This is a genomic window from Duganella sp. 1411 (assembly GCF_017833525.1).
GTDB lineage: Bacteria > Pseudomonadota > Gammaproteobacteria > Burkholderiales > Burkholderiaceae_D > Rugamonas.
The window spans coordinates 1-230,686 of the sequence record NZ_JAFICD010000009.1 but is presented as its reverse complement, the minus strand read 5'-3'; the positions used below and the strand labels follow the sequence as shown (position 1 = coordinate 230,686).

194 protein-coding genes, 1 tRNA gene, 1 other RNA gene, 1 pseudogene and 1 riboswitch (1 of these 198 cut by a window edge) are annotated in these 230,686 nt (G+C 66.2%); of the genes and pseudogenes, 80 read left to right on the top strand and 117 right to left on the bottom strand.

Annotated features, from left to right (window positions below; genetic code table 11):
• The 4 genes from prpR to JOD97_RS30215 form a co-directional block, all read left to right on the top strand.
• Positions 1–1,481, top strand: the 3' portion of a protein-coding gene (gene prpR / locus JOD97_RS30230; protein WP_209726506.1) for a propionate catabolism operon regulatory protein PrpR. The gene continues 154 nt to the left of window position 1, outside the view; the window shows 1,481 of its 1,635 coding nt (coding positions 155–1,635); its start codon lies off the left edge, out of view; its stop codon occupies positions 1,479–1,481.
• Between the two features lie 229 nt (positions 1,482–1,710).
• A complete protein-coding gene (locus JOD97_RS30225) occupies positions 1,711–2,592 on the top strand; it encodes an alpha/beta fold hydrolase (protein ID WP_209726505.1) in 882 nt (293 codons plus the stop codon).
• Positions 2,593–2,599: 7 nt separating this feature from the next.
• Positions 2,600–3,640 carry a sensor histidine kinase gene (locus JOD97_RS30220; protein WP_209726504.1) on the top strand — a complete coding sequence of 347 codons (1,041 nt, stop codon included), beginning with the start codon at positions 2,600–2,602 and terminating at the stop codon, positions 3,638–3,640.
• Positions 3,641–4,360: a LytTR family DNA-binding domain-containing protein gene (locus tag JOD97_RS30215; protein WP_209726503.1), complete on the top strand. Its 720-nt coding sequence runs from the start codon at positions 3,641–3,643 to the stop codon at positions 4,358–4,360. It begins immediately after the preceding gene.
• Positions 4,361–4,491: 131 nt separating this feature from the next.
• On the opposite strand, the gene JOD97_RS30210 is transcribed toward JOD97_RS30215, so the two are convergent.
• The 7 genes from JOD97_RS30210 to clpS all read right to left on the bottom strand — a co-directional run bounded on the left by JOD97_RS30210 (position 4,492) and on the right by clpS (position 20,106).
• The gene (locus JOD97_RS30210; protein ID WP_209726502.1) at positions 4,492–6,933 is read right to left on the bottom strand and encodes an FtsX-like permease family protein; all 2,442 of its coding nucleotides are present in this window, start codon (positions 6,931–6,933) and stop codon (positions 4,492–4,494) included.
• A gap of 408 nt (positions 6,934–7,341) precedes the next feature.
• A complete protein-coding gene (locus JOD97_RS30205) occupies positions 7,342–10,644 on the bottom strand; it encodes a S41 family peptidase (RefSeq protein ID WP_209726501.1) in 3,303 nt (1,100 codons plus the stop codon).
• 16 nt (positions 10,645–10,660) lie between these two features.
• A complete protein-coding gene (locus JOD97_RS30200) occupies positions 10,661–13,978 on the bottom strand; it encodes a S41 family peptidase (protein WP_229264826.1) in 3,318 nt (1,105 codons plus the stop codon).
• A 114-nt stretch (positions 13,979–14,092) separates the two neighbouring features.
• On the bottom strand, positions 14,093–16,585 hold the full coding sequence (locus tag JOD97_RS30195; RefSeq protein WP_229264825.1) for a M4 family metallopeptidase: 2,493 nt from the start codon (positions 16,583–16,585) through the stop codon (positions 14,093–14,095).
• 12 nt (positions 16,586–16,597) lie between these two features.
• Entirely contained in the window at positions 16,598–17,233 is a 636-nt protein-coding gene (locus JOD97_RS30190) for a PEP-CTERM sorting domain-containing protein (RefSeq protein WP_209726499.1), read from the bottom strand.
• Between the two features lie 267 nt (positions 17,234–17,500).
• Positions 17,501–19,807: an ATP-dependent Clp protease ATP-binding subunit ClpA gene (gene clpA / locus JOD97_RS30185; RefSeq protein ID WP_209726498.1), complete on the bottom strand. Its 2,307-nt coding sequence runs from the start codon at positions 19,805–19,807 to the stop codon at positions 17,501–17,503.
• Complete coding sequence (gene clpS, locus JOD97_RS30180; protein WP_090315375.1) at positions 19,804–20,106, bottom strand: ATP-dependent Clp protease adapter ClpS; 303 nt, start codon at positions 20,104–20,106, stop codon at positions 19,804–19,806. Before clpS ends, clpA begins: the two co-directional genes overlap by 4 nt.
• Positions 20,107–20,430: 324 nt before the next feature.
• Between clpS and JOD97_RS30175 the strand changes: the two genes are divergently transcribed.
• Both JOD97_RS30175 and JOD97_RS30170 read left to right on the top strand, forming a co-directional pair.
• Positions 20,431–20,634: a cold-shock protein gene (locus JOD97_RS30175; protein ID WP_010395943.1), complete on the top strand. Its 204-nt coding sequence runs from the start codon at positions 20,431–20,433 to the stop codon at positions 20,632–20,634.
• A gap of 120 nt (positions 20,635–20,754) precedes the next feature.
• Positions 20,755–22,572, top strand: coding sequence for a serine hydrolase (locus JOD97_RS30170; protein ID WP_209726497.1), 1,818 nt, complete (start codon positions 20,755–20,757; stop codon positions 22,570–22,572).
• 141 nt (positions 22,573–22,713) lie between these two features.
• On the opposite strand, the gene icd is transcribed toward JOD97_RS30170, so the two are convergent.
• Positions 22,714–23,973, bottom strand: coding sequence for an NADP-dependent isocitrate dehydrogenase (gene icd, locus JOD97_RS30165; protein ID WP_209726496.1), 1,260 nt, complete (start codon positions 23,971–23,973; stop codon positions 22,714–22,716).
• 209 nt (positions 23,974–24,182) lie between these two features.
• On the opposite strand from icd, the gene JOD97_RS30160 reads away from it, so the two are divergent.
• Entirely contained in the window at positions 24,183–24,743 is a 561-nt protein-coding gene (locus JOD97_RS30160) for a pseudouridine synthase (RefSeq protein WP_209726495.1), read from the top strand.
• Positions 24,744–24,908: 165 nt separating this feature from the next.
• Here the strand turns inward: JOD97_RS30160 and rpsT are convergent, their stop codons facing one another.
• A complete protein-coding gene (rpsT, locus tag JOD97_RS30155; protein WP_008446456.1) occupies positions 24,909–25,175 on the bottom strand; it encodes a 30S ribosomal protein S20 in 267 nt (88 codons plus the stop codon).
• A gap of 191 nt (positions 25,176–25,366) precedes the next feature.
• Here rpsT and murJ point away from each other — a divergent pair, with 191 nt between their 5' ends.
• The gene (gene murJ / locus JOD97_RS30150) at positions 25,367–26,911 is read left to right on the top strand and encodes a murein biosynthesis integral membrane protein MurJ (RefSeq protein WP_209726494.1); all 1,545 of its coding nucleotides are present in this window, start codon (positions 25,367–25,369) and stop codon (positions 26,909–26,911) included.
• Positions 26,912–27,004: 93 nt separating this feature from the next.
• Here murJ and JOD97_RS30145 read toward each other — a convergent pair whose 3' ends face one another.
• Genes JOD97_RS30145 through gspG form a run of 11 tightly spaced genes read right to left on the bottom strand, consistent with a single transcriptional unit; the run spans position 27,005 to position 36,497 of the window.
• Positions 27,005–27,703 carry a type II secretion system protein gene (locus JOD97_RS30145; RefSeq protein WP_209726493.1) on the bottom strand — a complete coding sequence of 233 codons (699 nt, stop codon included), beginning with the start codon at positions 27,701–27,703 and terminating at the stop codon, positions 27,005–27,007.
• Positions 27,703–28,083 carry a type II secretion system protein gene (locus JOD97_RS30140; RefSeq protein WP_209726492.1) on the bottom strand — a complete coding sequence of 127 codons (381 nt, stop codon included), beginning with the start codon at positions 28,081–28,083 and terminating at the stop codon, positions 27,703–27,705. The genes JOD97_RS30145 and JOD97_RS30140 overlap by 1 nt, the downstream gene beginning before the upstream one ends.
• Positions 28,077–28,550 carry a type II secretion system protein gene (locus JOD97_RS30135; protein WP_373999974.1) on the bottom strand — a complete coding sequence of 158 codons (474 nt, stop codon included), beginning with the start codon at positions 28,548–28,550 and terminating at the stop codon, positions 28,077–28,079. Before JOD97_RS30135 ends, JOD97_RS30140 begins: the two co-directional genes overlap by 7 nt.
• Positions 28,551–28,563: 13 nt before the next feature.
• Positions 28,564–30,564, bottom strand: coding sequence for a secretin N-terminal domain-containing protein (locus JOD97_RS30130; protein ID WP_209726491.1), 2,001 nt, complete (start codon positions 30,562–30,564; stop codon positions 28,564–28,566).
• Positions 30,564–31,124 (bottom strand): hypothetical protein, encoded by a 561-nt coding sequence (locus tag JOD97_RS30125; RefSeq protein ID WP_209726490.1) that lies wholly within the window; start codon positions 31,122–31,124, stop codon positions 30,564–30,566. Before JOD97_RS30125 ends, JOD97_RS30130 begins: the two co-directional genes overlap by 1 nt.
• Positions 31,121–31,702 (bottom strand): hypothetical protein, encoded by a 582-nt coding sequence (locus JOD97_RS30120; RefSeq protein WP_229264824.1) that lies wholly within the window; start codon positions 31,700–31,702, stop codon positions 31,121–31,123. The genes JOD97_RS30125 and JOD97_RS30120 overlap by 4 nt, the downstream gene beginning before the upstream one ends.
• Positions 31,687–32,250, bottom strand: coding sequence for a hypothetical protein (locus JOD97_RS30115; protein ID WP_229264823.1), 564 nt, complete (start codon positions 32,248–32,250; stop codon positions 31,687–31,689). Before JOD97_RS30115 ends, JOD97_RS30120 begins: the two co-directional genes overlap by 16 nt.
• A gap of 2 nt (positions 32,251–32,252) precedes the next feature.
• Complete coding sequence (locus JOD97_RS30110) at positions 32,253–33,110, bottom strand: hypothetical protein (RefSeq protein WP_209726489.1); 858 nt, start codon at positions 33,108–33,110, stop codon at positions 32,253–32,255.
• On the bottom strand, positions 33,103–34,818 hold the full coding sequence (locus JOD97_RS30105; RefSeq protein WP_209726488.1) for a GspE/PulE family protein: 1,716 nt from the start codon (positions 34,816–34,818) through the stop codon (positions 33,103–33,105). The genes JOD97_RS30110 and JOD97_RS30105 overlap by 8 nt, the downstream gene beginning before the upstream one ends.
• Entirely contained in the window at positions 34,815–36,005 is a 1,191-nt protein-coding gene (locus JOD97_RS30100) for a type II secretion system F family protein (protein WP_209726487.1), read from the bottom strand. Before JOD97_RS30100 ends, JOD97_RS30105 begins: the two co-directional genes overlap by 4 nt.
• Before the next feature lie 48 nt (positions 36,006–36,053).
• On the bottom strand, positions 36,054–36,497 hold the full coding sequence (gene gspG, locus JOD97_RS30095) for a type II secretion system major pseudopilin GspG (protein WP_209726486.1): 444 nt from the start codon (positions 36,495–36,497) through the stop codon (positions 36,054–36,056).
• Positions 36,498–36,951: 454 nt separating this feature from the next.
• Between gspG and JOD97_RS30090 the strand changes: the two genes are divergently transcribed.
• Both JOD97_RS30090 and JOD97_RS30085 read left to right on the top strand, forming a co-directional pair.
• Complete coding sequence (locus JOD97_RS30090) at positions 36,952–37,779, top strand: NF038120 family PEP-CTERM protein (RefSeq protein WP_209726485.1); 828 nt, start codon at positions 36,952–36,954, stop codon at positions 37,777–37,779.
• Between the two features lie 24 nt (positions 37,780–37,803).
• The gene (locus JOD97_RS30085; protein WP_209726484.1) at positions 37,804–40,980 is read left to right on the top strand and encodes a S8 family serine peptidase; all 3,177 of its coding nucleotides are present in this window, start codon (positions 37,804–37,806) and stop codon (positions 40,978–40,980) included.
• Positions 40,981–41,125: 145 nt separating this feature from the next.
• On the opposite strand, the gene JOD97_RS30080 is transcribed toward JOD97_RS30085, so the two are convergent.
• The 4 genes from JOD97_RS30080 to JOD97_RS30065 form a co-directional block, all read right to left on the bottom strand.
• A complete protein-coding gene (locus JOD97_RS30080; protein WP_209726483.1) occupies positions 41,126–41,770 on the bottom strand; it encodes an NF038129 family PEP-CTERM protein in 645 nt (214 codons plus the stop codon).
• Positions 41,771–41,783: 13 nt separating this feature from the next.
• Entirely contained in the window at positions 41,784–44,816 is a 3,033-nt protein-coding gene (locus JOD97_RS30075; RefSeq protein WP_209726482.1) for an ExeM/NucH family extracellular endonuclease, read from the bottom strand.
• Positions 44,817–44,959: 143 nt separating this feature from the next.
• Positions 44,960–45,973, bottom strand: a complete 1,014-nt coding sequence (locus JOD97_RS30070; protein ID WP_373999972.1) for a TIGR03790 family protein — start codon at positions 45,971–45,973, stop codon at positions 44,960–44,962.
• A gap of 161 nt (positions 45,974–46,134) precedes the next feature.
• Positions 46,135–46,629 (bottom strand): FxDxF family PEP-CTERM protein, encoded by a 495-nt coding sequence (locus JOD97_RS30065; protein ID WP_209726481.1) that lies wholly within the window; start codon positions 46,627–46,629, stop codon positions 46,135–46,137.
• A gap of 155 nt (positions 46,630–46,784) precedes the next feature.
• Here JOD97_RS30065 and JOD97_RS30060 point away from each other — a divergent pair, with 155 nt between their 5' ends.
• Complete coding sequence (locus JOD97_RS30060) at positions 46,785–49,220, top strand: acyltransferase family protein (protein ID WP_308937262.1); 2,436 nt, start codon at positions 46,785–46,787, stop codon at positions 49,218–49,220.
• Positions 49,221–49,521: 301 nt separating this feature from the next.
• On the opposite strand, the gene JOD97_RS30055 is transcribed toward JOD97_RS30060, so the two are convergent.
• Positions 49,522–50,937 (bottom strand): mannose-1-phosphate guanylyltransferase/mannose-6-phosphate isomerase, encoded by a 1,416-nt coding sequence (locus JOD97_RS30055; RefSeq protein WP_209726479.1) that lies wholly within the window; start codon positions 50,935–50,937, stop codon positions 49,522–49,524.
• A 12-nt stretch (positions 50,938–50,949) separates the two neighbouring features.
• Entirely contained in the window at positions 50,950–52,089 is a 1,140-nt protein-coding gene (locus JOD97_RS30050; RefSeq protein ID WP_209726478.1) for a sugar phosphate nucleotidyltransferase, read from the bottom strand.
• Between the two features lie 666 nt (positions 52,090–52,755).
• On the opposite strand from JOD97_RS30050, the gene JOD97_RS30045 reads away from it, so the two are divergent.
• From JOD97_RS30045 to galE, 4 genes are all read left to right on the top strand, one after another.
• Positions 52,756–54,237 carry an Atrophin-1 multi-domain protein gene (locus tag JOD97_RS30045; RefSeq protein WP_209726477.1) on the top strand — a complete coding sequence of 494 codons (1,482 nt, stop codon included), beginning with the start codon at positions 52,756–52,758 and terminating at the stop codon, positions 54,235–54,237.
• A 189-nt stretch (positions 54,238–54,426) separates the two neighbouring features.
• Positions 54,427–54,990, top strand: a complete 564-nt coding sequence (locus tag JOD97_RS30040) for a serine O-acetyltransferase (protein WP_209726476.1) — start codon at positions 54,427–54,429, stop codon at positions 54,988–54,990.
• Positions 54,987–56,174 carry a glycosyltransferase family 2 protein gene (locus JOD97_RS30035; protein WP_209726475.1) on the top strand — a complete coding sequence of 396 codons (1,188 nt, stop codon included), beginning with the start codon at positions 54,987–54,989 and terminating at the stop codon, positions 56,172–56,174. The genes JOD97_RS30040 and JOD97_RS30035 overlap by 4 nt, the downstream gene beginning before the upstream one ends.
• Before the next feature lie 45 nt (positions 56,175–56,219).
• Positions 56,220–57,224 carry a UDP-glucose 4-epimerase GalE gene (gene galE / locus JOD97_RS30030; protein WP_209726474.1) on the top strand — a complete coding sequence of 335 codons (1,005 nt, stop codon included), beginning with the start codon at positions 56,220–56,222 and terminating at the stop codon, positions 57,222–57,224.
• 100 nt (positions 57,225–57,324) lie between these two features.
• On the opposite strand, the gene JOD97_RS30025 is transcribed toward galE, so the two are convergent.
• From JOD97_RS30025 to JOD97_RS30005, 5 genes are all read right to left on the bottom strand, one after another.
• Positions 57,325–58,233: a beta-1,6-N-acetylglucosaminyltransferase gene (locus JOD97_RS30025; protein WP_209726473.1), complete on the bottom strand. Its 909-nt coding sequence runs from the start codon at positions 58,231–58,233 to the stop codon at positions 57,325–57,327.
• A 61-nt stretch (positions 58,234–58,294) separates the two neighbouring features.
• Positions 58,295–59,503, bottom strand: coding sequence for a glycosyltransferase (locus JOD97_RS30020; RefSeq protein ID WP_209726472.1), 1,209 nt, complete (start codon positions 59,501–59,503; stop codon positions 58,295–58,297).
• 28 nt (positions 59,504–59,531) lie between these two features.
• Entirely contained in the window at positions 59,532–60,650 is a 1,119-nt protein-coding gene (locus tag JOD97_RS30015) for an acyltransferase (protein WP_209726471.1), read from the bottom strand.
• 3 nt (positions 60,651–60,653) lie between these two features.
• On the bottom strand, positions 60,654–62,093 hold the full coding sequence (locus JOD97_RS30010) for an O-antigen ligase (protein ID WP_209726470.1): 1,440 nt from the start codon (positions 62,091–62,093) through the stop codon (positions 60,654–60,656).
• A gap of 63 nt (positions 62,094–62,156) precedes the next feature.
• Positions 62,157–63,230 (bottom strand): glycosyltransferase, encoded by a 1,074-nt coding sequence (locus JOD97_RS30005; protein WP_209726469.1) that lies wholly within the window; start codon positions 63,228–63,230, stop codon positions 62,157–62,159.
• 320 nt (positions 63,231–63,550) lie between these two features.
• Between JOD97_RS30005 and JOD97_RS30000 the strand changes: the two genes are divergently transcribed.
• The 4 genes from JOD97_RS30000 to JOD97_RS29985 are packed head-to-tail and all read left to right on the top strand — an operon-like array spanning position 63,551 to position 68,159.
• On the top strand, positions 63,551–64,924 hold the full coding sequence (locus JOD97_RS30000; RefSeq protein ID WP_209726468.1) for a UDP-glucose/GDP-mannose dehydrogenase family protein: 1,374 nt from the start codon (positions 63,551–63,553) through the stop codon (positions 64,922–64,924).
• Positions 64,925–64,933: 9 nt separating this feature from the next.
• Entirely contained in the window at positions 64,934–65,806 is an 873-nt protein-coding gene (locus JOD97_RS29995) for a hypothetical protein (RefSeq protein ID WP_209726467.1), read from the top strand.
• A complete protein-coding gene (locus JOD97_RS29990; protein WP_209726466.1) occupies positions 65,806–67,239 on the top strand; it encodes an MOP flippase family protein in 1,434 nt (477 codons plus the stop codon). The genes JOD97_RS29995 and JOD97_RS29990 overlap by 1 nt, the downstream gene beginning before the upstream one ends.
• 53 nt (positions 67,240–67,292) lie before the next feature.
• Complete coding sequence (locus JOD97_RS29985; RefSeq protein WP_209726465.1) at positions 67,293–68,159, top strand: glycosyltransferase; 867 nt, start codon at positions 67,293–67,295, stop codon at positions 68,157–68,159.
• A 206-nt stretch (positions 68,160–68,365) separates the two neighbouring features.
• Here the strand turns inward: JOD97_RS29985 and xrtB are convergent, their stop codons facing one another.
• The 8 genes from xrtB to JOD97_RS29945 form a co-directional block, all read right to left on the bottom strand.
• A complete protein-coding gene (gene xrtB / locus JOD97_RS29980; RefSeq protein ID WP_308937261.1) occupies positions 68,366–69,988 on the bottom strand; it encodes an exosortase B in 1,623 nt (540 codons plus the stop codon).
• A gap of 14 nt (positions 69,989–70,002) precedes the next feature.
• Complete coding sequence (epsG, locus tag JOD97_RS29975; protein ID WP_209726463.1) at positions 70,003–70,908, bottom strand: chain length determinant protein tyrosine kinase EpsG; 906 nt, start codon at positions 70,906–70,908, stop codon at positions 70,003–70,005.
• A 46-nt stretch (positions 70,909–70,954) separates the two neighbouring features.
• On the bottom strand, positions 70,955–72,364 hold the full coding sequence (epsF, locus tag JOD97_RS29970) for a chain length determinant protein EpsF (protein ID WP_209726462.1): 1,410 nt from the start codon (positions 72,362–72,364) through the stop codon (positions 70,955–70,957).
• Positions 72,365–72,423: 59 nt separating this feature from the next.
• A complete protein-coding gene (epsE, locus tag JOD97_RS29965) occupies positions 72,424–73,212 on the bottom strand; it encodes a polysaccharide export protein EpsE (RefSeq protein ID WP_209726461.1) in 789 nt (262 codons plus the stop codon).
• A 50-nt stretch (positions 73,213–73,262) separates the two neighbouring features.
• Complete coding sequence (locus JOD97_RS29960; protein WP_229264822.1) at positions 73,263–74,240, bottom strand: EpsD family peptidyl-prolyl cis-trans isomerase; 978 nt, start codon at positions 74,238–74,240, stop codon at positions 73,263–73,265.
• Positions 74,241–74,416: 176 nt separating this feature from the next.
• Positions 74,417–75,796 (bottom strand): undecaprenyl-phosphate glucose phosphotransferase, encoded by a 1,380-nt coding sequence (locus tag JOD97_RS29955; RefSeq protein WP_209726460.1) that lies wholly within the window; start codon positions 75,794–75,796, stop codon positions 74,417–74,419.
• Positions 75,797–75,801: 5 nt separating this feature from the next.
• Entirely contained in the window at positions 75,802–77,010 is a 1,209-nt protein-coding gene (gene epsL / locus JOD97_RS29950) for an XrtB/PEP-CTERM-associated polysaccharide biosynthesis outer membrane protein EpsL (RefSeq protein WP_229264840.1), read from the bottom strand.
• Positions 77,011–77,327: 317 nt separating this feature from the next.
• Positions 77,328–79,232, bottom strand: coding sequence for an ATP-binding cassette domain-containing protein (locus JOD97_RS29945; RefSeq protein WP_209726458.1), 1,905 nt, complete (start codon positions 79,230–79,232; stop codon positions 77,328–77,330).
• A 201-nt stretch (positions 79,233–79,433) separates the two neighbouring features.
• Here JOD97_RS29945 and JOD97_RS29940 point away from each other — a divergent pair, with 201 nt between their 5' ends.
• The 4 genes from JOD97_RS29940 to JOD97_RS29925 all read left to right on the top strand — a co-directional run bounded on the left by JOD97_RS29940 (position 79,434) and on the right by JOD97_RS29925 (position 84,460).
• Positions 79,434–80,534 (top strand): acyltransferase, encoded by a 1,101-nt coding sequence (locus tag JOD97_RS29940; RefSeq protein WP_209726457.1) that lies wholly within the window; start codon positions 79,434–79,436, stop codon positions 80,532–80,534.
• A 141-nt stretch (positions 80,535–80,675) separates the two neighbouring features.
• Positions 80,676–81,833 (top strand): acyltransferase, encoded by a 1,158-nt coding sequence (locus JOD97_RS29935; RefSeq protein WP_209726456.1) that lies wholly within the window; start codon positions 80,676–80,678, stop codon positions 81,831–81,833.
• A gap of 146 nt (positions 81,834–81,979) precedes the next feature.
• The gene (locus tag JOD97_RS29930) at positions 81,980–83,146 is read left to right on the top strand and encodes an acyltransferase (RefSeq protein WP_209726455.1); all 1,167 of its coding nucleotides are present in this window, start codon (positions 81,980–81,982) and stop codon (positions 83,144–83,146) included.
• A 147-nt stretch (positions 83,147–83,293) separates the two neighbouring features.
• Entirely contained in the window at positions 83,294–84,460 is a 1,167-nt protein-coding gene (locus tag JOD97_RS29925; RefSeq protein ID WP_209726454.1) for an acyltransferase, read from the top strand.
• A gap of 64 nt (positions 84,461–84,524) precedes the next feature.
• Here JOD97_RS29925 and JOD97_RS29920 read toward each other — a convergent pair whose 3' ends face one another.
• Positions 84,525–85,247, bottom strand: a complete 723-nt coding sequence (locus JOD97_RS29920; protein WP_209726453.1) for a WecB/TagA/CpsF family glycosyltransferase — start codon at positions 85,245–85,247, stop codon at positions 84,525–84,527.
• A gap of 146 nt (positions 85,248–85,393) precedes the next feature.
• Between JOD97_RS29920 and JOD97_RS29915 the strand changes: the two genes are divergently transcribed.
• The 6 genes from JOD97_RS29915 to JOD97_RS29890 all read left to right on the top strand — a co-directional run bounded on the left by JOD97_RS29915 (position 85,394) and on the right by JOD97_RS29890 (position 92,554).
• Positions 85,394–85,468, top strand: a tRNA-Arg gene (locus tag JOD97_RS29915).
• Between the two features lie 309 nt (positions 85,469–85,777).
• The gene (locus tag JOD97_RS29910; RefSeq protein ID WP_308937260.1) at positions 85,778–86,713 is read left to right on the top strand and encodes a glycosyltransferase family 2 protein; all 936 of its coding nucleotides are present in this window, start codon (positions 85,778–85,780) and stop codon (positions 86,711–86,713) included.
• A gap of 4 nt (positions 86,714–86,717) precedes the next feature.
• Positions 86,718–87,134, top strand: coding sequence for a GtrA family protein (locus tag JOD97_RS29905; protein ID WP_209726451.1), 417 nt, complete (start codon positions 86,718–86,720; stop codon positions 87,132–87,134).
• Between the two features lie 12 nt (positions 87,135–87,146).
• On the top strand, positions 87,147–88,685 hold the full coding sequence (locus JOD97_RS29900) for a hypothetical protein (RefSeq protein ID WP_209726450.1): 1,539 nt from the start codon (positions 87,147–87,149) through the stop codon (positions 88,683–88,685).
• 249 nt (positions 88,686–88,934) lie between these two features.
• The gene (locus tag JOD97_RS29895) at positions 88,935–90,374 is read left to right on the top strand and encodes an Atrophin-1 multi-domain protein (protein ID WP_209726449.1); all 1,440 of its coding nucleotides are present in this window, start codon (positions 88,935–88,937) and stop codon (positions 90,372–90,374) included.
• Positions 90,375–90,505: 131 nt separating this feature from the next.
• Complete coding sequence (locus tag JOD97_RS29890; RefSeq protein ID WP_209726448.1) at positions 90,506–92,554, top strand: acyltransferase family protein; 2,049 nt, start codon at positions 90,506–90,508, stop codon at positions 92,552–92,554.
• A gap of 4 nt (positions 92,555–92,558) precedes the next feature.
• Here JOD97_RS29890 and JOD97_RS29885 read toward each other — a convergent pair whose 3' ends face one another.
• The 20 genes from JOD97_RS29885 to JOD97_RS29790 form a co-directional block, all read right to left on the bottom strand.
• A complete protein-coding gene (locus JOD97_RS29885; RefSeq protein WP_209726447.1) occupies positions 92,559–92,948 on the bottom strand; it encodes a RidA family protein in 390 nt (129 codons plus the stop codon).
• The gene (locus JOD97_RS29880) at positions 92,948–94,129 is read right to left on the bottom strand and encodes an acyl-CoA dehydrogenase family protein (RefSeq protein WP_209726446.1); all 1,182 of its coding nucleotides are present in this window, start codon (positions 94,127–94,129) and stop codon (positions 92,948–92,950) included. The genes JOD97_RS29885 and JOD97_RS29880 overlap by 1 nt, the downstream gene beginning before the upstream one ends.
• 3 nt (positions 94,130–94,132) lie before the next feature.
• On the bottom strand, positions 94,133–94,987 hold the full coding sequence (locus JOD97_RS29875) for an enoyl-CoA hydratase family protein (protein WP_209726445.1): 855 nt from the start codon (positions 94,985–94,987) through the stop codon (positions 94,133–94,135).
• 10 nt (positions 94,988–94,997) lie between these two features.
• The gene (locus JOD97_RS29870; RefSeq protein ID WP_209726444.1) at positions 94,998–95,561 is read right to left on the bottom strand and encodes a MarR family winged helix-turn-helix transcriptional regulator; all 564 of its coding nucleotides are present in this window, start codon (positions 95,559–95,561) and stop codon (positions 94,998–95,000) included.
• 14 nt (positions 95,562–95,575) lie between these two features.
• On the bottom strand, positions 95,576–96,385 hold the full coding sequence (locus JOD97_RS29865; RefSeq protein ID WP_209726443.1) for an SDR family NAD(P)-dependent oxidoreductase: 810 nt from the start codon (positions 96,383–96,385) through the stop codon (positions 95,576–95,578).
• 109 nt (positions 96,386–96,494) lie between these two features.
• On the bottom strand, positions 96,495–98,879 hold the full coding sequence (locus JOD97_RS29860; protein WP_209726442.1) for a bifunctional salicylyl-CoA 5-hydroxylase/oxidoreductase: 2,385 nt from the start codon (positions 98,877–98,879) through the stop codon (positions 96,495–96,497).
• Positions 98,876–100,522, bottom strand: a complete 1,647-nt coding sequence (locus JOD97_RS29855) for an AMP-binding protein (RefSeq protein WP_209726441.1) — start codon at positions 100,520–100,522, stop codon at positions 98,876–98,878. Before JOD97_RS29855 ends, JOD97_RS29860 begins: the two co-directional genes overlap by 4 nt.
• Before the next feature lie 89 nt (positions 100,523–100,611).
• Complete coding sequence (locus tag JOD97_RS29850; protein WP_209726440.1) at positions 100,612–101,328, bottom strand: response regulator; 717 nt, start codon at positions 101,326–101,328, stop codon at positions 100,612–100,614.
• A 144-nt stretch (positions 101,329–101,472) separates the two neighbouring features.
• Entirely contained in the window at positions 101,473–106,380 is a 4,908-nt protein-coding gene (locus tag JOD97_RS29845) for a two-component regulator propeller domain-containing protein (protein ID WP_209726539.1), read from the bottom strand.
• A 122-nt stretch (positions 106,381–106,502) separates the two neighbouring features.
• On the bottom strand, positions 106,503–107,678 hold the full coding sequence (locus JOD97_RS29840) for a patatin-like phospholipase family protein (protein WP_209726439.1): 1,176 nt from the start codon (positions 107,676–107,678) through the stop codon (positions 106,503–106,505).
• Positions 107,679–107,758: 80 nt separating this feature from the next.
• Positions 107,759–109,561 carry a gamma-glutamyltransferase gene (gene ggt, locus JOD97_RS29835; RefSeq protein WP_209726438.1) on the bottom strand — a complete coding sequence of 601 codons (1,803 nt, stop codon included), beginning with the start codon at positions 109,559–109,561 and terminating at the stop codon, positions 107,759–107,761.
• Between the two features lie 93 nt (positions 109,562–109,654).
• On the bottom strand, positions 109,655–110,413 hold the full coding sequence (locus JOD97_RS29830; RefSeq protein ID WP_209726437.1) for a 3-hydroxyacyl-CoA dehydrogenase: 759 nt from the start codon (positions 110,411–110,413) through the stop codon (positions 109,655–109,657).
• A 274-nt stretch (positions 110,414–110,687) separates the two neighbouring features.
• Positions 110,688–111,134: a hypothetical protein gene (locus JOD97_RS29825; protein WP_209726436.1), complete on the bottom strand. Its 447-nt coding sequence runs from the start codon at positions 111,132–111,134 to the stop codon at positions 110,688–110,690.
• 110 nt (positions 111,135–111,244) lie between these two features.
• Entirely contained in the window at positions 111,245–113,455 is a 2,211-nt protein-coding gene (locus tag JOD97_RS29820) for a sodium-translocating pyrophosphatase (protein ID WP_209726435.1), read from the bottom strand.
• Between the two features lie 187 nt (positions 113,456–113,642).
• On the bottom strand, positions 113,643–114,299 hold the full coding sequence (gene adk / locus JOD97_RS29815; protein ID WP_209726434.1) for an adenylate kinase: 657 nt from the start codon (positions 114,297–114,299) through the stop codon (positions 113,643–113,645).
• Between the two features lie 246 nt (positions 114,300–114,545).
• Entirely contained in the window at positions 114,546–115,316 is a 771-nt protein-coding gene (kdsB, locus tag JOD97_RS29810) for a 3-deoxy-manno-octulosonate cytidylyltransferase (protein ID WP_373999971.1), read from the bottom strand.
• Between the two features lie 3 nt (positions 115,317–115,319).
• Entirely contained in the window at positions 115,320–115,496 is a 177-nt protein-coding gene (locus JOD97_RS29805) for a Trm112 family protein (protein WP_209726433.1), read from the bottom strand.
• Positions 115,486–116,601, bottom strand: coding sequence for a tetraacyldisaccharide 4'-kinase (gene lpxK, locus JOD97_RS29800; RefSeq protein ID WP_209726432.1), 1,116 nt, complete (start codon positions 116,599–116,601; stop codon positions 115,486–115,488). The genes JOD97_RS29805 and lpxK overlap by 11 nt, the downstream gene beginning before the upstream one ends.
• Positions 116,602–117,036 carry a biopolymer transporter ExbD gene (locus JOD97_RS29795; protein WP_209726431.1) on the bottom strand — a complete coding sequence of 145 codons (435 nt, stop codon included), beginning with the start codon at positions 117,034–117,036 and terminating at the stop codon, positions 116,602–116,604.
• A gap of 9 nt (positions 117,037–117,045) precedes the next feature.
• On the bottom strand, positions 117,046–117,651 hold the full coding sequence (locus JOD97_RS29790; RefSeq protein ID WP_209726430.1) for a MotA/TolQ/ExbB proton channel family protein: 606 nt from the start codon (positions 117,649–117,651) through the stop codon (positions 117,046–117,048).
• Between the two features lie 1,020 nt (positions 117,652–118,671).
• Here JOD97_RS29790 and JOD97_RS29785 point away from each other — a divergent pair.
• The 6 genes from JOD97_RS29785 to xseA all read left to right on the top strand — a co-directional run bounded on the left by JOD97_RS29785 (position 118,672) and on the right by xseA (position 129,640).
• On the top strand, positions 118,672–119,343 hold the full coding sequence (locus tag JOD97_RS29785) for a phage tail protein (protein WP_209726429.1): 672 nt from the start codon (positions 118,672–118,674) through the stop codon (positions 119,341–119,343).
• A complete protein-coding gene (locus JOD97_RS29780) occupies positions 119,318–119,830 on the top strand; it encodes a GNAT family N-acetyltransferase (protein WP_209726428.1) in 513 nt (170 codons plus the stop codon). The genes JOD97_RS29785 and JOD97_RS29780 overlap by 26 nt, the downstream gene beginning before the upstream one ends.
• Positions 119,827–121,512 (top strand): aspartyl/asparaginyl beta-hydroxylase domain-containing protein, encoded by a 1,686-nt coding sequence (locus tag JOD97_RS29775; protein WP_209726427.1) that lies wholly within the window; start codon positions 119,827–119,829, stop codon positions 121,510–121,512. Before JOD97_RS29780 ends, JOD97_RS29775 begins: the two co-directional genes overlap by 4 nt.
• A gap of 65 nt (positions 121,513–121,577) precedes the next feature.
• Positions 121,578–122,462 (top strand): sulfotransferase, encoded by an 885-nt coding sequence (locus JOD97_RS29770; protein ID WP_229264821.1) that lies wholly within the window; start codon positions 121,578–121,580, stop codon positions 122,460–122,462.
• Positions 122,459–128,059 carry an Ig-like domain-containing protein gene (locus JOD97_RS29765; protein ID WP_209726426.1) on the top strand — a complete coding sequence of 1,867 codons (5,601 nt, stop codon included), beginning with the start codon at positions 122,459–122,461 and terminating at the stop codon, positions 128,057–128,059. The genes JOD97_RS29770 and JOD97_RS29765 overlap by 4 nt, the downstream gene beginning before the upstream one ends.
• A gap of 213 nt (positions 128,060–128,272) precedes the next feature.
• Complete coding sequence (gene xseA, locus JOD97_RS29760; RefSeq protein ID WP_209726536.1) at positions 128,273–129,640, top strand: exodeoxyribonuclease VII large subunit; 1,368 nt, start codon at positions 128,273–128,275, stop codon at positions 129,638–129,640.
• An 81-nt stretch (positions 129,641–129,721) separates the two neighbouring features.
• Here xseA and JOD97_RS29755 read toward each other — a convergent pair whose 3' ends face one another.
• Complete coding sequence (locus JOD97_RS29755) at positions 129,722–130,720, bottom strand: glucokinase (protein WP_209726425.1); 999 nt, start codon at positions 130,718–130,720, stop codon at positions 129,722–129,724.
• A gap of 285 nt (positions 130,721–131,005) precedes the next feature.
• On the opposite strand from JOD97_RS29755, the gene JOD97_RS29750 reads away from it, so the two are divergent.
• The 3 genes from JOD97_RS29750 (at position 131,006) to mgrA (ending at position 133,985) form a co-directional block, all read left to right on the top strand.
• The gene (locus tag JOD97_RS29750) at positions 131,006–131,986 is read left to right on the top strand and encodes a LacI family DNA-binding transcriptional regulator (RefSeq protein WP_209726535.1); all 981 of its coding nucleotides are present in this window, start codon (positions 131,006–131,008) and stop codon (positions 131,984–131,986) included.
• A 112-nt stretch (positions 131,987–132,098) separates the two neighbouring features.
• Positions 132,099–132,677: a superoxide dismutase gene (gene sodB / locus JOD97_RS29745; RefSeq protein WP_209726424.1), complete on the top strand. Its 579-nt coding sequence runs from the start codon at positions 132,099–132,101 to the stop codon at positions 132,675–132,677.
• Positions 132,678–132,947: 270 nt separating this feature from the next.
• Positions 132,948–133,985, top strand: coding sequence for an L-glyceraldehyde 3-phosphate reductase (gene mgrA / locus JOD97_RS29740; protein WP_209726423.1), 1,038 nt, complete (start codon positions 132,948–132,950; stop codon positions 133,983–133,985).
• Positions 133,986–133,991: 6 nt separating this feature from the next.
• Here mgrA and JOD97_RS29735 read toward each other — a convergent pair whose 3' ends face one another.
• On the bottom strand, positions 133,992–134,390 hold the full coding sequence (locus tag JOD97_RS29735; RefSeq protein ID WP_209726422.1) for a hypothetical protein: 399 nt from the start codon (positions 134,388–134,390) through the stop codon (positions 133,992–133,994).
• Positions 134,391–134,569: 179 nt separating this feature from the next.
• On the opposite strand from JOD97_RS29735, the gene JOD97_RS29730 reads away from it, so the two are divergent.
• The 6 genes from JOD97_RS29730 (at position 134,570) to JOD97_RS29705 (ending at position 140,153) form a co-directional block, all read left to right on the top strand.
• The gene (locus JOD97_RS29730) at positions 134,570–134,908 is read left to right on the top strand and encodes a DUF4148 domain-containing protein (RefSeq protein WP_209726421.1); all 339 of its coding nucleotides are present in this window, start codon (positions 134,570–134,572) and stop codon (positions 134,906–134,908) included.
• Between the two features lie 21 nt (positions 134,909–134,929).
• A complete protein-coding gene (locus JOD97_RS29725; protein WP_209726420.1) occupies positions 134,930–136,378 on the top strand; it encodes an efflux transporter outer membrane subunit in 1,449 nt (482 codons plus the stop codon).
• A 54-nt stretch (positions 136,379–136,432) separates the two neighbouring features.
• The gene (locus JOD97_RS29720; RefSeq protein ID WP_209726419.1) at positions 136,433–136,930 is read left to right on the top strand and encodes a MarR family winged helix-turn-helix transcriptional regulator; all 498 of its coding nucleotides are present in this window, start codon (positions 136,433–136,435) and stop codon (positions 136,928–136,930) included.
• A gap of 67 nt (positions 136,931–136,997) precedes the next feature.
• Positions 136,998–139,079 carry an FUSC family protein gene (locus JOD97_RS29715; protein ID WP_229264820.1) on the top strand — a complete coding sequence of 694 codons (2,082 nt, stop codon included), beginning with the start codon at positions 136,998–137,000 and terminating at the stop codon, positions 139,077–139,079.
• A complete protein-coding gene (locus JOD97_RS29710; protein WP_209726417.1) occupies positions 139,069–139,269 on the top strand; it encodes a DUF1656 domain-containing protein in 201 nt (66 codons plus the stop codon). The genes JOD97_RS29715 and JOD97_RS29710 overlap by 11 nt, the downstream gene beginning before the upstream one ends.
• A gap of 23 nt (positions 139,270–139,292) precedes the next feature.
• Complete coding sequence (locus JOD97_RS29705) at positions 139,293–140,153, top strand: efflux RND transporter periplasmic adaptor subunit (RefSeq protein ID WP_209726416.1); 861 nt, start codon at positions 139,293–139,295, stop codon at positions 140,151–140,153.
• Between the two features lie 11 nt (positions 140,154–140,164).
• On the opposite strand, the gene JOD97_RS29700 is transcribed toward JOD97_RS29705, so the two are convergent.
• Positions 140,165–140,665: an ester cyclase gene (locus tag JOD97_RS29700; RefSeq protein ID WP_209726415.1), complete on the bottom strand. Its 501-nt coding sequence runs from the start codon at positions 140,663–140,665 to the stop codon at positions 140,165–140,167.
• A gap of 120 nt (positions 140,666–140,785) precedes the next feature.
• On the opposite strand from JOD97_RS29700, the gene JOD97_RS29695 reads away from it, so the two are divergent.
• On the top strand, positions 140,786–141,655 hold the full coding sequence (locus JOD97_RS29695; protein WP_209726414.1) for a LysR family transcriptional regulator: 870 nt from the start codon (positions 140,786–140,788) through the stop codon (positions 141,653–141,655).
• Here the strand turns inward: JOD97_RS29695 and JOD97_RS29690 are convergent.
• From JOD97_RS29690 to JOD97_RS29680, 3 genes are all read right to left on the bottom strand, one after another.
• On the bottom strand, positions 141,652–142,398 hold the full coding sequence (locus JOD97_RS29690) for an SDR family oxidoreductase (RefSeq protein WP_209726413.1): 747 nt from the start codon (positions 142,396–142,398) through the stop codon (positions 141,652–141,654). The two genes, JOD97_RS29695 and JOD97_RS29690, sit on opposite strands and share 4 nt — an antisense overlap.
• A 46-nt stretch (positions 142,399–142,444) precedes the next feature.
• The gene (locus JOD97_RS29685) at positions 142,445–142,777 is read right to left on the bottom strand and encodes a hypothetical protein (protein WP_209726412.1); all 333 of its coding nucleotides are present in this window, start codon (positions 142,775–142,777) and stop codon (positions 142,445–142,447) included.
• 116 nt (positions 142,778–142,893) lie between these two features.
• On the bottom strand, positions 142,894–144,870 hold the full coding sequence (locus tag JOD97_RS29680; RefSeq protein WP_209726411.1) for a TonB-dependent receptor: 1,977 nt from the start codon (positions 144,868–144,870) through the stop codon (positions 142,894–142,896).
• An 83-nt stretch (positions 144,871–144,953) separates the two neighbouring features.
• Positions 144,954–145,145: riboswitch (cobalamin riboswitch) on the bottom strand.
• A 224-nt stretch (positions 145,146–145,369) separates the two neighbouring features.
• Between JOD97_RS29680 and JOD97_RS29675 the strand changes: the two genes are divergently transcribed.
• Positions 145,370–146,173 carry a class III extradiol ring-cleavage dioxygenase gene (locus JOD97_RS29675; protein WP_209726410.1) on the top strand — a complete coding sequence of 268 codons (804 nt, stop codon included), beginning with the start codon at positions 145,370–145,372 and terminating at the stop codon, positions 146,171–146,173.
• A 79-nt stretch (positions 146,174–146,252) separates the two neighbouring features.
• Here the strand turns inward: JOD97_RS29675 and ylqF are convergent, their stop codons facing one another.
• Positions 146,253–147,203 (bottom strand): ribosome biogenesis GTPase YlqF, encoded by a 951-nt coding sequence (gene ylqF, locus JOD97_RS29670; protein WP_209726409.1) that lies wholly within the window; start codon positions 147,201–147,203, stop codon positions 146,253–146,255.
• Between the two features lie 130 nt (positions 147,204–147,333).
• Here ylqF and JOD97_RS29665 point away from each other — a divergent pair, with 130 nt between their 5' ends.
• The 4 genes from JOD97_RS29665 to JOD97_RS29650 all read left to right on the top strand — a co-directional run bounded on the left by JOD97_RS29665 (position 147,334) and on the right by JOD97_RS29650 (position 154,871).
• On the top strand, positions 147,334–149,319 hold the full coding sequence (locus JOD97_RS29665) for an OPT family oligopeptide transporter (protein ID WP_209726408.1): 1,986 nt from the start codon (positions 147,334–147,336) through the stop codon (positions 149,317–149,319).
• Between the two features lie 219 nt (positions 149,320–149,538).
• Positions 149,539–150,702, top strand: a complete 1,164-nt coding sequence (locus JOD97_RS29660; RefSeq protein ID WP_209726407.1) for a zinc-dependent alcohol dehydrogenase — start codon at positions 149,539–149,541, stop codon at positions 150,700–150,702.
• A gap of 58 nt (positions 150,703–150,760) precedes the next feature.
• Complete coding sequence (locus tag JOD97_RS29655) at positions 150,761–152,770, top strand: S9 family peptidase (RefSeq protein ID WP_209726406.1); 2,010 nt, start codon at positions 150,761–150,763, stop codon at positions 152,768–152,770.
• A gap of 79 nt (positions 152,771–152,849) precedes the next feature.
• Positions 152,850–154,871: a S9 family peptidase gene (locus JOD97_RS29650; protein WP_209726405.1), complete on the top strand. Its 2,022-nt coding sequence runs from the start codon at positions 152,850–152,852 to the stop codon at positions 154,869–154,871.
• Positions 154,872–154,902: 31 nt separating this feature from the next.
• Here JOD97_RS29650 and JOD97_RS29645 read toward each other — a convergent pair whose 3' ends face one another.
• A complete protein-coding gene (locus JOD97_RS29645; protein ID WP_209726404.1) occupies positions 154,903–155,829 on the bottom strand; it encodes a histone deacetylase family protein in 927 nt (308 codons plus the stop codon).
• A gap of 132 nt (positions 155,830–155,961) precedes the next feature.
• Between JOD97_RS29645 and JOD97_RS29640 the strand changes: the two genes are divergently transcribed.
• From JOD97_RS29640 to JOD97_RS29620, 5 genes are all read left to right on the top strand, one after another.
• The gene (locus JOD97_RS29640; RefSeq protein WP_209726403.1) at positions 155,962–156,882 is read left to right on the top strand and encodes a MoxR family ATPase; all 921 of its coding nucleotides are present in this window, start codon (positions 155,962–155,964) and stop codon (positions 156,880–156,882) included.
• 11 nt (positions 156,883–156,893) lie between these two features.
• Positions 156,894–157,886 carry a DUF58 domain-containing protein gene (locus JOD97_RS29635; RefSeq protein WP_209726402.1) on the top strand — a complete coding sequence of 331 codons (993 nt, stop codon included), beginning with the start codon at positions 156,894–156,896 and terminating at the stop codon, positions 157,884–157,886.
• On the top strand, positions 157,883–159,913 hold the full coding sequence (locus tag JOD97_RS29630) for a DUF3488 and transglutaminase-like domain-containing protein (protein WP_209726401.1): 2,031 nt from the start codon (positions 157,883–157,885) through the stop codon (positions 159,911–159,913). Before JOD97_RS29635 ends, JOD97_RS29630 begins: the two co-directional genes overlap by 4 nt.
• A complete protein-coding gene (gene mltB / locus JOD97_RS29625) occupies positions 159,904–161,046 on the top strand; it encodes a lytic murein transglycosylase B (protein ID WP_209726400.1) in 1,143 nt (380 codons plus the stop codon). The genes JOD97_RS29630 and mltB overlap by 10 nt, the downstream gene beginning before the upstream one ends.
• A 467-nt stretch (positions 161,047–161,513) precedes the next feature.
• Positions 161,514–161,852, top strand: coding sequence for a hypothetical protein (locus JOD97_RS29620; protein ID WP_090315555.1), 339 nt, complete (start codon positions 161,514–161,516; stop codon positions 161,850–161,852).
• 153 nt (positions 161,853–162,005) lie between these two features.
• Here JOD97_RS29620 and cysM read toward each other — a convergent pair whose 3' ends face one another.
• On the bottom strand, positions 162,006–162,908 hold the full coding sequence (gene cysM, locus JOD97_RS29615) for a cysteine synthase CysM (protein WP_209726399.1): 903 nt from the start codon (positions 162,906–162,908) through the stop codon (positions 162,006–162,008).
• 203 nt (positions 162,909–163,111) lie between these two features.
• Here cysM and JOD97_RS29610 point away from each other — a divergent pair, with 203 nt between their 5' ends.
• Positions 163,112–164,872, top strand: a complete 1,761-nt coding sequence (locus JOD97_RS29610) for a cyclic nucleotide-binding domain-containing thioredoxin-disulfide reductase (protein ID WP_209726398.1) — start codon at positions 163,112–163,114, stop codon at positions 164,870–164,872.
• 88 nt (positions 164,873–164,960) lie between these two features.
• Here the strand turns inward: JOD97_RS29610 and JOD97_RS29605 are convergent, their stop codons facing one another.
• The 16 genes from JOD97_RS29605 to gyrA form a co-directional block, all read right to left on the bottom strand.
• On the bottom strand, positions 164,961–165,893 hold the full coding sequence (locus JOD97_RS29605; RefSeq protein ID WP_209726397.1) for a polysaccharide deacetylase family protein: 933 nt from the start codon (positions 165,891–165,893) through the stop codon (positions 164,961–164,963).
• Complete coding sequence (locus JOD97_RS29600) at positions 165,887–167,209, bottom strand: MBL fold metallo-hydrolase (RefSeq protein ID WP_209726396.1); 1,323 nt, start codon at positions 167,207–167,209, stop codon at positions 165,887–165,889. The genes JOD97_RS29605 and JOD97_RS29600 overlap by 7 nt, the downstream gene beginning before the upstream one ends.
• 110 nt (positions 167,210–167,319) lie before the next feature.
• Positions 167,320–167,676 (bottom strand): helix-hairpin-helix domain-containing protein, encoded by a 357-nt coding sequence (locus tag JOD97_RS29595; RefSeq protein ID WP_209726395.1) that lies wholly within the window; start codon positions 167,674–167,676, stop codon positions 167,320–167,322.
• A gap of 217 nt (positions 167,677–167,893) precedes the next feature.
• Complete coding sequence (rfaE1, locus tag JOD97_RS29590; RefSeq protein ID WP_373999967.1) at positions 167,894–168,880, bottom strand: D-glycero-beta-D-manno-heptose-7-phosphate kinase; 987 nt, start codon at positions 168,878–168,880, stop codon at positions 167,894–167,896.
• A 288-nt stretch (positions 168,881–169,168) separates the two neighbouring features.
• A complete protein-coding gene (gene lapB / locus JOD97_RS29585; RefSeq protein ID WP_209726393.1) occupies positions 169,169–170,344 on the bottom strand; it encodes a lipopolysaccharide assembly protein LapB in 1,176 nt (391 codons plus the stop codon).
• Positions 170,345–170,367: 23 nt separating this feature from the next.
• On the bottom strand, positions 170,368–170,670 hold the full coding sequence (locus JOD97_RS29580) for a lipopolysaccharide assembly LapA domain-containing protein (RefSeq protein WP_209726392.1): 303 nt from the start codon (positions 170,668–170,670) through the stop codon (positions 170,368–170,370).
• Positions 170,671–170,870: 200 nt separating this feature from the next.
• Entirely contained in the window at positions 170,871–171,176 is a 306-nt protein-coding gene (locus JOD97_RS29575; protein ID WP_008446215.1) for an integration host factor subunit beta, read from the bottom strand.
• A 10-nt stretch (positions 171,177–171,186) separates the two neighbouring features.
• On the bottom strand, positions 171,187–172,866 hold the full coding sequence (gene rpsA, locus JOD97_RS29570) for a 30S ribosomal protein S1 (protein WP_020705490.1): 1,680 nt from the start codon (positions 172,864–172,866) through the stop codon (positions 171,187–171,189).
• Positions 172,867–172,992: 126 nt separating this feature from the next.
• On the bottom strand, positions 172,993–173,667 hold the full coding sequence (gene cmk, locus JOD97_RS29565; RefSeq protein WP_209726391.1) for a (d)CMP kinase: 675 nt from the start codon (positions 173,665–173,667) through the stop codon (positions 172,993–172,995).
• A gap of 16 nt (positions 173,668–173,683) precedes the next feature.
• Positions 173,684–174,997, bottom strand: a complete 1,314-nt coding sequence (gene aroA / locus JOD97_RS29560; protein ID WP_209726390.1) for a 3-phosphoshikimate 1-carboxyvinyltransferase — start codon at positions 174,995–174,997, stop codon at positions 173,684–173,686.
• A 114-nt stretch (positions 174,998–175,111) separates the two neighbouring features.
• Positions 175,112–176,026, bottom strand: a complete 915-nt coding sequence (locus tag JOD97_RS29555; RefSeq protein WP_209726534.1) for a prephenate dehydrogenase/arogenate dehydrogenase family protein — start codon at positions 176,024–176,026, stop codon at positions 175,112–175,114.
• A gap of 9 nt (positions 176,027–176,035) precedes the next feature.
• Positions 176,036–177,145: a histidinol-phosphate transaminase gene (gene hisC, locus JOD97_RS29550; protein WP_209726389.1), complete on the bottom strand. Its 1,110-nt coding sequence runs from the start codon at positions 177,143–177,145 to the stop codon at positions 176,036–176,038.
• Between the two features lie 21 nt (positions 177,146–177,166).
• Positions 177,167–178,240: a prephenate dehydratase gene (gene pheA / locus JOD97_RS29545; protein WP_209726388.1), complete on the bottom strand. Its 1,074-nt coding sequence runs from the start codon at positions 178,238–178,240 to the stop codon at positions 177,167–177,169.
• A 119-nt stretch (positions 178,241–178,359) separates the two neighbouring features.
• A complete protein-coding gene (gene serC / locus JOD97_RS29540; RefSeq protein WP_209726387.1) occupies positions 178,360–179,445 on the bottom strand; it encodes a 3-phosphoserine/phosphohydroxythreonine transaminase in 1,086 nt (361 codons plus the stop codon).
• Positions 179,446–179,462: 17 nt separating this feature from the next.
• Positions 179,463–180,026 carry a DUF2059 domain-containing protein gene (locus tag JOD97_RS29535; protein ID WP_209726386.1) on the bottom strand — a complete coding sequence of 188 codons (564 nt, stop codon included), beginning with the start codon at positions 180,024–180,026 and terminating at the stop codon, positions 179,463–179,465.
• Between the two features lie 115 nt (positions 180,027–180,141).
• Positions 180,142–182,832 carry a DNA gyrase subunit A gene (gyrA, locus tag JOD97_RS29530; RefSeq protein WP_209726385.1) on the bottom strand — a complete coding sequence of 897 codons (2,691 nt, stop codon included), beginning with the start codon at positions 182,830–182,832 and terminating at the stop codon, positions 180,142–180,144.
• A 452-nt stretch (positions 182,833–183,284) separates the two neighbouring features.
• Between gyrA and ompA the strand changes: the two genes are divergently transcribed.
• From ompA to JOD97_RS29505, 5 genes are all read left to right on the top strand, one after another.
• Complete coding sequence (ompA, locus tag JOD97_RS29525) at positions 183,285–183,995, top strand: outer membrane protein OmpA (RefSeq protein ID WP_209726384.1); 711 nt, start codon at positions 183,285–183,287, stop codon at positions 183,993–183,995.
• A 96-nt stretch (positions 183,996–184,091) separates the two neighbouring features.
• Positions 184,092–184,787: a bifunctional 2-polyprenyl-6-hydroxyphenol methylase/3-demethylubiquinol 3-O-methyltransferase UbiG gene (gene ubiG / locus JOD97_RS29520; RefSeq protein ID WP_209726383.1), complete on the top strand. Its 696-nt coding sequence runs from the start codon at positions 184,092–184,094 to the stop codon at positions 184,785–184,787.
• Between the two features lie 10 nt (positions 184,788–184,797).
• Positions 184,798–185,493, top strand: coding sequence for an HAD family hydrolase (locus JOD97_RS29515; protein ID WP_209726382.1), 696 nt, complete (start codon positions 184,798–184,800; stop codon positions 185,491–185,493).
• Between the two features lie 410 nt (positions 185,494–185,903).
• Positions 185,904–186,935: a hypothetical protein gene (locus JOD97_RS29510; protein ID WP_209726381.1), complete on the top strand. Its 1,032-nt coding sequence runs from the start codon at positions 185,904–185,906 to the stop codon at positions 186,933–186,935.
• A gap of 151 nt (positions 186,936–187,086) precedes the next feature.
• Entirely contained in the window at positions 187,087–188,208 is a 1,122-nt protein-coding gene (locus tag JOD97_RS29505; protein ID WP_209726380.1) for a hypothetical protein, read from the top strand.
• Here JOD97_RS29505 and JOD97_RS29500 read toward each other — a convergent pair whose 3' ends face one another.
• Positions 188,209–189,480, bottom strand: coding sequence for an O-acetylhomoserine aminocarboxypropyltransferase/cysteine synthase family protein (locus JOD97_RS29500; protein WP_209726379.1), 1,272 nt, complete (start codon positions 189,478–189,480; stop codon positions 188,209–188,211).
• A 334-nt stretch (positions 189,481–189,814) separates the two neighbouring features.
• Here JOD97_RS29500 and JOD97_RS32885 point away from each other — a divergent pair, with 334 nt between their 5' ends.
• Positions 189,815–190,447, top strand: coding sequence for a PEP-CTERM sorting domain-containing protein (locus JOD97_RS32885; protein ID WP_229264819.1), 633 nt, complete (start codon positions 189,815–189,817; stop codon positions 190,445–190,447).
• Positions 190,448–190,521: 74 nt separating this feature from the next.
• On the opposite strand, the gene JOD97_RS29490 is transcribed toward JOD97_RS32885, so the two are convergent.
• Positions 190,522–190,848 (bottom strand): hypothetical protein, encoded by a 327-nt coding sequence (locus tag JOD97_RS29490; RefSeq protein WP_229264818.1) that lies wholly within the window; start codon positions 190,846–190,848, stop codon positions 190,522–190,524.
• A 500-nt stretch (positions 190,849–191,348) separates the two neighbouring features.
• On the opposite strand from JOD97_RS29490, the gene JOD97_RS29485 reads away from it, so the two are divergent.
• Positions 191,349–191,864: a PEP-CTERM sorting domain-containing protein gene (locus tag JOD97_RS29485; protein ID WP_229264817.1), complete on the top strand. Its 516-nt coding sequence runs from the start codon at positions 191,349–191,351 to the stop codon at positions 191,862–191,864.
• Between the two features lie 132 nt (positions 191,865–191,996).
• Entirely contained in the window at positions 191,997–192,563 is a 567-nt protein-coding gene (locus JOD97_RS29480) for a cysteine hydrolase family protein (RefSeq protein ID WP_209726377.1), read from the top strand.
• A gap of 47 nt (positions 192,564–192,610) precedes the next feature.
• On the opposite strand, the gene JOD97_RS29475 is transcribed toward JOD97_RS29480, so the two are convergent.
• The 3 genes from JOD97_RS29475 to JOD97_RS29465 form a co-directional block, all read right to left on the bottom strand.
• Entirely contained in the window at positions 192,611–193,198 is a 588-nt protein-coding gene (locus JOD97_RS29475; RefSeq protein WP_209726376.1) for a flavin reductase family protein, read from the bottom strand.
• A gap of 89 nt (positions 193,199–193,287) precedes the next feature.
• A complete protein-coding gene (locus JOD97_RS29470) occupies positions 193,288–193,929 on the bottom strand; it encodes a pyridoxamine 5'-phosphate oxidase family protein (protein ID WP_209726375.1) in 642 nt (213 codons plus the stop codon).
• A gap of 29 nt (positions 193,930–193,958) precedes the next feature.
• Complete coding sequence (locus JOD97_RS29465) at positions 193,959–194,504, bottom strand: carboxymuconolactone decarboxylase family protein (protein WP_209726374.1); 546 nt, start codon at positions 194,502–194,504, stop codon at positions 193,959–193,961.
• 115 nt (positions 194,505–194,619) lie between these two features.
• On the opposite strand from JOD97_RS29465, the gene JOD97_RS29460 reads away from it, so the two are divergent.
• A complete protein-coding gene (locus JOD97_RS29460) occupies positions 194,620–195,519 on the top strand; it encodes a LysR family transcriptional regulator (RefSeq protein WP_209726373.1) in 900 nt (299 codons plus the stop codon).
• 15 nt (positions 195,520–195,534) lie between these two features.
• On the opposite strand, the gene JOD97_RS29455 is transcribed toward JOD97_RS29460, so the two are convergent.
• The 6 genes from JOD97_RS29455 to JOD97_RS29430 all read right to left on the bottom strand — a co-directional run bounded on the left by JOD97_RS29455 (position 195,535) and on the right by JOD97_RS29430 (position 199,538).
• The gene (locus tag JOD97_RS29455; RefSeq protein WP_209726372.1) at positions 195,535–196,074 is read right to left on the bottom strand and encodes a hypothetical protein; all 540 of its coding nucleotides are present in this window, start codon (positions 196,072–196,074) and stop codon (positions 195,535–195,537) included.
• 627 nt (positions 196,075–196,701) lie between these two features.
• Entirely contained in the window at positions 196,702–197,202 is a 501-nt protein-coding gene (locus JOD97_RS29450) for a PIN domain-containing protein (protein ID WP_209726371.1), read from the bottom strand.
• A complete protein-coding gene (locus JOD97_RS29445) occupies positions 197,196–197,696 on the bottom strand; it encodes a hypothetical protein (RefSeq protein WP_209726370.1) in 501 nt (166 codons plus the stop codon). Before JOD97_RS29445 ends, JOD97_RS29450 begins: the two co-directional genes overlap by 7 nt.
• A gap of 300 nt (positions 197,697–197,996) precedes the next feature.
• Positions 197,997–198,356: a transfer-messenger RNA gene (ssrA, locus tag JOD97_RS29440) on the bottom strand.
• Positions 198,357–198,544: 188 nt separating this feature from the next.
• The gene (locus tag JOD97_RS32880) at positions 198,545–199,324 is read right to left on the bottom strand and encodes a hypothetical protein (RefSeq protein ID WP_229264816.1); all 780 of its coding nucleotides are present in this window, start codon (positions 199,322–199,324) and stop codon (positions 198,545–198,547) included.
• 61 nt (positions 199,325–199,385) lie between these two features.
• Positions 199,386–199,538, bottom strand: coding sequence for a hypothetical protein (locus tag JOD97_RS29430; RefSeq protein WP_209726369.1), 153 nt, complete (start codon positions 199,536–199,538; stop codon positions 199,386–199,388).
• Between JOD97_RS29430 and JOD97_RS29425 the strand changes: the two genes are divergently transcribed.
• Genes JOD97_RS29425 through JOD97_RS29415 form a run of 3 tightly spaced genes read left to right on the top strand, consistent with a single transcriptional unit; the run spans position 199,537 to position 200,841 of the window.
• Positions 199,537–200,181, top strand: coding sequence for a TetR family transcriptional regulator (locus JOD97_RS29425; protein ID WP_209726368.1), 645 nt, complete (start codon positions 199,537–199,539; stop codon positions 200,179–200,181). The two genes, JOD97_RS29430 and JOD97_RS29425, sit on opposite strands and share 2 nt — an antisense overlap.
• Positions 200,182–200,205: 24 nt before the next feature.
• Positions 200,206–200,505 (top strand): antibiotic biosynthesis monooxygenase, encoded by a 300-nt coding sequence (locus JOD97_RS29420; protein WP_209726367.1) that lies wholly within the window; start codon positions 200,206–200,208, stop codon positions 200,503–200,505.
• 33 nt (positions 200,506–200,538) lie between these two features.
• Positions 200,539–200,841 (top strand): hypothetical protein, encoded by a 303-nt coding sequence (locus JOD97_RS29415; protein WP_209726366.1) that lies wholly within the window; start codon positions 200,539–200,541, stop codon positions 200,839–200,841.
• Between the two features lie 4 nt (positions 200,842–200,845).
• On the opposite strand, the gene pncB is transcribed toward JOD97_RS29415, so the two are convergent.
• The 4 genes from pncB to JOD97_RS29395 form a co-directional block, all read right to left on the bottom strand.
• Complete coding sequence (pncB, locus tag JOD97_RS29410; RefSeq protein ID WP_209726365.1) at positions 200,846–202,039, bottom strand: nicotinate phosphoribosyltransferase; 1,194 nt, start codon at positions 202,037–202,039, stop codon at positions 200,846–200,848.
• Positions 202,040–202,113: 74 nt separating this feature from the next.
• Entirely contained in the window at positions 202,114–202,932 is an 819-nt protein-coding gene (locus JOD97_RS29405) for a hypothetical protein (protein WP_209726364.1), read from the bottom strand.
• Positions 202,933–202,957: 25 nt separating this feature from the next.
• A complete protein-coding gene (locus JOD97_RS29400) occupies positions 202,958–203,827 on the bottom strand; it encodes a cysteine hydrolase (protein ID WP_209726363.1) in 870 nt (289 codons plus the stop codon).
• 191 nt (positions 203,828–204,018) lie between these two features.
• Complete coding sequence (locus JOD97_RS29395; protein WP_209726362.1) at positions 204,019–204,630, bottom strand: FMN-dependent NADH-azoreductase; 612 nt, start codon at positions 204,628–204,630, stop codon at positions 204,019–204,021.
• A gap of 124 nt (positions 204,631–204,754) precedes the next feature.
• On the opposite strand from JOD97_RS29395, the gene JOD97_RS29390 reads away from it, so the two are divergent.
• Positions 204,755–205,867 (top strand): LysR family transcriptional regulator, encoded by a 1,113-nt coding sequence (locus JOD97_RS29390; RefSeq protein ID WP_209726361.1) that lies wholly within the window; start codon positions 204,755–204,757, stop codon positions 205,865–205,867.
• Here the strand turns inward: JOD97_RS29390 and JOD97_RS29385 are convergent.
• Both JOD97_RS29385 and JOD97_RS29380 read right to left on the bottom strand, forming a co-directional pair.
• Complete coding sequence (locus tag JOD97_RS29385; protein ID WP_229264815.1) at positions 205,845–206,177, bottom strand: chaperone modulator CbpM; 333 nt, start codon at positions 206,175–206,177, stop codon at positions 205,845–205,847. The two genes, JOD97_RS29390 and JOD97_RS29385, sit on opposite strands and share 23 nt — an antisense overlap.
• 3 nt (positions 206,178–206,180) lie before the next feature.
• On the bottom strand, positions 206,181–207,119 hold the full coding sequence (locus tag JOD97_RS29380) for a DnaJ C-terminal domain-containing protein (protein WP_209726360.1): 939 nt from the start codon (positions 207,117–207,119) through the stop codon (positions 206,181–206,183).
• Between the two features lie 183 nt (positions 207,120–207,302).
• Here JOD97_RS29380 and JOD97_RS29375 point away from each other — a divergent pair, with 183 nt between their 5' ends.
• Positions 207,303–207,944 (top strand): PEP-CTERM sorting domain-containing protein, encoded by a 642-nt coding sequence (locus JOD97_RS29375; RefSeq protein ID WP_209726359.1) that lies wholly within the window; start codon positions 207,303–207,305, stop codon positions 207,942–207,944.
• Positions 207,945–207,959: 15 nt separating this feature from the next.
• Here JOD97_RS29375 and JOD97_RS29370 read toward each other — a convergent pair whose 3' ends face one another.
• On the bottom strand, positions 207,960–208,616 hold the full coding sequence (locus JOD97_RS29370; RefSeq protein ID WP_209726358.1) for a beta/gamma crystallin family protein: 657 nt from the start codon (positions 208,614–208,616) through the stop codon (positions 207,960–207,962).
• Between the two features lie 178 nt (positions 208,617–208,794).
• On the opposite strand from JOD97_RS29370, the gene JOD97_RS29365 reads away from it, so the two are divergent.
• From JOD97_RS29365 to JOD97_RS29355, 3 genes are all read left to right on the top strand, one after another.
• Positions 208,795–210,180, top strand: a complete 1,386-nt coding sequence (locus JOD97_RS29365; protein WP_209726357.1) for an MATE family efflux transporter — start codon at positions 208,795–208,797, stop codon at positions 210,178–210,180.
• 169 nt (positions 210,181–210,349) lie between these two features.
• The gene (locus JOD97_RS29360; RefSeq protein ID WP_209726356.1) at positions 210,350–212,563 is read left to right on the top strand and encodes a S9 family peptidase; all 2,214 of its coding nucleotides are present in this window, start codon (positions 210,350–210,352) and stop codon (positions 212,561–212,563) included.
• Between the two features lie 222 nt (positions 212,564–212,785).
• On the top strand, positions 212,786–213,280 hold the full coding sequence (locus JOD97_RS29355) for a type VI secretion system tube protein Hcp (protein ID WP_209726355.1): 495 nt from the start codon (positions 212,786–212,788) through the stop codon (positions 213,278–213,280).
• Positions 213,281–213,377: 97 nt separating this feature from the next.
• Here JOD97_RS29355 and JOD97_RS29350 read toward each other — a convergent pair whose 3' ends face one another.
• Both JOD97_RS29350 and JOD97_RS29345 read right to left on the bottom strand, forming a co-directional pair.
• Entirely contained in the window at positions 213,378–213,569 is a 192-nt protein-coding gene (locus tag JOD97_RS29350) for a CsbD family protein (protein WP_209726354.1), read from the bottom strand.
• 117 nt (positions 213,570–213,686) lie between these two features.
• On the bottom strand, positions 213,687–214,307 hold the full coding sequence (locus JOD97_RS29345; RefSeq protein ID WP_209726353.1) for a bifunctional 2-polyprenyl-6-hydroxyphenol methylase/3-demethylubiquinol 3-O-methyltransferase UbiG: 621 nt from the start codon (positions 214,305–214,307) through the stop codon (positions 213,687–213,689).
• A 124-nt stretch (positions 214,308–214,431) separates the two neighbouring features.
• Here JOD97_RS29345 and JOD97_RS29340 point away from each other — a divergent pair, with 124 nt between their 5' ends.
• A complete protein-coding gene (locus tag JOD97_RS29340; protein WP_209726352.1) occupies positions 214,432–215,259 on the top strand; it encodes an HDOD domain-containing protein in 828 nt (275 codons plus the stop codon).
• Positions 215,260–215,441: 182 nt separating this feature from the next.
• Positions 215,442–215,720: a flagellar protein FliT gene (locus tag JOD97_RS29335; RefSeq protein ID WP_209726351.1), complete on the top strand. Its 279-nt coding sequence runs from the start codon at positions 215,442–215,444 to the stop codon at positions 215,718–215,720.
• Positions 215,721–215,845: 125 nt separating this feature from the next.
• Here JOD97_RS29335 and JOD97_RS29330 read toward each other — a convergent pair whose 3' ends face one another.
• Together JOD97_RS29330 and JOD97_RS29325 are read right to left on the bottom strand one after the other, a co-directional pair.
• Entirely contained in the window at positions 215,846–217,072 is a 1,227-nt protein-coding gene (locus JOD97_RS29330) for an aminotransferase class I/II-fold pyridoxal phosphate-dependent enzyme (RefSeq protein WP_209726350.1), read from the bottom strand.
• A 96-nt stretch (positions 217,073–217,168) separates the two neighbouring features.
• A complete protein-coding gene (locus tag JOD97_RS29325) occupies positions 217,169–218,806 on the bottom strand; it encodes a FimV family protein (RefSeq protein ID WP_209726349.1) in 1,638 nt (545 codons plus the stop codon).
• A gap of 141 nt (positions 218,807–218,947) precedes the next feature.
• On the opposite strand from JOD97_RS29325, the gene fumC reads away from it, so the two are divergent.
• Complete coding sequence (gene fumC, locus JOD97_RS29320) at positions 218,948–220,339, top strand: class II fumarate hydratase (protein WP_209726348.1); 1,392 nt, start codon at positions 218,948–218,950, stop codon at positions 220,337–220,339.
• 14 nt (positions 220,340–220,353) lie between these two features.
• Here fumC and JOD97_RS29315 read toward each other — a convergent pair whose 3' ends face one another.
• Positions 220,354–221,271: a hypothetical protein gene (locus JOD97_RS29315; RefSeq protein ID WP_209726347.1), complete on the bottom strand. Its 918-nt coding sequence runs from the start codon at positions 221,269–221,271 to the stop codon at positions 220,354–220,356.
• A 179-nt stretch (positions 221,272–221,450) separates the two neighbouring features.
• On the opposite strand from JOD97_RS29315, the gene JOD97_RS29310 reads away from it, so the two are divergent.
• A complete protein-coding gene (locus JOD97_RS29310; protein WP_209726346.1) occupies positions 221,451–221,669 on the top strand; it encodes an RNA-binding S4 domain-containing protein in 219 nt (72 codons plus the stop codon).
• A 175-nt stretch (positions 221,670–221,844) separates the two neighbouring features.
• Positions 221,845–222,138, top strand: coding sequence for a hypothetical protein (locus tag JOD97_RS29305; RefSeq protein ID WP_209726345.1), 294 nt, complete (start codon positions 221,845–221,847; stop codon positions 222,136–222,138).
• Positions 222,139–222,149: 11 nt separating this feature from the next.
• On the opposite strand, the gene JOD97_RS29300 is transcribed toward JOD97_RS29305, so the two are convergent.
• The 9 genes from JOD97_RS29300 to JOD97_RS29260 all read right to left on the bottom strand — a co-directional run bounded on the left by JOD97_RS29300 (position 222,150) and on the right by JOD97_RS29260 (position 228,647).
• Positions 222,150–223,805 (bottom strand): DUF692 family multinuclear iron-containing protein, encoded by a 1,656-nt coding sequence (locus JOD97_RS29300; RefSeq protein WP_209726344.1) that lies wholly within the window; start codon positions 223,803–223,805, stop codon positions 222,150–222,152.
• Between the two features lie 15 nt (positions 223,806–223,820).
• Positions 223,821–224,087 carry a DUF2282 domain-containing protein gene (locus JOD97_RS29295; RefSeq protein WP_209726343.1) on the bottom strand — a complete coding sequence of 89 codons (267 nt, stop codon included), beginning with the start codon at positions 224,085–224,087 and terminating at the stop codon, positions 223,821–223,823.
• 208 nt (positions 224,088–224,295) lie between these two features.
• Complete coding sequence (locus JOD97_RS29290) at positions 224,296–224,496, bottom strand: YjfB family protein (RefSeq protein ID WP_209726342.1); 201 nt, start codon at positions 224,494–224,496, stop codon at positions 224,296–224,298.
• Between the two features lie 53 nt (positions 224,497–224,549).
• The gene (gene mobB, locus JOD97_RS29285; protein ID WP_209726341.1) at positions 224,550–225,098 is read right to left on the bottom strand and encodes a molybdopterin-guanine dinucleotide biosynthesis protein B; all 549 of its coding nucleotides are present in this window, start codon (positions 225,096–225,098) and stop codon (positions 224,550–224,552) included.
• A 79-nt stretch (positions 225,099–225,177) separates the two neighbouring features.
• On the bottom strand, positions 225,178–225,366 hold the full coding sequence (locus tag JOD97_RS29280; protein ID WP_209726340.1) for a hypothetical protein: 189 nt from the start codon (positions 225,364–225,366) through the stop codon (positions 225,178–225,180).
• A 68-nt stretch (positions 225,367–225,434) separates the two neighbouring features.
• On the bottom strand, positions 225,435–226,184 hold the full coding sequence (locus JOD97_RS29275; RefSeq protein WP_209726339.1) for a general secretion pathway protein GspB: 750 nt from the start codon (positions 226,182–226,184) through the stop codon (positions 225,435–225,437).
• A gap of 1 nt (position 226,185) precedes the next feature.
• Entirely contained in the window at positions 226,186–227,904 is a 1,719-nt protein-coding gene (locus JOD97_RS29270; RefSeq protein WP_209726338.1) for an ExeA family protein, read from the bottom strand.
• Positions 227,905–227,928: 24 nt separating this feature from the next.
• Entirely contained in the window at positions 227,929–228,462 is a 534-nt protein-coding gene (locus tag JOD97_RS29265) for a hypothetical protein (RefSeq protein ID WP_209726337.1), read from the bottom strand.
• Complete coding sequence (locus tag JOD97_RS29260; protein ID WP_209726336.1) at positions 228,462–228,647, bottom strand: hypothetical protein; 186 nt, start codon at positions 228,645–228,647, stop codon at positions 228,462–228,464. The genes JOD97_RS29265 and JOD97_RS29260 overlap by 1 nt, the downstream gene beginning before the upstream one ends.
• Positions 228,648–228,854: 207 nt before the next feature.
• Between JOD97_RS29260 and JOD97_RS29255 the strand changes: the two genes are divergently transcribed.
• Together JOD97_RS29255 and JOD97_RS29250 are read left to right on the top strand one after the other, a co-directional pair.
• On the top strand, positions 228,855–230,225 hold the full coding sequence (locus JOD97_RS29255; protein WP_209726335.1) for a GIN domain-containing protein: 1,371 nt from the start codon (positions 228,855–228,857) through the stop codon (positions 230,223–230,225).
• Between the two features lie 129 nt (positions 230,226–230,354).
• Positions 230,355–230,686, top strand: a pseudogene (locus tag JOD97_RS29250) (IS5/IS1182 family transposase); the annotation flags it as partial.

Genomic DNA, 230,686 nt, shown 5'->3' with positions numbered 1-230,686 from the left:
CCGCGCGCCACATCCGCGAGCGCATGGCCACCGAGCGTTGCGACGCCGTCATCGCCGCCGGCTCCAACGCCGCCTACCTGAAAGGCCGCCTCTCGGTGCCGGTGGTGATCGCCAAATTCAGCGGCTTCGACGTGATGCAGGCGCTGGCGCGCGCGCGCCGCGTATCGGACCGCATTGGCGTCATCACCTACCAGGAGCGGCTGCCGGAGCTGGCCGAATTCGCCGGCACCTTCGGCTTCGACGTGGCGCAGCGCACCTACGCCACCGAGGAGGATGCGCGGGCGCAGATCAACGACCTGAAGGCGGCCGGGATCAAGGCCATTGTCGGCGCGGGCTTGATCACCGACCTGGCCGAGGAAGCGGGACTGACCGGGGTGTTCGTCTACTCCGCCGCCTCGATCCGGCATGCCTTCGACGACGCGCTGGAAATGGCGCGTCTGACGCAGCTCGAATCGAACCGCGTGCGCACGCGCGGCGCCGTGGTGACGGACACCCTGCGCGCCAGGCATGGACTCAACGATCTGCGCGGCGAATCAGCGGCGATGGAGACGCTGCGCCAGTCGGTCGTGCTGTACGCGAAATCACCGGCCACCGTCTTGATACAAGGCGAAACCGGCACCGGCAAGGAGCTGGTGGCGCAGGCGATCCACCGCGAAAGCCCGCGCAGCCTGGGGCAGAACCGTCCGTTCGTCGCCGTCAACTGCGGCGCGATCGCCGAATCGCTGCTGGAGTCGGAACTGTTCGGCCACGAGGAAGGCGCGTTCACCGGCGCCCGCCGTGGCGGCCACGCCGGCCTGTTTGAAGCGGCCAACCGTGGCACCTTGTTCCTCGACGAGATCGGCGAGATGCCGCTGGCGCTGCAAACGCGCCTGCTGCGCGTGCTGGAGGAACGGGAAGTGGTGCGGGTTGGTGGCACGCGGCCGATTCCGGTCAACGTGCGCATCGTCAGCGCCACGCACTGCGATCTGGAACAGCGCGTGCGCGAAGGCCGCTTCCGCGCCGATCTGTTCTACCGGTTGGCGGTTTTAAGATTATCGCTGCCGCCGCTGCGGGCCCGCCCGGACGATGTAATGACGCTGGCCGAGTGGTCGCTGAAAAACGCGCTGGCATCGCTGGGCGCGCGTCCGCATCCGAATTTGCATGCGGAGATGAGCGCCTGCGCACCGCTGCTGCGGCATTACGACTGGCCCGGAAATGTACGGGAACTGCGCAATCTGACCGAGCGCCTGGCGCTGTTTCTCGCGGCCGAGCCGCTGCAGGCGCTGACGCCGGCGTTTGTGCTGAGCGTGGCGCCGGAGTTGGGGGCGGCGCCGGTTCACGGCGAGCCGGCGCCGCCGGCACAACCGGCACAACCGGCGCGCGCCGAAAGCGCAACCGAAGTGCTGGCCCGCTTTGGCGGCCGACGCGACGCCGCCGCCGATTATCTAGGCATCAGCCGCACCACGCTATGGCGGCGGCTGCGCTCCGAAGCCGACGGCTGATTAGATGGCTGGCTACGTAGGGCGGATTAGCGCAGCGTAATCCGCCATGCATGCATCGCGACTGCTCATGCATTGGCGGATTACGGCGTTCCGCCTAATCCGCCCTACGTGGATGACGTGCAAAACGTGGGACACATGGCCACTCATCCTCGCGGGCGACCGGTCGTCACTTCGCGCACGCCGGCGCGGGCCGCAGCCGCTAGCATCGGGGTACAGGAGGAATCAAACCATGAAACGAAACACGCTCAACCATCTGTCTAACGCTATCGTCCTCGCCGCCAGCCTACTGATATCGGCCACCGCCAGCGCAGCGCCGGCCGCCTTCGAGGTAAAAGTCAGCGGCACCGGCGCTCCCGTCATCCTGATCCCAGGCCTGGCCTCGTCCGGCGAAGTATGGGACGGCACCGTCGAGCATTACTGCGGCAGTGGCAAGCGCCAGTGCCACGTGCTGACGCTGGCCGGCTTTGCCGGCGTCCCCGCCATCGAAGGCGCACTGCTGCCCGCCGTCGAACAGCAACTGAGCGACTACATCGCCAAACAAAAATTCAAGCAACCGGTCGTCATCGGCCATAGCCTCGGCGGCTTCATCGGCCTGAAGCTCGCCGCCGACCATCCCGACCAGGTTGGCCGCCTGATCATCATCGACTCCCTGCCGGCGCTGGGCGCGACGCAACTGCCAAGCGCCACCAGCGCGCAGTTGAAGGAAATGGCCGAAGGCATGCGCAGCCGGATGATGGCGCAAGACGCCGCGACGGCCGCCGCCGGCCAGCAGCAAATACTGCGCACGATGGTCACAAAACAGCAGGACATCGACCGCATCGAGGCATGGGGAAAACGCTCCGACCGCGCCACCGTCATCAACGCGATGGCCGACCTGATGTCGGAGGACATGCGGCAGAACGTCAGCCGCATCAAGGCGCCGACACTGGTGCTGGGCAGCTGGATCGCGTACAAGGACTACGGCACCAAACCGGTGTTCGAACAGATGTACGCGACCCAGTACCGGCAGCTCGCCGGCGCCAAGGTGGAATTATCGGACAACGCCCGCCACTTCATCATGTACGACGACCCGGCTTGGATGTATGATCGGATCGACCAATTTCTGAACTAAGTCCACCATGAAGAACGCCCCCCCGCTGCTCGCCCGTATGAACTGGTACTGGCTTTTGCAGCTGGTCGGCTGGAACGTGCTGGCGCTCATGATGGCGTCCAATTCGCTCGGCGGACCGCGCGCCTGGGCCATACTGGCGATCGGCTATTGGGGCGCCGTGGCCGGGCTGGTGATCTCCGACATCTGGCATCGAATGCTCAAGCGACGGATACGCGAAGGCGCCCGCGTCGGATGGAAAATCATCGCCCTGGCCGTCCTGGTGCTAGGCGCCATCCACACCGGTGTCCACCTGCTCGGCTACTTGGTGATCAAGCCGTTTGGCGAGGTGCACGGGATAGCCTGGCTGCCCGGCGCGCTGATTTCATGGTGGGGCATCCATCTGTTATGGAATACGTTCTACATGTCGGTGCTGGCGGCGCGCCGCGCCAACCGTTTTGAAGCGGAGGCGTTGCGTCTCGAGATCAGCGCCAAGGACGCGGAACTGCGTGCCTTGCAGGCACAGGTCAATCCGCACTTTTTCTTCAACAGTATGAACAGCGTGCGCGCCCTGATCTACGAGGACCAGAACGCGGCCGCGCAAATGGTCGATCAACTGGCAAACATGATGCGCTACGCGCTGCAATCGGGCCAGAACGACACCGTGCCCTTGTCGGCGGAGATGGAGGCCGTACAAGCCTACCTGGCGATCGAAAAGATCCGCTTCGAAGAGCGCATGCAAGTCAGCGTGGACATCGGCGCGGGACTGGAACATGTGCGCATTCCGCCGATGGCCCTGCAAACGCTGGTGGAAAACGCGGTCAAATATGGTGTCGAGGCCAGCCCCACCGGCAGCGAGATCAGGATACGCGCGCGGCGCATGGATGATGGCGAGATCCATATCGAAATCGCCAACCTCGGCGCGATTCTGCCCTTCGCCAACTCGACCAAGGTCGGACTGGTCAACACCCGCAAGCGACTCGCACTGGCATTGGGTCCCGGCGCCAATCTCGATTTGGCGGAACACAGTGGCTGGGTGCGGGCCACGATGACCATACCGGAGGCGGCGTAGATGCGCGTGATGCTGATCGACGACGAGCGACTGGCGCGCGCGGAGCTGCGGCGGCTTCTGGCGGCCCATCCGGAGGTGGAGATTGTGGGCGAAGCCGTCAACGCGGAGGACGGCATACGGCAAATCGCCGTGCTCAAGCCGGACCTGATTTTCCTTGACGTGCAAATGCCAGGCGGTAGCGGCTTCGACCTGCTGGCCGCGTTGGACGAAGCGCCGGAGGTCATCTTCACGACCGCGTTCGACCAGTATGCGCTGCAGGCGTTCGAGGTCAACGCGCTGGATTACCTGCAAAAACCAATTCAGGCCGCGCGTATGGCCGCCGCTTTGCAGCGCTGCGCATTGCGGCACGGTCACGCGCTGGAACACAAGTCGTCAGCCGTGGCGCCGACGGCGGCAAAAAAACTGTTCATCAAGGACGGTGAGCGATGCTGGTTCGTCAGCCTGCAGGATGTGCGGCTGTTCGAGTCGGAGGGCAATTACACGCGCGTCTACTTCGACCAGCACAAGCCGCTGATGCTGCGATCCCTCAACCAGCTGGAAGAACGGCTAGACCCGCAAAGCTTTTTCCGCGCCAGCCGACGGCATATCGTCAATCTGGACTACGTCGGGGAAGTGACGCCAAACGACACCGGCGGCCTGGATCTGACGTTGCCGGACGCGTTGCGGGTGGAAGTCTCGCGCCGCCGCGCGGCGCAATTCAAGCTGCTCGCCAGCCTCTAACTCCAGGGTCAGGTCCACCAATTCTACACGGGCTGGGGCGTTGAGCCGTCGACGGCGCATATTTGGCGGATTACGCTTCGCTAATCCGCCCTACGTGGTTTTGCGTCGGCATTGGCATCCCGGTCCTGGCTTTATCGCAGCGCTTCGGCCGGGACCATGCGCATGGCGAGCCAGGTGTGGCGGCTGATGGCGACCAGGGCGACGATCACCGTCACCATCAGCGCCAGTCCCAACGTCCAGTAGCCTATCGGCGCTTGCACCACGTAGGTCGACAAATACCTCTTGATTCCAAGCGCCGCCAGCGGCAGGCCGATCACGGAGCCGATCAAGGTGAGCATCCCTATCTCCCGCACCACCAGCATCGCGATGGCCGACCGCCCCGCCCCGTGCATTTTGCGCAGCACGATTTCCCTGGCGCGGCGCTGTACCGTGTTGGCCGACAGGACGTAGGTGCCGAAGGCCGCTATCGACAACGTGATGCAGGTGGCGATAGCCAGCAGCTTGGCCAGCCGGGCATCGTCGGCGTAATTGACCGCGAGGATATCCCTGGCGCGATACGTCTTCATGATCGCTTCCGGGAAGTACTTGGGCCACAGCTCCCGCACCATGTTCTCCACCTGCGCCGGCGAACCGGTCGTCCGCACGCTGAGCGTTGTGCTGGCCGTCCAGAGCTCATAGGCTGTCGCGCGCGGTGCTTCGCGCAGCGAGTGAAAATGCAGGTCCGGGGCGATGCCGACCACGCGCTTGCGGACGATCTTGTTATCGTAACCGGTGAACAAAACGATCTGCCCGACCGCCGCCTCCGGCGACACGAAGCCCAAATCCCGCGTGGCGATAGCGTTGAGCACCACCGGCACCGGATCGTCTTCCTGGTCCAACGCCGCCTGGAACAGGCGGCCGGTCCGGGGCCGTATGCCGTAAAGCTCGAAGAAATTGGCGCTGACGCCTTTCATTTCCATGCCGGCGCCAACGCCCCCCTCGCGCCGCAGTTCGCGTGTCCATGCGTTGTCGAGCCGCCCGACAGGATCCTCCGATAACGCCACGCCTTCGACGCCGCGCTGCGCCTTCAGCGCTGTGATAAAGGCGCGCGCCGGGTCGCTGTAACGCACCGGCGCCGGCAAATCGACGATCAGGAACGGAGCGGGATCGAACCCCGGCGACGAGCGCATGGCAAACCCGGTCTGCCACGCGATTGCGGCGGTGATGCCGGCGAAGCCCATTGCCGTGGCTATTTGCACCACCGTCAATATCCGCCGGAAGCGCATGCCGCCGACGGACTCGTTACCGGGCCGCCCGGCCAGCACTTGCGTCGGCAGCACGCGCACCGCGATCCAGGCCGGGTAGATCGCCGTCAACACGCCAAGCGCGAGGCCCAGCGTCATCGCCGCGACGATGTTGGTCAACGAAAGTATCCCGGACAGATCGCGGTTGACCAGCTCCGAGAAAATCGGCAGCGCCAACCAGGCCAGCAGCAAGCCGATCATCGTCGCCACCAGCGACACCGCGAGCGACTCCACGAGAAAGTGCAGCACGATCCTGCCGACGCCGACGCCGAGCACCTTGCGCATGGCGACCTCGCGCTGGCGGCGCAGCACGCGCACCGTCGCTAGGTTGACGTAATTGATGGCCGCCAGTACCAGAATCAGTACCGCGATCGCCGCCAGACCGGCGACGACCACCGCATCTCCGCGTTTTCCCGCCACGAAGACACGACTGCCTTCGACATCCTTGTCGAAATACGCGCGCCGCAGCGGCGACAGGCCGAGATCCATCACCTTGCGCTTGCCCAGCCGTTCCAGCGTTTCCGGCGGATGGTTCTGGATACTGGGCGTGCGGTCGACCACTTGCTGAAGCGCGTCCGTGATCGCGGCCAGCGAAGCGCCGGGCTTCACGCGGATCAGCAGCTTGCCCATCCAGCCCAGCTCTCCGGTCAGTATCTCGTTGCGAACGGTTTTGTCGACCAGCGCGGAATTCACGCCGAGCAGAGAGTCGAACGGGATGGTGGTGTTGGCCGGCGGCGTGGCGACCACCGCACCCACGCGCACCACCTTGCGCTCGGCCCGCATGGTGCGCCCCAGCGCATCCGCCGTGCCGAACAGCCGCAGCGCCGAGGCTTCGGTGAGGACGATGCTGTCCGGCTGGTCCAGCGCCACGCGCAGGTTTCCCTGCAGCGCCTTCAATCCCAGCATGTGCGCGAAGCCGGGCAGCACGTAAAGCCCTTGCAGTTGCAGCTGGCGATTGTCGATGCTGATCACAAGCGGTGACGTTTGCGGGCGAGACGGGAAGAAGCTGGTGGCGTCAACCACGCCGGGCGTGGTCATGGCCACCGACCGCAGGAACATCGGCGCAACGTCGTACAGCGGAGACTTGGGGTCGACGTGGTAGCGCTGCGTAACGACGTAGACGTTGTCGACATCCGGCACATGCGAGTCGTAATCCAGCGAGTATTTTACGAAGCCTAGCAGTAGCAGGCAGGATGCCAGGCCTATGCTCAGGCCCAGTATCACCGACAGCGAATATGCCGGCTGCTGTATCACCGTGCGCCAGCCGATGCGAAAATCTTTTAACTTCATGGCAGGTCCGTGTGGGGAAGACGGGTGGATAGTGCAACTACCGTGCCACGGCTTTTCATACGCTGAATCCGCGTTTATCGCTCATGTCTGTTCGGAAGTGAACGGGGTGCTGTTCACTTCCGAACACTTTGGCCATGCGTGAGCCTTCGACGGCGCATGCATGGCGGATTACGCTGCGCTAATCCGCCCTACGTGTTTCCGTGTAATTCAACGTGTTCGTCCACAAGTAATTCAACGTGTCCGTCCACAAGTAATTCAACGTGTTCGTCCACAAGTAATTCAACGTGTTCGTCCACAAGTAATTCAACGTGTTCGTCCACAAGTCATTCAACATGTTCGTCCACAAGTAATTCAACGTGTTCGTCCACAAGTAATTCAACATGCTCCCCTTTGATCAACATGCCCGATTTATCTGGCCTTTATCGGGAACGGTGGGCGTGGCGGGCGTGCCGGCGGATTCTTCGCCAATTCCGCTTTGATGACTTCTATCGCCTTCTCCAGCTGCGGATCGCGGCCGGCGATGACGTCGGCCGGCGTTTGATCGACTTCGATGTCCGGCGCCACGCCTTCGTTTTCCACGCCCCAGCCGCCGTCGCGCGTCCAGAAGGCCAGGTTGGGCGCCGTGATCGCGCCGCCATCGAGCAGCACCGGGAAGCCTAGCACTCCCACCAATCCTCCCCAGGTGCGCTTGCCGATCAGCGGCCCCATTTGGTTTTTACGGAACATCCATGGCAGCAGGTCGCCCCCCGAGCCGGCCGTTTCGTCGATCAGCATCGCGCGCGGCCCCTGGATCGATGCGGACGGCGTTTTCATGTCGGCGCCGTAGCGCATGGTCCACCAGGCGATTTCCTTCTTCTGCAAAATCTCCAGGTAGTAATCGGCCACGCTGCCGCCGCCGTTGAAGCGCTCATCGATGATGACGGCGTCCTTGTCGGCCTGCGGGAAGAAGTAGCGTTTGAAGTAGGTATGCCCCAGGGTTGCGGTATTCGGCACGTACACATAGGCTACCTTGCCGCCGGTGGCCGCGTTCACCTTGCGGATGTTCCCCTCGATCCAGTCGCGGTTGCGCAGCGCGTCCTCGGTCGGCACCGGCACCACGGTGATGGTGCGCGATTTGCTGCCGTCCGCGTTCGGGCCGACGGTGATGTCGATGGCCTTGTTGGCGGTGTTCTCGAAGGCGCTATACAGATTGGTCGGCGCCACCAACGGACGGCCTTCGACCGCCAGCAGGTATTCGCCGGCCTTGACGTTCAGGCCCGGTTCCGTCAGCGGCGCGCGCAGCGCCGGATTCCAGTTCAGGCCACCGTAGACCTTCTTGAAGCGGTAACGGCCTTCGCTGATCTCGTAGTCGGCACCCAGCAGGCCGCCCGGCACGGCTTTGCCGTCGGTGAAGAAGTCGCCGCCGCCACCGCGATGGTGGCCCACACCCAGTTCGCTGCACAGCCACTGCACCAGGCGATTGAGGTCGGCGCGCGACGACAGCTCCGGCAGGAACTGCGCATACTTCTCGCGCATCTTGTTCCAGTCGGCGCCGTGCATACCGGGATCGTAGAAGAAGTCGCGGTTGATGCGCCAGGCTTCGTTGAAAATCTGCGTCCACTCGGCGCGCGGTTCGGCGCGCACTTCGATCGCTTCGACCTTGATCTTGCCTTCGCCCGGCGTCAGCGTCTTGGCGCCGGCGCTGCCCATGGCCCAGGCTTCCTTGAGGCGGTAGACGATTTTCTTGCCGTCGGCGGAGACCTCGAATTCGTCCGCCTCCGCCAGCAGCGTTTCGGCCTTGCGGTCCTTCAGATCGAAACGCTGGATGGCTTTCTTGCCGTCGTTCTCGCGCAGGAAGAAGATCTGGCCGGCCTCCCCCGCTTCCAGGTCGGACAGCGACGCCGCCGGTATCGGCAAATCGACGATGCGCGTTTCGATGCCGTCGAAGTCGATCGCCATCGGCGCGACCGGCGCCACGGTGACCTTGGGATCGTCGCGCCCCGTCTTGGGATCGACCTTAGGCGTCTCCGGTTTGGCCGGCTCCTTCTTGTCCGACACCGGCGGCGTGGCCGGGGAGGCCTTTTCCTCGTCGCTCTCCTTAATCAGCGGCGACGGCAGGTCGCGCCGCAGCACCGCCATCCACACCGTGCGCGTGACGCGGTTATCCTCGTTCTGCTGCGAGAACCAGTTGTTGCTCGGCCCCGCGTTGGTGGAGGCGAAGAAGTACAGGTACTTGCCGCTCTTGTCGAACACCGGATTGACGACGTCCGACAAGCCGTCCGTCACCGGCCACGATTTTTTCCGCTCCAGCGAGTAGATGTAGGCGCTGCGCGTGTAGGTCATCGAATTGAGCGCGTATGCGATCCAGCGCGAATCCGGCGCCCACGCCGCGCGCAAGGTTTTGTTCACACCATACAGCGGTTCGGACGCGATCTTGCTGATCGCCCCGGAGGCGACGTCCATCACGTACAAGGTCCAGGAGTTGTCGGTGTAGGCGATCTTTTTACTGTCCGGCGACCAGACCGGATTGTCGTAGAAGCCGGAGCCGGTCAGCTTGAACTTGCGCGCCTCCCCCTTGCCATCCTGCGCGCGGATGTGCAGCGCGTATTCGCCCGATTCGTCGGAGAAGTAGGCGACCGAACGGCCGTCCGGCGACCACGCGGGCGAGCGCTCGTTGGCGCCGGTGGTCTGCGTCAGGTTGCGCACGTCGCCCTTGTCGGCGGGGATGGTGACGATCTCGCCACGGAATTCGTACGCGACCCGCGCGCCGGACGGCGACACCGACGCGTTGCGGATGTACTTGGCGCCGCTGACCCAGCGCGGCCGCGACAACCCCAGATCGCTGCTGACACCGATGGTCAGCTTGCGCGCCTGGCCGGTGGCGGTATCGAGCGCGTGCAGATAGCCGGCCTGCTCGTAGACGATGCCATTGCCGGCGGCCGCCACGTTCAGCACCGGGAAGTCGGTGTGCCTGGTCAGCGCGCGCACCTCCCTGGACTTCACGTCATAGGCGTACAGATTGAATTCGCCGTCGCGGTCCGAGCGGAAGTAGATGGTGTCTCCGATCCAGACCGGATCGACGTCGTTCGAGTGCGTGGCCGGCTGCGGAATCTTGACCACCGATTTGTCGGCCCGGTTGAATAGCCACAGGATCGAGTTGGTGCCGCCCCGGTAGTGCTTCCACTGCAAAAAGGCCGGCGAGAACGGGTTGTAGACGATGCTCTTGCCGTCCGGGGACCATGCCGCGCGCGCGGCGTTCGGCACTTCCAGTTCCGTCTCCACGCCGCCGGCCACCGGCACCGTGAACAATTTGCGATAGCGGTTGTTGAAGGCCGCGCGCGGCGACGTGAACATCACCGACTTGCCGTCCGGCGCGAAGCCCTGCACCACGTCGGCGCCGGGATGATAGGTCAGCCGCTTGGGCACGCCCCCTTCGACCGGCAGCAGGTAGACGTCGGTATTGCCGTCGACCTGCGCGCTGTAGGCGATCAGTTTGCCGTCCGGCGAAAACTGCGGGTTCGATTTTTCGCCCGGGTCGGAGGTCAGGCGGCGCGGCGCGCCGCCGTCGCGATTGGCCAGCCACACGTCCCCCGCATAGATAAAGGCCAGGTGGGCGGCGGAGAGCGCCGGTTCGGTCAGCATGCGGGTATCGCTGGTGCTGGGCAGCGCCTGCGCGGTTTGGCCAATTGTGATGGCCGCACCGGCGACGGCGGCGGATACTAGGCGCTTCATGTACATCGAGGGCTCCTTATTTCAACGCGGGGATCACCTGCGGTTGATATGGTTTGATCGGCTGTTCCTTCAGTTTTTTATCCAGCAGCTCCAACGCCACCTCCAGCTGCCGGTCCTGGCCCATGAAGGTCGCATGCGGCAGGTTGTCCACTTCCACGTCCGGCGTCACGCCCACGCCTTCGATCAGCCAATGGCCGTCGGCCGTGTTGAACTGGCCGTTCTCGGCGACGCGCGCCATGCCGTTGTCGCTCAGGCGGTTGTTATCGCTCAGCCAAACGCCGGCGCCGGCCGTGCGCTTGCCGACCAGCGGCGCCAGCCCCAGCGCCTTGACGCCGGCCGCGAAGGTCTCGCCGTCCGAATAGGTCAGCTCATCGACCAGCACCACCAGGTGGCCGCGGAAGGTGTTCTGCATGTTCGGCGCCGGCTGCGCGCCCGGCGCGGCCCAGAAGGCCCAGGCCTTGCGCAGCAGCTTCTCGATGATCCAGCTGTCGATGTTGCCGCCGTTGTTGCGCCGCACGTCGATGATCAGGCCCTCGCGGTTGACGTTGGCGTAGAAGTCGCGCGCGAACGAGGCGATGTCGCGCGGCCCCATTGCGCGCAGGTGCAGGTAGCCGATGCGTCCCTTCGACGCCGTCTCGACCTGGCGCGCGCGGCTTTGCTCCCAGTCGCTGTAGCGCAGGCTGGCCTGCTTGGCCATATTCACCGGCATCACGATCACCGGGCCGCTGCCGCCGGCCTTGCGTTTGATCTGCAGCAGCACCTGCTTGTCGGCCTGGTTCAGCAGCAGGTCGGCGATGTCGCGCACGGCCGTCACCGGCTTGCCGTTGACGGCGGTGATGATGTCGCTCTCCTTCACATTGACGTCGGCCTGGGCCAGCGGTCCGTGCTCGGACGGCAGCTCCGGCTCGCTGCGGTACACGTGATCGACGCGGTAGCCCTCGTCGGTGCGCGTCAGCAGCGCGCCCAGGCCGGACGGCACGCCCTCCGGCGCGGGGCGGCGGATATCGCCCGGCGAGATCTGCGAGTGCAGCGAACCGACCTCGCTGATCATCATGCCCAGGATATCGTTCAGCTCCGCGCGGTCGGTTACGCGCTCGACCAGCGGCGCGTATTTGTCGCGCACGCCGGTCCAGTTCACGCCGCGCATTTTGGCGTCGTACAGGAAGTCGCGGTGCATGCGCCAGGCGTCGTTGAACATCTGCTTCCACTCCAGGCGCGGATTGGAGGTGAAGCTCCAGTCGTCGATCCTGACCTTGGCCTTGGAGGTGTCGGTGGGCGCCTTGGCGCCCGCTTCGACGATGATCATGTCGCCCGGACCGCCGCTGAAGGTGCGGTAGTAGAGATGCTTTTTGTCGGCGGCCAGATCGAATTCGCGCACGCCGGCGGCGAAGGTCTCCGGCTGCGGACCGTTGGAGGCGATCGCCAGCGTCTTCAGGTTCGCCTTGCCGTCGCTGGACTCCACTTCCAGGAAGTACAGGCGCTTGTCGTCCATGCTCAAGCCACGGTAGTTACCTGGCGCCAGCGGCACTTCGTACAAGCGGTCCTGCAGGCCGGCGTAGACGATCTCCGGCAGCGACTTGTCCGCTTTTTTCACCGGCGGCGCCGCCTTGGCGGCGGCCTTTTCCACCGCCTTCTCCGCCGCCTTCTCGGCCGCCTGCTCGACCGCCTTGTCGGCCGCACCCTCGGCGGCCTTCTCGCCCGGCTTGCCCAATTCATCGTCCGGTTTGAACGGGAAGCGGTTCCCCGGCTGCAGCGCCAGCGCGTAGACGCCGGTGCGCTTGTCGAACACCGGTCCCATATTGCGGTCGCCCCACGGCGAACCGTTCGCCAGCTGGAAGTTGCGGGCCGAGAGGAAGTACAGCCATTTGCCGTCCGGCGAAAACACCGGCGAACGTGACGTGTAGCGGTCGCTGGTGACAAAGGTCAGCTGCTTCGACGCCAGGTTGTACAAGCCGATTTGCTCGCGCTGCTCGGTGGTCGCGGCGCGCACCAGCGCCAGGTTCTTGCTGTCGGCCGACCACAGGATTTCGTCGTGCTTGTCGACGCCGGCCTTGCCCGCGTCGTCGATGACGATGTTCGCTTTGGTGGCCAGGTCCAGCAGCCAGAAACGTCCCTTCTTGTCGGTGTGGCCCAGCCAGCGGCCGTCCGGCGACGGATACAGCTGCCAGCGGTGGCTGATGCCGTCCCGCGTCAGCTGCTCGCCCGGTCCCGAGCCGTCGGCGGCGAACTTCCAGATCTCGTTTTCGCCGGTGGTGTCGACGATCGCGTAGACCCACTTGTCGTCATGGCTGAACACCGCCTCGCGCGCGCGCGCCCCTTCCGGCACCGCGATCTCGACGCGGCGCTGGGCGCCCGTGCCGGCCAGGCTGACGCGCCCGCGCGCGGTCAACACCAGCCGCTCGGCCTTGCCGGACAACTGCACGTTGGTCAACTGCTCCAGCGGCGAGCGTATCTGGCGCGCGCGTTGCTGGTCGAAGTCGGACACCAAGCCGATAGCCAACTGCCGGTCGGCCGACCCGGCCAGGTCGAACACGCGCAGGTCGGCGCCCAGCTGATAGACGATGCGGCCGTCGCCCAGCGCCGCGTTGCGCACGTCCCAGTCGGTGTGCTTTGTCAGCTGGCGAGGGTCGCCGCCATCGGGCGCCATCGACCACAGGTTGTCGGAGCCGCCACGGTCGCTGATGAAGTACAGGCGTCCCCGCCACCACATCGGGCGCTTGTTGTTGCCCGCGTCGGCCGCCAGCAGCGGCACGGCTTCGGCCGACGCACCCGCGCTCAAGTCGTAACGCCACAGCTGCGCGTGGGCGCCGCCGCGATAGTTCTTGACGTTGTCGTTGGTCAGGGCCAGGCCGTAGCGCGTGAAGTACAGCGTCTTGCCGGCGTCGTCGAGCACCGCGTCGTTGGCGTCGGCGACGGCGAACACGCGCCGCTGCAAGGTCGATGGCTGCACCGCAGCGACGATGCGGTGCGCCGACGGCCCTTTCGAATCCTGGGTGCTGACCAGTACCTCGCCCTGAGCCGTCCAGCCCAGCACCGTCACGGCGCCGTTCTCGAACGTCAGCCGCTTGGGCAGGCCGCCGGCAAGCGGCATCACATAGGCTTCCTGCGCGCCCTCGTACGAGGCGGAGAAGGCGATCCATAGTCCGTCGTACGAAATGGCGGCGTTGGTTTCGGCGGCCGGGTGGGTCGTCAGGCGCTGCGCCTGGCCGCCCTGGGCGCCGGTCTTCCACAGATCGCCCTCGGCGGTGAAGACGACGGCGTCGCCACGGATGGAGGGGAAGCGGTAGTAGGCATCGGCGGCGGCGGCCTGACCGGCCAGCAGGCCGGCGGACATCAGTGTCAGGGCAAAGGGACGGAGGCGGAACGGTGACATGGACAGGCTTTGCAAGTTGTCGAAGGGAACGACGATTCTGGCATACCTTGACCGGTCCGGGCAAAGAAAACGTTTTTACTCAGTCTTCAGACTGACGGAATCGAGCATGAACGAGGTCGGCAGACTACCGTTAGAACTTGAAGCGAAGCGCAGCCGCACGGTCTGGCCACGGAAGGCGCTCAGGTCGTAGCTATGCACGACGAAGCCCGGCGCCGCGTCCAGATTGCTGAACTCCTTGATTAGCGCCAGCGGCTGGTTGAACAGGCCGCGCAGCTCGACGCGGAAGCGGTCCTCCACCTTGGCCGTGCTCTCGGTGGTGCTGACCTTCAGCGCGAACGACAGCTTGGCCGTGGGGCTGTGCGCCGGGATCGTCACCACCTGGTACAGCGCCGTGCCCGATGGCGATTCATAATCGCCGAACCACGCCATCTTCTTGCCGGCGTGGGCCGGGTACTGGCTCCAGCCGCCGATGTTGTTCAGGCTGCCCGCCCAGTCGAGCTCGCCGTCCTCGAAGCCGCCGTTGACGATGCGCTCGTACAAGGTGCCGGGCGGATTGATGGTCAGCACCGCCGTCTGGCTGGTGGCCGTGGTCGGCAGGTTGGCGCTGTCGGTCACGCGCACGGTGATTTTGGCGCCGGCGTCGGCCGCCGTCGCGGTGAAGCTGTAGCCGGGGCCGGTGACGTTGCGGACCCGCGCGCCGTTCTTGTACCAGGCGTAGTAGTAAGGCGCCGTGCCCGCCTCGGCGTAGGCGGTGAAGTTGGCCGGCTGGCCCACGGTGACGCCGGTGCTGGCCGGCTGGGTCAGCAAGGCCACCGGCGACTTGTAGCCGAGCTCGTCGACGTCGTAGCCGACATTGATGGCCGCGTAGGCGCGCTGCACCGCGATCGCCTGCGCGCTGTCGTCGCCGTACAGCTGGCGCGCCACCTCGATCATGCGGGCGCGCGCGGCCGAATAATTGGTGGCGGCGGCGAACTTGGTGGTGTTGGCGGTGAACCAGATGCGGTAGGCGGCGTCGTTGCCGATGCCGGTCATGGCCTTGGGCGAGCGCTTGAGGTAGGCGCTGTGGCCCTCGGCGCCCGGCGTCGCGTCCGAGCCCTGCGACAGGAAATAGAACATGCGGTTGTTGGCGCCGCTGCTGTAGTGCGGATCGAGCTTGCCGATATCGACGCTCCAGGCGTCGGCGCTCTTGCCGTCCTTCGACGGCTTGCGCAGGTAGCGCAGCGCCTGGCCCTGGTACCACGCCTCCTTGGCGATCATCCAGTCGTTGCCGGCCGGGACCGCCTTGCCGCCGGCGCCGTTGCGGGCGTAGGCTTCGGCCATTTCGCCGTTGATGTCCGCGCCCGATTCGTTGAGGCCGCCCGCCTCGCCGTACATCGGCAACTTGGACGTGCGCGCTGTGACGCCGTGGCCCATTTCGTGGCCCAGCACGTCGATCACGCCCAGGTTTTTGTAGTCGACGCCGTTGCCGTCGCCGACCCGGATGCAGCGGCACGCCTCGTCGTAGTTGGCGTTGGTGTAGCCCTGGCCGTAGTGCACGGTGGCGTAGGTGGCGGTGTCGTTGCCGTCCAGGCTGTGCCAGCCCATGACGTTCTTCATCGTGTCGTAGGTGCTGGCCAGCCCCCACAGCGCGTTGACGGCGGCCGTCTGGCCGTTGGCGCCGGTGGTGCTGGCGCCGCTGACGTATTGCTGGCCGTCGCCCCACTGGTTGTCGGCGTCGCTGTAGAGCGTGCCGGTCGGGATGTAGTCGTTGTTGGCGTTGGTGATCGCCAGCCCGCCGAATTTTCCGTTCACGCCGCGGCTGCCGTCCTTCATCAGATAGGGGCCGCCGCTCAGCGTGGTGTTGAGCTTGACCGTGCCGCTGTACTGGCTGTGGCCGGTGCCGGCGACGTCGGTGCGGACGTTGAGGCGGTCGATCTGGTGGCCGTCCTCGGCGCTGATGATGTGATCCCAGAACTGCAGGTCGTTGCGGATCAACATGCGCGTGCTGACGACATAGGCCAGCCGGTAATCGGTGACCACGTCCTCCAGGTCGACCGCGTTCAGTTGCGCCACCGGCTTGCCCGCGCCGGTGCGGCTGCGGGTTCTCGCCATCAGCGGGTAGACGACCAGCTCGGCCGTGGTCTCCTCCAGCGGCTGCGCGCCGCGCTCGATGCCGGCGAGGACCAGGTTGATGGCCTCCTGCGCGCTCACCGGGGGACGTTCGGGCAGCGCGTCGACGCCCTCCTCCGTGGCCTTGGCCAACGCGGCGCGGCGGTCGCTCGGCGTTTCGTCGATGACGGCGCCGCCGTCGTCGAGCGTCACCACCGATTCGGATTGCCAGATGCGCAGGCCCCGATACGTGTGGTGCAGGCGCGCGACGCGCGTGCCGGCGACGCCGGGGTGGATGGTGTCGAGCGCCAGCCCGAACGGCGCCGGCCGGGCCTGGGCCGCCAGCAGTTGTTCGATCAAGGCCGGGCCGGCATCGCGCGCGGCGGCGGCCAGCGGGCCGGCCATGGTGGCGTCGGCGGCGTGGGCGCCGGCGGCAACGCCCAGCGACAAGGCGGCGGAAAGCAGGGTCGGATAACGCATGCGGGCCTCCGATCAGGCGCGCCGGCGCAGCAGCGCCAGCATCATCAGGCCGGCGCCGAACAGCGCGTAGGCGTCCGGCTCGGGCACCACCGCAACCTCGGCCACATCGACGCCGGCCGCCGCCACGCTGAAGAAAGCCGCGTTGTAGTGGGCGTAGCCGTTTTCCAGCTCGCCGACGACGAAGCGCGCGCGCAGGCCAGTGAAGATTATGGCGGTGTCGGCCGGCAGATAGGGGCCGCCGAACAAGGCGCCGAGGTGGGCGGTGCCGCCGCTCTGGTTGAAGCCGCTCAGCGGCGCCAGCGCGGCACCGGACAGGCCGGACAGCGTCATCTGCAAGCCTTCGACGGTGAAGTTGCTGGTGTTGAGGGGATCGCTGGCGTCCTGGTACAGGCCCAGGTTGAACAGCTGGTAGCCGTTGCCGCTATACATGCTCACCGCCTGGCCGGGCAGGAAGGCGTAGTCCAGCTCGACGGTGTCGCCCTGGTGGATGGTCTGCGGGGCGAACTCGTCGCTGGAATAGCGCAGCAGCGAGCCGGTGACGGTGTCGGGCAGGCCGAGGTCGAAGACCTGATGGATGACCACCGTGCCGGCCAAAGCGGGCAGGCACAAAAAACCGGCAGCGAGTGCCGGCAGCAGAAACTTGAACATGACGATCCTTGGTTATGATGTTTTATTGATAATATGGAGTATTTAAAGTATCAGTTAGAATCAGAATCGTGTCAAATTGTATTTTCATTTTTGCATGCAAAAACCGTAACCCGCACTGCCGCCAACAGGGGTCGGACCCGTCGGGTCCGACCCCGCCCGGCCTTGCGGGTCGCGCATCGCTCAATCGACGGACGTAAAAAAACCCCGCCTGCCCTGGGCGCAATGCGCGCTCGGGCTGGCGGGGTTTTCGGGGTCTTGCTAGCCGACTTAATCGACTTCGACGGTCTCCGGCGGCAAGGTCGGCGCGGCGTCCGGCGGTTCCGGGAACTCCAGCTTGACGACATCCTTCTCGTCCAGATCGACGGTCACGCGGCCGCCGGTCACCAGACGGCCGAACAGCAGCTCGTCGGCCAGCGCCTTGCGGATCATGTCCTGGATCAGACGCGACATCGGCCGTGCGCCCATCAGCGGATCGAAACCCTTCTTCGCGAGGAACTTGCGCAGTTTCTCGGTGAAGATAGCCTCGACCTTTTTCTCGTGCAGCTGCTCTTCCAGCTGCATCAGGAACTTGTCGACCACGCGCAGGATGATTTCCTCGTCCAGCGCGCGGAAGCTGATGGTCGCGTCGATACGGTTGCGGAACTCCGGCGTGAACATGCGCTTGATGTCGGCCATCTCGTCGCCCGCCTGCTTGGAATTCGTAAAGCCGATCGACGACTTCTGCAAGCTTTCGGCGCCCGCGTTGGTGGTCATGATGATGATCACGTTGCGGAAGTCGGCCTTGCGTCCGTTGTTGTCGGTCAAGGTGCCATGGTCCATCACCTGCAGCAGGATGTTGAAAATGTCCGGATGGGCTTTTTCAATCTCGTCGAGCAGCAGCACCGCGTGCGGCTTCTTGGTGATGGCTTCGGTCAGCAAACCACCCTGGTCGAAACCGACGTAACCCGGCGGCGCGCCGATCAGGCGCGACACGGCGTGACGCTCCATGTACTCGGACATGTCGAAACGAATCAGCTCGATGCCCAGGATGAAGGCCAGCTGCTTCGCCACCTCGGTCTTGCCGACGCCGGTGGGACCGGAGAACAGGAAGGAGCCGATCGGCTTGTCGGTCTTGCCCAGGCCGGCGCGCGCCATCTTGATCGCCGACGCCAGCGCTTCGATCGCCGGATCCTGGCCGAACACCACGTTGCGCAAATCGCGGTCGATGGTCTGCAGCTTGCTGCGGTCGTCCTGGTTGACGGTCTGCGGCGGGATACGGGCGATCTTGGCGATGATGTCCTCGATTTCGGTCTTGCCGATGGTTTTCTTCTGCTTCGACTTCGGCAGGATGCGCTGCGCTGCACCGGCCTCGTCGATGACGTCGATCGCCTTGTCGGGCAGATGGCGGTCGTTGATGAAGCGGGCGGCCAGTTCGGCCGCCGTCGACAGCGCCGACGACGAGTACTTGACGCCATGGTGCTCTTCGAAGCGCGACTTCAGGCCGCGCAGGATCTGCACCGTCTGCTCGACGGTCGGCTCGTTGACGTCGACCTTCTGGAAGCGGCGGCTCAGCGCGTGGTCCTTCTCGAACACGCCACGGAACTCCGTGTAGGTGGTCGCGCCGATGCACTTGAGCTGGCCGTTGGCCAACGCCGGCTTCAGCAGGTTCGACGCGTCGAGCGTACCGCCGGAAGCGGAACCGGCGCCGATGATCGTATGGATCTCGTCGATGAACAGGATGCCGTTCGGGTTGTCCTTCAATTGCTTGAGGACGGCCTTGAGGCGCTGCTCGAAGTCGCCGCGATACTTGGTGCCGGCCAGCAGCGCGCCCATGTCGAGCGAATACACGACGGCGTTTTGCAGGATCTCCGGCACATCGCTTTGCGTGATGCGGTAGGCCAGGCCCTCGGCGATGGCGGTCTTGCCGACGCCGGCCTCGCCGACCAGCAAGGGATTATTCTTGCGGCGGCGGCACAGGATCTGGATCACGCGGTCGACTTCGTCTTCGCGGCCGATCAGCGGATCGATCTTGCCTTCGGCGGCGGACTTGTTCAGGTTTTGCGTGAACTGGTCGAGCGGGCTTTCCTTGGTCTGGCCTTCGCCGCCCGGCGCGCCCTCCTCCACGCCTTCCGAGGCCTTGGCGGCATCGGTCTGCTGGTCCTTGCGCACGCCGTGCGAAATGAAGTTGACCACGTCCAGACGCGTCACGCCCTGCTGGTGCAGGTAGTAGACGGCGTGCGAGTCCTTCTCGCCGAAGATCGCCACCAGCACGTTGGCGCCGGTCACTTCCTTCTTGCCGTTCGACGCCGACTGCACGTGCATGATGGCGCGCTGGATCACGCGCTGGAAACCGAGCGTCGGCTGGGTATCGACCTCACCGGTGCCGGGCACGGTCGGCGTGTTGTCGCCGATGAAATTGGTCAGGGTTTTGCGCAGATCTTCAATGTTGACGGCGCATGCGCGCAACACTTCGGCAGCCGAAGGGTTGTCCAGCAAGGCCAGCAGCAAGTGCTCCACCGTGATGAATTCGTGCCGGGCCTGTCGCGCTTCGACAAACGCCATGTGCAAACTTACTTCTAATTCCTGCGCAATCATACTTCCTCCATCACGCACTGCAGGGGGTGACCTGCCTTGCGCGCATGCGTTAAAACGAACTCCACTTTGGTACAGGCTATATCTTTAGAGAACACGCCGCACACTCCTTTGCCGTAGCGATGAACACTGAGCATTATTTGCGTGGCTGTTTCACGGTCTTTGTTGAAATACTCCTGGATGATAGCGACTACAAACTCCATCGGCGTGTAGTCATCGTTGAGCAACGCCACCTGGTACAAAGGTGGCGGCTTCAGCGCTTGCCGCTCCAAAAGGGTTTCGGTGTCATGCTTGGTTGCCATACGCTTATATTCTAATGCTTTCGGGGTTGATGCAATGTGCATTTCACTATACACATCCAATTGTTTTCCATCTTACGCGTTTTCTTAACATGGCGCAGATGGCGACCCATTTGTTAAAATCAAGAGTTGCATGTTCGCTAAGACGATCAAAAGTAGCAAAATGCATACAAATCTGCTTGACTTTAAAAATTGGTCCGCTAACAATGCGTTATCGGCTTCGTGCAGAAATGTACATGTTGATAAGAAGTGAGGCGTGAGGAGGGGGCAAGAAGCTTCTTGCTTTTATGGCTCGTGTGATCCGTTTTAATTTTGAAAGTTCTTTTTATGGCAACAGGTACAGTTAAGTGGTTCAATGATTCCAAAGGTTTTGGCTTCATCACTCCAGATGACGGCGGCGAGGATTTGTTTGCTCACTTCTCCGCAATCAACATGAACGGTTTCAAGACCCTCAAAGAAGGTCAAAAAGTTCAATTCGAAGTCACGCAAGGCCCTAAAGGCAAGCAAGCTTCCAACATCCAAGCTGCCTAAGCACCACGGCACCAGATGTGAAAAACCCCGTCTGCGGGGTTTTTTTTCGTCCGTCGTCCGCTTGGGGTCGAGGATAGCCATATAAAAGTGTTGTAGAAGTCCGACGTTCCCTCCCCCACTATGACTTATCTGATACCGCTGGTGACCGCGATCCTGGTCGCGCTGTCGATGCCGCTGCGCGGCTGGGCGGCAGCGCCGCTGGCGACGGAAATACAACGCACTCTGCAGCAAGAACAGCTGACCGGCGCCGTCTGGGCCACCGTCACGCCCGAGGGCGGCGCGCACACCGGCGCCGCCGGCCTGGCCGACGCCGGCAGCGGCGCCGCCATGCGCGCCGACCAGCGGGTGCAGGTCGGCTCGGTCGCCAAGCCGCTGGTGGCCATTGCCGTGCTGCGCCTGATCACCGAAGACAGGCTCTCGCTCGACACCCCGGTCGCCACGCTGCTGCCGGCGCTATCGTTCAACAACCGCTGGGAAGCCACCGATCCAGTCCGGGTACGGCACCTGCTGTCGCACACCGCCGGGCTGGAAAACTTCCGGCTGTGGCACGTGTTCAGCCTGACGGCAACGGCGGACACGCCGCTGGACGCCGCCTTCACCGGCGCCGACGCCGCGCTGCTGACGGTGCAGTCGCGTCCCGGCAGCCGCTTCGCCTACTCCAACATCAGCTACGGCTTGCTCGGCATGGTGATCGAAGCGGTCAGCGGCCAGCGCTACGACCGTTATCTGGACACGCAACTGCTCAAACCGTTGGGCATGCGCGACAGCACCTTCGGCTTCGTCACGCAAACCGGCCCGGGCGCCGACCCGCGCCTGGCGATGGGCCACTTCGAACACGGCGTCACGCAAGCGGCCACGCCCAACTACCTGCCCTCGGCCGCGCAGTTGACCACCACCGCCGCCGACATGGCCAGCTTCGCCGCGTTCCTGATGGGCGACGGCGGCATCGACGGCAAGCCGTTCATCGATCCCAGGCTCATGGCGCAGCTCGGCACACCGGCCGGCACCGAAGCCGTGCGGGCCGGCCTGACGACGGGCCACGGCCACGCGCTGGTCGGACGCGACCGCCACGGCCAGCTGGGCTACTGCCATCCCGGCACCACGGTTGGCTTCAACGCCATGCTGTGCGTGTATCCGGCCCGGCACAAGGCGTTTTTTGTTGCCGTGAACACCGATAGCGAAACGGCCGACTACGACCGCTTCACCCGATTGCTGATCGACGCGCTCGAGCTGCCGCCCGCCGCGCCCGTGGTCCAGCGGGCCGCGCCGGCGGGCGACATCGGCGCCTGGCCGGGCATCTACGTGCCGGCGATGCACAAGATCAGCAACCTGGCCTGGACCGACATCGTGTTCAACTTCGTGCGGATGAGCTGGGACGGCGGCACGCTGCGGCTGGCGCCGTTCCAGGGCAAGCCGACCGTGCTGACGCCGACGGGTGGCCGGCTGTTCACGCAAGCCGGGCGGCTCGACAACACGCACGTGCTGCTGATCGGCGACGACGGCCAGCGCATCGTCAGCGACGGCATCCGCAACTACGCCAAGGCCAACATGGCGCTGTTCGCCGGGCTATGGGCCAGCCTGGCGGCCGGGCTGCTGGGACTGGCATACGTGGTGACTATTGGTAGCTGGCGGCTGCTGCGCGCGCGGCCGCGGACGCGCGGTCCGCTGTTCGCGCCGCTGATGGGTGTGCTCGCGCTGGCGCTGCCGGCGCCGCTGTTCTATCTGCAATCGTTCATGCGGATGGGGGAATTGACGATGGCCAGCGCGACGCTGGCCGTGGTGACGGCGGCGTTGCCGCTGACGCTGGCGGCGGGGCTGGCGCGGCAATGGCGTGGCGGACCGCGCAATGTCGCCGACACCGTGGCGCTAATGGCCGCGCTGCAATGCACGCTGGTGCTCGCCGCATGGGGCATGCTGCCCTTGATGCTGTGGAAGTGACTCCGGCCGGGTAATCAGATTCCATCTAAACCACGTAGGGCGGATTAGCGTAGCGTAATCCGCCATTGCGTGCGTCAACGCGACGCATACATGGCGGATTACGACGTTCCGCCTAATCCGCCCTACGTGTTTTCGTGGTCCTCAATCCTGCATCTGTTCGATCATCACCGCGCCGAAGCCGGAGCACGATACCTGCGTCGCGCCTTCCATCAGGCGCGCGAAGTCGTACGTGACCTTCTTCGAGTCGATGGCTTTCTCCATCGATTTGATGATCAAGTCGGCCGCTTCGGTCCAGCCCATGTGGCGCAGCATCATTTCAGCCGACAGGATCAGCGAACCCGGGTTGACGTAATCCTTGCCGGCGTACTTGGGCGCGGTGCCGTGCGTGGCTTCGAACATCGCCACCGAATCCGACATGTTGGCGCCCGGCGCGATGCCGATGCCGCCCACCTGCGCCGCCAGCGCGTCCGAGATGTAGTCGCCGTTCAGGTTCAACGTGGCGATCACGCTGTATTCCGCCGGACGCAGCAAGATCTGCTGCAGGAACGCGTCGGCGATCGAGTCCTTGATCGTGATGTCGCGGCCGGTCTTCGGATTCTTGAACTTGCACCATGGGCCGCCGTCGATCAGCTCGGCGCCGAATTCCTTCAGCGCCAGCTCGTACGCCCAGTCGCGGAAGCCGCCCTCGGTGTACTTCATGATATTGCCCTTGTGGACGATGGTCACCGACGGCTTGTCGTTGTCGATCGCGTACTGGATCGCCTTGCGCACCAGGCGCTGCGTGCCTTCGATCGACACCGGCTTGATGCCCAGGCCCGACGTTTCCGGGAAGCGGATCTTGGTCACGCCCATTTCCTTGACCAGGAAGTCGATCAGCTTCTTGGCGCCTTCCGAACCCTGCTGGTATTCGATGCCGGCGTAGATGTCCTCCGAGTTCTCGCGGAAGATCACCATGTTGGTTTTTTCCGGCTCCTTGACCGGCGACGGCACGCCGGTGAAGTAGCGCACCGGACGCAGGCACACGTACAGGTCCAGCTGCTGGCGCAGCGCCACGTTGAGCGAACGGATGCCGCCGCCGACCGGCGTCGTCAACGGACCCTTGATCGAGACCACGTAATCCTTCAGCACCGTCAGCGTCTCTTCCGGCAACCACACGTCGGGGCCGTACACGGAGGTCGACTTTTCGCCAGCGTAGATTTCCATCCAGTTGATCTTGCGCTTGCCGCCGTACGCTTTGGCCACCGCCGCGTCGACCACCTTGATCATGACCGGGCTGATGTCCACCCCGGTACCGTCGCCCTCGATGTAGGGAATGATCGGGTTATCTGGTACATTCAGGGAAAAATCGGCGTTGACGGTGATTTTCTGGCCGTCGGCAGGTACTTTGATATGTTGGTACATCGTGTTCTCCGAAGTGGACGCTCGGCAAGCCGCATACAATACTGCTACCGGGGCAAGGATCTTTATTTTATTGCCAAGTTAGTACAAATACCTAGGTCTTCTATAAGACATAAGACAGGCGTTTTGCATTATGCACCAGTATTTTAGTGGGCGCCACGATTTTACGACACCGGCCTTCAAGCCTACACCAATTCCACAGCCAGACAAGCATGCCCCTCATCCTATTTAATAAACCTTTCCAAGTGCTGTGCCAGTTCTCGCCGCAGGACGACAAGGCCACCCTGGCCGACTATTTAAAGATCCCCAACATCTACCCGGCCGGGCGCCTGGACGCCGACAGCGAAGGCTTGATGCTGCTCACCGACGACGGCAAGCTGCAGCACCAGATCGCCCATCCGGACCACAAGGAAGCCAAGGTCTACCTGGTACAGGTCGAGGGCGTGGCCGACGCCGCCAGCCTGGCCAAATTGCAGGCGCCGATCGATCTGGGCGATTTCATCACCAAGCCGTGCCAGGCGGTGCGCATCGCCGAGCCGGAATGGCTGTGGCCGCGCAATCCGCCGATCCGCGAGCGCGCGGGACAGCCGACCAGCTGGCTGGCCATCACGTTACAAGAGGGAAAGAACCGCCAGGTGCGGCGCATGACGGCGGCCGTCGGCCTGCCCACCCTGCGGCTGGTGCGCAGCGCGATCGGCGCCATTTCATTGGCGTCGCATCCGTTGATGCCGGGCGAGTGGCGCGAGGTGTCGGCCAAGGAGTTGAGCGCGTAGCTGGAGTAACCCGCACTGCCATGCGGGGTCGTACCCCTCGGGGTACGACCCCTAAGAGGCGGAGCGCGCGTCCCGTTCAATGCACGCCGGGGTTCGCCACAAGCGAAAAAACCCGCGCCGACCTTGGTCAGCGCGGGTTCTTGCTTTGCTTCCCGACGAGGGGAATTAAGCGGACAGTGCCTTCAGGGCAGCTGCCAGACGGCTCTTGTGACGAGCTGCCTTGTTTTTGTGGATGATCTTTTTGTCGGCGATGCTGTCGATGGTCGACACGGACGACTGGAAGATTGCGGTCGCAGCAGCTTTGTCGCCGCCCTGGATTGCCTTGCGAACTGCTTTGATAGCGGTGCGCAGGGTCGAACGCTGGGACGAGTTGTGAGCGTTTTGCTTGACTGCTTGACGAGCACGTTTGCGCGCTTGTGCGGTATTTGCCATGGAATTTCCTAAATCAGGGTAAAGGTGCGTTTGCAAACATTATTGTTTGCCAAACAGGTGCGTTCAGTGCGTCTGCCGAACCATGTGAGCCAAACTGCTGCCTGCCAAACATTAGTGTCTGCGTAACAGAATTCTGTACAGCCTGCGATTATAGCGATCTTTTTCGGCGGGAGCAACTATAATCATGCCCCATGAACTTGCTTAAAACTCTAGCCGCCCTGAGCAGCATGACCATGCTGTCCCGTATCACCGGATTGTTGCGCGAAATCCTCATCGCCCGGGCCTTCGGCGCCGGGGGCATGACCGATGCCTACAACGTCGCCTTCCGCATCCCCAACCTGCTGCGCCGGCTGTTCGCCGAGGGCGCGTTCTCGCAAGCGTTCGTGCCCATTTTATCCGAATACAAGAACAAGCAGAGCGAGGAAGCCACCCGCAACCTGGCCGACCATGTCGGCACCACGCTGGTCTGGGCCACGGTGGCGATCACCGCGCTGGGCATCATCGGCGCCCCGCTGCTGTTGCTGCTGGTCGCCAGCGGCCTGCAGCCGGACGATTTCGACGCCGCCGTGTGGATGACGCGCCTGATGTTCCCCTACATCGCCTTCATGTCGTTCGTGGCGCTGGCCGGCGGCATCTTAAATACCTGGAGCCAGTTCAAGATCCCCGCCTTCACGCCGGTGCTGCTGAACATCGCGTCGATCCTGGCGTCGCTGTTCCTGCAGCAGCATCTGGAGCGGCCGATCTACGCGATGGCGATCGCGGTCTTCGTCGGCGGCCTGCTGCAGGTCGCGATCCAGATCCCGGCGCTGCTGAAGATCCGCATGATGCCGCGCATCTCGCTCAATCCGCTGTCGGGACTGCGCGACCCGGGCGTGCGCCGCGTGCTGCAGAAAATGGGGCCGGCGGTGTTCGCCGTCGCCGCCGCGCAAATCAGCCTGCTGATCAACACCAGCATCGCCTCCAACCTGGCCGAAGGCAGCATCTCCTTCCTGACCTACGCCGACCGCCTGATGGAGTTCCCCACCGCGATGCTGGGCGTGGCGCTGGGCACCATCCTGCTGCCCAGCCTGTCCAAGGCCAACGTCGGCGGCGACACGGAGGAATATTCCTCGCTGCTGGACTGGGGCCTGCGCCTGACCTTTTTGCTGGCGATGCCGGCGGCCGTCGGCCTGGCCACCTTGGCCGTGCCGCTGATCTCCACCCTGTTCCAGAACGGCAAATTCACGGCGGCGGCGGCGCATGCGTCGGCCCAGCCGCTGATCGCCTACAGCGTCGGCCTGCTGGGCATCATCCTGGTCAAGATCCTGGCGCCGGCCTTCTTCGCGCGGCAGGACATCCGCACGCCGGTGCGCATCGCGGTGGGCGTGCTGGTCGCCACCCAGCTGATGAATATGATCTTCGTGCCGCACCTGGCGGTGGCCGGGTTGGCGTTGTCGATCAGCCTGGGCGCGTGTTTGAACGCGGGCTTGCTATTCACGGGGCTGCGCCGGCGCCGCATCTACACGCCCAAGCCCGGCTGGGCGCTGTTCTTCGCCAAGCTGGTGATCGCCTGCGCGCTGATGGGCGCCACCGCGTGGTACAGCGCGGCGCAGGTCGACTGGACCGCCATGGCGCATCAAACGCTGTTGCGCATCGGCGCGCTGATCGTGGTCATCGGCGTGTCGGCGCTGGTGTATTTTGGCGCGCTGATGGCGATGGGGTTCCGCTTCCGCGATTTCAAGCGCACGGCGAGGTAAAAACCTCCGGGGTCAGGTCTAACATTTCTACACGGGCTGATCTTTTGGACCGCCGACGGAGCTTGGCGGTTTACGTGTTTTAGATTTTAGATGTCATTTCTGTTCCGGCTGCGGTGGCTCCGGCTGCGGCTCGGCCGGCGGCTCCGGTTCCATCGCGGGTTTTTCCTCCTCGGGCGGTGGGGTTGGCTCTGGCTCCGGCGGCGGGGGCGCCGGTGGCGCGTCGGGCGGCGGCAGCACCGGCGCGGGAGGACTCCCCGGCGGCGGCATGCCCGGCTTCACTTCCACCGCGCCCGGTTGCACGTTCTGCCCCGCCGTCGGCGCGCCGCCGGTCGCGGCGAAACGCCACTCCGAAATTTTCTGCTTGCCGGCCAGGCCCTGGAACCGCGACGGGAAATTGCCGATCTTGACCGCCTTCGCGTCCGACAAGCTGTACACCGCCAGCACGCCGACCTTGTCGCCAAGGTAGGTGATGCCCCATTCCGCCTTGCCGGTCATCGGGTCGACATACACCTTGCGCAAATGGCGCCGCACGCCGGGAAAGCGCGGGTCGCGCAGCAGCTCCTTCAACGACGGCGGCTGCGGCGGATAGCCGGCCGGCGTGGCGTTGGCGTAGCTTTGCAGCGCGTCGCTGAACGCGGCGCCGATGTCGAGCAGCTCCCGCTCCGCCCTGCTCCGCTGCAGCACCGAGCCAAGCTTCAGCGCCGACGCCGACACCAGCCCGATGATCGCCACCAGGATGATCAGGCTCAGATAGGTGAAGCCGCCCTCGCGGCGCTTGCGCGGCCGCCGCATCACCAGTCGGCGTAAGGCTTGCCGCTACGGTCGTTGCCCGGCGCGCCGCTCTTGATGTTGTAGACGCCGCCCTTGGTGCCGTCCTCCGGCGGGACGATGATCCACGTCGTTTCGCTGTCGGTGATCGGGTCGACCGGCAGCGCACGCAGGTATTTTTTCTCGACCAACTGGTCCAGCGTATCCGGATAGCGGCCCGTGTCGCCGTAATACTGGTCGATCAGCGTGCGCATATTGCGCAGGTTATCGGCCAACACCACTTCCTTCGATTTGTCGATGCTGGGGAAGTAGCGCGGCACGGCGAGCGTCAGCATCAGCGCAACGATACCCAGCACCACCAGCAACTCGATCAGCGTGAAACCCTTGGTCTTCATGGTCACCATTTTTTGTACGGAACGCCGTTCAAGCCGCTCTTTTCGCTCGTGCTGAAAACATCGTAGACATCCTCGCCCTCTTTCGGCTGATCGGCTTCGCTGGCGTAACTGCGCTTGCCCCATGATTGCGCCTCGCTCAGCGTGGTGTCCGGATTGAACGGATCGCGCGGCACCCGGCGCAGAAAATAAATCTTCGCATGCTTGGGATTCTGCAGATCCGGCACACCCTCGACCAGCAGCTCCAGCGTTTTTGGATATCCGGTCGAGGCCAGCGACTTGGTCACGCGGCCCTGGTCGTAGGCCAGCTTGTAGGCGTCGATGGCCTGGCGGATCTCATGCAGCGCCTCGCGCAGCTCCTGCTCTTGGCGACGCTGCACCACCACCTGCGCGGTCGGTATCACCAGCACGCTGAGCAAACCGAGGATGGTCAACGTCACCAGCAATTCGATCAGCGTGAAACCGCGCGCGCGCATCATGCCCATCCCGGCGTCACTGCTGCGGCGGCGGCGAGATTTCGGCCGCCGGCTGCACCGGTTGCGGCTGCGCTCCTTGCGTCGGCGGCAGCGGCGCCGGCTGGCCGGTCGAAATCGGCATCGACTGCACCGGTGGCGGCAGGATCGCCTGGGTGGTCGCCCCCGTCGGCGGCTGGTTGGCCGGCGCGGCGGGGTTGGCCGGCGCCGGCATCGCGCCGGGCAACTGCACCGGCGTGCGCAAGGTCAAGTCGGGACGGCGGCGGAAGCTCGCCTCGGTGCCGGCCGAGAATTCAGAGGCGCTGGCCTCCGGACGCTGCACATTGCGGATCAGGTGCGGCGTGATCGACAGCACGATCTCGGTCTTCTGGTTGTCGTCACGCTTGCTGCCGAACAGGCGGCCGACGATCGGCAGGTCGCCGGCGCCGGGCAGCTTGCTGGCGGTGCCGCGCTCCTCGTTGTTGATCAGGCCCGCCAGCACCTGGTTCTCGCCGTCCTTGAGCTGCAACATGGTGCTGGCCTGGCGCGTGCCGATCTGATAGGCGGTGCCGCCGTTCTTGGTGGTGATGGTGTTGGTCAGGTTGCTCACCTCGAGCTGCACGCGGATCGCCACCTCGTTGTTCAGATAGATGGTCGGTTCGACGTTGAGCGTCAGGCCGACATCGACGTAGGTGACGTTGTCGCTGGCGAAGCCGCCGATGCCCGACGATACCGTCGCCGTGATCACCGGCAGCTTGTCGCCGATGACGATCTTGGCCTTTTCCTTGTTGCGCACGCGGATGCGCGGATTGGCCAGCAGGTTGGAATCGGTGTCGGTCTTGTTGGCGTTGATCGTGGCCGATACGCCGCTGATGCCGATGCTGTCCGAATTCAAACGGCGCAGGTCGCGGATGGTGATGCCGCCACCGTCCAAAGTCGACAGCGGCGACAGTCCCACGCTGGTCGGCCACTGGACGCCCAGGTCGAGCAGCCTGCCGCGCTTGACCTCCAGGATCTCCACCTCCAGCATGACCTCCGCTTCCGGCGCGTCCTGCACCGCGATCAGGCGCTCGGCCAGGCGGATCGCCTCCGGGTTGTCGCGCACGATCAGCAGGTTGAGTTTTTCGTCGACGACGACGTCGCGCGATTTGAGGATGGTCTTGAGCGTGTTGGCCACCAGCTTGGCCTCGGCGTTGGCCAGGAAGAAGGTCTTGACCGTCATCTCCTGGTATTCCTTCAGCTTGGCCGCCACGTTCGGGTAGATCAGGATGGTGTTGGCGTCCATGACCTGCTGCTCCAGCTGATTGGTCAGCAGCAGGAAGTAGATCGCCGATTCGACGGTGCTGTTCTTCAGCATGACGGTGGTGCGCTGGTCGGTCTTGACGTCCTTGTCGAACACGAAGTTCAGGCCGGAGCGGCGCGAGATCACCTCGAACACCTGCTTGAGCGGGGCGTCGCGGAACTCGATCGTGATCGGCTGCTTGTACGACTTCGCCAGGCCCGACTCCACCACCGGTTGCGCGCTCTTCTCGGTCACTTCGCGCAGCAGCTGGCGCGCCTGCTCGTTCGACGGCGTCTCGGTCAGCAGCGCGTTGAGGCGCTGCTTGGCCAGTTCGTACTCCTTCTTGTTGGCGTGTTCGATGGCGGCGTCCAGCAGCTTGGCCTGGCGGCTGTCGCGTTCTATCGCGCGCAGGCCGCTGCGCGCGCGCTCGTTCATCTGGTCCAGGCCCAGCACGCGGCGGAAGCCCCGCTCCGCCAGATCGGGATGGCCCTCCGCCAGCTGGCGCTCGGATTCGTCGAGCAGGCGCTGCGTGGCGCGGTCGCGCGCCACCAGATAGGCGGCGCGGTATTCGGCGTTGCCCGGTTCGGCGCGCACGGCCTCCTGGTACTTGAGCAGGCCCGCCTCCACCTGGTCCTTGGCGACCAGCTGGTTGGCTTCGCGGAAGGCCATTTGTCCGGCGCACCCGCTCACGCCGACGGCGATCGCCAGCATGGCGGGCAGCGCGGCGCGGCGGCGCCATGTGTTCAGATGACTAGCCATCAGTCGAATGCTCCAATATTAATCTGTTGTACCTGATTCAAAGGCAGATAGGTCACGGTCATCACCGGCGGCGCGATCCGGTCCACGCGGTAGGCGCCCTCGATCACGGTCTTGTTGCGCACCACATAGGTCTTGTCGCCGCGCGCCAGATAGACTTCCCACTGGCCGTCGGCGATGGCCTTGCCAAAATAATTGTAGGGAACCGGTGGCGCCGTCGGCGCTGGCGGCGGCGCGTTCGATTGCGGCGGCGGCGCCGGTGGTGGCGGCGGATTCCAGTTCTGGCCCAGGAACACGCCCTCGCCGGCGGCGAAGCTGGCGTCGCCCGAGTCGCCGACCAGCGCCGCGCGCGGCACCAGCCGCAGGATCGCCGGCTCGGGAGTGGCTATTCCTTCCTTGCCGGAGCGCTCGGCCGGCGCCGGCAAGGCCGCAGCCACGTCGCCGGCCTTGCCGGCGCGCGCGACCGGCTCGGCGATGCCCGACGACGGCGAGTTGTCGCCGAAAGCCACCAGCGCCGCAGCGCCGGCCAGCGCCACGCCCATCGCGATCTGGTAGGGCTTCATGGCGCGCCGTCCTTGAGGTACAGCGTGAAGCGCAGGCGCGCCTCCACCGTCGGCTCGGCGATGGTGTCGCGCCGGAAGCCGATTTCGTCCAGCGAGGCGAACGGCATCTCGCGCAGCCCCTGCATGGCGAACTGCCAGATCGACTGGTACGGGCCCTTGACCGGCAGGATGATCTGATAGGTGGCGACGCGGCTGGCCTTGTCGTAGCCGGACTTGTATTCGCCCTGGCTGAGCACCAGATTCGATTTCGCGGCCAGGTCGAACAGCACCTTGACCTGCTGCTCGGCATAGCGGTTCTCGCCCAGCACCTGATAAAACTCGGCCAGGTTCTGGTTGGCCGACGGCGGCGGCGGCAAGGTCACCAGCGAGGACGGCGTCGGCAGCGGGCGCGCCATCACCCGCGCCTGCGCCGCGCGCTGCGGCAGCAGCCACGCCCATGCCGCCACCCCGGCCACGCACAAGGCGATGGCCACGCAGGCCGGCGCGCCAAGGCGCCGCAGCGCTAGACGCGCGCGCAAAGCCAGCGCCCCGGCGTTGACCTTGTTCACGGCGCTCAACGCGCTCATCGGGTTATCCATGTCGCCTCCAGCTGGAAGCGCAAGGGCCGCAACGGGTCCTGGTCGTTGATTTCGTGGCGCGTCAGGACCACGCCGCTGAAGGTTTCCTGCTGCTTGAGGTCCGCCACGTAGGCCACCATGTCGTCGCTGGTCCTGGTCTCGGCGGTGATCTTGAGCACCTGCTTGCGCGGGTCCGGCTCCATCGCCACCAGCGCCACGCTGCGCGGCGTGGCCGCGGCCACCGCGTCCTGCAGCTCGCGCCATGGCAGGTTCAATTGCAGGATCGCGCCGTTGACGAAGGCCGCCTGCGCCTCCGGTATCACCACGCGCGCCACCTCCACCGGCCGCGCCGACATGGCCGCCGCGCGTTGCCGTACGTGATTCAGTTGCTGCTCGCGCTCGCGCCGCTCGCCGGCCAGCTTCCAGCCGCCGAAGGCCGCGCCGGCGCACAGCAGCAGTCCGGCGGCGGCCAGCGCCAGCAGCGCCGGATGCGTGTGGAACAAGGTGCGGCGCAGGCTGCGCGGCGCGAAGTCGATGCGCATCGCGCTGTGCATTGCTTTCCTATTCATGCTCATGCCAGGCTCCCGCCGCGCGCCAGCAGCGCCGCCATCGACAGCCCGGCGCCGGCCGCATGCCGTCCGTGCTCGAGCGCCTCGCATGGAATCTGCGACGCACCGGCGGCGCGCGTCCAGCCGGCCGCACCGGCCGAGGCGCCGCCGCACAGCTGCAGCAGCGCGGGCGGCGGCATGTCGAGCAGCAGCGCCTCGCGCTTGAGCGTCTGCGTCAGCCACGCCGCGTCGGCGCCCGCCGGCACCGGCAGCGCGCGGATCGCGCGCATCGACTGCGCGCCCGCGCCCTTGGCGGCGGCGTCGATCGCCGCCAACGTCAACAGGTTGTCGTGCAACAGGCCGAACCAGGCGCCCTGCTTCATGCCGCGCCGCCAGCGGTTCCAGGCGCCGACGAAATGCGGTTCGACGCCGACCACCGAGAGCTTGAATTCCCGCGCCACCAGTTCCAGCACCGCCAGCAGCGCGCGCGGCATGGCGGCGGCGAAGAATGGTTCGGTGGCGTTCCAGTCGGCCGCGATCCGCCAGGCCGACGGCGCCTCGCCGTACAGCGCCTGGAAGCGCAGCCCGGCCGCCGCCTCCATGTCGTCCAGGCGGGTGGCGCCCGGCGGCGGCGTCACGCGCCACATGCGCGTCAGTTCGTCGGCCAGCACGATGCCGACCGGCCAGCCGCCCACGTCCTGCTCTCCCAGCAGCGCGCGCAAGGCGTTGGCGATGGCGTCGAACGGATGCTCGGCCGACGGCGCGATCGCGTGCTCGGCCAGCACCGTGAAGGGCTCGCCGCGCCAGCGGCTCACGCGCGCCAGGCTGACCGCCTGGCCGGCCACGCCGATGCGCAGCGATTGTCCGATGATTCTACGCATGCAGGGTCACCCGTTTGATTTCGGCCAGGGTGGTGCCGCCGCGCTTGACCAGCTCCAGCGCGGCCTGGCGCAGGCTGCGCGTGCCGTTGTCGTAGGCCGCCTGCTTGATCTGGCGGATCGGCCGCTTGTCGACGATCAGTTCGCGGATCTCGTCGTTCAGGGTCAGGATCTCGGCGATCGAACGGCGCCCCTTGTAGCCAGTGCCGCGGCAATCGCCGCAGCCCGGTCCCTGCATGAAGCGGTAGTCGTAGACATCGGCGCGGCGCAGGCCGACGCTGGCCAGTTCGTGCTCGTCCGGCGTGTACTCCACCGCGCAGTGCGGGCAGTTGATGCGCACCAGCCGCTGCGCCCAGATGCCGTTCAACGCCGAGACGAAGGCGTACGGATCGATCCCCATGTGGGTGAAGCGGCCGAACACGTCGAACACATTATTGGCGTGCACGGTGGTGAGCACCAGGTGGCCCGTCAGCGCCGACTGCACGGCGATTTCCGCCGTCTCGCGGTCGCGGATCTCGCCGACCATGATCTTGTCCGGATCGTGGCGCAGGATCGAGCGCAGGCCCTTGGCGAAGGTCAGCCCCTTCTTTTCGTTGACCGGGATCTGCAGGATGCCCGGCAGCTGGTACTCGACCGGGTCCTCGATGGTGATGATCTTTTCGCGGCCGTTGTGGATCTCGGTCAGCGCCGCGTACAAGGTGGTGGTCTTGCCGGAGCCGGTCGGCCCGGTCACCAGCAGCATGCCGTAGGCTTCCTGCGCCAGCACCCGCAGGGTCGCCAGCGACGGCGCGTCGAAGCCCAGCGCCTCCAGCGTGAGCGAACCGTAGGCTTCGATCATGGCGCGCTTGTCGAGGATACGGATGACGGCGTCCTCGCCGTGGATGCTTGGCATGATGGACACGCGCAGGTCGATCTCGCGGCCGTTGGCCTCGACCCGGAAGCTGCCGTCCTGCGGCACGCGGCGCTCGGCGATGTCCAGCTCGGCCAGCACCTTCAGGCGCGAGATGATCTGTTCGGCCACGTCGATGCCGTTGACGGCGGTGGCGTGATCGAGCACGCCGTCGACCCGGTACTTGACGGCCAGGCCGCCGGAGGTGCTCTCCAGGTGGATGTCCGAGGCGCCCGCCTTCAGGGCGTCGTACAGGGTCGAGTTGACCAGCCGGACCGCCGGACTGGCCGCCTCCGACACCGACGCGAAAGACAGCACGGCGGCGGTCTTGCCGTCGCGCCGGCCCTCGCTGGCGCCGGGCAGCAGCGAGTCGGTGGCGCGCGCCGATTCCTCCTGCTTGGACAGGTAGGCCTGGATGTCGGCCTGCAGCGCCAGGCGCACCGGCAGCGGCGCGTGCGGCGTGGCGCGCGCCTGCGTGCCGAGCCAGGTCTGCAGATCGAGGTCGAACGGATCGGCGATGACGCCCACCACCACGCCGTCGAAGCCGCGCAGCAGCACGCAGTAGCGCGCCATCGCCTGCGACAGCGGCAGCAGGTCGAAGGCCGGCACGAAGGCCAGCATGTCGACCGTTTCGAGCACCGTCATGCCGAACGGCTGCGCCAGCGCCCGCACCACCAGCCGCGGCTCCATGCCGCTGAGCGCCTCGAGCTCCTCGACCAGCGTGCGTTTCGATTGCTGGCGCAGATGGCGCGCGCGCGCCACCAGCGCCGTGTCCAGCGCCGGCACCGCGTCGGTGGCGGCGATATCCACTTGCGCCGTCATGACATGTCCCCGGCCAGATCGAAGATCGGCATGTACAGCAGCACCACGATGGCGCCGACGATGAGGCCGATGGCGGCCATCAGCAGCGGTTCGAAGGTGCGCGTGAAGCGGTCGATCCAGCGCGCGATCTCGCCGTCGTAGAAGGCCGCCGACTGGGTCAGCATCGGTCCCATGTCGCCGGTGCGCTCGCCCACGCGCAGCATGCGCAGCGAGATCGGCGTGGTCAGCTGGTTGGCCTCGAAGGCGGTCGACAGCGGCAGGCCGGCCTCGATGGCCGTGCGCGCCGCCCGCAGGTTCTGGCGCAGCCCGGCCGAGACCATGCCCTGCACCGTGTCGATGGCGTGCACGATGGTGATGCCGCCCTCGCTGAGCATGCCCAGGGTCAGGTACAGCCGCGATAATTCATAGATGCGCACGCGCTCGCCGATGCCCGGCAGGCGGCCCAGCAGCCGCACCACGCCGCCGCCGGCCATCAGGTGGCGCGCCGTCAGCGCCAGCGCGCCCAGCACGGCGGCGATGCCGCCCAACAGCAGCAGGGTGTGCTGGCCGGCGAACTGGCCCCAGTTGAGCATCTGCTGCGACAGCCACGGCAGGTCGCGCCCGGCGCCCTGGTAGACCTCGGCGAAGCGCGGCACCACGTAACCGATCAAAAACAGGCTGACGCCGCCGCCGACCAGCAGCAGGATGCACGGATAGATGGCGGCCGACACCAGCTTGCCGCGCACCACGTCGATGCGCTGCTGGTAGTCGATGAAGCGCGACAGCGAACGCGGCAGGTCGGAGGTGCCCTCGGCCGCCTTGACGATGCCGACATACAGCGGCGGGAACAATTCGGGCTGCTCGGCCAGCACGGCCGAGAAGCGCTGGCCCTCGCGCAGGCCGGCCAGCAGCCGCTCGAGCACGCCGCGGGTGGCCGGGTTGGCCTCCTTTTCCAGCAGCGCCTCGAGCCCCTCGACGATGCCCAGGCCGGCCGTCAGCAGCGCCAGCAGCTCCTGGCTGAACAGCACCAGGGACAGCGCGGCGCGCTTGCCGCCGCGGCCGGGCAGGCGTCCGCGCGCCGGCGCGATGGCGCTGACGAACAGGCCGCGCGCCTCGACCTGGCGGCGCGCGTCGGCCTCATCGCGGCCGTCGACCAGCAGATGGGAGATGACCATATCGGCCGACAGGGTGCGGACATCGAACTGCATGACGGATGCTGTGGTGGTTGACGGTGGCGGTGGCGGGGCTTGGCGCGGCTATTGCGAGACGATGTCGGCGTCCTCGCCGGTGCCGCCGGGCTGGCCGTCGCGGCCCAGCGAGGTGATCTCGAACTCGCTCTTGGCGCCGGGCGCCTTGTACTGGTACGGATGGCCCCACGGATCGGGCGGCACGCCCTTCTTCAGATACGGGCCGTTCCATTTGGCGCCCGCCGTGGCCGGCGCCGCCACCAGCGCGGCCAGGCCCTCCTCGGTGGTCGGGTAGCGGCCGACGTCGAGGCGGTAGGTGTCGAGCGACTTTTCGAACGCGTCGATCTGCGCCTTGGCGATGGTGACCTCGGACTTGCCCAGCTGGGCGAAATATTTGGGGCCGACATACGCCGCCAGCAGGCCGATGATGACGATCACCACCAGCAATTCCAACAACGTGAAACCGCCGGCCTTGCGGGCCGCCGTCCAACCGCGATTCTTCGCCACTTCCATCCGACCAACTCCTTAAATCACCGGAAATCATCCGCCGCGCACCGGCGGCCGCGACGGCGCCCACTGCGCTGACAGAGGCTACCACGCGCTTTGCCAGTAATACAATCTTTTCTTCGGCCGCGCCCGGGGCGGGGACCATATTTCGCCCATTTTCGAGGCCAATACTCTACCGCAAAACCCGCTTGCCATCGGGCTCATCTTTGTGCTCGCTCAACAACGTTGCAAATTACTCACAGTCAACGTGCGCGTTTGCTGGCCCGGCCTCCCAGCGGAAACCGAATTTCTGACGTCCAAATCGCAAGCCACCCGAATTTAAACTATTAAACTTTTTACCATCCTGTTGTCGGGGTTGCTACACTTATTGACATCTCCGCGCACGCGCGGGAATTCGCCGGTCCCGGTGCGTCCTGGGGCATCAACGTCATCGCAGCTTCACTCACAAAAGGGTAGATCCATGAACCGCAGCTTGTACCTTCCCGACGCGCCACGCGCCGCGTCGCGCTTCCGACTGACAAAATTGGTCCGCGCAACCCTGCTCGCCGGCCTGACCATGGCCGCGCTGCCGTCCGCCCGCGCCGCCGACGCCACCATCGACTTCGACGGCCTGCCGCTGGTCGGCCTGACGCACGGCGACGCCATCGTCAGCCAGGGCTTCCACATCGGCACCTTCTCCAACGACCCGCAGGCGCTACCGGGCGACGCGGTGGGCGCCATCATCGACGGCACCGACGCGGCCGCCTCCTGCGGTTTCCTGCAATGCCCTACCAGCAACAGCACCTACGCCGCCATCGTCAACGACGGCTACATGGAGATCACCCGCAGCGCGCCGGGCCAGACCTTCGGCCTCAAATCGTTCGACGCCAGCTACCTCGGCTCTAACCTGTACGACTACCCGGCCACCCCCGGCTTCCTGCGCGTGCAGGGCTTCTACGCCGATAACAGCTGGGTCAGCGAGGATTACGCGTTCTACGCGCCCGGCAGCGAAGGCTTCGAGTTCGGCGCCTACAACTCGTCGCCGTTGTTCGCCAACTCGCAATTCACCGCCATCTACCTGTTCGCCTTCACCTGCGACGCCAATCAGGACTGCACGGCGTTCAGCACCGGGCGCGGCCAATTCGCCATCGACAACATCGTCACCACCGGCCTGGTGGCCGCGCCCGTGCCCGAACCGGAAAGCTGGCTGATGATGGGCGCCGGCCTGCTGGGCGTGGCCGCCGCCGCGCGCCGCCGCCGCCAGTCCGCCGTTTCGGCCCCTTCCGCCACTGCCGCCCTCGCCGCCTGAGCCCCCCAACAAGGAACCACATCCATGAAACTACGCCCTGTTTCCGCAGCGATCCTGCTGCTGCTGTCCGGCCTGACCCTGGCGGCGCACGCCGACGACACGCGCCGGCCATACATCGTGCAATTGGCCGACAAGCCATTGTCGTCCTACACCGGCGGCGTCGCCGGCATCGCCGCCACCAAGCCGGCCGCCGGCGCGCGGCTCGACCTCAACACCAGCGCCGCCCAGGCCTACGGCGGCTACCTGATCCAGAAGCAGCAGGCGGTCAAGGCCGTCGTGGCCGGCGCGCCGATGCTGTACGACTACAAGGTGGTGCTCAACGGCTTCTCGGCCATGCTCACCGACGACGAGGTGCGCGCGCTCAAGGCCAACACGGCCGTGGCCAACATCACCGCCGACACGCCACGCCAGATGCTGACCAACTACACGCCCGGCTTCCTCGGCCTGGACGGCCCGAACGGCCTGTGGAGCCAGCTCGGCGGCAAGGAAGGCGCCGGCGAGGGCGTGGTGGTCGGCATCATCGACGGCGGCATCTGGCCGGAGAACCTGTCCTACGCCGACCGCGTCGACGCCAACGGCAAGCCGACCTTCGACAACAGCGGCACCCTGGCCTACGCGCCGCTGCCCGGCTGGCAGGGCGGCTGCGACAGCGGCGAAGGCTTCACGGTGGGCCATTGCAACAATAAACTGATCGGCGCGCGCTACTTCATCGACGGCTTCAAGGCCACCGGCCGCGCGCTGCACTGGACCGAGTTCGTCTCGCCGCGCGATTCGATCGGCGGCACCGTCGGCCACGGCGGCCACGGCACCCACACCTCGACCACCGCCGCCGGCAACAACGGCGTGAGCGCCACCTTGGGCCAGAACATCGCCATGGGCCAGGTGTCGGGCATGGCGCCGCGCGCGCGCATCGCCTCGTACAAGATTTGCTGGAGCTACAACGACGCCAGCGATCCGACCGGCGGCAAGAACAGCTGCTGGGGCGCCGACGCGGTCGCCGCCGTCGAGCAGGCCGTCACCGACGGCGTGGACGTGCTCAACTACTCGATCAGCGGCGGCACGGTCGTCAACGACGCCGTCGAGCAAGCCTTCCTGCACGCGACCAATGCCGGCGTGTTCGTCGCCGCGTCGGCCGGCAACGACGGCCCCGCCAACGAGGTCAACCACGTGAGCCCGTGGCTGGCCACGATCGCCGCCGCCGCCCACAACCGCATGTTCCAGGGCACGGCCACGCTGGCCAACGGCGCCAGCTACAAGGGCGCCAGTCTCAACAACACGGCGCTGCCGTCGTCGCCGCTGATCCGCTCCGAGGACGCGGTGCTGGCCGGCGCCAACCCCAACGAGGCGCGCCTGTGCTACAGCGTCGGCGCCAACGGCGGCCCGACCCTGGACCCGGCCAAGGTCGGCGGCAAGGTCGTCACCTGCGTGCGCGGCACCAACGCCCGCGTCGACAAGAGCCTGGCCGTCAAGCAGGCCGGCGGCGTCGGCATGATCATGGTCGACAACGGCGGCGGCCTGGTGGCCGAGGTCCATTCGGTGCCGACCGTGCACGTGACGGCGGCCGACGGCGCCCTGATCAAGGCGTACGCGGCCAACCCGGGCGCGGCCGCCGCCCTGAGCGTGTTTAGCAGCGTGGTCGTGCCGAACGCGCCGGTCACGGCCGGCTTCTCCTCGCGCGGCCCGAACCGCGCCGACGGCAACCTGCTCAAGCCGGACGTCACCGCCCCCGGCGTCGACATCCTGGCCGGCGTGACGCCGGAGCTCAACGCCGCCCAGCGCGCCAACATCGTCAACGGCACCTTCACGCCGCCGCCGGCGTGGGCGCTGTACCAGGGCACGTCGATGTCGTCGCCGCACGTGGCCGGCGTGGCCGCGCTGCTGCGCCAGCAACATCCGGCCTGGTCGCCGGCGGCGATCAAGTCGGCGCTGATGACCAGCGCCACGCCGACCTTCAGCGACGGCCTGAGCGGCGTCCAGCTGGGCACGCTGCCATGGGCCCAGGGCGCCGGCCACATCAACCCGAACGGCACCATGGTGCACCCGGCCGACGGCCGCGCGTACAACCCGCACGGCGCCAGCGATCCGGGCCTGGTCTACGAGCTGGGCGCCAAGGATTACAAGCGCTACCAGTGCGGCGCCGGCTTCGCCAGCGAGTGCACCGACGGCTCGGTGGCCGGCTACAACCTGAACCTGCCGTCGATCACCGTCAACAACGCCCTCGGCACGGTCGAGGTGACCCGCACCGTCACCAACGTCGGCGCCAGCGCCGCCACCTACAGCGGCAGCGCCAGCCTGCCCGGCTTCAACGCCGTGCTGTCGCCGGCCACGCTGACCTTGGCGCCCAACGCCAGCGCCAGCTACACCGTCAAGCTGACCCGCGCCACGGCGCCGTTCAACGAATGGCGCTACGGCGACGTCACCTGGACCGACGGCAGCCACGTGGTGCGGGTGCCGTTGACGGCGCGCACCGGCCGCGCCATCTCGTCGCCGGCGCTGACGGCCAGCACCCGCGCCGCCAGCACCGTGCTGTTGAGCGTGGTGACCGGCTTCGACGGCCGCATGGGCGCCGCCGTCGGCGGCTTCAAGGAGGTCAGCCGCGGCGCCACGCAGACGGTGCAGGCGATCCTCGAGCCGCTCGACACGGCCGCCGACGTCGCCGCCGCGTGCCTGGCCAACACGGTCGGCGTGCGTTCCATCCCGGTGGCGATCCCGGCCAACACGGTGGCCGCCGCGTTCGAACTGTTCGACCGCGACACCTCGTCCAACGGCGGTGACGACCTCGATCTGGTGGTGCTCAATCCGGACGGCAGCGTCGCCGGCTCCAGCCTGCGCGGCGGCTCGAACGAGTGGGTGCGCCTGAACAGCCCGTCCGCCGGCAACTACCGCGTGTGCGTGGTCGGCTACGCGCCGGCCGACGGCGTCTCGACCGACTTCAACCTGTCGTCGGCCGTGGTCACCCGTGGCGACATGGGCGGCGCGCTGAAGGCGGCCGTGCCGAGCCGGGTCTACGCCGGCAGCGTGGCCACCGTCACGGCCAGCTGGACCGGCCTGGCCACCGGCAAGCGCTACTACGGCGGGGTGCAATACCTCGACGCGACCGGCGCGGTCGCCTCGTCGACCACCTTGCTGGTGGAGACCAACAACCCGCTGCCGCTGGCGGAGGGTGCGGCCAAGGTCAGCCGCAAACTGAGCGCGCGCTGATTCCGGCGCGCATATGAAAACGCCGCGCCCCTCGGGGCGCGGCGTTTTTTTGTCTACAGCGCCTGCGTCATCTAAACCACGTAGGGCGGATTAGCGCAGCGTAATCCGCCACTGCGTGCGTGGTCGACGGCGCATCGACGGCCGCTTACGCGCCAAACGCGGTCCGGCGGCGCGCCATGCCGCCCATCAGCGCCAGCCCGGCGCCCAGCATCAGCCACGTGCCCGGTTCCGGCACGGCGCTGACCGCGCCGACGCTGGTGCCGATGGTGTTGCTCAGCATGGTCGGCACGACGGTGCCGGCCGGCGTCCAGTTCAGCAGCACCAGCGTGCCGCTGGGGTCGCTGGTGCCCAGCAAGGCGGTCTGCGCCTGGTTGTACAGCGCCACCGAGAACGCCGAGCCGAAGCCGGCGCCCGGATCGGCGGCGCCGCTGAAGGTGACGTCGAAACCGATCTTGCCGCCGAAGTCGACCGCGTGGAACAGCTCGTTCAAGCCGCCCGCATCGTTGTTGACGAAGGTGTAGCCGCCCGCCAGCGAACCGCCGACGTTGCCGGTCACTTGCGCCGAGGCCGGATCGCCGAAGCCGGTGAAGCCGGTCAGCGACGCCTGCGCCAGCGGGCTGGACGGGTCGCCCGGATTGAATTGCAGGTCGATCCAGCCGGTCGAGGCGAAGCTCGACGTGTCCAGTTCGACATGGTAGGTCGAGGCGGCCGAGGCCACGCCGGCGCAGGCGCCCAGGGCCAGCGCCAGCAGCGCGCGCCGCAGGGATGCAACAGGGAATTTGACGATCATCGTAGTGTTTTCCTTAGAAATTGCCGCTATAAACTTTGGCCGTGTAGCTGATGCCGGCCGCGCCGGTCTTGGTAAAGCTCAGCGGGACGGTGACGGTGGCGCCCGGCGCCAACGAGCCGACCTCGGCCGTGATATACGGCGCGCCGTTGTGGCTGCCGCTGGCGTTGACCAGCGTGACGCCGGCCGCCAGCCCGCCCAGCTCGATCTGCAGCGGACCGTTGAGCGCGCTGGCGCCGGTGTTGGTGACGGCGTAGCTGCCGCTCCAGCGTCCGGTCAGGCGGGTGTAGACCAGGCCCGAGCCGACGCCGCGCACGCCGGCCGTCACGTCGAGCGCGGCCGCCGGCAGGTTCAGGCTGACGACCACCGGGTCGTGGTCGGAGGCGCGGTACGGCGCCGCCGTGTACTTGTCCTGCGGCTTGCCGTCGGTGTTGTAGTCGATCACCGGCGGCTCGTCGGCGTTGTTGTGCCACTCGGCCGCGTCGACCACCGAGGCGCTGAGCGCGGCGCTGGCCAGCGCGTGGTCCAGGTAGCCGGCCTCGCCGTTGAAGACGAACGAATACGGCATCGCGCCGGCGCCGCGGATGTAGCGCTCGAGCTGGTTGACATAGCCCTTGTTGACGATGGCCTGGACCGGGTCCTCATGGCCGTAGGCGTTGAAGTCGCCGATCAGCAGCACCTTGGCGTCGCCGGCGGCGGTCACCACCTGCGGCACGAACACGTCCACCAAGCGCTGCGCCTGCCGCACGCGGGTCGCGTTCCAGCAGCTCTGGCCGTCGCCCTTGTCGGCGTCCGCCGAGCCCGCCGCCGGGCAGCTGCCCTTCGACTTCAGGTGGTTGACCACCAGCGAGAACTTGCCGCCGTTGGCCGTCTTGAAGGTTTGCGCCATCGGCGGCCGGTTGTTGATGGCGTCGGCGTCGGTCAGCGCGTTGCCCACCAGGGTCAGCGCGGCCGGCTTGTAGATCATCGCCACGCGGATGGCATCGGTGCCGGTGCTGGCCGGCTTGGGCACGACGGCGTAGGTCTTGACGCCGGTGCCGGGCGAGATCGCCTCGTTGAGGGCGTCGACCAGCTTGGTGACCGTGTACTCGCCGCTGTTCTGGATTTCCATCAGGCCGTAGACGTCGGCGTTGATGGCCTTGAGCTCGCCGACGATCTTGGCGCTCTGGCGGTTGTACTCGTTGAGGTTGTCGGCGCCGCGGCAGTTCGAGCGCGACGGCGCGCCGCCGCCGATGGTGCAGCCCTGCCCGGTCGCGCCGGTGACGTCGCTGCCGTCGGTGAAGGTGGTGAAGTAATTGAGCACGTTGGCGCTGGCGACCTTGACGTTGCCGGCGGCCAAGGTCGGCGCGGCCGGACGCGGATTGTCCTGCGAGAACACCGGCGCCACCGTCGGCTGCAGCTTGAAGGCCGCCCCGCCGCCGCCCTTGGCGCCGAAGTCGACCACGCCGGTCAGGTTGTCGACCGTGTCGCCGGCGCGCAGCGAGCCGTCGGCGCCCAGGTACGGGATCACGCTCGGCGTGGTGAAGATGCCGTCGTCGAGGATGATCTGGTCGCGCGCGTTGGCGGCGGCCAGCGCGATCGCCTCGGGCGAGCCGGCCGGGTATTTATTGGTCGGCGCCTCGAGCCGGCCGGACGACAGCGTCACTTCGCCGCGGTCGCCCAGGTATTGCAGCTGGGAGACGGTCAGCGGCGCGGCGAAGCGCACCAGCATGCCCTCGACCTGGCCCAGGTCCGGGTGCGGCAAGGTGATGTTGGTCGGCGTGACGGTGATGCCGCCGGCCAGCTTGACGATGGCGGTGACGGTGGTCAGCTCGGTGTAGACGCGGCCGCCGGCCACCGGCGCGTAGTCGCTGACGGTGCCGCTGATGCGCACGCGGTCGCCGACCTGCACGGTGCCGCTGTTGGCGGCGGTGGTGAAGACGAACATGCCGTCCGACGTCTGCGGATCGCCGTCGCCCTGCTCGTCCTGGATGAAGAAGCCCGAGCCGACCTTGGCCGTGACGACGCCCTCGGTGGTCTGGACGGTGCCGGCGTACGGGCTGGTGTCGCCGCTGCCCTGGATTTGCGGAATCGTGTGGGTCAGGGTGGCCGGCGCGGCGACCGTGACGTTGATGGTGCACATGGCCTGCTGGGCCTGGTCGTTGCCGAAGGTGACGACCAGCGGATAGCTGCCGGCCGCCACGCCGGCGGCCACGTCCAGGCTGGCGCTGGCGGTGCCGCCGGCGCCGGCGGCGGCGACGAAGTTGGTCAGCGCGATGCCGGACACGGCGCCGGCCGTGATGGCGGCGCTGTTGACGATGCCGTCGGCGTCGGTGGCGCTGAGCGCGGCGGCGCCGGCGATGCCGTGCGCCAGCGACAGGTTGGCCGGGCAGCTGGCGACGATGGGCGGCGCCTGCGGCACGCCGCACGGGCGCAGCGGGCTGGCGCTGTTGCGCGGCGTCGGCGCGCCGGTGGCGAAGTCGCTGGCGTTGTTGTCGGTGTCGGTGCAGCCGCCGGCGGCGCGCAGCGCGGCGGTGGTGTTGCTCAGGGCCGGGCCGTTGGCGCCCTCGAAGAAGCCGGCGTTGTAGCCCAGCAGGTCGACCAGCGCGGCGCCGGCCGGCGCCGCGCCGCTGAGCGCGGTGCTGTTGCTGACCAGCGCGACCTTGCCGGCGCTGCCGCCCATGGCCAGCGAGCCCAGCGTGTCTGGAGTGGGCAGGTTCTCGCTGCCGCCGCTGCCGGCCGACTGCTGCAGCAGGAAGTACTGGCCCGGCTGCAGGCTGACGTTGCCGGTGACCTTGCTGACGGACCAGGTGCCGCCGGCCGCGCTGGCGTACTGCACGCTCCAGCCGGTGATGTCGACCGCCGTGTCGCCGCGGTTGAACAGTTCAATGAAATCGTTCTTGAAGGTAGCGCCGGAATTGCCGCCGCCGCCGTAGACCTGGCTGATGACGACCGGCGAGGCGGCCAGCGCCGGCGCCGACAGCACGGCCGACAGCGCGGCCGCGATCAGGGTGCGGCGGCCCGGCGTGGCGACGACGCGGGGGACGGACGAAGTGCGGAGAGTTTTCATGAACGATCCAAGTGAACAATTGTTATTAAATATAGCAACTTGCATATTATTACATTGTCATGACGGCGTCATGACAATGATATGTTTCACATGAATCAGCTGTTGCGCCGCCGCCCCAAGCGGCGTCCGCGGGCGCGGCGCGCTCAGCGCGCGTACGGCGCCGCCAGCGGATCGCCGATGAACACGCCTTGGGCCGGCCAGGCCACGCTTTTCCAATAGGCCTCGATGGCGCTGTCGCCGCTCAGGTAGCGTTTCAATAGCACGGTCGGATGGGGGAACTTCTGCACGTGGTTGCACGGTTCGGACACGGTGCCGTAGCTGGCCGTGGCGCCGGCCTCGAGCCAGCGCAGGCTGCTCATCTGGGCGTCGCCGAGCAAATCGCCGCCGGTCGAGGTCAGGTGGTCGGCCAGCGCGCCGGGCAGGAAACGCAGCGTGTTGAGCTTGTCGACCTTGGCCATGCCGGTCTGGTAGATCATGACGTCCTGCGCGTCCTCGAGGGCGTCGGCGCTCAGGCGCTTGATCGTCAACTCGTGCGAGGCCACCTTGCCGGCCGGCGGGAACAGCCGCGCACGCACGCTGCGCAGGCCGTCCGAGGTGGTCAGGTAGTAGGCGCCGGCGGCCGGGAAGCGGAAATAGCGGGTGCCGCCGCGCTCGATGAGGGCCTTGGCCAGCGGCAGCGAGCCGGTCGGCATGAGCATGCTGATCTTCATCGCCGCCATGGCCGGCGAGGCCTGGTCGGCGGCGAAATAGGCGCTCGGCTTGCCGGGGCCGCACGGCGCCGCGCACTGGGCGGCGTCGTAGCCCAGGGTCAGCGCCGAGGTGATCGAATTGCAGCCGACCGCGTACGGCGCGGTCCAGACCATCAGCACGGCGCGGATGTCGGGGCCGAGCCGGTCGAGGATTTGCTGGCGCAGCGGCGCGAACTGTTCCGGCGTGAGCTGGCGCGGCGACTTGGGGATGCGCACGTGGACGATGTTTTTTTCGGGAATATCGCGGGCGTCGCGGTACAGCGCGCCGACGGCAACGCTGTTGGGCTCGTCATCGTTGATGACCAGCGCCAGTTGGGACGGGCCCAGCGCGGCGGCGGCCGGCCCGGCCAGGCCCAGCGCAACGGCGACGGCCCCGGCGGCCAGTGTGTGACAGGGCGAAACGCGCACCTTCCCTCCTCCGCGTGCACCGATCGGTGTGATCGGACTTGCATCATTATAGAGGCAGAAACATGGCGCCAAAAATAAAAAAAACCCCGGTCCGCGAAGACCGGGGTTTTGATGCCGCGCGCGCCTGTCGGGGCGCGGCCGCGGTGTGTGCGCTCGCTTAATTAAGCGGCGTTTTTAGCTTTGCGGCGACGGGCCATGAAGCCCAGCAGGCCCAGGCCGCCAACCATCATGGCGTAGGTGTCGGCTTCCGGCACGGCGGTGACGGTGACGTCGCCGCTGTAGGTGGCGCCCTTGGCGGCGGTGCCCATCAGGTTCAGCACGAAGCTCGACGACGAGCCGGCGCTGAAGAAGGCGTAACGGCCCTTGCCGGCCGAGGTCAGGTCGCCAGGAACGCCGTTGAAGTTCGACTGTGGCGAGAAGGTCAGGTTCTGGCCGCTGATGCTGACGTCGATCTGGTAGTAGCCAGCCGCCAGGCCGGTGAAGGTGATGACGTCCAGGCCGTTCGACAGCAGACCGTCGTTGGCCAGGGCCAGACCGTTGAAGTGGTTGTCGGTGCTGGTCGGCGGGGTCACGAAGATGTTGACGGACTGGTCGGCAGCCATGGCGTTGAAGGAAGCGGCGGCCAGCAGAGCGGCGAAGATGTGTTTCAGTTTCATTCTAAATTTCCTTTGGAGGGTTATAGGCCGCCGGAGCCGGCCACTTGTTTGTTCACTAGCAACTAGACGTAAGCATATCATATCGCAAGCAATTATGTTGCCCTTTTTTTATTTTACATATTTTTTTAGAAAGCCTTTTTCATAGCGTGAAATAAATGTTGCGACGCGGTATTTCCGCGTGCCGCCATACGAAACGGCGGCGACCAACGGTCACAAACGAGCTCTTGCGTGATAAAATATCTTTTTTAAAAACAATGACTTGCGCCTTACCAAGACAAAAAGTAAATGTTACCCTTGGTCAACACAAAAAACGCCACAGCATGACGAAACGCTGTGACGATTTGACGCATTTGCAAAAAAAAGAGCTGCGCGAAGTGTTTAACAACACTACAATTTTAGATGGGCCTTTATCTTCCATAGGCAACAAACATAGCACCAAGGCAGCAACCACGGCGCCGCTGCAACCCGGCAGACGGCAGCTGGACCACAAAAAAACGATCGCGCGCCGCGCGCTCGCCCGGCACCGCCGGAATCCATTACGGGTAGTCCAAAATTTTCAGGAGGTTATTCTGCGCACCGCACCCATCGCACCCGACAGCCACGCCGTCAAATATCGCCCCGATATCGACGGCCTGCGCGCGGTCGCCGTGCTGGCCGTCATTCTGTTCCACTGCTGGCCGCTGTGGTTTGTCAGCGGCTTTGTCGGCGTCGACATCTTTTTCGTCATCTCCGGCTATCTGATCACGTCGATCCTGCTGACCCAGCTCGAGGGCGGCACCTTCAGCCTGTTCGACTTCTACTCGCGGCGGGTGCGCCGCATCTTCCCGGCGCTGCTGGTGGTGCTGGCCACCACGCTGGCGGTGGGCTGGTACATCCTGCTGCGCGGCGAGTTCGCCCAGGTCGGCAAGCACGTCGCCGCCGGCGGCGGCTTCATCGCCAACCTGGTGCTGTGGTTCGAGGCCGGCTACTTCGACAACTCGGCCGCCACCAAGCCGCTGCTGCACCTGTGGTCGCTCGGCGTGGAGGAACAGTTCTACTTCCTGTGGCCGCTGATGCTGTGGGTCGTCATGCGCAAGCGCCTCAACTTCCTGCTGATCATGGCGCTGGTGTTCGCCGCCTCGATGGCGGTCAACCTCGGCACCGTGCAGGACAACCCGACGGCGGCGTTCTACTCGCCGCTGTCGCGCTTCTGGGAATTGATGAGCGGCGGCGTCGGCGCCTACCTGCACCTGCACCGGCCGGCCTGGAGCGCGCGCGCCAAACAGCTGGCCTCGGTCGCCGGCGTGCTGCTGATGGCCGCCTCGTTCACGGTGATCAAGCCGCAGGCGCTGTTCCCCGGCTGGTGGGCGCTGCTGCCGGTGTCGGCCACGTTCCTGCTGATCATGGCCGGTCCGGGCACGCTGATCAACCGCTATATATTGGGCAACCCGCTCGCCGTGCGCATCGGCCTGATCAGCTACCCGCTGTACCTGTGGCACTGGCCGCTGCTGTCGTTCGCCTACATCATCTACGGTGAAAAGCCGTCCTACCAGCTCAAGATCGCGCTGATGGCCGGCGCCGTCGCGCTGGCCTGGCTGACCTACCGGCTGGTCGAGATCCCGCTGCGCGGCGTGGCCTCCAAGCGGCGCGTGGTGGGCGCCCTGACGGCCGGCATGGTGGCCATGGCCTCGCTCGGCATCGCGGTCGGCGCCGGCGCGCTGCGCGAGCGCATCGACGTCCACGGCAGCGACGTCTACCTCAACGCGCTCAACGACTTCGACTTCCCCGGCCAGCGCTTCACGCCGCTGCGCCACAACGGCATCCTGTTCCAGAAGCTGGCCGCCGACGCCCCCGGCCTGACGGTGTTCATCGGCGACTCGCTGATGCAGCAGTACGGCCCGCAGATGGAGCAGCTGACCGCCGCCGCGCCGCAACGCTACAACCCGGTCATCTTCGCCACCGCCGGCGGCTGCCCGCCCATCCCCAACGCGATCCGCCTGCCGCTGATCCGCTTCCCGCAGTGCCGCCAGGCGATCGCGGCCGCCTACGACCTGGCCAGCCAGCCGAACGTCACCACCGTCGTCATCGGCGCGGCCTGGCAGGTCCACTTCGCCCGCTACAACAACGAGATCGAGTACGACACCGGCCACGGCAAGCTGGCCTTCCCGTCGCCCGCCGCCCACGAGCTGGCCTACGCCTCGTTCGAGGCGACGGTGCGCCACCTGCGCCAGCTGGGCAAGCGGGTGTTCATCGTGCTGCAGCCGCCGAGCGGAAATATGTACGATCCGCGCAATATGTACCAGGGCTCGCGCTTCGACAGCATCCATCCGCTGCCACGGATCGACAGCCTCAAGCTCGACAAGTTCCTGACCGACAACGCCACCTCGCGCGGGCGGCTGCAGGCCATCGCCGCCGCCAACGGCGCGCAAGTGATCGATCCGAGCCAGTACCTGTGTCACGCCAACGATTGTCCGGTGCTCGACGCGGCCGGCGCGCCGATCTACACCGACCCGCTGCACATGCGCCCGAGCTACAGCCGGCGCGCGGTGACCTACCTGGCGCAGACGGTGCAGGCCGAGCGCGCGGGGGAACGTTCGGCGCAAACGCCGTAAGGGGGGAATGCCGCCAGGTTAAGCGGGCATCGGAACCACGTAGGGCGGTTAGCGGGCGAGGCCCGCCAACCGCCCCGGGGGCCTATCGAAAGGGCCGCCTACCTGCCGGTAGGCGTTAAGAGCGCAGCGTAATCCGCCAAGCGCCGCCGACGGCTCATGGCGGATTACGGCGTTCCGCCTAATCCGCCCTACGAAAATCGCCTTGACTTGGGGGAATCGGACCAGGGAGCACGGGCGGGAAGTGGACACGGCAGGAAATGAACAACCGGGGCGCGGCCATGGCGGCCGCGCCCGGCTAACGTCACACGCGCTGGTAGACGTCCTCGAAGCGGACGATGTCGTCCTCGCCCAGATAGCTGCCCGACTGCACCTCGATCAGGTGCAGCGGCAGTTTGCCGGGGTTTTCCAGCCGGTGGTTCATGCCGATCGGAATGTAGGTCGATTGGTTTTCCGACAACAAGGTGACGCTGTCGCCGCACGTCACGCGGGCCGTGCCGCTGACCACCACCCAGTGTTCGGCGCGGTGGTGGTGCATCTGCAGCGACAACTTGCCGCCCGGATTGACGGTGATGCGCTTGACCTGGAAGCGGTCGCCGGCGTCGATGCCCTCGTACGAGCCCCACGGGCGGTAGACCCGGGTGTGGTGCAAGTGCTCGGTGCGCTCCTTGGTCTTCAGGTGTTCGACCACCTGCTTGACGCGCTGCACCTGGTCCTTGTGGGCCACCAGCACCGCGTCGGCGGTCTCGACGACGACCAGGTCGCGCACCCCGACCAGCGCCACGATGCGGCTTTCGGCGCGCACCAGCGTATCGGTCACGCCATCGAGGTAGACGTCGCCGCGGGCGGCGTTGCCGTCGGCGTCATGCGGCAGCACCTCGCGCAGCGCCGACCACGAGCCGACGTCGCTCCAGCCGATGTCGGCCGGCACCACCACCGCGTGCGCGGTGCGTTCCATGACCGCGTAATCGATCGAGTCCGACGGCGACGCCGCGAACGCGGCCTCGTCGAGGCGGCAGAAGTCCATGTCGCGGTAGGCTTTTTGCACGGCCGTCTCGGCGCTGGCGGCGATGGCGGGCGCGAAGCCGGCCAGCTCGCTCAGATAGCGCTCGGCGCGGAACAGGAACATGCCGCTGTTCCAGTAATAGCCGCCGTCGTCGAGGAAGGCGCGGGCCTTGTCGAGCTCCGGCTTTTCGACGAAGCGGTCGACCTGGTAGGCAGCGCCGCCGCCGACGGCCGGGCCGCGGTGGATGTAGCCATACCCGGTCTCGGGCGCGGTCGGCACCACGCCGAAGGTGGCCAGCGCGCCGCCGGCGGCCAGCGCGGCGGCGCCGGCGATGGCCGCGTGGAAGGCGGCGACGTCGGTGATGACGTGGTCGGCCGGCAATACCAGCATCAGCGCCTCGGGGTCGACCGCGCGCAGGTACTGGGCGGCGGCGGCCACGGCCGGGGCGGTGTTGCGTCCGGCCGGCTCGAGCAGGATGCCCAGCGGCGCCACGCCGATCTCGCGCAACTGCTCGGCCACCAGGAAGCGGTGCTCGTTACCGCAGACGATCAGCGGCGCGGCGAAATCGGCGCCGCCGGCCAGCCGCAGCACGGTTTCCTGCAACATGGTCTGGTCCGACACCAGCGGCAACAGCTGTTTCGGCAGCACGGCCCGCGACAGCGGCCACAGCCGGGTACCGGCGCCGCCGGACAGGATTACCGGGTAAATTTTCATGCAACTTCCTTGTTATTTATCGGCCTCGGCCGGGTTGCGCCGCTTGTTGCGGCGGTCGCGGGCGTTGGTCCACTCGCCGTCGCCATACTCGGACACATGGCGCATCTCGCCCGCGCGGTCGACACTATAATCCTTAAAGACGATCATCTCCTCAAGTTTTACGTTGTGTAACACCCGGGTGTATTCGAACAGCACGCTGCGCACGACGTTGGCGCCGGCGCAGATATGGCTGCCGTGGCCGATCCAGGTGGGGCCGATGATGGTGCTGCCGGCCTCGATCTTGCAGCCCGAGCCGATGTAGACCGGGCCCTCGATGGTGGTGCCCTCCCAGTCGATGCTGGTGTTGAGGCCGGCCCAGATGCCGTCGGCCAGCTGGATGCCGGGCACGTCCATGTGGGCCACCTCGCCCATCATCACGCTCTGCGACACTTCCCAGTAATCCTTGACGCTGCCGATGTCGATCCAGCTGAAGGTGCGGTTTTGCGAGAAGAACGGCACGCCCTTCTCGATCAGCAGCGGGAACAGCTCGGAACCGATGTCGAACACCTTGCCGGCCGGGATCAGGTCGAGGATCTCCGGTTCGAAGATATAGATGCCGGTGCTGACGAAGTTCGACAGCGCCTCGGCCTGCTTCGGCTTTTCCTGGAATTGCTGGATGGCGCCGTTCTTGTCGCTGACCACCACGCCATAGCTCTCGACCTTGTCCCACGGCACCTCGCGGCAGATCACGCTGGCCTTGGCGCCCTTGCGGCGGTGCTCGAACAGCGCCGACTTCAAGTCCAGGTTGATGACGGCGTCGCCGCACAGCACGATGGTGGTGTCGTCGAAGAAGCCGCCGAACTCCTGGATCTTCTTCATGCCGCCGGCCGAGCCGAGCGCCTCGGGCACGACTTCGCCCTTGTCGTTGGTGTAGCCTTCGAACGAGTAGCCGATCTGCACGCCGTACTGGTCGCCTTCGCCGAAGTACTCCTCGATTTTCTCGTGCAGATAGCTGACGTTGACCATGATTTCGTTGACGCCGTATTTGGCCAGGTGTTCGATCAGGTAGGCCATCACGGGCTTGCCCAGCACCGGTATCATCGGTTTCGGTAAGTCGAACGTCAGCGGGCGCACCCGGGTACCCTTGCCTGCAGCCAAGATCATCGCCTTCATATTGGTCCTCTATAAAATAGGTAAAAAAAATGTCCGCCGACGGGCCAGCACCTGCCGCGACGGGGGTCCGCGCGGGCTGCGCGCGGGACCGAACGGTAGGATCATGACATAGCAACAACATTTTTACCAGTCAAAAATGCTGCGTGTGCACATAAATCGCCGCGCCACCCGTCTCTTGCGTTTCGCTACCGAAATATAGCAGACCGGCGCGCCCCCGCCCCGCTCCGCACGCGCGATGTCGCACGGCAACAGTTTGCGCGGCCGCAAGGGCGCCGCGCGCCCTGCCCGGGCTATATCAACACGCCGCCGCCGCGGTTAATTTAATTCCATTTTAATACTCTCTGATTTAAACGGCGGTACATTAACTTTAATAAACGAACAGCGCCGCGATTAATATATTGCACATATTAATTTTTAAAAACAGCCGATATTATTTACGCAAGCCCGGCGGCGCGCGCCCCGCCGGCGCGGCCCGGGCGCCCCGGCATTGAACAGAATGAAATAAAAAAAGACAAGGTCCGCGGCGGGTGCCGCTATTCATTTGCGTGAATACGTCAGATTCTCGCGCACAACTCAAAAGAATTCCGTACGGCAAGAAAATCTGTGTATAATATTTTTCAGGGATGCGGTTAATGCCCTCCACACTCATCCAATCAGGAGTTAATCATGTACTTCGGGAAATCAACTGGCGCGTCCGGCCAACATCTTGCTAAACTGGTCGGCTGGTCGATGCTCGGCACTTGCGCGCTGGCCTTCACCGCCACCGCCCAAACCACCACCGCGCCGGCCAGCGCCGGCTTTGAAAGCTACCAAAAGCCGTTCGCGGCCTCGTCGCCATGGAACTCGCGCCCGGTCAATCCGGTGCTGGACACCTACGAGATTCCGAAGTCGAGCTACTACCCGTCGATCGAGCGCGGCACCTGGTCGACCGGCCTGTTCCTGGCCAAGACCACCGACACCCCGGTGACCGTGATCGGCCGCAACGGCGCCGCCGGCCCCAACAATCCAGACACCTTGGTGGCCGCACCGGTGACCTTGCCGCGCTGGCCCGCCGCCACGCTGCCGGCCACCGGCGCCGACGGCCACGCCGACATCTATGATCCGGTCACCGGCATCATCCACTCGTTCTGGCAACTCAAGAAAAACGCCAACGGCCAGTGGGAGGCGGCGCTGTACGCGTGGTCGCCGACCAAGGGCACCGGCTGGGGCGATCCGGCCCACTACTACCACGGCGCGCGCGCCACCGGCGTGCCCGCCGCCGCCGGCCTGATCCGCACGCACGAAATCGCCGACGGCCAGCCCACCTACAAGCACGCGCTGGCCATGTCGCTGACCTACAACGCGCTGTCGGCCACCAATCCGTACGTGTATCCGGCCACCTCGTCCGACGGCGACGCCACCAAGACCAACTACGGCAAGATCCCGCAGGGCGCCTTGATGATGCTGCCGGCCAGCTACGACAGCTCCAAGGTCGGCAACGCGGACCTGCGCAAGATCATCGAAACGCTCAAGACCTACGGCGCCTACGTGGTCGACCGCAACACCGGCACGCCGTTCGCCATCTACGCCGAAACCGGCGCGCCGCTGAACCTGATGCCTAACGGCTGGAGCAACAGCGTCGCCGCCGAGCTCGACCGCATGCGCGCCAACCTGCGCCAGGTGGTCGCGGCGCAGAGCTGGGTCGACGGCAACGGCAAGGCCGTCAGCATCACCGCCCCGGCCAGCGTCAACACGCTGTCGATGCGCGGCCCGTGGTCCCGTACTTCCGGCACCACCATGCCGACCTTCGACCAGTGGGCCCAGGCGCTGGTGTTCCCGGCCTCGCCCACCGCGACCGTGGTCAGCAACGGCAACGGCAGCGGCATGACCCGGGTGACCTGGGCCAAGACCAAGGTCGGCTCGACGCAGAAACTGTCGGTCTTCGCCACCGGCGGCGCCCGCCTGCGGGTCATGGTGTACTCCGGCAGCACGGTCAAGTTCACGTCCGGCAACTTGGGCAACGGTGAATCGGCCCGCTTCGTCTGGCCGGACGGCGGCTGGATCGTGCTGATCGCCACCGGCGGCGTCAACACCGTCGCGACGCTGCGCGCCGAGCTGGCGGTCGCCCCGGACACGCTGACCACGGCCACCGCCACCACCAAGAAGTAAAATCCTCAGCCTTCGGCCCGCGTGCGCGCGGGCGCGGCGCATGCCCGACGCCCCCCGGCGTCGGCCATGCGCCTTTTCTTTTGCGCTGCACCAAAAAAACAACGGCTGTCCGGCAAGTGGATTAAAATACATGTTTTGATGCCGTCGCCCGCCCGCGGCGGCCCTGCCCCGACACGAAAGCCACACGCCATGAGCCACGACCCGGACTGGGCGGCGGACCTGCAACGCTACGCGCTGCGCCGCCCGTTTTTAAAAGAACAATCGATCTGGGCCGTTTGGCTGTACCGCCTCGGCCGCCGCCTCGACCGCCGCCCCGCCGGCCTGGCGCGCAAGGTAGCGCTGGCGCTGTACTGGCCGCTGTTCCGGCTGGTCGAAACGGCCACCGGCGTGAGCCTGCCGAAAAGCGCCTCCATCGGCCCCGGCCTGCGCATCTGGCACTTCGGTAACATTTTCCTGCACGCCGACACCGTCATCGGCGCCAACTGCACCTTGCGCCAGGGCGTAACCATCGGCAACCGCCATCCGGACGGGCCGACCCCGGTCATCGGCGACAACGTCGAGTTCGGCGCGTACGCGCAGGTGCTCGGCGGCGTGCGCATCGGCGACAACGCCCGCATCGGCGCCATGTCGGTGGTGCTGTGCGACGTGCCGGCCGGCGCCACCGCCGTCGGCGCGCCGGCGCGCGTGATCTTGGCGAACGGCGTGGCGAACGGCGCGCCCGCCGCCGAAGCCGCCGCCCGGAGCGCCGCGTGAGCGCCGTGCTGGCGGGGCTCCTCTATATAGTGCTGGCGCTGCTGGCGGTGCCGGTGCTGGTGCTGCTGACGCAAGCGCTGCTGGCCATCGCCGCGCCCGGCCCCGGCGCGCCGCTGGCCGGGCGCCGCCCGCGCATCGCCATCCTGGTGCCGGCCCACAATGAACAGGACGGCGTCGGCGCCACCATCGCCACCCTGCTGCCGCAATTGCAGGACGGCGACCGGGTGCTGGTGGTGGCCGACAACTGCGCCGACGACACCGCCGGCGCCGCCCGCGCCGCCGGCGCCGAGGTGCGCGAGCGCTTCGACGCCAACCTGCGCGGCAAAGGTTACGCGCTCGACTTCGGCGTGCGCTGCCTGGCCGAGGACCCGCCCGAGGTGATGCTGATCGTCGACGCCGACTGCTTGGTCGAGCCCGGCGCGATCGACCGCCTGGCGCGCACCGCCGTCGCCAGCGGCCGCCCGGTGCAGGCGCTTTACCTGATGCGCTCGCCGGCCGGCAGCGGCCCGATGAAAAAGATCGCCGAATTCGCCTGGGCCGTCAAAAACCTGGTGCGCCCGCTCGGCTTCCTGCGCCTGGGCATCCCCTGCCCGCTGATGGGCAGCGGCATGGCCTTCCCGTGGAGCGTCATCAGCACGGCCTCGCTGGCCAACGGCCACATCGTCGAGGACATGAAGCTGGGCATGGACCTGGCACGCGCCGGCACGCCGCCGCTGTTCTGTCCGCAGGCTTTGGTGTCGAGCACCTTCCCGGCCAGCGACGCCGGCACCGAGACCCAGCGCAAGCGCTGGGAGCACGGCCACCTGAGCATGATCCTGTCGGCGGCGCCGCGCTTCCTGCTCGAAGGCGTGCTCAAGGGCCGCCCCGGCATGGTCGGCATGGCGCTCGACCTGGCCGTGCCGCCGCTGGCGCTGCTGGTGCTGATGGTGCTGGCGCTGGGCGCGGCGACCGCCGTGTTCGCGCTGTTGGGCGGCGGCGCCGGACCGCTGTTGGCGGCCGCCGCGCTGCTGGCGGCGCTGGGCGTGGCGGTGCTGCTGGCGTGGTGGCGCTACGGCCGCAAGATCCTCAGCGCGGCCAACCTGGCCATGGCGGTGCTGTATGTGTTCTGGAAGGTGCCGGTGTACATCGGCTTCCTGGTCAACCGCCAGGTCGAATGGGTGCGCTCCAAGCGCGACACGGAGTAACCCCGCGAATACCCCCAACCAAGTAACCCTGGAAAAGGAATACCGATGAAAGTTTTGGTCACCGGCGGCGCCGGCTACATAGGCTCCCACACCTGCGTCGAATTGCTCAACGCCGGCCACGACGTGGTCATCGTCGACGACCTGTCCAACAGCGAGGCCGGCGTGGTCGAGCGCGTCGCCAAGTTGTGCGGGCGCGCGCCCGGCTTCGTCGAAGCCGACATCCGCGACCGCGCCGCCATGGCCGCCGTGTTCGGCGCCAACGCGTTCGACGCCGTGATCCATTTCGCCGGCCTGAAGGCGGTCGGCGAATCGGTGGCGCAGCCGCTGCGCTACTACGACGTCAACGTCTACGGCAGCATCGTGCTGCTGCAGACGATGGCCGAGTTCGGCGTCAAACGGCTCATCTTCAGTTCCTCGGCCACCGTCTACGGCGATCCGGACACGGTGCCGATCACCGAGGACTCGCCGCTGCGCACCACCAATCCGTACGGCGGCTCCAAGCTGATGATCGAAAACATCCTACGCGACCACGCGCGCGCGGCGCCCGACTGGTCGATCGCGCTGCTGCGCTATTTCAATCCGGTGGGCGCCCACGAGAGCGGCCTGATCGGCGAGAACCCGCGCGGCATCCCCAACAACCTGCTGCCGTTCATCGCCCAGGTGGCCGAGGGCCGGCGCGAGCGGCTGGCCGTGTTCGGCGACGACTATCCGACCCCGGACGGCACCGGCATGCGCGACTACATTCACGTGGTCGACCTGGCGCTGGGCCACCTGCGCGCGTTGGAGAAGCTGGCCGCCGGGCCGGGCGTGCTGACCTACAACCTCGGCACCGGCGCCGCCAGCAGCGTGCTCGACATGGTGCGCGCGTTCGAGAAGGCTTGCGGCAAGCCGATTCCGTACACCATCAACGCCCGCCGTCCGGGCGACATCGCGGTGTGCTACGCGGCCACCGAGCTGGCCGAGCGCGAATTGGGATGGAAAGCCGAGCGTGGCGTCGACCAGATGTGCGCCGACGCCTGGCGCTGGCAGCAAGGTTTCATCGCCGGCTGATACCGCGAACGACACGGACGGCGCATACAATGGCGGATTAGGCGGAACGCCGTAATCCGCCATCGATGAGCCGCCGACCACGCATGCATGATCCCGCGATTTACCGCGCCGCCTGGTCCTCGGCGATCTGGCGCGCCAGCTTTCCCACCACATGCGCCTGCTGGTCGGAGAACTTGCGCGCGAACAGGATGTCCGTTTCGCCGAACGAGGTCGTGGTGCGCGTGCGCGCGGCCTCGCGCAGGATCGGCAAGTGTTTCTCCGACATATATTCCGGGCTCGCCGCGCCGGGCGCCCACACCGTGTAGGTCAGGTTGGGCACCACGTTCGCCGCCGCCTCGGTGTTGCCGACGATGGTCTGGAAAAACGATTCGTCCGGACAGGCGGTGTGCTTGAAAAACTCCACCACCGACGGTTTTTGCTCGACGAACCGCAAAATGTGTTCGCAGGTGGCGCGCGTCAACGCCCACCAGCTCGAGCCGCCGTACGGCTGCAGGCCGCCCAGGTGCTGGCGGTAGTCGCGCTCGCGCGGCAGCAGCCCCACCCGCATCATCACCTTTTGCAGGCCGCGCACCACGCGCGGCGCGCTCGGCCGCGGATGGAAGCGCGTCAGGCGCGAAATCGGCTTGCCCATGGCGTCGGCCGGCATCGCCACCGTGTTGATGAACTCCGCCTGCGGCCGATCGGCGAAGAAGCGCCCGATCTCGGCGCTCGAACGGATCGGGTAATCGGCGCCGCTGAGGAACACCAGCCGCTGCGCGCCGGCCGGGCTGTCCAGGGCCGCCGCGATCAGCGCCAGCGTCGCCTCGACCTGGCTGAAGTCGCCCCAGTAGACGGCCACGCGCGGCGCGATCAGCGCCACGTTGGGCGCGGCCAGATGGGCGAACGGGCCGATATCGACCTTCTTGTCGATGTGCACGAAGAACGATACGTCGGGGCCGTCGAGCGCCGCCAGCAAGCGCTCCAGCTGGGCCACATTGTTATGCGCCTGGATCAAGTACGCTATTTTCATCGCCAACACTCCATGGTTTGCCGGCGGCGGGGTTGCCGCGTCGGTCGGTATTGCGGCCGGCTCAATCCTGCCGGGCCGCCTTGATCAGCGCGCCCAGCTTGGCGGCCTCGGTGTCGATCGAGTGGCGCGCCAGCGCGCGCGTGTGGGCGCGCTCGCCCATCGCGACGAGCTCGTCGAGCGGCGTGGCCAGCGCGCGTTCGAGCGCGGCGGCCAGCTGGTCGACGTCGCCGGCCGGGATCAGCCAACCCTCGACGCCGTCGCGCACCAGTTCCGGAATGCCGGCCACGTAGGTCGTCAGCACCGGACGGCGCAGCGCCATCGCCTCCATCACCACCACCGGCAAGCCCTCGGCAAAGCTCGGCAACGCCAGCGCGCGCGCGGCCAGCATCTCCTCGCGCACCTGGTCGCTGCTGATCCAGCCGGTGATGCGCACGGCGTTTTGCAGTTGATGGCGCGCCACCAGGGTCTCGATCTCGCCGCGCATCTCGCCGTCGCCGGCCAGCACCAGCTCGACCGGCACGCCCTTGGCGGCCAGTTGCGCCACCGCGCGCACCAGCAGCTGCTGGCCCTTTTGCTCGCACAGGCGGCCGACGCACACCAGCCGCGGCGCGGCCGGCGGCGGCACCGCCGGGCCGGCGTGGAACACCGGCTCCAGGCCGCAGTGGACGATCTCCACCTTGGGCCACTCGGTGTACGGGATCCAGCGGAACAGCTGGCTGCGGCCGAAGCTGCTGATGGCCACGACGAAGGCCGAGCGGGCGATTTTTTCCCTGATGTGCAGGAACTCGGGCTTGTCGAACTCCTCCGGGCCGTGCACCGTGAAACTATACGCCGGACCGCCCAGCGCGCGCGCCAGCATGGCCACCTCGGCCGGGTTGGTGCCGAAGTGCGCGTGCAGGTGGCGCGCGCCCGACTCGCGCAGCCAGCCGAGCATGCGGCAGGCCTCGGCCAGGTAGATCAGGTGCAGCGGCCACGGCCGGTCGGCGCGGCGCGCCATGCGCAGCGCCAGCGCCAGCGCGCCGAAAAAGCGGCCCGGGCTTTTGATCAGCGCGCCCAGGGTCGACAGCGCCAGCGCCAGCGCGCCGTCGCGCAGCAGGTAGCGCGTCTTGTCGCGTTCGCGCAGGTCCTCGGCGTCGACCAGGTGATCGGCCCAGCCGCGCAGCGCGATGCGCTGCACCTCGAAGCCCTGGCGCTCGAGCGCGAGGATCTCGCGGCGGATGAAACTGTGGCTGACCTTGGGGTACTGATTGATGAGATACGCTATTTTCATGAAGGTGGACTTGGGTGCGCGGGGCGCGTTAGGGCTGGGGAAGAGTGGCGTCGTCGGCCTTGGCGGCCGGCCTGGCGCGCGCGCCGGCCAGCTTGTCGGCCCAGCGGCGGCCGGCGGCCATGAACCAGCTTTCGTAGTAGCGGGTCGACAGCCAGGCCAGCGCGAACAGCGCCAGGAACAACAGCGGGCGCTTGGCGTACTTGACGACCAGGTCGCCATCGCCGTCGCCGAGCCAGGTGTGGGTGAGCATCGGGTGGATCACGTACAAGGCGTACGAGATGCCGGCCACGAACACCAGGAAGCGTCCGTGCAGCGCCCGGCCCAGCGTGGCGTCGGGGCGCACCAAGGTGGCGCCGACCAGCAGCGCGGCCAGGTACGGGCGCAGGTAGTTGAGCCACTGGCCCTGCGGCATGCACGACCACATCAGCAGCACCAGCAGCGGCAACTGCGGCACGTGCGCCAGCCAGCGGCGCGCGTGGGGGCCGAGCTTGCCGTGGTAGGCCAGCGCCAGCGTGCAGCCGGCGAGGATCTCGTCGATGCGGTAGTAGCTGACCGACGAGGCGGTGACGATGTCCCACATGCGCAGCCCCGTGAAGCCGAGCGCCAGCAGCGGCAGCAACAGCAGGCCGCGCGCGCGCAACACCCACACCAGCAGCGCCACGCCGACATAGAACTGCATCTCCATGCACAGGCTCCACAGGTGCTCCGTCATCGGCAGCAACAGGTTGAAGCGGCCGTCGCCCGGCGGCATGTTGGCGTAGAACAGGTAGTGCGCCAGCCAGATGGCCAGCGGCGCGGCGCTGACCGCCAGCGCGATCAGCATGTACAGCCAGGCCAGCGGCAGCACCCGGCAAAAGCGCTTGATCAGGAAGCCGAGCACGTTCTGGTCCTTGAGCAGGAACGAGGTGATCAGGAAACCGGACAGGTTGAAGAACACCACCATGCCGAGGATGCCGATGCTGTAGTTGAACATGTAGCGGTGCGGGCCCAGCGGCAGCAGGTGGGCCGCCAGCACGAACAGGATGCTGATGCCGCGCCAGCCGTCGAGCACCGACAGGTGGGCGGGATGGGCCGGCGCGGCCGGTGCGGCCGGGATGGCGGCGGCCGGCACGGCCGCCGGCGGGAGCGTATGGCGCTGCGTGACCATGGTTCAGCGCGCGCGGGCCGCCGGCGCCGGGGCGGCCGCGCGGTGGTGGAGGCACAGCGAGCAGCCGGCACCGACCGCGAACCACAGATACCAATTGTACGAAAGATAATAGAACATATTGTCGCTGAAGCTGCACACCAGCAGGTTAATTACCAGCACCATCAGCGTGTAGCCGGCCAGCCGGTCGAACTTCACCAGCGGCCACAGCTGGCGCAGCATCGAGTAGGCCAGCCAGAAGAAAGTGACCAGGCCGAACACGCCCAGTTCGAACAGCAGCTGCACGTAGACGCTGTGGGCGCCGTAGTTGATCTTGCCGGCGAACGGGAAGAAGATGATCGAATACTTGATGAACGATTGCAGGCCGTTGCCGGTCAGGTAGCTCAGCGGCTGCATGTAGGCGATGCCGGTCTGCCACAGGTAGACGCGCCACGCGAACGAGTTGAGGTTGGCGTAGATGGTCACCTCGTTGCCGTGGCCCAGCTCCAGCAGGCGGTCGCCGACGCCGGGGATCAGCAGGCCGACCGCGCCGAGCACGCCCATGTAGATCAGGTAGCGGCGCTCGAAGATCAGCGCGTACAGGCCGAAGGCCAGGCCGACGGCGCTCCAGGCGGAACGCGTCTTGGTCAGCAGCAGCAAGCACAGCAGCACGATCAGGTACAGCGACATGAACACGCGCACCCGCATCGTGGCGTTGGCGGGCAAGGTCTTGAGCAGGTAGAACGCCAGCGCGATCACCACCGTCAGGTAGAACGCCAGCACGTTGGGGTGGCCGAAGGTACTTTTCAGGCGGAATTCACCGCCGATGTGGCCGCCGGCCATGGCCATCGAGACGAACGCGTACACCGCCGGGATGGCCGACGACCACATCACCAGTTTGAGGCAGGCGCGGAAATCCTCGCGGGTGCGCACGCAATAGTAGCCGCCGACGAACATGGCGAAGTACGACACCTGGGTCAGGAACAGGCGGGCGGCCTCGCCGCGCTCGGGCGACAGGATCAGGCCCAGCAAGGTGAGCAGCAGGAACGGCCACCAGGCGGTGTAGCCGCGCGACGGCATGTTGCGCGGCTGCTCGAGCACCAGCATGATGGCCAGCAAGATCACCATGCCGTTGATGACGCCGCCGATACCCAGCGGATAGCTGCCGATCGAGAAGCGGGTCAGCTCGAGCACGTTGTCGCCGCTGGCGCGCAGCACGATGATCATCAGCAAGGTGAGCTTGCGGTCGTAGATGATCAGCAGCCCGATCACCAGCGCCGCCGGCAACGCCAGCAGCTTGCCCAGGCTGCCGTTCATCAAGTCCACCAGCAGCGGCGTGGCCGCGCCCAGCACGGCGGCGGCCACCACCAGCAGCGCCCCGAGCAGGTAGACGGGGCGGAACGGGTGTTTCAGGATGTCGGGCGCTTTAAACGACTTGAGCGAGGGCAAATTGAGCAAGGTTGCCATAGGTACCTATCAAATATATAAACGGGGGCCGCGCTTGGCGGCGCGGCCCGGCAAAAAACCGCCTCAGGCGGGTTCGGCGGCCACGCGCAGCCGGCGCTTGCCGGGCAACAGCCGCACCAGCCAGGAACGGATCGCGTTCCATTCGCCGGTCTCGGGCCGGTGCGCGCCGCTGAACTGCCGGTAGCGCCACAGCAGGCGCGCCCCGCTGCGGGTGGCCAGCGCGCGCCGGTAGCGCAATTCGCGCTCGAGCGCCGGCGACTCGCCCAGGCCGCGCCGCAGCACGTCGGCCAGGCGCGCGAAGTCGGCGTCGAAATTGCGCCGGCCGCCGACGTCGACCAGCAGGCCGCCATGGTTGCAGAACGGCGCCGGATCGACGTAGGGCAGCCCGCGCAGCGCGCAGAACGAACGCATCAGGAAGCGCGAGATCGTCAGCGACAAGGTGGTCTGCTCCATGAACTTGGTGGCGCTGACGTTGTTGCCGTGCCAGCGGTAGCGGATCAGCGTCTGCGGCACGTTGTCGCACCGGCCCAGCACGGCGAGCTGGCCGAACAGGAAATAATCCTCGGCCAGGTTGGGCACCTCGAGGCTCTGCGCCGGCCCCAGCGCTTTTAAAAAGTCGACGCCGTAGCGCGCGCCCAGCTCGACCAGCGCGGCGCGCCGCAGCATGGCCGTCGGGTGCGCCACCGGATTGCGGAACAGCGCGGCGGCGGTGACGCGCGCGCGCCCCACCGGCACCGACATCTCGCCCAGCGGCGCGCCGGCCGCGTCGATCACGTCGGCTTGGCCGCCGATCGCCACGCAGTCGGGCTGGGCGGCGAAGGCGGCCAGCGACACGGCCATGCGGTCCGGCAAGCAGATATCGTCGGCGTCGTGCCGCATCACAAACTCGGCGTCGGCCAGCGCGAGGCCGGCGTTGAGCAGGCCCGACAGGCCCTTGGCCTGCGGCAGGCGGTGCAGCTCGATGCGCGCATCGCGCCGCTGGTACTCCAGCACCATCTCGGCGCTGCCGTCGTCGGAGCCATGGTCGAGCACCAGCGCGCGCCAATCGGGGAACGTTTGCGCCCGCAGGCTGTCGAGAGATTCCGCAAGGAAATCAACTCCGTTTTTCACCGGCAACAAGACATCGATCTTCGCCAACTTGGTACTCCTGCTAACGCGTTAAACAATACGGGACGCCGCACGGGTGGGCCCGGCCCGAGCGCCGGGACGCGGACGGGCCGCCGCCGGCGCGCGACCCGCTATTCTAGCATGCAAGAATAGCAATGGGCGTACCGCTGCGGCATCGTGCCGCCCGCCCCGCGCGCACGCTTGGATTCAAAATAATCCGATGGAAATGTCGATAACGTGTAAAATTCCCAACAAATGCTGCAGCGTAGCATAGCATGAGAAGGTGATCTAACGATACTGCGCCGTGTGCCCTGCGCGCGGCGCGCAAACAGTGAAAATAAGGAACGCGAATGAAAATTACGGTGATTGGATCGGGCTATGTGGGTCTGGTGACGGGCGCCTGCCTGGCAGAGCTGGGCAACTCGGTGTTTTGTCTCGATGTCGACGCGCGCAAGATCGACATCCTCAATAACGGCGGCGTGCCGATCTATGAGCCGGGCCTGAAGGAAATCATCGAGCGCAACCGCGCCGCCGGCCGCCTGACCTTCTCCACCGACGTCGCCGCCAGCGTCGCCCACGGCGACATCCAATTCATCGCGGTCGGCACCCCGCCCGACGAGGACGGCTCGGCCGACCTGCAATACGTCGTTGCTGCAGCGCGCAATATCGGCCGCCACATGACCGCGTTCAAGGTTGTCGTCGATAAATCGACGGTGCCCGTCGGCACCGGCGAGAAGGTGCGCGCCGCCATCGCCGAGGAGCTGGCCGCGCGCGGCGCCGACGTCGGCGTGACGGTGGTGTCGAACCCCGAGTTCCTCAAGGAAGGCGCGGCCGTCGACGACTTCATGCGTCCGGACCGCATCGTCATCGGCGCCGACACCGACGCCGCCGGCCAGCAGGCGCGAGACAAGATGCGCGAACTGTACGCCCCGCTCAACCGCAACCACGAACGCATCCTGTATATGGACGTGCGCTCGGCCGAGTTCACCAAGTACGCCGCCAACGCCATGCTGGCCACCCGCATCTCGTTCATGAACGAGCTGGCCAACCTGGCCGACAAGCTCGACGTCGACATCGAGAACGTGCGCAAGGGCATCGGCTCCGATCCGCGCATCGGCTTCTCCTTCCTGTACGCCGGCACCGGCTACGGCGGCTCGTGCTTCCCCAAAGACGTGCAGGCGCTGGTGCGCAGCGCCGGCGAGTTCGGCCAGCACCTGGAGATCCTCCACGCGGTCGAGTCGGTCAACAACCAGCAAAAGCAGATCTTGCTCGGCAAAATCACCGCCCGCCTCGGCGAGGACCTGAGCGGCAAGACCTTCGCCATGTGGGGCCTGGCCTTCAAGCCCAACACCGACGACATGCGCGCCGCCCCGAGCCGCGTGATGGTCAAGGAATTGCTCAAGCGCGGCGCCAAGGTGGTCGCCTTCGATCCGGTGTCGATGGAGGAGGCGCGCCACGCCTTCGAGCTGGACCTGGCCGAGCTGCCGGCCGAGCAGCGCCGCCTCAGCTATAGCGACGCGCCGATGAGCGCGGTCGACGGCGCCGACGCGCTGATCATCATGACCGAGTGGAAAGCGTTCAAGAGCCCGGACTTCGGCGCGCTCAAGGCCGCGCTGTCGCAACCGCTGATCTTCGACGGCCGCAACCTGTACGAGCCGGCCACGATGCGCAAGGAAGGCGTCGAATACCACGCGATCGGCCGCGCCGGCAAGCACGCCGGCTAGGACGGCTCGATGACTAGTTGGTTGAAGAACAAGGCGCGCCGGCTGGCCCAGCGCGCCGCGAACCTGCGCCGCTTCGTCGTGCTCGAGCGCGACTGGCTGGCGTACGGGCGCCACTACGGCGCCCGCCGCGAGGCCCAGGACAGCGCCGGCATCGTGGTGTCGCTGACATCCTACCCGCCGCGTTTTTCCACCCTGCACCTGACGCTCAAGTCGCTGCTGTCGCAGTCGCTGGCGCCGGCGCGCGTGGTGCTGTGGATCGCCCACGGCGACATGGACAAGCTGCCGCCGGCGGTGACGGCGCTGCGCGCGGCCGGGCTTGAGATCGAGGCCTGCGACGACACCCGTTCGTACAAGAAAATGATCCCGCTGCTGCAACAGGGCGAGGCGCGCACCATCGTCACCGCCGACGACGACGTCTATTACTGGCGCGACTGGCTGCGCCAGTTGGCCGACTCGCGCACCGCCGGCAAGCTCGAGGTGGTGTGCCACCGCATGCACCGCATGCGCCTCGGCGCCGACGGCCTGCCGCTGTCGTACAACGACTGGGAGTTCGAGTCCGCCAACACCGAATCGAGCCGGCTCAACTTCCCCACCGGCATCGGCGGCACCTTGTATCCGGCCGGCGTGTTCGGCCCCGAGGTGCTCGACGTCGACGCCTTCACGCGGCTGTGCCCGCGCGGCGACGACATCTGGTTCTGGTGGATGGCGCGCGCGCGCGGCGCCACCTTCCGCCGCGCCGACGCCAGCCACGAGATCTATTGCTGGGACGGCTCCCAGGAGGTGGCGCTGTGGCTCGACAACGTCGGCGCCCGCTACAACGACGAACAACTCCAGGCCATGATCGCGGCCTATGGTTTCACCAATGAAAGAAGCACCGCCTGATGTCCGCCATGTCGAACGCGCGCTGGCTCACGCTGGCGCAAGCGGCACGTATCGTGCTGCAACTGGTATCGCTGGTTATCCTGGCGCGCCTGCTCCCCCCTTCCGAATACGGCCTGCTGGCGATGGCCACCGTGGCCATGAACTTCGCCTACCTGCTGCGCGACATGGGCACCGCCGCCGCCATCGTGCAAAAGGAGGACCTGAGCGACCACACCACTAACACCGTGTTCTGGCTCAACGTCGGCATGGGCCTGCTGCTGGCGGCCGTGCTGTGCGCGGCCTCGCCGCTGGCGGCCTCGTACTTCCGCACCGAGCGCCTGGCGCCGGTGCTGTGCCTGCTGGCGGTGGCGTTCCCCGTCACCAGCGCCAGCGCCGTGCACCAGGCGCTGCTCGAGCGCCGCTCCGGCTTCCGCACGCTGGCGCGGGTCGAACTGGTGTCGGCGCTGTCGGGCCTGGTCGCGGCGGTGGTGCTGGCCTACGCCGGCTTCGGCGTCTACGCGCTGGTGTGGCAGACGCTGACGGCGGCGGCCGTGTCGACGGTCCAGCTTTGGCTGGCCAACAACTGGCGCCCGAAGCGGGTCTGGAGCAGCGAGGAGTTCAAGTCGCTGTGGGGCTTCAGCGGCAACCTGACCGGCTTTAGCTTCATTAACTTCTTCGCCCGCAACGCCGACAGCCTGGTCATCGGCCGCGTGCTCGGCCAGGTGCAGCTGGGCATCTACGCCCAGGCCTACAAGCTGATGATGTTCCCGTTGCAAAGCATGAGCGCGGTGGCCGGCCGGGCGCTGTTCCCCGTCATGAGCCGCCAGCAAAACGACCGTCCGCAGATGGCGCTGCTGTACCTGCGCGCGCTGCGCCTGATCGCCACCATGACGGCGCCGATGATGGCCGGCCTGTGGGTGCTGCGCGAACCGTTCGTCACCGTCGCGCTCGGGCCGAAATGGGCCTCCGTGCCGATCGTGCTGGCCTGGCTGGCGCCGGTCGGCTTCATCCAGTCGCTGATCACCACCACCGGCACCGTGTTCATGTCGACCGGACGCACCGACCTGATGATGCGGCTCGGCCTGCTCGGGGCGATTTTGCAGGTCGGCAGCTTCTTCATCGGCGTGCAATGGGGCATCGAGGGGGTGGCGATCTGCTACCTGATCGCCAACGTGCTCAACGGCTTGCCGCACTTCTACTACGCCACCCGCCAGCTGCACAGCGACCTCGGGGCGCTGACGCGCGCCATTTGGCAGGCGCCGCTGTTCGCGCTGCTGATGGTGGCGGCGATCTACCCGGCGCAGCAATGGCTGCTGGGCCGCCAGGCCGGACCGCAGGTGCAGCTGATCGTGGTCGCCCTGCTCGGCGCCGCCGTGTACGGCGCGCTGACGTTCGTGTTCTCGAAGGCGCTGGTGCAGGACCTGAAAAAAATGGCGGGCCTGGGCGGCAAATAATGGCCACCGCGCGCCGCCCGCCGTATTGATTCCTTCTTCTACCGGAGCGTCCCATGGGCACACTCGTTACGATCTACATCCCCACCAAGAACCGCGAGGCGCTGCTGCGCCGCGCGGTGCAGTCGGTGCTCGGCCAGACCCACGCCGACGTCGAGCTGATCATCGTCTCCGACGGCGCCACCGACGGCACCTGCGACTACGTGCGCAGCCTGCAAGGCCGACACAAGGTCAAGCTGATCCACAACGAAACGTCGCGCGGCGCCTGCGTTGCGCGCAACCAGGCGCTGGACATCGCCGAGGGCGAGTTCATCACCGGACTGGACGACGACGACATGTTCCTGCCGCACCGTCTGGAGCGCTTCCTGACGGCCTGGCGCGCGCGCGAGCAAACGGGCGAGCGCTTCTCGTGCCTGTTCGACCGCCGCATCGTCGACCAGGGCGGCGCGGTGACGTTGGCCAACGCGGCGCCGGTGGCCGAGCTGGAGGCGCTGCTGAGCGACAACATCATCGGCAACCAGGTGTTCACGACGCCGGCGCGCATGCGCGAGGTGGGCGGCTTCGACGCCGCCATGCCGGCCTGGCAGGACTGGGAAATGTGGGTGCGGCTGGTGGCGCACGGCGGCCCGGCGCACAACATCGGCGCCAACAGCTATTTGATGGACGTCTCGCACGAGTTCGAGCGCATCACGCTCAAATCGGGGGACAAGATCATCCAGGCCGCGCGGCTGTTCCATGCCAAGCACGGCAAGGGGCAAGGCGTGCGGCCCGGCTTGCTCGGCTCGCTGTGCGCCTATCCGCAGATCGAGCTGAGCCTGGGCGATCTGCTGACGATGGCGGGCGACCCGGCCACGCGCGGCCACGCGCTGCGGCGGCTGCGCCGCGGCAAGTTCAAGCCGACGATGGCCGGCACCCTGGCCTGAGACCCGAAAAGTCCATTCCATCCAAAACACTCGAAAACACTCTAAAACACGTAGGGCGGATTAGCGCAGCGTAATCCGCCATGCATGCGTATCGACGGCTCATCGCGTGGCGGATTACGGCGTTCCGCCTAATCCGCCCTACGTGTCTCCCAAAAAAAACGGCCCCGCAGGGCCGCTTTCGCACATCCAATCACCGCCATCGCGCCTCAGCGCGCCACCAGCGCGTGCCCGCGCGGATCGTTGGCCGCCACCAGCTGGCGCAGGAAGTCCTGCTGCACCGCATACGCGGCCGCCGTCTCGCTCTGGTCGCGCACCAGGGTCGAGGCGCGCACCAGGATGCCGTCGGCAACCTTGCCGGCCACGCCGTCGCGGAAGATCTTCATGCGCATGTCGAAGCCGCCCTGCGGGTAGGCGTCGCTGATGCGGGTCCAGTAGGTGACCGCCTCGAGCCGGTTCTGGCTGGACGCGACCATGTGCTTGCCCGGCAAGGTGCCGGCCGGCGTCACCGCCAGCTGCGCCGGACTGAGCGCGATGACCTTGTAGCCCTGGGCCGGATAGCAGATCTCCGGCAGGTGCAGCTTGACGTCCTGGCGCTGCTCCTTGGCATAGGCCAGCGCCAGCATCACCTGCACGCCGTCGCGGTTGACATAGGTGCGCATCAGCACGTCGTCGTACGGCTGCTCAAGGCTGCGGCCGCCGTCGTCGGCGGTCGACAGCTCGGCCTGGGCGTTGGCGTTGGGCACCTCGGTCCAGTCGCCGAAGCGGGTCGGCACGCTGGTGGCCAGGGTGGTGCCGCCGGCCACCGTCGCCAGCGACGGCGTCAGCGCGTGCGCCACGGCGACGGTGCCGACCATGGCCACCAGCATCGCCAGCGCCGGACGCAGCGCGACGTGGGTCAGCTGGCGCCAGGCGCCGGCGGCCACGGCCGGCAGTTGCAGGCCGGCCTGTTCGTCGTCGTCTTTTTTGGTGCGGTTGCGCACCAGCCAGCTCAGGGCGCTGTCGACGCCGATGATCAGCAGCAGCGCCGACAGGAACAGCACCAGCCCCGAGAAGCCGTGCAGGAAGCCCTGGCCGGCGGCGTCGCCGAGGTGGTAGGTGATCAGCGACAGGAACACGATGCGCAGCGTGTTGGCGGCGAACGAGATCGGCACGATCAACGTGGCCAGCACGACGTTGCGCACCACCGACGGGTGGCGCACCAGGTTCATGTACAGCAGCCCGAGCGCCTCCAGGGTGAACAGCGAGTTCAGGCCGGCGCAGGCGTCGGCCACCAGCAACTGGTACTGGCCGATGGTGAGGATCACGCCGCTGCGCGCGATCGGGTAGCCGAACCAGTACAGCAAATGCTCGGTGGCGGTCGAGACGGCGATCTTCATCGGCAACGTGACGACGTCGACGACCGAGGCCGGCAGCGGGATCATGAACAGCATGAAGAAGAAGGCGAACCACATGCGCGACCAGGTGCGCACGCCGTAGAAGGCGATCAGCACGCCGCTGAGCACGGGGATCAGCGAGCCGACCTCGAGCAGCAGCACGCCCTGCGAGCGGCCCAGCGCGTAGCACGCCAGGCCGAACAGCAGCGCGGCGCATCCGGCGACCGGCGCCGGGCGGCGCTCGAAGCGGTCCTGCGACAGCAGCTGGCGCATGCGGAAATACAGGAAGCCGAAGGCGACCGTCATGACGATCGGCCCGTGGGCGTTGCGGTCCGAGCTCCAGGCGCCGTGGAACAGGTCCCAGAACGTCGGCAGGTACACCACACCCAGCCCGGCCAGCAGGAGGATCGACGGCGCCAGCGCCGCGCGCGGCGTGCTGACAGGTTGGGTGAGCATGGTGTCCATCGCGGTCAGAAGTTGTTGAGGACGGTGCCGACGAGGTGCACGCGCGCTTCGTTGAGCGCGCCGATCAGGTTGTGCACGTGGTTGACGTGGCTGGCGTCCTGGCGCGTGACGACCAGCGCGGCGCCGGCGCGGCCGGCGACCATCTGCGCGTCCGAGCATTCGCCGCCGGCCGGGGTGTCGATCAGGATCACGTCGAATTGCGGGGCCAGCTCGCGTAGCAGCTTGCCCAGCGCCGGACGGCCCAGCAGTTCGGACGGGTTCGGCGGCGGCGCGCCGGCCGTCAGCACCGACAGGTCCAGCAACGCCGGCACCCGCTGCACCGCCTCGACGCCGTTGCGGTCCGACAGCACCGACGACAGGCCGACCCGGTTTTCCAGGCCGAACAGCGCGTGCTGGCTGGGGTTGCGCATGTCGGCGTCGATCAGCAGGGTGCGCTGGCCTTGTTGCGAGAACACCACCGCCAGGTTGGCGGCCAGGAAGCTGCGGCCGTCGCCGCGCTCGGCGCCGGTGATGGCCAGCGCGCGGCGCTCGTCGCCGGTCTCGAACCAGCGCCACATCAGCTGGTTGCGCAGCGCCCGCAGCGATTCGACGCGGGCGGTGAACGGTTCATAGGCGGCCACCACCGATTCGCTGATGGCGCTCTCGCCGCGCAGCAGGTAGGGGTAGTCGTACTGGCGCGACAGCGCGAACTCGATGTCGGCCGTGGTCAGCACGCCCAGCGCCAGCGCGGCGTCGCCGAAGCGCACGTTGTGCTCGACCTGGTGGCGCATCACCTTTTCGGCGTCGGCCACCGACAGGCGCCCCTGTTTGATCAGGATGGCGCCGATCGAGCGGTCCGGCACGGACGCCGTGTGCGGCTTGTCGCGCAGTTCCGGCGCCGGGTAGGATGGGACGGTGGAATTCGAATTCATGTGGATGCTCCGTGTGTGTCGGTGTGCCCGGTTGCGGGTCGGGTCGTTACTGCAGCTGCGCCATCGGCGCGGCCGGGCGGTTGCGGCGCAGCACGCGCTTGGCCGCGCGCGGCGTGGCGATCACGCCCAGCACCGGCAGGCCGAAGGCGTCGGCCATGTGGGCCGCCGAGCGCACCCGCTGGTCGAGCATTTCGAGCAGCAGCACGGCGCCGCCGCCGAGGATGGTGCCGATCACCAGCGACAGCGCCAGGTTCAGCAGCAGGCGCGGCGAGGACGGCGACGACGGCGTGCTGGCCGTCGACAGCACGGCGATGTCGGACTGCTTGGACTGGCCCTCGAGGTTGGTGGCGTTGTAGCGCTGCATGGCCGACTCGTACGAGCGGCGGGCGTTGTCGGCCTCGTTGCTGAGCACGACGAACTCGTCGCGCGCGCCGTTCATCTCCAGCACGCGCGCTTTTTGCGCGGCCAGCGCGGCGCGCAGTTCGCCCTCGCGCTGCTTGTAGATGGTGTTGGTGCCGGCCACGCCGCTCGAGGCGATGCGGATCTGCTCGTTCAGGCTGGCACGCAGCTTGTCGACCTCGGACTTGGCGGCGATGTATTGCGGGTGGTTCGGCGCCAGGCGCGCCGAGGTGTCGGCCAGCTTGGCCTCGGCCATCGCCAGGCTCGACTTCAGGCCCTGGATCAGGCCGTTATTCAGCACGTCCGGCGAGCCCTCGGCGTTGCCGCTGGCCTGGCGCGAGCGCGATTGCGCTTCCATCGACTGGTTCTGGGCCTGCACCAGTTGGCTCGACAGTTCATTCAGGCGCGCCATCTCGACGTCGACGCGGGTGTCGGCGTTGTAGATGTTGTTGTCCTTCTGGTACTTCGACAGCCGGCTCTGGGCCACCTCGTACTGCTCGCGCAGCAGCTTGATCTGGGTGTTGATGAAGCCGGAGGCCTGTTGCGCCGGATCGGTCTTCAGCTGCACGGAAAACTGCATGTAGGCGTCGGCGAAGGCGTTGGCGACGGCGGCGACGAACTTCGGATCGCTGCCCTGGAAATTAATGGTCAGCACGCTGGAGTCGCGCGCCGGCTCGATGTCGACCTTGGCCAGCAACAGGTTGGCCAGCCATTCCTTGATGGTCAGGTCGGTGTTGCCCTTGACCGAGTCGTTGAACTGCTGCTGCACGGCCGGGTTGTCGGCCAGGCGCAGGTTGTCGACCACCTTCAGCGCGACGCTCTTGCTGCGGATGATGTCGGCCTGGGTGACGACGTAGCCGGACATCATCTGCACCGGCAGGCTCATGCCGGTGACCGGGTCGACGCCCTTGGTGTTGAGCACCAGCGCGGTGCTGGCCTTGTAGACCTTGGGCAGCAGCAGGCTGATGACCACCGTGGCGGCGACCGTCACGGCCAGGATCATCAGCACGATCTTGTAGCGGGCGCGCAGCGCCAGGATCAAATGGGTGAAATTCATGGTTGTCTCTCAAAAAGGGGCGGACGGGCCGCGGGCCGGCTGGCCGGCGGCCGGCACTATCAGAACAGGCTCTCGCGCACGTACAGCACGTCGTCGTTCTGCACCAGGTCGTCGTACTTGGCCTCGAGGATCTGCAGCTTGCCCTCGGCGTCGCGGCGCTTGATGCGCAGGCCGCGCTCGGTGCCGCGCGCGGTCAGGCCGCCGCCGGCGGCCAGCGCCTGCAGCACCGTCATCGAGCGTTCGATGCGGAACATGCCGGGACGCTGCACCTCGCCGTAGATGTAGAAGCGCGGCGCGCGCTCGACGTAGACGACGTCGTTGCCGCTCAGGTCGAGGTCGGCCTTCATATTGCTCGTGCGCACCAGCTCGGCGACGTCGATGACGTCCTTGGTGGTGGCGCCGTTGCGCGTGCGCAGCACGGTGACGGTGTCGCCGCCGTCGGCGCTGACGCCGCCGGCCAGCGCCAGCACGTCGAGCACGCTACGGCTGCCGTCCAGCGGATAGCGGCCCGGACGGCCCACCTGGCCCAGCACCGACACCTGCTGGCTCTGCAGCACGGTGACGATCATGTTGACCTGCGGGTTCTTGACGAAGCCGCCCGACACCAGCAGCTGGGCGATCTTCTTTTCCGCCGACGCCGTCGGCAGGCCGGCCACCGCCACCTGGCCCACCAGCGGGAAGGTGATGAAGCCGGACGCGCTCACGCGCGTCTCGGTGGTCAGGTCGGGGTTGTTGTAGACCGAGATCTTGACCACGTCGCCAGGTCCGAGCAGCAGCTCGGCGGCGTTGGCCGCGTTCAGGGTCAGCGCCAGCAGCGACGCCATCATCCAAAATACGATTCGTTTCATAATAGGTTCTCCGTAGGGTGCGATTGGGCTCGGCCCGGTCGGGCCGCTCGTCATTTCAGTCCGGCCACGCCGCGGGCGGTGGCGTCGTCGCGCCCGGCGGCCGGGGCCGCGGTCGCGGCCGGCGCGGCCGCCGGCTTGGCCGACGGCTCGTCGGCCTTGCTGGCGTACTCGATCTTGCTGGCCGCGCGCAGGCGCGCCAGCTCGGCCGCCGCCGCCTCCTTGCCGCGCGTGTTCATCAGGTATTGCTCGATCTGCGGCGTCGACGCGGCCAGGTCGACCGGCGTGTCGCGCACGTCGGTGATGGTGACGACGGTGCTGCGCTCGCCCTCGCGGATGATGAACAACTGGCCCTTGGGCAGCGCCAGCAGCTTGTCGCCCAGCGCCGGCGCCAGGTCGGCGTAGCTGCGCGAGATCTGGTTGCGCTGGTACTTGACGTCCTTGCGGTCGAGCAAGGCGGAGACGTCGTCGAGCGACTTGGCGGCGTCGATGTCCTTTTTGAGGTCGTCGGTCAGGTCGGCCGTCGCCAGCAGCAGCTGGCGCATGTCGATCGTCTTACGCTGGGCGAACAGCGCCGGGTGTTGCTCGAAGTAGGCCTTGACCTCTTCCTTGGTCGGCTTGGCCGGCGTGCCGATCTTCTTCTGCAGATAGGCTTGCGCCAGGATCAGCGACTTGGCGCGCTCGATCGCCTGCACCACCTTGGGGTCGCGGTCGGTCTTGTCCTTGACGGCCTCGTTGATCAGCAGCTGGCGGTCGACCAGCGACGCCAGGATTTGCGGCCGGGCCTGCTGTTGCTGGGCGCCGGGCACGCCCGAGCGCGCCAGTTCCTCGTTCAGCTGCAACGCGGTGATTTCCTCGCCGCCGACCTTGACGAGCGCCTGGCCGGACTTCTGGTCGCCCTTGCCGCAGGCGGCCAGGCCGGCCACCAGCAGCAGCGCCAGGGCGCCGCCGCCGACGCGGCGCAGGGGGTGGCGCAGGGGGGCGCGGACAGCGGCGCCGGCATGTTGGCCGTCAAATTGTGTATGGTTCAAAATAGTCTTCCTCGGTCATTCGTGGCGGCGGCGCGGCCCTCGGCCGGCGTGGGGGCAGAGTATGCGTTCCGCTCAAACGATTGTCAATATTATAAAGGCTATGCATTAAATGCAACCTCAACCCGGATTGTGGCACAAATATCGCAATGCAGCATTCCTATTCGACGCCCTCCCCGTCAATGCGCGTTCTCGCGCTTGGCCACCACCAGCACGGTGCGCACGATGATCCACAAATCGAGCCACAGCGACCAGTTGCGCAGGTAGTCGAGGTCGTACTCGATGCGCGCCTCCATCTTGTCGAGCGTCTCGGTCTCGCCGCGCAGGCCGTTGACCTGGGCCCAGCCGGTGATGCCCGGCTTGACCTTGTGGCGCAGCATGTAGCCCTTGATCAGCTTGCGGTACTGCTCGTTGTGGGCGACCGCGTGCGGGCGCGGCCCGACGATGCTCATGCGCCCCTGCAGCACGTTGAGGAACTGCGGCAGCTCGTCGAGCGAGCTGCGGCGCAGGAAGCCGCCGACCGGCGTGATGCGCTGGTCGCCTTTCTTGGCCTGCACCACCTTGTCGCCGTTCTCGGTCACCGTCATCGAGCGGAACTTGTAGACGATGATCTCCTCGCCGTTGAGGCCGTAGCGCCGCTGGGGGAAGATGATCGGTCCCGGCGAGGTCAGCTTGATGGCCACGGCGATCACCAGCATCACCGGGATCAGCAGGATCTGGATCGCCAGCGCCAGCACGATGTCGCTGCAGCGCTTGATGATGCTGTTGACGCCGGTGAACGGCGACTCGCGGATGCCGATCACCGGCATGCCGCCGACGCTGCCGAAGCGCGCCTGCATCAGGTCGAACACATAGATGTCGGGCAGGAAGTAGACCGACGCGGTGGTGTCCTCGAGCTCGTCGAGCAGCTGGCGGATGCGCGGCTGGGCCGAGATCGGCTGGCTGATGAAGATCATCTTGATCTGGTGCTGGCGCACGTAGGCGGCGATGTCGGACATGCGGCCGAGCATCGGATGGGCCACGCCCTCGACGCGGCGCTCCGGGCCGCGGTCGTCGAAGTAGCCGTGCACGTTCATCAGCAGGTTGGGCAGGCGGCCGATGGTGGCGGCGAACTTGACGCTGACGTCGTTGGCGCCGACGATCACGACCGAGCTCAACTGGCCGCGGCGGGGGTCGGCGCCGAGCCGGTGCGCGGCCAGGTGGCACAGCAGCATGGCCAGCGGCGTGGCCGCCATCCACACCACGACCACGGTGCGGTCGTAGTGCGGCACCATGCCGCTGGCGTAGCCGATCAGGATCAGCAGCACCACCGTCAGCAGCCAGCCCAGCACCAGGTCGCGCGCGGCGGCCCAGCGCCCGCCGGTGTGCCAGCTGCGGTATGGATCGATGTACTTGTAGACCGACGAGGCGACGAAGAAGGCGATGATCGTCAGCACCAGCGAGTACCCGGTGAAGCTGGCGCCCAGCGCGACGGTGCACAAATACAACATCCCCATGATGATCAGGGGATCGACCACGCGCTCGAAAAAGGTGATCAGGGGACTCTCATTGACCGTCATGACGCTTAAAACTTTACGGTGGCGTTAAACGAGAGGCCCTTGGCGCGGTAGCTCGACGTGGCCGCCGCGGCGCTGCCGGAGCGGCGGCTGGTGAAGCCGTTCAGGCTCAGGCTGACCTGGCGCCACGCCTGGTAGGTGACGCCGAGCGAGGCGGTGCGGGCGTTGTCGGTCAGCCCGCCCAGGCCGGTGATGCCGGTGAGCGGCTCGAACTCGCGCCGCTCGTACTTGACGTTGCCGGTGTAGGTCAGCTTGGCCGTCGGCGACCACGCGGCGCCGGCGCTGACGCCGGTGCTCAGCGCGCTGTTGACGAAGACGCCCTCGGCGGCGCCGAACTCGCGCCACACCATGGCGTTGAACTGGGTGTGGCCCAGCGGCGTCCAGTTGGCGATCAGGCGGCCGTTGACGCCGCTGTCGTCGCGCTGCTTGTCGGTGTCGTGGGTGCGCCGCACCCAGCCGCCGAGGAAGGTGACCTGGGTCACGCCGCTGGCGAGCCAGTGGACGTTGACCTTGAGCTCGTCCTGGTCGTAGCCGTTGTCGATGGACACGCCGGTGACCGGGTTGACGCCCTGGTTCGGATACTCGCCCTTGAGCTTGCGCGCCACCATGCCGAAGGTGCTGCCGCTGCTGGCGATGTAGTCGAAGCCGGTTTCGGCGGCCTTCTCGGTGCGGTTGTTATAGCTTTGCGACGGCAGGTCGAAGCCGAAGCGTTCGTTGACGTAGCCGGCGTGGACCTGCCACGACGGGTGGAAGCGCCAGTTGCCGTCGACGTAACGCTTGGTGTCGGTACGGATGTTGCGCTCGCTCGAGCCGAAGTCGGCGAACGAGGCCAGCGACTCGCTGTAGCTGGCGCCGGCGTGGCCGTTCAGGTGGTTGCCCAGCTGCCACTGCCATTCGGCGGCGGCGTCCTTGCCTGTATAGTCGAGTTGGCTGTTCTTGTCGAACGCGACCTTGCTGGCGCGCACCGACGCGGTCACCACCTGGCGCCCGATCGGACGCTCCATGCCGACCCCGGCCACCAGGGTGGTGTAGGTGTCGGACTCGGCCGCGCCGGAGTTTTTGGTGTTGTCACGGCGCAGCAAATTGTCGTCGTAGGCGTAGCCAGCCGATACATACGGCTGGAACGTGTCGCTGATCTGGGCCCGCGCGGAGGCGGTGAACAGGCCGCTGATAATGAGCGGCAACGCGATGAGTTTCCCGGCGCCGGGCGCGCGCATCAGGCCCACGGTGCGGTCCGCGTCGACAGGGGAAACAGCCGGGATGTTCTTGTATGCGATCTCAACATTTTTTTGCTCTTAGTCCTAGAGAGTGTGCGCCCGGGACGGCGCACCGTGGAAAACCCCGTAAAACCGCCTCGTCCGGCGCGCAACAAAGCCTGGCCGCGACGGCGACGCTGAATCATATCACCGTGATAACAAGACTTCCACACATTACATTTTTGACGGCGGCCGGCGCTCGCCGACGCCGTAAAATTATATTTGAAGCAACCTTGGGTGTCTATACCGCACCGCAACATTTTTTCACGGCGCCGGGCTCAGCGCTGGCGCGCCTCGATCTGTTCCCACTTTTCCAGCGCTTCCAGCAATTCGACCTCGATCTGCTCGACGCGGGCGTTGACCCGCTTGGCCTCGGCCGCCTGTTTCTTGTAGAAATCCGGGTCCGACAGCTGCAGCGCCAGCGCGCTCTGCTCGTCCTCGAGCGCGGCGATCAGCTTGGGCAGCTCGTCGAGCTCGCGCTGCTCCTTGAAGCTGAGCTTTTTGGCCTTGGCGGCGGCCGGCGCCGCCATGGTCGAGACCGGCTCGGCGGCCTTGGCGGCCGGCTTGGCCTTGGGCGTGGGCGCCACCGTGTCGCGCACCCGCTCCCAGTCGCTGTAGCCGCCGACGAACTCGCGCCAGCGGCCCTCGCCCTCGGCCACGATGACCTGGGTGACGACGTTGTCGAGGAAGGTGCGGTCGTGGCTGACCAGGAACACGGTGCCGGTGTATTCCTCGAGCAACTCCTCCAATAACTCCAGGGTGTCGATGTCGAGGTCGTTGGTCGGTTCGTCCAGCACCAGGCAGTTGGCCGGCTTGGCGAACAGGCGCGCCAGCAGCAGGCGGTTGCGCTCGCCGCCGGAGAGCGACTTGACCGGCGAGCGGGCGCGCTCGGGCGAGAACAGGAAGTCGTTCAGATAGCTCATCGAGTGCTTGCGCTGGCCGTTGACCTCGACCCAGTCGCTGCCCGGCGAGATGGTCTCGATCAGGCTGGCCTCCTCGTTGAGCTGGGTGCGCATCTGGTCGAAGTACGCCACCTGCAGCTTGGTGCCCAGGCGCGCGCTGCCGCTATCGGGCGCCAGCTCGCCCAGGATCATCTTGAGCAGGGTGGTCTTGCCGGCGCCGTTGGCGCCGATCAGGCCGACCTTGTCGCCGCGCAGCACGGTGCCGGTGAAGTTGTCGACGATCACGCGCTCGCCGAAGCGCTTGCTGATGTTTTCCAGCTCGGCGACGATCTTGCCCGAGCGCTCGCTAGAACCGACCTCCAGCTTGACCTGGCCCTGCTGCTCGCGGCGCGCCGAGCGCTGCAGGCGCAGCGCCTCGAGGCGGCGCACGCGGCCCTCGTCGCGCACGCGGCGCGCCTTGACGCCCTTGCGTATCCACACCTCCTCCTGCGCCAGGAACTTGTCGAACTTGGCGTTCTCGACCTCCTCGTTCTCCAGCTGCTCGGCCTTGCGGGTCTGGTAGGTGGTGAAGTTGCCCGGGTATGACAGCAGGCGGCCGCGGTCGAGTTCGATGATGCGGGTGGCGACGTTGTCCAGGAAGGAACGGTCGTGGGTGATGAACAGCACGCTGCCCTTGAAGTCGCGCAGCAAGCCCTCGAGCCACAGGATGGAGCTGAAGTCGAGGTGGTTGGTCGGTTCGTCGAGCAGCAGCACGTCCGGCGCCGACACCAGCGCGCGCGCCAGCGCCACGCGCTTTTGCATCCCGCCCGAGAGCGTCTTCATCAGCATGTCGCCGGTCAGGTTCAGCTTGTCGAGCACGGTCTCGACCTTGTTCGACAGGTTCCACGCGTCGCCGGCGTCGAGCTTGACCTGGATGTCGTGCATGCGCTCCATGACGGCATCGTCGTTGCCCTGGCCGAACTGGCCGGTCAGCGCGTCGTATTCCTTGAGCAGCGCCGGCAGCTCGCCCATGCCGGCGGCGACCGCGTCGTGCACCGTCATCTCCGGATCGAACACCGGTTCCTGCTCGACATAGGCGATTTGCAGGTTTTGCTGCATCACCAGCAGGCCGTCGTCGAGCTTGAAGCGGCCCGAGATCACCTTCAGCAGCGACGACTTGCCGGTGCCGTTGCGGCCGATCAGGCCGACGCGCTCGCCGGCCTCCAAAGAAAATTCCGCGTGATCGAGCAGCGCGACGTGTCCGAACGCGAGTTGCGCCGAAGAAAGAGAGATGACAGCCATAGTGAGTAAGTGTGTTGGCGACGCGCCGCGGGCGGGCGCAACGTCGTTGAGATGGATGAAACGTGCATTGTACCGATAGTGGCGCTCCAGGTGCCAGATTCCTTTACTTAACTCCCCGATAATACTAATTGTAAAAAGGAAATTATAAGTGTAATATAGCAATTCCGGCGTATCGCGCCGCAATCCTCCCCACGAGCCCCCATGTCCAAACCAGGTCTATCCTCACTGCAAGCGCTGCGCGGACTCGCCGCGCTGGCGGTCGTCTTCCACCACGTGCTCAGAGCGGTGACCATCAAGCTGCCGGCCAGCTTCGGGCTGGCGCCCTCGCCGCTGCTGTCGCACCCCATCCTGGTCGACCTCGGCGCGATGGGCGTGGATGTGTTCTTCGTGCTGAGCGGGTTTTTGATGATTTACATCTCGCGCCCATACCAGCAAGGCATCAAGTCGACCGCCGATTTCCTGATCAACCGGCTGATCCGGGTGTGGCCGCTGTACGCCGTGGTGACCCTTGGCGTGTGCTGCCTGGCGTATTACACCAAGCCCGCCGGCGGCGCCGACTTCGACCTCACGCCGCTGCGCCTGTTGTCGGTGTTTTTCGTCCCGTCCTTTAACGAGATCGGCATTCTGCAGCCCATCCTCGGCGTCGGCTGGACGCTCAACTACGAAGTGTTCTTTTACCTGGTGTTCGCCGCCTCCATCCTGATACAAAGAAAACGTCTGCTGGCGTCGTCCGCCATGTTGGTGGCCGGTGGCTACGCGCTCGGCGCGCTGCTGCCGCCGGGCTCGGTCCTTCGCGCCTTCTTGTTTAACAGTGTGATCCTGGAGTTCCTGCTCGGCGCCGCGATCGCCACCGCCTACCTGAAAGGCAGCTTGGCTGCCAAGCATGCCTATCCCTGCCTGGTCGCCGGACTGATCGCGCTCGCGCTGGCGGCGCCAATCCCGGTGGACGACGGCTTCCGGCTGGTGACGCGCGGCGTGCCGGCGGCGCTGCTGTTTGCGTTTGTCTTATTATCGGAAAGCAAAGTCCGCTGGCCCCGCGCCCTGATCGCCTTGGGCGACGCCTCGTACTCCATCTACCTGGTGCATGTGCCGGTGCTGTACATGCTGGCGCCCAGGGTGATGGGCAAGCTGGCCAGGCTCGGCTATCCAACCATCGCCGCCGAGGGCGCGGCCCTCATCACGATCTCGGCGTGCGTGGCGGCCGGTTGGCTATGCCATGTCGTGCTCGAAAAACCGCTGACGCACCTGGTCAAGCATCTTTATCACCACGCGCGCGGCGGCGCCGCGACCGCCGCCGCCTAACCAACCGCGACGGCGCGGCGGCTCGCCTAGCGAGCACAGCTGTTGTGAAAAGATAAATCTAATTGTCAAGTATGAAATATTTGAATTATAATACGCGGTAGCCGGGCGCCCGCGCGGCGCCCCCTTACCCATTGACAACTCATGCCCGCTCCCGCCAGTCCCGCCCCCAAACAACACCTGCTCGGCATCGACGTGCTGCGCTTCGCCGCCGCCCTGATGGTGCTGTTTTTCCACTTCTGCTACCTCAATCCTAACGGCTTCATCGGCAACGCCACGCGGCAGACGCTCGACTTCTCCGAAACCAGCGCGTTCAGCCACTTCGGCTGGGTCGGCGTGCAGGTGTTCTTCGTGATTTCCGGTTTCGTGATCGCCTTCTCCGGCGAAAAAGCCACGCCGTTCGGGTTTTTCTCCAGCCGCGTGGTGCGCCTGGGACCGGGCGCGTGGATCTGCGCGCCGCTGACCCTGCTGGTGATGGTCGCGCTCGGCTTCTCCCAGGCCAAGGAACTGTATGCGGGCCTGCGCCACAGCATCGCCTTCATCCCTTGGGGCCCGTGGATCGACGGCTCCTACTGGACGCTGGGCATCGAGGTGGCGTTTTACGCGATGGTGCTGGGCATCATCTGCCTGGGCCGCTTTGCGCTGGTGCGCCCGCTGGCGATGGCGCTGGGCGCGGTCAGCGCGCTGTTCTGGCTGGCCGTGGCCGTGACCGACCCGGCGTCCGGACTCGGGCACAAACTGGCCACCGCGCGCGAATCGCGCCTGGTCGCCCTGCTGCTGGTGCAGCACGGCGTGTTCTTCGCGCTGGGCGTGTTCCTGTGGCTGGCGCTGGTCAAACGCCAGGCGCGCGTCAATCTGGGATGGATCGCCCTGCTGCTGGTCGCCGGCTGCGGCCAGATCGCCGCCGAAAACGCCCGCGTCAACGCCCAGTACGGCGCGCACTACAGCGCGCTGGCGCCGTGCGCCACCTGGCTGGCGGCGCTGGCGTTCATGGTGTGGTCGGTCCGGGCCAACAGCCTGTGGCATCGCTTGCCGGGCGCGGCGCGCGGCGCGATCCGCACCGCCGGCATGATGACGTACCCGCTGTATCTGGTGCACCAGATGGCCGGCGGCGCCATTCTGGCCACGCTGGTGCTGAACGGCTGGAACCGCTGGAGCGCCCTGGCCGCGACCATGGCGCTGGCGCTGGCCGCCAGCTGGGTGATCGCCCGCCATCTCGAACCGGTGCTGCAGCGCCTGACGAAACAAGCCTTGCCGCTGATCCGCGCCTACCTGCCCAGTGGCGCGCGCCCGGCCAGCTGAGCCAGGCGGACGGTGGGGCGCGGCGGCGGCCCGATTTCTATCGAACGCCGCCTTTCCGGAAAAATCGATATAGTTGTCGAACATAAAATATTTCCGTGAAAAAACCGGGCGTCGCGCGCGGCCCCGCCCCATACCGACCGCCCTCCATGACCGTCACCGCCAGTCCCGCCCCCAAACAACACCTGCTCGGCATCGACGTGCTGCGCTTCGCCGCCGCGCTCATGGTGCTGTTTTTCCACTTCTGCTACCTGATCACCGTGAGTCCGCACGGCTTCATCGGCAACGCCTCGCGGCAGGCGGTCACCTTTCCGGAGATGACCCCGTTCAGCCATTTCGGCTGGGTCGGCGTGCAAATATTCTTTGTGATCTCCGGCTTCGTGATCGCATTCTCCGGTGAAAAAGCCACGCCGTTCGGTTTTCTCTCCAGCCGCGTGGTGCGCCTGGGGCCGGGCGCGTGGATCTGCGCGCCGCTGACCTTGCTGGCGACGATCGCGGTCGGCTTCAGTCCGGCCGAGGAAATGTACCGGGGCCTGCGCCACAGCATGGCCTTCATCCCGTGGGGCCCGTGGATCGACGGCTCCTACTGGACGCTGGGCATCGAGGTGGCGTTCTACGCGACAGTGCTGGGCATCATCAGCCTGGGCCGCTTTCCGCTGGTGCGCCCGCTGGCGATGGTGCTGGGCGCGGTCAGCGCGCTGTTCTGGCTGGCCGTCACCGTGACCGACCCCGCGTCCGGTCTCGGCCTTAAACTGGCGGCCGCGCGCGGGTCGCGCCTGGTCGCCCTGCTGCTGGTGCACCACGGCATATTCTTCGCGCTCGGCGTATTCCTGTGGCTCGAGCTGGTCAAGCGCCCCGCCCGCGCCAACCAGATGTGGATAGGCGCACTGCTGGTCGCCGGCTGCGTGCAAATCGTCGCCGACAACGCCCACGGCAACGCCGAGTTCGGCGCGCACCACGGCGCGCTGGCGCCGTGCGCCACCTGGCTGCTGGCGATGGCGTTCATGGTGTGGTCGGTCAAGGCCAACGCGCACTGGCACCGTTTGCCCGGCGCGGCGCGCGCCGCGATCCGCACCGCCGGCATGATGACATTCCCGCTGTACCTGCTGCATCAGGTGGTCGGCGGCGCCATCCTGGGCGCGCTGGTGCTAGGCGGCTGGAACCGCTGGAACGCCCTGGCGGCGACCGTGGCGCTGGTGCTGGCGGCCAGCTGGCTGATCGCCAAGCATCTCGAACCGGCGCTGCAGCGCCTGACGAAACAAGCCTTGATGCTGATCCGCGCCTACCTGCCGGGCGACGTGCGCCGCGCCAGCTGAGCCGGGGCCATGGCGGCGTAGCGGCGGCGCTCGATTTCTATCGAACGCCGTCTTTTCGGAAAAATCGATATAGTTGTCTAACTTAAAATATTTCCGTAAAAGAAGCCGGGCGTCCCGCGCGGACCCGCTCCCACATCGACCGCCCCCATGACCGTTGCCGCCAATTCCGCCCCCAAACAACACCTGCTCGGCATCGACGTGCTGCGCTTCGCCGCCGCCCTCATGGTGCTGTTTTTCCATTTCTGCTACGTGATCAACGTCAGTCGTCACGGCTACATCGGCAATGCCTCGCAGCAGGCGGTCACCTTTCCGGAGATGACCCCGTTCAGCCATTTTGGCTGGGTTGGCGTGCAGATATTCTTCGTGATCTCCGGCTTCGTGATCGCCTTCTCCGGTGAAAAAGCGACGCCTTTCGGGTTTTTCGCCAGCCGCGTGGTGCGCCTGGGGCCGGGCGCGTGGATCTGCGCGCCGCTGAGCCTGCTGGTCACCATCGTCATCGGCTTCAGTCCGGCCGAGGAGATGTACCGGGGCTTTCGCCACAGCATGGCCTTCATTCCGTGGGGCCCGTGGATCGACCTCGCCTACTGGACGCTGGGCATCGAGATAGCGTTCTACGCGACGGTGCTCGGCATCATCTGCCTGGGCCGCTTCTCGCTGGTGCGTCCGCTGGCGATGGTGCTCGGCACGGTCAGCGCGCTGTTCTGGCTGGCCCTGGCCGTGGCCGACCCGGCGTCCGGCCTCGGCGTCAAACTGGCGGCCGCGCGCGATTCGCGCCTGGTCGCCCTGCTGCTGGTGCACCACGGCATATTCTTCGCGCTCGGTGTGTTCCTGTGGCTTGAGCTGGTCAAGCGCCCCGCGCGCGCCAACCTGCTGTGGATAGGTGCGTTGCTGATTGCCGGCTGCGTGCAGATCGTCGCCCACAACGGCATCGGCAACGCCGAATTCGGCGTGCACAACAGCGCGTTGGCGCCGTGCGTCACCTGGCTGGTGGCGATGGCGTTCATGGTGTGGTCGGTCAAGGCCAATGCACAATGGCATCGCTTGCCAGGCGCGGCGCGCGCCGCGATCCGCACCGCCGGCATGATGACGTTCCCGCTGTATCTGCTGCACCAGGTAGTCGGCGGCGCCATCATGGGCGCGCTGGTGCTGGGCGGCTGGAACCGCTGGCTCGCCTTGGCGACGTCGGTGGCGCTGGTGCTGGCGGCCAGCTGGCTGATCGCGCGGCACCTGGAGCCGGCGCTGCAGCGCGTGACGAAACAAGCCTTGTTGCTGATCCGCGCCTACCTGCCGGGCGGCGTGCGCCGGGCCAGCTGAGCGAGGCGGTGGGCGTTCGCTGGTTCGCGACCGCCCCTTCGATAGATTTATGCCAACACCATCCTCAACGGTATTTAAAGCACAGCCGCAGAAACACCAGGATGTCCCAGGTATAGCGGCGCAGCAGGCGGCGCGGCTCCAGGCTCAGGCGGTAGAGCCATTCCAGGCGCAGGCGCTGGAACAGGCGCGGCGCGCGCGGCTTGTCGCCGGCCCAGAAGTCGAACAGCGCGCCGACCCCCATGAAGATATTGGCCCGCAACGCGGCGCGGTGCTCGACGATCCAGCGCTCCTGGATCGGATTGCCCATCGCCACCAGCACCACTTGCGCGCCGCTGGCGTTGACGCGTTCGACCAGGCCGCCCTGGCGCATGCCGTCATAGCCGTCGCAGACGCCGACCACCTGCTGGCCCAGCACGGTGCGCACATGCTCGGCCGCGCGCGCCAGCACCTCGGGCTTGCCGCCGATCATGAACACCTTCAGCGGCACCGGGCTTTGGCGGAACAGGAAGGGCGTGAAATCGGTGCCGTTCAAGTTTTCGCGGAAGCGTTGGCCGTGCAGCAGCTTGGCCGCGATGTCGAGCCCGACGCCGTCGTTCACCAGCAGCAGCGCGGGATCGGCCGTGTGCGCCAACAGGAAGCGGCCCTTGACCACCAGGTTGGTGTTGGCGAAGAACAGCATAATTTGTTGCTTGGCATCGACCGCGTCCAACAGGCGGCGCGCCAGTTGCTGTTGCGTGGTGCTGATCACCGGGAACTGGGAGATTGAAATGATGTGCGGTTGGTCCATGATGGCGTGGGAAGCTGGGGCCGGATTCGGCCAACCCAGGCACTGTAGCGTGGAGTTTCCTCTTTGCCAAGGGTATTCTATAGCGCGCCACCCGGCCGGGACGCACGGGCGCCGCCGCTTGGGCTATAATGCGCTCGCTCCGCGTCCTCCCCGTAGCACAATGGATAGTGCACATGCCTCCTAAGCGTGGGATACTGGTTCGATTCCAGTCGGGGGGACCACCGGTCCCCGCCTCCGTGCCCCTGTCGGGGCCGACGCCGACCGGGCCAGCCCCGCCCGCCCCCGGCGGCGCGCACCACCGCAAAAACGTTAACCAAATGGAACTATTCACGCCGGGCAGGCCGCGCCGGCGCCGATATTTCAGCGTGAAAAATCGCGTTCGATTTTCTTTTGACAACCTTTTTGTGCAGCGCAGCGCTATACTAGCGACTTAGGATAAAGTCAACGCAGCATCGCCGCCCGCAACACAGCGTTTACTGCCCCCGTTCAATTTTGAAGGATTGCCAGCAATGACATTCGAACAAAAAAATTTGTCAGATATTTCAGTCGCCATTTTAGTACCTTGCTACAACGAAGCGACCACCGTGGCCAAGGTGGTCGCCGATTTCAAACTTGCCCTACCCCACGCGACGGTCTACGTCTACGACAACAATTCCAAGGATGACACCAGCGCCATCGCGCTGGCCGCTGGCGCCGTCGTCATGCACGAACCGCTGCAGGGCAAGGGCAACGTGGTGCGCCGCATGTTCTCCGACATCAGCGCCGACGTCTATGTGATGGTCGACGGCGACGACACCTACGACGCCTCGGTGGCGCCGGCGATGGTGCGCCGGCTGGTCGAGGGCCAGCTCGATTGCATCAACGCGGTGCGCCACTCGACCGCGCTGGAAGCCTACCGCCAGGGCCACGAGTTCGGCAACTGGATGCTCACCACCATCGTCGCCAAGCTGTTCGGCCGCGCCACGCGCGACATGTTGACCGGCTACCGGGTGTTCTCGCACAAGTTCGTCAAATCGTTCCCGGTGGTGTCCAAGGGCTTCGAGATCGAGACCGAGCTGACCGTGCACACGCTCGAGCTGCGCATGCGCAGCGAAGACTTCGACACCAACTACGGCGCCCGCCCGGAAGGCTCGGTCAGCAAGCTGAGCACCTACAAGGACGGCTTCAAGATCCTGTGGATGATCTTCAAGCTGATCAAGCTGGAGCGCCCGGCGCTGTTCTTCAACAGCTTCGGCGTCGTCGCCGTGCTGCTGGCGCTGGCGCTGTTCGTGCCGGTGCTGCGCGACTACCTGCACACCGGCCTGGTGCCGCGCCTGCCGACGGCGATCCTGTCGGCCTTCATCGTCATGCTCGGCATCCTGAGCGCCGTGTGCGGCCTGATCCTGACCTCGGTCACCCAGGGCCGGCGCGAGATCAAGCAGCTGTCCTTCCTGGCGACCCCGCGCTACCACACCCGACCGAAATAAGCCGATGCGCCTCGACACCGCCTTCCTCGTCAAGTTCCTCCAGTTCGGCTGCATCGGCGGTGTCGTCTTCCTGTTCGACGCCTCCTGTTTCTGGCTGCTGATCCGGCTGACCGGCTGGCCGACGCTGGCGCGCGTGATCAGCGTGGCGCTGGCCATCGCGTTGTCGTGGGCGCTGAACCGCTCGCTGACCTTCCGCGACCGCGCCGGCGGCGCCAGCTGGCGCGGGCTGTTCACGTTCGCGCTGTCGCAACTGCCGGGCGCCGGCATCAACGCGCTGGCCTCGATGCTGGCGTTCACCTCGTTGCCATTGACGCACAACAACGCCTGGCTGTCGGCCGGCGTTGGCGCCTGCGCCGGCCTGGTGGCCAACTTCATCATGGCAAACTTCTTTGTCTTCAACAAAAAAAGCCCGACGCGCTGAGACGATAGAACGATGAAAACTTTCAATTTTTACAAACTGATCACGTTTCTGGTCCTGCCGTTCCTGCTGAGCTGGCCGGCCTGGTTCAACGGCCAGCCGTTCCTGTTCCAGGACACCACCGCCTACATCAAGGGCGCCGCCAGCGCCGCCAACCTGCTGGTCGAGACCGAGACCGCGCGCAGCTGGCTCAACGCCGGCGCCGACGCCGCGCCGGCGCCCCACGCAGGCACCGCGCCCGCGCCGTCCGCCCAGCTGAGCAGCTCGCCCGACAAGAGCGGCGTGATCTCGGGCCGCTCGATCTACTACGGCATGTTCCTGCTGCTGACGGCCTGTCTGCTGGGTCTGAAGGGCGTGCCGCTGCTGCAGGCGCTGCTGGCCACCGCCATGATCGCCACGTTCCTGCGCCAGCGCTACACCATCGATTACCGCACCATCGCCGCCGTGCTGCTGGCGCTGGCCGTGGCCAGCCCGCTGCCCTACTTCAACAGCATGCTGATGCCGGACGTGTTCGCCGGGCTGGGCATCGCCGGCGTCGTCGCCCTGATCCTGATGCCGCGCGCGCCGCGCGCCATCCGCCTGTTCTGGGCGCTGGTCACGGTGGCGGCCGTGCTGTTCCACACCGCCAACATCATGATCATCCTGGCCACCGTGATCACGCTGGTCGCGTTGTCGCTGCTGCTCAACCGCGGCAAGCCGGTCAACTGGCGGGCGGTGCTGCTCGCGTTCGGACTGGTCGGCGTCGGCGTCGGCGGCGAGGCCGCCTTCAGCGCCGGCGTGCGCTACTTCACCGGCACCGCACCGATCCGTCCGCCGTTCATGACGGCCCGGCTGCTGGCCGACGGCCCCGGCAACACCTTCGTGCGGACCCAGTGCCCGCAGGCCGGTTTCGAGGTGTGCCGCTACGCGCGCGACTTCACGCGCGGCACGTCGGACGATTTCCTGTGGAGCGCCGACCCGCGCATCGGCGTGTTCACGCTGGCCACCAGGGCGTCCCGCACCCGCCTCGGGCAGGAGGACTTCGCGTTCGCCAAAGCCGTCTTCACCCACTACCCGCTGCCGGTGCTGGAAAATTCGGCGCGCAACATCGGCGCCCAGCTCGGCTATATCGGCCTGGAGGAATTCGTCTACGCGCCGGGCATGGTGCCGGCCTTCGCGCCGAAAATCCCGGCCGCCGAACAGACCACGCTGGAGCACACGCGCGCCGCCACGGGCAGCTTCAACGTCAGCTATTCGGCGCTGCTGATCCGCGTCACCAGCGTGGCGGCGCTGCTGGTGTGCCTGGCGGCGGTGGTGGTGCTGTTCAGGCGGCGCCGCTACGGCGAGCTGACGCTGGTGGCCATCATGCTGCTTAGCATGCTGATCAACGCCGGCGTGTGCGGCGCGCTGTCGACGCCGCACGACCGCTACCAGGGCCGCATCGTCTGGATCTTGCAGTTGATGGCGATGATCATCGTGGCGGTGCGCTACCACCGCGTCAAGTTGCCAGCCGGGCAAGCCGCGCCGGCGCCGGAAGCGGCCGCGCCACGGCCGTTGTCGGCGGCGGCCGGCTAACATCCTCGCGGCGGCCCCTCCGGGCCGCCCGCTCCCCCGGCCGCGCCCCGCGCGCCGGCGTCTTGTACCGTTCCGCGATGCTGTCAGACTATATACAGTTCCTGATAACAAATGACGTAGCCGCGCGACACTGTAAAATTATTCCGAAAGGAAATTTTACAAAAGCAACTTAATGCCCTATAATAAGTTTCATAAAAGCATAAATTGCTCACGGTCAGTTACAGCCTTCATCAATCCAGAGGACTGTACATGAGATTTAGCCCCACCCGACTGCGCGCCCTGCTCGCGTCAACCTGTATCGCCGGCGCCATGATGGCGTCGATTCCATTCACCGCCCAGGCCCAAAACGCCTACGATTCTCCCACCGGATGGGGGAGCTACAAGCGGCTGTTCTCGGTCGATTCGCCGTGGAACGCGCGTCCGGTCCGTCCCCATCTGGGCACGTTCGAGCTGCGCAAGCCGGTCTTCAACCCGACCTGGCTGCCGGCCGTCGACGACGGCCCGTATTCGCTCACGGTGTTCAAGGCCACGGCCAGCGACACGCCGATGACGGTCTATAACGTGGCCGACCCCGACTCGGCCAGCTACTCCCGCAACGTCACGCTGCCGCATTGGCCGGCCGGCGTGACCGGCGCCAGCGGCGCCGACGGCCACGCCGACATCGTCGACACGCAGACGGGCATCGTCCACTCGTTCTACCGGCTGCGCTGGGTGAACGGCAAGTGGACCGCCGGCATGTATTCGTGGACCCGCATCGACGGCCGCGGCTGGGGCGACGCCGTCCACTGGAGCCAGGGCGTGCGCTCGTCGGGCGTGCCGCCGTCGGGCGGTTTGATCCGCCGTCACGAGATCGACGACGGCGCCGAGTACTACAAGCACGCGCTGGCCATGGCGCTGCCGAGCCAGTCGCTGGCCAACGGCATCGACCAGCCCAGCTATGTGTTCCCGGCCACCACGGCCGACAGCACGGCCAACACCAACACCGGCCAGATCCCGCTGGGCACGCGCATGATGTTGCCGGCCTCGTTCGATCACACGACCATCGCCAGCCCGGCGCTGCGCAAGGTGGCCAACACGCTGCGCATGTACGGCGCGCTGGTGGTCGACCGCACCTATGACGTCGCGTTCGGCATCTATATCGAAAACGGCGCCAACTACACGCTCATGCCCAACGGCTGGGACCCGCGCGTGGTGGCCGACCTCGAGCGCATCCGCGCGGCGCTGCGCCCGGTGCTGTGGGGCGAGAGCTGGATCGATGGCGACGGCAACTCGTTCGACAACCTGGACAAGCCGGGCGTGCTGTCGATGCGCGGCGACTGGCAAAAGGTCGGCGGCGGCGGCAACGGCCCGGGCAGCTTCGACACCTGGCAGCAAGCCCTGGTGTTCCCGTACACCGAGAAAAAGCTCAGCCAGGTCAACTACAGCACCGGCGCCAGCCACGTCAGCTGGAGCGCGCTCAAGAGCGGCAACAAGATGCGCTTCGCGTCGGTGGCCAGCGGCGGCGCCACCATCCGCCTGCAGGTCACCGTCGGCGGCGCGCTGTACTTCGACAGCGGCTACCTCGGCGACGGCTCCTCGGCCACGTTCACCTGGCCGAACGCGTCGCTGGGCAAGGTCGTGGTGACCTTGCTGGCCGACAGCGGCGTCTGGACCGCCTCGAAAGTACGGGGCGTGCTCACCGCCAACTAAGGCGGGGACTTCGGCGCGGGCGGCACAACTTCGCCGCCCGCCCGCCGCGTGGCAATATTGGGTTTATGCTATGATCGGATCGCCTGGCCGGACAAGGCCGGGCGGGTCCCTCCCACTCATGGCGCCGACCGATGACCCAATCCTCTTCCACCTACCGTAGCGACATCGACGGCCTGCGCGGCATCGCGGTGTCGTGCGTGATCCTGTTCCACGCCGGCGTGCGCGGCTTTGGCGGCGGCTTCGTCGGCGTCGACATTTTCTTCGTCATCTCCGGTTACCTGATCTGCGGCATCATCGGGCGGGAAATCGCCGAGCAACGCTTCAGCTACGCCAAGTTCTATGCGCGCCGCGCGCGGCGCATCCTGCCGGCCTTGTTCGCGGTGCTGCTGGTGTGCTTCGCCACGGCCGCGCTGGTCATGACCGGCGCCGAAATGCAAGACTTCTCGAAAAGCGCGGTGGCCAACATCGGCGCCGTCTCCAACATTTATTTCTGGAAGAGCGCCAACTACTTCTCCTCCTCGGCCGAGCTCAAGCCGCTGATGATGACCTGGTCGCTCAGCGTCGAGGAACAGTTCTACCTGTTCTTCCCGCCGGTGCTGCTGCTGATCCGCCGCTACCGCTGGAACACCGGCGCGGCGCTGGCGGCGCTGACGACGGCCTCGCTGCTGGCCTCGGTCTGGATGACGTCGCGCAATCCGTCGACGGCGTTTTTCCTGCTGCCGTCGCGCGCCTGGGAGCTCGGCGTCGGCGCCCTGCTGGCCCACTACGACAGCCGCGCCGCGCTGGCGCGCCGGACGCCGCCGGCCTGGGTCACGCAGGCGCTCGGCGCCGCCGGGCTGCTGGCGGTGCTGGCCGCCGTCACGCTGTATGACGGCACCACCGCCTTCCCCGGCGTCGCCGCCGCGCTGCCGGTGCTCGGCGCGGCGATGCTGATCGCCGCCAATGGCAGCCTGGTCAACCGCGTCGTCCTTGGCAACAAGGCGCTGGTGTTCGTCGGCCTGGTGTCGTATTCCTGGTATCTGTGGCACTGGCCGATGCTCAGCTTTGCCAGGCTGGTGGCGGACCGCCCGCTCGGCGTGGGCACGGCGCTGATCCTGGTCGCGCTGGCGTTCGTGGCCGCCATCGCCTCGTGGCGGTGGATCGAGCGGCCGTTCCGCGCCAACAAGGCCGGCGACGCCGGCACGCTGTGGCGCTACGGCGCGGCCACGGCGGCCATGCTGGCCATCGGCGTCGGCCTGGTCGCCGGGCGCGGATGGCCGCAACGCCTGCCCGACGATTTCGTCGCCATCGAGCGTGGCGCGCCGATCCCCGGCGACATATGCCTGGTCGGTTACGGCCAGACGGCGCTCAACCTCGCGCCCGCGTGCGTGGCCGGCGCCGGACAGGGATCGCTGGCGCTGATCGGCGACAGCCACGCGGCCGCCATCGCCGGCGGCCTGCGCGCGCTGGCGTCGCGCTACGGGATCGGCTTCACCCAGCTGACCAAGGCCTCGTGCCCCACGCTGCAAGGCGTCACCCGCCGCATGCTCAATCAGCCGCTGCACGCGCGCGAGTGCGCCAGCTACAACCAGGCGGCGTTGGCCAGGGTGCGCGACGATCCCGCCATCAAAACCGTGGTGATGGCCGGCTACTGGTCGGCGCCGTTCGACCAGGAGGCGGCGGGCCAGCGCTTCGTGCTCGACGCGCGGCCGGACGCCGAGGTCACGCCGGAGCAAAGCCACCAATATCTGCGCCAGGGGCTGGCGGAGACGGTGGCCATGATGACGGCCGCCGGCAAGTCGGTGGTACTGCTCAAGGACGTGCCGATGTTTAACTTCGACCCGGTGCGCGCGGTCGCCGCCACGCTGATCCCGGCCCGCAAGGCCATGGCGACGACGCTGGGCATGCCACCATCGGGCGACGGCCACACCGTGGCCGACAGCCTGGTGATCAACAAGGCCGACCTGGCCAGCGCCTACATCGACGACATCGGCCGGCGCTATCCCGGCGTCACGCTGGTCGACCCGGCCGCCACGCTGTGCGCCGCCGGCCGCTGCAGCTACAGCGGCCGCGCTGATCTGTATTACATCGACTCGCAGCACCTGACCGTCGTCGGCGGCCGCGTGATGCTGAACCAGCCGGCCATCGTCACGCTGCTGGCAGGGCGGCACGACGCGCCGGCGCGGATGTCGTCGCGCTGACGCGCTACGGCACGATCGCCGTCACCTCGATCTCGACGCGGGCGCGGTCCTCGACCAGGCCCGCCACCTGCACCGCCGTCATCGCCGGATAGTGCGCGCCGATGACGTCGCGGTAGGCCGCGCCCACCTCCTTGTAGGCGGCGACGTACTCCTTGCGGTCGATCACGTACCACGTCATGCGCACGATGTGCTCGGGCCGGGCGTCCGCCTCGGCCAGCACGGCGACGACGTTTTCCAGCGCCTGGCGCACCTGCCCGGCGAAATCGTCGGTGTGGAACACGCCCTGTCCGTCCCAGCCGATCATGCCGCTGACGCAGACCGTGCGGCCGCTGGCGGCCACGCCGTTCGAATAGCCGCGCGGCCGGGCCCAATGCGGCGGTTGTAGTATCTCCATCATGCTTCCTTGCTCGTCAGGTCGCGCAGCAGCTCGCGCGCGATGATCAGTTGCTGCACTTCGGTCGCGCCCTCGTAGATGCGCAGCGCGCGGATCTCGCGGTACAGCCGCTCGACCGGCTGCTCGCTGACCACGCCAAGGCCGCCGAACATCTGCAGCGCGGCGTCGATCACCTGCTGCGCCGTTTCGGTGGCGGTCATCTTGGCCATCGCCGCCTCCTTGGTCACCTTTCTACCCTGGTCGCGCTGCCAGGCGGCGCGATAGGTCAGCAAGGCGGCGGCGTCGACGCCGGTCGCCATCTGCGCCAGCTTGGCCTGCGTCAGCTGGAAGTCCGACAGCATCTGGCCGAACATCGGCCGCCGCGTGGCGTGCGCCAGCGCCTCGTCCAGCGCGCGCCGCGCAAAGCCCAGCGCGGCGGCGGCGACCGAGGTGCGGAACACGTCGAGCGTGGCCATCGCCACCTTGAAGCCCTGTCCCGCCGCGCCGATCCGGTTGGCGGCAGGGATGCGGCAGCCGCTGAACGTCAGGCGCGCCAGCGGATGCGGCGCGATCACCTGGATGCGCTCGGCGATGTCGAAGCCCGGCGTACCGGCATCGACGATGAAGGCGCTGATGCCGCGCGCGCCGGGCTGCTCGCCGGTGCGGGCGAACACCACGTAAAAGTCGGCGATGCCACCGTTGGAGATCCAGGTTTTTTCGCCGTCGAGCACATAATGGCCGCCGTCCTGGTCCGGCACCGCCGCGCACTGCATGGCGGCGACGTCGGAACCGGCCTGCGGTTCCGACAGCGCGAAGGCGGCGATGGCCTCGCCGCGCGCCACGCGCGGCAGGTAGGCGTCGCGCTGCGCGGCGCTGCCGTGCAAACTGATGGCGCCCGCGCCCAGCCCCTGCATGGCGAAGGCGAAATCGGCCAGGCCGTCGTGACGCGCCAGCGTCTCGCGGATCAGGCAGATGGCGCGGGTGTCGATGGCGTCGCCCTCGCCGCCGTGCGCCACGCCGGCCACCGCGTGCCGCAGCCAGCCGCCCTCGCCCAGCTGGCGCACCAGCCGGCGGCAGGCATCGTCGACGTCGGCGCCGTGATGCTGCCCGATGTGGCGCGCCGCCCATTCGTCCAGCCGCTGCTCCAGCGCCGCGTGGCGCGTTTCAAAGAACGGCCACTCCAGATAGGTTTTATCGGTCATCCCTTAATCGCCCTCGAATTCTGGTTTTTGCCTGGCCACGAAGGCGTGGTAAGCGCGGTGGAAATCGTTGGTCGCCATGCATATCGCCTGCGCCTGCGCCTCCGCCTCGATGGCCTGGTCGACGCCCATGTTCCACTCCTGCTGCAGCATGTTCTTGGTCATGCCGTGCGCGAAGGTCGGGCCGTCGGCCAACCCCTGCGCGAAGGCGCGGGCGGCGTCCGCCAATTCCTCCGGCGCGCGCAGGCTGTTGAAAAATCCCCAGCGCTCCGCCTCGACGCCGGACATCGAACGGCCCGTGTACAACAGTTCGGCGGCGCGGCCCTGGCCGATCACGCGCGGCAGCAGCGCGCAGGCGCCCATGTCGCAGCCGGCCAGGCCCACGCGGGTGAACAGGAACGCGGTTTTGCTGCGCTCCGTGCCGAGGCGGATGTCGGACGCCAGCGCCAGCATCGCGCCGGCGCCGGCACAGATGCCGTCGACCGCCGCCACGATAGGCTGCGGACAGGCGCGCATCGCCTTGACCAGATCGCCGGTCATGCGCGTGAAGGCCAGCAGGCCTGGCATATCGAGCTTGGTCAGCGGGCCGATGATGTCGTGCACGTCGCCGCCGGAACAGAAGTTTTCGCCGGCGCCGGTGATCACCACGGCCTTGATGTCGTCGGCGTGCGCCAGCGCGCGGAACAGGTCGCGCAGCTCGGCGTAGGAGTCGAAGGTCAGCGGATTTTTTCGGTCCGGGCGGTTCAAGGTCAGCGTGGCCACGCCGCCGTCGGCCTCGAACAGAAAATGGTTGGCCCGGTAGCCCGCCAGCGTGACGCGGTTGCCGGACAGCTTGTGGGCTTCGCCAGGAAGATAGCGCATGGTGTGGTCCTTATTTTTCGTCGGCGTTGCGCTCGGCCGAACGATCGGCCGAATACAGGTGTTGCTTCATCTGCGACAGCAGGTCGATCAAGCGGCCCTTGTCGGCGCCGGGCATGTCCTGCAGCAGTTCGGCGATCCAGCCCTCGTGCACCACGGCCATCTCGGCGAAGGCGCGGCGCCCGGACGCCGTCAGCTTGACGCTGTAGGCGCGGCCGTCCTTGGGATCGGGCACGCGCACCACCAGCTTTTCCTGTTCCAGCTGGTCGGTGATGCCGGTGATGTTGCCGCCGGTGACCATCATCCGTTTCGACAGCTCGCCCATGCGCAGGCCCTGCGGATAGCGCTCCAGCTGCGCCATCAGGTCGAAGCGCGGCAGCGTGATGCCGAAGGTCGCGCGCAGGCGGCTTCGGATCTCGTTTTCGATCTTGACGGTGCACGACAGCATGCGCAGCCACAGCTTGAGCGACTGGTGATGGTCTTGCGTGAGGCGGCTGGCCAGGTCGAGCACCGGCGCCTCGCCGGCCGCCGCTTCGTCCGGGTTGTCGTCGTTTCGATCGTTGTCTGATATGGGCATAACGTCCTTGTGCTTCACATGACTTCACCGCCGGCGACGGCGATGGACTGTCCATTCATGGCGGCCGATTCGGCCAGGCAAAGCCAGACGACGGCGTTGGCCACCTCCTCGCTTTGCACCAGCCGCTTTTGCGGATTGCCGGCGGCCAGTTCGGCGCGGGCCTCTTCCTCGCCACGGCCGGTCTTGGCGACGATATTGGCGACGGCGTCGCGCACGATATCGGTGTCAGTATAGCCGGGACAGACGGCGTTGACGGTTACGCCTTTCGTCGCCACTTCCAGCGCCAGCGCGCGCGTCAGCCCGACCACGCCGTGTTTGGCGGCGGTGTAGGCGGTGGCGTAGCGGTAGCCGGTCAAGCCGGCGGTCGAGGCGACGTTGACGATGCGTCCCCACTTCGCCTCCAGCATGGCCGGCAGCGCCGCCTGGGCGCAGTGGAAGGTGCCGGTCAGGTTCACGTCCAGCATGCGTTGCCACAGCGCGGCATCGGTTTTGCCGAACGGCGCGGCGGCGGCCTGGCCGGCGTTGTTGATCAGGATATCGATGCGGCCGAAGCGTTCGGCGGAGGCGGCGAAACCGGCGCGCACCGAGTCCTCGTCGGCGACGTCGAGCACCTGGGTGGCGATTTCGGCGCCGGGCGGGCACGCGGTGGACATGGATGCCTGGGCGGCGGCCAATGCCTGGGCGTCGCGCCCGGCCAGGGTGACGCGGGCGCCGCGCAGCAGCAAGGCCTGCGCGCAGGCGGCGCCGATGCCGCGTGCGCCGCCGGTGACCAGGGCATGTTTGCCGGACAGGGGCATGTGTTGTGATATCAGTGCTTGGTTCATTCGTTCAACCCTTTAAATATGATAAAACACGTAGGGCGGATTAGGCGGAACGCCGTAATCCGCCATGCATGCGCCGCCGATCACGCATGCATTGGCGGATTACGCTGCGCTAATCCGCCCTACGTGTTTCAACGTTGTTCTCAACGTTGTTCTCCGCCGCCGACTGGCGCTCGCGCTCCATGTTGCGCTCCAGCTGCTGCTTGGCCGGCAGGTACTGTTTCGGCCAGTTGACCGCCGTGTAGCCCAGCTTTGCCGCCTCGCCCAAGGTCCACGCCGGATTGGCCAGGTGCGGCCGGCCCACCGCGCACAAGTCGGCCCGTCCCGCCGCGATGATGCCGTTTGCATGGTCCGCCTCGAAGATCGAGCCCACCGCGATCGCGCCGATGCCGGCTTCGTTGCGAACCCGGTCCGCGAACGGCGTCTGGAACATGCGCCCGTACACCGGCCTTTCCAGCTTGCTGACCTGCCCCGACGAGCAATCGATCATGTCGGCGCCGGCGGCCTTGAACAGCCGCGCGATCCGCACCGCGTCGCCCGGCGTGATGCCGCCTTCGACCCAGTCGTGCGCGGAGATGCGCACGCTCATCGGCTTGTGCGCCGGCCACGCGGCGCGCATCGCGGCGAACACCCGCAGCGGATAGCGGCAACGGTTTTCCAGGCTGCCGCCGTACTCGTCGCCACGCTCGTTGGTCAGCGGCGAGATGAACGACGACAGCAGATAGCCGTGCGCGCAGTGCAGCTCCACCCAGTCGAAGCCCGCCTGGTCCGCCGCCCGCGTGGCGCGCACGAAATCGCCCTCGATGCGGTCCATGTCGGCCAGGGTCATCGCCCGCGCGGTCTGCGAAACGCCGGCCAGGTACTGCTGCGGCGAGGCCGAGACCAGCGGCCAGTTGCCCGTGTCGAGCGGCTGGTCGATGCCCTCCCACATCACGCGGGTCGAACCCTTGGCGCCGGCGTGCCCCAGCTGCACGGCGATGTGCGCGTCGCTGTGCCGGTGGACGAAGTCGACGATGCGCCGCCAGGCCTGCGTTTGCTCGGGCGTGTACAGGCCCGGACATGCCGGCGTGATGCGGGCGTCGGCCGATACGCAGGTCATCTCGGCGAACACCATCGCCGCGCCGCCCATCGCGCGCGCGCCGAGGTGGGCCAGGTGGTAGTCGCCGACGACGCCGTCGAGGGCGCTGTATTGTGCCATCGGCGAGACCACGATGCGGTTTTTCAGCACCAGATCCCGCACCTTGAACGGCGTGAACATCGGCGGCACGCTGGCGGACGGCCTCGGGTCCGGCGCGGGCAGGCCCGCCCGCTCGAAGGCGCGCGCCGCGAACCAGTCCTCATACGCGGCCACGTAGGCGGCGTCGCGCAGGCGCAGGTTCTCGTGCGACAGGCGCTGGCTGCGCGTCAGCATCGAGTAGGCGAATTGCGGCGCCTCCATCGCGGAATAGCGCTCGACGTTCTCGAACCACTCCATCGAGTTGCGCGCCGCGCTTTGCAGCTTGGCCACCTCCACCGCGCGCGCGGCCTGGTAGGCTGCCAGCGCAGCCTCGGCGTCGTCGTGCCGGCCGAAGCAGCGCGCCAGCTCGATCGCGTCCTCCAGCGCCAGCTTGGTGCCCGAGCCGATCGAATAGTGCGCCGAGTGGGCGGCGTCGCCCATCAGCACCACCGGCACCCGCTTGCCGCCGGACTCGTTCCAGTGCACCCACTGGTCGCAGACGATGCGCGGGAACTTGATCCACATGTTCGCCCCTTGCAGGTGGGGCGAATTCGACATCAGGCCATGGCCGTCGAGCCGCTCGGCGAACAGCTGCTCGCAATACGCGATCGCCCGGTTCTGGCTCATGTCCTCCAGGCCGGCCGCGCGCCACACCGATTCCGGCGTCTCGACGATGAAGGTCGAGGTCTCGCCGTCGTACTGGTAGATATGCGCCTGGAACCAGCCGTGCGCGGTCTGCTTGAACGCGAAGGTGAAGGCGTCGAACTTCTTGCGCGTGCCCAGCCAGACGAAGCGGCACTGGCGCGCCTCGATGTGCGGTTGATAGCTGTCCGCATAGCGCGTGCGCGTGCGGCTGTTGAGGCCATCGGAGGCGATCACCAGGTCGGCGTCGTAGCGCGCGGCGAGCTCGCGGTCGTCGCCCACCTCGGTCTCGAACAGCAGCGACACGCCCAGCTCCTCGCAGCGCTGCTGCAGGATATTGAGCAGGCGCTTGCGGCCGATGCCGCAAAAACCGTGGCCGCCGGAGGTGATCTTGGCGCCCTTGAAGAACACGTCGATGTCGTCCCAGTGATTGAACGATTGCAGGATCTCGCGCGCGGTCGGCTCGTCGGCCTTCATCAGATTGTCCAAGGTCTGGTCGGAAAACACCACGCCCCAGCCGAAGGTGTCGTAGGGGCGGTTGCGCTCGACCACGGTGATGCAGTGCGCGGGATTGTGCTTCTTCATCAGAAGACTGAAATACAGGCCGGCGGGGCCGCCGCCTATGCAAACGATGTTCATGGGTTTTCCGTGCGCAGTTTAAAGCGTTGCAGCTTGCCCGTTTCGGTGCGCGGCAGCGCCTTGAGGAATCGGATCGAACGAGGATACTTGTAAGGCGCGATCTGCTGCTTGACGAAGTCCTGCAGCTGCGCCGCCAGTTGCGGCGACGGCGCGACCTCCGGCTTGAGCACCACATGCGCTTCGACGATCTGGCCGCGCTCCTCGTCGGCGCGGCCGATCACGCCGCATTCGGCGACGGCGGGATGGCGCAGCAACGCGTCCTCCACTTCCGGCCCGGCGATGTTGTAGCCGGCCGAGATGATCATGTCGTCGGTGCGCGAGCGGTAATAAAAATAGCCGTCGGCGTCCATCTCGTAGGCGTCGCCGGTCAGGTTCCAGCCGTCGAGCACATAATCGCGCTGGCGCGCGTCGGCCAGATAGCGGCAGCCGGTCGGGCCTTTGACGGCGAGCCGGCCGATCACGCCCGGGCCGACCGGTTTGCCGTCTTGACCGAGGATGCAGGCCTGGTAGCCGGGCACCGGCTTGCCGGTGGCGCCGGCGCGCACCTGGTCGCCCGCCGCCGAGATGAAGATGTGCAGCAGTTCGGTCGCGCCTATGCCGTCTATCATTTCCAGCCCGGTCGCGCGGCGCCAGGCCTCGCGCGTCGCTGGCGGCAGCGCCTCGCCGGCCGAGACGCTGGCGAGCAGGCTGGCCAGATCGCAGTCGCCGGCCATCTGCGCCATCTGCCGGTAAAACGTCGGCGCCGTGAAGCACACCGTGGCGCGGTATTTTTCGATCGCCTTGAGCAGCGTCTCGGGCGTGAGTTTTTCCAGCAGCACCGCCGCCGCGCCCACGCGCAGCGGGAACAGCAGCAGGCCGCCGAGGCCGAAGGTGAACGCCAGCGGCGGCGTGCCGATGAACACGTCGCTGGGCCGCGAGCGCAGCACCGAGCGCGGAAAGCAGTCGCAGATCGCCAGCACGTCGCGATGGAAATGCATGGTCCCCTTGGGGATGCCGGTGGTGCCGGACGTGAAGCTGATCAGGCACACATCGTCGGCCGCCGTGTCGACCGCCTCGAAGCGGGCCGGCTGCGCGGCCATCATCGCCTCAAGCTGGCAGCTCTCGCCGCCGAACCACAGCGTGTTGGCGCGCACCGCCGGCGGCAGCGGCGGATCGACCGCTTCCAGCTCGGCGCGCAGCGATTCGGCGCACAGCACCGCGTTGATCTGGGATTTGCCGGCGATGGCGGAAAGCTCGCGCGCGCGCAGCAGCGGCATGGTCGGCACGGCGATGCAGCCGGCCTTGATCACCGCCAGGATGCAGGCGGCCATCATCGGGTTGTTGGCCCCGCGCAGCAGCACGCGGTTGCCGGCTTCGAGCCCCATCGGGCCGCGCAGCACGTGGGCGATGCGGTCCACCCGCTCGCGCAGGGCTGCGTAGCTCCAGCTTGCGTGCTCGCCGAGGATCGCGGTCCGTCCATCGACATCGGCGGCGCCGTCCAGCAACTCGGCCACGCAGTTCAGGCGCGGCGGGTATTGCAGCTCGGGCAGGTCGAAGCGCAACTCGGGCCACAGCTCGGGCGGCGGCAGGTGATCGCGCGCGAAATGGTCGGTGTGGGCGCTGGCTGGCGCGATGCTGGCAGAACTGTCGGTAGGTCTGGTCATGGTCGCCCTGATGTGCAATGTCAGAGATACTTTAAACCTAAACTATCGCAACATCAAGTTCAAAATCCAGAGCTAAATCAATACGGAGGTCAGCCCGGGGAGGCTTTGCGCAGCAATTCGGCCTGCTGGTCGACGGCGCGCAGCACGTCCGCCAGCACCGCCTGCACCGCCTCGTTGGACAGTTGGCCCGACGCCAGCGCCTTGAGCGCGGCGGCGGCGCCGTCCAGCCCCAATGTCACGCAGCCCGCGTGCAAACGGTCGATGCGCGCCTGCGCGTCCTGCTGCCCGCCCCTGGCCAGCAGCGTTTCGAGGTCGCCGGCGGCGGCGGCCAGCTGGTTGTGAAAACCGCTCAGATAGACCAGCAGCCGTTCGGCGTTGATGCCGAGACGTTGCAGCGTCAGCGCGGGGTCCTCGGCCTGGTGTCCGGACCCGCAGGCCGCCTGGTCGAGGAAAGCCGCCAGATGAACGCGCACCTGCTCCGCCTGGAACGGTTTGACGATGTAGCCGGCGGCGCCGGCCTGGGTGGCCTGCTCCACGGTGTCCTTGTCGGTGGCCGACGTCACCAGCACGAACGGCATGCCACCCAGCTCGGCATGCCCTTTCACGCGCTGCAACAGCTCCATGCCGGACAGGTTGGGCATGCGCAGGTCGCAGAAGCAGATAGCAGGCCGCAAGCCCTCCTGCAGCTGCCGCCACGCGTCGGCGCCATCCTCGGCTTCCACGATATCGAACTTGCCGCAGCTGTCGATCAAATGCATCAACACCATGCGCGAGACGACATCGTCGTCGACTACCAGAACTTTCATGTAACTCCCTGTGCCTTCACCAACGACCATATGTAAGTTCAGTGTGCACTTGTGGTGATCTTACCTTAAACACCGTACAAATCCTATGCCGCTTCCCTTAGCGGAAACTGAAGACGCATGGCGCATCTGCGCGGCGGACGAGGCTTACAAGGTGCTAGCCGCCCCTGCCTGTTCGAGCAGCGCGCGCAGCTTCGGCATGGCGTCGACGATGCGCCGCCAGTCGCCGTGGTCGGCGCACAGTTCCAGGTCGCCGCACAGGGCCTGCAACTCCTGCTCCTCCAGATAGCCGGCGCTGCCCTTCATGCCGTGCAACAGGCGGCTGGCGGTCTCGCCGTCGCCGTCCGCCAGCGCCTGTTCCAGGTCGGCCAGGCGCAGCGGCGCGTCCTGGTTGAAGGCGCTGCGCAGGCGCGCCTTCAGGTCGCCGCCGGCGCCGCTGTGCTGCGCCAGCCTGGCCGGCTCCGAGGCGGCCGGCTCGACGCCGAACATGGCGTCGAGTTCCGGCGTGCCGATGGCCGGATGGCGCTGCGGCGCCATGCGCGGCAGCTGGACGCCGCGCTGCAGTTGGCGTTCGATCGCGCGGCTCAGCTGGAAGTGCAGCTTGTCCTCGTCGATCGGCTTGGTGAGGAAGTCGTCCATGCCGGAGGCGAGGTAGCGGCTGCGGTCTTCCTCGCTGGCGTTGGCCGTCAGCGCGATGATCATCAATTCCTGGTCGCGCACCGGCGCCCCCTCGGTGCCGCCGGAGCGGATCAGCCGCGTGGCGCTGGCGCCGTCCATCTCCGGCATGCGCCCGTCCATCAGGATCAAGTCGTAGCGCGTCAGCGCGCAGGCCTTGACGGCCAGCGCGCCGTTGGCGGCGATGTCCACCTTGTGGCCCAGGTCCTCGAGCATCATGCGGATGATGATCTGATTGGTGGGGAAGTCCTCCGCGCACAGCACCTTGAGCTGGTGGCTGTGCGGCTCGCGCGGCACGTGCGGCACCAGCGGCGGCGGCACACCGTTGGCCAGCGGCAGTTCGAACGAGAACACGCTGCCCTTGCCCGGCGTGCTGACGGCGCTGATGTCGCCGCCCATCAGCTCCACCAGCTGGCGGCAAATCGCCAGACCCAGGCCGGTGCCGCCGTAGCGGCGGGTGGTGGAGGCGTCGGCCTGCTCGAACTGCTGGAACAGGCGCGGAATGGCGTCGGCCTCGATGCCGATGCCGGTGTCGGCGACGGTGAAGCGGATGCGGTTAAACGCCTCCTGCTCGCCGGCCCGCGCGTGCGGCACGCGCTCGACGCGCATCATGACCGAGCCGTGCTGGGTGAATTTGAAGGCGTTGCCGACCAGGTTGACCAGCACCTGGCGCAAGCGGGTCGGATCGCCGACCACGAACTGCGGCAGGCCCTCGCCGAATTCCACGCTGAAGTCGACGCTGTGCGCCGCCGCCTGCTCCTCGAACAGGCCGACCACGTTGCGCACCGCCGCCGACAGCGAGAAATCGATGTTCTCGATGGTCAGCTTGCCCGCCTCGATCTTCGAGAAGTCCAGCAGGTCGTTGATGATCGACAGCAGCGACTGCGCGTTGGCCTGGCCGCGCAGGATCTGCTCGCGCGTGCTCTCCTGCAAGCGGCCGTCGCGCAGCGCGAAGCTCAGCATGCCGATCACGCCGGCCAGCGGGGTGCGCATCTCGTGGCTCATATTGGCCAGGAACTCGGATTTCTGCCGGGTCGCGTCCTCCGCCTTGCGCTTGGCCAGGCGCAGGCGTTCGTCGTTGTCCTGCAAGGCGCGGTTGGCCAGCGCCAGCTCCTCGGTGTGCAGGCGCACCTGCTTCTCCTGCAGCAGCAGCTGTTCCTGGGTCTGGCGCAGCGTCTGCAACGCCTCCTCCAGCTGCTGGTAGGCGCGCGCGTTTTCCAGCCCGGCCGCCGCGTGCGAGGCCAGCGTCTGCAGCATGTCCATGTGCACCCGCTGGTAGCTGTTCTTCTCCATGCTCTGCACCGACAGCAGGCCGACCACCTTGTCGCCGACGATCAGCGGCGCGTACATCATCGAACTGGCCCAGTTCACCGGCACGCCGTCCTCGCGTACGCACGGGACCATCGCCTCCAGGCCCGTTTCATCCATGTAGTCGCGGTACTCGGCATGGAAGTCGTTGATGAAAATCGGCTGGCGCTGGGTCAGGCACCACACCGCCAGCTGGTTGGGCTGGTCGAGCCGGCGCTGATAAGGCAAGGTGCGCACCCCGCCCTCGATCGCGAACGGGAAGTCGATCACGCCATCCTGCTCGCGCACGAAACCGATGCCGAATATCTGCGCGTTCATCAGGTGGTGGACGTGGCGGTACAGCGTGAGCATCGACGCCTCGACGTCCAGCGTGGAACTCAACTCGCGTCCCAGCTCGCTCAGCACCGAGATGTTGCGGTGCGCCTGCTCGACGTTTTCCTTCTGCCGCTCGACTTCCTTTTTCTGGCGCTCGGTGTCGATGCGGCGTTGCTCGGCCTCCGCCCGCTGGGTTTCCGCCTCCAGCCGCCGCGCCTCCAGCTCCTGCTTCTGCTGCTGCAGCAGCAGGTTCTTGTGCTCGACCTCCACGGTGCGCGCGCCGACCAGTTGCTCGAGCCGCTGCTGCTGGCGGCGCAGGCTGCGCACCCGCGCGTGATAGGCCGCGTAGGCGACGCTCAGCAAGAGCACCGCCATCAGGCTGCGGAACCACCAGGTCTTCCAGAACGGCGGCAGGATGGTGATCTCCAGCGTGGCCGCGTTGTCGTTCCAGATGCCGTCCTTGTTGGCGGCCTTGACGCGGAACGTGTAGGTGCCCGGGTCCAGGTTGGTGTAGGTGGCGAAGCGCTTGCTGGCGTCGGTGACCACCCAGTCCTCGTCGAAACCCTGCAGCTGGTAGGCGAAGCGGTTGCGCTGCGGCGCCGCGTAGTGCAGCGCCGTGAACTCCAGCGAGAACACCGAATCGTTTTCGTCCAGGGTCAGCGCGCCGGTGTGCTCGATCGCCGTCGTCAGCACCTTCGGATGCTCGCCCTGCCCGGCCCGAACCGACTTGTTGAAGATCTGGAAATCGGTGATCGCCACCGTCGGCGCCACGCTGTTTTCGCGCACGTCGTCGGGCGAAAACGCGGTGATGCCGTTAAAGCCGCCGAAATACAGCGTGCCGTCCGGCGTGCGCAGCGCGGCGCCGTCGAAGTAGGCGCCCTCGATGGTGCCGTCGGCGCCGCTGTAGTTGCGCACCAGGCCCGTCTCGATGTTCAACCGCGACAGGCCGCTGTTGGTGCTCAGCCAAAGGTTGCCGGCGCTGTCGGGCAGGATCGAGGCGATGGCGTCGTCGGCGATGCCGTCCTTGCGCAGGTAGCGGCGGAAGCGGATGGCGCCGTCGGGCGCCACGTCCATCCGGTTCAGGCCCGCCGCCGTGCCGACCCAGATGGTGCCGCGCGCGTCCTCGTACAGGCAGTGCACCTCGTCGTGACTGAGGCTGAGCGGATCGGCGGCGTCGCGGCGGAAGTGGCGGAAGCGCCCCGTCTTGCGGTCCAGCAGATCGAGGCCGTTGAAGGTGCCTATCCACAGCTGGCCGCGGTGGTCCTCCAGGATCGGCCGCACCACGTTGTCGGCCAGGCTGGCATTGTCGGACGGGTTGTGGCGGAAGGTGCGCACGTCCATGGTGCGCGGGTCGAGCCGGTGCAGCCCTCCCCGGCTGGCCACCCACAGCATGCCGCCGCGGTCGGCGACGATGTTGCGCACCGTGTCGCTGGCGGCGTCGCCGCGCATGAACGACAGCGACCGTATCGCGCCGGTGGCCGGGTTCAGGTAGTTGACCCCGGCCCGTCCGCCGATCCACATGTTGCCGTTCTTTTCGCGCAGCAGCGCGGTGACCTGGTCGTCGCTCAGGCTATTGGGGTCGCGCGGATCGTGGCGCCACACCCGGCTCTCGCCGCTGACCGGATCGTACAGGTTCAAACCGCCGCTGCTGCCCAGCCACAGGCGCGTGCCGCCGTCCGAGACGATCGCCCGCACCTTGTTGTCCGACACGGAGTTGAGCATGTCGGACTGGCGCACGATGCGGGCAAAGCCGCCGCTGCCCATGTCGACGCGGCTGACGCCATCGTTCCAGGTGCCGACCCAGAAGGTGCCGACGCGGTCGCGGAACAGCGACGATATCTGGTTGTCGGCCACGCTGTGGCTGTCGCTGAACTGGTGGCGGTACTGGGTCAGCCGGTTCTCCGCCGGCAGCCAGCGGAACAAGCCGTCGGCCTGGGTGCCGACCCACATCTGGTTTTCGACGTCCTCGTACAGCGTCGTGATGCTGACCCCGGGGTTGATGCCTTCGCGCTCGCCGAGGCGGCGCCGCTGCGGTTCGACGCCCAGCAGCCGCCATTGTTCCAGCCCGCCCATGGTGCCGACCCACAGCGTCTGCGCGCTGTCGACCTGCAGCGACAGCACGGCGTTGAAGCGGCCGTCGCCACCGTCGTCGAGCGTGTAGTGGCGGAAGTGCGCGGCGCCCGGCGCCAGCATATCGAGGCCGGTGGCGGTGGCCACCCACAGGCGCCCGGTGGCGTCGCGCGCCAGCGCATTGACCTGGTCGTTGCCCAGGCTGCCGGTGTCGGCGGCGTCGTGGTGCCAGCTGGTGAAGCGTTTGGTGGCGGGGTTGAAGTGGTGCAGGCCGTCGGCGCTGGCCACCCACAGGCCGCCCAGGCCATCGTCGACAATGGCCCGCACATGGCGGTTGCCGTTGCCGCGCTGGCCCGGCTCCTGCGGCGCGAAATGGGTGAAATGGCGCGTGGCCGGGTCGTACAGATCCAGGCCGCCGTCGGTGCCGACCCACATCCGGCCGGTGCCGTCCACGTGCAGCACGCGCACCCAGTTGTCGGCCAGGCTGTTGGGATCGGAGACGGCGCTCTTGTAGGTGACGGTGCGGTAGCCGTCGAAACGCGTCAGGCCGGCCTGGGTGCCGAGCCAGATGAAGCCCTGGGTGTCCTGGGCGACGGCCAGCACCGACTCCTGCGCCAGTCCGTGCTCGACGCTGAGCTGCTCGAAGCGCAAGGTGCGCGGCGGCGCGCCGGCCCATGCGGCGGCCATGCCGAGTCCCCACAGCAGCAGGACCGGCACCAGCAGGTGTCCGCACAAGCGTCGGCATCCCCGTTGGAACGAGGGTCGGAATAAGCGTCTAAAAAACGGCAAAACGGTCCCGCAATCGGTGGTCAGGATTCAAAGAAGGCCAGCACGTCGTCCTTACGCGCCTGGGTGTCGCGCTGACCGAGGCGGATCAACTCGCAAGTATAAGTCGATTCGAACAATAAATACGAGGCCAGCGCCGCGCCGCGCGTTTCGGTGGCGCCGATTCCGGACAACATGGTGCGTATCGGCGCCGGCAAACTGGCGATATGGCGGCTGGCGATATCGTCGAGCCGCTCGGACGGCGCGATCACCAGCAGCTTGACCGGCTTGAGGGGCGTCTGGTCGAGCAGCTCCGCCGGCAGCATCGACAGCGTCTTGTTGATCCGTTCCAGGCGTTCGATATCGACCGCCAGCGAATCGAGGAAGATCGACGACATCGCGTGGCCGGCGATCTGCGCCAGGCTGGGATAGCGGGCCGCGCTCTTTTCGGCGGCGCTGCGGGCCGGCTCGGTCAGGCGGCCGGCGCCCACCACCAGCACCTTGGTGGCGCCCAGGTGGATCGCCGGCGAGATCGGCGCCAGCTGGCGCATCGAGCCGTCGCCGCAGTATTCGCGGTGACCGCCCATGTACAGGGGCGTGGCCGGAAAGATGAACGGGATCGCCGACGACGCCAGCAGATGCTCGACGCCGATCTGGTCCTGCAGCGCCACGCGCTGCATGCGTATCCACGGCGCGATGTCGGCGGCGGTCTGGTAGAAGGTCAGGTGGTTGCCGGCGCTGTAGGACGAGGCGGTGACGGCCAGCGCGTGCAGCAGGCCCTCGGAGAGCACGGTGTCGAGGCGCGGCAGGTCGAGCATGCGGTGCAGCAGGCCGACCAGCGGCGTGTTATCGAGCAGCGACGCCGGCGGCGCGGCGCGCCATTTGCGCAGCAGCCAGCCGAACGACAGCAGCGAGAGCCAGCGCGCGCCGGAGCGGATCACGCCCAGCGAATCGGCGCGGTAGACCTGTTCGACCTCGATATGCTGCCAGACGTCGAGCAGCTTTTGCACGCCCTCGCCGAAGTTGTCGGCGCGGCAGGCCAGCGCCGTGGCGTTGATCGCGCCGGCCGAGGTGCCGCAGATGATATCGAAGGGATTGCGCGCCGGCGGCCAGCCCGCTTCCCACAGTATCTCGGAGATCGCCTGCAGCACGCCGACCTGGTAGGCCGCGCGGGCGCCTCCTCCCGTCAGGATCAAGCCTGTTTTCTTTTGAATTCCCATGCACCAAGGTTAGCAGGGTATGCCGCGTTTGGGGAAGGCGGCTGCGGTTTTTCGGCGACGTTTTGCCACAATCCCCGGACTTACTCGCCCAAGACGATACCCTCGCGGCGCGGATCGGCGCCACCGAACCATTCGGCCTTGCCGTTGACGACGCGGCGCTGGATGCCCTGCAAACCGGAATTCTGCTCGGTCTCGCGCACCTGGTGGCCGCGCGCCTTGAGCTCCTCGAGCACCGCCGGCGCCACGCGCCCGGCCTCCACCTCGGTGGGACCGTTGCGGCTGCCCATGTTGGGCAGGCTGATGGCCCGCTGCACGTCGAGCTTCCAGTCCAGCGTCCCGACCAGCACCTTGGCCACGTAGTTGATGATGGCCGAACCGCCCGGCGAGCCGGTGGCCAGCACCAGCTTGTGCGTGCCCTTGTCGAACACCAGCGTCGGCGACATCGCGCTGCGCGGGCGTTTGCCGGCCTGCACCCGGTTGGCGATCGGACCGTCGGCGTCCTGCGAATCGAAGGAGAAGTCGGTCAGCTGGTTATTGAGCATGAAGCCGTCGACCATCTGGCGCGCGCCGAACGCGTCCTCCACCGAGGTGGTCATCGACAGCCCGCCGCCGAACGCATCGACCGCCACCAGGTGCGACGTCGACGGCTTGTCGATGGCCGTGTCGGCGCCCCACGCGACCTGCATCGTGGCCGGCGTGCCGTAGTTGGCGTGGCCCATCGAGCGCTCGCCTATCAACGCGGCGCGCTGCGACAGGTAGCCCTTGTCGAGCATCGCGCCGACGCCCTTGCCCGGCAGCGGCACGAAATCGGTATCGGCCACGTAGCGGTTGCGGTCCGCGTAGGCCAGCCGTCCCGCCTCCGAGAACAGGTGGATGCCCTCGGCGGTGGGCATGCCGTCGACCGGCTCGTACGGGCTGATGTCCTTGACCTCCAGGATGCCGAGCATCTGCGCGATGGCGATGCCACCGGACGACGGCGGCGGCGCGCCGCACACGGTCCACGCCTTGTAGTCGCTGCAAATGGGCGCGCGCTCCCTGGCCTGGTAGCCGGCGATGTCGGCGGCGGTCAGCTTGCCGGGATTGGTCGGATGCGCGGCCACCTTGGCGGCGATGTCGGCGGCGATGCGGCCCTTGTAGAAGGCGTCGGCGCCGCCGGCGGCGATCTCGCGCAGGGTGCGCGCCAGTTCGGGATTTTTCAGGATGTAGCCAACGGGACGCGGCTTGCCGTCGTCGTCGAAGAAGTATTTTTTGGCGACCGGATCGCGCGCCAGGAAGCGGTCGTAGGAGATCAGCGCGTTCAGGCGCGGGCTGACGGCGAAGCCCTCCTCGGCCAGCTTGATGGCCGGCGCGAACAGGGTTTTCCACGGCAGCCGGCCATGCTGCTTGTGCGCCAGCTCCAGCATGCGCAGCACGCCCGGCGCGCCGACCGAGCGCCCGCCGATGACGCCGACTTCGCGCGAGACGGGTTTGCCGTCCGCGTCCTGGAACAGATGTTCGTCGGCCGACGCCGGGGCCGTCTCGCGGCCGTCGTACGACTGCACGCGTTTGCCGTCCGAATAGAGCAGGAAAGCGCCGCCGCCAATGCCCGACGATTGCGGCTCGACCAAGGTCAGTACCAGTTGGGTGGCGACGGCGGCGTCGATCGCCGCGCCGCCCTGTTTGAGCATCTGGTAGCCGGCCTGCGTGGCCAGCGGATTGGCGGCGGCCACCATGAATTTTTGCGAGGACTTGCCGGCCTTCTCGGCGTAGCCGGTGGCGATTTCCGGCGCCGCATCGGCAGTCGCAGCGGGCGTGGCGCGTTGCGCGTAGGCCGGCGCGTGCAGGCCGGCCAGCAAAGGCACGGCCAGTGCGGCGCTCAGCGCCAGCATCTTCAAACGAATCATGGGCTCTCCAAAATTGAGGGCGCGCGGGCCGGGATGGCCTCCCGTGGCGCGCCCGATCACCTTGGCATCGTACACGAAATCGTTTAAATCGTTTTACTTGGCCTGCATGCGGATAGCGCCGTCGAGGCGGATGGTCTCGCCGTTCAGCATCGTGTTCTCGATGATGGCCTTGGCCAGGTGCGCGTATTCGTGCGGTTTGCCCAGGCGCGGCGGGAACGGCACCATGGCGCCGAGGGCGTCGCGCACCTCGGCCGGCATGCCCATCAACATCGGCGTCTCGAAGATGCCGGGCGCGATGGCCATCACGCGGATGCCGCTGCGGGCCAGGTCGCGCGCCATCGGCAAGGTCAGGCCGGCGACGGCGGCCTTGGACGACGCGTAGGCGGCCTGCCCCATCTGGCCGTCGAAGGCGGCCACCGACGCGGTGTTGATGATCACGCCGCGCTCGCCGGTATCGACGGCGTCGTTCTTGCTCATCGCCACGGCGGCCAGGCGCGCCATATTGAAGGTGCCGACCAGATTGATATTGACGGTGCGCTGGAACAGCTCGAGCGGATGGGCGCCGTCCTTGCCGACGGTCTTGGCGGCCGGCGCGATGCCGGCGCAGTTGACCAGCCCGCGCAGCGTGCCCAGCGCCACGGCGGCGTCGACGGCGCGGATGGCGTCGGCCTCGGAGGTCACGTCGGTGTGGACGAAGACGCCGTCCAGTTCGGAGGCCAGCGCCTGCCCGGCCTCGGCCTGCACATCGGCCAGCACCACCTTGCCGCCGGCCTCGACGATCATGCGCGCGGTCGCCGCGCCCAGCCCGGACGCCCCGCCGGTGATGATGAATACGTTATCTGTGATTTGCATAAGTCTCCCCGATTTCAATGACGGCAACTGACGTTTACGTAAACGTCAATCAAGCCCCATTGTAGCGGAAAAAACCGGGGAATTTGCTTCGGAATCACGTAGGGCGGATTAGCGCAGCGTAATCGGCCATGCATGCGTTATCGACGGCCCATCGATGGCCGATTACGGCGTTCCGCCTAGCATGCGTTATCGACGGCCCATCGATGGCCGATTACGGCGTTCCGCCTAATCCGCCCTACGAAAACCGGAGAAAATCGAGGCGCACCCCGCAGTGTCAGCACTGCAGCCAGCCGCCCTGGAGGTGGCAGAGCTTGCCCGCGGGCGTGATCGTGGTGCCGGCAGGGCCGGTGTTGTGGCGCACCCCGGCGGCGTCGTAGCAGCCGCCCGCCGTGCAGCCGATCGCCGGGGTCGGCGTGCCCGGCGGCCGCATCAGCGTTTCGATCGGCGTCGATGGCTGCCCCGCAGGCATGGCCACCTGCGGCGCGAGCTTGTTCGTGGGCATACGCTGCAGCGTCAGCGGCACCGGCCGCCTCGGCATCGGCACGGCGGCCGGCGCGGTCCGGCACGGCTCGACCGCGAGCCGCTTGCCGTCCGCGCTGAGCTTGCACACGGGCAGCCGGGCGTAGGCGTCCGCCTGCGCCGGGTTTCCCCACGCGTTGGTGCAAAGTAATGATCCAAGCAGGAATGCCGCGGCCAGCGCGGCCGGTTTCAGGTTTTTCATGTCATCACCTTCCAGAGTGCTACGCCTGTTTACATTATTAGCAGGCATCACGCCGCACGGAAGGCTTTGAAACAATTCGTAACCTGGCAGCCACAAGACCGGCGGCGGCGCTAGCGCGCCGGCGCCGGCTCCGATGCCGGCGGCGGCGGTGGCGGCAGGCCCGGCGCCAGCGGCGCGCCCTCGGTCAGCGGCGACGCCGGCCGCGGCGGCGGCGGCGCGTCGGCCGGTGCCATCTGCGTCGGCACCGGCGCGTGGACGGCCACCACCGGCGCGCTCACCGCCAGCCAGCCCGACGCCGGCAGCAACGGCACCAGCAACAGCGCGACGATGTTGATGATCTTGATCAGCGGATTGACGGCCGGGCCGGCCGTGTCCTTGTACGGGTCGCCCACCGTGTCGCCCGTCACCGCCGCCTTGTGCGCCTCCGAGCCCTTGCCGCCGAAGTGGCCGTCCTCGATGTATTTCTTGGCGTTGTCCCAGGCGCCGCCGCCGGTCGTCATCGAAATCGCCACGAACAGGCCGGTGACGATGGTGCCCATCAGCATGCCGCCCAGCGCGGCCGATCCGAGCAGCATGCCGACCACCACCGGCACCACCACCGGCAGCAGCGACGGCACGATCATTTCCTTGATCGCCGAGGCGGTCAGCATGTCGACCGCCTTGTCGTACTCGGGCTTGCCGGTGCCGTCCATGATGCCCTTGATGTCGCGGAACTGGCGCCGCACCTCGACCACCACGGCGCCCGCCGCGCGCCCCACCGCTTCCATCGCCATCGCGGCGAACAGGTACGGGATCAGGCCGCCGATGACGAGGCCGACGATGACCATCGGGTTCGACAGGTCGAAGGTGATGCTCTTGCCCGCCGATTCGAGCGCGTGCGTGTAGTCGGCGAACAGCACCAGCGCGGCCAGCCCGGCCGAGCCGATCGCGTAGCCCTTGGTGACGGCCTTGGTGGTGTTGCCCACCGCGTCGAGCGGGTCGGTGATGGCGCGCACCGATTCGGGCATGCCGGCCATTTCGGCGATGCCGCCGGCGTTGTCGGTGATCGGGCCGTAGGCGTCGAGCGCGACGACAATGCCGGCCATCGACAGCATGGCCGTGGCGGCGATCGCCACGCCGTACAGCTGCCCCAGCTGGTACGACACCAGGATCGCCGCGCACACGGCCAGCACCGGCAACGCGGTCGACTTCATCGACACGCCCAGCCCGGCGATGATGTTGGTGCCGTGGCCGGTGGTGGACGCTTCGGCGATGTGCTTGACCGGATAGAAGTCGGTGCCGGTGTAGTACTCAGTGATGTAGACCATCAGCCCGGTGAGCACGATGCCGACCACGGTGCAGCCGAGCAGGCGCATGCGCATGGCGTCGTCCGGCCAGATCTGCCAGGTGACGACGGCAAAGCCGATCAGCGACAGCCCGGCCGCCCACCACAGGCCGGTGTACAGCGCCGACATGATTTTCTTGCCCGGCTTGGCCTTGACCATCGAGCAGCCGATGATCGAGGCGATGATGGACACCGCGCCCAGCAGCAAGGGATAGACGACCGCCGCGCTCGAGCCGGTCATCAGCAGCGCGCCCAGCAGCATGGTGGCGATCAGGGTGACGACGTAGGTTTCGAACAGATCGGCGGCCATGCCGGCGCAATCGCCGACGTTGTCGCCGACGTTGTCGGCGATCACGGCCGGGTTGCGCGGATCGTCCTCGGGGATGCCGGCCTCGACCTTGCCGACCAGGTCGGCGCCGACGTCGGCGCCCTTGGTGAAGATGCCGCCGCCGAGCCGCGCGAAAATCGAGATCAGCGAGGCGCCGAACGCCAGCCCGATCAGCGGCTCGATGACCTTGTGCAGATTGGGCCCGAGGTCGGGCGGGAAGCCGGCGATCAGGTACATATAGAACAGCACCACGCCCAGCAGGCCGAGCCCGACGACCAGCATGCCGGTGATGGCGCCGCCCTTGAAGGCGACGTCGAGCGCCTGGTTCATGCCCTTGGTGGCGGCCTGCGCGGTGCGCACGTTGGCGCGCACCGACACGTTCATGCCGATGAAGCCGCAGGCGCCCGACAGCACCGCGCCGATCAGGAAGCCGATCGCGGTGTTGATGTCCAACAGCACTCCGATGAGGATGAGCAGCACCACGCCGACGATGCCGATGGTGCGGTACTGGCGCGCCAGGTAGGCGGCGGCGCCTTGCTGAATCGCCAGGGAAATTTCCTGCATGCGCGGGTTGCCCGCGTCCTGGCGCAAAATCCAACTACGTGACCATAAACCGTACACCACGGCGATGACGCCGCAACCGACTGCTAACCAAAGACTGGCTGCCATAGAGTCCCCTTATTTTTATTGAACGAGCCTACAAACCACACTTCAGATAACCGCCCCTTGTGGAGGCGGCCAACTAACCTGCGAACTGCAAAACGTCAAATCGGGAGGCATCCAGCTTTTGCCGGGGTGCTGCGCGCGGCGCGCGGGCGTAAAAAAAGCGGACACTCGGTCCGCTCTACTTTACCGCTTATTCGGCGAGCGCGGCAAACGCGCTGTCGCGAATTTGTTCAACCGGACCGACCCCGGCGATGCGGCGGTATTTCGGCGCGCCCGGTTCGCCCGACTGCGCCCACGTGTTGTAGTAGCCGAGCAGCACTTCGGTTTGATTGTGGTAGACGTCCAGGCGCTTCTTGACGGTTTCGGCCTTGTCGTCGTCGCGCTGCACCAGGTCTTCGCCGGTGACGTCGTCCTTGCCTTCCACCTTGGGCGGATTGAACTTGACGTGGTAGACGCGGCCCGAACCCGGATGGCAACGGCGGCCGTCCATGCGTTCGATGATCGACTCGTCCGGCACGTCGATTTCCAGCACGTAGTCGACCGCCACGCCGCTATCCTTCATGGCGTCGGCCTGCGCCACCGTGCGCGGGAAGCCGTCGAACAGGTAGCCGTTGGCGCAGTCGGACTGCTTCAAGCGTTCCTGCACCAGGCCGATGATGATGTCGTCGGAGACCAGGCCACCCGCATCCATCACTTTTTTGGCGGCCATGCCCAACTCCGTCCCGGCCTTGATCGCGGCGCGCAGCATGTCGCCGGTCGAGATCTGCGGGATGTTGTATTTTTCTTTGATGAAATTAGCCTGGGTGCCCTTGCCTGCACCTGGTGCTCCTAAAAGAATAAGACGCATGAAAAATTCCTAAAACAGATTTTGGATGTGGTTAGTGTTTGTGGGGAAACAGTAGAAATACTGCAAGTCCGACTTTGTTGATACGAAACTTACCACAAAACTTCGTCTAAACGCCAATTTGTGACGGCTTCCACCGTTCTTCGCTGGCAAAACTGGAGTATAGAGACATATTCCGTATGAATATGGCACTTGCCTTCCGCTTATGATTGATTTATTCCGGTAATCTGATCTATATCAAGAAAGTGGCTAATATAGCAAGCGCACCCGCGCCAGGTCCTCCGGCGTGTCGACCCCGGCGGCGGGCGCCGACTCGGTCACGTGGACGGCGATCGGATAGCCGTGCCACAACACGCGCAGCTGTTCCAGCGCTTCGATCGATTCCAGCGGCGACGCTTCCAGCGCCGGATAGGCTTGCAGGAAATCGTTGCGGTAGGCGTACAGTCCGATGTGGCGGAGCGGTACGTGGCCGGCGGGCAGTGCCTCTTTGGACTGCGCGAAGGCGTCGCGGTTCCACGGTATGGTCGCGCGCGAAAAATACAGGGCCCGGCCGGCCTTGTCCAACACCACCTTGACCACGTTCGGGTTGAAGGCGTCGGCGGCGTCGTGCAGCGGATGGGCGCAGGTCGACATCGGCACGTCGGCGCCGATGCGGGCGGCGGCCGCTTGCAGCAGCGCCGGCTCGATCAGCGGCTCGTCGCCCTGCAGGTTGACGACGACGGCGTCGGCCGGCAGGTTCAGCGCGCGCGCCACCTCGGCGATGCGGTCGGTGCCGGACGGATGGTCGGCGCGCGTCATGCACACCTCGACGCCGTGCGCCACGCAGGCGGCGCGGATGTCCTCGTGGTCGGTGGCGACGATGATGCGGGCGGCGCCCGACAGGCGCGCGCGCTCGGCCACGCGCACCACCATCGGCTTGCCGCCGAGGTCGGCCAGCGGCTTGTTCGGCAGCCGCGTCGACGCCAGCCGCGCCGGGATGATGACGATGAACGGGGACACCGGGGTAGAGACCGCCGACACCGCTCAGTCCACCTTGTCTTGCAAGGTGCGGGCCTCGTCGGCCCACATGATGGGGATGCCGTCGCGGATCGGAAATGCCAGGCGGTCGCCCTTGCAGATCATTTCCTGGGCTTTCTTATCGTACTCAAGGGGGCCTTTGCAGACCGGGCATACCAGGATATCAAGCAATCTAGCGTCCACGACATTTCTCCACGATTTGGTCGGCCAGCGCCGCGTCGATGCGCGCCGTCACCGGGACGACCCATAGTCGCGGGTCGTCTCTGAGTTCTTCAATTTGCGCACATTTTACTGCATCCTTCTCGGTCACCAGGATGATATCGGCCTCCAGCCGCGCGAACGGCCGGTCGGCGAAGTCGTGGTGGTCGGGCAAGGGCAGCTCGGCAATGGCCAGGCCGGCGGCCTTGAGCATGCCGAAAAACCGCGCCGGGTTGCCGATGCCGGCCGCCGCCGCCAGCCGCAGACCGGGTTGATTCAGCGTCGCCAGCTCGCGGCGTTGCGAGCGGTCGACCAGTTGTTCCGCGTACCGGCCCTCAAGCGTCATGTGAATTGGCTGCCCGCTGGAACCCGCAGCGCCAACCGGGGTCGTACCCCGCACGGGGTACGACCCCAGGCTCGCGGGTTGGCCGCCGACCGATCGCACCAGCTCGTCCGTCAACACAGGCGCGTTGATGACGGTGAAATCGCGCCGGCGCGACACCGGCTCGCGCAGCGGTCCGGCCGGCAGCAGCCAGCCATTGCCGGCGCCGCGGCCGTCGAACAGGATGATTTCAATGTCGCGTCGCAGCGCGTAATGCTGCAAACCGTCGTCGGTGAGCACGATGTCGACGTCGGGATGGGCGGCCAGCAGCGCGCGGCCGGTGGCGGCGCGGTCGCGCCCGACCATGACCGGGCGCCCGGTGCGCTGCCAGATCAGCAGCGGCTCGTCGCCGACCTCGGCCGGCGTCGAGCGCGCGCCCACTTCGCGCGCGCCGTCGGCGTCGCTGCCGTGGCCGCGCGAGATGACGCCCGGACGCATGCCGGCCGCCTGCAACGCCTGCACCAGCCAGATCGTCAGCGGCGTCTTGCCGGTGCCGCCGATGTAGATATTACCGACCACCACCACCGGCACCGGCAGCCGCGACGATTTGAGCAGGCCGGCGCGGTACAGCGCCGCGCGCGCGCCGCTGAGCGCGCGGAACAGCAGCGACAGCGGCCACAGCGCGCAGGCGAGCGGGCCGCGCCGCAGCCAGTTGCGCGTCAGCGTCGCTTCCAGCGCGGACGACCCGGTGTTCGAAGGCGCGGACACTTATTTGCCGGCGCTGGTCTGGGCGGCGAAGGTCAGCTTGTCGTAGCCGGCGATGCGCGCCGCCTCCATCACGTTGATGACCATCTGGTGCATCGCGAACTGGTCGGCGTTGACGATCACCACCGGCGACTTGCCCGGCTGGCCGCCCTTGTCGACGGCCGCCTTCATCGACTGCGCGAAGCCGGCCACGTCGCGGAACGACACCGGTTCGTTGTTGATCGTGTAGTTGCCCTTGGCGTCGACCGTCACGTTCAGCTCGAACGGCTTCTCTTCCTGCTTCTGCGCGTCGGCGGTCGGCAGCGTGATCTGCAGCTCGGTGAATTTGCTGTACGTGGTCGAGACCATCAGGAAGATCAGGATCACCAGCAGCACGTCGATGAACGGGATCAGGTTGATCTCGGGATCCTCGCGGTGCCGGCCTTTGCGGAAATTCATGCGGCGTCCTTACTTGCGCTTGCTGTGCACGATATCGACGAACTTCACCGCCTGCTGCTCCATCTCGATGACGAAGCTGTCCACCAGCGCGCGGAAGTGGCGGTAGAACACCAGCGTCGGCATGGCGATCGCCAGGCCGAAGCCGGTGTTGTACAGCGCCACCGAGATGCCGTGCGCCAGTTGCGCCGGGTTGGAGCCGGAGGCGTTTTGCGATCCGAAAATCTCGATCATGCCGACCACCGTGCCGAACAGTCCCATCAGCGGCGCCAGGGTGGCGATGGTGCCCAGGGTGGTCAGGAAGCGTTCCAGCGTGTGGGCCACGCCGCTGCCGGCCTCCTCGATCGATTCCTTCATCACCTCGCGCGGGGCGTCGACGTTGCGCAGCGCGGCCGACAGCACCACGCCCAGCGGCGAACTTTTTTCCAGCTTGTCGATGACGCCGGGGTTGGCGTTGCCGCCGCGATAGACCTGCACCACCTCGTCCAGCAGTTTTTTCGGCAGGATTTTGCTACGGCGCAGATACAGCAAGCGTTCGACGATCAGCGCCAGGGCGACGATCGACGCGACCAGCAACAACCAGATGGGCCAACCTGCGGCTTGGAAAATAGCGAGCAAAACGAACTCCTGTAGAGATATATAAACCCGAAGGCGCAATGTATCTTGTTGGACGACGCTCGGCAAGTAGCGTGCGCTCAACGGGGAGGAACGAGTTCTGCACATTTTCTGTGGACAACAATGTGCGTAATGCCATTCAATAAAGATTAAGTCATTGATTTAAAAAAGAAAAGTATCGAAGCTCGAAAATAGCGCAGCGGGACAGCAGATGGCCCGGTTTATGCATTGCAAAAGCTGTGCCAACTTATGCCCACATTCTGTTGATAAGATTGTGCGCAAGCCACGCCCTGCGGCGGCAGGCCGTTGATTTCAATCACTTTTATTGTTCTGCGTAAAAATATGGCAGGCGTGCCACGGCGGCGCTGGCAAGCCCGAAATGGTTATCCACAGGACAACTTTTAAGGCGATAGCCGGCGACTTGTGCACTTCTGCACAAAATTTGTGGATAAGATTGTTAGCAAGGCTACCCCACAAGTTCCAGGCCATTGATTTATAAGGCTATTTTTCCCATGCGTAAAATAAGCGCAGCGTCCGGCGCCGCGCGCGGGCGGGCGCGGCGCCGGCGCTCGGCGGAACTTCTGCACACTTGATGTGGATAAGATTGTGCGCAACCGCTCCCACATCGTGAAAGGTCGTTGATTCGTAAGGGAATTTTTGCCTTGAGTAAAAAAATAGCAGATGAGCCTAGCCGCCGTTTTTAAAGGCACGCACAGGGTTTGCCCACAAGCGCCGTCACTTCTGCACATTTTGTGTGGATAAGATTGTGAGCAAGGCCCACCCAACGCACTTAAGTCATTGATTGTTATCAATTCTTTTTCAATGAGCAAAAAAATAGCAATGGGGATATTGAAAAGTTACAACGCTACCAATTTGGTAGTATTGCTTTTATTTCTATTTAATCAAAAACCTCTTTAAGATGGTCTCCACGCCAGCCGCTGAGGCCGGCTAAAAGCGCCGGGAGCGCCACGCTTTCCGCCCGCCAACCAAAAGCCGGCCATGCCCGGCACACGGAGACGTTTCATGGACGCATTTCTCGGAACCATACTGCCCTGGCCCGCCAGCTACGCCCCCGCCGGCTGGGCCTTCTGCGACGGCCGCATCCTGCAAGTCAATATGTATCAGGCCTTGTTCGCGGTCATCGGCCCCCAGTACGGCGGCAACGGCAGCACCACGTTCGCGCTGCCCGACCTGCGCGGACGCACCATCCTCGGCACCAACGGCCAGCCGCCGCTGAGCAATCGCACGGCGGGCCAGCACGGCGGCGCCGAGTCCGTGAACGCCGTGGGCAACGGCGCCGCCTCGGTCACCTTGACGCAGGCGAACCTGCCGGCCCACAGCCACAGCGCGACGCTGTCGATGAGCGGCCTGAACGCCGTCACCGACATCAGCGTCGGCACCGGCACCGGCGGCCAACTGGCCGCGACCCAGGGCGCCACGCTGACCAGCACCGCGTCGGGCGCGTCGGGCGCGGCGATCTACCAGCCGTCGAGCGTTGCGCCGGTGGCGCCGGTGACGCTGGGCGGCGTCAGCACCACGGTCAGCGGCAGCGGGTCGGTGACGGTCGCCAACACCGGCGACGGCGCCGCCGTGCCCGTCAACGTGACCGTGACCACGCCGGTGGCCACCTTGCCGCCTTTCCTCGCACTCAACTACATTATCTGTCTCAATGGTATCTTCCCCACCCGAAACTGAGCCGGCGCTCGACCTGCGCGAGGCCACCGACGCCGACCAGCCGCTGCTGGCGGAGCTGTACCGCGCCACCCGCGACGACCTGGCGCCGCTCGGCGACGGCGCGGCGGTGGCGTCGCTGATCGCCATGCAGCAGCGCGTGCACGCCGAGGGCCGGCGGCGCCAGTTTCCGGGCGCGCGCCAGCTGCTGTTGTACAGCGACGGGCGCTGCGTGGCGCAACTGGTGCTCGACCGCGCTCCGCGGCGCCTGCACCTGGTCGACCTCGCCGTGCTGCCCGAGGCGCGCGGCCAGGGCTTCGGCCGCGCGCTGCTGCGCTGGGCGCAGCGGCAAGCGGCCGAAGCCGGCGTGCCGCTCGATCTGCGGGTGCGGCGCGACAACCATACGGCCCGCCTGCTGTATCTGGAGCTGGGCTTCCGCGCCGGCACCGGCGACGAGGTATTCGAGCCGATGCGCTGGGAACCGGCCGCCGACGCGCAGGCGCCGCCATGATTCCGGCCTCGCTGCGCTACCTCAAGCTGCCGCTCAGCTTTGACGCCGCGCGCTTGCAGGCCGAACTCGACGCGCTGCTGGCGCCGCAATGGATCGACCACTTCAACACGCGCGACTACGACGGCGGCTGGCGCTGTCTGGCGCTGCGCTCGCCGGACGGCCAGCCGCGCCACATCGGCGCGCTGTCCGAGGCCAACTTCCTCGACACGCCGGCGCTGGCCCAGTGTCCGTACTTCCGCGCCGTGCTCGACGCCTTCGAATGCGACAAGGCCGCCGTGCGGCTGATGGCGCTCGAGGCGGGCGCCGTCATCAAGCCCCACCGCGACGCCGCCACCGCCTTCGAGGACGGCCTGGCGCGGCTGCACGTGCCGCTGCAGACCGATCCGGCCGTGACGTTCCGCATCGACGGCGAGGAGGTCCACTTCAGCCGTGGCGACACGTGGTACCTGAACGCCGGGCGCACCCACGCGGTCCACAACGCCAGCGCGCGCAGCCGCATCCACCTGGTGCTCGACTGCCGCGTCAACCCGTGGCTGCGGCGCCTGTTCGCGCAGGCCGGCATGGGCGACGCGGCCGGCGCCGGCCAGCGCGCGCCCGACCCGCTGGCGCACCAGCGGCAGGCGTTGCTGCGCGCGCCCGAGATCGCGCCGGCGGGCGCCGCGCCGGCGGACGGCTGGTATCCGGTGGCCGTCAGCGACGATCCGCCCGGCCTGTGGTGGCGGCACCTGGGCCAACAGCCGTTCAGCGAGCCGTTTTTCGCCGACACGCTGCGCCGCCAGCCGCCGGCCGAACGGCTGCGCCGCTTCGCCGACTGGCCGGCGCTGGCCGACCTGCCCGAGGCGCTGGCGCCGACCGCGTTCATCTTCCATGTGTCGCGCTGCGGCTCGACCTTGCTGACCCAGATGCTGGCCACCCTGCCCTCGTGCGTGGCGCTGTCGGAGCCGCCAGTGCTGGACGACTTCCTGCGGCTGCGGCGCGCGGGCAGGGATGCGGCCGGCGCCATCGACGACGCCGGCGACACCGTCCGGCTGCGCGTGCTGGTGCGGGCGCTCGGCCAGCGCCGCGACGCGCGCCAGCGGCACCTGGTGATCAAGCTCGATAGCTGGCACCTGCGCGATCTGCCGCTGTTCCGCGCCGCCTTTCCGCACACGCCGATGCTATTCCTGTACCGCGAACCGCTGCAGGTGCTGGCCTCGCACCGGCGCCAGCGCGGCCCGCAAATGCTGCCCGGCGTGATCGACGACGGCTGGCTGGGCGTCACTTTCCGGCGCCCCGGCGCAGACCAACCGGAGGACGCCGCCAGCCTGGCCCCGGCCGACCTCGACCGCTATTGCCTGCACGTGCTGCGCGCCTTGATGGAAACCGCGCTGGCGGCCGGCGACGGCGGCCAGCCGTTGACCCTGCTGAATTACCAGCAACTGCCGCAACTGCCCGACGCGCCGCTGCTGGCGTGGCTGGGCATCCGCTGCGGCCGCACGGAGCGGCTCGCCATGCGCCAACGGGCCGGCTTCCACGCCAAGCACGGCGCGCCGTTCACCGGCGACAGCGCCACCGCCGAACGTCGCGGCGCCGCGCCGGAGCCGGCGCTGCTGGAGCGGGTGGCGCAGTTGTACGCCATGCTGGAACGGTCACGCCTGCGCAACGAAATTGTCCAGTATCAAGACAATTGTGACCGGTTGTGACAATTGGAGAGAAACCCCAGCTATAAATATGCCACAGTTGAATAAACTTGTTTTTTGTTGATATTATGCAAGTCGCCGGATCGTCGGCGACCTTCACAGCCACCATGCCCGATCACACCTACCATTTCATCTCCGGCCTGCCCCGTTCCGGCTCGACCTTGTTGTCGGCCATCCTGCGCCAAAATCCCCGTTTCCACGCCGGCATCAGCAGCCCGGTCGCCAGCCTGGCCGCCGGCCTGCTGGGCCAGGTCAGCGCCGGCAGCGAATTCGCCGCGCTGGTCGACGCCCGCCAGCGCCGCGCGCTGCTGCGCGGCCTGTTCGACGCCTATTACGCCGACCACCCGCAGCAGGTGGTGGTCGACACCAACCGCTTGTGGTGCGGCAGGCTGCCGCTGCTGCGCGACCTGTTCCCCGCCGCCAAGGTGATCGCCTGCGTGCGCAACGTCGCCTGGGTGATGGACAGCATCGAGCGCCTGTACCGCGCCAACCCGTATGAAAACACGCGCCTGTTCAACCAGGCCGGCGGCCGCGGCTCGGTCTACACCCGCCTCGAAGGCCTGATCCAGCACGACCAGATGGTCGGCTCGGCCTGGGCCGCGCTGCGCGAGGCCTACTACGGCGAACAGGCCGACTCGCTGCTGGTGGTCGACTACGACCTGCTGTCGCGCGCGCCGCAGCAGGTGATCCCGCTGATCTACGACTTCCTCGGCGAACCGGGCTTCGACCACGACTTCGAGCACATCGAGTACGACGCCGTCGATTTCGACCTGCAGCTGGGCGTGCCCGGCCTGCACCGGGTGCGCAGCAAGGTGGCGTTCCAGGCGCGGCGCACCATCCTGCCGCCCGATTTGTTCGACAAATATTCCAAGCTGTCCTTCTGGGGCGACCGCAACGGCAGTCGCGCGAATGTGATCAGCAACCAACCGGCACTGCCAGGAGACCCATTATGATCCGCAACCACAGCCACGGCATCCCATCCCAACTGGACGACGACGGCGCGCCCTGGCGCCTGCAGATCCTGGCCGGCGCGCCCGAGGCGGCGGCGCCAGCGCCCCAGTCCGCGCCGCCGGAACAGCTGGCGATCTCCCAACGCAGCGAGATCACCTTCATCGAATCGAACGTGGCCGACCTGCCGACCTTGCTCAAGGGCCTGGCCGGCACCGAGGTGCACGTGCTCGACGCCGGGCAGGACGGCCTGCGGCAGATCGCCGCCATCCTCGACGGCCGCGCCGGCGTCGACGCGCTGCACATCATCTCGCACGGGGCGACGGCGGCCGTCAATTTCGGCGCGCTCAAGCTCGACGGCGGCAACCTGGACGCCCACCGCGCCGAGCTCGAGTCGATCGGCCGCGCCATGGCCGACGGCGGCGACATCCTGCTGTACGGCTGCGACGTCGCCGCCGGCGGCGCCGGTGCCGCCTTCATCGACCGCCTGGCCGACGCCACCGGGGCCGACGTGGCCGCCTCGACAAACCCGACCGGCGCGTCCGCACTGGGCGGCGACTGGCGGCTGGAAGTCCACAGCGGCCAGATCGAGACCGCCGCCGTGGTCGACCCGGCGCTGGCCGCGCTGTACCAGCAGACCCTGGCCATTCCCAGCGCCACCGTCAATTTCAACACCGGCGGCAATTTCTCGAACGGCGGCGGCTACCTCGGCTCCCAGGACGTCATCTACAACGTGGCCGGCAACGGCACCTACCAGTTGAAGATCAACGGCCAGAACGAGGGCGTCATCAACTTCGGCGGCTATGTGGCCAGCGACGCCGGCTACGCCCGCGGCGAAACCCTGCTGACGCTGTCGTTCGTCGGCGGCCAGGTGTTCACGCCGACCGCCGTCAAGGTCGGCACCCAGGTCCCCGGGGCGCAAAGCCTGATCTTCAAGGGCTACGACACGGCCGGCAACCAGGTCGGCGGGCCCCAGACCTTCACCACCTCCGCCAGCACCGGCACCTACCTGACGGCCACGCTCTCCGGCCTGACCAATATCGCCACCTTGAAGGTGACCGCGGACCCCGCCTCGAACGGCGGCAAGATGATCTACCTGATCCTCGATGATCTTGCGCTGTCCAATATCCAGCCGCCCGCGCCGTCGGTGACGCTGATCACCTCGAGCACCGCCAACGGCAGCTACAAGGTCGGCGACACCATCGCCGTCAACGTCACCTTCGACGCCGCCGTGACGGTGTCCGGCACGCCGCAACTGACCCTGGCCACCGGCGGCGCCGGCCGCGCCGTCAACTACGCCAGCGGCAGCGGCTCGACCACCTTGACGTTCAACTACACGGTGCAGGCCGGCGACAGCAGCAGCGACCTCGATATTTACAGCACCGGCGCGCTCGGCCTCAACGGCGGCAGCATCACGCAAACCGTGGGGGCCGCGGCCGCCACGCTGACCCTGCCCACGCCCGGCACGGCCGGCTCGCTGGCCGCCAACAAGGCGCTGGTGATCGACGGCGTCGCCCCGACCTTGTCCATCAGCAGCGACGTGGCCAGCCTCAAGGCAGGCCAGACGGCCACCATCACCTTCACCTTCAGCGAGAACCCCGGCGCCACCTTCACGTGGAACGGCAGCAGCGGCGACGTGGTCGTCACCGGCGGCACGCTGGGCACCATCTCCGGCAGCGGCCTGACGCGCACGGCCACCTTCACGCCGACCGCCTCCACCGACGCCGGCACGGCCAGCATCACGGTAGCCGCCGGCAGCTACGCCGACACGGTCGGCAACCTCGGCGGCGCCGGCACCACGCCGTCGCTCAGCTTCGACACGCTGGCGCCGTCGGCGCCGTCGACGCCGGCGCTGGCCAGCGCCAGCGACAGCGGCACCAGCAACACCGACCGCATCACCAACGACACCACGCCCACCTTCAGCGGCACCGCCGACGCCGGCGCCACCGTCAAGCTGTACGACACCGACGGCACCACCCTGCTGGGCACGACCACCGCCGACGGCGGCGGCGCCTGGACCATCACCAGCGCCGCGCTGGCCGCCGGCGCCCACAGCGTCAGCGTCAAGGCCACCGACGCCGCCGGCAACACCGGCACCGCCTCGGCCACGCAAACGGTGACGATCATGACGGCCGCGCCGACGGTGTCCATCACCAGCGACGTCGCCGGCGTCAAGGCCGGCGAGACGGCCACCATCACCTTCACCTTCAGCAGCGACCCCGGCGCCAGCTTCACCTGGGACGGCAGCAGCGGCGACGTGGTCGTCACCGGCGGCACGCTGGGCGCCATCTCCGGCAGCGGCCTGACGCGCACCGCCACCTTCACGCCGACGGCGGCCACCGACAGCACCACGGCCAGCATCACCGTCACCGGCGCCAGCTACCAGGACGTGGCCGGCAACGGCGGCGCGGCCGGCCTGACACCGGCGCTGCAAGTCGACACCGTCGCGCTGACGCCGACCATCGCCGGCGCCAACGTCGCCAGCGACAGCGGCACCTCGACCAGCGACGGCATCAGCAGCGTCGCCACGCCGACCATCACCGGCCACGCCGAGAACGGCGCCGCCGTGCGCCTGTACGACAGCGACGGCAGCACCTTGCTGGGCACGGCCACCGCCGACGGCTCCGGCAACTGGAGCATCACCGCCAGCACGCTGAGCGAAGGCACGCACACGCTGACGGCCAAACAAACCGACGTCGCCGGCAACGTCTCGTCCGCCTCCAGCAGCTACAGCTACATGCTCGACACCACCGCGCCGACCGCCGTCGCGCTCAGCGCCACCACCGTCGCGCAAAGCGCCGCCACCAACGGCGCCACCGTGGCCACGCTGTCGGCCACCGACGCCAACGCCGTCGGCTACGCCCTCGCCACCGGCAACGGCACCAACGACGCCGACAACGCCAGCTTCACCTTCTCCGGCAACGCCCTGGTGGCGGCCCAGAACCTGAGCGCCGGCACCTACAAGGTCCACGTGCTGGCCACCGACGCCGCCGGCAACAACGGTGCGCACGACTTCACCATCACCGTGGTCGACGCGCCCGGCGTCACGTCCATCGTGCGTGCGGCGGCCGCGCCGGGCACGGTGGCGGCCAGCGCCACCTCGGTCAGCTACACGGTCACCTTCAGCCAGAGCGTCACCGGCGTCGACGCCAGCGACTTCACGCTGACGGCCAGCGGCACCGCGGCCGGCACCATCCAATCCGTCAGCGGCAGCGGCGACACCTACACCGTCACCGTCAACGGCATAAGCGGCGACGGCACCCTGCGGCTGGACCTCAACGCCAGCGCGACCGGCATCCAGAACGGCTCGGCCGTCGCCATCGTCGGCGGCCACACGAGCGGCCAGGTCTACACGCTGGACCACACCACACCGGCCGCGCCGAGCGCGCCGGCGATGACGGCCGGCAGCGACAGCGGCATCTCCGCCAGCGACGCCATCACCAGCGACACCACGCCCACCTTGACCGGCACCGCCGAGGCCAACGCCACCGTCAAGCTGTACGACACCGGCGGCGTCACGCTGCTGGGCACCACCACCGCCGACGGCGGCGGCAACTGGAGCATCACCAGTAGCACGCTGACGGACGGCAGCCACACGCTGACGGCGCGCGTGACCGACGCCGCCGGCAACACCTCGGCGGCCGGCACGGCGCTGACGGTGGTGATCGACACCGCCACCACCGCGCCGGCCACGCCCACGCTGGCCAGCGCCAGCGACAGCGGCACGCTGGGCGACGGCGTCACCAACAGCGCCACGCCGACCATCACCGGCAGCGCCGAGGCCAACGCCGCCGTCACCTTGTACGACACCGACGGCGTGACGGTGCTGGGCACGGCCACCGCCAACGGCAGCGGCGCCTGGAGCATCGCCACCAGCACGCTGGGCGATGGCGCCCACACCGTGACGGCCGTGCAGACCGACCGCGCCGGCAACGTCTCCGCCGCCAGCGCCGGCCTGGCGCTGACCATCGACACGCTGGCGCCGGCGGCGCCGGGCGCGCCGGTGCTGGCCGTGGCCAGCGACAGCGGCGCCGCCGGCGACGGCATCACCAACATCGCCAATCCGGTGTTGACCGGCACCGCGGTCGCCAACGCCGTGGTGCGCCTGTACGACAGCAACGGCACCACCGTGCTGGGCACGGCCACCGCCGACGGCGCCGGCCACTGGAGCATCACCAGCGCCGCGTTGACGGTTGGCGCGCACACGCTCACCGCCAAGCAGTTCGACCTGGCCGGCAACGCCTCGGCTGCCGGCCCGTCGCTGGCGCTGACCATCGAGGCGCCGCCGGTGCCGCCCACGCCGCCCGCCACCACGATTGACGGCGTGGCGGTGGTGCAAACGCCGGTGGCGCTGCCCGGCGGCGGCGTCGGCACGCAGACGGTGATCGGCATCGTCAGCGACAACCGCAGCGAATCGAGCGGCAACGCCGGCGTGGCCGACATTCCGCTGGTGACCAGCGGCGGCGCCAATGTGCTGCTGGCGCAGATCGCGCCCGGCTACGGCCTGACCGTCACCGCCGGCGCCAGCCGGCCGGCCGGCAGCTCGACCGAGCAACTGATCCAGGCGATCCTGGGCGTGACGCCGGACCATCCGGCGGCCGACCAGGGCCACCTGACCGGCAACGGCGTGGCCTTCCTGGGCCAGCTGGCGGACAGCGCGCCGCTGCTGGTCGGCACCGTCGTCCCGATCACCGGCGCCACCGCGCCCGCCGGCGCGCTGACGCTGACCGGCACCAGCAGCGCGGCCCAGCACACGGCGCTGGTCATCGACGCCAGCCATCTCGCCGCCGGCAGCAATCTGGTGTTGAACGCGATCGACTTCGCCGCCGTCATCGGCGCCGTCAACGTCACCGGCAACACCGCCGGCCAGATCCTCACCGGCGACGCCGCCGGCCAGCGATTCACCGTCTCCGCCGGCAGCGGCGGCGCGGTGTTCGCCGGCGGCGGCGCCGACACGCTGGTCTTCAATTCACCGCCCTCCCCGGCCGCCGCGCGCGCCGCCGGCACTGCCGCGGCGGCGGAAGCGCCGGCGGACACCAACACCATCCTGCACGGCGGCTTGGGCAACGACAGCGTCGCCTTCAGCGGCAACCGCGCGGACTACGTCGTCGAAGATCACCTGAGCTATGTGATCGTCACCGCCAAATCGCAGCCGCAGCAGCACGCGCTGGTGGTCAACGCGGAAAGCCTGGCGTTCGCCGACACCACGCTGGCCGTCACCGTGCCGGCGTCGCTGAATACGATCGCCGGCCTCTACCAGAGCGTGCTCGGCCGCCAAGCCGACCACCAGGGCATCGAGTTTTGGGTCAACGCGGCCGAGCGCGGCGTCACCCTGGGCAGCATCGCCATGGGCATCATTCAATCGGTCGAATCGCAGGCGCGGCACCCGATGGTATTCAATGGCGACAACGCGCACGACCTTGAACTGTTGTACCAGGGAATCTTCGAACGGCACAGCGACGCGGGCGGGTTCGCCTACTGGCTGGACAAAATGGCGGGGGGCGTGTCGCTCGAAGTGGTGGCCAGTTCCTTCATGGCATCGAAGGAGATGGAAATCCACAAGATCGGCGCGCAGGACCTCGACTTCCTGCTGCTGTCATGAACAGTTTGTGTGGATAACTTTGTGCGTAACTGCCATCGACGCGGCTAAAGTGCTTGATCCATAAGGCTTTTTATCCACTGCCTTTAAATAAGGCAGAAATATTAGCCTTTAAAATCAGGACCCTATCTATAATACTTACTGTTCCACCTGCAGTATGACCGCTGTGTGACAGATCTCACATAGTGTGGATAGTTTCCTTTTTTGAAATCAACGATGTTCGACGACCGCTCCGATTCCGCCCCCGCCGCCGCCCCCGTGATGACCGTGACCGCGCTCAACCAGGCGGTCGCGCGGCTGCTCGAGCGCTCCTTCCCGCTGGCCTGGATCGGCGGCGAGGTGTCCAACTTCACCCGCGCCGCCTCGGGCCACTGGTACTTCACGCTCAAGGACGACGCGGCCCAGGTGCGGGCGGTGATGTTCCGCGGCCGCGCCCAATACGCCGGCTTCATTCCGCGCGAGGGCGACAAGGTCGAGGTGCGCGCGCTGGTCACCTTGTACGGCGCGCGCGGCGACTACCAGATCAACGTCGAGGCGATCCGCCGCGCCGGCGTCGGCTCGCTGTTCGAGGCGTTCCAGCGGCTCAAGGAAAAGCTCGACGCGGCCGGACTGTTCCACGCCGACCGCAAACGCGCGCTGCCGATGTTCCCGCGCGCGATCGGCATCGTCACCAGCCCGCAGGCGGCGGCGCTGCGCGACGTGCTGACGGCGCTCAAGCGGCGCGCGCCGCACGTGCGCATCGTGCTGTATCCGACGCCGGTGCAGGGGCAGTTGGCGGCCGAGAAGATCGCCGCCGCCATCGACACGGCCTCGCTGCGCAACGACTGCGATGTGCTGATCGTCTGCCGGGGCGGCGGCAGCATCGAGGATTTGTGGTCGTTCAACGACGAGGATGTGGCGTACGCGGTCGCCAATTGCCGCATGCCGGTCATTTCGGGCGTCGGCCACGAGACGGATTTCACGATCTGCGATTTCGCCGCCGACCTGCGCGCGGCCACGCCGACGGCGGCGGCCGAACTGGCGGCCACGCCGCGCGCCGACTGGCTGGCCTCGCTGCGCGCCGACGCCACCGACCTGCGCCGCGCCATGCGCCGCAGCGTCAGCGAGGCGGCGCAGACGCTGGACGGCTATTCGCGCCGCCTGCTCAACCCGGGCGCGCAGATCAAGCAGCAGCGTTTGAAGCTGCTGGCGCTGGCCACGGCGATGATGCACGCGAACCGCATGCCGCTGTCGCAGTCGCGCTATCAGCTGGATCGTTTGAGCGGCAGGCTGGCCGCGCACAAGCCGGACATGCGGGCCGCGCGCTCGGCGCTCGACGGCCTGCGGCACCGCGCCGCGATCAACGTGGCCGCGCAACTGGGCCGGCGCCGCCATGCGCTGGAGTCCTTGTCGTCGCAACTGGAATTATTGAACCCCCAGCGCACGCTGGAGCGCGGCTACGCCATCGTCACCGACGCCGGCGGCGCCATCGTGCGCGCGCCGGCGCAGCTGCAGCCGCGCAGCACATTGACGTTGCGCCTGGCCGAAGGCAGCGCGCAAGTGGGCGTGGAATCGGTGCAGCCGGCGCTGGACCAACCCCGTTAACGTCGTAACGTCGGGGTCGTACCCCGTGGGGTACGCCCCCTGTGACGCGACCGTCGCCGGCCACGGTCGCGCCGTTGGGTTTCAACCGGCCGACAACATCGCCGACATGCCGATCAAGGTCGGATACTCCTCGGTGATGACAAACGTCGGGATATGCGACAAATAATCGGAAAACCGTCCCTTGGCCTCGAACCGCGCGCGGAATCCCGAGCGCTCGAAGAAATCGCTCATGCGCGGCACGATGCGCCCGCCGATGTAGATGCCGCCCTTGGCGCCCAGGGTCAGCGCCACGTTGCCGGCCACGGTGCCGAGCATCTCGCAGAACGCCTCCAGCGTCTCCTCGCACACCGGACACAAACGATGCAGCCCGCGCTCCATGATCTCGGTGGTGCCCAGGTTGAGCGGCTCGACGCGCGCGCGCTCGCACAGCGCCCGGTACACCAGCCCCAGGCCGATGCCCGACACCAGCCGCTCGCTCGACACATGCTCGTGGTAGCGCCGCGCGTAGCGCAGGATATCGATCTCGCGCTCGTTCATCGGCGCGAAGGTGCTGTGCCCTCCCTCGCTGTCGATGGCGATCCAGCGCCCGTCCACGCCGGCCGGCACCAGCCCGGACACGCCCAGTCCCGCGTCCGCCCCCACCAGGCCGATGGTGGCGCCGGCGCGCGCCACGCCGCCGCCGATCTGGCGCTTGTGGTCCGCCGCCAGATACGGCAAGGCGCTGGCCAGCGCGGTGAAGTCGTTGACCACCACCAGCGATTTCAGGCTGAATTGCGAGCACACCGCCTCGATCGAAAACGACCAGTGGTGATTGGTCATCGTGACCCAGTCGCCGTCGATCGGGTTGGCGATGGCGATGCCGGCGAAGCGCGCCTGGTAGCCGCCCGCCGCCACCGTGGCCGGCTGCGACAGGTAGGCCACCAGCGCCGCGCCCAGGGTGGGATAGGCGGCGCACTCGGTGACCCAGATGGCGTCGATTTGATTGGGTGCCGTCTCCAGGCCGAAGCTGGCGCTGGTGCCGCCGATGTCGGCCAGCAGGCGCGGGCCGTTCGCCAGATGCGAAAAGGGTGCGCGATCCATGTCTCTTCCTTTTTTATTGTTGGTGCCGTGGGGCCGATTATACGGCAGCACACTGATATGAAAACGTTTTCAACACTGTTTTCGCATTAAATACCCCGCGCCCGGGAATGTCAATGCGCGGCCGTGCGCGACCATTCGGCAAAGCGTGCCCGACCGAAAGGAGGGGCCGGAACTGGCCGAAAGCCCAGTTGTTATGGTAATCTTGGGTGAAAAGGTTTTCATAACATTTAAATAACAGGAACCACCTTGGCAGATCACCCCTCCCCCGCCGGCCCATCGACGCTGATGGATGTCGCACGCCAGGCGGGCGTGTCGCCGAGCACCGTTTCGCGCATCCTCAACGGCACCGCCAAGGTCTCCGACGACAAGCGCGAGGCGGTGCTGGCCGCCATTGCGAAAATGAATTTCGCGCCCAACCAGATGGCCCAGGGCCTCAAAAAGGGCCGCTCGCTGACCATTGGCATCGTGGTCCAGGACATCTCCTCGCCGTTCTTCGACGAAACGCTGCGCGGCGTCGACGACGGCCTCAAAGGCACCGGCTACGCCTCGGTCATCGTCAGCGGCCACTGGAACGCCGACGAGGAGGCCGAGCGCATCCGCCTGCTGCTGGCGCGCAAGGTCGACGGCATCATCCTGCTGTCGGGCCGCATTTCGGACGAGACGGTGCTGGGCTTTTCGAGCCAGCGCCCGATCGTCTCGACCGGCCGCGCGCTGCAGACGCGCACCGCGCTCGGCTTCAAAATCAACAACGAATACGGCGCCTACCTGGCCGTGCGCCACCTGATCGAGCTGGGGCACCGCCGCATCGCCTTCATCTCCGGTCCCGCCAACAACATGGACGCCGACGAGCGCCTGGCCGGCTACCGGCGCGCGCTGGAGGAGGCCAACATCGACGCCGACCCGCACCTGATCGTCGAGGGCAATTACCACGAGGCCAGCGGCATGATGGCGATGAACCGGCTGTTCGATACCCACCAGCAATTTACGGCCGTGTTCGCGGCCAACGACCTGAGCGCCTATGGCGCGCGGCTGGCCTTGTACCGCAAGGGTATCCGCGTGCCGGACGACATCTCGCTGGTCGGTTTCGACGACCTGCCGGGCTCGTCCTACACGACGCCGCCGCTGACGACGATCCGCCAGCCGCTGTACGACATCGGCCGCATCGCCACCCACGCGCTGCTGCGCGTCATCAACGGCGAGGACGCGCAGGGCGAGATTCCGCCGCTCGAACTGATCGTGCGCGAGACCACGCGCCGCGTGCGCTGAGTATCCACACGGAAAGCGGGCCTTTTGAGCATGGAAGGCGCATCCGCTTTACAATGATGAACGTTTCGCCATAATTCACCTCGGTTTCAACACCCCAAACAAAGGAATAACAATGGAACATACCCTGCCACCACTGCCATATGCCATCGACGCCCTGGCGCCGCACATCTCGCAAGAAACGCTGGAATACCACTACGGTAAGCACCACCAGACGTATGTCACCAACCTGAACAACCTGATCAAGGGCACCGAGTTCGAGAACCTGTCGCTCGAAGAGATCGTCAAGAAATCGTCCGGCGGCGTGTTCAACAACTCGGCCCAGGTCTGGAACCACACGTTCTACTGGAACAGCCTGACGCCAAACGGCAAAGGCGCACCGGACGGCGCGCTGGCCGACGCGATCAACGCCAAGTGGGGTTCGTTCGACAAGTTCAAGGAAGAGTTCACCAAGTCGGCCGTCGGCAACTTCGGTTCGAGCTGGACCTGGCTGGTGAAAAAGGCCGACGGTTCGCTGGACATCGTCAACACCTCGAACGCCGCCACCCCGCTGACCACCGACGCCAAGGCGCTGATCACCTGCGACCTGTGGGAGCACGCTTACTACATCGACTACCGCAACGTGCGTCCGAAGTACATCGAGACGTTCTTCAAGCTGGCCAACTGGGACTTCGCGGCGAAAAACTTCGCCTGAGTTTCAGCGTGATCCGCCGGTGCATGCGCCAACGCGGCGCATGCACGGCGGATTACGCTGCGCTAATCCGCCCTACGTGTCTCCTCGGCACATCCGAGGCGCGTGATATACGATCAACCGGCGAACCCCGCGCGTTGGCGTTCGAATGCCGCACAAACACGTAGGGCGGATTAGGCGGAACGCCGTAATCCGCCAATGCCCGCGTCCCCGCGACGCATCTGCGGTGTGGGCCCTATAATCTCCCGACACACCACTCCGGAGATTGCCCACATGACCTACCTCGCCTCACCCCACCGCTACGAAGAAATGCAATACCGCACCTGCGGCCGCAGCGGCTTGAAGCTGCCGGCGATGTCGCTCGGCCTGTGGCACAACTTCGGCGACACCAACAACCTCGCCTCGCAGCGCGACATGCTGCGCACCGCCTTCGACCTGGGCATCACCCACTTCGACCTGGCCAACAACTACGGCCCGCCTTACGGCTCCGCCGAATCCAACTTCGGCCACTTGTTCAAATCCGACTTCCAACCGTACCGCGATGAACTGATCATCTCCACCAAGGCCGGCTGGGACATGTGGCCCGGCCCCTACGGCCAGGGCGGCGGCTCGCGCAAGTACGTGCTGGCCAGCCTCGATCAAAGCCTCAAGCGCATGGGCCTGGACTACGTCGACATCTTCTACTCGCACCGCTACGACCCGGCCACGCCGCTGGAGGAAACCATGGGCGCGCTGGCGCACGCGGTCCAGCAGGGCAAGGCCTTGTATGTGGGGGTGTCGTCCTACTCGGCCGAGAAAACCGCCGAAGCGGCGCGCCTGCTGCACGAGTGGAAGGTGCCGTGCCTGATCCATCAGCCGTCCTACAATATGCTGAACCGCTGGATCGAGGAGGACCTGCTCGACACGCTGGGCAAACAGGGCATCGGCTGCATCACCTTCACCGCGCTGGCGCAGGGCATCCTGAGCGACAAATATTTGAACGGCATTCCTGCCGACGCCCGCGTCAACCGTCCGGGCGGCGGCTCGCTGATGGCGTCGCACCTGAGCGAGGAAAACCTGGCCCGCGTGCGCGCGCTCAACGATATCGCCAAGACGCGCGGTCAAACGCTGGCGCAGATGGCGCTGGCGTGGGTGCTGCGCGACGCCCGCGTCACGTCGACCCTGATCGGCGCCAGCAGCAGCGCCCAGATCCGCGAGAACGTCGCCGCGCTGAAGAACCTGAGCTTCAGCGCCGACGAACTGGCCGCCATCGACCAGCAAGCCAAAGAAGGCGACATCAATCTGTGGGCGGTATCGTCCGTCCACAAATAACAGCGATTACTGGCGCGGCGCGGGCTGGCCGTTGAGGCGCGCCTTCTCGCCGCGCTCCAGCGGCTGGTCCGGCGGCACGTCGTCATCCGGCACGCTGCCGTCTTCCTCCAGCGGCACCACGTCGTGGAAATCGCCGTCCACCATCGCATCGGCGCCGGGTATGGTTTCGACATGATCGAAACCGATATCGGCGCCCGCCTCCACCTTGTCGATGGCGACGTCACCGCGCTCGCCGGTGCCTTCCGCATCGGTGTCGCTGTCGAGCGCCAGGTCCGGATTGCCGGCCACGTCGCTGCCGCTGTCCGAGTTGTCGCTCGGACCGAGCGAGCGCGTACCGTGGCCGCGCCCCAGCACGCGATCGGTGCCTGCCGGGATGTTATCGGGGTCGAGTGTACTGTCAGACATGATCTGCTCCTTCCATTGAAAACCTGATTGGACCACCGCCGCGCCGGCCGTTCCGTGCGCCCACACGCATATGACGGATAGGCGCAATGCCTGCGCTATCTGCCCGATAGAAATTTTTTACTTTACAAATGTACTATTCATAGATATAGTTACTCCATACACACACGAAGGAGTCCATCATGAACACCATCACCACCAAGCTGCTGCGCACCGCCACCATCGTTGTCGCCATCGCCGCCAGCGGCGCCGCCCTCGCGCAAACCGCGCCGCAATCCGCCGCCACCGCCAACACCGGCACGGCCGCCACCACCGCCAGCGCCACCAAGGCCGCGACTAGCAGCAGCGCCGCGCAAAACGCCGTCGCCGGCAGCGCGGCCGCCGCCAGCAAGGCCCAGCCGACCGGCCTGACCCGCGCCCAGGTGCAAGCGGAGTTCCTCGAAGCGCGCAAGAACGGCACGCTGCTGCAAACGGAAGCGGACTTCGACGTCGCGCAAACCCGCAAGCACGTCGCGCAGTAATCCCGCATCGAGCCGACGACCATGACCACGCGTCCATTCCAACGCCCCCTCGCCGCAGCCACGCTGGCGTGCGCGATGGCGGTGCTGGCAGGATGCGCCGACATGGGTCACATCGAACCGCAAGCCGTCGCGCTCAAGCCCGCGCAACTCAATAGCGGCAAGGCCATCGCCGCCGCCACCGCCACCGATAACGTGGCCTGGCCCGGCCAGCGCTGGTGGGAAGCGCTGCACGACGAACAACTGAACCAGTTGGTGGACGCCGCGCTGGCCGGCAATCCGACTCTGCGCGCCACGCAGGCGCGCGTGCGCCAGGCCGAATCGCTGGCCGGCGTCGCCAAGGCCGGCATCCTGCCGCGCGTGGACGCCTCCGGCAGCATCGACCGCGAACTGTATTCGGCCCACACCACCGTGCCCGCGCCGCTGGCCGGCAACTACGCTTGGAAGAACACGGCCACCTTGTCCGGCTCCTACGACCTGGATCTGTGGGGCCGCAACCGCGACGCGCTGGCCGCCGCGCTCGACGACGTGCATATGGCGTCGGCCGAATCGCAGATGGCGCGGCTGACATTGGAAACGGCCATCGTGCGCAGCTACATCCAGCTGTCGCTCGACTACGCGCTGCAGGACAGCATCGCCGACAACCTGGCGCAGCGCCAGCGCATCCTCGAGCTGACGCGCAAGCGCCACGCGGCGGGGCTGGTGAGCGACATCGACGTCGCCAACATCGAAACGACACTGCCGGCCGGACGGCGCGACCATGAGCAGATCGGCGAATCGATCGCCCTGTTGCGCAACCAGCTGGCGGCACTGATCGGCAAAGGACCGGGCGACGGTGAAACGATCGCCCGGCCGCAGCTGACCCTTGAAGCGGGCCACGGCGAGGCGGTGCCGGACACGCTGCCGGCGGAACTGGTCGGCCGGCGTCCCGACATCGTCGCCCAGCGCTGGCGGGTCGAGGCGGCCGGCGCGCGCATCGCCGGCGCCAAGGCCGATTTTTACCCGAACATCAACCTGGCGGCGTTTGTCGGCGTGCAGTCGCTGGGCTTCTCGCGCTTTCTCGACAGCCACTCGCAGATGCGCGGCATCACGCCGGCCATCAGCCTGCCGATCTTCGACGGCGGCCGGCTGCGCGCCCAACTGGGCAACCAGACCGCGATCTACGACGGCGCGGTCGAACAGTACAACGCCGCCGTGGTGCAGGCGATGTCCGATGTCGCCAACGCGGCGGTGCGCATCGCCTCCGTCAGGCAGCAGGACCTGCTGGCGCGGCGCGCGCTGGAATCGGCGCGCCGCCAGCAGCAACTGGCCGAACGCGCCTACAACGCCGGCATGACCGACTCGCTCAACGTCATCAACGCCCAACTGACACTGTTAAATGAACAGCAGCAGATGGCACAAGTGGCGAGCAAACAACTGGATAACTACGCTTTGCTGATGTCGGCGCTTGGCGGGGGCATAAAAGTGGATTAACCGGGGGGCTTCCAAGTACAATCAATCCTTCAAAAATATAAGAGGAGCATGGTGATGAGCAGTTTTGAAGCGACTAAAAAACGCCTGAAAAACATCCATGCCCGCATGCCGGACTTCCCCGAAGATCTGATGCGCCTGATGCGCATGACCTACCACATCCAGAAGCGGATGAAGGACTTGAGCAACGCCGCGCTGCGCAAATATGAGCTGGTCGACGCCAGCTACATGGTGCTGGCGGTGCTGTATGGCTCGGATAACGAAACCTCCACCGCCTCCACCCTGGGCGAGGCTTGCATGGAGAAGCCGGCCAACCTGACGCGCGTGTGCAACGACCTGGAAGCCCAGGGGCTGATCACGCGCGGCAATCGTCCGGGCGACCGCCGCTGCGTGATGATCTCGCTGACCGACAACGGCCGCGCGCTGATCGCCAAGGTGCTGCCGGAAGTATGGGCCGCGACCACCCACGCCTACGACGGCTACAACGCGGAAGAAGTCAAACAACTCGAAGCGCTGCTCAAACGGCAGTTGAACAACCTAGAAGCACTTACATAGACCAACCCACACCATGAGCCTTCCCTCCGCCGCCTCCCCCACACAGGAAAACAAAGCGGCGGGTGGGATGGCGGCGTGGTTGCGCTCCGAGGCCGCCGGCTGGTTCAACAGCGAAGGCCAACGCTGGGTCTTCGTCGCCAAGGCCATGCTGGCCGCGTTCTCCGCCTTGTGGCTGGCCTTCCGGCTCGGCCTCGACTCTCCCTCCACCGCGCTGGCCACCACCGTCATCCTCGCGCTGCCGAGCAGCGGCATGGTGCTGGAAAAAGCCTTCTACCGTTTTCTGGGCACGATCGTCGGCTGCGCGGCCGCGCTGCTGCTGGTGGCGCTGTTTCCGCAGTCGCCGCCGGCGCTGTTTATCGGCGTGGCGCTGTGGGTGGCGCTGTGCACCGGCGGCGCCGCCATGCACCGCAACCAGCAGTCCTACAGCTTCGTGCTGGCCGGCTACACCGCGTGCATGATCGCCATCCCCGCCATCGACGCGCCGGCCCAGGTGTTCACCCTGGCCGTCACCCGCATGACCGAGGTGGGACTGGGCATCATCTGCGCCGCCGTGGTGCACGACGTGATCTTCCCGCGCCGCCACTCGCGCGCCGTCATGCGCACCGTGCAGACGCGCTACACCGGATTCCTAGCCTTCTGCCAGCAAGTGCTGGAGCATCGCCTGTCGCCGGCGGAGGCGGAGTTGAGCCACCTGAAGTTCGCCGCCGATATCGCCGCGCTGGAATCGGGCCGCGCCGCCGCCTTCTTCGAGGCCGACCACGCGCGCTCCCACACCCGCCAGCTGCATGCCTTCAACGCCGCCTTCATGACGGTGCTGACCACCTTCTACACGCTGCACCGCCTGAGCCACCGCCTGCGCGCCAACGCCACCGGTCCGGTGCTGGCGCTGGTGGAGCCGATGCACGCGCATCTGGCGCGGGCGATGAAGCTGGACCTGGACGCCGGCCAGCTGGCGCGGATGCGCGCGGACCTGTCCGCCGACATCGCGGCGGCGCGCGCGTGGCTGGAGGCCGATGCATCGATCGCGCGCCCGCAACAAATCGACTTCGACACGGCGGTCGAACTGCTGGAGCGCTTCGTGCGCGACCTGGAGGGCTTCGCGGCCCTGTACCACGGCCTGGCGCGGGAAAAGCGCCGGCAGGTCAGCGATCCCGGCGCCTACACGCCGAAGACGCCGCCCGCCATCGTCGCCGCCAGCGGTGTGCGCGCCGGCGCCACGCTGCTGATCACGGCCGCCGCCTGGTACTGGCTGGCCTGGCCCTACGCCGCCAACGCCATCCTGATGGCGACCATCTTCTGCGCGCTGGCGTCGTCGTCGCCGCGTCCGACGGCACTGGTGCAACAGGTACTGACCGGTTTCCTGATCGCCGTGCCGCTGGCCTTCCTGAGCGAATTCCTGCTGATGACGCGGGCCGACGACTTCGGCCCGATGGTGCTGGCGGCCCTGCCGCTACTGGCGCTGGGCTCCTATCTGAGCACCGGTCCCAAATGGGCGGGCGTCGGTATCGGCATCGGCATGTTCTCGGCCACGCTGCTGGTGCCGGCCAACCAGATGCGCTACGACGTGGAAGCCTTCATCAGCAGCGAGCTATCGCTGACGGTCGGCGTGGCGGTGGCCTACGTGATGTTCAAGGTGGTGCTGCCCGAGCACACGATGGGGCACAAGGGCCATGTCGCCGCCGCGCTGTGGCGCGAGGCGCTGAACGCCTGCGGCGCGCCGCTGTACCGGCTCAAGCGCCGCTTCGACAACCGCGTGCGCGATCTTCTGAGCCAGCTGAACGCCGCCTCCGGCCCGGCGCCAAGCGAAGCGGCGCGCTCGGTGGTGCGCCAGGGCCTGACCCTGCTGGAACTGGGCCACGCCGTGATCGAACTGCGGCAACTGATCGCCGCGTCGCCACCCGGCCCGGCGCGCCACGGCCTGCAGCAGGTGGTGCGGCACCTGGCCGACTACCTGCGCGCGCCGACGCCGGCGCACGGCGCCACGGCACTGGAATCGCTGCTGCACGCCGGCACGGCGGTGCGCGCGGTGCTGGCCGACGCCGCGCCCGAACGCCGCGTGCCGCTGCAAACGGCGCTGACCGACCTGCATTCCATTTACACGTCCTTGCTGGACCAGCTATCAACAGGAGAACCCCACCATGCCGCGTGAAATCGACTTCTTCGGCGTACTGCTGCCCGGCGTGCTGCCGCTGTTCCTCGTCAGCCTGCTGCTGCAGGTCGCGCTGGACAGTGTGCTAAGCCACATCGGCGCCTACCGCCAAAGCTGGCATCCGGCGCTGGTGCGCCTTTGCCTGTTCGTCTGCATCTTCGGCGCCCTGCTGGTCACCTTGTATCAATAAACCCACTTGTCTTGAGAGCTAATGTGAGCGCATCGAAAATCTTCCGCTTTTTCCTGACCATGCTGCTGTTGGCGGCCGCCCTGTGGATCGGGCGCACCGCCTGGGACCACTACATGGAATCGGCATGGACCCGCGACGGCCGCGTCAAGGCCGACGTGGTCACCATCAGCGCCGACGTCGCAGGCACCGTGACCGACGTCATGGTGCGCGATAACCAGATGGTCAAACAGGGCGACGTGCTGTTCGTCGTCGACAAGGCGCGCTACCAGAACGCGCTGGCGCAGGCCAACGCGATGCTGGCGGCGCAGCAGGTCGAAAAGGGCCGGCGCGGCAAGGAGGCCAGCCGCCGCGCGGCGCTGGACAGTTCCATCGTTTCCGTCGAAAGCATGGAGACGGCCCAATTCGCGGTCGGCACCGCGTCGGCCCAATACCAGGCGGCGCTGGCCGCACGCGACCTCGCGCAGCTCAATCTGGAGCGCACCGTAGTGCGGGCGCCGGTGTCCGGCTATGTCACCAACCTGAATGTGCACGCGGGCGATTTCGCCGCCGTCGGTGCGGCCAAGCTGGCCGTCATCGGCAGCGATTCGTTCTACGTGGTGGGCTATTTCGAGGAGACCAAACTGCCGCTGCTGAAGGTGAACGACCCGGTGCAGGTTCGTCTGATGAGCGGCGCGGCGCAGCTGAACGGCCATATCGAGAGCATTGCCCACGGCATCACCGACCGCGACGCCAGCGTCGGCCGCGAGCTGCTGGCCGACGTCAACCCCACCTTCAACTGGGTGCGGCTGGCGCAGCGGGTGCCGGTGCGCATCCACATCGATCAAAAGCCCGGGAACCTGGCGCTGGTGGCCGGCACCACCTGCACGGTCGTCATCCACGGATAAGCGCGGCGGCCTTACCCGCCCGGCAAAACGCCCAACTGCCGGAGCAAGGTCAGGTTATCCTCCAGATGCCAGTTCTCGGCGATGCGGCCGTTGGCCACGCGGTAAATATCGAAGGCCTGGAAGTCGATCGCCTGACCCTTGCCCCGTATCCGCGAGGCGCCCTCGCCGAATTCGCCGGTGAAGTGGCCGGTGAAATGCAGCCGTACGCTGACACGGTCGCCCTGCGCGACCAGATGCGTGGCCTCGGCCTTGAGGTCCGGCACGGCGGCGCGAAACGCCTTCAACGCCTGCAGCGGACCGCCCGGCCCCTGCGCGCGGCCGGGCGGCAAGGTGCGGTCGACGAAGTCCGGCGCGAGCGCCTCCCGCGCCAGCGCCGCGTCGCCGGTGTTCCAGAAGGCGGCATAGCGGCGCGCGGCCTGCAGGCTGGCGTCTGTGGCGTCGGCGCCGGCAGCCCGCGCCGCAGCGCATGCCAGCATGGCGCCCGCCAGTGCCAGTTGAATCGAAGTTTTCATGGTGGTCCTTTCTTGCCGCTGCGCGGCTGCTGTGTATCGACGGGCACAGGTTAATTCATTCAGAATATAATGAAAATCCACATTAATGACTGATATCCATTCAAAAATGAATGCACCGGCATGAAGGCGAACTGGGACGACCTGAAGATTTTCCTGACGGTGGCGCGCGCCGGCACGCTGGGCGCGGCGGCGCGCGCGCTGGGCCAGTCGCAACCGACGATGGGGCGGCGCGTGCGCGCGCTGGAGGATCAACTGGGCTACGCGCTGTTCCAGCGCACCGACGACGGCTTCCTGCTCACCGGCGAGGGCGAGGCGGTGCTGGAGCACGTGCGCCAGATGGAACACGAGGCCGACGCCGTGGTGCGCAAACTGGCCGGGCGCCAGCGCCTCGAAGGCCTGCTGCGCGTGTCGACGATCGAATGGTTCGGCACCCACATGCTGGCGCCGGTGTTCGCCCGCTTCAGCGCCGACAACCCCGGCATGACGATCGAACTGGTGACCGAGACCCGCCTGGTCAGCCTGGCCCGGCGCGAAGCCGATCTGGTGTTCCGCTTCCGCCAGTTCGACGACCCTGACGTCATCCAACGCAAGGCCATGCACGCGCGCTTCGGCGTGTACGGCGCCGGCGCCTACCTGAAGCAGGCCGGCCCGCCGGGCGACGGCGCCGGCCACCGCCTGATCATCATGGAAACCGCCTACTCCGAACTGGTCGACGTCGCGTGGATCACGCGCCGTCTGCCGCGCGCGCATGTGGCGTTGCGCGCCAACAGCCGCGACGTCCAGGCCAACCTGTGTCGCGGCGGCGCCGGGCTGGCGGTGCTGCCGCGCTGTATCGGCGACGGCCTGCGCGGCCTGCGCCTGGTCGACCTGGGCGAGCCGCCGCCGGGCCGCGATGTCTGGGCCGGCTACCACAAGGATCTGAAACGTTCGCCACGCCTGCGCGCGGTGCTCGACGCGGCGCTGGACGGGCTGCGCGAGGCGGACGCCTAGCGCGAACCGGCGACGTCCAGGATCGCCCCGCTGACGTAGGAAGACTGCGGCGACAGCAGCCACAGAATGGACTCGGCGATTTCGTCCGACTGCGCGGCGCGCCCCATCGGCAAGCTTGATGCCATGCGCGCCACGCGATCGGGCATGCCGCCGCTGGCGTGGATCTCCGTATCGGTCACTCCGGGGCGCACGCAATTGACGCGGATGCCCTCCTCCGCCACCTCCTTCGACAAGCCGAGGGTCATCACATCGATGGCGCCTTTAGAGGACGCGTAGTCGATGTAGGTGTTGGCGCCGCCATGCCTGGCCGCGCCGGAGGAGACGTTGACGATGCCGCCACCGTGCCCGCCGCTGCGTGTCGACATGCGCTTGACCGCTTCGCGGGCGCACAGGAAGGCGCTCATGATGTTGACGGTGAAGACCCGCTGCAGGCGCTCGGCCGTCATCTCCGATAATTGACACTGCTGTTCCAACACACCGACGTTGTTGACCAGCGCCGTGATCGGCCCGAGCTGCGCGTCGACCGCCGCGAACAGGCGCAGCACGTCGGCCTCCACGCTCATGTCGCCGCGCACCACGATCGCCTCGCCGCCCTCGCCGGCGATCTGCGCGCGCAGCCTTTCGGCCGCCTGCTCGTTGCCGATGTAATTGATGCACACGGCGTAGCCACGGCGGCTCGCCATCAAGGCCGTCGCCGCGCCTATGCCCCGGCTGCTGCCGGTCACCACCATCACCTGTTTCATCGCTCGCCTCGTAAAAAAGCCCGCTGTCGCGGGCTTGTGGTCCGATTTATTTTTCCGGACTGGTGTGGGTCAGCGCGTAGCTCACGTGCTGCCACCAGTGCTCGCGCGATTCGACCGTGCGCAGGCATTTTTTGTCGATCTCGCCCTTGAACATCGGGTCCTCGCACTTTTTGGTCATCAGCGCGTAACGCTGATTCTCCGCGTTGGCCAAGGCGATCGCCAGCCAGAAGACAAAGCCCAGCAACACCACCACCAGGCTCCATGCGACATGGTTGATGTACGCCCACTCGAACAGCGTCTCGATGGCCGGTGACGACTCCTTGTAGAGATTCATCACCTTGCCCTCGGCGGCCTTCCGTTCGTCGCTCACTTCTTTCATTTTCTTACCCGTTCCAAAATAAACCGCCGTTTTTCGCGGCGGGTGGCCACGCCACGACGGCAGATTACCACTTTTCAGGCGCGAGGTGAATTATCGCGCCCGTGCGGCCCGGCGGATCAGAACTCGTAGCGCGCCGACAGCTTGAGCTGGCGGCCGTCGGCGGTGTAAATGCCACCCTGGCAGGCGAACGCCTGCGAGTAGTAGCGCTTGTCCGTCAGGTTCAGGCCGGACAGCGCGAACTCCCACTGGCCGAACTTGCGGGCATAGCGGGCGTCGAAGGTGGTAAAACCCGGCATCTTGGCGGAGCAGCTATTGTCGAAGTCCGAGCCATAGCGCTGGCTGTCGACCCACTGCGCGCCGATGTCGGCGGTTTGGCCGTTGGCCGGGGTCCAGCTCAGGCGCGCGCTCAGCGTATTCTTCGGCACCAGCGCCATCTGCTTGCCGTCGTTGACGCCTTCGCGGAACTTGGCGTCGACGTACTGATAGTGCGCGCTGACGGCCCAGTCGGTGGCGATGCGCTGTTCCGCATCGAGTTCGAAGCCCTGGCGTTTGGTCGGATCGAGGTTGACGTTGGCGAAAGCCGTGGGATCGTAGAAGATCTCGTTGCTCAGGTTATGACGGAACAGCCGCGCCGTCGCCTTGCGCGACGCGTCGGCGTAGCTGACGCCCAGCTCCAGGTCGCGCGACTTCTGCGGCAGCAGCGCCACGTTGAGCGTGCGCGTGTACGCGTTTTCATCGGCGTTGGCGACGCGGTAGCTCTGCCCCGCCTTGCCGAAGACGGTCAGGCCGCTCAGCGGCATGTAGCTCGCTTGCAGTTCCCACGCGTTCAAGCCCTGCGCCACGTCGTAGCCGGTGGTGGCGAAAGCTGCCGGATCGCTGAAGTTCTTGTCGAAGATCTCGCGCCGCACGCCGGCCGAGATCCGGCCTTGATGCGCGGTGTCGAAGCGCAGCTCGTCGCGCAGGTAGAACGCCTTCGACTTCTGCTCGGCGTCGGCGGTGGCGGCGGTGCGTTCCCACTTGCTCAAGTCCACGCCGGCCACCACTTCGTTGAGCATGCCGCCGATCTCGCCCAGGCGGCGCACGCGCGGCGAGAACTGAATCTGTTTGCTATCGCTGGTGCCGACCGACGAACCGCCATCGTAGAAGTACGACGAATCGACCGTCTTTTTGCGGTAAGACAGGTCTGCCGCCAGATCGTAGCCGGCCAGGCGGTACTGGCTGAAGACGGTGAAGCGGTCGCTGTCGAGCGAGCCGTGGTCGTCGGGCGTATTGGCCTGGCGCGGATTGGCGTTGAACTGCGCTTGGCTCAGCGAACCTGGCAGGCGCATATCCTGGCGCGCGCCCTCGTAGCGGAAGCCCACGCGGCCGGCGCTGTTGAACCACTGCGCGCCGCCGCTGAACTGGGTTTGCTTGAATTCGTTGTTGTCGCGGTAGTTGTCGGTGCGCTGATGGCCCAGCGTCGCATCGGCGGCGAAGCCATCCCAGGCCTGCGACGCCGAAACGCGCGCCTCGCCGGCGTTGAAGCGGCCACCCTCGACGAACACGCTGCCACGGCGGGTGTTCTTGCCGGGGTTCCTGGTGACGATGTTGATCACGCCACCGGTGGCGCCGTCGCCGTACAACACGCTGGCGCCGCCGCGCGTGATTTCGATGCGGTCCACCGTATCGATTGGAATGGTCGACAGGATGGCGGTGCTCAGTTCATTTTCCGACAGGCGCACGCCATCCAGCACGATCACCAGATTCTGGCTGCTGTTGGTGCCGAAGCCGCCCAGATCGAGGTCGAAATCCGGGCTGCCGTTCAAGCTTTGACGGCCGTAGACACCGCCGACCTTGCGGATCGCCGAATTGACGTCGCTGACACCGGCGCGGCGGATGTCCTCGGCCGAGATCACGGTGGCACCGATCGGCGCCAGCGCCGGATCGGCGTCGAAGCGGGACCCGGTGATGACGACCGGCGCCAGCACCTGGGCCACCTGGGCGCCGGCGGCTTCCTGCGCGGAGACGGTGGCCGGGGCAGCGGCGAAGCAAAGGGAAACGGCGGCGGCCAGCAAACGTGGCGCCGAAGGCGGAACAAACGCGAAGGAATTCATGGCAAATCGTTTTCAAAAGAGACATCCGCGCCTGCGTCCCCGCAAGTCGGAAGCGTACGGAAGCCGCACGCCGGTGCGCGGCGCGCGCTCCCCCCATGTCTGGCCGATATCCGGGCTGGCCGGCGCGGCCGATGGGGAGATCGGCGCGGCGCAGGCGTTACCGTTGCGGGGGCAGCACACCTTGGGCGGTTCGCGAAGTGCGGAATCGGCCCTGTGTTTCCCGTTTAACCGCGCACGTGAACACATGCGCAGGCACCAGAACCCCGGCATTATACGCGTTCGATGCCGCGCCGCCCCGGCCCGGGACCAAGGAACACCGTGGAGACACGTAGGGCGGATTAGGCGGAACGCCGTAATCCGCCATCTAAAATCCGCCACGAGCGCCGCCACGAGCCCCACCATCATTCAGCATTTAGATAGTATCCATCTACATTTCAAGCATTGATTGCCCGGCCTTGCATCCCTATAGTAGATAACAACACCATATTGGAGCAATGCCATGAGCACCCAAGCACTCCCCACCTACTTCCTGTCCCACGGCGGCGGCCCGTGGCCCTTCATGATGGAGCAGGTCGGCCACCTGTACGCGAAACTGGACGCATCGCTGCGCGACATCCCGCGCCAGATCGGCGTCACGCCCAAGGCGGTGCTGGTGGTGACCGCCCACTGGGAAGGCCCCGACTTCACGCTGTCGTCATCGGCCAGGCCGCCAATGCTGTACGACTACGGCGGCTTCCCCGCGCACACCTACGAGGTCAAATACAGCGCCCCGGGCGAACCGGCACTGGCGGCGCGGATCAAGCAAATGCTGGACGCGGGCGGCCATCCGGCCCGGCTGGACGACCAGCGCGGCTTCGACCACGGCACCTTCAGCGCCATGTACCCGGTGTATCCGAACGCCGACGTGCCGATCGTGCAGCTATCGCTCAAGCACGGACTCGATCCGAAGACGCACCTGGAGGTCGGCCGTTTGCTGGCGCCGTTGCGCAAGGAAGGTGTGCTGATCGTCGGCAGCGGCCTGAGTTATCACAATCTGCGGGCGTTCAACGCGCAGGGCGCGGCCGCGTCCCACCAGTTCGACAATTGGCTGCGCGCGGCCATGGCGCTGCCGCCGGCGCAACGCACGGCGGCGTTGATGGAGTGGGACAAGGCGCCGGCCGCGCGCATGGCGCATCCGCGCGAGGAGCACCTGCTGCCGTTGATGGTGGTACTGGGCGCGGCGGAGGACGAAGTCGCGTCCGTGCCGTATCACGAGGACGCGTTTATGGGGGCGATGGCGGTGAGTAGCTTCAGGTTCGGCTAGAGTGCGCACGGCTTCAGCCCGCAATGCGGATGCGGGGTACGACCCCTGCCCGGATCTGCGGGTTGGGTGCTAAAGAGGGTCAGGAACCGCGCTTGCCTTTGGCGTATTCGGCGGCCTTGGCTTCGGCGATCGCCGCTTTTTCGGCCGCCTTGGCCGCCGCCTCCACCGCGTACGCATCGAGCCGCTCCTTGCGCGAGGCCGGCGTCTCGAGCGAAATCCGTCCCAATATCCCGCTGCGATAGTCGCCCAGGAAGGTGTGCGAGGCCTTCTCGAAATCCAGGTCGCCCCCCTTCTGGCGGAAGCCGCGCTTGGCCGCCACGCCCTCCACCACCGCGATGCCGTCGAACGTCTCGATGTCCTTGAAGCCGTAGCGCGCCACCAGCAGCTGCGGATAGTACTTCAGCATCTCGTCGGCCAGGAACACCGCCACCTCCTCCTCGATCAGCGCGTTCGAGCCGATGGCGTGGCTGGCGGCCAGCATCAAGCCGTCGCTGGGCAGCGCGATCTTCGGCCACAGCATGCCGGGCGTGTCGACCAGGATGGTGTTCTTGTCCAGGTAAAGCTTCTGCTGCTGCTTGGTGACGGCCGGCTCGTCGCCGACCTTGGCCACTTTGCGCTTGAGCAGCGCGTTCATCAGGGTCGACTTGCCGACGTTGGGAATCCCCATGATCATGATGCGCAGCGGTTTGGTCGGCACGCCGCGGTGCGGCGCCAGCTGCTTGGCCAGTTCCGGCACGCGCGCGACGTCGGCCGGCTTCTTGGTCGTCATCGCGAACGCCGTCACGCCCTCCTGGGCGTTGTAATACGCCACCCAGGCCGCCGTGGCGGCGGGATCGGCCAGATCGACCTTGTTGAGAAGCTTCAGGCATGGACGCTGGCGGAACTTGCGCAGCTCCTCGACCATCGGATTGGTGCTGGCCTCCGGCAGGCGCGCGTCGACCACCTCGATCACCAGATCGGTGTTCTCCATCTGCTCCGCCGCCTTCTTCTTGGCGGCGTTCATGTGCCCCGGGTACCATTGTATCGACATGCTCTGACCTTCAAAATCGTTCTGACAATCCGCTATTTTACCTGCTGGCCCGCGCGGGATTCGGATATCATGAGGCGCTTTTCCGTTTTCCTGACCATATAAACAATATTTTTCAACCGGAGTGCTGAAGATGAGCATAGCTGCACCGTCCAACCCGAGGGAGATCACCCTCCGCGGCATTATTCTGGGCATCCTGATTACGCTGGTATTCACGGCGGCGCAGGTCTACCTGGGCCTCAAAGTGGGGCTGACCTTCGCCACCTCGATCCCGGCGGCGGTGATCTCGATGGCGCTGCTGAGCGCCTTCAAGGACGCAACCATCCAGGAAAACAACATCGTCCAGACCATCGCCTCGGCCGCCGGCACGCTGGCGTCGGTGATCTTCGTGCTGCCAGGGCTGCTGATGATCGGCTGGTGGGCGCACGTGCCGTTCTGGCCGACCTTCGGCGCCTGCGCCATCGGCGGCGTGCTGGGCGTGATGTACACGGTGCCGCTGCGGCGCGCGCTGGTGTCGCAATCGACCCTGCCGTATCCGGAGGGCGTCGCCGCCGCCGAGGTGCTCAAGGTCGGCACGGCCTCGCGCGCCGGCGCGGCCGAGGGCAAGGCCGGGCTGCGCGCGGTCATCTTCGGCAGCGTCGCCTCGGCGCTGTTCGCCGCCGGCTCGGCCGTCAAGCTGATGGCCGGCGAAGTGTCGATCTACTTCCGCACCGGCGCCGGCGCCACCGGCATCGGCGCCTCTTCGTCGCTGGCGCTGATCGGCGCCGGCCACCTGATGGGCATCACGGTCGGCATCGCCATGCTCGCCGGCCTGGTCATCGCCTGGGGCATCATGGTGCCGGTCATGACGTCGCTCACGCCGGCCGCCGCCGGCATGGACGCCGCCGGCCACGCGCTGTCGATCTGGTCGAAGGAAGTGCGCATGATGGGCGCGGGCGTGATCGGCACGGCCGCCATCATCACGCTGGCCGGCCTGGCCAAGCCGATTATCGGCGGCCTGAAATCGGCGATGGACACGGCGCGCCGCGCCAAGATGGACGGCGCCGTGATCGACCGCACCGAGATGGATATGCCGATCTTCATCGTCGGCCTGGTGACCCTGATCTCGCTGGTGCCGGCCGGCTGGCTGCTGGCCAGCTTCCTGCAGGGCGGGCCGCTGTCGCAGATCGCCTTGCCGCTGGTGGCCGTCGGCATCGGCTACATCCTGGTGGCCGGCATCTTCGCCGCCGCCGTGTGCGGCTACATGGCGGGCCTGATCGGCTCCTCCAACTCGCCGGTGTCGGGCATCGCCATTTTGACGATCCTGGGCGCGGCGCTGAGCGTGGGCATGGTCGGACGCAGCATCATGGGGCCGGAAGTGGCGCAGGCGCTGATCGCCTTCGCGCTGTTCGTCACCACGGTGGTGCTGGCGGTGGCCGTCATCGGCAACGACAACCTGCAGGATCTGAAGACCGGCCAGCTGGTCGACGCCACGCCGTGGAAGCAGCAGGTCGGGCTGCTGATCGGCGTGTTCGCCGGATCGTGCGTGGTGCCGCCGGTGCTCGAGCTGCTCAACCACGCCAACGGTTTCGTCGGCGCGCCCAATCTGGACTCGATCTCGAACCAGCCGCTGGCCGCGCCGCAGGCGCTGCTGATCTCGACCCTGGCCAAGGGCGTCATCGGCGGCAACCTGCAATGGAACCTGCTCGGCTACGGCGCCCTGGTCGGGCTGCTGCTGGTGCTGATCAACTTCGCGCTGAAAAAAGCCAGCGGCGACAAATACAGCCTGCCGCCGCTGGGCGTGGGCCTGGCGATCTACCTGCCCAGCGCGGTGATCACGCCGGTGGTGGTGGGCGCGGTGGCCGGCTACTTCTTCGAGCGCGCCTGCGGCAAAACGGCCGGCGGCGAAACGGCCAAGCGGCTGGCGGTGCTGGTGATGTCGGGCTTCATCGTCGGCGAGAGCTTGTTCAACGTCGCGCTGGCCGGGCTGATCGTGGTCTCGGGCGAGGGCGAACCGCTGGCCATCGCCAACACGCTGAGCGAAGCGCACACGATGCTCATCTCGCTGATCGTCGGCCTGTTCGTGGTGGTCGGCCTGTATCGCTGGTCCGGCAAAAGCGGCGACGCCGTCAACGCCTGATCCTACTCCGGGGTCAGGTCCACCATTTCTACACGAGCCGAGCTGTGGCGAGCGGATCGCCAGCCCTACGGCCCAGGACGTGTAGAATTGGTGGACCTGACCCCGGAGTTGTTTGTCTGACGGGATGGGCGGGAATTCCTAACCGGGATCGGCGTGTGCGCCGATGGCGCGCGCCGGCGCGCGGCCCCATGATGGCGCTTATCCGTCCTGGAGGTTGCCATGCGCGCTCTGGTCTATCATTCGGCCCACGACGTCAAAGTCGACACCGTCCCCGATCCCGTCCTCCAGCAAGCCGACGACATCATCCTGCGCATCACCGCCACGGCCATCTGCGGCTCCGACCTGCACTTGTACCGCGGTAAGGTGCCCGGCATGCGGGCCGGCGATATCCTCGGCCACGAATTCATGGGCGAGGTCGTCGAGGCCGGCCCCGCCGTCGCCACGCTGGCGCCCGGCGACCGCGTCGTCATCCCCTTCGTCATCGCTTGCGGCGATTGCTTTTTCTGCGCGCGCCAGCTGTACGCGGCCTGCGAGACCACCAACCCCGCCCGTGGCGCCATCCTCAACAAGAAGCAGCTGCGCCCCGGCGCGGCGATGTTCGGCTATACCCACCTCTACGGCGGCGTGCCGGGCGGCCAGGCCGAGTACGCCCGCGTGCCCAAGGCTAACGTCGGCCCCGTCCTGATCCCCGCCACCATGGCCGACGAACAGGTGCTGTTCCTCAGCGATATCCTGCCGACCGGCTATCAGGCCGTGCTCAACGCCGGCGTCGGCCCCGGCGACAGCCTGGCCATCTTCGGCGCCGGCCCGGTCGGGCAGATGGCCGCCGCGTGCGCGCGCATGCTCGGCGTCGAGACCCTGTTCATGGTCGACCACCATCCCTACCGCCTGGAGTTCGCGCGCGCCACCTATGGCGCCATCCCGATCAATTTCGACGACGTCGACGCCGCCGAGGTCATCGTCGAGAACACCGCCTACCGCGGCGTCGACGCCGCCATCGACGCGATCGGCTTCGAGGCCAAGGGCAGCGCGCTCGAGACCGCCCTCGCCACGCTCAAGCTCGAAGGCGGCAGCGGCCAGGCGCTGCGCCAGTGCATCGCGGCGGTGCGGCGCGGCGGCACCGTCAGCGTGCCCGGCGTGTACGCCGGCTTCATCCACGCCTTCCTGTTCGGCGACGCGTTCGAAAAAGGCCTCACGTTCAAGATGGGCCAGACCCACGTGCAGCGCCACATGCCCGAGCTGCTCGAGCTGATCTGGCAGGGCAGGCTCGATCCCGGCAAGCTCGTGTCGCACCGGCTGCCGCTCGAACAGGCCGCCGACGGCTACCGCATGTTCGACCGCAAGCAGGACGGCTGCCGCAAGGTCATCTTGCAGCCGGGATAGACGAATTTTCAATTCGTAACTATAATTAGCAAATTTTTAATTCCATCCGGGTCCCCGCATGCGCCGCAACCGCCTCCTCCGCCTGACTTTCCCCTTGTGCGTGGCCGCGCTGTCGTGCGGCGCGCGCGCCGCCGACGAGCTGCCGGCCGTCGCCAGCTTTTTCCAGACGCCGCAGATCAGCCACGTGAGCCTGTCGCCCGGCGGCGGCCATGTGGCCATGACGATCATCCTGTCCGATGGCACCCCGGCCCTGGCGGTGCGCGACACGGCCGCCCCCACCAACGTCAAGGTCGTCAGCCAGCTCGACCCGCAGATGGCGGCGTTCCACGACGTCCACTGGATCAACGACAAGCGCATCGGCTACACGGTCAAGAACTTGCACATGGGCGCGCGCACCAACCTCGACGAGTTCGCGGTCGACCGCGACGGCGGCGCCAGCAAGCATCTGATCAACGGCAACTGGGGCTTCAAGCCGGAGAAGGCGATCGGCACCCTGATCGCGCCGCGCATGCTGACGGCCGACTACGCGTTCCACAGCGTCACCTACGACGGCTCCGACGACATCATGGTCGAGAAGTACACGTGGAACAACACCGACCTGGCGCCGGCGTCGTCGCGCCTGTACCGGCTCAACACGCGCACCGCGTCGCTCAGCTCGGCCTTCGAGGGGCCGCAACCGGAGTCCAGCAAGGAGTGGATCACCGACGGCAACGCCGTGCCCCGCATCGTCATGTCCGAAGTCAAGGGCCGCTGCATCACCTCCTACCGCCAGCCGGAAGATACCAGCTGGCAGCAAATCGACAGCGGCGAGTGCTTTAAATCGAAACGCTTCACGCCGCTGTTCTTCGACGGCGCCGACACGCTGTTCGTGCAGGCCGTGCACAAGGACCTGGCGGCGCTGTTCCGCTACGACCTGAAAACCCGCAAGCTGGCCGCCGAACCGATCATGGCGACGCCCGGCTTCGACTTTGCCGGCGCCCCCGTGATCGACTACGCGTCCAAGCGGCTGGTCGGCATCCACTTCACCACCGACGCCGGCGGCACCGTCTGGCTCGACGCCGCGCTCAAGGCGGACCAGGCCAAGATCGACGCCGCCCTGCCCGGCTTCATCAATACCGTCCAGTGCGCCCGCCAGTGCCTGGCCTCGCCGGTGCTGTTGGTGAGCTCGACGTCGGACCGGCAACCGACCCAGTACGCGCTCTACACGCGCGCCAGCGGCCAGCTCGTCGGCCTGGGCAGCATCCATCCGGCCCTCAAGGCGGCCCAGTCCGGCGCGCGCGGCTTTTACCGCTACACGGCGCGCGACGGCCGCGTCATCCCGGCCTACGTCACGATGCCGGCGCTCAAGGCGGCCGGCCCGCAGCCGGCGGTGGTGCTGGTGCACGGCGGCCCCGGCGTGCGCGGCGCTTCCTGGGAGTGGGACCAGCAGGCGGCCTTCCTGTCCTCGCGCGGCTACGTCGTCATCCAGCCGGAATTCCGCGGCGGCGCCGGCTTCGGCGCGGCCCACTTCGAGGCCGGCTGGAAGCAATGGGGCGGCGCCATGCAGGACGACCTGGCCGACGCCGCGCGCTGGGCGGTCAAGCAGGGCTGGGCCGATCCCTGGCGCATCGGCATCATGGGCGCCTCCTATGGCGGCTACGCCACCTTGATGGGATTGATCAAGGAGCCGCAGCTGTTCCGCGCCGGCGTCGAATGGGCGGGCGTGTCGGACCTCAAATTGATGTTCACCTCGTTCGAGTCGGACGCCTCGGAGGAAAACCTGGGCTACAGCATGCGCACATTGATCGGCGATCCCGACACCGACGCCGAGCTGTTCCGCAAGAATTCGCCGCTGCTGCGCGCGGCCGAGCTCAAGCAGCCGCTGCTGATGGCGCACGGCGGCGACGACCGCCGCGTGCCGGTCGACCACGCCAACCGCTTCGCCAACGCGCTGCGCGGCCACAACGACCAGGCCACCCTGCTGATCTACGACAACGAGGGCCACGGCTGGCGCACCGAGCAAACCCGGGTCGATTTCTGGGGACGGGTCGACGCCTTCCTCGACAAGAACCTCAAACACGCCCAATAGGGGCGCGGCGCCGGCCGGGATAGACAAATCGGGATGCCGGCCCTATGATTGACAAATCCTTAACCCTACCGGACCCCGCATGCGACGCCACCGCTTCCTCCGCCCCGCCTTGCTGCTGTGCCTGGCGGCGCTGTCGCCATTCGCCGCCGCGGCCGACACCGCCGCCGAGCCGCCCGCCGTCGCCAGCTTCTTCCAGAGAAGCCAGATCAAGCTCGTCACCCTCTCGCCCAAGGGCGGCTACGTGGCGATGGCCACCATGCTGCCCGACGGCACCCAGGCGCTGGTGATCCGTAATACCGCCGACCTCAAGCAGGTCAAGGTCGTCAGCCGGGTCGCGCCGGAGACGGGCGTCTTTTATGCCGTCCACTGGATCAACGAAAACCGCATTGGCTTCACGCTCAAGAACATGCGGCTGGCCTTCGAGACCAATCTGGATGAATTCGCCATCGACCGCGACGGCGCCAACCACCGCCATCTGATCAACGGCAACTGGGCGCATCAGCAAACCCAAACCGGCTCGATGCTGACCAGCCGCGTGCTGACCGCCGCCTACGCCTTCCATGGCACCGTCAACGACGGCTCGGACGACATCCTGGTCAAGAAATTCCGCTGGAATAATATCGACGTCGGCCCCGCCTCGTCGCGGCTGTACCGCCTCAACACCCGCACGTTGCAGTTGAGCAGCACGTTCGAAGGCACGCAGCCAGAGGCCAGCGACCAGTGGATCACCGACGCCAACGACGTGCCGCGCGTGGTGCTGTCGGAGGTCAAGGGGCGCTGCATCGCCTCCTACCGCCAGCCCGACGCGACCGCCTGGACCGAGATCGACAACGGCGTCTGCTTCGAGAACCGCCGTTTCGCGCCCCTGTTCTTCGACGGCGCCGACACGCTGTACGTCAAGGCCGTCCACCAGGGCTACGCGGCGCTGTTCCGCTACGACCTGAAGACCATGACGATGGACAAGGAGCCGACCGTGGAGACGCAGGGCTACGATTTCAACGGCAGCCCCGAGATCGACTACCCGAGCAAACGGCTGATCGGCATCCACCTCGAGACCGACGCCGACACCACGGTCTGGTTCAACGCGCGCATGAAGGCCGACCAGGCCAAGATCGACGCCGCCCTGCCCGACGCCATCAACACCGTGCGCTGCGGCGCCGATTGCCTCGCGTCGCCGGTGTTGCTGATCGAGTCGGCGTCCGACCGCCAGCCGCCCCAGTACGTGCTCTACACCCGCGCCACCGGCGCCGTGATCGGCCTGGGCAGCACCCACCCGGACCTCAAGCCGGCGCAGATGGGGCCGCGCACCTTCCACCACTATACGGCGCGCGACGGCCGCGCCATCCCCGCCTACGTGACCATGCCGGCCGGCCCGGCCAGCGGGCCGCGGCCGGCCGTGGTGCTGGTGCACGGCGGCCCGTACGTGCGCGGCGCCTCGTGGGAATGGGACCAAGAGGCCGCCTTCCTGGCCTCGCGCGGCTATGTGGTCATCCAGCCGGAGTTTCGCGGCAGCACCGGCTTCGGCGTGGCCCATTTCGAGGCCGGCTGGAAGCAATGGGGCGGCACGATGCAGGACGACCTGGCCGACGCCGCGCTGTGGGCGGTCAAGCAGGGTTGGGTTGATCCCAAGCGCATCGGCATCATGGGCGCCAGCTACGGCGGCTACGCCACCCTGATGGGACTGATCAAGGATCCGAAGATTTTCCGCGCCGGCGTCGAATGGGCCGGCGTGACCGATATCAAGCTGATGTTCACGTCGACCGAGTCGGACGCGTCGCAGGAGGACCTCGGCTACAGCATGCGCACCTTGATCGGCGATCCCGACGCCGAGGCCGACGCGGCGATGTTCCTGCGCAATTCGCCGCTGCTGCGGGCCGCCGAGCTTAAACAGCCGCTGCTGATGGCGCACGGCGCCGCCGACCTGCGCGTGCCACTGGCCCACGCCAGCCGCTTCCGCGACGCCGTCAAGGCGCACAACCCCAACGTCACGTCGATCATCTATAACGACGAGGGCCACGGCTGGCGCAACGAGCAAACCAATATCGCCTTCTGGCAGCAGGTCGAAACCTTCCTCGACAAAAACCTCAAGCACGCCCAGTAAACAATCGCGGGCGCGGCGCCGGCCGGCGACGTCAGATCTCGGCCAGCGCCTTCAGGTGCGCCACCACGCTGCGGCCCAGCGCCGACAGGTTGTAGCCGCCCTCCAGGCAGCTGACGATGCGGCCCTTGCCGTACAGGCGCGCCACCGCCATCACCTGCTCGGTCATCCACGCGTAGTCCGCCTCGACCAGCCCCATGCCGCCGATGTCGTCCTCGCGGTGGGCGTCGAAGCCGGCCGAGATGAAGATCATCTCCGGCTTGAACGCGTGCAACGCCGGCAGCCACTGCTCGGTGACGATCTTGCGCACCGCGTCGCCCTTGGTGGCCAGCGGCACCGGCACGTTGACCAGGTTGGCGGTGATCGGCTCGGGCTCGGTGTACGGATAGAACGGATGCTGGAAGAAGCTCACCATCAGCGCGCGCGGCTCGTTGCGGAAGGCTTCCTCGGTGCCGTTGCCGTGGTGGACGTCGAAGTCGACGATGGCCACCCGCGCCAGCCCGCGCGCGTCGAGCGCGTGCTTGGCCGCCACGGCGACGTTGTTGAACAGGCAGAAGCCCATCGGCTCGACCGGGCGCGCGTGGTGGCCGGGCGGGCGCACCGAGCAGAAGGCGTTGTCGATCTCGCCGTCGATGACGGCGTCGGTCGCGGCCACGGCGGCGCCGGCGGCGCGCTGCGCGGCCAGCCAGCTCCAGGCGTTGAGCGAGGTGTCGCCGTCGATCGGATAGGTGGCGCCCGGCGCCGGCACGTTGTCGCGCACGATGGCGATGGCGTTGCGGCTGTGGTTGCGTTCGAGGTCGGCCAGCGCCACCAGCGGCGCCTCGCGGTGCTCCAGCAGGTCGCTGATGTGCGATCCGATCAGCTGGTCCGCGATGGCTTGCAGACGCGCCGGGGATTCGGGGTGCCAGTCGCCCATGTCGTGGCGCTGGCAATCGGGATGGCTGTAGATGGCTGTGGTCATGTGGTTGGTTTTTCCAGGGCGGCGCCCGCGCGCGCGGACCGCGCTATATCCACTGCGCGGTTTCTCGCATAGAATCCTTGCAACGCCGCTGCTGATTGTGCTGATCCCAGTCGCTAATTTACCATACATATCATGTACACAAAATTGCACTCGGTGGCACGCCAGGTCGGCGACATCATAGTCGGCAAGGACTTGCAGATACGCCAGGCGCTCACCTGCCTGCTGGCCGGCGGCCACCTGCTGGTCGAGGACGTGCCCGGCGTCGGCAAGACCACGCTGGCGCACGCGCTGGCGATCTCGCTGGGGCTGCGCTTTAACCGCATCCAGTTCACCAGCGACCTGCTGCCGGCCGACGTCAACGGCATTTCGATCTACGAACGCGAAAAGAACGGCTTCGTGTTCCATCCCGGCCCGATCTTCACGCAAGTGCTGCTGGCCGACGAAATCAACCGCGCCACGCCGAAGACCCAATCGGGCCTGCTCGAGGCGATGGAGGAGCGCCAGGTCAGCGCCGACGGCGTCACGCGCGCGCTGCCGCTGCCGTTCTTCGTCATCGCCACGCAAAACCCCACCCACCAGATCGGCACCTTCCCGTTGCCGGAATCGCAGCTGGACCGCTTCCTGATGTGCCTGTCGCTGGGTTACCCGGACGCCGCCGCCGAGCGCGCGCTGCTGATGGGCGAGGACCGCCGCGTGCTGCTCAAGACGCTGCCGGCGGCGATGACGCCGGCCGAGCTGGCGGCCGCGCAGCACGCGCTCAAGCAGCTGCACGTGTCGGCGGCGCTGGTCGACTACGTACAGGCGCTGGCGGCCGCGTCGCGCCAGAACGGCATGTTCGCCGAGGGCATGAGCCCGCGCGCGGCCATCGCGTTGCTGCAGGCCGCGCGCGCCTGGGCCGCGCTCGAGGGCCGCGACCACGTGCTGCCGGAGGACGTGCAGGCGGTGCTGGTGCCGGTGTGCGCCCACCGCCTGCGCCCGCTCAAGGCGGCGCACGGCGTGGCGCTCGCCAGCCGCGACCTGGTGCTGCAGCTGCAAAAATCGGTGCCGGTGTAGGCGCCCGCCCCGTGACTTCCGGGCTGCAAGCGCTGTACCGCAAAGGCCGCGACCGCTGGCTGTTCCAACTGCGCGACAACGAGGCCGGCGAGGTCACGCTGACGTCGCGCCGGGTCTTCATCGTGCCCACGCGCGCCGGCCTGGCGTTCACCGTGCTGCTGCTGATCATGCTGATCGGCGCGCTCAATTACAACCTCGGCCTCGGTTTCGCGCTGACCTTCTTCACCGGCGCCTGCGCCGTGGCCGACATGGTCCTGACGGCCAAAAACCTGGCGCTGCTGACGCTGTCGCCGGGGCGCGCGCCGCCCGTGTTCGCCGGCGAGGAGGCGCAGTTCGAACTGCACCTGATCAACCGCACCCGGCTCGACCGCTACGCCATCTGGCTCGGCTTCCAGGCGCACGGCGCGCGCCAGGCGGCCGACGTGGCGGCCGGCGGCGCCAGCGCGGTGCTGCTGTCGGCGCCCACGCGCGAACGCGGCTGGCTGGAGGCGCCGCGCATCCAGCTGACCACGCGTTTCCCGCTCGGCCTGTTCAAGGCGTGGAGCTACTGGCAGCCGGCGCTGCGGGTGCTGGTGTATCCGGCGCCGGAAACGCCGGCCCTGCCGTTGCCGTCGCGCGGCGCCGCCAGCGAGGACGGCCACGGCACCGTGGGGCTGGACAACTTCGCCGGCATCCGCAGCTACCAGCCGGGCGACCCGATGCGGCATCTGGCGTGGCGCCAGATCGCGCGCCACGACCCGGCGCTCGGCGGGCAGCTGGTGACCAAGCATTTCGACGGCGGCGCGGTGGCCGAACTGACGCTGGACTTCGCCGACCTGCCGCCGCGGCTGGACCTGGAACTGAAACTGTCGCGCATGACGCAGTGGGTGCTGGAGGCCGAACAACGCGCCCTGCCCTACACCTTCCGCCTGGCCCAGCACGCCTACGGCCCGGCGCTGGGCGACGCGCACCGCGCCGCCTGCCTGCGCGCGCTGGCGCTGTTCGGGCGCGAGGGCGGCGCATGAGCGGCGCGCCGCGCGGCGCCGCAGCGCGCGCGGCCGGCCTGGCGCGCCTGCCCAGGGACAAGGCCGACACCTTACTGCTGCTGGGCGCCGCGCTGATGGTGCTGGCGCCGCACTTCGCGCACCTGCCGGCGTGGGTCGGCCTAGCCGTGTGCGCCACCTTGCTGTGGCGCGCGGCGATCACCTGGCGCGGCAAGCGCATGCCGCCGCTGTGGCTGCTGGTACCGGTGGCGCTGGCGGCCATGGCCGGCGTCCACCTGAGCTACGGCACCTTGCTGGGCCGCGATCCCGGCGTCGCCATGCTGGCCCTGCTGCTGGCGTTCAAGTTGCTGGAAATGCGCGCCAAACGCGACCTGTTCGTGGTCGTCTTCCTCAGCTATTTCGTGCTGCTGACCAGCTTTTTCTATTCGCAGACGATGTTGACGGCGCTGTTCATGGGCGCCACCTTGCTGGTGCTGCTGACGGCGCAGCAATCGTTCCAATACACCGGCGTGGTGCCGCCGCTGGCGCGCCGGCTGCGCACCTCGGCCAAACTGAGCATGCTGGCCGCGCCGCTGGCGCTGCTGGTGTTCATCGGCTTTCCGCGCATCCAGGGGCCGCTGTGGGGCATGCCGGGCGACGCCCACGCCGGCCGCAACGGCATCTCGGACAGCATGGCGCCGGGCACGCTGTCATCGCTGGCGCAATCGGACGAGGTGGCCTTCCGCGTGCGCTTCCTCGATCCGGCGCCGCCGCGCGACCAACTGTACTGGCGCAGCATCGTGCTGGGCGACTACGACGGCCGCACCTGGACCCGCGTGCCGCGCCGCCGCGCCGCGCCAGGCCGGCACGACATCGCCATCAGCGTGCGCGGCCGGGCGATCCGCCACGAGGTGACGATGGAGCCCACCGGCAAGCGCTGGCTGGCGCTGCTGGAGCTGACCGGCCCGCGCTTCAGCGTGCCCGGCTTCAACGTGCGCGCGTCCGACGAGATGGAGCAATTCACGATGGAGCCGGTCGACCGGCGGCTGCGCTACCCCGCCAGCGCCTATGTCGATTTCCAGCTGCAAGCCGACGAACAGCCGGAACACCTCAAGCGCTGGCTGGAACTGCCGGACGGCTTCAACCCGCGCACCCTGGCGCTGGCGCGGCAGCTCGGCCAGGCCGCGCCGCCGGCGGGCGCGCGCGCACTGTCGCGGCGGGTGCTGGCGATGTTCCGCCGCGACAGCTTCAGCTACACCTTGCAGCCGCCGCTGGCCGGGCGCGACATGGTCGACGACTTCCTGTTCACCAGCAAGGCCGGCTTTTGCGAGCACTACGCCGGCGCCTATGTGGTGCTGATGCGCGCCATGGGCGTGCCGGCGCGCGTGGTCACCGGCTACCAGGGCGGCGAAATCAATCCGCTCGACGGCTATCTGACGGTGCGCCAGTCCGACGCCCACGCCTGGGCCGAGATCTGGCTGCCGGCCGAAGGCTGGCGCCGGGTCGACCCCACCGCCGCCGTCGCGCCCGAGCGCATCGCCAGCAACCTGGCGCGGGCGCTGCCGCCGCCGTCCGGGTTCGGCTTCGGCCAGTTCATCGCGCTGCGAAACGATCCCGATTCGTGGCTGGCGCGACTCGGATTCCGCTACGCCGCGTTGAATAATTCTTGGAATCAATGGGTCCTGGATTACAATCCTGATAGGCAGCGGAGTTTCCTTGCAGAACTAAGTTCCCTGTTCAGCAACTGGCGCGGCGCGCTGCTGGTGCCGGCCTGCGCCTTGGCCTACCTGCTGTACTGGCGGCGCCAGCGCCGGCCGGCCGCGCCGCTGGACGCGCTGTACCAGGCCTTTTGCCGGCAGCAGGCGCGCCACGGTTACGCGCGGCGCCCGGACGAGGGCCCGCGCAGCTACGCCGCGCGGCTGCGCGACATGCCCGCCAGCGCGGAAAAACACGCGGCGATGCAGACATTTTTAACCTTGTACGGCGCGCTCCAATACGGCGGCGCCGAACCCGAACCACGAACGGCGTCGCTCAAGGCGCTGAAAAAACTGTTACCTTTATGCCGATGAAGACTCTGATCACCCCCCTGCTGGCCGCCGCGCTGCTGACCGCCACCGGCGCCAGCCATGCCCAGGTCGACCGCTACGGCTACAAGCTGCCGCCAAGCATGCAGCAAAAGGCCAAGAAAAAAACCCCGCCGGCCAAGAAAAAAACCGTGCCGGCGATCGACTACGTGGGCGAATACGTCAACTTCGGCGAATGGAAGGAGGTGCGCGCCTTCCTCGACGACGTCGCCACCCGCAACGGCTTCGACCGCAAGGCGCTGGACGCCTTGATGACCCAGGTCCGCTACGTCGACGCCGCCGTGCAGCTGGTCAAGCCGGCGCCGCCGGGCAAGCCGAAGAACTGGCACGCCTACAGCGCGCTGACGATCGAGCCGACGCGCATCGACGGCGGCGTCAAGTTCTGGAACGACAATGTCGACGCGCTCAACCGCGCCGAGGCGCTGTACGGCATCCCGGCCGAGATACTGGTCGGCATCATCGGCGTCGAGACCGTGTACGGGCGCGTCACCGGCCGTTTCCGCGTGGTCGACGCGCTGGCCACGCTGGCGTTCTCCTATCCGGAGGCGCCGCAGCGCGACGCCCGTATGGAATTCTTCCGCGGCGAGCTCGAGGCGACCCTGCTGTTCGCGCGCCAGAACGGCATCGACCCGTTGTCGCTGCGCGGCTCGTTCGCCGGCGCCATGGGCATGCCGCAGTTCATGCCCAGCAGCGTGATGAAGTACGCGGTCGATTTCGACGGCAACGGCCAGATCGACCTGCTCAATTCGGCCAGCGACGCCATCGGCAGCGTGGCCGCCTTCCTGGCCGCCCATGGCTGGCAGCGCGAGATCGGCGGACCGCTGGTGTATTCGGCCGCCGTCTCGCCGAACAAGGCGTGGGAACCGATGCTGCACCAGGGGCTGACGGCAAAATATGCGCCGCAGGACTTGATAGCGGCGGGGGTCACCACCACTGTACCGGTGCCGGAGCAACAGACCTATGGCTTGGTCGATCTGCAAAACGGCGCCGACCCAACCGAGTACTGGTTGGCAAACACTAATTTCTTTGCGATTACTCAATATAACCGCAGTTATTTCTATGCGATGTCGGTGGTCGAGCTGGGCCGCGCGGTGCGGCTGGCGCGCGGCGGCATGTAGAAAGGCAAAGGGAGCGTGTAAGAACGGGCTAAAGGGATGTAAGCAACGGTAACTGGTGTTGTTGGCCTAACTTGCACGCGGTATTGTTTAGTTGACACTTGGAAATTCTTCATCCAAACTGCCCGCTAAAGCGTCAAATCATAAGCATCTATACAACAGAATTGCCTTATAATTAACTTTAGTTGCTAAATAATAGCGTGCGCCCTAGCCTATCATAGGACTCGGTGTATAATTCTCACACAATGTTGCATCGGGACAACAATACTCGGTTATGTAGTTTTTTTCTATTGCTGCCGAGTATTACAATGCGAGATGTTGTATAATTGTGTATATATTATGAAACTTGTTATCCCGGAATCGGTCCGTGTGTAAATTCGTTCCTTGGTAAGGATGAACATTAACGCAGCAAAGCGAGCTCCGAGTGTTGTACTTTGCAGGACAACTTTACAGAAGGAAAAGACGAAATCATGACAAACCAAGTCGGCATAGATATGAACAACGATGCGGATGGCGATGACCTGCTGCAATACAATCCCAACCGCCTGCTCGATACCCTGATCGAAAACCTGCGTTTGAAAAACGACGCGGCCCTGTCGCGCGCGTTGGAAGTCGCACCGCCAGTGATCAGCAAAATTCGCCACCACCGCCTGCCAGTGGGCGCTTCGCTGCTGATCCGCATGCACGAAGTGAGCGATTTGAGCATTCGCGACCTGCGTTACTTGATGGGCGACCGCCGCAACAAGTTCCGCATCAGCGATAAGCAGTTCAAACCAAAGGAAGGCGAACCAGGCCAGGGCCAGGGTTAAGTTTCACCCCGGCTCAGACCTGCTCCGTTTTGCCCGCGTATCCCTCCCCCCTTCCACAGGGGCGAGGGATGCGTCTTTTTACGCGGTCGTTTTTTACGCCGGCGAATTTTAAGCTGGCGAATTTTAAGCTGGCGAATTTTAAGCCGGCGAATTTTAAGCTGGGAACACGCCGGTCGACAGATAGCGGTCGCCCCGGTCGCACACGATGAACACGATCGTCGCGTTCTCGACCGTCTGCGAAACGCGCAACGCGATCTCACAGGCGCCCGCCGCCGAAATGCCGCAAAAAATCCCCTCCTCGGCCGCCAGCCGGCGCGCCATGCGCTCGGCCGCCGCCTGCGACACCGATTCAACCTGGTCCACGCGCCCGCGGTCGTAAATTTTCGGCAAGTACGCCTCCGACCATTTGCGGATGCCGGGTATCGACGAGCCCTCTTCCGGCTCGGCGCCGATGACCTGCACGTTCGGATTCTGCTCCTTCAGATAGCGCGACACGCCCATGATGGTGCCGGTGGTGCCCATGGCGCTGATGAAATGGGTGACGCGGCCGTCGGTGTCGCGCCAGATTTCCGGGCCGGTGCCCTCGTAGTGGGCGCGCGGGTTGTCCTGGTTGCCGAACTGGTCGAGGATGACGCCCTTGCCATCCTTTTGCAGCTGCTCGGCCATGTCGCGCGCGTACTCCATGCCGCCGGTCTTGGGCGTGAGCATGATCTGCGCGCCGTAGGCCGCCATGCTCTGGCGCCGTTCGATGCTAAGGTTCTCCGGCATCAGCAACAACATTTTGTAGCCGCGCAACGCCGCCGCCATCGCCAGCGCGATGCCGGTGTTGCCGCTGGTCGCCTCGATCAGGGTGTCGCCGGGCTTGATGTCGCCGCGCTCCTCGGCGCGCTTGAACATCGACATGGCGGCGCGGTCCTTGACCGAACCGGCCGGATTATTGCCCTCGAGCTTGCCGAGGATAATATTGTTGCGGGCGGCCGCGTCGGCGCCGGGCAGGCGGGTCAGCCGCACCAGCGGCGTATTGCCGATCGTGTCTTCCAGAGTCTTGTAAGCCATCGTGTTGAGCCTTTTGTGGTTTCGCCAATACTGCATTTTAATCCGAGTTGGAATTGCGCGTATTGCAAGACCCCGCCGGCCCCTGCCGGAGGGGATAAAGCGCCGGAAGTCTTTGGACTGGAAGCGCGCCATGCGCTAGACTGGCGACATCTCGCAACGGGCCGCAGCCCCGCGCCGCCACCTTTTTTCACCACGCGATCACCATGTCCACCTCCCCGCTCGAAATGCTGCCCGACAGCACCCCAGAAACGCCGGCGGCGCTGCCGGCCGACCTCGAAAGCCGCCGCCACCAGATGTTCCCCACGCTGTCCGACGCCGATATCAAGCACATGCTGCGCTTCGGCCACGTGCGCCACTTCAGCGACGGCGAAAAAATCGCCGAAGCGGGCAAGAGCAGCTACGGCATGCTGCTGGTGCTCAAGGGCGGCGTCGCCATCAGCCGCTTCGACGGGCTGGGCAACACCTCGTACATCACCACGCACACGGCCGGCCAATTCTCCGGCGAGGTGGCGCAGCTGTCGGGACGCCCGGCGCTAGGCAACGCCCACGCCGTCGGCGAGGTCGAGGTGCTGGTGGTGCCGCCCGAATCGCTGCGCGCGCTGCTGGTCGCGCACGCCGACCTGGGCGAGCGCATTGTGCGCGCGCTGATCCTGCGCCGCGTCGGCCTGATCGAACAGAACTCGGGCGGCCCGGTCATCGTCGGCCCGCGCGGCCACGGCCGCATCCACACGCTGCAAAGCTTCCTGGCGGCCAACGGCCACCCGCACAGCGTGCTCGATCCGGAGGTCGACCAGCAGGCGGCCGACCTGATGGCGCACTACCAGCCCAAGCCGGAGGACTTGCCGCTGGTGGTGTGCCCGGACGGCGTGGTCAAGAAAAACCCGAGCGTGGTCGACGTCGGCCGCTGCCTCGGCATGCTGCCCGAGCTGCCGGCCGACAAGGTCTGGGACGTCATCGTCGTCGGCGCCGGCCCGGCCGGACTGGCGACGGCCGTGTACGCGGCGTCCGAGGGCTTGTCGGTGCTGGCGCTGGAGACGCGCGCTTTCGGCGGCCAGGCGGCGGCCAGCGCCCGCATCGAAAACTACCTGGGCTTCCCGACCGGCGTCTCCGGCCGCGCGCTGGCGGGCCGCGCCTACGTGCAGGCGCAGAAATTCGGCGTCGAGGTCGCCATCCCCGCCCCCGCCGGACGGCTCATCTGCGACACCTATCCGCTGCAGGTCGAAATGTGCGGCAGCCTGCAGCGCCTGCAGGCCAAGACGGTGGTGCTGTCGTGCGGCGCGCGCTACCGCCGGCCGTCGCTGGCCAACCTCAAGCAGTTCGAGGGCAAGGGGATTTACTACTGGGCGTCGCCGATCGAGGGCAAGCTGTGCAAGAGCGAGGAGATCGTGCTGGTCGGCGGCGGCAACTCGGCCGGCCAGGCCGCGGTGTTCCTGTCCGGGCACGCGTCCAAGGTCCACATGCTGATCCGCAAGGACAGCCTGTCGTCGACGATGTCGAGCTATCTGATCGAACGCATCCAGGCCACGCCGAATATCGAACTGCACACGCACTCGGAGATCGTCGCGCTGGAGGGCGACGAGGATGGATTGCGGCAGGTGCGCATCCGCAATTCGCAAACCGAGCAGGAATGCGACTACGATGTTTGCCGCGTGTTCCTGTTCATCGGCGCCGATCCGAACACGGGCTGGCTGGAGGACTGCGGCGTCGACGTCGACGGCCACGGCTTCATCCGCACCGGTTTCGACGTCACCAAGGCGCAGTGCAAGGCCAACTTCGACAAGGGTGTCTACCCGCGCGAGATGCCGGCGCGCGCCGCGCTCGAGACCAGCGTGCCGGGCGTGTTCGCGATTGGCGACGTGCGCGCCAGCTCGACCAAGCGGGTCGCGGCGGCGGTGGGCGAAGGCGCGGCCGTGGTGTCGCAGATCCACGGCTTCCTGGCCAACCTGCCGGCGGACAAACGCTAGCGAACCCGCACGGCCACCCGGGGTCGTACCCCACCGGGTACGACCCCTAAGCGGCGGCGCACGCGTATCGCCAACCGCTTGCGGGGTTTCACTTCACGCCGGCCTTCTGCAGCTGCTCGATCTCGAAATCGCCGTCGTCCACGATCCGCTCCCACCCCTTGAACTTGGCCATGCCGCGCGTGCGGGCGATCGACAGCAGCAGGCTCTGTCCCGGCGCCTGGCGCTCCGGCTGCAACTGATACACCGGATCGGCGAACGCCTGCGCCGGCGTGACGATGGTCCAGCCCATATCGACGAACTGCTGGATCACGTCCTTCAACCACAAGGCGTTGAGCAGGTTGTGATGCTGCAGCATCACCTGCGGGATATCGCGTCCCTCCAGCTTGCGCGACAAGTCGCGGTAAGCGATCGCGCGCTGCTTGACGTGCGCCAGATACGCTTTCTTGATCGGCGCGATATCCGCCTTCGGATCCGCGCGCAGCACCTCGTTCAGCTTCTCGTCCAAGCGCCAATCGCTGGTGTCCAGACTGACATACCCGTTGCGATACCCATGCTCCTTGAGGAAGGCGCGCATGCCGTCGCGCTTTTCCGGCGTATCGCCCTCGCGCAGATAGGTGAACCGGAACCACTTCCGATAACCGGGCAAGGTGGACGTGATGCGGTCGCAGTCGCGTATCTCCTGCTGGTACTGCGCCAGCGTCACCGTCTTCGCGGCCAGATCCAGATGCGTCATCGTATGGTTGCCCAGCGCATGCCCGGCGTCGCCCCACGCCTTGGCCAGCGCGTAGCCGGCCGGCTTGGTGGCGCCGAAATCGCAGGTGACAAACAGCGCCGCCGACACCTTGTGCGCGGCCAGCGCGTCGAGCATCGCCTGGTTGCGCTGCTGGGGCGACATCAACGGCGTCTCCTCCAGCCGGGGCCCGTCGTCGAAGGTGAAGGCCACCGACTGCGCGTGCGCCGCGCCCATGGCGGCAACGGCCATCAACGCGGCCATCGCGGCCGAACGAAGTACCACTAACATTGTTTCTCCTTGAGTCGCCGCAGTTGCGCGGCCTGGTAGGCGCCAAAGGCGTCGTTGAACAGGCAGCGTATCAGCGGATCATCGACGATATCGGCATCGGCCGGCGCGCCGCTGATGCGCATGTACATCGACGTCAGCGATTCGCCCAACGCCAGCCCGGCGTACAGCTTGGCGATCGGGATTTCGGTCATCCACGATGGCGCCTCCTCGTCGCCCGCCGCCGCGATGCTGTCGCCATGAATCCGATACCGGTATTGCCGCACGCCGCCGGCGTGATCGTAGACCGACAACTGCCAGACGCACGGCGTCTCGAAGTAGCTATCCGGCGGCAGCTCCATCTGCTGGTATTTGTCGATCAGGCCCGCGCCGCAGTAATCCAGCACCAGCGCGGTTTGCTCGTCCGTCAGCGGCGCGAAGTGGCTGGCGATGCCGGAAGTCGGCGGCGGCGTGATGTCGGCGTCGTATTGATAGTCGACGTCCTGCTCGCCGACCGGCAGCACCCACGGCAGCGGCGCGGCGGGCGTCAGCGCATCGGCGGTCAGCGCCATCGCGACCGAGGGATTGAGGCGGACGACGCGCGCATCCGGCAGCCACGCGCCCACCTCGCGCTCGAACTGCTTATAGGTGATCGGGAACAGCGCGTGGTTGTACCAGGACCACGGCTCCTGCACGAACTGGCAGGAGCTGGGCACGACGTAGCGCGGCTTGAGCGCGCGCAGCTGCTCGGGCCATTCCTCCGGCAGCTGCGGCTGGCCGCCCTCGGCGCGCGACGGCGCGATCACATCGATCTCGCGCATCGTCTGGAACGGCCACAGCACCATGTCCCACGGCGCGCAGGCGGTCAGCTGCTCCAGCGTTTGCGGGTCCATCCACGAGTCGACGACGTTCAGCACATTCAATCCGCCGGCGCGGATATGGAACATCGAATCGACATCGGCATCGAGCGCGCGGCGCGGAATGATCTCCATCGCGCCGACCAGCACCGGCGCATCCACCGCCAGCGCGCGCACGTCGGTGAAGCCCAGCTCCCGTATCATCGCGAACAGTTCGTCGAACAGGCAGTAAAGATAGATGGGCGTGGCGCGCGGCAGCAGGTCCAGGCTCTCCATCGAGCAGTGGTCGTCGTGGAAGTGCGAGATGAACACGGCGTCCGGTGTCAGCTTCCTGATTTGCCCGTGATCGAAGCGCACGGCGGGATAGGCGTGGCAGTTGCGGCTGAACGGGTTTTCGAAAATCGGATCGAACAGGACCTGCGTGCCTTCGTATTCGAAGACGTAGCCCGCGTGGAGTATTCTGGAAATCTTCAGCGGCGACATGTGCGTGCTCCAATCAAAATGTCGCGCTATCTTATCAGACATAAAAACGCCAAAGCCCGCAGCGCGGGAGGCTGCGGGCTTTGGCGCGTACTACAAACTTACTTACAGACTTATTTGCCTGCGGGTGCCGGCGTGGATGCCGTTTTGGCGGCGGCTTTGTCGGCTTTTGGCTTGGCGGCGGCGGTGGCCGCGGCGCCCTCTTTCGACTTGCCGTTCACCAGCAGGCCGGCTTCCGACAGCTTGGCGGCGTTCTTGCCGCCGATGCCTTTGACGCGGTGCTCAAGATCGGCCCAGTCCTTGAACTCGCCTTTTTTTCGTTCTTCGAGAATGGCGGTGGATTTGGCCGGGCCGATGCCCTTGATCGAATCGAGCGAGGCCGCGTCGGCCTTGTTGACATCCACTTGTGCGAACGCAAAGCTCATGGTGGCGGCCAGCGTTGCAATGCCCAGCAGTAGTTTTTTGAACATGTCTGTCTCCGTGGTTGGTCTCTAGCAAGGGCGGAAGTCGCGCCTTGGATGTCCTTAACGGATGAGGAACCCGGCATGTTGACGCCGTTCTTCTGAGCTTTATCAATGCAGGGTTCGTGGGTCATGCATGGGCCGCCGCGACGCATGCATGGCGGATTACGGCGTTCCGCCTAATCCGCCCTACGTGTTTCCGCGTGTTTTCGCGTGTCTCCTTGCATTAATTGCCTGCGTCGAAGAGTTCTTCGCGCGTGACGGTCGCGGTACCCAGCTTGCCGACGACGATGCCGCCGGCCCGGTTGGCCGTCTGCACCGCTTCGTGCCAGCCGGCGCCCGCGCCCAGCATGCACGCCATCGTGGCGATGACGGTGTCGCCGGCGCCAGAGACGTCGAACACTTCGCGCGCCTGCGCCGGCATGTGGAACTGGTCGTTCTCGGTGTACAAGGTCATGCCCTCTTCGGAGCGCGTCAACAGCAGGGCGTCGAGCTTCAGTTCCGCGCGCAGCTGCTGCGCCTTGGCCGTCAGCTGCTCTTCGCTGTTCCAGCTGCCGACGATGCGCTTCATCTCCGACTTGTTCGGCGTGAGCACGGTGGCGCCGGCGTAGCGCGAGAAGTCGTCGCCCTTCGGATCGACCATCACCACCTTGCCCGCCGCGCGCGCCGAGGCGATCATGTCGGCCACGTTCACCAGGCTGCCCTTGGCGTAGTCCGACAGCACGATGACGTCGTAGTCGGCCAGCAGTGCCTTGAACTGCAGCAGTTTGTCGCGCAGCACGGTGTCGGTCGGCGCTTCCTCGAAATCGATGCGCACCATCTGCTGCTGGCGGCCGATCACGCGCAGCTTGATGATGGTGGAGATGGCGTCGTCGCGTTTCAGGTAGCTGTGGATGCCGCCGCCTTGCAGCAGTTGTTCGACCTCGGTCCCCGCCTCGTCGGCGCCGACCACGCCCAGCAAGCCGGCGTGCGCGCCCAGCGCGGCGGCGTTGCGCGCCACGTTGGCGGCGCCGCCCAGGCGCGCCTCGCGCTTTTCGATGCGCACGATCGGCACCGGCGCCTCCGGCGAAATGCGGCTGACGTCACCGAACCAGTAACGGTCCAGCATGACGTCGCCGACGACCAGGATGCGCACCTTGTCCAGTGCGGGGGCTTGAAAAGCGGTGACGGAAGTACTCACATGTTCCTCGTTTGTTAATTTATGCGCTCGCATTATGCGCGGTCTTTATGCGCGGTCTTTATGCGCGATCTTTATGCGCGGTCCTTATGCGCTGTCTTTATGCGCTGTCTTTATGCGCTGTCTTTATGCGCTGTCTGAATCACGTAGGGCGGATTAGCGCAGCGTAATCCGCCATGCACGCTCCGTCGGCGGCTCACAGATGGCGGATTACGGCGTTCCGCCTAATCCGCCCTACGTGTATCCGTGGATACGTGTATCCGTGTATCCGTGGATCCGTGGATCCGCAGATACGTCCATCCGTTGATACGCGAATCATCAGCTTTAGTTCATCACATTCAGTTCTTCGGTGCGGCGCGGCGGGTAGGTCTCCCACCGGCTGCAACCGGGACACTGCCAGTAGAACTGGCGCGCCTTGAAGCCGCAATGGCTGCACTGGTAGCGCGCCAGCTTCTGCGTGTAGCCGTGCACCAGGTTCTTCACCATCGACAGCTCCGACACCACGCCCGGCGGCGCGTCAACCAAACGCGCCTCGAGCAGCTTATCCAGTCCCAGCAAGGTCGGCGTGCGGCGCAGCTCATTGACCACCAGCTCCTTGGCGGCGTCCAAACCGTCGAGCTCCAGCACCGCCTTGTACACCACCTCCAGCAGGTCGATCGACGACGCCTGCTCCAGGTAGGACTTGATCAGGTTGACGCCTTCCTGCGGACGCCCGACCTTGCGGTAGCCGTCCATCATGCGCTGCGCCACCAGCGCGGTGTGCGGCACGCTGATTTGTTCGACCCGGCGCCATGTCATCAACGCGCCTTCGACATCGTCCTTGGCCAGCTGCGCGTCGCCGATCAGCAGCGTCGCGCGCACGTTGACGCGGTCGGCCTGCAGCGATTTCTCCAGCAGCGGCAGCGCGTCCTCGGGATGCAGGTGCACCAGCGCGTCCTGTGCCAGCTCGCAGTAGAACTGCGCGATTTCCTTCTGGCGCGAGCCGGCGCCCGATTCCTGCAGGCCGATGGCCGCCTCGATGGCGCGCGGCCATTCCTTCTCGCGCTGGAAAATCTCCAGCAGCGCGCGCCGCGCCGGCACCGCGTACTGGCTGTGGATCAGGCGATTGAAGGTTTCCTCGGCGCGGTCCAGCAGGCCGGCCTTCAGGTAGTCCATGCCCAGTTCATATTCGGCGTGCTCCTTCTGCTCCTGCGGCAGGTCGGGACGCGCCAGCAGATTCTGGTGCACGCGGATGGCGCGTTCGGTCTCGCCACGGCGGCGGAACAGGTTACCGAGCGCGAAGTGCATGTCGGCCGTCTCCGGGTCCATGCGCACGATCTCGATGAAGGCGTCGACCGCCTTGTCCGGCTGGTCGTTGAGCAGGAAGTTCAAGCCCTTGAAATACCCGCGCGGCAGCGAGCGCGATTCGGACACCAGCTGGCGAATGTCGACGCGTGCGGCGATCCATCCCATGCCGAAGAAGAGCGGGATGCCCAATAACATCCAGAGTTCAAATTCCATGCTTGTTTAGTTGGTAGTGGTGCTTATTGTGTGGTGACGCCATCGGGCTGCGGCTGCGCGTTGACCTGCTGCGCCGACGATTGCAGCGTCGTGATGGTGGTTTTGTGTTTGTTCGTTTCGCGGCGGTGGCGGAACACCGTCGGCGTCAGCGCCAGCACGCCGAGGACGGCGCCGGCGACGAAAAAGCCGAGCAGCATCAGGACCAGGGGGCCGCGCAGATCATAGTGGAGGAAAAAATGCAGGTCGACTTCCTGCGTATTTTTCAGGGCGAAGCCAAAAAACAAGACGAATAGGACGATTCCAATGAGGGTGGATAAGAATTTCATCAGCCTGGTTCCTGTTCTGGATTTCTAAGAGCGCCAGTATGGCACTAGATACAGTTTCTATCAAACCCGCAGAGCGCGGACCACCGGGGTCGTACCCGCCGGGTACGACCCCTTTTTCAGGTGTGCGGGTTGAAACTCCGTTTAACCATAAAAAAAGCGGCATCCGAGGACGCCGCTTTCTTGTCAAACCATCAGACGCTTCAGTCCTCGATGATCGGTTGCCCGACCATCGCGTCGACCCGCTCGCGCAATTGCTTGCCCGGCTTGAAGTGAGGCACCCGTTTTTCGGGCACCATCACTTTGTCGCCCGACTTCGGATTACGTCCGATACGCGGTGGCCGGCTATTCAGAGCGAAACTGCCAAAACCGCGGATCTCGATGCGCTGACCGGTCGCCAGGGCGTTGGTCATCGCATCCAGAATGGTCTTGACGGCGTACTCCGCATCTTTGGCCACCAGCTGAGAATAACGCTCAGCCAGGCGGTTGATCAACTCGGACTTAGTCATCGACTAGTTCTTAGTTCTTGTTATCGAACTTGGCTTTCAACAGCGCGCCCAGGCTGGTGGTGCCCGAAGCTGCGTTGTTGTCGGTAGCGGCCATTTTCTGCATCGCTTCCTGGGTCTCGACGTTGTCCTTGGCTTTGATCGACAGCTGGATCGAACGCGCTTTGCGGTCGATGTTGATGACCAGGGCTTCGACGGAGTCGCCAACCTTCAGGTGCGTACCGGCATCTTCCACGCGGTCGCGGGAGATTTCGGAAGCGCGCAGGTAGCCTTCGACTTCTTCGGACAGTTGGATCACGGCGCCTTTAGGCTCGACCGATTTCACGGTGCCGGTGACCAGCGCGCCCTTGTCGTTCATGGCGGCGAAGTTGTTGAACGGATCGCCTTCCAGTTGCTTGACGCCCAGGGAAACGCGCTCGCGCTCGACGTCGATGGCCAGAACGATGGCTTCCAGTTCGTCGCCTTTCTTGAAGCGGCGGACGGCTTCTTCGCCGGTTTCGGTCCAGGACAGGTCGGACAGGTGCACCAGGCCGTCGATGTTGCCGGCCAGGCCGATGAACACGCCGAAGTCGGTGATCGACTTGATCGCGCCACGGACTTTGTCGCCCTTCTTGTGGGTCACGCCGAAGTCATCCCATGGGTTCGCTTTGCACTGCTTCATGCCCAGCGAAATACGGCGACGCTCTTCGTCGATTTCCAGAACCATGACTTCCACTTCGTCGCCCAGCTGGACAACTTTGTTTGGAGCGACGTTCTTGTTGGTCCAGTCCATTTCCGACACGTGGACCAGGCCTTCGATACCCTGCTCGACTTCAACGAACGCGCCGTAGTCGGTCAGGTTGGTGACTTTACCGAACAGACGGGTGCTTTGTGGGTAACGACGGGACAGACCGGTCCATGGGTCGTCGCCCAGCTGCTTCACGCCCAGCGAAACGCGGTTCTTTTCCTGATCGTACTTCAGGACCTTGGCGGTGATTTCCTGGCCAACGGTCAGCACTTCCGATGGGTGACGCACACGACGCCATGCCAGGTCGGTGATGTGCAGCAGGCCGTCGATGCCGCCCAGATCCACGAACGCGCCGTAGTCGGTGATGTTCTTGACGACGCCGGTCACGACCGTGCCTTCTTTCAGCGTTTCCATCAGTTTCTGACGCTCTTCGCCCATCGACGCTTCGATGACGGCGCGGCGGGACAGAACCACGTTGTTACGCTTGCGATCCAGCTTGATCACTTTGAATTCGAGGGTCTTGCCTTCGAATGGGGTGGTGTCCTTGACTGGACGGGTGTCGACCAGCGAACCCGGCAGGAATGCGCGGATGCCGTTGGTCAGAACGGTCAGGCCGCCCTTGACTTTGCCGTTGACGGTACCGACGACGATTTCGCCCGATTCCATCGCTTTTTCCAGTGCCAGCCACGAAGCCAGACGCTTGGCTTTGTCGCGCGACAGGATGGTGTCGCCGAAACCGTTTTCGAGCGATTCGATCGCCACGGAAACGAAGTCGCCTACCTTGACTTCCAGTTCGCCGTGGTCGTTCTTGAATTCTTCAACTGGGATGAATGCTTCCGATTTCAGGCCGGCGTTGACGATCACGAAGTTGTGATCCAGACGAACGACTTCAGCCGAGATCACTTCGCCCGAACGCATGTCTTGACGCGACAGGGATTCTTCGAAGAGGGCTGCAAAACTTTCCATATTAGACATTGTGACTTCCAGGTTGCCAACAAGGCTCGCGATATGCGACTTCAGTTGGGTTAAGGTTGATCAAAGTGCCGCTAGTGAGTACTAACTCGCCGTGCGGTACCCGCCTTTGCTACATTTTCAGTGGGGCTTGCCCACCGCCGCATACCATTGCAACACCTGTTCGACCGCTTGATCAGCGCTCATATTGGATGTATCGAGGACATGCGCCCCTGCCGCTGGCACCAGCGGCGCGATGGCCCGGTGGGTATCCCGGTCGTCCCGCGCCTGCAAATCCATCAGTAGGTCTTCCATATTAGCAGAAATTCCCTTGCCAATCAATTGCTTATAACGGCGATCGGCCCGGGCCGCGACAGACGCCGTCAAAAACACCTTCAACACCGCGTGCGGGAAGATCACCGAGCCCATGTCGCGGCCGTCGGCGACCACGCCGGGCGCCTTGCGAAAGCCCAGCTGCAGCCCCACCAGCGCGTGCCGCACGGCGGGAAATGTTGCAATTTTTGAAGCGGTGTTGCCCACCTCTTCCGCGCGGATCGCTTCGGTGACGTTTTCCTGCGACAAAATGATGTCGCCGCCCTGGAAACTGCATTGCAGGTGCTCGGCCAGCTTGGACAGAGCGTGCTCATCGTTGAGGTCGGTGCCGCGGCGCAGGGCCGACAGCGCCGTCAAGCGGTACAGGGCGCCCGAATCCAGGTAATGGAAGCCGAGCCTGTCGGCAACGCGGTGCGCGACGGTGCCCTTGCCGGAGGCGGTGGGGCCGTCGATGGTGATGACTGGGATCTGGGATGTGACCATTGTTCTATATATCTATCTAGTTCGCGATCGCGGCAAACGCCGTGAAGTATTCAGGGAAGGTCTTGCCGACGCACTTGGGATCGTTGATGCGCATGACGTTGCCCTTGCGCGCGGCGCCGTCCAGCGACACCAGCGAGAAGCACATCGCCATGCGGTGGTCGTCGTAGGTGTCGATGGTGGCGGCCGTGATGGCCGCCGGCGGCGTCACCTTGATGTAGTCCGGCCCCTCCTCGACGATGGCGCCGACCTTGCGCAGCTCGGTCGCCATGGCCGCGATGCGGTCGGTCTCCTTCACGCGCCAGCTGGCGATGTTGCGCAAGGTGCTGGTGCCGTCGGCGTACAGCGCCGCCACCGCGATCGTCATGGCGGCGTCGGGAATGTGGTTGAAGTCGGCGTCGATGGCTTTGAGCACGCCGTTCGACTTGGCCTCGATCCAGTTGTCGCCCATCGTGATCTGCGCGCCCATCTGCTCCAGCGCGGCGACGAACCGCACGTCACCCTGGATACTATCGCGGCCCACGCCTTCGACGCGCACGGGACCGCCGGCGATCGCACCGGCCGCCAGGAAGTACGACGCCGACGAAGCGTCGCCCTCGACGTGGATGGTGCCCGGCGACTGGTAGACCTGGCCCGGCTGCACCGTGAACGAGGCCCAGCCATCCTGCTCGACCTTGACGCCGAAGCGGCGCATCAGGTTCAGCGTGATCTCGATGTACGGCTTGGAGATCAATTCGCCTTCGACGTCGATGCTGATGGCGTGCTCGCGCGCCATCAGCGGCGCCACCATCAGCAGCGCGGTCAGGAACTGGCTCGAGACGTTGCCGCGCACCGACAGGCGCTTCGCGTGGATCTTGCCCTGCTTGATGTGCAGCGGCGGGAAGCCGGGATTGCCGGTGTAGTCGACATCGGTGCCGGCGGCGTTGAGTGCGTCGACCAGGTCGCCGATCGGGCGCTCGTGCATGCGCGGCACGCCGTGCAAGGTGTAGTCGCCGCCGATGACGGCCAGCGCGGCGGTCAGCGGACGGATCGCGGTACCGGCGTTGCCCATGAACAGATCGGCCGATTTATTCGGCAGCACGCCCGCCACGCCCTTGACGTGGTGGATGGTGCCGGTGGCGGTTTTCTCTTCGGTCCACTGCACGCCCAGCGAGCGCAGGGCCGCCAGCATGACGGCCGTATCGTCCGACGCCAGCAGGTCGACGATGGCGACGTCGCCTTGCGACAGCGCCGCCAGCAGCAGGATGCGGTTGGAGATCGACTTCGAGCCAGGCAGGCGCACCGCGCCCTCGACGTGGGGGACGGTTTGAAGATCGATGTATTCGTTACTCATGATGAATCCTTTAAATTACGCTCTTATGCGGCACCTGCGAAACCCGCACTGCGGCACACCGGGGTCGTACCCCGCACGGGGTACGCCCCCATCGTCTTAGGGTTACAGCGCCGCTTATTCCGCCTTGTCTTGCGACGGCGGCACTTCGGCCGTCTCGATCGCGGTGATCCACTGGTGGCGGGCGCGCTGGGCGTTGCCGTACACGCTCTCCAGCGCGGCGCCGTCGCCGGCGGCCAGACGGGCGCGCAGTCCCGTCAATTGTGCCAGATAGGCGTCCAGCTCCGTCAGCAGCGCCGACTGGTTGGCCAGGCTGATGTCACGCCACATTTCCGGCGACGATCCGGCGATCCTTGTGAAATCGCGAAAACCGCTGGCCGCATACTGGAACAGTAAATCCGCATGCGGCTTGTTGGCGATGTCGTCCACCAGCGCGTAGGCCAGCAAATGCGGCAAATGGCTCACGGCGGCGAACACCTTGTCATGTTCCTGCGGCGTTAAACGATGGATGACGGCATGGCAGGCGCGCCACGCGGCGGCCACGCGCTCGACATCGGCGGCGGCGTTCTCGTCGAGCGCCGTCAGCACCACCTTCTTGCCGACGTACAGGTCGTCGATGGCCGCCTCGGGACCGTTGGTTTCGCGCCCGGCGATGGGATGACCCGGCACGAACTGCGCCACCTTGCCACCGAGCGCGCGGCGCGCGGCGGCCACCACGTCCGACTTGGTGCTGCCGGCGTCGGTGACCACGGTGCCCGCTTGCAGATGCGGCGCGATGGCGGCCAGGATCGCCTCGGTCTGCGCCACCGGCGCGGCCAGCAGCACCAGGTCGGCGCCGCGCAGCGCTTCGGCCATGCCATCGTCGCCACCGGCGCCGATGACGTCGATGATGCCAAGCTCCTTCGCGCGCGCCAGCGAGGCCGCCGAGCGTCCCATGCCGACCACGCTGGCGACGGCGCCGGCCTTCTTCAGCGAGCGCGCGAACGATCCGCCGATCAGGCCTACGCCGAAAATAACGACCTTGTTCAGCATCGCCATGCCCTACTCCGCCAGCGCCTTGGTCAGCGCCGCGATCAGCACCGCGTTCTCCTGCGGCAGGCCGATGGAGATGCGCAGCCACTCCGGCAAACCGTAGTTGCCGACCGGGCGCACGATGACGCCCTGCTTCAACAACGACAGGTTCACGCGCGAGCCGGCCGCCGGATCGTCGCCGACCTTGACCAGCACGAAGTTACCGTACGACGGCACATATTCGAGACCCAGCTGCTTGAACGCCTCGATGAACTGCTGATAGCCGGCGGCGTTGTTGGCCGCGCTGCGCTTGAGGAAGTCCTTGTCGTTGAGCGCCGCGATGGCCGCCGCCTGCGCCATCGAATTGACGTTGAACGGTTGGCGGATGCGGTTCATCAGGTCCGTCAGCGCCGGCTGGGCGATGCCGAAACCGACGCGCAGGCCCGCCAGCCCGTAGGCCTTGGAGAACGTGCGCGACACCAGCAGGTTGGGATACTTCTTGACCCATTCGGCCGATTCGAACTGGTTTTCCTCGGCCAGGAACTCGTTATAGGCCTCGTCCAGCACCACCACCACATTGGCCGGCACCTTGTCCAGGAAGGCCTGGATCTCGGCGGCCGGGATAAAGGTGCCGGTGGGGTTGTTCGGGTTGGCGATGAAGACCAGGCGCGTGTCGTCGGTGATGGCCGCCAGCATGGCCGGCAGGTCGTGGCCGTAGGCCTGGGCCGGCACCACGATGTGGCGCGCGCCCACGCCCTGCGTCGCCAGCGCGTACACGGCGAACGAGTACTGGGCGTAGACGATGGACTGGCCGCGTTCGACGAAGGCGTGGGCGGCGATCTCCAGGATGTCGTTGCTGCCGTTGCCCAGCGTGATCCAGTCGGCCGGCACGTCGTAGCGCTTGGACAGCGCCGCTTTCAGCTCGAAGCCGTTGGCGTCCGGGTAGCGTCCCAGGTCGGTGGCGGCGGCGGTCATCGCCTGCACTGCCGATTCCGGCACGCCGAACGGGTTTTCGTTCGACGCCAGTTTGACGATGGATGCCTCATCGAGGCCGAATTCGCGCGCGACTTCGGCGATCGGTTTGCCGGCTTGGTAAGGGGCGATGGCCCGGACGTATTCAGGCCCGTAGTTCTTGGTCATGGTCTCTGTTCTCTGTTTTAGTTAGGTCAGGCTGACGGGATACGATCCCAGCACCTTGAAGAAAGCGGCGTTGCTCTGCAGCTCGTCGAGCGCCTTGGCCACGGCCTCGTTCTGGATGTGGCCTTCGACGTCGACGTAGAAATAGTATTCCCAATTGCCGTTGCGGGCCGGGCGCGATTCGAAGCGCGTCATCGACACGTTGTTCTGCGCCAGCGATCCAAGCAGGCGATAGACCGAGCCGGCGCGGTGCGGCGCCGCCAGCGCCATCGACGTGCGGTCCTTGCCCGACGGGCCGGTTTGCAGGTGGCCGATGACGGCGAAGCGCGTGCGGTTGTGCGGATCGTCCTGGATGTTGGCCTTGACGGTGCCCAGGCTGTAGCGCACGCCGGCGCGCTCGCCGGCGATGGCGGCGATCGTATGGTCGTCGCGCGCCATGCGGGCCGCCTCGGCGTTGGACGAGACGGCGCGCCGTTCGATGTCCGGGTAGTTATTATTCAGCCAGATCTGGCACTGCGCCAGCGCCTGCGCGTGGGCGCAGATGGCGGTGACGCCGTCCATGTTGCCGGTGCCCGTCAGCAGGCTGTGACGCACGGCGATGGCCACCTCGCCGCTGATCGTCAGCGGCGTGTGCAGCAGCAGGTCGAGGGTGCGGCCGATCGCGCCCTCGGTCGAATTTTCGACCGGGACCACGCCGAATTCGGCGGTGCCGGCCTCGGTGGCGCGGAACACCTCGTCGATCGACGAGCAGGCCAGCACGTCGACGGCGGTGCCGAACTGCTGGTAGACCGCCTGTTCGCTGTAGGTGCCGGCCGGGCCGAGGAAGGCCACGGTGACGCGTTTTTCCAGCGAGCGGCAGGCGGACATGATCTCGCGGAAGATGGTTTGCATTTCGGTGTTGCCCATCGGGCCGGGATTGCGCTCGGCCACGCCGCGCAGCACCTGGGCTTCGCGTTCGGGCCGGAACACCGGGGCGTTGGTCTCGGCTTTGACGTGGCCGACTTCCTGCGCCACCTTGGCGCGGCGATTCAGCAGCTCGAGGATCTGCGCGTCGATGGCGTCGATCTGCTCGCGTAACGGGGTAAGTTTATCTGTCATGGTCTCGTCAATTGGTCAGCTATCGTCTGCGGCACTGTTTAACCCGCACCGCGGCACACCAGGGTCGTACCCCGTACGGGGTACGACCCCATTCGCCCGGGTTTGGTGTCGGGGCCCAATCAGCGGCCGGCGAACTCGTTCAGGTAGTCTACCAGCGCTTGCACGCCCTCGATCGGCATCGCGTTATAAATCGATGCGCGCATGCCGCCGACGGACTTGTGGCCCTTCAGCTGCAGCAGGCCACGCGCTTTCGCGCCGGCCAGGAAGGCATCGTTACGGCTCTCGTCCTTCAGATAAAACGGTATGTTCATGCGCGAGCGGCTCTCTTTCGCCACCCTGGTCTGATAAAAATCGTCCACGTCGAGCGCCGCGTAAAGCAGCCTGGCCTTGGCGATATTGACCTTTTCCATGGCGGCGACGCCGCCGTTCTTCTTCAGCCACTGGAACACCAGGCCGGCGATGTAGATGCCGTAGGTGGGCGGCGTGTTGTACATCGAGTCGTTGTCGGCCACCAGCTTGAAGTCGAACGCCGACGGACACGCCGGCAGCGCCTTGCCCAGCAAGTCCTCGCGCACGATGACGATGGTCACGCCGGCCGGGCCGATGTTCTTTTGCGCGCCGGCGAAGATGACGCCGTACTTCGACACGTCGATTTGCCGCGACAGGATGTGCGACGACATGTCGGCCACCATCAGCACGTCCTTCTGCGGCGCCGGCAGGCCGGTGTCGAAATCGAACTCGATGCCGTCGATGGTCTCGTTGGTGCACATGTGGACATAGGCCGCGCCGGGCGTGAGCTTCCACTCCGACTGCGGCGGCACGCCGGTGGCCGACGACGCGGCGATGTTGACGTTGGCGTATTTGGCCGCTTCCTTGATGGATTTGCCCGACCACGAACCGGTGTGAATGAAATCGATGGTTGCTGGCTGCGGCTTGTGGCCCACCAGATTCAACGGGATGATGGCGTTTTGGGACAAGCCCCCGCCCTGCATGAACAAGATTTTGTAATTGTCCGGTACCGCCAGCAGCTCGCGCAGGTCGCGCTCGGCCGCCTTGTAAATCGAGATAAACTCCGGTCCGCGGTGGCTCATCTCCATGACGGACATGCCGCTGCCATGCCAGTCCAGCATTTCGGCGGCGGCTTGCGCCAGCACTTCCTTCGGCAGCACGGCCGGGCCGGCGGAGAAGTTGTAGATGTGAGTCACTGTGGATCCTTTGTTGGTTACTGTTTGCTTTCTTGCTGCATTTTCTGCATCAGTGGTCCGATACGGCGCGCGACCACCTGCTGCCCGACCTGCATCCCCTGCGCCATCAACTGCGGCGTCGACGCCAGCATTTTCGCGCCCACCGGCGTGCGGTAGAAAGCGGTCATCTGTTTCAGTTCATCGGCACTGAAGGTGCGCGCATAGATAGGCACCGTCTCGGCCAGGATTTCGTCGATCATCGCCGGGTCGTTCATCACGCCCTGCATCGCAGCGATAAAGCCTGGCAGTTCCTTTTCCATCTTCGCCTGCGCCTGCTTTTTCTGTTCGTCGCCCAGCTTCGGGTTGTTGTTGATGGCCGCTTCGGCGCCGGCGCGCATCGATTGCGCGATCCCTTGCGACATCTGCTGCATCATCCCGGTCATCATGGCCCGGTGGTTCATCGCCTCGAACAGCTCTTGCGAGGCGGCCAGGGTGGCCGGGTCGATGGCGGTGGCCGGCGCGGGCGCGGGAGTCTGCGCGAACGAAGGCGCGGCGCCGATCAGGGCGAAGGCGGAAACGACAGCTGCTACGATTTTCTTCATGAATTCTCTCTTGAAATGACAACGGGGCCAGTCTTATTGTCGCATTAATCCGCGAAATAAGCCTGGCCCCGCCGGCCCCGGTCCGGAACCGCGGCCGGGGCTTTGTTTGCTGCGCTTATTCCGCCGGCGTGTCGTCGGCGGAGGTGTCGGCCGCCGGGGCGTCCGTGGCCGGGGTGTCGGCCGGTTTGCCGTCCGGACCAGGTTCCAGCTCGACCTCGTCGATGTCGGTTTCCACCACGCGCTGCAGGCCGGACAGCTTGGTGCCATCCTCCACCGCCATCAGGGTCACGCCCTGGGTGGCGCGGCCCATCTCGCGGATCTCCGCCACGCGGGTGCGAATCAGCACACCGCCGGTGGTGATCAGCATGATCTCGTCGGTCGGCGTGACCAGGGTCGCCGCCACCACCTTGCCGTTACGCTCGGAGGTCTGGATCGCGATCATGCCCTTGGTGCCGCGGCCGTGGCGGGTGTACTCGATGATCGGGGTACGCTTGCCGAAGCCGTTCTCGGTTGCCGTCAGCACCGACTGCTGCTCGTTTTCCGCCACCAGCAGCGCGATCACGCGCTGGCCCTCGTCGAGGTTCATGCCGCGCACGCCGCGGGCGTTGCGGCCCATCGGACGCACGTCGTTCTCGTCGAAGCGCACCGCCTTGCCGGCGTCGGAGAACAGCATCACATCGTGCTCGCCGTCGGTCAGCGCGGCGCCGATCAGGAAGTCGCCCTCGTCCAGGTCGACCGCGATGATGCCGGCCTTGCGCGGGTTGCTGAAGTCCTTCAGCGGCGTCTTCTTCACGGTACCGAGGCTGGTCGACATGAACACGTAATGGTCTTCGGGGAAGGTCCGGTTCTCGCCCGACAGCGGCAGGATGACGGTGATCTTCTCGTTGTCGGCCAGCGGGAACATGTTGACGATCGGCTTGCCGCGCGAGTTGCGCGAGCCTTGCGGCACTTCCCACACCTTGAGCCAGTACATGCGGCCACGGTTGGAGAAGCACAGGATGTAGTCGTGCGTGTTGGCGATGAACAGCTGGTCGATCCAGTCTTCCTCTTTGGTCGCCATGGCCTGCTTGCCGCGTCCCCCGCGTTTTTGCGCGCGGTATTCGCTAATCGGCTGCGCCTTCATATAGCCGGTGTGCGACAACGTCACCACCATGTCCTGCGGCGTGATCAGGTCCTCGGTGCCCAGGTCGGTGGCGTTGTGCTCGATGTTGGAGCGGCGCGGATCTTTTGCGCGGTCGCCGAACTCGTTGACCACGTGGGTCATCTCGTCGGTGATGATGGTCGTCACGCGCTCCGGCTTGGCCAGGATGTCCAGCAGGTCGGCGATTTCGGCCATCACGTCTTTGTATTCGTTGACGATCTTGTCCTGTTCCAGACCGGTCAGGCGCTGCAGGCGCATTTGCAAAATCTCTTGCGCCTGGTCGTCGGACAGGCGGTACATGCCGTCGGACTGCATGCCGTAGTGCTTAGGCAGGTGCTCGGGACGGAAGGCGTCGATGCCGCCGACGGTGTCGCCCTCGCCGGTGCGGGCCAGCATCTCGCGCACCAGCGACGAATCCCACGAACGGTCCATCAGCGCGGTCTTGGCGACCGGCGGCGTCGGCGCCGCCTTGATGATGGCGATGAAGTCGTCGATGTTGGCCAGCGCCACGGCCAGGCCCTCGAGCACGTGGCCGCGCTCGCGCGCCTTGCGCAGCTCGAACACGGTGCGGCGCGTGACCACTTCGCGGCGGTGCGACAGGAAGCACTGCAGCATCTCTTTCAGGTTCAGCAGGCGCGGCTGGCCGTCGACCAGCGCCACCATGTTCATGCCGAACGTGTCCTGCAACTGGGTCTGCTTGTACAGGTTGTTGAGCACCACTTCCGGCACTTCGCCGCGCTTCAGCTCGATAACCACGCGCATGCCCGACTTGTCGGACTCGTCGCGGATGTCGGAGATGCCTTCGAGCTTCTTGTCGCGCACGTTCTCGGCGATGCGCTCGAGCAGCGACTTCTTATTGACCTGGTACGGCAGCTCGTCGACGATGATGGCGGTGCGGCCGCCGTCCTTGCCGTACTCTTCATAGTGGGTCTTGGCGCGCATCACCACGCGGCCGCGGCCGGTGCGGTAACCGTCGCGCACGCCCGAGACGCCGTAGATCGTGCCGCCGGTCGGGAAGTCCGGCGCCGGGATCAGTTCGATCAACTCGTCGATCGAGCACTGCGGGTTGCGCAGCACGTGCAGCGCGCCGGCGATCACCTCGTGCAGGTTGTGCGGCGGGATGTTGGTGGCCATGCCGACCGCGATACCGGACGAGCCGTTGATCAGCAGGTTGGGGATGCGGGTCGGCAGCACCGTCGGCTCTTTTTCCTTGCCGTCGTAGTTGGGCTGGAAGTCGACCGTGTCCTTGTCGATGTCGGCCAGCAACTCGGCCGAGATCTTGTCGAGGCGGCACTCGGTGTAGCGCATCGCCGCCGCGCCGTCGCCGTCGACCGAGCCGAAGTTGCCCTGGCCGTCGACCAGCATGTAGCGCAGCGAGAAGTCCTGCGCCATGCGCACCAGCGTGTCGTAGATCGAGGCGTCGCCGTGCGGGTGGTACTTACCCATCGTCTCGCCGACCACGCGGGCGCACTTGACGTAGGGACGGTTCCACACGTTGTTCATTTCATGCATCGCGAACAGAACCCGGCGGTGCACCGGCTTCAAGCCGTCGCGCACGTCCGGCAAGGCGCGCCCGACGATCACGCTCATGGCGTAATCGAGGTAGCTCTTGCGCATCTCTTCTTCGAGGGAAATAGGGATTGTTTCTTTTGCGAATTGATCCATTGGCGGGTCGACTGATCTTTGACTGTGGGTTATCTTTTAAGCAATGTATGCCGCACGTACTGCACTCCTGCCCTGCCCGTTCAAGTTGGACGGGCAAGCGTGCGATTTTAGCATGCGCGCCGCCTAACTAGCACAAATTGGCCGCCGGCCCACGCCCGGCGCGGCATGGGCGCGGGGCCGCGCGTTGTAACACGATGTAATATTGATGACACATTACTCAATTATTATCGACAATCGCGTTGCAACAAAACAACATTTTGGTCGGACGCGTACGCGCGCCATGTTGGCGCCTTTTCACGCCGCCAGATCGCTTGTGGCAAAATGGTTCAGAAGTTAATTGCTCGTTTCGCAATCGGGAGACAGGCGTGACGCCCCTGCGTGGTAGAATTCGGCCCACGTAATATGCGTCGCGCAGTTTTTCTGCGGATATCACCCCCGAAAGGAAGAAAAATATGAAAAAACTTATTTCGATGTTGGCCGTGTCGGCAGCTTTCGCCGGCTCGGCAATCGCCCAGACCCCTACCGCGCCACCGTACGCACCAGTCACCCAGGACATCAAGGCCGCTACCCCTAAGAGCGCCTACGTTCAGGATTCGCGCGGCGTCATCGCCCGCGACCCGTTCGGCCTGTGCTGGCGCACCGGCTACTGGACCCCCGCCGACGCCGTGCCAGGCTGCGACCTGCCACTGTGCGTCGAGCCAGAAAAACTGGAAAACGGCAAGTGCGTAGCACCGCCGCCGCCACCAGCGCCAGCCACCCCGGCCCCTAGCACCCCGACTCCGGCCCCAGTGCCAGTGCCAGTGCCGACCGCGCAAAAAGTCAGCTTCGCCGCCGACGCGTTCTTCGACTTCGACAAAGCCGTGCTGAAGCCAGAAGGCAAAGCCAAGCTGGACGACGTGACCTCGAAACTGAGCTCGATCAACCTGGAAGTCATCATCGCCGTCGGCCACACCGACTCGGTCGGTTCGGATGAGTACAACCAGAAGCTGTCGGTGCGCCGCGCCGAAGCCGTCAAGGCCTACATCATCTCCAAAGGCGTCGACGCCAACCGCGTCTACACCGAAGGCAAAGGCGAGAAACAGCCAGTGGCGGACAACAAGACCGCCGAAGGCCGCGCCAAAAACCGTCGCGTAGAGATCGAAGTGGTCGGCACCAGCAAGTAATATCGCTGCAGCCCACACGGAACCCCGCCCCGGCGGGGTTTTTTTACGCCCGCTGCTTTAGAATAGCGAATACTTTTCTCACAGAACACCGAGCCCATGAACGCCGACCCATTAGAACTGCAAAAATTCTCCGACCTGGCCCACCGCTGGTGGGACCCGACGTCGGAGTTCCGCCCGCTGCACGAGATCAACCCGCTGCGGCTCGAATGGATCAACGCGCGCGCGCCGCTGGCCGGCAAGAACGTCATCGACATCGGCTGCGGCGGCGGCATCCTGAGCGAGTCGATGGCGCGCAAGGGCGCCACCGTCACCGGCATCGACCTGTCGGAAAAGGCGCTCAAGGTGGCCGACCTGCACAGCCTGGAGTCGGGCGTGCAGGTGCGCTACAAGCTGATCGCGGCCGAGGAGATGGCGGCCCAGGAGCCGGGCCGGTTCGACGTCGTCACCTGCATGGAGATGCTCGAGCACGTGCCGGACCCGGCGGCCATCGTGCGCGCCGCCGCCGCGCTGGTCAAACCGGGCGGCCACGTGTTCTTCTCGACCTTGAACCGCAATCCGAAGGCGTATCTGTTCGCCATCATCGGCGCCGAATACGTGCTGCGCCTGCTGCCGCGCGGCACCCACGACTACGACAAATTCATCACGCCGGCCGAACTGTCGCAATTCGTGCGCGGCGCCGGCCTCGAACTGAAGGGTTTCAAGGGCATGGGCTACAATCCGCTGACCAAGATTTATTCCCTCAACGACGACACCAGCGTCAATTACCTGGCCGCCACCACCCGTCCGCTCTGATCGACCGCCCATGACTACCGCACTGCCGGCGCCGCGCGCCATTTTGTTCGACCTCGACGGCACCCTGGCCGACACCGCCCCCGACCTGGCCGCCGCCGTCAACCTGCTGCGCACGGTGCGCGGGCTGGAACCGACCGCCTACGAGCTGCTGCGCCCGACCGCCTCGGCCGGCGCGCGCGGCATGATCGGCGCCGCCTTCGGCCTCAAACCGGGCGACGACGGCTTCGTCGAGCTGCGCGAGGGTTTCTTCGACAATTATCAGGCGGCCATGGCCGTGCACAGCACGCTATTCCCCGGCATCGCCGAGCTGCTCGCCGGCATCGAGCAGGCCGGGCTCCAATGGGGCATCGTCACCAACAAGCCGGCCCGCTTCACCGATCCGCTGCTGCCGCAGATCGGCCTGGCGCACGCGGCGTGCATCGTCTCCGGCGACACCACCGCGCACGCCAAGCCGCACCCGGCGCCGCTGCTGGAAGCGGCCGCGCGGCTGGGCCTGGCGCCGGAACAGTGCTGGTATGTCGGCGACGATCTGCGCGACATCCAGGCCGGACAGGCCGCCGGCATGCCCAGCATCGGCTGCGGCTGGGGCTATTGCGGCCCGGTCGAGCCGCTGGGATGGCAGGCCGACCGGGTGCTCGACACGCCCGAGCAGCTGCTGGCGTTGATGCGCTCGGCCGTGGCGGACAAGGCGCAGCTGGCCGCGTAGGGCGGATTAGCGCAGCGTAATCGGCCATGCATGCGTCATCGGCGGCCCACACATGGCGGATTACGGCGTGCCGCCTAATCCGCCCTACGTGTCTCCCCCGACATTCGGCGGATACGTACCCCTGAGCCAATCTAAACCACGTAGGGCGGATTAGCGCAGCGTAATCCGCCATGCATGCGTCATCGGCGGCCCACCCATGGCCGATTACGGCGTTCCGCCCAATCCGCCCTACGCCGAGCTGTGCGGCAGTGGCAGCGCTTCCATGAAACCACTTGAAGAAATATGTTGATCAAAGCGTCCGACAGGTATAGTCTCCGGGTTACTGCGTAGAAATACTTATTTCCATTAACGTAATGCGGTTGGTGGAGGTGGGTGCAGCGGACACTATTCCAATTCTTCGTCAGGCCATCATGATCAACCCTGAACAGGCTGCCCCAATCCCGCGGCCTTATCCCGAACAGTTTGCCGATTTCACCGCCCACACGCCCGAGCACACCAGCGCCCCGCAAAGCTGGATGGTCACCGTGGACGACGCCCGCTACCATTGGTACGACCTGATCGCCGGCTTCCCCGAACGCCTCGACATCCGCGACCCGATCGGCCGCTACCAGCGCCGCACCCAGTTCGAGCTGGAGGCGGTGGCCGAAAAACACCACCTGTTCTTCGCCGTCACCCGGCCGCGCGTGCGCTTCGATCCGGCCGGCGCCGTGCAGTGGGGCTTTTTCTCGCTCAAACTGACGCTGCCGCTGCTGGTCGGCGCCGCCCAAGCCCGGGACAGCCTGACCATCGAACTGAAGGTGCCGTTCGCCGCGACCCTCAAAAAGCCGACCGTGACGTTGACGCCGACCTTCGTCACGCTCAACTGGGGCGGCCTGGTCGAGGCGCTGTCGATCCACGACATCCTGCAGACCTACCCCAACCATCTGGCCGCGCCCGGCCGCGTGATCATGGTCGGCCAGACCCGCGATCCCGAGGCGCGCCTGGCCAAGGCCGGGCTGCCGGCGCTGCAAAAGCTGCACGCGCAGCTCGACGACGATCGCGACACGCTGCTGCTGGTGCACAGCATGGACATCCAGGTCACGTGCGCCGACGGCGACGCCGCCGACCTGCCCGCCAACGCCGGGCCCGAGGCGGCCGAGGCGCTGCGGGCCGAGCGCATGGACGTGGTCGAGGCGGCGCTGATCCGCTATTTCGAGGGCCAGCGCGCACAAAGCCCGGAACGGCGCACGTTGGCCGCCGCGCGCCTGACCGAGGTGCAAGAGGCCAACAGCCTGGCGCAGTTCACCATCGACCTCGCGCTGCCCGAGGCCGGCAACTACGACCTGCTGGGCTCGGAACAGGTGGCGGCGGCGCCGCGTCATCTGATGAGCTGCTTCATCGCCGACGGCGAGGCCAAGGTGTCGGCGCTGCCGGTGGCGGCCGCCGCCGCGGTTAAAGGCTGAGTACCGGCTGAGTACCCCAAACGCCCGTCCCGGCGTGACAATGTGTGACTAATTAGCCGCTTTCCGGAATTGCCGAGTGGAAATGTCACAAGGAAGGACTATACTGTAGTCAATAAATAGGCCAACTAACCGAGACATTGGAGTGCGCATCATGACGAGCGATTACCCGCCCCTAATCGCCGACGACGACTACCCCGACCCCAGCCCGGAGGAATTGGGCATAGGCGAGCTGCTGGCCGAGGCGCCGGAGCCGTTTCATGATTTGCTGGCGCCGCCGGCCGAGCCGCTCGACGATCTGCTGCCGCTGTTGCCGCAACGCGGTAGCGCGCCGCAGACCTGGGTGGTGACGGTGGCCGACGCCAAATACCACTGGTACGACCTGGTGGCCGGCTTCCCCGAGCGGCCCGACATCCGCGACCCGGTCGGACGCCAGCTGCGCCGCATGCAGTTCGACCTCGAGGCGACGATGGAAAAGCGGCTGATCTATTTCGCCGTCAACCGTCCGCGCGTGCGCTTCGACGCGGCCGGCAAAACCAGCTGGGGCTTCTTCTCGCTCAAGCTGACGGTGCCGATCCTGATCGGCGTCGAGGAAAAACGCGACAGCATCACGATCGAGCTGACGGTGCCGTTCGCGGCCACGCTCAAGAAGCCGTCGGTGACGATGACCGACCGCTTCCTCACGCTCAACTGGGGCGGCCTGGTCGAGGCGCTGTCGATCCACGACGTGCTGCAGCAGTACGAGAACGATCTGCAGTTCCAGAGCAAGGTGCAATACGTCGGCCAGACCAAGGACGCGTCCGGCCGGCTGGCGCGCGGGCGCCTGGCGGCCGTGCAGCGCATCCATCAGAACAACAGCGAAGACAACGACATGCTGCTGCTGATCCAGCGCATGAACGTCGAGGTGCTGTCCGACGACGGCGATCCCGCCGAGCTGCCGGCCAACGAGAACGCGGTGGCCGCCGACATCCTGCTCAAGGACCGCATCGACGTCATCGAGTGCGCGCTGATCCGCTACTTCGAGGGCCCGCAGATGCACGGGCGCAGCGACAAGGAGGCGGAAGTGCGCAAGCAGCGGGTGCGCGAGGTGCACGCCGTCAACCACCTGGAGAGCTTCCGCATCGACCTACGGCTGGAGGACGCCGGGCCGTACCAGGACCTGTTCTCGCGCGAGGTGCCGGTCTCGCGCAGCCACATCATCGACTGCGTCATCGTCGACGGCGAGGTTGTCATCACGCGCGTGCCGGACCCCGTCAAAGCCGCCAAGGCCAAGTAGTCACACGGCCGCCAGTGCCTGCTCCAGATCGGCCAGCAGATCGTCGATGTGCTCGATGCCGACCGACAGGCGCACGGTGTCGACCGTCACGCCGGCCTTGGCCAGTTCCGCCTCGTTGAGCTGGCGGTGCGTGGTCGAGGCCGGATGACAGGCCAGCGATTTGGCGTCGCCGATGTTGACCAGCCGCGTGAACAATTGCAGCGCGTCCTGGAAGCGCGCCCCGCCCTCCACCCCGCCCTCGACGCCGAAGGTCAGCACGCCGGACGACCTGCCGCCCAGGTACTTGAGCGCCAGCGCGTGGTCGCGGTGCCCCTCCAGTCCGGCGTAATTGACCCATTTGACCTTGGCGTGGCCGTCGAGGAACTGCGCCACCCGGCGCGTGTTGTCGATGATGCGCTCCATGCGCAGCGCCAGGGTCTCGATGCCCTGCAGGATCAAAAACGCGTTGAACGGGGAAATCGCCGCGCCGGTGTTGCGCAGCGGGACCACGCGCGCGCGGCCGATGTAGGCGGCCGGCCCCAGCGCCTCGGTGTAGACCACGCCGTGGTACGACACGTCCGGCTCGTTGAGCCGCTTGAAGCGCTGCTTGTGGTCGGCCCACGGGAATTTGCCGGAATCGACGATGGCGCCGCCGATCGAGTTGCCGTGGCCGCCCAAATACTTGGTCAGCGAATGGACCACGATGTCGGCGCCATGTTCGAACGGGCGCAACAGGTACGGCGTGGCCACCGTGTTGTCGACGATCAGCGGCACGCCGTGCTGGTGGGCGATCGCGGCGATCTGCTCGATGTCGGTGATGTTGCCCAGCGGGTTGCCGATCGACTCGATGAACACGGCCTTGGTGCGCTCGTCGATCAAGCCCTCGAACGAGGCCGGGTCGCGCGCGTCGGCGAAGCGGGTGTTGATGCCGAACTGCGGCAGTGTGTGCGCGAACAGGTTGTAGGTGCCGCCGTACAAGGTGGCGGCCGAGACGATGTTGTCGCCGGCCTCGGCGATGGTCTGGATCGCGTACGTGACGGCCGCCTGGCCGGACGCCAGCGCCAGCGCCCCCACCCCGCCCTCGAGCGCGGCGATGCGCTGCTCGAGCACGTCCTGGGTGGGATTCATGATGCGCGTATAGATGTTGCCCGGCACCTTGAGGTCGAACAGGTCGGCGCCGTGCTGGGTGTCGTCGAACGCGTAGGCGACCGTTTGATAGATCGGCACCGCTACCGCGCGCGTGGTGGGGTCGGGTTTGTAGCCGCCGTGGACGGCAAGGGTTTCCAGTTTCATCGCTTCTCCGGGTTGGTGATGGTGCCAGCCTAAGTGGAATAGAGTGCCGCGCCCACGAATCATTCCGCATTTACAAATACATATTTCGTATGCGCGCGGAAGGACGGCGGAGGCGGCCGGGTTAACTTCAAACAACAATATTTTTGTCTTTGCGCAACTAAAATATCTTTAAAGAATCTATTCGTGCTATGATTTCGAAAATTTTGACGATATTGCTCAAAGAAACCCAATAAATTGTTTCCGGCGCGCAAGTCACACCGTAACTACTCACTCTTTGGGATTATTTGACATGAAATTGGCGACTCTTTCGACTGCTGCAGCCCTGGTTTTGTTGATGTCCGCAAACACCGCGATGGCAGCCGCCGGCGGCAAAGGCAATAACGGCAACGGTAAAGGTAACAGCGGCAGCACCACGCCGGGCAACGGCAACGGTAATAATAACAGCGGTGCCGGCACCACGCCGGTGATCACGGTCCCGGCGACCGCCTCCTGCGCGTCGTCCAACATCTCGGTGGCCGGCGCCAGCTGCATCGGCTTCGTCAGCGGCAACCTGAACGGCAACAAGCCCAGCCTGGATGAGATCAACCAGAACCTGTCCACGTGGGGCGTGCACCTGACGGCGCCGGTGGCGTCGACGTCGATGCTGTCCGGCCTGACCGGCAACACCATCAACTTCAAGCAGCAACTGTATGGCGACACCATCGTCAGCATCCACTACGGCAACGTGACCGATGTGCTGGGCAACAAGCTGACCAACGTCACTGCATTCTACCGTTTTGACGCCGGCCACGGTGCAGGTGTGGACAGCTTCACGACCAAGTTCGATTCGCTGTCGAACGCCACGCTGTACTCGACCGGCGCCGCGCCGACGCACGCCGCGGCCGTGCCCGAGCCGGGCACCTACGCGATGATGTTCGCCGGTCTGGGCCTGATGGGTCTGGTCGCGCGCCGCCGCATGCAGAAATAATCCCGGCGCTTCGGCGCGGAAAAAACCAAGGCCCGGTGCTCGCGCACCGGGCCTTTTTCGTTGGGACCTCCGGATCAGTTATTCGGATCGTTGCGCTTGTTGGGGCCGTCCCAGCCCAGCACGGTGATGACCGCCCCTTTGCTGCCGGTTTTAAAACTGTGGTCGTAATTGGCCGACTCGTAGTAATAATCGTTGGGCTTATCCATGACGTGCGCCTCGGCCGCGCCGTTCGGGCCGTCGTACGTGGTGGAGATCCACTTGCCGCTCTGGAGTATCACCACGCGGTCGATCGGGTGGTTGTGGCGGTCGCCCACGAAATTCGGCGGGAACTTCAGCATCTGGACGAAAGGCTTGCCGGGGGTCTTGGCATCGCCACAGACCAGGTTTTCCTCGACTTTCAAGGTCGGGTTCCATACCCATTTAACGTCTTTCGCCTTCTGGAAGAATGGCGCCTTATGCCGACGCAGTCGGGCGCGGCCTGCGCGCCCGCCGCAGACAAGCCGGCCATCGCGGCCGCCAATATGATCAGTGTGTTTTTCATTGGGTCACCCGGTTATGTTTTTTGTCGACAGGACCAATCGATAATACACAGTGCCATATGGCAAGGCAATGCTGGCGGTTTTACAACAAAACCACGGTCCTGCCCCGCCCGGCCAAGTCGTCTGTTACCGCAGTGACTTTCAAGTTAACAATAATTCCGCATGGGAAATGTATTTTATTCAAATGGAAACTAACATGTCTTTAAAACAGCAAACCATGATATGCTTCAACACGTCGCCGCGAATTGCTTAAAGAAATCCACTAACGTGATTCCTGTGCGCAATTACATACCGCGAACAATCTTTCCTTGGGGATCTCTGACATGAACATGACCAAATTTTCGACTGCCGCTGCACTTGTAATGCTGATGTCCGCCGGCACCACGATGGCTGCGGGGATGGCCGAATGCGCCGGTTCCGATATTTCCGTGCCGGGCGCCAGCTGCATCGGTTTCGTCAGCGGCAATCTGAACGGCAACAAGCCCAGCATCACCGACATCAACCTGAACCTGGCCGTGTGGGGCGTGCATCTGACCCAAGCCGTGGCGTCGACGTCGATGCTGTCGGGCCTGTCTGGCGACAATGTCATCAACTTCAGCCAGCAGCTGTATGGCGACACCATCGTCGGCATCCACTATGGCAATGTGATGGATGCGCAGGGCAATGAATCGAACAATGTCACCGCCTTCTACCGTTTTGACGCCGGCAACGGCGCCGGCGTGGACAGCTTCACGACCAGGTTCGATTCGCTGTCGAACGCCACGCTGTACTCGACCGGCACGGCGGTGACGGCCGTTCCCGAGCCTGGCACCTACGCGATGATGTTCGCGGGCCTGGGTCTGATGAGTCTGGTCGCCCGCCGCCGCAAACAGAAATAATTCCAGCGCCCCGGCGCGGGAAAAGACCAAGGCCCGGTGCTCGCGCTCCGGGCCTTTTTCATTGTGACGATCGCGGGATCAGTTCAGCTACAATCGACATCTTCCCCGCTTCCACGAATCCGGAACACCCTCATGAGAGTACGTACAGCGGCATTGATCATTATCGATATGCAAAAAGGCATGGCCGATCCGGCCGCCGGCACCCGCAACAACCCGGAGGCGGAACAAAATATCGCGGCGTTGCTTGGCGCGTGGCGGGCCGCCGGTGGCACGGTGGTCCATGTCCGCCACATATCGCGCACGGTTGGCTCGCTGTTCTGGCCGGGTCAAGCCGGGGTGGAGTTTCAGGAGCGCTTCGCGCCGTTGCCGGACGCCTGCGTGATGGAGAAAAATGTTCCCGATGCCTTCATCAACACCGGGCTGGAGCGGTGGCTGCGGGTGCGCGGCATCGGCGAGCTCTTTATCGTTGGAGTCAGTACCAACAACTCGGTCGAGGCCAGCGCCCGGACGGCGGGCAACCTCGGCTTCGCGACGCATGTGGTTGCCGACGCGTGCTTCGCCTTCGCCAAGGTCGACTATGCGGGCGTGCCACGGACTGCCGAGGATGTGCACGCCATGGCGCTGTCCAATCTGGACGGCGAGTACGCGGCCGTCGTACGCACCGGCGACGTGCTCGACGCGTTTGAAAAGGCGGCATGACGCGCATGACTGGCTAGCTGCCGCGCGTCTTGCCGTCATCCGCTCCACTAGGTAGCCTTGCCGGTATCTGCCAGCGCCGACTCCCCGATCGCGTAGAACTGGCCGCCGGCGACGTAATGCAGGCTGCGCAGGCGCGGATCGGCTTTGTCGAATTCCCAGTGGCCGTTGCGGAACACGCGCCCGTCGGCCCACGCCCCCACCACTTCGCCGATGAACAAATCGTAGGTTTGCTGGATATGCGGCTCGGGGATCACCTTGCAGATTAGCCAGGCGGAACAGCCAGAGACGAGCGGCGTGTCCCGCCCCTCGACCCGAAACAGCTCGATCCCGCATTGTTTCAGCTTGTCCGGTGCATCGGCCAGGCTGATGTTGCCGGCGTCGTAGGTCAGCTGGACTTGGCCCAGGTTGGGTACCTGCAACGCGAAGTAGCCGCTGCCCTCCACCAGTGCGCGCGTCCTGGTGGCCTTGTCCAATACCACGGTCACCTTGGGCGGCGAGAAATCCAGCGCGCAGGACCACGCCGCCGACATGACGTTGTCGATGCCTTCATGGGTGGCGGACACCAACACCGTTGGACCGTGATTCAGCAAGCGGTACGCCTTTTCCAGCGCCACCGGCACGATATGTTCGTTCATTTCGACTCCTCGGCATACTCAACAGGTGATTATGCCCCGGATCACAGTTCGACCCAATCACGCCAGCGTCTGCAACTCGCCACAGCTCCTTAAAGATTCAAACCCGGTTCGCCCGGCGGCTGCTTGGCGATGCTCGCGGCCAGTTGCTCCCTGAGGCGCTTGATCTCCGCGTGCAGCGGCGCCGTCATGGTGTCGATTTCGCTTTCGGTAAAGCGCGGCGTGATGTGCTGCGGGCAGTTCCAGTCGTAGCCCTCAACGGTGATGACAAACGCGCGTTCGATGCGGGCCGAATAACCGGGCATGCGCAGCCGTTCGATCAGCGCGGCGTCGTCGGCGGCTTCCACCAGACGCACGCGGCCGATGAGCTTGAGCCGCATCCGGTTGGCGTAATCCATGATGATGATGGAGATGCGGTCGTCCTTCTGCAGATTGCCCACGCTGACGTATTGCACATTGCCGCGGAAGTCGGCGAAGGCGATAGTTTTCGGATCGAGGACTTTCAAAAAGCCGGCCGGGCCGCCGCGATGCTGCACATACGGCCAACCGGTCTCGCTGACCGTGGCCTGGTAAAAATGGTCGGCCTGGGCGATGAACCCGGCCTCCATGCTGCCCAGACGGTCGGCGCGGTTGGTCGCCAGGTCGAAGCGTTCGTACTTTTCGCGGCTGCCCATGCGCTCCTGCATGGCGCGCACGTTCGGGGTGAAGGTGATGTCGGAAAATGCGCGGCCCATGATGGCTCCTGGTTAAAGTGAGGGGAAAATCAGGCGGCCAGTTTCAGGTCGACCCGTGGAAAATCGATCTCGACGTTGCTGGCCTTGCCGAGGATGTTGGTCAGGAAGTTCATGCCGACGTGGGTGATGATTTCCACGATGTCGGAATCGCTAAAGCCGGCGTTGCGCAGCTGGGCCAGCTCGACGGCGCTGACCTCGCCTTTTTTCTCCATCAGGCTGGTGGCGAACTTGACCGCGACGGCCGCTTGCGCGTCTTCGCTGGTGCCGCTGCGGGCGGCGCTGATCTCGTCGGCGGTCAGCCCACTCTTGCGGCCGATGGCGGTGTGCGCCGAGACGCAGTATTCGCAAGCGTTTTGCTGGGCCAGCGCCAGCGCGATGCGTTCGCGGGTTTGAGGGTCCAGGCTGCCGGCGCCGGCCACGCCGTGCAGGCCCAGGAAGGCACGCAGCGCAACGGGCGAGTTGGCGAATACTTTGAGGAAGTTCGGCACCATGCCGAGCTGGCCTTGAATGGCGTCGAGCAGGGCTTGTTGTTCGGCGTTGGCGTTGCTGTTGTCGATGATGGCGATGCGGCTCATGGTGTTTCTCCTTGGTTGGCGATGAAGTGTTGCCCAGCGCTTGCAGTTTGAATCTTTTGCCTGATAATGAGAATCCAGAGAAATTACAATAAACCATTCCCAAAAGAGGAATAATGTGGATAGGCTGTACACGATGTCGATTTTCCTGGCGGTAGTCGACGAAGGCGGCTTCGCGCCGGCCGCGCGCAAGCTGCGGATCTCGCCGCCGGTGGTGACGCGGGCGGTGACGGAGCTGGAGGAAACGATGGGCGTGCGCCTGTTGACGCGCACCACGCGGGTGGTGCGCGTGACCGACGTGGGCGCGCGCTATGCGGCCGATTGCCGGCGCATCCTGGCCGACGTGGCCGATTCCGAACAGGCGGCGGCCGGCACGCACGAGCAGCCGCGCGGCAAGCTGGTGATCACCTCGTCGGTGTTGTTCGGCGCCATGTATGTCACGCCGGTGGTGACCGAGTACCTGCGCCGCTATCCGGACACCGAGGTGGAATGCCGCTTCATCGACCGCGTGGTCAACATGATGGACGAAGGGATCGACGTGGCCGTCCGCCTCGGCCACCTGCCCGATTCGAGCTATCAGGCGGTGCCGGTGGGCCAGGTGCGGCAGGTGGTGTGCGGGTCGCCCGCCTACCTCGACGCGCGCGGCATCCCGCTCGCGCCCGCGGACCTTGCGGGCCACGACATCGTGCTGGCCAGCCCCGTGACCGCCTCCGCCGAATGGCGCTTCGAATCCGAGCGGCAGTCGGTGGTCGTGCGCGTGCGTCCGCGCCTCGTCAGCACCAGCAACGACGCCGTCATCGCGGCCGTGGTGGGCGGCTTTGGACTGACCCGGTTGATTTCCTACATGGTCGCGCCGCATTTGGCGGCCGGGCGGCTCAAGACGGTGCTGACGCCGTACGAGTCGGTGCCGATGCCGATCAATGTCGTGCACCACGAAGGGCGGCGCTCGACGCCCAAGGTACGCGCCTTCATCGACCTCGCGGTGTCGATGCTGCGGGCCGAGGGGGCGTTCAACTGAGCTTTTGCTCCGGACCTACTGGGACAGGGCCTTCACGCTCTTGCCCAACTCTTCCTTGGCCGAATTTTGCGCCTGGTTGATCGTTACCTGGTTCTGAATCTGCGAGATCGCGTTTTGCACCAACAACATGTCCAAGGCCGCTTGCTGCGAGGCGGCGAACGCGCTCACCACATCGGTTGGCGGTTCGGATGCCGGTGTGGCCGGCGTGGCGCTGGCGTCCGGATTTCCCGGGGCGTGGGTGGCTGCCGCCCCGCCTTGCGATCCGAACGTCGACGACGACGTGGGCGCATTCGCCTTCGCGTTACTGGCGGCGGGTGGCAGTCCCTTGATTTTCAAGCGCTGCGCTGGCATGCCCAACGGCCGTGGGCCCGAGCCGGTTGGCGACGTGCGGGGCTTCGCCGCCGACGGCGCAAGTCCACTCAACGGGCCGCCGATCGCCGGGCGTGCTTTCGCCTGCCTGACGTCGCCGGTCTGCCCGGCCGCAGGTGTGGGTGCGGCCTCCTGCAGCCCTGTCAGCGCCTGGGGCGACATATGCGATATGGAAGTTACGGCCATCGGTTCTCCTCGGAAAAGATACTGGCGCCATTGGCGCACCGGGCAGGACCGGCGCGTGCCCGGAGGCTCACCCCCAGCTTAACGAACCTCGGCACGTTTTCTCATTCCCAAACGAAGGAACATGCCGCCGAACGATACGGCGCGCCATCCCTTGGTAGAATTACCTGTGTCGCCGCCTTGTGGTTTCGATTAGCCGCCAGCGCCAGCAATAGGATTAAAAACAAAGGCCCCCGACGCGAAAGCGTCGGGGCCTTTGTTTTTAAACCAGTGGGACGGCATTAATCGAACCCAACAAAATAAATTTTTAAAATTCAACAAAACTTACTTAAAGAACAATTCAAGAGTTCAATTATTAAACTAACCCCATTAGCGTTTCAGCGCCACGGCGAGCTGGGGGGAGTTCACCCAGGAGGAAGAGTGCGTACAGCTTCTACGGCGCCATGCGCAGGTCGCCAGGATAAGATTGAACCGCCGCAAACTGCTCCCGCCCTTGATGGACATGATAACGAGGTACGCGCGAGGCCGCGCCATCAACGTGTCGGGCCTAGCGCAGGAAGAGCCGGATAACAGGTGGCATGCCCAGGGCTGGAGAATGGAGATTCTGTTGATCGACAGACCGCCTGGCGATTAAGCGCCCTTTGCGACTGGCGGATTGGCTGCTGGCGTCGAGGCAGGCAGCCAGGTCTTGACGGTCTTCCCGTCCTTCTCCTGATCGACCCATTGGCCCTGATACGGCGTTTCATGGACGACATACTTGAAGTCCGGGGCGTTGCGGGTTAGCAGGATTCGACCCGAAATGACCGCGGTGGCGCCGATGATGGCGTCGGGGAGGCGTCTCTTGCCGTACCCGCACCCGGTGTCGTGATTCTTGTTGAAGGTGGAGGCGAGCCGGATGATCGCGTCGTCGGTGTGAATTATCTGAACGGTTCCCGCCGCCTGGCCAGCCTGCAGAAACGCTTCAAAGACAGCAGACTCCACCGCGCTGCAGCCCGAGGCCACTTCCGCGTAGGTGATGGCGCTCAGTGCGATGTCGATGTAGCTGTTGAGAACGTTCAGTGCGTCGGGCAAGCCGTTCAGTGCGTCAATCCAGATGTTGGTGTCGATGAGAACAGGCTTCTCAATTACCATGCCTGGCGCGCCTCATTCTCGTACTCGACGCCATCGACCGGGCCGCCCTCGTGATCTTTCCACAGTCCGGCGATCAGGCTGACCGCCTTGCGGTGTTTTGCCAGGCGGTCGGCGCGCAGCTGCGCCTCGGCCACTCGCTCGGTCGATTCGTTAATAACCGCCAATCCCTCCTCGCCGAAGTGCGTTACCTGAGCAACTGGCGGCGGCGCCATCTTGCCATGATGCAACATCACCTTGTTCAAGGGTTGATAGAAGTGTGGCGAGCTTATTGATTCCGAGCTGATCATAAGCTTGACCAATGCATCCAATTTGCGCTGGTATTCTTCCTGCTGAGCGACAGCTGCCGTCTCGCGCAACTTGACGACCTGAGCACGTATGGACTTGTTCAGTACATCCTCAACGACGTTCGCCATGCTCCTTTCGATGGCCGTTCCTAAGCTCTTGCGTGTCCGGCGTAACAGAGGCGTGCGCTGATATTTGAGTGCTAAATTCATCATATCCTCCGGGATCAAAGCCCGTTCACAGTCTATACAGTACCATGTGTGCGCAGGAAAGTGCGCTCGCTCGTACAAAAATCATGATCTCGTCAGATCGCTCATCAGGTGATGAATTCGGTGAGGGTCGGCAGGGATTGCAATACGAAAATGCAAAGTTCCCGACCGGCTGCGGTGAAGGTGTGAGGGTAGTTGATTGCCATGCCTGGTCCCTATTTGGGGTTCTGATTTGGGGTTCAAGCCCAAACCGGACCGGCAAAAAAGAAAAGCCGTTGACGAATCAACGGCTTATCGGATTTGTGGTGGAGACGGCGGGAATCGAACCCGCGTCCGCAAGCACTCCACAGACAGTTCTACATACTTAGCACTATCATTTAATTTAACCAGTACAACACGGACGTGCACGTTTTGGACTAGCGATTCACCTTAGATTTAGCGCTGATTGAAGTGACCCCTCACAGCGCGAGTCCCTGTAAATGACTCCACAGCTTTTAACGGCCCACCCCAGGGACGAGGTGTTGTGGAGCTAACAGCAATTAAGCTGCCAGTGCGTACGAGTTATCGTTTGCAGTTAAGTTTTTCTGGGTGTATTTACGAGGTAACCAGCCCTCGGTATGCCCTGCTCTGCTTTGCAACCCACGTCGAAACCAGGTCGTCCCCACAGACCTCCATTCTAGCGCACTTTGCGCCTCCACGCATGCCACATTCGGAACCCACGTCAAACGCCTGTCACAATCGCCCGATATGATGGCTCCAGTTCTCACACAGAACGACCAATTAGCGCCTCCCGGAGGCGGCTACTACCGGCGCCGGCGGTCGGGAAATATACCGGCACCAATTTCCTTCAGTTACAGCATGTGCGCGGCGCGGGCGAACAGCCCCGCCGTCGCCAACAGGCTGCTGACCATCAAGCCCACCAGCCAACGGAACTGCACGTCACTGCGCTCCATCCTCCTGTGACTCTCATTGATAACGGTATCGATGCGTACATTGACCTCGCCAATCCGCGCAGTCGTTTCCCGTTGAAGATCGATCATGCGGGCGGTTAAAGCATTGAAATTATCGGCCGCTTCTTTGCGCGAGTCATCGATCTTCGCCATGCATACCAAGAACTCTTCGTGGGCGGATTGGCGAGCGTTCGCGATCGCTGCCGAACTTTCCTGCCGAGCAAGCTCAATTTTCGTATCCAAAGCAAGAAAATTAGCCGCTGCCTGCTTCCGCAAGTCATCAATCTGGGCTTGCGTCGCCCGGCGAGACTCATCAATCCGATCCTGTGTTTCCCGACGTAACTCATCAATCCGGTTTTGCGTTTCCCTGTGAGAATCATCAACCCGACTTTGCGTTTCTCTGCGTGATTCATCAATCCGGGCCAGCGTCTCTTTATGTAACTCATACATCAGGGCCCGTAACGCATCGCGGTCTTCCCGCATCCGCGTTGTTGTCTCCTCACGCAGCTGTTCGACACGCTCGCTCGTTTCCCGACGTAACTCATCGATACGCGCGTTCCCCTCGGTAAAGCCCTCGCCGATTTCCCGCCTCAGCTCTTGCATCTCGGTTTCCATCTTATGATCCTCATCGGCACGATTGCCGATGTCAAGCACAGCCATTGCAGCAGATGTCTCAGTCATCGCCCGCTCCCCGGTCCACCAACCAGCCTATGCCCCCGCGACGTTGGCCGTTTGACCCCGCTCAATCGCGCGCCCAACCGAAGTGTTGCATTGCAGCACAAAAGCCGCTCGCTTCCATTGAGAAAGTAACAATTTCAAACACTTTTTCAATTTCGCGCCCGGGCGCTGCATTAGAATGGGATGTACCAAAACTACTACCCAGACACATTTTCATGCCTAACGCCGCCACGATTGACGCTCCCAGCCCGAAGAAACGCGGGCGCCCGCTGAAAGGCGAAGGCGGCGGGCTGCGCGCGGAATTGATCGAGAAGTCGGCCGAATTGTTTCGCACCAAGGGCTATGAGAGCACCACCGTGCGCGATATCGCCGCCGCCGCCGGCATCCAGGCCGGCAGCTGGTTCTATCATTTCAAGACCAAACAGGACATCCTGGCCGCCATCATGGAGCAAGGCCTGGAGCGCTCGCTGGCCGAGATCGAGGCCATCGGCGCCCAGCCGCTGCCGCCGTGCGAGATCCTGCGCCAGCTGGTCGAGGCCCATCTGCATACGCTGCTGGCGCCCGACCACCATTACATCGCCGTGCTGCTGTACGAATGGCGCTCGCTCGACGAGCCTTCGCGCTCGCGCGTGGTGGCGCTGAAGGATCGCTACGAGGCCGTGTGGGACCGCGCCATCGCCGAGCTGCACCTGTCCGGCGACTGGGCCATGCCGTCGTCGTTCGACCGCCTGCTGATCTTCGGCGCGCTCAACTGGACCGTGCAGTGGTACAAGCCCGGCAGCGGCGCCGACGTCAAGGAACTGGCCCGGCAGGCGATGCGCTTCATCCTGCGCACGCCCGCCGCACTTGAGGCACAATAGGGCCATACTTTCATAAGGATGCCCATGATTTACGAGATCGCCGAGCTCTACATCAAGCCCGATGCCCACGCCGCCTTCCAGGCCGGGGTCGCCGAGGCCGTGCCGCTGTTCAAGGCCGCCACCGGTTGCCTGTCGATGCGCCTCGACCGCGACATCGAAACGCCCGACACCTACCATCTGGTGGTCGGCTGGCAGACGCTGGAAAACCATACCGTCGATTTCCGCGGCAGCCCGGCGTTCCAGTCCTGGCGTGGACTGGTGGGCAGCTATTTCGCTACACCGCCCAAGGTGGAGCATTTCGAAACCGTGGTGGCCGGCTTCTAAACCCGGCCTTTACGGTTCATTCAGGAGGACGTCATGACACGCACCATACACCGCAATTTCGAACAGGTGACCGACGCCGAAAGCGCCCGCAGCGCCTTGCTGGCAAAAGGTTTTCCACCCTCCACGGTCAAGCTGACCCGCCATACGCCGCTGCCGCCGACCGTGGCCTCTAGCACCGTCGGCAACATCCTCGACGCGCTGACGCCCGGCGGTCCGGCCGCCGCCGCCCACGCGCGCGAACGCAGCGGCGCCATGCTGACCGTCGACATCTACGACGAGGATGAGGGCGAGAACGCCGACGCCATCATGCGCGGCTTCGGCGCGCGCGCGGCCTGACGCGTCACACGGCCGGATGGTGGAACACCTGGCGCAGATACGCCAGGAAGGTCTCGTCCTTGCATAGCGTCTTGCCGGGCGAGTCCGACAGCTTGGCCACCGACTGGCCGTTGCAGTTGACCAGCTTCATGACGATGTTGAGCGGCGTCAGGCCGACGTCGTTGGTCAGGTGGGTGCCGATGCCGAAGCCGGTCATGATGCGGTCGGCGAAGTGGCGGTACAGGCCGAAGGCGACCTCCAGGTTGAGCCCGTCCGAGAACACCAGCCGCTTGGTCTTGGCGTCGATGCGCAACGCGGCGTAGTGCGCCAGCGCCTTCTCGCCCCACACCACCGGATCGCCCGAGTCGTGGCGCAGGCCGTCGAACAGCTTGGCGAAGTACAAGTCGAAGTCGTCGAGGAAGGCGTCCATGCCGACCACGTCGGTCAAGGCGACGCCGAGGTCGCCCCTGTATTCCTGCACCCACGCCTCCAGCGAGGCTTTCTGGAAGTCGCGCAGCCGCACGCCAAAGGCCTGGAACGATTGCATGTATTCGTGCGCCATCGTGCCGATCGGCACCAGGCCGAACTTCATCGCCTGGTAGACGTTGGAGGTGCCCTTGAAGAATTCGGGCACCTCGCGCGACAGGCGCTGCACCACTTCGTCGTGCCAGGCGCCGGAAAAACGCCGGCGCGTGCCGAAGTCGGAAAACTCGAACGGGTTGCGGCGCGCCGGCTCGGCGCCGAAGGCCTTGAGCGCGTCGATCTTGGCGCCCAGGCGCTCGCGCCCCTCGGCCAGCGCGGCGCCCTGGTCGAAGCGGCGGAAATACAGCTCGTTGACGATGTACAGCACATAGATCTCGAAGCCCATCACGTGCACCTGCGGACCGGCCGCGCGTATCGTCAGCGTGTCGCCGTCGGCGCGCACGTCGATGAACTTGCGCTGGAAGCGGAACACCGTGAGAAAGTCGACGAAGTCGCTTTTCATGTAGCGCAGCGAGCGCAGGAAGTTCAACTCCTCGTCCGAAAACCCCATCGAACATAAATGATCGAGCTCACGCTCGACCGCCTCGCGCAACTCGGCCAGCGGATAGGCCGGCGTGTTGCGGCAGACGAATTCGTATTCGGTGTGCGAGTTCGGATGGCCATGGAGCAGCGCCTGCCACATGGTGAATTTGTATAGATCGGTCTCCAGCAGACTGCGGACGATGGGCTGACTCATTGATTCTCCAGATGGCGTATAGCCGTGATCTTACGCGATGCCGGCCGCGCGCGTGGATAGTCGCCCCCCGGCCGTCATTTCCCCGCCCCTTGCAGGCCGCGCTTGTACGCCGCCAGGCTCTCCTCCAGGTAACGCTTGACCGTGCCCCGGCGCTTGAGCCGCGCCAGCCCGGCCGCCAGCGCCGGGGCCAGCGCCGCGTGCGCGCCGCGCAGGTACGCGTGGCCGGTGGTGCTGCGGACCACGCCGGCCTGATGCAGCGCCGCCAGGCCGCCGGCGCGGCGCTCGGCGTCGCTCAGGAAGAACAGGAAATCGGCGACCGCCTCCTCGACGTCGAAGTACAGGTCGGTGCGCCCCAGCCGCAGCTTTTGCAGGCCCTGGGCGATGGTCTGCACATGCGAGTACGCGTCGGCGGCCAGCTCGCGCGACAGCATCTCGCGCAGCTCGCTGATGCCGTGCCGGTACTCGCAGCGCAGGCCGCGCGCGCGCGCCGCCGGCCAGCCCTCGAAGCGCAATCCGGGCCGCGTCGCGTAGGCGGCGAAACGCACCGCATTGTTCGGCTCGGGCACCCGCACCAGCGCCGGAAACAGGGTTAGATAGTCGAACGTGCGTCCCAGCTCGCCGTCGGCCTCGCCCGCCAGCACCATGGCCGTGGCGCGCATCGGCGGCACGTCGATGTAGACGAAGCGCTTGCCCAGTTCCTCGACCAGATGGGTGTAGACGCGGATCAGCCACTGCGTGCGCGGATTGTCGAACGGACGCGAAAACACGAAGCGCAGCGTGTCCGCCGCGCCGGCGACGACCGGCGCCGCCACCTCGGACCGGGCGCCGCACGGCGCGCATGCCAGCGGCCACGCGGCGGCCGCCGCCAGCAGTTGACGCCGCGCGATCGTCACAGTCGCCCCTTCGGCCGGGACCGAATCAGCGGGCGGCGTTGGCCAGCAGCTCGGGCAGCACGTCGCCCGACCGCATCAGCTGCACGCCGCGCGCGCGCATCGCCTGCAGGAAGTCGCGGTACTGCGCCTCGAAGCCGGCGACCGGGCTCATACAATCGGTGAGCAGCGCCAGCCTGGAGGCGCCGGCGTCGCCGAAATGGTCGACGATATGCTCGACCGTCGCCTTGACGCAGTGGCTGCCGGCCTCGCCGGCCACGTAGATCTGGTCGGCGCCGGCCAAGGTGTCGACGAATTTGGTGTTGAACTGGGTGTCGGGGTCGTCGGCGTACGGCACCTCGGCCATGACGGCCGAATAGTGCTCGGTCCACGGGTTGGAGCCCTTGGCCAGCTTGGCGACGATGCCCAGCGAGGCCTCCTCCCAGGCGCCGTAGGCCGCGTGCACGTCGTCGTGGACGTTGTTGCCCCAGCTGCCGATTTCGCAGTGCACCGGCCACACCATCAGCCGGTAGCGGCCCGCCGCCTCCAGCTGGTCGAGATAATTGAGCGTCAGCGGCAAGGCGGCCGGATGGCGCGGCAGGTAGCGTTCGGCGCGCACGTCGGCCGCGCTGATCTGCGTGAACGGCGGCACCGGCGCGCCGTCGCCGGCGATCCAGTACGTCGGGTGGGCGATGTCGAAGCGGTGGTGCGAATCGAGCGTGACGCTGATCGCCGTCAGGCCGGCGCGGCCGCGGTTGATCAGCGCCGCCAGGCGCAGCATGTCCTGGTGGGCGCCGGCCACCGGCAAGGCCGGCGCGCGCGGCCGGCCGCTGACGGGATCGACCGGCAGGTGGCTGGCCGGCAGGTCGCAAAAATCGTTTTGCGGATCGATGATCAGCAAATGCAGATTTCGTTTCATGTGACGCTCCGTGACGGGAATGCCTTCCATCATACGCAGCAAAGAACAAGCCCCGCAAGCGGGGCCGCAATCACTTGCAAGAGTGTTGCTTATTTATGCAAACCCGCACTGCCAAACGGGGTCGTACCCCATCCGGGGTACGCCCCCTAAGCGGCGCCGCACGCGTATCACTGACGGCGCGCGGGTTCCGGTTACACCAGGATGGCGTCGATCTCGCTGCGGCCCTTGGCGATGGCGGCGGCCGCCGCTTCCTCGCCCCGCGACACGCCTTCGGCGACGATGAAGGTGACGTCGGTCATGCCCAGGAAGCCGAGCGCGGCGCGCAGGTAGGTGGTCAGGTGGTCGTAGCCGGCCGCCGGGCCTTCGCTGTAGACGCCGCCGCTGGCGATGACCACGTAGACTTTTTTACCGGTGACCAGGCCTTGGGGGCCGTTGGCGCCATAGCTGAAGGTGCGGCCGACGCGGGCGATGTGGTCGATCCAGGCCTTCAGGCCCGAGGTGACGGAGAAGTTGTACATCGGCGCGCCGAGGACGATGGTGTCGGCGGCCAGCAGCTCGTCGACCAGCGTGTCGGACAGTTTGATCGTGTGGGCCTGGTCGGCGTTGCGCTGCTCCGGCGGCGTGAAGAACGCGCCGATCAGCTGTTCGGTCAGGTGCGGCACCGGATTGGCGGCCAGGTCGCGCGTGACGATGGTGTCGGAAGGATGGGCTTGCTGCCACTTGGCGATGAACTCGGCGCCGAGCTGGCGCGACAACGAACCGGTGTGACGAACACTGCTGTTAATGTGGAGAACGGTTGCCATGATGTGCTTCCTTATGAGATAGGTTGCAGGCATGATAGAACGGGTTTAGTATCGAAGAAATACTGGAAATTTAAATCCTACCGATCGATTTTATCGATATAGCAATATTCACCACAGGTAACCCATGCGAGATCCCGGCCTTCCCTCCCTCGACCAGCTGCGCGTGTTCATCGCCGTCATCGACCATGGCGGCTTCGCGCACGCCGCGCGCGCGCTACATCGCACGCAGTCCGTCATCAGCTATACCATCGCCAATCTGGAGGAGCAGCTCAACGTCGAGCTGCTCGACCGCAGCAAGCGCAAGCCGGTGCTGACCGAGGCCGGCAAGGCGCTGCTGGCCGACGCCCGCGCCGTCTCGCTCAAGGTCGACGGCATGCGCGCGCGCGCCAAGGCGCTGTCGGCCGGGCTGGAGGCGGAGGTGTCGCTGGTGGTCGACGTCATGTATTCGACCTGCAAGCTGGTGCGCATTCTGCATGCGTTCCAAAAGGAGTTTCCGACCGTGTCGATGCGGCTGCGCACCGAGGCGCTGGGCGCGGTCACGCAATTGGTCATGGACCGCACCTGCCGCATCGGCGTCAGCGCCTGGATGCCGGGCGCGCCCGACACCATCGAACGCCAGAGCTGCGGCTTCGTGACGATGGTGCCGGTGGTGTCGCCCGACCATCCGCTGGCGCAGATCAAGGGCAAGATCCCCAACGAGGTGCTGCGCGAACACACGCAGCTGGTGCTGACCGACCGCAGCACGCTGACCCGGGGCCAGGACTTCGGCGTGGTGGCCTTGCGCGACTGGCGCCTGGGCGATCTGAGCTCGAAGCACGCGCTGCTGCGCAGCGGCATCGGCTGGGGCAATATGCCGGTCGAGTTCATCCAGTGGGATCTGGACGCGGGACGGCTGGTGCAACTCGACGTCAGCGAGGGGCCGTCGTTCAGCGCGCCGCTGTACGTGATACGGCGCGGCGACGAGGAGCCCGGGCCGGCCACGCGCTGGGTGATGCAGCAATTCCTCGACATGGATCAGGCCATCGCCGAGGCAAGCGCGCAGGCCGGTGCGCGGGGCGCGCCGCAATCCGGCGACCAGGCGTGCGCCGCGCCGGCGGGACCGTCCCACCACATGCCGATTCCTATGCCATTCCACCAGCGCGCCGGCGACCAGCCGGCGATCGGGCCGCTGCCGGCCATCACGCCGACGCCGCCGGCCAGGGAGGCGCCGGCGCCTACTTCACGCCAGCGGCGCTGAGCTTGCGGCGCAGGCGGTAGATTTCCTCCGACAGGTCGACCACCAGCGCGGCGACGTCGTCGTTGGCTTCGAAGTCGCGTTCGATCTGGCACAGGCGGCGCGCCCGCACCAGGTCGGCGCTGGTGAAGCGCCAGCTGACGCAGTCGTCCGACGCGCTTTCCATCAGGATGCCGGTACGCACCCGCTGCACCACCCAATCGTGATCCACCGCGCAGGCGCGCGCCAGTTCCTCGAGCGTCAGCGCGGCCTCGTCGATCAACACGGCGGTCAGGGGCGGTTGCCCGGTCGCCGTTCCCATTGCCTGTCCCATAGCTTATCCTCCCGCGCGCGGATTGAACGCCATCTCGCGCGCCATTGTTCGATACAGTTCGCGTGCCTTGTCGGTGTTGGCCGGCGGCAGCGCCACTTCCAGCAGCAGGTACAAATCGCCGGCCTCCTTGCCGGGAATGCCGCGTCCGCGCAGGCGCAGCTTGCGCCCGGTTTGCGAGCCGGCCGGCACCGTCACCGTGACCTTGCCCGACGGCGTGGCCACCTCGATGTCGGCGCCCAGCGCCAGCTCCCACGGCGCCACCGGCACCGTCTCGAACACGTCGCGGCCGTCGACGCGGTAGCGCGGATCGGGACGGAACTGGATTTCCAGATACAAGTCGCCCGGCCCGGCCTCGCCGCGCTGGCCCTGCCCCGACAGGCGCAGTTGCTGGCCGGCGGTCACGCCCTTGGGTATGTTGACGCTCAAGGTGCGCTCGCGCGTGACGATGCGGTCCTGGGCGTCGCGGTCGGCCACCATCAGGCTGATGTTGCGGGTCGCGCCATGGTAGGCGTCGGCCAGGTCGATGGTGATGGCGGCGTGGCTGTCGTCGCCGCGCTGCGGCGTGTACTGCTGGCGCCGGCGCCCGCCGAGGTTGGCGAACAGGTCGGCGAAGAAATCGCTGGAGTCGGCGTCGCCGAAGCCGCCGTGGCCGGGCTGGCCGCCGGCCCCGGCGCCGCCGCGCCCCCAGTCCGGCGGCGGACGGAACTCTTGGCCGGCGCGGAACTGGCGTCCGCGTCCCAGGTCGTCGTAGGCGGCGCGCTTTTCGGCGTCGCCCAGCACGCCGTAGGCCTCGTTGAGTTCCTGGGTTTTCTTTTGCGCGTCGGGCTCCTTGCTGACGTCCGGATGGTATTTGCGGACCAGCTTGCGGTAAGCCTTCTTGATCTCGTCTTCCGAGGCGGTTTTCGACACGCCCAGGGTCTGGTAATAGTCCTTGTATTCCACGTTGCGCACTCCGTCCGGTAGCTTGTTGCGTTAGCCACCAGTTTAACCGCAAACGCAACTGCACCGCGCCCCTCCAGAGAAGGAGGACGGGGGAAAAAATTTCAACCGGCGCGCGAATTAAGTATCTTTTTCACATGAAAATGATTAGCATTCTGATATTAATAAAAATTAAAGGAAAATTCCATGTTTTCACCGAGACTGACTGCCGTTTTATTGACCGCCGCCCTGGCGCTGGGAGCCGGCGCGGCCCACGCCACCACCATCACCTTCGACGACCTGCCCGCCAGCCTCAATGACATCCATTACGCCGGCTACGCCTTCGCGACCGGCGGCTACGATTTCAAGGTGGATCAAGGGCTGGTATGGATCGCCCCCGCCCAGTCGACGAGCTCGGGCTACGCGACCAATGGCAGCACCGGCCTCGATTTGGGTGGCAACGTCACCGTCACCAGTGCCGCGCACCAGCCGTTCTCGGTGACCAGCATGGACTTGGCCACCTTTTGGGCGGGGGAAACCAGCACCGTCAGGTTGACGGGCACCGATATTGGCGGAAACCACATCATCCAGACGTACACGCTGAGCAACGCCAACAGCGCCCACCCGTACGACCTGAAAACCACCCAGCTGACCGGCTTCAACAACCTCACCTCGCTGGTGATGGAACTGGTGTATAGCCCCATTAATCAGGCCACCTACTTCAGCCTGGTCGACAACATCGTCATCAACCAGACGGCGGTTTCCGCCGTACCCGAGCCGGCCAGCTGGGCCATGCTGGGCATGGGCCTGGCCATGATCGCCGGCTTTTCGCGCCGCAAAGCGGCCTAGCCACGCCCGGGGGCGTTAGCGCACCCGGCGCACGGACGAGATGCGGTCGCCCATGTCGCGCAGGTTGTCGTAGCGCCCCGGCGACAGCACGATGCATTTGCCACGGTAGTTGGCGTCGTCGCACAGCTGCCAGTCGCCCTCGCGGATCACCACGGACCCGGCCTGGTCGTTGAAGTCGACGTTCTCCAGCTTGCGCATGTCGTCGCGCAGCTCGACCTCGCTGCCATTGAAGCCGGGCTGCGAGAACAGCACCACCGGCGCGCCGTGGCGGCCGCGCCCGCCGCCGTAGCCTTCGCGGCGCTCGTCGCGGCGGTCGTGGCCGCGATCGCCGCGCCCGCCGTCGCCGTCGCCCACTTCGCGCAACGACGACAACACATCGTTAAAACCGTCGAGCACGCGGTAGTCGCCCGGCCCCAGCACGATGCAATGGCCGCCGAAATTGGCGTGCTCGCACAGCTCCCAGCGGCCCGAGCGCACCCGCACGCTCGAGGTGCGGTCGTTGAACCCCTCCGGCAACAAATCGCTCACCTGGTCGCGCACGGTGATCGCCGGGCCGCCGAAATTGGCGTGGGTGTAGAGCGTGATTTCGCCGGCGTGCGCGGCGGCGGCGAAGACGACGGGCGCGGCCAGCGCCAGGGCGGCGTTCAGCAGGCGGGGCAGGATTTTTTTCATGATAGTGGCCTGATAGTGGTTGGGCGAACTCCGGTTGGAGTCTTGCGCATCTAACGCGCATGGTATTGGTTTCGTTCACGCAGCAGTCTAACTAAATTGCAACCAAATGCAATCGCGCCCGCGCCAGCCGTTAAAATGGCGGGTTCCGTCACACCAGGCCGCCGGTCCGGCCCCGCTTATGCCCCACTCGTTCACCGCCTCGTCGATCCGCCTTGAAGCCGCCGCGTTGTGGCGCCTGGCCTGGCCCATGCTGATCGGCCAGCTGGCGACGGTCGGCATGGGCGTGGCCGACGTCGCCATGACCGGCCACACCAGCGCCGACGAGTTGGCGGCGGTGTCGCTGGGCGCCTCGATCTGGTCGATCATCCTGGTCACCGTCAGCGGCGTCATGATGGCGATCAACAGCATCGTCGCGCACGACGTCGGCGCCGCCGACCTGCGCAAGATTCCGCACACGGTGCGCCAAGCGTTGTGGAAGGCGCTCGGCGTCGGCGTGCTGGCCGCCGCCGTGGCCAACGTCGCCACCCTGCTGTTCGCCCATTTGTACCTGACGCCGCATGTGCAGGCCCAGGCCGAGCTGTTCGTGCACATCATCAGCATCGGGCTGCCGCCGTTCGCCGCCTACCGCGCGCTGTACGGCTACAGCACCAGCATCAACCAGACCCTGCCGGTGATGCTGATCGCCATCATGGGCCTGTGCATCAACGTCTGCGTCAACTGGCTGTTGATCTTCGGCCACTGGGGCCTGCCGGCGCTGGGCGGGGTCGGCTGCGCCGTCTCGACCGCGCTGTGCATGTGGATGATGCTGCTGGCCATGCTGGCCTGGATACGCTACGCGCCCGCCTACCGCGCCACCTACCCGTTCACGCACTGGGAATGGCCGCACTGGCCGGAGATCGGCGCGATGCTGCGCCTGGGCGTGCCGATCGGCATCAGCTACTTCGCCGAGGTCAGCGCGTTCGGCGCCGTCAGCCTGCTGGTGGCGCGCTACGGCGTGGTGCAGATCTCCGCGCACCAGATCGCGCTCAACTTCACCTCGCTGGTGTTCATGGTGCCGCTCAGCTTTGGCATCGCGCTGATCACCCGCGTCGGCCAGTCGCTCGGCGAAGGCAACGCCGTCAAGGCGCGCTTCGTGGCGTGGGTGGGCGTGTGGATGTCGCTCGCGTTCGCCGTGCTGTCGGCCGCCTTCATCGTCGCCTTCCGCCACCAGATCGCGCGCGCCTACACCTCCGACCCGGCGGTGCAGGCCTTGTGCGCGCATCTGCTGCTGTTCGCCGCGCTGTTCCAGCTGTCGGACTCGACGCAGGTGGCGGCGTCGTGCGCGCTGCGCGGCTACAAGGTCTCGCGCCAGCCGATGCAGATCCAGCTGCTGGCGTTCTGGGGCTTCGCGCTGCCGCTCGGCTGCTGGCTGGGCCTGGCGCCGCGATGGCTGCCGTGGTCGCCGGCCGAGCCGATGGCGGCCTCGGGCTTCTGGATCGGGCTGGTGGTGGGGCTGACGGTGGCGGCCGTGCTGCTGAGCTGGTCGCTGCGCAACCTGTCGCTCGCGCGCATGCGGGCGGCCTGAAACCCCGGAGCCACCCCGGGTCGGACCCGTCGGGTCCGACCCCTGCCACGCGGTGCGGGTTTGCCCGCCGAAGGAAAGACGGTTTTGCGCGGCGGATTCAGAACATTGCCACCTCGCCACGAAAAGGCGTCTCTGGTATCGTCTTGGATTGCCCATCAAGAGACCTTCCATGCGCTTTATCCTCTGCTTTCTCGCCCTGCTGGCCGGCGGCAACGCCGCCGCCGAAAAACTGACCCTGGACCGCATCCACGCCGATCCGTCGCTGAGCGGCCCCGGCGTGCGCAGCCTGAAGGTATCGCCCGACGGCGCCCGCGTCACCTTCCTGCGCGGGCGCGACGACAACCAGTTCCAGCTCGACCTGTGGGAGTACAACCTCAAGGACAAGACCACGCACCGCCTGGTCGACTCCAAGATCCTGGTGCCGGAGGAAAACCTGTCGGACGCCGAAAAGGCCCGCCGCGAACGCGCGCGCACGGCCAGCCTCAAGGGCATCCTCAGCTACAGCTGGTCGCCGGACGGCAAGCAGTTGCTGGTGCCGATCGCCGGCAACCTGTACCTGATCGACGTCAGCAAGCCGGACGCGGCGCGCATGGTCGCCACCGGCAACGTGCTCGACCCGAAGATCTCGCCCAAGGGCCGCTACGTCTCCTTCGTGCGCGACCAGAACCTGTTCGTCATCGACCTGTCGAACAATGAAGAACGCCAGCTGACCAGCGACGGCAAGGGCACCATCCACAACGGCGAAGCCGAATTCGTGGCGCAGGAGGAAATGGGCCAGACCAGCGGCTACTACTGGGCGCCGGACGACTCGGCCATCGCCTACAAGCGCTACGACGAGGCGCCGGTGCCGGTGGTCAAGCGCTTTGAAATCTACGCCGACCGCACCGACGTGATCGAGCAGCGCTACCCGGCCGCCGGCGATCCGAACGTGCTGGTGCAACTGAAGATCGTCGCGCCGACGGGCGGCGAGATCCGCGACGTCGACCTCGGCGCCGAGCGCGACATCTACCTGGTGCGCGCCGACTGGAGCGCCAACGGCAAGGCCCTGCTGTTCCAGCGCCAGAGCCGCGACCAGAAAAAGCTCGAGCTGGTGTCGGTCGACGCCGCCACGTTGGCGCAGCGCGTGCTGATCACCGAAACCTCGCCGACGTGGGTCAGCATCTTCGACGACCTGCGCTTCCTCGGCAACGGCAAGCAATTCATCTGGCCGTCCGAGCGCAGCGGGCGCAAGCACCTCTACCTATACGACCTGGACGGCAAGCTGCTGCATCCGATCTCGCGCGGCGAATGGGGCATCGACAAGCTGCTGGCGGTGGACGAGAAAAACGGCCGCGTGTTCGTGCAATCGAACCGCGACGCCGTCATCGACAGCCAGACCTACGCGCTCAAGCTCGACGGCAGCGGCGCCGACCAACCGGAACGCATCACGCAGGGCGACGGCTGGCACGACTCGGCGTTCTCGCGCAACGGCGAAGTGTTCGTCGACACCTGGTCCGATCCGGACACGCCGCCGCAGGTAAGCGTGCGGCGTCCCGACGGCAAGATGATCAGCTGGATCGAGCACAACGAACTGAACGCGAACCACCCGTACGGCAAGTACCGCGACGCGCATCTGCGCACCGAATACGGCACCTTGAAGGCCAACGACGGCCAGACCTTGTACTACTCGATGATCAAGCCGAGCGGCTTCAACCCGTCGAAGAAATATCCGGTCTACCTGTCGACCTACGGCGGGCCGCACGCGCAGCACGTGGCGCGCAAATGGGGCAATTTGTTCGACCAATACATGGCGCAGCAAGGCTTCGTGGTGTGGCGGCTGGACAACCGCGGCTCGTTCCGGCGCGAGCGCGCCTTCACCGACGCCAACTACCTCAACCTGGGCAAGGTCGAAGTCGAGGACCAGTTGACCGGCATCGAATGGCTGGGCAAGCAAAGCTACATCGACGCCAAGCGCATCGGCGTGTTCGGTTGGAGCTACGGCGGCTTCATGACGTTGCGGCTGTTGGCGCAAGCGTCGGACAAGATCGCGATGGGCGTCTCGGTCGCCCCCGTGACGGACTGGTCCTTGTACGACACCCACTACACGGAGCAGTTCATGGGCACGCCGAAAGCGAACGCCGCCGGCTACACGGCCGCGGGCGTGTACGCGCACCTGGACGGCCTGAAATCGCCGCTGCTGCTGATGCACGGCATGGCCGATGACAACGTCCTGTTCACCAACACCACGCGCATGATCGACGCGCTGGTGAGCCGCAACGTGCACTTCGAGCTGATGACCTACCCTGGCGGCAAGCACGGCATCGCCGGCCGCGCGCCGCAGCGCCACGTCTACGGCAACATCGAAGCCTTCTTCAAGAAAAACCTGAAGCCCGAGCAGCAATAACCACCTTGGAACCACTCCGGGGTCAGGTCCACCATTTCTACACGAGCTGGGGCGTAGGCGGCGCGATTCGCCGCTAGCGCCGGGGCCGTGTAGAATTGGTGGACCTGACCCTGGAGTTTTTTTGGGCGGCTTGAGCGGCCACAAGCGGCGGATTTGTTGACCATTCGATAATGCCAGGTGCGGTGCGTTTCGCGCCGTTCCAACTATATTCCAGGAGGAATTATGGCTATCGATGTCTATCTGCAAATCGACGGGATTCGCGGCGAATCCGCAGACGATAAACACAAGGATTGGATTGAATGCAAGTCGGTCAGCTGGGCGGTGAGCCAGCCGAAATCGGCGACCGCTTCCACCGGCGGCGGCCATACCGCCGAGCGTTGCGAACACCAGGACATCACCTTGCTTAAACTGGCCGACCTGGCTTCGCCCGTGCTGCTGCAAACCTGTTCTTCCGGCAAAACCATTCCGAAGGCGAAGTTCGAATTCATGCGCGCCGACGGCCAGGGCGAGCGTGTCAAGTATTATGAAATCGAACTGGAAAACGTGTTGATCGGAACCGTGTCGCCCAGCGTGCACGAAGGCGAAGTGCTGGCCGAACAGGTGTCGCTGAAGTTCTCGAAGGTGAAGTGGCGCTATACCCAGCAAAAGATTTCCGGCGGCGCGGGCGGCAACACCGCCGGCGGCTGGGATCTGTCGACCAACCGCGTGGCCGCCTGAGTTCCCCCTCGCGGGTAAACGAAAACAGCCGCTGATGCGGCTGTTTTTTTATGCGGCGAATGGTCGCCGTGGTGCGCACTCGGCGCGGGTCGTGCAATTAGTTGCGGTTGCCTTTGACGATGTCGTCGACAGCTTCCTTGGCGTCGCCCAGACCTTTTTGCATTTTGCCTTCGGCTTGCTTGTTCAGGCCCTTGGCCTGCTGTTCCGAGCTACCCACCAGCTCGCCAGTTTTTTCCTGGATTTTGCCGCCGATGTCTTTCGCCGTACCCTTAACTTGATCCTTGTTCATGATGAACTCCTTTATCGTTGTTGAAGCTACAGGACACACAACTTGGCGCCGTGTGCATGGATCCACTATAGGCTCCAGCCGCTGAGTTCTCTGTGCGTTCGCGAACGCTGCCACGAATCAAATTTTCCGCCATACACTGGCCAGCCACGGCTGCTGCTCGCGCGGCAATCCGCTCGGCCGATAGTAATGCCGGACGGCGCTGAAACCGGCCGCGACCAGGTAACGTTCCCAGGTATCGTAATCGTAGTAGCTGCCGTAGCGCGGGCCGTTCCAGCCTTCGCGGTTGTCGCCGCGCGGGTTCGAACTGAACAGGACGCCGCCCCGCTTCAACGCCGCGTGCAGCCGCCGCAGCACGTCCGGCAACGCCGCGCTCGGCACGTGGAACAGCGAGGCGTTGGCGTACACGCCGTCGAAATATTCGGCCGGCAGGTCGAGGTGGATGAAATCCTGCCGCCACGCCTCGCACCCGCTGTAGGCGCGCGCCATCTCCACGAAGCGAGCCAAGCCGTCAACCCCGATCGCTTCGTGGCCCATCTCGCGGAAAGTTTTCAGATCGCGGCCCGGACCGCAGCCCAGGTCGAGCAGCCGGTGCGGCGCCGGCGCCTCGATCGCGCCGAGCAGCGCGGCGATATTTTGGCTGACGTCGTGGTCGATGGTGCCGGCAAAAAATTGCTGCGCCGTTTGCTCGTAATGTTGCAGCGTTTTCTGCGTGATTTGTTCGATGTGATCGGGTTCCATGGCGCCAGTGTAGCGTATCGACACGGCAGAAAAGATACGCTCAGGTATCAAATCGCTTCTTTCATTCAGGGAATCGCTATATAGTTAGCCCATAGCAACGCGCCCATCACCGAGGAGATAAAAAATGAAACTTGACGCCTTGTTCCAGAATCCGACCGCGCTGCCCACCGCGCCGAAAGTCGTCGAGGAATTGATCAGCAGTTTCGACAAGGCCAGCGTGTCGACCGAGGAAATCGCCAAGAAACTGTCGACCGATCCGGTGCTGAGCGCCAAGCTGCTGCGCCTGGCCAACTCGGCCTACTACCACGTCTCGCGCAGCATCGGCACGGTCGAGGACGCGGTGTTGATGCTGGGCTTTGTCACCGTCCGCACGCTGGTCATCAGCTCCGGCCTGGTCAGCGGCTTCAAGACCGTTCCCGGCCTCGACCTCAAACAATTCTGGCGCTACAGCCTGCACACGGCCGTGTCGGCCAAGTGGATCGCCAAGAAGACCAAGGAAAACACCGACCTCGCCTTCACCATCGGCATGATGCACGCGATCGGCCAATTGGTGATGCACTCGGCCATGTCCGAAAAGGCCATCGCGCTCGACAAGGTCGCCGGCCCGATGGACGCGCGCCGCCTCGACGCCGAGATGGGTTCGTTCGGCTACACCTTCGCCGACGTGGGCGCGGAGCTGGCCAAGCGCTGGAAGTTCCCGATCACCTTCTCGGAAACCATCGAGGCATTCCCGGAGCCGCATCACAATGGCGAGCTCAATCGCCTGGCCGCCGTCATTTCGCTGGCCGCGTGGCGCGCCCGTGTCGAGCAGGCCGAGTTGAACGACGAGGAAATCGCCGCCTGCTATCCGACCGAACTGGCCGAGGAGCTGGGTCTGGAAGACAACGCATTGATTGACGATATGCCATCACCGGACGAGCTCAGCGCTGGTCTGGAGGAGCTGGTCAAGTAAGCCGGGCGACTGCGCCAGCTTGCCGTAACGACAACAAAAACCGCCCGCTTTCGAGCCCGGCGGTTTTTTTTCGCGTTTTTTTAAATATTTTTTCAAATCACCCTAAAGTTCCCGTTTAAGGCGACGTTAATCAGGACATGCGGTAATCCATTTTACCGAAGTCAACTAGCCTGGGTGAGCATATGACCTCTACCGAAGTCCTCTCGATGTACGAAAACATTGCCGGTTTGAGCAAGCAGATGGCCGCCGCCGCGCGCCTGGGCGACTGGGACGGTCTGAGCCAGCTGGAAACCCAGTGCGCCACCGAAGCCCGCGCCGTCGCCACCGGCGTGCCCGCGCTGAGCGGCACCCCGCGCCTGCGCAAGATCGACCTGCTCAAGCAAATCTTGGCCAACGACCGCGAAATCCGCGACCTCACCGATCCATGGATGAATCAAGTGCCAGGCATGGCCCGCCAGTAAAACCGCCCGCCCAACGAAAAAAGCGCCTCGTCGAAGGCGCTTTTTTTATTCCCAAACCACATGGGCGGCGACTCCGTAGGGCCGAGCCCGTGTAGAAATGGTGGACCTGACCCTGGAGTTGGTTGTCAGCCTGCCAACGCCACGCGCAACGACAAGGCGATGCCCTGCGCGGCCTTGACGATCTCGTCCTGCGACGGGAAGCTCGGGGCGATGCGGATGTGGCTGTCCTTTGGATCGTTGCCATAAGGGAAAGCGGCGCCGGCCGGCGTCAGCGTGATGCCCGCCTCCTTGGCCAACGCCACCGTGCGCTTGGCCGAACCCGGCGGCGTCACCAGATCGATGAAGTAGCCGCCCAACGGACGCGTCCACGATACGCCCGGCACGTCGCCCAGATAATGCTCGAACTGCGCCAGCACCGCGTCGAATTTCGGCTGCAGCAGCGCGCGGTGCTGTTCCATCAGCGCTTCGACCGTGGCCACATCCTTGAGCAGGCGCACGTGGCGCAGCTGGTTGATCTTGTCCGGGCCGATGCTGCGGATGCCGGCGTGCTTGGTCCACCAGGCGATGTTGGCCGGCGACGCGGCCAGCGCGGCCACGCCCGAACCGGCCCAGCTGATCTTCGACGACGAGGCGAACACGATCGCGCGGTCCGGATTGCCGGCCCGGGCGCAGGCGTCGAGAATGTTGGCCACCACCAGCTTTTTGTCGCTCAGGTGGTGGAAGCGGTAGGCGTCGTCCCACATCAGGCGGAAGTCCGGGGCGGCGGTTTTCATCGCGGCCAGGCGCGCCACCACGTCGTCCGAATACACCACGCCACCCGGGTTGCTGTACTTCGGCACGCACCACATGCCCTTGATGCTGGCGTCCTCGGCCACCAGCTTTTCGACCAGGTCCATGTCCAGGCCGTCTTCGGTCATCGGGATGTTGATCATCTTGATGCCGCGCGCTTCGCAGATGGCGAAGTGGCGGTCGTAGCCCGGCACCGGGCACAGGAACGTGACCGGCTCGCGCACCCACGGCGCGTTGCCCGGCGTGCCGTTGAGCAGGCTGTAGATGATGACGTCGTGCATCAGCGACAGGCTGGCGCTGCTGTCGACGACCACCTGGGCGGCCGGCACGTCCAGCAATTTGCCGAACAGCTCGCGCGCTTCCGGCAGGCCGATGGTGCCGCCGTAGTTGCGGCAATCGGTGCCGTCGGCAGCTTTGTAGCCACCCAGCGCCTCGGTCAGCGCGTTGGACAAATCCAGTTGCTCGGGCGCTGGCTTGCCACGCGACATATCCAGTTTAAGGCCGAGTTGTTTGAAGGCTTGGTATTGCTCCTGGTACTGAGACGGGAGATCTGCTGCGGTCATGGGACTCTTTCGAAATGGGTAAGGCGTGCAAAAAGCGTCGATTACTATAACCCAGAACGATGGACCGCAGGCAAAGCTGAGGTTATAAGCTTATAACTATTGCATTATTGATTCGGGCGTCACTTCATGCAACGGCTGGGCCGGCTGGGGCTCGGCCCCGGGCTCGGCCGGCTTTTTCCGGCGGAAGCCTTGCCAGATCTTCAGCGGCGCGGCGCCGGATTTTTTGCGGCGCAGATAGAGCAGGCCGGCACCGGCGAGCATCAGCACGCCAACCGCGCCGGCGCCCCAGGCGGCGTAGTTGGGCGGACGTTCGACCGGCTTTTCCTTCTTGTATTTTAATTTTGGCAATACGCGTTTGAGCGGAACGGGGGCCGTGGCCGAGGCGGACGCGCCGGCCGCCGAAGCCGCCGCGTTGGCGCCATGGCCGTCGGCAGACGCCGTGGCGGACGCCGAACCGGCCGCCGCCGAGGCCGACGCCGATGCGCCATCCCCGGCCGCCACCTTGCCCGATTGTTCCGATTTGCCTTCCGCCGACTTCCCGGCCACCTTCTCCGCCACCGATGCCGGACCGGGCGCCGCCGACGCCACCGATGCCGACTTCGGCGTCTCATGGGCCGACGCCGCCGGCGCCGCCACCGCCGCGGCGACGCTGCTGCCGGCGGCCGCCAATACCGCCGTACCCGCTTGGCCGACCTTGGGCGCGGCCGCCGGCGCCGCCACCGAAGCCGCCGGCGCGCCGGCGGTCGCCTTGATCGCGCCTTGCAGCGCCTTCATTTTCCCTTCCAGCTCGACCAGCTTGCTGGACAAGGCCACGCTATGGTTGTCGAGCGCCTTGCATTCCTTGGCGCTGATGCCGGAGGGCGCGCAAGCCGCCGGCGCGGCCGGACGCTTGACACCGGCCGGCAAAGGCAATGGCGCCAGCGGCAGCAGGGCCTGTGCCACCGGCAACGGCACGGCGGCCTCGGCCGCTTCCCGTTTCGCCACCGGTTTGGCCGATGCCGGCACCGACGCGGGGGCCGCCGGACGCGGCGTGCCCATCGCGTCCGCGATGCGCGAGGCCAGGTCGCGCACCGCCACCGTCGACGTCGGCCGCGCCGGCGTCGCGGACGCGGCGGCCCGCACGGCGCCCGGTACGCCCACCTCCGATTCGTGCGCCGACGGCAATGGCGCCGGACGCGTCCGGTCCCGCGGCGCCGGCGCCACCGGCACAGCCGGCGTCGAGGCCGCCGCCGCCCGCTCCGCCCGCGCCTGCGCCGCCAGTTGCGCGGCGTCGGCGGAAGTCGCCGCGACAGGCGCCGGTGCCGGGGCGGCCGGCAGCGGCGCCGGATTCGGGTCCGCCTGCAGCCAGACGGTGGCCAGCCGCACGTCGTGCCGCCCCGCCGCGCTCAGCTCCAGGTACAGGTGGACATATTCGGCGTCGATCGCACGCGTGGTCGTCACATGCAAAAACTGCTTTTGATCGCGCTTGACCACCGCCATGTGCACCGACGCCAGCGCCGGGTTCATCGTGATGTTCGCGCCGCGAAACACGTCCGCCTGCGCCAGCCGTACCTGCAAGGCGTTGACCTCGTCCGGGGCCAGCGCCACCAGTTCGATGTCCGCCGCCAACGGCTGGCCGATGAAGGAGCGCACGGAAACGTCGCCCAGCTCGGCCGCCGTGGCCGCGCCGGCCGCCGCCAGCGACATGGCGCAGGCCAGCACGCGGAGCAAGTAAACAGGAGTGGAACGCTGCATAAGGATGGCGCCAGTGACGCGAATTCTAAGATATACGTCTTTAACGGCTGATTTTCCCAATTTTGTAGCCCCAGGATAATTTTTCCAAACTGCGCTACACTGAAAAGCCCACAAATGATGACTTCCGCACAAGGATGAATTATGAGCAACAGAAGCGAACGTGACAGTTTTGGCCCGATCGACGTCCCTGACGACAAGCTGTGGGGCGCGCAGACCCAGCGCTCACTGGAGCATTTCCATATTTCCACCGAGCGCATGCCGCCGGAATTGATCCACGCGCTGGCCAGCGTCAAGCGCGCCGCCGCCCGCGTCAACCTGGACCTGGGCCTGCTCGACGGCCCGAAGGCGATCGCCATCACCCAGGCCGCCGACGAGGTTCTGGCCGACAAGCACAGCGGCGAGTTCCCACTGGCGGTGTGGCAGACCGGTTCGGGCACCCAGTCCAACATGAACATGAACGAGGTGCTGGCCAACCGCGGCTCCGAGCTGATGGGCGGTGTGCGCGGCGAAAGCCGCAAGCTGCATCCGAATGACGACGTCAACAAGGGCCAGTCGTCGAACGATATCTTCCCGACCGCGATCCACGTGGCGGCCGCGCAGGCGCTGGCCCACACCGTGCTGCCGTCGCTGCGCCAGCTGCGCGCCAGCCTGCACGCCAAGGCCGAGGCCTTCGCCGACATCGTCAAGATCGGCCGCACCCACCTGCAGGACGCCACGCCGCTGACCCTGGGCCAGGAATTTTCCGGCTATGTCGCCCATCTCGATTTCGCCGAGCACGCGATCAACGCCGCCCTGCCCGGCGTGCTGCAGTTGGCGGCCGGCGGCACGGCGGTCGGCACCGGCCTCAACGCGCATCCGGAATACGCGGTGCGCATCGCCGCCGAGCTCGAACATACCTTGGCGCTGCCGTTCCGCACGGCCGACAACAAGTTCGCCGCGCTGGCCGGCCACGACGCGCTGCTGTCGGCGCACGGCGCGCTCAAGACGCTGGCCGCCGCGCTGATGAAGATCGCCAACGACGTGCGCTGGATGGCGTCGGGCCCGCGTTCGGGCCTGGGCGAGATCACGATCCCGGAAAACGAGCCGGGCAGCTCCATCATGCCGGGCAAGGTCAACCCGACCCAGTGCGAGGCGGTCACGATGTTGTGCTGCCAGGTGTTCGGCAACGATGTCGCCATCACGATGGGCGGCGCCTCCGGCAATTTCGAGTTGAACGTCTACAAGCCGCTGATCGCGCACAACTTCCTGCAAAGCGCGCGCCTGCTGGCGGACGGCATGCGCAGCTTCGAGGAACATTGCGTCCACGGCATCGAGCCGAATCGCGGCCGCATCGCCGAACTGATGGAACGCTCGCTGATGCTGGTGACGGCGCTGGCGCCGCACATCGGCTACGACAAGGCGGCGTCGATCGCCAAGAAGGCGCAGCATGAAGGCACGACGTTGAAGCAAGCGGCGCTGGCGCTGGGCTATGTCACCGACGCGCAGTTCGATCAGTGGATCGTGCCGCTGGATATGACGCGCCCGAACGCGTAACCCAGCCGGCTGGCTCAGAAGCCGTAGGCGTAGCGCACCCCGGTCAGCACATCCGGCCGGGCGTTCGCGTCGTGGCCGGGATTGACGCGCAACATCACCGCGCCGGTCACCTTGCCCATGCTGCCGGCCTTGCCCAGCATCGTGGTGTAGCCGAACTCCAGATCCCGCTCGGTGGCGGTCGGCCGTAGATTCAGTGTCGGCGTGCCGAATGCCTGTCCGTTGGCGTAATTGACGCGGGCGTCCGAGTCGGCGCTCTGCACGCCGGTGCGCACCTTGGCCGGCACCGACAACGTCATCGCCAACTTGTCCTGCTCATTGAATATCTGGCGCGTGGCCAGGCCCAGGCTGAAGGCCATCGTCCGCACCGACGAGACCTGCGCCATCAAGCTGTCCGGCGCGCCGAAGCCTTCGGTCTTGCCATATGTCGCCATCGCCATCACCGAACTGCGCGGCGTCAGCGCGTAGCCCAGCGACAATGACGTGAATTTGGTGGTGGGCCGGCTGTTCACGCCCCATGACGTGCCGGGCTGGCCGCCGCCGAGCGTGGAGCCGGTCTCGCGCAGCAGGCCGATGGTCAGGATGCCGACCGCGCGCCCCGTTTTCTTTTCGAACTCGGCGCTGCTCAGATAGCGCCGGCTGCGCTCGGTCAACAGAGGGCCCAGCGGATCGAGCAACGACAAATTCTCCGGCAAGGCGCCGAAATGCAAACGCGGCGCGCCAGCGAACGAGGCATAGCGGCGCGCGCCGTCGGTCTGCAACTGATCGACCAGCGCCGACTGCCGGTCGGCCGCTTCAAATAATAGTGTGGAATTGGCGCGCGTCTCGAACGCCGGCGTCGTTTGCTGGGGAAGAGCGGCGTCGGATGTGGCCGCGCCAGCCACTGTCGAGAGCGGAAAAACGGTTACCAGCACAGTCAGGGAGAGCTTATTCATGATGCTGCTCGGTAAGGCACGACACCCTGCTTAAATATTTAGCAGTTACTTCAGCATAGCAATTTTTTTTCCGGCTGACAATCCGATTCGATGGGGTAAACTGCGCGCCTGTCGGAATGCCGCTACACTGTCAAAAGTGACGTCGGTACCAGGTTGATATCATGGCAATAGAGGATAAAATGCAAAAAGTAAGCTTCGAATTGAACGGCGAGTTTGTCGAGCTGAACCAGCTGTTGAAGCTGGTCGGATTGTGCGACAGCGGTGGCGCCGGCAAGATGATGGTGGCCAGCGGCGAGGTGAAAGTGGACGGCAAGCAAGAGCTGCGCAAGACCGCGAAGATCCGCGCCGGCCAGCAGGTCAGCGTCGGCGACGTCAACATTACCGTTGGCGGCGTGTAATTTCTTCTTGCTTTTGAGCAATAACCGAGTAATCTGTAAGCGCAGCCGAGAAAACGCTGCAGACGGGGGTGAGCGTGTTTGATAACGCGCAAACCGACTGGCGATATCGTAGTTATATTGGAATTGCTTGCCACCCGGCTTTTTCAACCAATTTTTTTACGACCAGGGGGACGTCATGGACGGTCCTGAACCACATAGCCCAACCCAGGAAAAACTGCTCGACGATCTGCGCCAGGTGATTGAAAACGCCGAGGAACTGCTCAAGAACACGAACCAGTACCACGGCTCGCTGTATCAGGGCGCGCGCGCCAAGCTGGCGCAGGCGCTGCTGACGGCCACCGAGGAACTGGCCCGGTTCGAGAACGCCCAGATCGACCGCATGATCGAACTGACGGCCGCCGCCTGCCGGCTGCACCGGGATCTGACCGGCGAAGCCAAGGTGTTGCGCGCGTTCAAGCCCGGCGCCTGAGCGCCGCCCTTTCATACCTCTATCCTGACGATCAGCGCGTGGGCCAGCCAGAGTTGTAAGTTGCCGGCCACGTCGAAGGCGTCGTCGATGTCGAACGCGGCATCGAGCGCGGCGCCGAAGTCCCTCCCCTCCCCCAGTACTTGCAACGCCGCGTGGCCGGCGCCACTGAGCGGCACCAGCCGCGTCTTCCATTGCGGACGCGCGACCACGCCATGGCTGGGCGCGGCCAGCCGTTCGGGGAAGCCCACCCCGCTGTCCGCCTGATGCGCCTGCCAGAGCGGAACCACCGCCCATTCCGACGCGACCAGCCGGCAGGCCGGATGCAAGGTCATCCGTGCGGTTTCCATTTGCTCGGGAGATAAGCCGGCGAGCTGCGCGGCTGTGACGGCTTCGGCCGCCGGCGCGTAGTGCGCGCGATGCAGCGCCCACTCCAGCGCCGCCATGTCGGGCAGATAGGGATAATCGGCCACGTGGCGAAAATGACGGAGGAAGACGTCGAAATCGGCGCCGAAGCGATTCAAATCGCCGCTGTTGGATGGATGGGCGCGGCCGTAGGCCTTGCTCAAGCCGCTGAAGAACTCCTCCCCCACCAGCATCCGCACCACCGGATAGGCGGCCGCCAGGGTTTTGTCCCATGTCGCGCCCAGGTTGCCGCGATACAGCGCGAGGCGGTGTTCGTTGAGGCCTTGCTCGCCTTGAAGCTGCTCCAGCACAGGGGCCGTCCGCGCCGGATCGAGCAGCGCGCCGGCGAACAAGTGCTGGCTGGCGGCCAACGCGGGGGCATCCTCCTCCATCGCGACCGCCGTCCCCGCCTGCCACGTCCGCGCCGGCGGCGCCGCGTATTGGCGTAGCAGCACGTCGGCCTTGGCCGCCTCGGCCAACAGCACGGCCAGTTCCGGGATGTCGGTATCCCACTCGATCAGCGTCGGCACGGCGCCGAAACGTTGCAGCGCCGCCTGGTACAGGCGCCAGACGGGGTCGGCAACCGTGGCGCCGTGGTGGTCGATGACAGCCTGCGGCGTCACCAGATGGCCGGCCAAGTGCATCTCGCCGACCATGCCGGGCGTGATCGCGGCGATGGCGGCCAGCGCGTCCTCGCCGTGGTTGCACTGGTTGACGTAGAGATTATTGATGTCGAGCAGCAGGCCGCAACCGGTGCGCGCGGCCAACGCCGCCAGGAACTCCGCCTCGCTCATCGCATCCCGATGAAAGCGCACATAGGTGGAGACGTTTTCCAGCAGCAGCTGGCGCTTGAGGGCATCCTGCACGCGGCCGATGCGCGCGCTCAGCAGGTCGAGCGCGGCATGGTCCAGCATCATCGGCAACAAATCGTTGAGATGGCGGTCGCCGACGGCGCCCCAGCACAGGTGTTCGGAGACCAGCACCGGCTCGACGCGCGCCACCAGGCTGCGCACGCTGTCCAGGTGGCGCTCGGAAAATCCGCGCGCCGATCCCAGCCCCAGCCCGACGCCGTGCAGGCTGATCGGATAGTCGCGCCGCAGCTCTAGCAGCACGTGGCTGTCCCAGCCGGATTGATCGAGATAATTTTCGGTGTGGACCTCGAGCCAGGCGGCATCGGGCCGCTGCTCGAGAAACTGGCGGTAATGCGGCGCCCGCAATCCCACGCCGACACCCGGCAGGCGCTCCGACAGGCGCGGCAAGGACATGGGCTCCGCTGAAACTTACTTGGCGGGCGGCGTGGTCTTGCCGCCGGCCTTTTCGCACGTGCCTTTTGCCACGTATTTCCAATCGGTCGGCGAATTATCGGCCTTGGACTGGCCGGCGCAGGAATGCGAACCGTTGGCGGCGGCGCAATCGTTCTGGCCGGCCTTGGCGATCCCGTAACACTTGTCCTTCGGCGTGTCCTGATCGACGGCGAAGGCGCTGCCGGCACCGGCGGCGCAGACGGTGGCGAGGGCGGCGGCGATCATGGCTTGACGTTTATTCATGGTAAGTCTCCTGGTTGAATTCATCACAATTTAGCGGGCAGGCGCTTTTTACAGTCGCAGCGTACCAGCATTAACGTTGATACGCTTGAATGTGTTGACTGGATTCAAAATCGAGAAGACGCGCGGATCGAACGATCACGCACAGCCGCCGCGCGCGCCACGGCGCACGGTGCTTGCCGCGGCGCCATGACGGGCCGCGAACCGCCGTTCAGGCGGTGGTATTGATGGTGTTGCCGAGGTGGGACGGCAGTTTCGGTGCCGATGGAACCGGGGGAATGGCTTCGATCAACGCCTGTGCGCTGGAGGCCTGGATGTCCTGGGCTTTTTTCAGCACGGCAATGCCAACGGCCTGCTTGGTGCCGGTGTCGGCGATCGAGGTTGCAACTTGAGCAATGCCGGTAACGTCCATATCATCCTCCTTTAAGGGGTATCACTTCTTTTACGGACGATCCGGCGATAACTTTAGGCCCGCTCCATACTTTTTTTCTCGACGTGGGCCAACAGCCATTCCAGCACCTCGTTGGGGGCGTTCAGATCCAGCCATACGGTGCCGGGCAATAGATCGGCGGGCCGGGGCTGGTCGGAAGCGACCGCGACAACGTGCGGATCGAGTGGATACAGCGGCGGGCGCCCCTGCTCGGCGCGGTAGACTTCCAGCTTGTCGATGGGGTAGGACTTGAAACCCTCGAGCAAGGTCAGGTCGGCCGGCGACAAGCGCGCCAGTTGCTCATCCAGCGTGGGTTCGGGGGCGCCGCGCAACTCGCGGATGATGGCCACCCGGAACGGCGACGCCACCATCACTTCGGCGGCGCCGGCCATGCGGAGGCGGGCGCTGTCCTTCTGTGGCGGTTCCAGCTCCAGGTCGTGATGGCTGTGCTTGACGACGTTGACCTTCAGCCCCCGCGCCGCCAGCCGGGCGATCAGAAATTCCAGCAACGTGGTCTTGCCGCTGCCGGACGTCCCGATGACGCCCAGGACCTTGCGCATCTGCGCGGAACTCTCTTGCTGCATTGATCAACCCCTCTACCCCTAACTGTTACCGCCATTATACGCAGCAACATTTAGTGACGCAGCGAGGCTGATGGGCGGTCTATCGGTCGTTCTTTTGGTTGAACGCGTCGTTGCGCGATCGCCCCTTGGCAAGCAAGGCCAGGCCCAGGCACAGCAGACCGGCGCCGTAGCCGATCGACTCTTGCTGAGCGGCGGTGTCGGCGGCCTGGGCGCGTGGCATGCAGAAAGCGGCGGCTATCAGGAAAGGCAATATTCTCAGGTGTTTCATGATATTTCCCCATGCATTGTTTTCAATGATAAGAAAATATCACTACCGGGTGACAAGTTGATGACAGCTCAATACGGAACGCGGTAGCGGTAGCCTTTGAAGTTGAACACGGCTTCCTTGGGCAGCAGTTTTTCCAGCTTCAGGCCGGGAGCGACCTCGTCGCCTTCGCGCCGCAGGACCTTGTCGATCAGCAGCAAGCGGTCGGCCGGATTCTTGGAGTAGATATACCCGCCGACGGCGACCTGCGGAATCGACCGCTGGATGGGCTCGGGCAGATCGCGCAGGTTCTGGACCGGCTCCTCGAAGGCCGGCGCCTTGGCCGGGGCGCCGGCGGCACCGGTGGCGGTGGCCGCGGCAGTGGCCGCATTGGCGGCCGCGGCGGCCGGATCGCCCGCGGCCGGCGTTGGCGCGGCCTGCGGATCGGCATGCCTGCGCACCGCCGGTGTCAGCGTGGCCACCGGCGGCGGCAACGCGGCGACGGGCGCCGGCAGCGGTGCCGGACCGTCGGCGACCATCGGGGCGGACGGCTGTGCCGCCGCCGGGACGGCCGCCGCGACCGGTGCCGATTGCGCCGGCGCGCCCACGGCGGCCTGCGCCACCGGCGCCGGGGCGGGCGCCGCCGCCGGCCTCAGCACCATCGCCACCAGCGCCGCGATCGCCACTGCCATGGCGGCGATCACCAGCAGCAGCGGCTTTTTAAGGCGTCCGCCGGCCGTCGACCGCTCCACCGATTGCAGGGTCGGTGCGTGCAGGGTTGGCGCGTTGCCGAGCTGACGTTCGGCCTGCGCTTTTTTCAACGCTTCCAAAATATAGGACATATTATTTCCCCGCCACGGCGTCGGCCTTGCCGGCACGGGCCGCCAAACGCGGCTCCTGCACGCCGCCCAACTGATACAGTCGGATGAAAGTTTTCGGACCGGCCACGCCGTCCGCCTTGAGATGCTGCTCCGTCTGGAACTCGGTCAGACGGGCGCGCAACGCCGCGTCCAGCGGCTGGTTTTCCAGCGGTTTTTTGAGCTCGTAGATCTGCGACAACCGCTGGGCCAGCCAGTCCACATCGGGCCCGCGATCACCGACGGAAACCTCGTCGCGCCAGCTGCGCGGCGCCCGCCAGAACGTGGTGAACTCGCCGGCCAAGCGCGCGGCAAGCTCGTCCACGCCGACGGTGTGCGCCGCGCCGCCGGGCGCCATGATGGTGGCGTTGCGCTTATCCAGCGCGCTCAGCAGCACATAGTTGGGCGCGACGGGATCGTCGCGCAAGGTCAGCACGGCGGGACGGTCCAGCAGGCGCAATTCGTCGATGCCGCCCTTGGTTTGCAGGCAGCGCAGGTTCAAACGCGCCGCCGCCGGGCACGGATCGCCGTCGGCCAGCGCCAGCCCCCACATGCCGGCCAGCTGGCGCAACGCCACTGCCTTGCCGCTGGCGCCGCTATTGACCGCCGCCACCGGCGCCGGGTTGCCGACGACCGCCTGCGAAGGCGCGGGCGCCGGCTTGGCGGCCGGCGGCGCCTTGGGCACGGCCACCGTGGCGGTCCCGTTGGCCGGCGCCGTCGAGGCGGCCTGGGCGCTCGGCATGACCGGCTTGGCGTCGTGCGCCGCCAGCTGCCACAGCACGGCGCTGACGATCACACCGCCGAGCGCGCCGGCGGCCACCAGCGGCCAGCGCGAGCCGCCGGCCACGGCCAGCAAGCCGCCCCGCCCGCCCGGCGCCACTTCCTGCCCGGAAAACACCTCCGATGCCGCGCGGCGCAAAATGGTGCGCGTCACCTGCGGCTGGTTTTCCACGTAGGCGCCCAGCAGCGCGCGGTCGCACAGCAAGTTGATACGGCGCGGAACGCCTTTCGCCAGGCTGTGCACCAGCCCCATCAGCCGACGCGGAAACGGCGCGATCGCCGACGCCCCGGCCACGGCCAGCCGGTGCTCGATATAGGCGCCGGTCTCGGCCTCGGTCAGCGAGCCCAGGTGATAGCGGGCGATGACGCGCTGCGCCAGCTGCTCCAGCTCCGGGCGCGCCAGCATCGTGCGCAGCTCCGGCTGGCCGATCAGGATGATCTGCAGCAGCTTGCGTTCGCTCGTTTCCAAATTCGTCAGCAGGCGCAACTGTTCCAGCACCTCGGCCGACAGGTTCTGCGCCTCGTCGATGATCAGCACATTGTTCTTGGCCTGCGCGTGGCTCGCCAGCAGATAGGCGTTGATGGCGTCGACGTAACCCTTGACGCTGACCGGGCCGGCGCCCTGCGGCGGCAGCTCGATGCCGAACTCGTCGCAGATCGACAGCAGCAATTCCTCCACCGACAGCTTGGGGTTGAAGATATAGCCGAGTTTGCAGTTGTCGGGGATCTGCTCCATGAAGCAGCGGCACACGGTGGTCTTGCCGGCGCCGATTTCCCCGGTCAGCAGCACGAAACCGCCGCCGCTGCCTATACCGTAGAGCAAATGGGCCAGCGCCTCGCGGTGGCGTTCGCTCATGAACAGGTAGCGCGGATCGGGCGCGATGGAAAACGGCGATTGTTTCAGATTGAAAAAATGGGTGTACATGAAGACCTTGGGGATGCGCGTACCCTATTTTATCCGCTGGCGCACCGCGGGCGGCTGCACCGGCGGCAAGGGCTTGTACTTGGCGCAGTAAATCTTGGATTTGGTATCGAAATAAACGATGCGGCTGGCCGGCTTGGCCTCGCGCACGGGGAAGGCCGACGTGTCGATTCTCGCATAATGGACGCCGACCTGGGCGATGATCGCCTTCTCCAGCTCCTCGGGCGTGGCCTCGGCCACGGCGCCGACGAAGATATAGGTGCTGGTGTCGTCGCTGACCATCACCTCCGACACCGGCGTGCCCCACAGGTTGGCGCCGTCGGTCTTGAACCAGAAGGCGCCGCCGTCGTGCTTGTAGGCCGGGCCGAAAGCCTTGAGCAGGTAATCGTAGTAATAGAAATTGGCGGTCTGGTCGCGGCACAGCAAGCCGTTGCCGATGACGGTGCCGAAGGTGGTGGGCACGGACTGCGCGCGGGCGTCGCCGGGCGCCAATACAGCAAGCGCGGCAAGCGCCGCCAGGGCGGCCCCGGCACGGCGCGGCGAGAGGGAAAACGTCGTCATTAAAGTTTCGATAACCAGGATCGGTTGGCGCTGATGCGTGCCTTGGCGGTCGCCGGCAACGCCTCGTAGCATCCCGGATACTGCTTCAAGGCAGCCTCCCGGATTTCCTTCTGTAAGCCGTTGATTAAGAACACATACAGCACCGAGCCGTCCTCCGTGTTCTTGGTCCCCACGTATTTGATCATGTCCGCCCCCGCTTCCTTTCACCGCTCGAGCATCAATTACCCCGATTATGACATTATCGGCGCGCGCGACGGCAAGTTGAATCGCAGTTCAGCGCCGCTTTTTTGCCGTTGATCCCAATATTCCGCACATCCGTCTGATTCCCCGCATCGCTGGCTTGCATTTGTCATATCGTTCAATCCTCGCCACTTGCCATCAATGAGATAAAAATGAAGCAGACGATCAAACACAGCGCGCTGGCCGGCGCCTTGCTGGCGGCCGTCATCGCCGGCGGCTTGGCCCAGGCCGACGACAAGCAGGACGCCAAGCAGGACGGCGCCATCGGCACCGAAACGCGCACCGTCGCGCCGTTCACCGACATCAACCTGATCGGCCCGTTCCGCGTGATCGTCACCAACCAGGCCGCCAACGGCATCGAACTGACCGGTCCGCGCAAGAAACTCGCCGAGATCGAAACCTCGGTCAGCGGGGACACGCTCACCGTGCGCCAGCCGCGCAAGAAGAGCAGCGGCTGGGTCTTCAACTTCAACTGGAACAGCGATCACAAGTCGCAGGTGACGGTGCGCATCAACGCCGCCACCCTCAAGAGCCTGCGCAACGGCGGCAGCGGCGACGTCGACCTGCAACAATTCCAGGGCCCAACGCTCAGCCTGACGTCGGACGGCGCCGGCGACATCCACGCCAACGGCACCGTGACGGACCTGACGGTCACCTCGTCCGGCAGCGGCGACCTCGACCTGCGCACCTTGAAAGCGGGCAACCTGAACATCGTCTCGAACGGCCCCGGCGACATTCACGCCGCCGGCGTCACGCAGGACCTGAACATCTCGGTCAACGGGCCGGGCGACCTCGACATCGGCGACATCCACGCCGGCAAGGTCAACACGGCCATGCACGGTCCCGGCTCGGTCACCTTGCGCGGCAGCGCCCGGGAAATCCGCGCCGAAGTGGCCGGCCCGGGCGACCTGGAGGCCTGCTCGCTCAGCGCCGAGGCTGCCAGCGCCATGCTGCACGGCCCGGGCGACGCCTGCATCGCCGGCAACATCAAAAAGCTCGACGCCGAAGTGCACGGCTCGGGAGACCTGACGGTGCGCGGTCTGCAGGCGCAAACGGTGCGCGCCATCCTCAGCGGGCCGGGCGACATGACGTTGTCGGGGGCGACGGCCATGCTGAGCGCGGAGGTCAGCGGTCCGGGCGACCTGGACGCCAAGATGCTGCAGGTGGGCCGCGCGGTGGCGCGCAGCCGGGGGCCGGGCGACATCTACCTGAGCAAGGTCAGCGAAACGCTGGAGGCGGAAGTGGGCGGCCCGGGGGACCTGACGGCGACGGCCGACTGCAAGAGCGTGCGGCTCAACATGCACGGCCCGGGCGAGGTCAAGCTCGAAGGCAAAACCGCCGCGCTGACGGCGCAGCTGAGCGGCTCGGGCAACCTGAACGCGCGGCAATTATGGGCGGGGCAGGCCGACGTCATCGTGCGCGGCCCCGGCAACGCGGTGGTGAATGTGAATGGCAAAGCGGCCGAGCAATCGCGGCTGGTAACGTACGAGCGCAACGGCACCCGCGAAAAAGCCAGCAACTGATGAGCGGTCCCAATTCCGGGGACAGGTCCGAATACCGCTAAATTACGCGGACAACGGAATCACGTAGAGGTTGTGAATAAATACCCCAACTAAGTAAAATGGGGGCTCGGTGATCGGATCGATAATCATATGAGCTCCCACAATCTTTCTTTGTTCGATGAAGAGGCGCTGCCGGCGTCGGCATCGGCCCCTGCGGCGTCGCCCCCCAATGCGCCTGCGAGGGTGCAAATGCCCAATCGAAGCCAGCTTGAGTTGCGTCCCACCAATTTGGATGAACAGCTAGAGGACGATCATCGTGCCCGGCTGGTGTGGGCGTATGTCGAACGACTGGATTTGTCCAAGCTGTACGCGCGCATTCGCGCCGTGGAGGGTGGCGTGGGGCGCACGCCGATCGCGCCGGAGATTTTGCTGTCGCTGTGGCTGTACGCCACGCTGGAGAGCTTGGGGTCGGCCAGGGCGTT

Coding starts and splice junctions, on each gene's coding strand:
- JOD97_RS30225 (WP_209726505.1), top strand. CDS start 1,711: ATGAAACGAAACACGCTCAACCATCTGTCTAACGCTATCGTCCTCGCC.
- JOD97_RS30220 (WP_209726504.1), top strand. CDS start 2,600: ATGAAGAACGCCCCCCCGCTGCTCGCCCGTATGAACTGGTACTGGCTT.
- JOD97_RS30215 (WP_209726503.1), top strand. CDS start 3,641: ATGCGCGTGATGCTGATCGACGACGAGCGACTGGCGCGCGCGGAGCTG.
- JOD97_RS30210 (WP_209726502.1), bottom strand. CDS start 6,933: ATGAAGTTAAAAGATTTTCGCATCGGCTGGCGCACGGTGATACAGCAG.
- JOD97_RS30205 (WP_209726501.1), bottom strand. CDS start 10,644: ATGAAGCGCCTAGTATCCGCCGCCGTCGCCGGTGCGGCCATCACAATT.
- JOD97_RS30200 (WP_229264826.1), bottom strand. CDS start 13,978: ATGTCCGCCGGCCTGCTGGCCGGTCAGGCCGCCGCCGCCGATGCCTAC.
- JOD97_RS30195 (WP_229264825.1), bottom strand. CDS start 16,585: ATGCGTTATCCGACCCTGCTTTCCGCCGCCTTGTCGCTGGGCGTTGCC.
- JOD97_RS30190 (WP_209726499.1), bottom strand. CDS start 17,233: ATGTTCAAGTTTCTGCTGCCGGCACTCGCTGCCGGTTTTTTGTGCCTG.
- clpA (WP_209726498.1), bottom strand. CDS start 19,807: ATGATTGCGCAGGAATTAGAAGTAAGTTTGCACATGGCGTTTGTCGAA.
- clpS (WP_090315375.1), bottom strand. CDS start 20,106: ATGGCAACCAAGCATGACACCGAAACCCTTTTGGAGCGGCAAGCGCTG.
- JOD97_RS30175 (WP_010395943.1), top strand. CDS start 20,431: ATGGCAACAGGTACAGTTAAGTGGTTCAATGATTCCAAAGGTTTTGGC.
- JOD97_RS30170 (WP_209726497.1), top strand. CDS start 20,755: ATGACTTATCTGATACCGCTGGTGACCGCGATCCTGGTCGCGCTGTCG.
- icd (WP_209726496.1), bottom strand. CDS start 23,973: ATGTACCAACATATCAAAGTACCTGCCGACGGCCAGAAAATCACCGTC.
- JOD97_RS30160 (WP_209726495.1), top strand. CDS start 24,183: ATGCCCCTCATCCTATTTAATAAACCTTTCCAAGTGCTGTGCCAGTTC.
- rpsT (WP_008446456.1), bottom strand. CDS start 25,175: ATGGCAAATACCGCACAAGCGCGCAAACGTGCTCGTCAAGCAGTCAAG.
- murJ (WP_209726494.1), top strand. CDS start 25,367: ATGAACTTGCTTAAAACTCTAGCCGCCCTGAGCAGCATGACCATGCTG.
- JOD97_RS30145 (WP_209726493.1), bottom strand. CDS start 27,703: ATGCGGCGGCCGCGCAAGCGCCGCGAGGGCGGCTTCACCTATCTGAGC.
- JOD97_RS30140 (WP_209726492.1), bottom strand. CDS start 28,083: ATGGTGACCATGAAGACCAAGGGTTTCACGCTGATCGAGTTGCTGGTG.
- JOD97_RS30135 (WP_373999974.1), bottom strand. CDS start 28,550: ATGATGCGCGCGCGCGGTTTCACGCTGATCGAATTGCTGGTGACGTTG.
- JOD97_RS30130 (WP_209726491.1), bottom strand. CDS start 30,564: ATGGCTAGTCATCTGAACACATGGCGCCGCCGCGCCGCGCTGCCCGCC.
- JOD97_RS30125 (WP_209726490.1), bottom strand. CDS start 31,124: ATGAAGCCCTACCAGATCGCGATGGGCGTGGCGCTGGCCGGCGCTGCG.
- JOD97_RS30120 (WP_229264824.1), bottom strand. CDS start 31,702: ATGGATAACCCGATGAGCGCGTTGAGCGCCGTGAACAAGGTCAACGCC.
- JOD97_RS30115 (WP_229264823.1), bottom strand. CDS start 32,250: ATGAATAGGAAAGCAATGCACAGCGCGATGCGCATCGACTTCGCGCCG.
- JOD97_RS30110 (WP_209726489.1), bottom strand. CDS start 33,110: ATGCGTAGAATCATCGGACAATCGCTGCGCATCGGCGTGGCCGGCCAG.
- JOD97_RS30105 (WP_209726488.1), bottom strand. CDS start 34,818: ATGACGGCGCAAGTGGATATCGCCGCCACCGACGCGGTGCCGGCGCTG.
- JOD97_RS30100 (WP_209726487.1), bottom strand. CDS start 36,005: ATGCAGTTCGATGTCCGCACCCTGTCGGCCGATATGGTCATCTCCCAT.
- gspG (WP_209726486.1), bottom strand. CDS start 36,497: ATGGAAGTGGCGAAGAATCGCGGTTGGACGGCGGCCCGCAAGGCCGGC.
- JOD97_RS30090 (WP_209726485.1), top strand. CDS start 36,952: ATGAACCGCAGCTTGTACCTTCCCGACGCGCCACGCGCCGCGTCGCGC.
- JOD97_RS30085 (WP_209726484.1), top strand. CDS start 37,804: ATGAAACTACGCCCTGTTTCCGCAGCGATCCTGCTGCTGCTGTCCGGC.
- JOD97_RS30080 (WP_209726483.1), bottom strand. CDS start 41,770: ATGATCGTCAAATTCCCTGTTGCATCCCTGCGGCGCGCGCTGCTGGCG.
- JOD97_RS30075 (WP_209726482.1), bottom strand. CDS start 44,816: ATGAAAACTCTCCGCACTTCGTCCGTCCCCCGCGTCGTCGCCACGCCG.
- JOD97_RS30065 (WP_209726481.1), bottom strand. CDS start 46,629: ATGAAACTGAAACACATCTTCGCCGCTCTGCTGGCCGCCGCTTCCTTC.
- JOD97_RS30060 (WP_308937262.1), top strand. CDS start 46,785: ATGTTGCGACGCGGTATTTCCGCGTGCCGCCATACGAAACGGCGGCGA.
- JOD97_RS30055 (WP_209726479.1), bottom strand. CDS start 50,937: ATGAAAATTTACCCGGTAATCCTGTCCGGCGGCGCCGGTACCCGGCTG.
- JOD97_RS30050 (WP_209726478.1), bottom strand. CDS start 52,089: ATGAAGGCGATGATCTTGGCTGCAGGCAAGGGTACCCGGGTGCGCCCG.
- JOD97_RS30045 (WP_209726477.1), top strand. CDS start 52,756: ATGTACTTCGGGAAATCAACTGGCGCGTCCGGCCAACATCTTGCTAAA.
- JOD97_RS30040 (WP_209726476.1), top strand. CDS start 54,427: ATGAGCCACGACCCGGACTGGGCGGCGGACCTGCAACGCTACGCGCTG.
- galE (WP_209726474.1), top strand. CDS start 56,220: ATGAAAGTTTTGGTCACCGGCGGCGCCGGCTACATAGGCTCCCACACC.
- JOD97_RS30025 (WP_209726473.1), bottom strand. CDS start 58,233: ATGAAAATAGCGTACTTGATCCAGGCGCATAACAATGTGGCCCAGCTG.
- JOD97_RS30020 (WP_209726472.1), bottom strand. CDS start 59,503: ATGAAAATAGCGTATCTCATCAATCAGTACCCCAAGGTCAGCCACAGT.
- JOD97_RS30015 (WP_209726471.1), bottom strand. CDS start 60,650: ATGGTCACGCAGCGCCATACGCTCCCGCCGGCGGCCGTGCCGGCCGCC.
- JOD97_RS30010 (WP_209726470.1), bottom strand. CDS start 62,093: ATGGCAACCTTGCTCAATTTGCCCTCGCTCAAGTCGTTTAAAGCGCCC.
- JOD97_RS30000 (WP_209726468.1), top strand. CDS start 63,551: ATGAAAATTACGGTGATTGGATCGGGCTATGTGGGTCTGGTGACGGGC.
- JOD97_RS29995 (WP_209726467.1), top strand. CDS start 64,934: ATGACTAGTTGGTTGAAGAACAAGGCGCGCCGGCTGGCCCAGCGCGCC.
- JOD97_RS29990 (WP_209726466.1), top strand. CDS start 65,806: ATGTCCGCCATGTCGAACGCGCGCTGGCTCACGCTGGCGCAAGCGGCA.
- JOD97_RS29985 (WP_209726465.1), top strand. CDS start 67,293: ATGGGCACACTCGTTACGATCTACATCCCCACCAAGAACCGCGAGGCG.
- xrtB (WP_308937261.1), bottom strand. CDS start 69,988: ATGCTCACCCAACCTGTCAGCACGCCGCGCGCGGCGCTGGCGCCGTCG.
- epsG (WP_209726463.1), bottom strand. CDS start 70,908: ATGAATTCGAATTCCACCGTCCCATCCTACCCGGCGCCGGAACTGCGC.
- epsF (WP_209726462.1), bottom strand. CDS start 72,364: ATGAATTTCACCCATTTGATCCTGGCGCTGCGCGCCCGCTACAAGATC.
- epsE (WP_209726461.1), bottom strand. CDS start 73,212: ATGAAACGAATCGTATTTTGGATGATGGCGTCGCTGCTGGCGCTGACC.
- JOD97_RS29955 (WP_209726460.1), bottom strand. CDS start 75,796: ATGACGGTCAATGAGAGTCCCCTGATCACCTTTTTCGAGCGCGTGGTC.
- epsL (WP_229264840.1), bottom strand. CDS start 77,010: ATGCGCGCGCCCGGCGCCGGGAAACTCATCGCGTTGCCGCTCATTATC.
- JOD97_RS29945 (WP_209726458.1), bottom strand. CDS start 79,232: ATGGCTGTCATCTCTCTTTCTTCGGCGCAACTCGCGTTCGGACACGTC.
- JOD97_RS29940 (WP_209726457.1), top strand. CDS start 79,434: ATGTCCAAACCAGGTCTATCCTCACTGCAAGCGCTGCGCGGACTCGCC.
- JOD97_RS29935 (WP_209726456.1), top strand. CDS start 80,676: ATGCCCGCTCCCGCCAGTCCCGCCCCCAAACAACACCTGCTCGGCATC.
- JOD97_RS29930 (WP_209726455.1), top strand. CDS start 81,980: ATGACCGTCACCGCCAGTCCCGCCCCCAAACAACACCTGCTCGGCATC.
- JOD97_RS29925 (WP_209726454.1), top strand. CDS start 83,294: ATGACCGTTGCCGCCAATTCCGCCCCCAAACAACACCTGCTCGGCATC.
- JOD97_RS29920 (WP_209726453.1), bottom strand. CDS start 85,247: ATGGACCAACCGCACATCATTTCAATCTCCCAGTTCCCGGTGATCAGC.
- JOD97_RS29905 (WP_209726451.1), top strand. CDS start 86,718: ATGCGCCTCGACACCGCCTTCCTCGTCAAGTTCCTCCAGTTCGGCTGC.
- JOD97_RS29900 (WP_209726450.1), top strand. CDS start 87,147: ATGAAAACTTTCAATTTTTACAAACTGATCACGTTTCTGGTCCTGCCG.
- JOD97_RS29895 (WP_209726449.1), top strand. CDS start 88,935: ATGAGATTTAGCCCCACCCGACTGCGCGCCCTGCTCGCGTCAACCTGT.
- JOD97_RS29890 (WP_209726448.1), top strand. CDS start 90,506: ATGACCCAATCCTCTTCCACCTACCGTAGCGACATCGACGGCCTGCGC.
- JOD97_RS29885 (WP_209726447.1), bottom strand. CDS start 92,948: ATGGAGATACTACAACCGCCGCATTGGGCCCGGCCGCGCGGCTATTCG.
- JOD97_RS29880 (WP_209726446.1), bottom strand. CDS start 94,129: ATGACCGATAAAACCTATCTGGAGTGGCCGTTCTTTGAAACGCGCCAC.
- JOD97_RS29875 (WP_209726445.1), bottom strand. CDS start 94,987: ATGCGCTATCTTCCTGGCGAAGCCCACAAGCTGTCCGGCAACCGCGTC.
- JOD97_RS29870 (WP_209726444.1), bottom strand. CDS start 95,561: ATGCCCATATCAGACAACGATCGAAACGACGACAACCCGGACGAAGCG.
- JOD97_RS29865 (WP_209726443.1), bottom strand. CDS start 96,385: ATGAACCAAGCACTGATATCACAACACATGCCCCTGTCCGGCAAACAT.
- JOD97_RS29860 (WP_209726442.1), bottom strand. CDS start 98,879: ATGAACATCGTTTGCATAGGCGGCGGCCCCGCCGGCCTGTATTTCAGT.
- JOD97_RS29855 (WP_209726441.1), bottom strand. CDS start 100,522: ATGACCAGACCTACCGACAGTTCTGCCAGCATCGCGCCAGCCAGCGCC.
- JOD97_RS29850 (WP_209726440.1), bottom strand. CDS start 101,328: ATGAAAGTTCTGGTAGTCGACGACGATGTCGTCTCGCGCATGGTGTTG.
- JOD97_RS29845 (WP_209726539.1), bottom strand. CDS start 106,380: ATGGCCGCCGCATGGGCCGGCGCGCCGCCGCGCACCTTGCGCTTCGAG.
- JOD97_RS29840 (WP_209726439.1), bottom strand. CDS start 107,678: ATGGGAATTCAAAAGAAAACAGGCTTGATCCTGACGGGAGGAGGCGCC.
- ggt (WP_209726438.1), bottom strand. CDS start 109,561: ATGATTCGTTTGAAGATGCTGGCGCTGAGCGCCGCACTGGCCGTGCCT.
- JOD97_RS29830 (WP_209726437.1), bottom strand. CDS start 110,413: ATGCAAATCACAGATAACGTATTCATCATCACCGGCGGGGCGTCCGGG.
- JOD97_RS29825 (WP_209726436.1), bottom strand. CDS start 111,134: ATGAAAAACCTGAAACCGGCCGCGCTGGCCGCGGCATTCCTGCTTGGA.
- JOD97_RS29820 (WP_209726435.1), bottom strand. CDS start 113,455: ATGGCAGCCAGTCTTTGGTTAGCAGTCGGTTGCGGCGTCATCGCCGTG.
- adk (WP_209726434.1), bottom strand. CDS start 114,299: ATGCGTCTTATTCTTTTAGGAGCACCAGGTGCAGGCAAGGGCACCCAG.
- JOD97_RS29795 (WP_209726431.1), bottom strand. CDS start 117,036: ATGAATTTCCGCAAAGGCCGGCACCGCGAGGATCCCGAGATCAACCTG.
- JOD97_RS29785 (WP_209726429.1), top strand. CDS start 118,672: ATGGACGCATTTCTCGGAACCATACTGCCCTGGCCCGCCAGCTACGCC.
- JOD97_RS29780 (WP_209726428.1), top strand. CDS start 119,318: ATGGTATCTTCCCCACCCGAAACTGAGCCGGCGCTCGACCTGCGCGAG.
- JOD97_RS29775 (WP_209726427.1), top strand. CDS start 119,827: ATGATTCCGGCCTCGCTGCGCTACCTCAAGCTGCCGCTCAGCTTTGAC.
- JOD97_RS29770 (WP_229264821.1), top strand. CDS start 121,578: ATGCAAGTCGCCGGATCGTCGGCGACCTTCACAGCCACCATGCCCGAT.
- JOD97_RS29765 (WP_209726426.1), top strand. CDS start 122,459: ATGATCCGCAACCACAGCCACGGCATCCCATCCCAACTGGACGACGAC.
- xseA (WP_209726536.1), top strand. CDS start 128,273: ATGTTCGACGACCGCTCCGATTCCGCCCCCGCCGCCGCCCCCGTGATG.
- JOD97_RS29755 (WP_209726425.1), bottom strand. CDS start 130,720: ATGGATCGCGCACCCTTTTCGCATCTGGCGAACGGCCCGCGCCTGCTG.
- JOD97_RS29750 (WP_209726535.1), top strand. CDS start 131,006: ATGGATGTCGCACGCCAGGCGGGCGTGTCGCCGAGCACCGTTTCGCGC.
- sodB (WP_209726424.1), top strand. CDS start 132,099: ATGGAACATACCCTGCCACCACTGCCATATGCCATCGACGCCCTGGCG.
- mgrA (WP_209726423.1), top strand. CDS start 132,948: ATGACCTACCTCGCCTCACCCCACCGCTACGAAGAAATGCAATACCGC.
- JOD97_RS29735 (WP_209726422.1), bottom strand. CDS start 134,390: ATGTCTGACAGTACACTCGACCCCGATAACATCCCGGCAGGCACCGAT.
- JOD97_RS29730 (WP_209726421.1), top strand. CDS start 134,570: ATGAACACCATCACCACCAAGCTGCTGCGCACCGCCACCATCGTTGTC.
- JOD97_RS29725 (WP_209726420.1), top strand. CDS start 134,930: ATGACCACGCGTCCATTCCAACGCCCCCTCGCCGCAGCCACGCTGGCG.
- JOD97_RS29720 (WP_209726419.1), top strand. CDS start 136,433: ATGAGCAGTTTTGAAGCGACTAAAAAACGCCTGAAAAACATCCATGCC.
- JOD97_RS29715 (WP_229264820.1), top strand. CDS start 136,998: ATGGCGGCGTGGTTGCGCTCCGAGGCCGCCGGCTGGTTCAACAGCGAA.
- JOD97_RS29710 (WP_209726417.1), top strand. CDS start 139,069: ATGCCGCGTGAAATCGACTTCTTCGGCGTACTGCTGCCCGGCGTGCTG.
- JOD97_RS29700 (WP_209726415.1), bottom strand. CDS start 140,665: ATGAAAACTTCGATTCAACTGGCACTGGCGGGCGCCATGCTGGCATGC.
- JOD97_RS29695 (WP_209726414.1), top strand. CDS start 140,786: ATGAAGGCGAACTGGGACGACCTGAAGATTTTCCTGACGGTGGCGCGC.
- JOD97_RS29690 (WP_209726413.1), bottom strand. CDS start 142,398: ATGAAACAGGTGATGGTGGTGACCGGCAGCAGCCGGGGCATAGGCGCG.
- JOD97_RS29685 (WP_209726412.1), bottom strand. CDS start 142,777: ATGAAAGAAGTGAGCGACGAACGGAAGGCCGCCGAGGGCAAGGTGATG.
- JOD97_RS29680 (WP_209726411.1), bottom strand. CDS start 144,870: ATGAATTCCTTCGCGTTTGTTCCGCCTTCGGCGCCACGTTTGCTGGCC.
- JOD97_RS29675 (WP_209726410.1), top strand. CDS start 145,370: ATGAGCACCCAAGCACTCCCCACCTACTTCCTGTCCCACGGCGGCGGC.
- ylqF (WP_209726409.1), bottom strand. CDS start 147,203: ATGTCGATACAATGGTACCCGGGGCACATGAACGCCGCCAAGAAGAAG.
- JOD97_RS29665 (WP_209726408.1), top strand. CDS start 147,334: ATGAGCATAGCTGCACCGTCCAACCCGAGGGAGATCACCCTCCGCGGC.
- JOD97_RS29660 (WP_209726407.1), top strand. CDS start 149,539: ATGCGCGCTCTGGTCTATCATTCGGCCCACGACGTCAAAGTCGACACC.
- JOD97_RS29655 (WP_209726406.1), top strand. CDS start 150,761: ATGCGCCGCAACCGCCTCCTCCGCCTGACTTTCCCCTTGTGCGTGGCC.
- JOD97_RS29650 (WP_209726405.1), top strand. CDS start 152,850: ATGCGACGCCACCGCTTCCTCCGCCCCGCCTTGCTGCTGTGCCTGGCG.
- JOD97_RS29645 (WP_209726404.1), bottom strand. CDS start 155,829: ATGACCACAGCCATCTACAGCCATCCCGATTGCCAGCGCCACGACATG.
- JOD97_RS29640 (WP_209726403.1), top strand. CDS start 155,962: ATGTACACAAAATTGCACTCGGTGGCACGCCAGGTCGGCGACATCATA.
- JOD97_RS29630 (WP_209726401.1), top strand. CDS start 157,883: ATGAGCGGCGCGCCGCGCGGCGCCGCAGCGCGCGCGGCCGGCCTGGCG.
- mltB (WP_209726400.1), top strand. CDS start 159,904: ATGCCGATGAAGACTCTGATCACCCCCCTGCTGGCCGCCGCGCTGCTG.
- JOD97_RS29620 (WP_090315555.1), top strand. CDS start 161,514: ATGACAAACCAAGTCGGCATAGATATGAACAACGATGCGGATGGCGAT.
- cysM (WP_209726399.1), bottom strand. CDS start 162,908: ATGGCTTACAAGACTCTGGAAGACACGATCGGCAATACGCCGCTGGTG.
- JOD97_RS29610 (WP_209726398.1), top strand. CDS start 163,112: ATGTCCACCTCCCCGCTCGAAATGCTGCCCGACAGCACCCCAGAAACG.
- JOD97_RS29605 (WP_209726397.1), bottom strand. CDS start 165,893: ATGTTAGTGGTACTTCGTTCGGCCGCGATGGCCGCGTTGATGGCCGTT.
- JOD97_RS29600 (WP_209726396.1), bottom strand. CDS start 167,209: ATGTCGCCGCTGAAGATTTCCAGAATACTCCACGCGGGCTACGTCTTC.
- JOD97_RS29595 (WP_209726395.1), bottom strand. CDS start 167,676: ATGTTCAAAAAACTACTGCTGGGCATTGCAACGCTGGCCGCCACCATG.
- rfaE1 (WP_373999967.1), bottom strand. CDS start 168,880: ATGCGAGCGCATAAATTAACAAACGAGGAACATGTGAGTACTTCCGTC.
- lapB (WP_209726393.1), bottom strand. CDS start 170,344: ATGGAATTTGAACTCTGGATGTTATTGGGCATCCCGCTCTTCTTCGGC.
- JOD97_RS29580 (WP_209726392.1), bottom strand. CDS start 170,670: ATGAAATTCTTATCCACCCTCATTGGAATCGTCCTATTCGTCTTGTTT.
- JOD97_RS29575 (WP_008446215.1), bottom strand. CDS start 171,176: ATGACTAAGTCCGAGTTGATCAACCGCCTGGCTGAGCGTTATTCTCAG.
- rpsA (WP_020705490.1), bottom strand. CDS start 172,866: ATGGAAAGTTTTGCAGCCCTCTTCGAAGAATCCCTGTCGCGTCAAGAC.
- cmk (WP_209726391.1), bottom strand. CDS start 173,667: ATGGTCACATCCCAGATCCCAGTCATCACCATCGACGGCCCCACCGCC.
- aroA (WP_209726390.1), bottom strand. CDS start 174,997: ATGAGTAACGAATACATCGATCTTCAAACCGTCCCCCACGTCGAGGGC.
- JOD97_RS29555 (WP_209726534.1), bottom strand. CDS start 176,026: ATGCTGAACAAGGTCGTTATTTTCGGCGTAGGCCTGATCGGCGGATCG.
- hisC (WP_209726389.1), bottom strand. CDS start 177,145: ATGACCAAGAACTACGGGCCTGAATACGTCCGGGCCATCGCCCCTTAC.
- pheA (WP_209726388.1), bottom strand. CDS start 178,240: ATGACAGATAAACTTACCCCGTTACGCGAGCAGATCGACGCCATCGAC.
- JOD97_RS29535 (WP_209726386.1), bottom strand. CDS start 180,026: ATGAAGAAAATCGTAGCAGCTGTCGTTTCCGCCTTCGCCCTGATCGGC.
- gyrA (WP_209726385.1), bottom strand. CDS start 182,832: ATGGATCAATTCGCAAAAGAAACAATCCCTATTTCCCTCGAAGAAGAG.
- ompA (WP_209726384.1), top strand. CDS start 183,285: ATGAAAAAACTTATTTCGATGTTGGCCGTGTCGGCAGCTTTCGCCGGC.
- ubiG (WP_209726383.1), top strand. CDS start 184,092: ATGAACGCCGACCCATTAGAACTGCAAAAATTCTCCGACCTGGCCCAC.
- JOD97_RS29515 (WP_209726382.1), top strand. CDS start 184,798: ATGACTACCGCACTGCCGGCGCCGCGCGCCATTTTGTTCGACCTCGAC.
- JOD97_RS29510 (WP_209726381.1), top strand. CDS start 185,904: ATGATCAACCCTGAACAGGCTGCCCCAATCCCGCGGCCTTATCCCGAA.
- JOD97_RS29505 (WP_209726380.1), top strand. CDS start 187,087: ATGACGAGCGATTACCCGCCCCTAATCGCCGACGACGACTACCCCGAC.
- JOD97_RS29500 (WP_209726379.1), bottom strand. CDS start 189,480: ATGAAACTGGAAACCCTTGCCGTCCACGGCGGCTACAAACCCGACCCC.
- JOD97_RS32885 (WP_229264819.1), top strand. CDS start 189,815: ATGTCCGCAAACACCGCGATGGCAGCCGCCGGCGGCAAAGGCAATAAC.
- JOD97_RS29485 (WP_229264817.1), top strand. CDS start 191,349: ATGCTGATGTCCGCCGGCACCACGATGGCTGCGGGGATGGCCGAATGC.
- JOD97_RS29480 (WP_209726377.1), top strand. CDS start 191,997: ATGAGAGTACGTACAGCGGCATTGATCATTATCGATATGCAAAAAGGC.
- JOD97_RS29475 (WP_209726376.1), bottom strand. CDS start 193,198: ATGAACGAACATATCGTGCCGGTGGCGCTGGAAAAGGCGTACCGCTTG.
- JOD97_RS29470 (WP_209726375.1), bottom strand. CDS start 193,929: ATGGGCCGCGCATTTTCCGACATCACCTTCACCCCGAACGTGCGCGCC.
- JOD97_RS29465 (WP_209726374.1), bottom strand. CDS start 194,504: ATGAGCCGCATCGCCATCATCGACAACAGCAACGCCAACGCCGAACAA.
- JOD97_RS29455 (WP_209726372.1), bottom strand. CDS start 196,074: ATGGCCGTAACTTCCATATCGCATATGTCGCCCCAGGCGCTGACAGGG.
- JOD97_RS29450 (WP_209726371.1), bottom strand. CDS start 197,202: ATGGTAATTGAGAAGCCTGTTCTCATCGACACCAACATCTGGATTGAC.
- JOD97_RS29445 (WP_209726370.1), bottom strand. CDS start 197,696: ATGAATTTAGCACTCAAATATCAGCGCACGCCTCTGTTACGCCGGACA.
- JOD97_RS32880 (WP_229264816.1), bottom strand. CDS start 199,324: ATGACTGAGACATCTGCTGCAATGGCTGTGCTTGACATCGGCAATCGT.
- JOD97_RS29425 (WP_209726368.1), top strand. CDS start 199,537: ATGCCTAACGCCGCCACGATTGACGCTCCCAGCCCGAAGAAACGCGGG.
- JOD97_RS29430 (WP_209726369.1), bottom strand. CDS start 199,538: ATGAAAATGTGTCTGGGTAGTAGTTTTGGTACATCCCATTCTAATGCA.
- JOD97_RS29420 (WP_209726367.1), top strand. CDS start 200,206: ATGATTTACGAGATCGCCGAGCTCTACATCAAGCCCGATGCCCACGCC.
- JOD97_RS29415 (WP_209726366.1), top strand. CDS start 200,539: ATGACACGCACCATACACCGCAATTTCGAACAGGTGACCGACGCCGAA.
- pncB (WP_209726365.1), bottom strand. CDS start 202,039: ATGAGTCAGCCCATCGTCCGCAGTCTGCTGGAGACCGATCTATACAAA.
- JOD97_RS29400 (WP_209726363.1), bottom strand. CDS start 203,827: ATGAAACGAAATCTGCATTTGCTGATCATCGATCCGCAAAACGATTTT.
- JOD97_RS29395 (WP_209726362.1), bottom strand. CDS start 204,630: ATGGCAACCGTTCTCCACATTAACAGCAGTGTTCGTCACACCGGTTCG.
- JOD97_RS29390 (WP_209726361.1), top strand. CDS start 204,755: ATGCGAGATCCCGGCCTTCCCTCCCTCGACCAGCTGCGCGTGTTCATC.
- JOD97_RS29385 (WP_229264815.1), bottom strand. CDS start 206,177: ATGGGACAGGCAATGGGAACGGCGACCGGGCAACCGCCCCTGACCGCC.
- JOD97_RS29375 (WP_209726359.1), top strand. CDS start 207,303: ATGTTTTCACCGAGACTGACTGCCGTTTTATTGACCGCCGCCCTGGCG.
- JOD97_RS29370 (WP_209726358.1), bottom strand. CDS start 208,616: ATGAAAAAAATCCTGCCCCGCCTGCTGAACGCCGCCCTGGCGCTGGCC.
- JOD97_RS29365 (WP_209726357.1), top strand. CDS start 208,795: ATGCCCCACTCGTTCACCGCCTCGTCGATCCGCCTTGAAGCCGCCGCG.
- JOD97_RS29360 (WP_209726356.1), top strand. CDS start 210,350: ATGCGCTTTATCCTCTGCTTTCTCGCCCTGCTGGCCGGCGGCAACGCC.
- JOD97_RS29355 (WP_209726355.1), top strand. CDS start 212,786: ATGGCTATCGATGTCTATCTGCAAATCGACGGGATTCGCGGCGAATCC.
- JOD97_RS29350 (WP_209726354.1), bottom strand. CDS start 213,569: ATGAACAAGGATCAAGTTAAGGGTACGGCGAAAGACATCGGCGGCAAA.
- JOD97_RS29345 (WP_209726353.1), bottom strand. CDS start 214,307: ATGGAACCCGATCACATCGAACAAATCACGCAGAAAACGCTGCAACAT.
- JOD97_RS29340 (WP_209726352.1), top strand. CDS start 214,432: ATGAAACTTGACGCCTTGTTCCAGAATCCGACCGCGCTGCCCACCGCG.
- JOD97_RS29335 (WP_209726351.1), top strand. CDS start 215,442: ATGACCTCTACCGAAGTCCTCTCGATGTACGAAAACATTGCCGGTTTG.
- JOD97_RS29330 (WP_209726350.1), bottom strand. CDS start 217,072: ATGACCGCAGCAGATCTCCCGTCTCAGTACCAGGAGCAATACCAAGCC.
- JOD97_RS29325 (WP_209726349.1), bottom strand. CDS start 218,806: ATGCAGCGTTCCACTCCTGTTTACTTGCTCCGCGTGCTGGCCTGCGCC.
- fumC (WP_209726348.1), top strand. CDS start 218,948: ATGAGCAACAGAAGCGAACGTGACAGTTTTGGCCCGATCGACGTCCCT.
- JOD97_RS29315 (WP_209726347.1), bottom strand. CDS start 221,271: ATGAATAAGCTCTCCCTGACTGTGCTGGTAACCGTTTTTCCGCTCTCG.
- JOD97_RS29310 (WP_209726346.1), top strand. CDS start 221,451: ATGCAAAAAGTAAGCTTCGAATTGAACGGCGAGTTTGTCGAGCTGAAC.
- JOD97_RS29305 (WP_209726345.1), top strand. CDS start 221,845: ATGGACGGTCCTGAACCACATAGCCCAACCCAGGAAAAACTGCTCGAC.
- JOD97_RS29300 (WP_209726344.1), bottom strand. CDS start 223,805: ATGTCCTTGCCGCGCCTGTCGGAGCGCCTGCCGGGTGTCGGCGTGGGA.
- JOD97_RS29295 (WP_209726343.1), bottom strand. CDS start 224,087: ATGAATAAACGTCAAGCCATGATCGCCGCCGCCCTCGCCACCGTCTGC.
- JOD97_RS29290 (WP_209726342.1), bottom strand. CDS start 224,496: ATGGACGTTACCGGCATTGCTCAAGTTGCAACCTCGATCGCCGACACC.
- mobB (WP_209726341.1), bottom strand. CDS start 225,098: ATGCAGCAAGAGAGTTCCGCGCAGATGCGCAAGGTCCTGGGCGTCATC.
- JOD97_RS29280 (WP_209726340.1), bottom strand. CDS start 225,366: ATGAAACACCTGAGAATATTGCCTTTCCTGATAGCCGCCGCTTTCTGC.
- JOD97_RS29275 (WP_209726339.1), bottom strand. CDS start 226,184: ATGTCCTATATTTTGGAAGCGTTGAAAAAAGCGCAGGCCGAACGTCAG.
- JOD97_RS29270 (WP_209726338.1), bottom strand. CDS start 227,904: ATGTACACCCATTTTTTCAATCTGAAACAATCGCCGTTTTCCATCGCG.
- JOD97_RS29265 (WP_209726337.1), bottom strand. CDS start 228,462: ATGACGACGTTTTCCCTCTCGCCGCGCCGTGCCGGGGCCGCCCTGGCG.
- JOD97_RS29260 (WP_209726336.1), bottom strand. CDS start 228,647: ATGATCAAATACGTGGGGACCAAGAACACGGAGGACGGCTCGGTGCTG.
- JOD97_RS29255 (WP_209726335.1), top strand. CDS start 228,855: ATGAAGCAGACGATCAAACACAGCGCGCTGGCCGGCGCCTTGCTGGCG.